The 230686-nt window shown below is 65.4% G+C and carries 186 protein-coding genes and 4 pseudogenes (1 of these 190 cut by a window edge); 105 read left to right on the top strand and 85 right to left on the bottom strand.

Translation table 11 applies throughout. The annotated features are described in order from the left end of the window. Positions 1–641: the 5' portion of an MFS transporter gene (locus AC0Z35_RS23100; RefSeq protein ID WP_319301728.1), read on the bottom strand. The gene continues 619 nt to the left of window position 1, outside the view; only the first 641 of its 1260 coding nucleotides appear in the window; the start codon lies at positions 639–641; the stop codon falls past the left edge of the window. A gap of 93 nt (positions 642–734) precedes the next feature. On the opposite strand from AC0Z35_RS23100, the gene AC0Z35_RS23095 reads away from it, so the two are divergent. Continuing rightward, positions 735–1688 (top strand): AraC family transcriptional regulator, encoded by a 954-nt coding sequence (locus AC0Z35_RS23095; RefSeq protein WP_485132920.1) that lies wholly within the window; start codon positions 735–737, stop codon positions 1686–1688. Here AC0Z35_RS23095 and AC0Z35_RS23090 read toward each other — a convergent pair. Next, complete coding sequence (locus tag AC0Z35_RS23090; RefSeq protein ID WP_485132921.1) at positions 1651–3075, bottom strand: FAD-dependent oxidoreductase; 1425 nt, start codon at positions 3073–3075, stop codon at positions 1651–1653. The genes AC0Z35_RS23095 and AC0Z35_RS23090 overlap by 38 nt on opposite strands. A 47-nt stretch (positions 3076–3122) precedes the next feature. On the opposite strand from AC0Z35_RS23090, the gene AC0Z35_RS23085 reads away from it, so the two are divergent. Continuing rightward, positions 3123–3605 carry a MarR family winged helix-turn-helix transcriptional regulator gene (locus AC0Z35_RS23085; protein WP_046806359.1) on the top strand — a complete coding sequence of 161 codons (483 nt, stop codon included), beginning with the start codon at positions 3123–3125 and terminating at the stop codon, positions 3603–3605. Between the two features lie 23 nt (positions 3606–3628). On the opposite strand, the gene AC0Z35_RS23080 is transcribed toward AC0Z35_RS23085, so the two are convergent. Together AC0Z35_RS23080 and AC0Z35_RS23075 are read right to left on the bottom strand one after the other, a co-directional pair. Then, on the bottom strand, positions 3629–4372 hold the full coding sequence (locus AC0Z35_RS23080; protein ID WP_485132922.1) for an SDR family NAD(P)-dependent oxidoreductase: 744 nt from the start codon (positions 4370–4372) through the stop codon (positions 3629–3631). Between the two features lie 135 nt (positions 4373–4507). Further along, the gene (locus tag AC0Z35_RS23075) at positions 4508–5422 is read right to left on the bottom strand and encodes a LysR substrate-binding domain-containing protein (RefSeq protein ID WP_314355794.1); all 915 of its coding nucleotides are present in this window, start codon (positions 5420–5422) and stop codon (positions 4508–4510) included. A gap of 192 nt (positions 5423–5614) precedes the next feature. On the opposite strand from AC0Z35_RS23075, the gene AC0Z35_RS23070 reads away from it, so the two are divergent. The 7 genes from AC0Z35_RS23070 to AC0Z35_RS23040 all read left to right on the top strand — a co-directional run bounded on the left by AC0Z35_RS23070 (position 5615) and on the right by AC0Z35_RS23040 (position 13864). Continuing rightward, on the top strand, positions 5615–6616 hold the full coding sequence (locus AC0Z35_RS23070) for a tripartite tricarboxylate transporter substrate binding protein (protein WP_485132923.1): 1002 nt from the start codon (positions 5615–5617) through the stop codon (positions 6614–6616). 66 nt (positions 6617–6682) lie between these two features. Beyond that, the gene (locus AC0Z35_RS23065) at positions 6683–8833 is read left to right on the top strand and encodes an acetate--CoA ligase family protein (protein WP_485132924.1); all 2151 of its coding nucleotides are present in this window, start codon (positions 6683–6685) and stop codon (positions 8831–8833) included. A gap of 13 nt (positions 8834–8846) precedes the next feature. Beyond that, the gene (locus AC0Z35_RS23060; protein ID WP_485132925.1) at positions 8847–9731 is read left to right on the top strand and encodes a MaoC/PaaZ C-terminal domain-containing protein; all 885 of its coding nucleotides are present in this window, start codon (positions 8847–8849) and stop codon (positions 9729–9731) included. Positions 9732–9785: 54 nt separating this feature from the next. Beyond that, positions 9786–10535 (top strand): 3-oxoacyl-ACP reductase FabG, encoded by a 750-nt coding sequence (gene fabG, locus AC0Z35_RS23055; RefSeq protein ID WP_046806356.1) that lies wholly within the window; start codon positions 9786–9788, stop codon positions 10533–10535. Then, on the top strand, positions 10528–11349 hold the full coding sequence (locus AC0Z35_RS23050) for an enoyl-CoA hydratase/isomerase family protein (RefSeq protein WP_240433882.1): 822 nt from the start codon (positions 10528–10530) through the stop codon (positions 11347–11349). The genes fabG and AC0Z35_RS23050 overlap by 8 nt, the downstream gene beginning before the upstream one ends. A gap of 87 nt (positions 11350–11436) precedes the next feature. Further along, positions 11437–12633, top strand: coding sequence for an acetyl-CoA C-acetyltransferase (locus tag AC0Z35_RS23045; RefSeq protein ID WP_319301709.1), 1197 nt, complete (start codon positions 11437–11439; stop codon positions 12631–12633). 4 nt (positions 12634–12637) lie between these two features. Beyond that, positions 12638–13864, top strand: a complete 1227-nt coding sequence (locus tag AC0Z35_RS23040) for a CoA transferase (protein ID WP_046806354.1) — start codon at positions 12638–12640, stop codon at positions 13862–13864. A 38-nt stretch (positions 13865–13902) separates the two neighbouring features. Here the strand turns inward: AC0Z35_RS23040 and AC0Z35_RS23035 are convergent. After that, positions 13903–14013: pseudogene (locus AC0Z35_RS23035) on the bottom strand (YkvA family protein); the annotation flags it as partial. Positions 14014–14164: 151 nt separating this feature from the next. Here AC0Z35_RS23035 and AC0Z35_RS23030 point away from each other — a divergent pair. Further along, the gene (locus tag AC0Z35_RS23030; RefSeq protein WP_485132926.1) at positions 14165–15742 is read left to right on the top strand and encodes an ATP-binding protein; all 1578 of its coding nucleotides are present in this window, start codon (positions 14165–14167) and stop codon (positions 15740–15742) included. Here AC0Z35_RS23030 and AC0Z35_RS23025 read toward each other — a convergent pair. Continuing rightward, entirely contained in the window at positions 15728–16951 is a 1224-nt protein-coding gene (locus AC0Z35_RS23025) for an MFS transporter (RefSeq protein ID WP_485132927.1), read from the bottom strand. The two genes, AC0Z35_RS23030 and AC0Z35_RS23025, sit on opposite strands and share 15 nt — an antisense overlap. A 149-nt stretch (positions 16952–17100) precedes the next feature. Between AC0Z35_RS23025 and AC0Z35_RS23020 the strand changes: the two genes are divergently transcribed. After that, a complete protein-coding gene (locus tag AC0Z35_RS23020; protein WP_485132928.1) occupies positions 17101–18081 on the top strand; it encodes a GlxA family transcriptional regulator in 981 nt (326 codons plus the stop codon). A gap of 134 nt (positions 18082–18215) precedes the next feature. Here the strand turns inward: AC0Z35_RS23020 and AC0Z35_RS23015 are convergent, their stop codons facing one another. Both AC0Z35_RS23015 and AC0Z35_RS23010 read right to left on the bottom strand, forming a co-directional pair. Continuing rightward, entirely contained in the window at positions 18216–19454 is a 1239-nt protein-coding gene (locus AC0Z35_RS23015; RefSeq protein ID WP_485132929.1) for a GGDEF domain-containing protein, read from the bottom strand. 243 nt (positions 19455–19697) lie between these two features. Next, positions 19698–21731 carry an alkyl/aryl-sulfatase gene (locus AC0Z35_RS23010; RefSeq protein ID WP_485132930.1) on the bottom strand — a complete coding sequence of 678 codons (2034 nt, stop codon included), beginning with the start codon at positions 21729–21731 and terminating at the stop codon, positions 19698–19700. 320 nt (positions 21732–22051) lie between these two features. Here AC0Z35_RS23010 and AC0Z35_RS23005 point away from each other — a divergent pair, with 320 nt between their 5' ends. The 7 genes from AC0Z35_RS23005 (at position 22052) to AC0Z35_RS22975 (ending at position 31677) form a co-directional block, all read left to right on the top strand. Then, positions 22052–23248, top strand: a complete 1197-nt coding sequence (locus AC0Z35_RS23005) for a hypothetical protein (RefSeq protein WP_485132931.1) — start codon at positions 22052–22054, stop codon at positions 23246–23248. A gap of 150 nt (positions 23249–23398) precedes the next feature. After that, a complete protein-coding gene (locus AC0Z35_RS23000; protein ID WP_319301695.1) occupies positions 23399–24547 on the top strand; it encodes a formylglycine-generating enzyme family protein in 1149 nt (382 codons plus the stop codon). 129 nt (positions 24548–24676) lie between these two features. Continuing rightward, on the top strand, positions 24677–25705 hold the full coding sequence (locus AC0Z35_RS22995) for an HAD family hydrolase (protein WP_104145253.1): 1029 nt from the start codon (positions 24677–24679) through the stop codon (positions 25703–25705). 271 nt (positions 25706–25976) lie between these two features. Beyond that, positions 25977–26747, top strand: coding sequence for a transporter (locus AC0Z35_RS22990; protein WP_255444612.1), 771 nt, complete (start codon positions 25977–25979; stop codon positions 26745–26747). A gap of 183 nt (positions 26748–26930) precedes the next feature. Continuing rightward, on the top strand, positions 26931–28289 hold the full coding sequence (locus AC0Z35_RS22985) for a DUF1254 domain-containing protein (protein ID WP_485132932.1): 1359 nt from the start codon (positions 26931–26933) through the stop codon (positions 28287–28289). A 280-nt stretch (positions 28290–28569) separates the two neighbouring features. Then, on the top strand, positions 28570–29805 hold the full coding sequence (locus AC0Z35_RS22980; protein WP_485132933.1) for a DUF1254 domain-containing protein: 1236 nt from the start codon (positions 28570–28572) through the stop codon (positions 29803–29805). A gap of 162 nt (positions 29806–29967) precedes the next feature. Further along, positions 29968–31677: a sensor domain-containing diguanylate cyclase gene (locus AC0Z35_RS22975; RefSeq protein WP_485132934.1), complete on the top strand. Its 1710-nt coding sequence runs from the start codon at positions 29968–29970 to the stop codon at positions 31675–31677. A 33-nt stretch (positions 31678–31710) separates the two neighbouring features. On the opposite strand, the gene AC0Z35_RS22970 is transcribed toward AC0Z35_RS22975, so the two are convergent. Further along, the gene (locus tag AC0Z35_RS22970) at positions 31711–32628 is read right to left on the bottom strand and encodes a LysR substrate-binding domain-containing protein (RefSeq protein ID WP_485132935.1); all 918 of its coding nucleotides are present in this window, start codon (positions 32626–32628) and stop codon (positions 31711–31713) included. Between the two features lie 174 nt (positions 32629–32802). Between AC0Z35_RS22970 and AC0Z35_RS22965 the strand changes: the two are divergent. Together AC0Z35_RS22965 and AC0Z35_RS22960 are read left to right on the top strand one after the other, a co-directional pair. Further along, a pseudogene (locus tag AC0Z35_RS22965) lies at positions 32803–33312 on the top strand (sugar ABC transporter); the annotation flags it as partial. Next, positions 33307–34158, top strand: coding sequence for an MBL fold metallo-hydrolase (locus tag AC0Z35_RS22960; RefSeq protein WP_485133028.1), 852 nt, complete (start codon positions 33307–33309; stop codon positions 34156–34158). The pseudogene AC0Z35_RS22965 and the gene AC0Z35_RS22960, both read left to right, overlap by 6 nt. Before the next feature lie 78 nt (positions 34159–34236). Here AC0Z35_RS22960 and AC0Z35_RS22955 read toward each other — a convergent pair whose 3' ends face one another. From AC0Z35_RS22955 to AC0Z35_RS22945, 3 genes are all read right to left on the bottom strand, one after another. Then, complete coding sequence (locus AC0Z35_RS22955; protein ID WP_104145248.1) at positions 34237–34539, bottom strand: hypothetical protein; 303 nt, start codon at positions 34537–34539, stop codon at positions 34237–34239. Positions 34540–34767: 228 nt separating this feature from the next. Next, positions 34768–35211, bottom strand: a complete 444-nt coding sequence (locus tag AC0Z35_RS22950; RefSeq protein WP_104145247.1) for a DUF695 domain-containing protein — start codon at positions 35209–35211, stop codon at positions 34768–34770. A gap of 87 nt (positions 35212–35298) precedes the next feature. Beyond that, the gene (locus AC0Z35_RS22945) at positions 35299–36210 is read right to left on the bottom strand and encodes a LysR family transcriptional regulator (protein WP_485132936.1); all 912 of its coding nucleotides are present in this window, start codon (positions 36208–36210) and stop codon (positions 35299–35301) included. 120 nt (positions 36211–36330) lie between these two features. On the opposite strand from AC0Z35_RS22945, the gene AC0Z35_RS22940 reads away from it, so the two are divergent. The 3 genes and pseudogenes from AC0Z35_RS22940 to AC0Z35_RS22930 form a co-directional block, all read left to right on the top strand. Then, a complete protein-coding gene (locus tag AC0Z35_RS22940) occupies positions 36331–37428 on the top strand; it encodes a mandelate racemase/muconate lactonizing enzyme family protein (RefSeq protein WP_485132937.1) in 1098 nt (365 codons plus the stop codon). A gap of 115 nt (positions 37429–37543) precedes the next feature. After that, entirely contained in the window at positions 37544–38536 is a 993-nt protein-coding gene (locus tag AC0Z35_RS22935; protein WP_485132938.1) for a Bug family tripartite tricarboxylate transporter substrate binding protein, read from the top strand. 36 nt (positions 38537–38572) lie between these two features. Continuing rightward, positions 38573–38699 (top strand): annotated as a pseudogene (locus AC0Z35_RS22930) (SDR family oxidoreductase); the annotation flags it as partial. Positions 38700–38857: 158 nt separating this feature from the next. Here AC0Z35_RS22930 and AC0Z35_RS22925 read toward each other — a convergent pair. After that, complete coding sequence (locus tag AC0Z35_RS22925; protein WP_104145243.1) at positions 38858–39250, bottom strand: VOC family protein; 393 nt, start codon at positions 39248–39250, stop codon at positions 38858–38860. 274 nt (positions 39251–39524) lie between these two features. On the opposite strand from AC0Z35_RS22925, the gene AC0Z35_RS22920 reads away from it, so the two are divergent. Continuing rightward, positions 39525–40259, top strand: coding sequence for an SDR family oxidoreductase (locus AC0Z35_RS22920; protein ID WP_485132939.1), 735 nt, complete (start codon positions 39525–39527; stop codon positions 40257–40259). Here AC0Z35_RS22920 and AC0Z35_RS22915 read toward each other — a convergent pair. From AC0Z35_RS22915 to AC0Z35_RS22900, 4 genes are all read right to left on the bottom strand, one after another. Beyond that, positions 40194–41147, bottom strand: coding sequence for a LysR family transcriptional regulator (locus AC0Z35_RS22915; RefSeq protein ID WP_485132940.1), 954 nt, complete (start codon positions 41145–41147; stop codon positions 40194–40196). The two genes, AC0Z35_RS22920 and AC0Z35_RS22915, sit on opposite strands and share 66 nt — an antisense overlap. A gap of 50 nt (positions 41148–41197) precedes the next feature. Beyond that, positions 41198–42901 (bottom strand): putative bifunctional diguanylate cyclase/phosphodiesterase, encoded by a 1704-nt coding sequence (locus AC0Z35_RS22910; protein WP_485132941.1) that lies wholly within the window; start codon positions 42899–42901, stop codon positions 41198–41200. Positions 42902–43062: 161 nt separating this feature from the next. After that, positions 43063–43848 carry an SDR family NAD(P)-dependent oxidoreductase gene (locus AC0Z35_RS22905; protein ID WP_189371625.1) on the bottom strand — a complete coding sequence of 262 codons (786 nt, stop codon included), beginning with the start codon at positions 43846–43848 and terminating at the stop codon, positions 43063–43065. Between the two features lie 9 nt (positions 43849–43857). Further along, positions 43858–44844 (bottom strand): Bug family tripartite tricarboxylate transporter substrate binding protein, encoded by a 987-nt coding sequence (locus tag AC0Z35_RS22900; protein WP_046806334.1) that lies wholly within the window; start codon positions 44842–44844, stop codon positions 43858–43860. Positions 44845–45110: 266 nt separating this feature from the next. Here AC0Z35_RS22900 and AC0Z35_RS22895 point away from each other — a divergent pair, with 266 nt between their 5' ends. Further along, positions 45111–46076, top strand: coding sequence for a Bug family tripartite tricarboxylate transporter substrate binding protein (locus AC0Z35_RS22895; RefSeq protein WP_485132942.1), 966 nt, complete (start codon positions 45111–45113; stop codon positions 46074–46076). Between the two features lie 259 nt (positions 46077–46335). Here the strand turns inward: AC0Z35_RS22895 and AC0Z35_RS22890 are convergent, their stop codons facing one another. Further along, positions 46336–47187, bottom strand: a complete 852-nt coding sequence (locus AC0Z35_RS22890) for a class I SAM-dependent methyltransferase (protein WP_104145238.1) — start codon at positions 47185–47187, stop codon at positions 46336–46338. A 119-nt stretch (positions 47188–47306) separates the two neighbouring features. Between AC0Z35_RS22890 and AC0Z35_RS22885 the strand changes: the two genes are divergently transcribed. Then, positions 47307–49367 (top strand): transcriptional regulator, encoded by a 2061-nt coding sequence (locus AC0Z35_RS22885; RefSeq protein WP_485132943.1) that lies wholly within the window; start codon positions 47307–47309, stop codon positions 49365–49367. 78 nt (positions 49368–49445) lie between these two features. Here the strand turns inward: AC0Z35_RS22885 and msrA are convergent, their stop codons facing one another. The 5 genes from msrA to AC0Z35_RS22860 form a co-directional block, all read right to left on the bottom strand. Beyond that, positions 49446–50153, bottom strand: a complete 708-nt coding sequence (gene msrA / locus AC0Z35_RS22880) for a peptide-methionine (S)-S-oxide reductase MsrA (protein ID WP_314355832.1) — start codon at positions 50151–50153, stop codon at positions 49446–49448. A gap of 42 nt (positions 50154–50195) precedes the next feature. Further along, positions 50196–50702, bottom strand: coding sequence for a peptide-methionine (R)-S-oxide reductase MsrB (gene msrB, locus AC0Z35_RS22875; protein WP_485132944.1), 507 nt, complete (start codon positions 50700–50702; stop codon positions 50196–50198). 76 nt (positions 50703–50778) lie between these two features. Then, complete coding sequence (locus tag AC0Z35_RS22870) at positions 50779–51135, bottom strand: pentapeptide MXKDX repeat protein (RefSeq protein ID WP_485132945.1); 357 nt, start codon at positions 51133–51135, stop codon at positions 50779–50781. A gap of 41 nt (positions 51136–51176) precedes the next feature. Further along, positions 51177–51968, bottom strand: coding sequence for a molybdopterin-binding protein (locus AC0Z35_RS22865; RefSeq protein ID WP_319301650.1), 792 nt, complete (start codon positions 51966–51968; stop codon positions 51177–51179). Between the two features lie 10 nt (positions 51969–51978). Then, a complete protein-coding gene (locus tag AC0Z35_RS22860) occupies positions 51979–52608 on the bottom strand; it encodes a cytochrome b/b6 domain-containing protein (RefSeq protein WP_485132946.1) in 630 nt (209 codons plus the stop codon). A gap of 147 nt (positions 52609–52755) precedes the next feature. Here AC0Z35_RS22860 and AC0Z35_RS22855 point away from each other — a divergent pair, with 147 nt between their 5' ends. Then, the gene (locus tag AC0Z35_RS22855) at positions 52756–53484 is read left to right on the top strand and encodes a response regulator transcription factor (RefSeq protein WP_046807345.1); all 729 of its coding nucleotides are present in this window, start codon (positions 52756–52758) and stop codon (positions 53482–53484) included. Beyond that, positions 53481–54953, top strand: coding sequence for a sensor histidine kinase (locus AC0Z35_RS22850; RefSeq protein ID WP_104145234.1), 1473 nt, complete (start codon positions 53481–53483; stop codon positions 54951–54953). The genes AC0Z35_RS22855 and AC0Z35_RS22850 overlap by 4 nt, the downstream gene beginning before the upstream one ends. Before the next feature lie 45 nt (positions 54954–54998). Here AC0Z35_RS22850 and AC0Z35_RS22845 read toward each other — a convergent pair whose 3' ends face one another. After that, on the bottom strand, positions 54999–56156 hold the full coding sequence (locus AC0Z35_RS22845) for an NAD(P)H-dependent flavin oxidoreductase (protein ID WP_219990289.1): 1158 nt from the start codon (positions 56154–56156) through the stop codon (positions 54999–55001). A 110-nt stretch (positions 56157–56266) separates the two neighbouring features. After that, a complete protein-coding gene (locus tag AC0Z35_RS22840; protein ID WP_485132947.1) occupies positions 56267–56995 on the bottom strand; it encodes an IclR family transcriptional regulator in 729 nt (242 codons plus the stop codon). Between the two features lie 252 nt (positions 56996–57247). Between AC0Z35_RS22840 and AC0Z35_RS22835 the strand changes: the two genes are divergently transcribed. The 5 genes from AC0Z35_RS22835 to AC0Z35_RS22815 are packed head-to-tail and all read left to right on the top strand — an operon-like array spanning position 57248 to position 62378. After that, on the top strand, positions 57248–58186 hold the full coding sequence (locus AC0Z35_RS22835; protein WP_485132948.1) for a hydroxymethylglutaryl-CoA lyase: 939 nt from the start codon (positions 57248–57250) through the stop codon (positions 58184–58186). Positions 58187–58228: 42 nt separating this feature from the next. Next, complete coding sequence (locus AC0Z35_RS22830; RefSeq protein WP_485132949.1) at positions 58229–59434, top strand: CaiB/BaiF CoA transferase family protein; 1206 nt, start codon at positions 58229–58231, stop codon at positions 59432–59434. After that, a complete protein-coding gene (locus AC0Z35_RS22825) occupies positions 59431–60417 on the top strand; it encodes a Bug family tripartite tricarboxylate transporter substrate binding protein (protein ID WP_485132950.1) in 987 nt (328 codons plus the stop codon). The genes AC0Z35_RS22830 and AC0Z35_RS22825 overlap by 4 nt, the downstream gene beginning before the upstream one ends. Positions 60418–60457: 40 nt before the next feature. Further along, a complete protein-coding gene (locus AC0Z35_RS22820) occupies positions 60458–61456 on the top strand; it encodes a Bug family tripartite tricarboxylate transporter substrate binding protein (protein WP_219990288.1) in 999 nt (332 codons plus the stop codon). Between the two features lie 22 nt (positions 61457–61478). Continuing rightward, positions 61479–62378: an SMP-30/gluconolactonase/LRE family protein gene (locus AC0Z35_RS22815; protein WP_485132951.1), complete on the top strand. Its 900-nt coding sequence runs from the start codon at positions 61479–61481 to the stop codon at positions 62376–62378. Between the two features lie 120 nt (positions 62379–62498). On the opposite strand, the gene AC0Z35_RS22810 is transcribed toward AC0Z35_RS22815, so the two are convergent. From AC0Z35_RS22810 to AC0Z35_RS22800, 3 genes are all read right to left on the bottom strand, one after another. Further along, positions 62499–63887, bottom strand: a complete 1389-nt coding sequence (locus AC0Z35_RS22810) for a tripartite tricarboxylate transporter permease (RefSeq protein ID WP_046807353.1) — start codon at positions 63885–63887, stop codon at positions 62499–62501. Next, positions 63884–64387, bottom strand: coding sequence for a hypothetical protein (locus AC0Z35_RS22805; protein WP_485132952.1), 504 nt, complete (start codon positions 64385–64387; stop codon positions 63884–63886). The genes AC0Z35_RS22810 and AC0Z35_RS22805 overlap by 4 nt, the downstream gene beginning before the upstream one ends. A gap of 129 nt (positions 64388–64516) precedes the next feature. Next, positions 64517–65803 (bottom strand): hydroxymethylglutaryl-CoA reductase, degradative, encoded by a 1287-nt coding sequence (locus AC0Z35_RS22800; protein WP_104145325.1) that lies wholly within the window; start codon positions 65801–65803, stop codon positions 64517–64519. A 147-nt stretch (positions 65804–65950) separates the two neighbouring features. Here AC0Z35_RS22800 and AC0Z35_RS22795 point away from each other — a divergent pair, with 147 nt between their 5' ends. Next, positions 65951–67354, top strand: a complete 1404-nt coding sequence (locus AC0Z35_RS22795) for an aminotransferase-like domain-containing protein (RefSeq protein ID WP_413815367.1) — start codon at positions 65951–65953, stop codon at positions 67352–67354. Between the two features lie 51 nt (positions 67355–67405). On the opposite strand, the gene AC0Z35_RS22790 is transcribed toward AC0Z35_RS22795, so the two are convergent. The 5 genes and pseudogenes from AC0Z35_RS22790 to AC0Z35_RS22770 form a co-directional block, all read right to left on the bottom strand. Then, positions 67406–68200: an anaerobic ribonucleoside-triphosphate reductase activating protein gene (locus tag AC0Z35_RS22790; protein ID WP_485132953.1), complete on the bottom strand. Its 795-nt coding sequence runs from the start codon at positions 68198–68200 to the stop codon at positions 67406–67408. Further along, positions 68166–68375 carry an anaerobic ribonucleoside-triphosphate reductase gene (gene nrdD / locus AC0Z35_RS22785; protein WP_104145227.1) on the bottom strand — a complete coding sequence of 70 codons (210 nt, stop codon included), beginning with the start codon at positions 68373–68375 and terminating at the stop codon, positions 68166–68168. The genes AC0Z35_RS22790 and nrdD overlap by 35 nt, the downstream gene beginning before the upstream one ends. A 124-nt stretch (positions 68376–68499) precedes the next feature. Next, positions 68500–70209, bottom strand: a pseudogene (locus AC0Z35_RS22780) (ribonucleoside triphosphate reductase); the annotation flags it as partial. 215 nt (positions 70210–70424) lie between these two features. Then, positions 70425–70775, bottom strand: a complete 351-nt coding sequence (locus AC0Z35_RS22775; RefSeq protein WP_046807357.1) for a DUF3325 domain-containing protein — start codon at positions 70773–70775, stop codon at positions 70425–70427. Beyond that, positions 70772–72382, bottom strand: a complete 1611-nt coding sequence (locus tag AC0Z35_RS22770; protein ID WP_485132954.1) for a PepSY-associated TM helix domain-containing protein — start codon at positions 72380–72382, stop codon at positions 70772–70774. Before AC0Z35_RS22770 ends, AC0Z35_RS22775 begins: the two co-directional genes overlap by 4 nt. Before the next feature lie 236 nt (positions 72383–72618). On the opposite strand from AC0Z35_RS22770, the gene AC0Z35_RS22765 reads away from it, so the two are divergent. Together AC0Z35_RS22765 and AC0Z35_RS22760 are read left to right on the top strand one after the other, a co-directional pair. Beyond that, positions 72619–73233, top strand: coding sequence for a hypothetical protein (locus AC0Z35_RS22765; protein ID WP_046807359.1), 615 nt, complete (start codon positions 72619–72621; stop codon positions 73231–73233). Positions 73234–73243: 10 nt separating this feature from the next. Next, positions 73244–75631, top strand: coding sequence for a catalase (locus AC0Z35_RS22760; RefSeq protein WP_319301632.1), 2388 nt, complete (start codon positions 73244–73246; stop codon positions 75629–75631). A 221-nt stretch (positions 75632–75852) separates the two neighbouring features. Here AC0Z35_RS22760 and AC0Z35_RS22755 read toward each other — a convergent pair whose 3' ends face one another. Together AC0Z35_RS22755 and AC0Z35_RS22750 are read right to left on the bottom strand one after the other, a co-directional pair. Then, positions 75853–76833 carry a Bug family tripartite tricarboxylate transporter substrate binding protein gene (locus AC0Z35_RS22755; RefSeq protein WP_485132955.1) on the bottom strand — a complete coding sequence of 327 codons (981 nt, stop codon included), beginning with the start codon at positions 76831–76833 and terminating at the stop codon, positions 75853–75855. A 29-nt stretch (positions 76834–76862) separates the two neighbouring features. After that, positions 76863–78245 (bottom strand): M20 family metallopeptidase, encoded by a 1383-nt coding sequence (locus tag AC0Z35_RS22750; protein WP_485132956.1) that lies wholly within the window; start codon positions 78243–78245, stop codon positions 76863–76865. 111 nt (positions 78246–78356) lie between these two features. Between AC0Z35_RS22750 and AC0Z35_RS22745 the strand changes: the two genes are divergently transcribed. The 3 genes from AC0Z35_RS22745 to AC0Z35_RS22735 all read left to right on the top strand — a co-directional run bounded on the left by AC0Z35_RS22745 (position 78357) and on the right by AC0Z35_RS22735 (position 81405). Then, positions 78357–79265: a LysR family transcriptional regulator gene (locus tag AC0Z35_RS22745; protein WP_485132957.1), complete on the top strand. Its 909-nt coding sequence runs from the start codon at positions 78357–78359 to the stop codon at positions 79263–79265. 139 nt (positions 79266–79404) lie between these two features. Continuing rightward, positions 79405–80505, top strand: coding sequence for a type IV toxin-antitoxin system AbiEi family antitoxin (locus AC0Z35_RS22740; RefSeq protein WP_485132958.1), 1101 nt, complete (start codon positions 79405–79407; stop codon positions 80503–80505). Further along, complete coding sequence (locus AC0Z35_RS22735; RefSeq protein ID WP_046807364.1) at positions 80506–81405, top strand: hypothetical protein; 900 nt, start codon at positions 80506–80508, stop codon at positions 81403–81405. Positions 81406–81435: 30 nt separating this feature from the next. On the opposite strand, the gene AC0Z35_RS22730 is transcribed toward AC0Z35_RS22735, so the two are convergent. Genes AC0Z35_RS22730 through AC0Z35_RS22720 form a run of 3 tightly spaced genes read right to left on the bottom strand, consistent with a single transcriptional unit; the run spans position 81436 to position 88746 of the window. Further along, positions 81436–84546 carry an efflux RND transporter permease subunit gene (locus tag AC0Z35_RS22730; protein WP_485132959.1) on the bottom strand — a complete coding sequence of 1037 codons (3111 nt, stop codon included), beginning with the start codon at positions 84544–84546 and terminating at the stop codon, positions 81436–81438. Further along, positions 84543–87614 carry a multidrug efflux RND transporter permease subunit gene (locus AC0Z35_RS22725; protein ID WP_485132960.1) on the bottom strand — a complete coding sequence of 1024 codons (3072 nt, stop codon included), beginning with the start codon at positions 87612–87614 and terminating at the stop codon, positions 84543–84545. Before AC0Z35_RS22725 ends, AC0Z35_RS22730 begins: the two co-directional genes overlap by 4 nt. 7 nt (positions 87615–87621) lie before the next feature. Continuing rightward, positions 87622–88746, bottom strand: a complete 1125-nt coding sequence (locus AC0Z35_RS22720) for an efflux RND transporter periplasmic adaptor subunit (RefSeq protein ID WP_485132961.1) — start codon at positions 88744–88746, stop codon at positions 87622–87624. 281 nt (positions 88747–89027) lie between these two features. Between AC0Z35_RS22720 and AC0Z35_RS22715 the strand changes: the two genes are divergently transcribed. Continuing rightward, a complete protein-coding gene (locus AC0Z35_RS22715; RefSeq protein ID WP_485132962.1) occupies positions 89028–89969 on the top strand; it encodes a molecular chaperone DnaJ in 942 nt (313 codons plus the stop codon). Positions 89970–90057: 88 nt separating this feature from the next. Here AC0Z35_RS22715 and AC0Z35_RS22710 read toward each other — a convergent pair whose 3' ends face one another. Next, positions 90058–91305, bottom strand: a complete 1248-nt coding sequence (locus AC0Z35_RS22710) for an NnrS family protein (RefSeq protein ID WP_485132963.1) — start codon at positions 91303–91305, stop codon at positions 90058–90060. Positions 91306–91568: 263 nt separating this feature from the next. Between AC0Z35_RS22710 and AC0Z35_RS22705 the strand changes: the two genes are divergently transcribed. From AC0Z35_RS22705 to AC0Z35_RS22610, 20 genes are all read left to right on the top strand, one after another. Beyond that, positions 91569–92819, top strand: a complete 1251-nt coding sequence (locus tag AC0Z35_RS22705; RefSeq protein ID WP_120155909.1) for an MFS transporter — start codon at positions 91569–91571, stop codon at positions 92817–92819. A gap of 8 nt (positions 92820–92827) precedes the next feature. Beyond that, the gene (locus tag AC0Z35_RS22700; protein WP_219990276.1) at positions 92828–94213 is read left to right on the top strand and encodes a NarK family nitrate/nitrite MFS transporter; all 1386 of its coding nucleotides are present in this window, start codon (positions 92828–92830) and stop codon (positions 94211–94213) included. A gap of 146 nt (positions 94214–94359) precedes the next feature. Then, positions 94360–98121 carry a nitrate reductase subunit alpha gene (locus AC0Z35_RS22695; RefSeq protein WP_485132964.1) on the top strand — a complete coding sequence of 1254 codons (3762 nt, stop codon included), beginning with the start codon at positions 94360–94362 and terminating at the stop codon, positions 98119–98121. Continuing rightward, the gene (narH, locus tag AC0Z35_RS22690) at positions 98118–99686 is read left to right on the top strand and encodes a nitrate reductase subunit beta (protein WP_485132965.1); all 1569 of its coding nucleotides are present in this window, start codon (positions 98118–98120) and stop codon (positions 99684–99686) included. Before AC0Z35_RS22695 ends, narH begins: the two co-directional genes overlap by 4 nt. Before the next feature lie 16 nt (positions 99687–99702). Continuing rightward, entirely contained in the window at positions 99703–100371 is a 669-nt protein-coding gene (narJ, locus tag AC0Z35_RS22685) for a nitrate reductase molybdenum cofactor assembly chaperone (RefSeq protein WP_314363955.1), read from the top strand. Beyond that, positions 100368–101051 (top strand): respiratory nitrate reductase subunit gamma, encoded by a 684-nt coding sequence (gene narI / locus AC0Z35_RS22680; protein WP_104145213.1) that lies wholly within the window; start codon positions 100368–100370, stop codon positions 101049–101051. The genes narJ and narI overlap by 4 nt, the downstream gene beginning before the upstream one ends. Before the next feature lie 24 nt (positions 101052–101075). Next, positions 101076–101888 carry a peptidylprolyl isomerase gene (locus AC0Z35_RS22675; protein ID WP_485132966.1) on the top strand — a complete coding sequence of 271 codons (813 nt, stop codon included), beginning with the start codon at positions 101076–101078 and terminating at the stop codon, positions 101886–101888. Continuing rightward, complete coding sequence (locus AC0Z35_RS22670) at positions 101888–102991, top strand: GTP 3',8-cyclase MoaA (protein WP_485133029.1); 1104 nt, start codon at positions 101888–101890, stop codon at positions 102989–102991. The genes AC0Z35_RS22675 and AC0Z35_RS22670 overlap by 1 nt, the downstream gene beginning before the upstream one ends. A gap of 16 nt (positions 102992–103007) precedes the next feature. Further along, positions 103008–103667, top strand: coding sequence for a carbonic anhydrase (locus AC0Z35_RS22665; RefSeq protein WP_046806711.1), 660 nt, complete (start codon positions 103008–103010; stop codon positions 103665–103667). Next, on the top strand, positions 103664–104161 hold the full coding sequence (mobB, locus tag AC0Z35_RS22660) for a molybdopterin-guanine dinucleotide biosynthesis protein B (RefSeq protein WP_485132967.1): 498 nt from the start codon (positions 103664–103666) through the stop codon (positions 104159–104161). The genes AC0Z35_RS22665 and mobB overlap by 4 nt, the downstream gene beginning before the upstream one ends. A gap of 148 nt (positions 104162–104309) precedes the next feature. Continuing rightward, positions 104310–106322, top strand: a complete 2013-nt coding sequence (locus AC0Z35_RS22655; protein ID WP_223264967.1) for a type IV pili methyl-accepting chemotaxis transducer N-terminal domain-containing protein — start codon at positions 104310–104312, stop codon at positions 106320–106322. Between the two features lie 12 nt (positions 106323–106334). Further along, positions 106335–107009: a response regulator gene (locus AC0Z35_RS22650; RefSeq protein WP_485132968.1), complete on the top strand. Its 675-nt coding sequence runs from the start codon at positions 106335–106337 to the stop codon at positions 107007–107009. Positions 107010–107512: 503 nt separating this feature from the next. After that, positions 107513–118447, top strand: coding sequence for an ESPR-type extended signal peptide-containing protein (locus AC0Z35_RS22645; protein WP_485132969.1), 10935 nt, complete (start codon positions 107513–107515; stop codon positions 118445–118447). A gap of 96 nt (positions 118448–118543) precedes the next feature. After that, on the top strand, positions 118544–119005 hold the full coding sequence (locus tag AC0Z35_RS22640) for a DUF4019 domain-containing protein (RefSeq protein ID WP_485132970.1): 462 nt from the start codon (positions 118544–118546) through the stop codon (positions 119003–119005). A 114-nt stretch (positions 119006–119119) separates the two neighbouring features. Continuing rightward, positions 119120–120136 carry a ubiquinone anaerobic biosynthesis protein UbiU gene (ubiU, locus tag AC0Z35_RS22635; protein WP_120155901.1) on the top strand — a complete coding sequence of 339 codons (1017 nt, stop codon included), beginning with the start codon at positions 119120–119122 and terminating at the stop codon, positions 120134–120136. Beyond that, the gene (locus tag AC0Z35_RS22630; protein WP_046806744.1) at positions 120133–121026 is read left to right on the top strand and encodes a U32 family peptidase; all 894 of its coding nucleotides are present in this window, start codon (positions 120133–120135) and stop codon (positions 121024–121026) included. The genes ubiU and AC0Z35_RS22630 overlap by 4 nt, the downstream gene beginning before the upstream one ends. Further along, a complete protein-coding gene (gene ubiT / locus AC0Z35_RS22625) occupies positions 121023–121442 on the top strand; it encodes a ubiquinone anaerobic biosynthesis accessory factor UbiT (RefSeq protein WP_485132971.1) in 420 nt (139 codons plus the stop codon). Before AC0Z35_RS22630 ends, ubiT begins: the two co-directional genes overlap by 4 nt. Before the next feature lie 154 nt (positions 121443–121596). Then, positions 121597–122946 (top strand): MFS transporter, encoded by a 1350-nt coding sequence (locus tag AC0Z35_RS22620; protein ID WP_046806718.1) that lies wholly within the window; start codon positions 121597–121599, stop codon positions 122944–122946. Beyond that, positions 122943–123962, top strand: coding sequence for a histone deacetylase family protein (locus AC0Z35_RS22615; RefSeq protein WP_104145799.1), 1020 nt, complete (start codon positions 122943–122945; stop codon positions 123960–123962). Before AC0Z35_RS22620 ends, AC0Z35_RS22615 begins: the two co-directional genes overlap by 4 nt. Positions 123963–124029: 67 nt before the next feature. Further along, positions 124030–125001: a LysR family transcriptional regulator gene (locus AC0Z35_RS22610; RefSeq protein ID WP_104145800.1), complete on the top strand. Its 972-nt coding sequence runs from the start codon at positions 124030–124032 to the stop codon at positions 124999–125001. A gap of 46 nt (positions 125002–125047) precedes the next feature. Here AC0Z35_RS22610 and AC0Z35_RS22605 read toward each other — a convergent pair whose 3' ends face one another. Then, positions 125048–127522 carry an ABC transporter permease subunit gene (locus tag AC0Z35_RS22605; protein WP_485132972.1) on the bottom strand — a complete coding sequence of 825 codons (2475 nt, stop codon included), beginning with the start codon at positions 127520–127522 and terminating at the stop codon, positions 125048–125050. A 63-nt stretch (positions 127523–127585) separates the two neighbouring features. Further along, positions 127586–128605 (bottom strand): amino acid ABC transporter substrate-binding protein, encoded by a 1020-nt coding sequence (locus AC0Z35_RS22600; protein WP_120155895.1) that lies wholly within the window; start codon positions 128603–128605, stop codon positions 127586–127588. Between the two features lie 169 nt (positions 128606–128774). Between AC0Z35_RS22600 and AC0Z35_RS22595 the strand changes: the two genes are divergently transcribed. Both AC0Z35_RS22595 and AC0Z35_RS22590 read left to right on the top strand, forming a co-directional pair. Then, positions 128775–129914 (top strand): aminotransferase class V-fold PLP-dependent enzyme, encoded by a 1140-nt coding sequence (locus AC0Z35_RS22595; protein WP_485132973.1) that lies wholly within the window; start codon positions 128775–128777, stop codon positions 129912–129914. 38 nt (positions 129915–129952) lie between these two features. Beyond that, entirely contained in the window at positions 129953–131248 is a 1296-nt protein-coding gene (locus tag AC0Z35_RS22590) for an O-acetylhomoserine aminocarboxypropyltransferase/cysteine synthase family protein (protein WP_046806723.1), read from the top strand. On the opposite strand, the gene AC0Z35_RS22585 is transcribed toward AC0Z35_RS22590, so the two are convergent. Beyond that, positions 131245–132195, bottom strand: a complete 951-nt coding sequence (locus AC0Z35_RS22585) for an AraC family transcriptional regulator (protein ID WP_485132974.1) — start codon at positions 132193–132195, stop codon at positions 131245–131247. The genes AC0Z35_RS22590 and AC0Z35_RS22585 overlap by 4 nt on opposite strands. Positions 132196–132432: 237 nt before the next feature. Here AC0Z35_RS22585 and AC0Z35_RS22580 point away from each other — a divergent pair, with 237 nt between their 5' ends. From AC0Z35_RS22580 to AC0Z35_RS22560, 5 genes are read left to right on the top strand one after another with little or no spacing between them, the layout of a single operon-like run. Next, complete coding sequence (locus AC0Z35_RS22580) at positions 132433–132987, top strand: carboxymuconolactone decarboxylase family protein (RefSeq protein ID WP_120157503.1); 555 nt, start codon at positions 132433–132435, stop codon at positions 132985–132987. Next, the gene (locus tag AC0Z35_RS22575) at positions 132987–134120 is read left to right on the top strand and encodes an acyl-CoA dehydrogenase family protein (protein ID WP_485133030.1); all 1134 of its coding nucleotides are present in this window, start codon (positions 132987–132989) and stop codon (positions 134118–134120) included. Before AC0Z35_RS22580 ends, AC0Z35_RS22575 begins: the two co-directional genes overlap by 1 nt. Next, on the top strand, positions 134117–134914 hold the full coding sequence (locus tag AC0Z35_RS22570; RefSeq protein ID WP_082134605.1) for an ABC transporter ATP-binding protein: 798 nt from the start codon (positions 134117–134119) through the stop codon (positions 134912–134914). The genes AC0Z35_RS22575 and AC0Z35_RS22570 overlap by 4 nt, the downstream gene beginning before the upstream one ends. 32 nt (positions 134915–134946) lie before the next feature. Further along, positions 134947–136137 (top strand): ABC transporter substrate-binding protein, encoded by a 1191-nt coding sequence (locus tag AC0Z35_RS22565; RefSeq protein WP_046806726.1) that lies wholly within the window; start codon positions 134947–134949, stop codon positions 136135–136137. Between the two features lie 41 nt (positions 136138–136178). Then, positions 136179–137105 (top strand): ABC transporter permease, encoded by a 927-nt coding sequence (locus tag AC0Z35_RS22560; RefSeq protein WP_319301596.1) that lies wholly within the window; start codon positions 136179–136181, stop codon positions 137103–137105. 196 nt (positions 137106–137301) lie between these two features. Here the strand turns inward: AC0Z35_RS22560 and AC0Z35_RS22555 are convergent, their stop codons facing one another. Continuing rightward, positions 137302–137871, bottom strand: coding sequence for a surface-adhesin E family protein (locus AC0Z35_RS22555; protein ID WP_046806728.1), 570 nt, complete (start codon positions 137869–137871; stop codon positions 137302–137304). Between the two features lie 144 nt (positions 137872–138015). Between AC0Z35_RS22555 and AC0Z35_RS22550 the strand changes: the two genes are divergently transcribed. Then, positions 138016–139335, top strand: coding sequence for a hypothetical protein (locus AC0Z35_RS22550; RefSeq protein ID WP_485132975.1), 1320 nt, complete (start codon positions 138016–138018; stop codon positions 139333–139335). 150 nt (positions 139336–139485) lie between these two features. On the opposite strand, the gene AC0Z35_RS22545 is transcribed toward AC0Z35_RS22550, so the two are convergent. Then, positions 139486–140175 carry a GntR family transcriptional regulator gene (locus AC0Z35_RS22545; protein ID WP_485132976.1) on the bottom strand — a complete coding sequence of 230 codons (690 nt, stop codon included), beginning with the start codon at positions 140173–140175 and terminating at the stop codon, positions 139486–139488. 119 nt (positions 140176–140294) lie between these two features. Between AC0Z35_RS22545 and araD the strand changes: the two genes are divergently transcribed. The 3 genes from araD (at position 140295) to AC0Z35_RS22530 (ending at position 143980) form a co-directional block, all read left to right on the top strand. After that, a complete protein-coding gene (araD, locus tag AC0Z35_RS22540; RefSeq protein ID WP_046806731.1) occupies positions 140295–142025 on the top strand; it encodes an L-arabinonate dehydratase in 1731 nt (576 codons plus the stop codon). 133 nt (positions 142026–142158) lie between these two features. Next, complete coding sequence (locus AC0Z35_RS22535) at positions 142159–142869, top strand: ribonuclease activity regulator RraA (RefSeq protein WP_104145808.1); 711 nt, start codon at positions 142159–142161, stop codon at positions 142867–142869. A gap of 121 nt (positions 142870–142990) precedes the next feature. Beyond that, positions 142991–143980, top strand: coding sequence for a Bug family tripartite tricarboxylate transporter substrate binding protein (locus tag AC0Z35_RS22530; protein ID WP_046806733.1), 990 nt, complete (start codon positions 142991–142993; stop codon positions 143978–143980). Between the two features lie 79 nt (positions 143981–144059). Here the strand turns inward: AC0Z35_RS22530 and AC0Z35_RS22525 are convergent, their stop codons facing one another. Continuing rightward, positions 144060–145046: a Bug family tripartite tricarboxylate transporter substrate binding protein gene (locus AC0Z35_RS22525; RefSeq protein ID WP_104145809.1), complete on the bottom strand. Its 987-nt coding sequence runs from the start codon at positions 145044–145046 to the stop codon at positions 144060–144062. Positions 145047–145249: 203 nt separating this feature from the next. Here AC0Z35_RS22525 and AC0Z35_RS22520 point away from each other — a divergent pair, with 203 nt between their 5' ends. After that, entirely contained in the window at positions 145250–146149 is a 900-nt protein-coding gene (locus tag AC0Z35_RS22520) for a LysR family transcriptional regulator (protein ID WP_219990261.1), read from the top strand. Between the two features lie 14 nt (positions 146150–146163). Here AC0Z35_RS22520 and AC0Z35_RS22515 read toward each other — a convergent pair whose 3' ends face one another. From AC0Z35_RS22515 to AC0Z35_RS22480, 8 genes are all read right to left on the bottom strand, one after another. Next, positions 146164–147087 carry a hypothetical protein gene (locus AC0Z35_RS22515; protein WP_162941330.1) on the bottom strand — a complete coding sequence of 308 codons (924 nt, stop codon included), beginning with the start codon at positions 147085–147087 and terminating at the stop codon, positions 146164–146166. Positions 147088–147125: 38 nt separating this feature from the next. Beyond that, the gene (locus tag AC0Z35_RS22510) at positions 147126–147917 is read right to left on the bottom strand and encodes a bestrophin-like domain (protein ID WP_485132977.1); all 792 of its coding nucleotides are present in this window, start codon (positions 147915–147917) and stop codon (positions 147126–147128) included. Further along, the gene (locus tag AC0Z35_RS22505) at positions 147914–149503 is read right to left on the bottom strand and encodes a sensor domain-containing diguanylate cyclase (protein ID WP_485133031.1); all 1590 of its coding nucleotides are present in this window, start codon (positions 149501–149503) and stop codon (positions 147914–147916) included. Before AC0Z35_RS22505 ends, AC0Z35_RS22510 begins: the two co-directional genes overlap by 4 nt. Before the next feature lie 147 nt (positions 149504–149650). Beyond that, complete coding sequence (locus tag AC0Z35_RS22500) at positions 149651–150145, bottom strand: hypothetical protein (protein ID WP_046806738.1); 495 nt, start codon at positions 150143–150145, stop codon at positions 149651–149653. 42 nt (positions 150146–150187) lie between these two features. Beyond that, on the bottom strand, positions 150188–151375 hold the full coding sequence (locus tag AC0Z35_RS22495; RefSeq protein ID WP_485132978.1) for a hypothetical protein: 1188 nt from the start codon (positions 151373–151375) through the stop codon (positions 150188–150190). 136 nt (positions 151376–151511) lie between these two features. Continuing rightward, positions 151512–152399, bottom strand: a complete 888-nt coding sequence (locus tag AC0Z35_RS22490) for a hypothetical protein (RefSeq protein ID WP_485132979.1) — start codon at positions 152397–152399, stop codon at positions 151512–151514. A 199-nt stretch (positions 152400–152598) separates the two neighbouring features. Then, positions 152599–153945 (bottom strand): MFS transporter, encoded by a 1347-nt coding sequence (locus tag AC0Z35_RS22485; protein WP_485132980.1) that lies wholly within the window; start codon positions 153943–153945, stop codon positions 152599–152601. A 113-nt stretch (positions 153946–154058) separates the two neighbouring features. Next, positions 154059–154949, bottom strand: a complete 891-nt coding sequence (locus tag AC0Z35_RS22480) for a LysR family transcriptional regulator (protein WP_485132981.1) — start codon at positions 154947–154949, stop codon at positions 154059–154061. A gap of 103 nt (positions 154950–155052) precedes the next feature. On the opposite strand from AC0Z35_RS22480, the gene AC0Z35_RS22475 reads away from it, so the two are divergent. Then, on the top strand, positions 155053–156384 hold the full coding sequence (locus tag AC0Z35_RS22475) for an arylsulfatase (RefSeq protein WP_485132982.1): 1332 nt from the start codon (positions 155053–155055) through the stop codon (positions 156382–156384). Between the two features lie 39 nt (positions 156385–156423). Beyond that, complete coding sequence (locus AC0Z35_RS22470) at positions 156424–157428, top strand: Bug family tripartite tricarboxylate transporter substrate binding protein (RefSeq protein ID WP_485132983.1); 1005 nt, start codon at positions 156424–156426, stop codon at positions 157426–157428. A 64-nt stretch (positions 157429–157492) separates the two neighbouring features. Here AC0Z35_RS22470 and AC0Z35_RS22465 read toward each other — a convergent pair whose 3' ends face one another. The 3 genes from AC0Z35_RS22465 to AC0Z35_RS22455 form a co-directional block, all read right to left on the bottom strand. Beyond that, positions 157493–160255, bottom strand: a complete 2763-nt coding sequence (locus tag AC0Z35_RS22465; protein WP_485132984.1) for a decarboxylase — start codon at positions 160253–160255, stop codon at positions 157493–157495. Between the two features lie 98 nt (positions 160256–160353). After that, complete coding sequence (gene aspT / locus AC0Z35_RS22460; RefSeq protein WP_046807913.1) at positions 160354–162042, bottom strand: aspartate-alanine antiporter; 1689 nt, start codon at positions 162040–162042, stop codon at positions 160354–160356. A gap of 235 nt (positions 162043–162277) precedes the next feature. Next, on the bottom strand, positions 162278–162847 hold the full coding sequence (locus tag AC0Z35_RS22455) for a hypothetical protein (protein WP_485133318.1): 570 nt from the start codon (positions 162845–162847) through the stop codon (positions 162278–162280). 330 nt (positions 162848–163177) lie between these two features. Here AC0Z35_RS22455 and AC0Z35_RS22450 point away from each other — a divergent pair, with 330 nt between their 5' ends. After that, positions 163178–164017: a DUF4189 domain-containing protein gene (locus AC0Z35_RS22450; protein ID WP_255444815.1), complete on the top strand. Its 840-nt coding sequence runs from the start codon at positions 163178–163180 to the stop codon at positions 164015–164017. Positions 164018–164039: 22 nt separating this feature from the next. Here AC0Z35_RS22450 and AC0Z35_RS22445 read toward each other — a convergent pair whose 3' ends face one another. The 3 genes from AC0Z35_RS22445 to AC0Z35_RS22435 all read right to left on the bottom strand — a co-directional run bounded on the left by AC0Z35_RS22445 (position 164040) and on the right by AC0Z35_RS22435 (position 167233). Further along, positions 164040–165041: a Bug family tripartite tricarboxylate transporter substrate binding protein gene (locus tag AC0Z35_RS22445; RefSeq protein ID WP_046807942.1), complete on the bottom strand. Its 1002-nt coding sequence runs from the start codon at positions 165039–165041 to the stop codon at positions 164040–164042. Positions 165042–165135: 94 nt separating this feature from the next. Next, complete coding sequence (locus AC0Z35_RS22440) at positions 165136–166191, bottom strand: hydroxyacid dehydrogenase (protein ID WP_485132985.1); 1056 nt, start codon at positions 166189–166191, stop codon at positions 165136–165138. A 142-nt stretch (positions 166192–166333) separates the two neighbouring features. Beyond that, a complete protein-coding gene (locus AC0Z35_RS22435; RefSeq protein WP_485132986.1) occupies positions 166334–167233 on the bottom strand; it encodes a LysR family transcriptional regulator in 900 nt (299 codons plus the stop codon). A 172-nt stretch (positions 167234–167405) separates the two neighbouring features. Here AC0Z35_RS22435 and AC0Z35_RS22430 point away from each other — a divergent pair, with 172 nt between their 5' ends. The 3 genes from AC0Z35_RS22430 (at position 167406) to AC0Z35_RS22420 (ending at position 170300) form a co-directional block, all read left to right on the top strand. Then, positions 167406–168605: an alpha-hydroxy acid oxidase gene (locus AC0Z35_RS22430; RefSeq protein ID WP_485132987.1), complete on the top strand. Its 1200-nt coding sequence runs from the start codon at positions 167406–167408 to the stop codon at positions 168603–168605. A 200-nt stretch (positions 168606–168805) separates the two neighbouring features. Then, positions 168806–169621, top strand: coding sequence for a hypothetical protein (locus tag AC0Z35_RS22425; RefSeq protein WP_485132988.1), 816 nt, complete (start codon positions 168806–168808; stop codon positions 169619–169621). Between the two features lies 1 nt (position 169622). Then, complete coding sequence (locus AC0Z35_RS22420) at positions 169623–170300, top strand: hypothetical protein (RefSeq protein ID WP_046807688.1); 678 nt, start codon at positions 169623–169625, stop codon at positions 170298–170300. 14 nt (positions 170301–170314) lie between these two features. On the opposite strand, the gene AC0Z35_RS22415 is transcribed toward AC0Z35_RS22420, so the two are convergent. Then, positions 170315–171241 carry a LysR family transcriptional regulator gene (locus tag AC0Z35_RS22415; protein ID WP_485132989.1) on the bottom strand — a complete coding sequence of 309 codons (927 nt, stop codon included), beginning with the start codon at positions 171239–171241 and terminating at the stop codon, positions 170315–170317. Between the two features lie 91 nt (positions 171242–171332). Here AC0Z35_RS22415 and pcp point away from each other — a divergent pair, with 91 nt between their 5' ends. From pcp to AC0Z35_RS22350, 13 genes are all read left to right on the top strand, one after another. Continuing rightward, on the top strand, positions 171333–171980 hold the full coding sequence (gene pcp / locus AC0Z35_RS22410; RefSeq protein WP_319301574.1) for a pyroglutamyl-peptidase I: 648 nt from the start codon (positions 171333–171335) through the stop codon (positions 171978–171980). 15 nt (positions 171981–171995) lie between these two features. Then, positions 171996–172898: an alpha/beta fold hydrolase gene (locus AC0Z35_RS22405; RefSeq protein WP_485132990.1), complete on the top strand. Its 903-nt coding sequence runs from the start codon at positions 171996–171998 to the stop codon at positions 172896–172898. Positions 172899–172986: 88 nt separating this feature from the next. Next, the gene (locus tag AC0Z35_RS22400) at positions 172987–173916 is read left to right on the top strand and encodes a TauD/TfdA dioxygenase family protein (RefSeq protein WP_485132991.1); all 930 of its coding nucleotides are present in this window, start codon (positions 172987–172989) and stop codon (positions 173914–173916) included. Then, positions 173913–174932 (top strand): tripartite tricarboxylate transporter substrate binding protein, encoded by a 1020-nt coding sequence (locus AC0Z35_RS22395; protein WP_104145828.1) that lies wholly within the window; start codon positions 173913–173915, stop codon positions 174930–174932. The genes AC0Z35_RS22400 and AC0Z35_RS22395 overlap by 4 nt, the downstream gene beginning before the upstream one ends. 220 nt (positions 174933–175152) lie before the next feature. Further along, complete coding sequence (locus tag AC0Z35_RS22390; RefSeq protein WP_485132992.1) at positions 175153–176016, top strand: transporter substrate-binding domain-containing protein; 864 nt, start codon at positions 175153–175155, stop codon at positions 176014–176016. A gap of 157 nt (positions 176017–176173) precedes the next feature. Next, on the top strand, positions 176174–177025 hold the full coding sequence (locus AC0Z35_RS22385; protein ID WP_120157499.1) for a transporter substrate-binding domain-containing protein: 852 nt from the start codon (positions 176174–176176) through the stop codon (positions 177023–177025). A gap of 73 nt (positions 177026–177098) precedes the next feature. Further along, positions 177099–178346 (top strand): aminotransferase class I/II-fold pyridoxal phosphate-dependent enzyme, encoded by a 1248-nt coding sequence (locus AC0Z35_RS22380; RefSeq protein ID WP_485132993.1) that lies wholly within the window; start codon positions 177099–177101, stop codon positions 178344–178346. Then, on the top strand, positions 178343–179080 hold the full coding sequence (locus AC0Z35_RS22375) for an amino acid ABC transporter permease (protein WP_485132994.1): 738 nt from the start codon (positions 178343–178345) through the stop codon (positions 179078–179080). The genes AC0Z35_RS22380 and AC0Z35_RS22375 overlap by 4 nt, the downstream gene beginning before the upstream one ends. Next, positions 179070–179948 (top strand): amino acid ABC transporter permease, encoded by an 879-nt coding sequence (locus AC0Z35_RS22370; RefSeq protein WP_485132995.1) that lies wholly within the window; start codon positions 179070–179072, stop codon positions 179946–179948. The genes AC0Z35_RS22375 and AC0Z35_RS22370 overlap by 11 nt, the downstream gene beginning before the upstream one ends. Beyond that, positions 179935–180765: an amino acid ABC transporter ATP-binding protein gene (locus AC0Z35_RS22365; RefSeq protein WP_219990243.1), complete on the top strand. Its 831-nt coding sequence runs from the start codon at positions 179935–179937 to the stop codon at positions 180763–180765. The genes AC0Z35_RS22370 and AC0Z35_RS22365 overlap by 14 nt, the downstream gene beginning before the upstream one ends. A gap of 65 nt (positions 180766–180830) precedes the next feature. Continuing rightward, complete coding sequence (metC, locus tag AC0Z35_RS22360) at positions 180831–182045, top strand: cystathionine beta-lyase (protein ID WP_485132996.1); 1215 nt, start codon at positions 180831–180833, stop codon at positions 182043–182045. A 165-nt stretch (positions 182046–182210) separates the two neighbouring features. After that, positions 182211–182561, top strand: coding sequence for a VOC family protein (locus tag AC0Z35_RS22355; RefSeq protein WP_046807698.1), 351 nt, complete (start codon positions 182211–182213; stop codon positions 182559–182561). A 9-nt stretch (positions 182562–182570) separates the two neighbouring features. Further along, positions 182571–183500 carry a CysB family HTH-type transcriptional regulator gene (locus tag AC0Z35_RS22350; protein WP_046807699.1) on the top strand — a complete coding sequence of 310 codons (930 nt, stop codon included), beginning with the start codon at positions 182571–182573 and terminating at the stop codon, positions 183498–183500. A gap of 77 nt (positions 183501–183577) precedes the next feature. Here AC0Z35_RS22350 and AC0Z35_RS22345 read toward each other — a convergent pair whose 3' ends face one another. The 8 genes from AC0Z35_RS22345 to AC0Z35_RS22310 form a co-directional block, all read right to left on the bottom strand. Further along, complete coding sequence (locus tag AC0Z35_RS22345) at positions 183578–185149, bottom strand: type VI immunity family protein (protein ID WP_485132997.1); 1572 nt, start codon at positions 185147–185149, stop codon at positions 183578–183580. Beyond that, the gene (locus tag AC0Z35_RS22340; protein WP_485132998.1) at positions 185146–185982 is read right to left on the bottom strand and encodes a VRR-NUC domain-containing protein; all 837 of its coding nucleotides are present in this window, start codon (positions 185980–185982) and stop codon (positions 185146–185148) included. The genes AC0Z35_RS22345 and AC0Z35_RS22340 overlap by 4 nt, the downstream gene beginning before the upstream one ends. A gap of 26 nt (positions 185983–186008) precedes the next feature. Then, positions 186009–187067 (bottom strand): type VI immunity family protein, encoded by a 1059-nt coding sequence (locus AC0Z35_RS22335; protein WP_485132999.1) that lies wholly within the window; start codon positions 187065–187067, stop codon positions 186009–186011. A 347-nt stretch (positions 187068–187414) separates the two neighbouring features. Then, positions 187415–188731: a type VI immunity family protein gene (locus AC0Z35_RS22330; RefSeq protein WP_485133000.1), complete on the bottom strand. Its 1317-nt coding sequence runs from the start codon at positions 188729–188731 to the stop codon at positions 187415–187417. Then, positions 188728–189567: a VRR-NUC domain-containing protein gene (locus AC0Z35_RS22325; RefSeq protein ID WP_485133001.1), complete on the bottom strand. Its 840-nt coding sequence runs from the start codon at positions 189565–189567 to the stop codon at positions 188728–188730. The genes AC0Z35_RS22330 and AC0Z35_RS22325 overlap by 4 nt, the downstream gene beginning before the upstream one ends. A 10-nt stretch (positions 189568–189577) precedes the next feature. Next, positions 189578–191149: a type VI immunity family protein gene (locus AC0Z35_RS22320; RefSeq protein ID WP_485133002.1), complete on the bottom strand. Its 1572-nt coding sequence runs from the start codon at positions 191147–191149 to the stop codon at positions 189578–189580. Continuing rightward, the gene (locus AC0Z35_RS22315) at positions 191146–191985 is read right to left on the bottom strand and encodes a VRR-NUC domain-containing protein (RefSeq protein WP_485133003.1); all 840 of its coding nucleotides are present in this window, start codon (positions 191983–191985) and stop codon (positions 191146–191148) included. Before AC0Z35_RS22315 ends, AC0Z35_RS22320 begins: the two co-directional genes overlap by 4 nt. Then, positions 191985–194678, bottom strand: a complete 2694-nt coding sequence (locus AC0Z35_RS22310) for a type VI secretion system Vgr family protein (RefSeq protein WP_485133004.1) — start codon at positions 194676–194678, stop codon at positions 191985–191987. The genes AC0Z35_RS22315 and AC0Z35_RS22310 overlap by 1 nt, the downstream gene beginning before the upstream one ends. Positions 194679–194900: 222 nt before the next feature. On the opposite strand from AC0Z35_RS22310, the gene AC0Z35_RS22305 reads away from it, so the two are divergent. Beyond that, positions 194901–197135, top strand: a complete 2235-nt coding sequence (locus AC0Z35_RS22305; protein ID WP_485133005.1) for a rhodanese-like domain-containing protein — start codon at positions 194901–194903, stop codon at positions 197133–197135. Between the two features lie 56 nt (positions 197136–197191). Here the strand turns inward: AC0Z35_RS22305 and AC0Z35_RS22300 are convergent, their stop codons facing one another. From AC0Z35_RS22300 to AC0Z35_RS22270, 7 genes are all read right to left on the bottom strand, one after another. After that, positions 197192–198340, bottom strand: coding sequence for a GGDEF domain-containing protein (locus AC0Z35_RS22300; protein WP_485133006.1), 1149 nt, complete (start codon positions 198338–198340; stop codon positions 197192–197194). A 77-nt stretch (positions 198341–198417) separates the two neighbouring features. Continuing rightward, a complete protein-coding gene (locus tag AC0Z35_RS22295) occupies positions 198418–199992 on the bottom strand; it encodes a 3-deoxy-D-arabino-heptulosonate 7-phosphate synthase (RefSeq protein ID WP_485133007.1) in 1575 nt (524 codons plus the stop codon). 144 nt (positions 199993–200136) lie between these two features. Then, positions 200137–200625, bottom strand: coding sequence for a GlcG/HbpS family heme-binding protein (locus tag AC0Z35_RS22290; protein WP_120157497.1), 489 nt, complete (start codon positions 200623–200625; stop codon positions 200137–200139). Positions 200626–200727: 102 nt separating this feature from the next. After that, complete coding sequence (locus AC0Z35_RS22285; RefSeq protein ID WP_485133008.1) at positions 200728–201390, bottom strand: response regulator transcription factor; 663 nt, start codon at positions 201388–201390, stop codon at positions 200728–200730. Next, the gene (locus AC0Z35_RS22280; protein ID WP_485133009.1) at positions 201387–202835 is read right to left on the bottom strand and encodes a sensor histidine kinase; all 1449 of its coding nucleotides are present in this window, start codon (positions 202833–202835) and stop codon (positions 201387–201389) included. The genes AC0Z35_RS22285 and AC0Z35_RS22280 overlap by 4 nt, the downstream gene beginning before the upstream one ends. Positions 202836–202967: 132 nt before the next feature. Then, the gene (locus AC0Z35_RS22275; protein WP_485133010.1) at positions 202968–204131 is read right to left on the bottom strand and encodes an HPP family protein; all 1164 of its coding nucleotides are present in this window, start codon (positions 204129–204131) and stop codon (positions 202968–202970) included. Between the two features lie 136 nt (positions 204132–204267). After that, positions 204268–204714 carry a MarR family winged helix-turn-helix transcriptional regulator gene (locus tag AC0Z35_RS22270; RefSeq protein WP_104145926.1) on the bottom strand — a complete coding sequence of 149 codons (447 nt, stop codon included), beginning with the start codon at positions 204712–204714 and terminating at the stop codon, positions 204268–204270. Between the two features lie 368 nt (positions 204715–205082). Between AC0Z35_RS22270 and AC0Z35_RS22265 the strand changes: the two genes are divergently transcribed. After that, on the top strand, positions 205083–206786 hold the full coding sequence (locus AC0Z35_RS22265) for a chloride channel protein (protein WP_485133032.1): 1704 nt from the start codon (positions 205083–205085) through the stop codon (positions 206784–206786). 151 nt (positions 206787–206937) lie between these two features. Here AC0Z35_RS22265 and AC0Z35_RS22260 read toward each other — a convergent pair whose 3' ends face one another. Further along, complete coding sequence (locus AC0Z35_RS22260) at positions 206938–207831, bottom strand: LysR family transcriptional regulator (RefSeq protein WP_046807310.1); 894 nt, start codon at positions 207829–207831, stop codon at positions 206938–206940. A 127-nt stretch (positions 207832–207958) separates the two neighbouring features. Between AC0Z35_RS22260 and argC the strand changes: the two genes are divergently transcribed. Beyond that, a complete protein-coding gene (argC, locus tag AC0Z35_RS22255) occupies positions 207959–208891 on the top strand; it encodes an N-acetyl-gamma-glutamyl-phosphate reductase (RefSeq protein ID WP_485133011.1) in 933 nt (310 codons plus the stop codon). Positions 208892–209044: 153 nt separating this feature from the next. Here the strand turns inward: argC and AC0Z35_RS22250 are convergent, their stop codons facing one another. Together AC0Z35_RS22250 and AC0Z35_RS22245 are read right to left on the bottom strand one after the other, a co-directional pair. Continuing rightward, a complete protein-coding gene (locus AC0Z35_RS22250; RefSeq protein WP_104145915.1) occupies positions 209045–209944 on the bottom strand; it encodes an MBL fold metallo-hydrolase in 900 nt (299 codons plus the stop codon). A gap of 102 nt (positions 209945–210046) precedes the next feature. After that, entirely contained in the window at positions 210047–210973 is a 927-nt protein-coding gene (locus AC0Z35_RS22245) for a LysR family transcriptional regulator (protein WP_223265061.1), read from the bottom strand. A gap of 164 nt (positions 210974–211137) precedes the next feature. Here AC0Z35_RS22245 and AC0Z35_RS22240 point away from each other — a divergent pair, with 164 nt between their 5' ends. From AC0Z35_RS22240 to AC0Z35_RS22225, 4 genes are read left to right on the top strand one after another with little or no spacing between them, the layout of a single operon-like run. Then, positions 211138–212820, top strand: coding sequence for an AMP-binding protein (locus tag AC0Z35_RS22240; protein ID WP_485133012.1), 1683 nt, complete (start codon positions 211138–211140; stop codon positions 212818–212820). 37 nt (positions 212821–212857) lie between these two features. Next, positions 212858–214171: an MFS transporter gene (locus tag AC0Z35_RS22235; protein ID WP_485133013.1), complete on the top strand. Its 1314-nt coding sequence runs from the start codon at positions 212858–212860 to the stop codon at positions 214169–214171. Continuing rightward, positions 214168–215322, top strand: coding sequence for a thiolase family protein (locus tag AC0Z35_RS22230; RefSeq protein ID WP_485133014.1), 1155 nt, complete (start codon positions 214168–214170; stop codon positions 215320–215322). The genes AC0Z35_RS22235 and AC0Z35_RS22230 overlap by 4 nt, the downstream gene beginning before the upstream one ends. Continuing rightward, on the top strand, positions 215319–215633 hold the full coding sequence (locus AC0Z35_RS22225) for a Zn-ribbon domain-containing OB-fold protein (RefSeq protein ID WP_120155797.1): 315 nt from the start codon (positions 215319–215321) through the stop codon (positions 215631–215633). The genes AC0Z35_RS22230 and AC0Z35_RS22225 overlap by 4 nt, the downstream gene beginning before the upstream one ends. A gap of 4 nt (positions 215634–215637) precedes the next feature. Here AC0Z35_RS22225 and AC0Z35_RS22220 read toward each other — a convergent pair whose 3' ends face one another. Together AC0Z35_RS22220 and AC0Z35_RS22215 are read right to left on the bottom strand one after the other, a co-directional pair. Further along, positions 215638–216492 (bottom strand): prolipoprotein diacylglyceryl transferase family protein, encoded by an 855-nt coding sequence (locus AC0Z35_RS22220; protein ID WP_485133015.1) that lies wholly within the window; start codon positions 216490–216492, stop codon positions 215638–215640. Further along, positions 216489–216878 carry a hypothetical protein gene (locus AC0Z35_RS22215; RefSeq protein ID WP_485133016.1) on the bottom strand — a complete coding sequence of 130 codons (390 nt, stop codon included), beginning with the start codon at positions 216876–216878 and terminating at the stop codon, positions 216489–216491. Before AC0Z35_RS22215 ends, AC0Z35_RS22220 begins: the two co-directional genes overlap by 4 nt. Before the next feature lie 293 nt (positions 216879–217171). Between AC0Z35_RS22215 and AC0Z35_RS22210 the strand changes: the two genes are divergently transcribed. From AC0Z35_RS22210 to AC0Z35_RS22185, 6 genes are all read left to right on the top strand, one after another. Continuing rightward, positions 217172–217966 carry an amino acid ABC transporter substrate-binding protein gene (locus AC0Z35_RS22210; RefSeq protein WP_046807300.1) on the top strand — a complete coding sequence of 265 codons (795 nt, stop codon included), beginning with the start codon at positions 217172–217174 and terminating at the stop codon, positions 217964–217966. 21 nt (positions 217967–217987) lie between these two features. Further along, a complete protein-coding gene (locus AC0Z35_RS22205) occupies positions 217988–218641 on the top strand; it encodes an amino acid ABC transporter permease (protein ID WP_006219374.1) in 654 nt (217 codons plus the stop codon). Positions 218642–218690: 49 nt separating this feature from the next. Next, positions 218691–219443 (top strand): amino acid ABC transporter ATP-binding protein, encoded by a 753-nt coding sequence (locus AC0Z35_RS22200; RefSeq protein WP_485133033.1) that lies wholly within the window; start codon positions 218691–218693, stop codon positions 219441–219443. Positions 219444–219490: 47 nt separating this feature from the next. Then, entirely contained in the window at positions 219491–220108 is a 618-nt protein-coding gene (locus AC0Z35_RS22195) for an ABC transporter ATP-binding protein (protein ID WP_240433872.1), read from the top strand. After that, positions 220099–220899: an ABC transporter permease gene (locus tag AC0Z35_RS22190; protein WP_120155791.1), complete on the top strand. Its 801-nt coding sequence runs from the start codon at positions 220099–220101 to the stop codon at positions 220897–220899. Before AC0Z35_RS22195 ends, AC0Z35_RS22190 begins: the two co-directional genes overlap by 10 nt. Before the next feature lie 234 nt (positions 220900–221133). Further along, positions 221134–222717: an ArnT family glycosyltransferase gene (locus AC0Z35_RS22185; RefSeq protein ID WP_485133017.1), complete on the top strand. Its 1584-nt coding sequence runs from the start codon at positions 221134–221136 to the stop codon at positions 222715–222717. 124 nt (positions 222718–222841) lie between these two features. On the opposite strand, the gene AC0Z35_RS22180 is transcribed toward AC0Z35_RS22185, so the two are convergent. Then, on the bottom strand, positions 222842–225070 hold the full coding sequence (locus tag AC0Z35_RS22180) for an NADP-dependent isocitrate dehydrogenase (protein WP_120155786.1): 2229 nt from the start codon (positions 225068–225070) through the stop codon (positions 222842–222844). Positions 225071–225676: 606 nt separating this feature from the next. Here AC0Z35_RS22180 and ilvA point away from each other — a divergent pair. Then, positions 225677–227242 (top strand): threonine ammonia-lyase, biosynthetic, encoded by a 1566-nt coding sequence (gene ilvA / locus AC0Z35_RS22175; RefSeq protein WP_082134651.1) that lies wholly within the window; start codon positions 225677–225679, stop codon positions 227240–227242. A gap of 85 nt (positions 227243–227327) precedes the next feature. Here the strand turns inward: ilvA and AC0Z35_RS22170 are convergent, their stop codons facing one another. The 4 genes from AC0Z35_RS22170 to AC0Z35_RS22155 all read right to left on the bottom strand — a co-directional run. Continuing rightward, the gene (locus AC0Z35_RS22170; RefSeq protein ID WP_485133317.1) at positions 227328–228332 is read right to left on the bottom strand and encodes a hypothetical protein; all 1005 of its coding nucleotides are present in this window, start codon (positions 228330–228332) and stop codon (positions 227328–227330) included. A 125-nt stretch (positions 228333–228457) separates the two neighbouring features. Continuing rightward, positions 228458–228715 (bottom strand): PAAR domain-containing protein, encoded by a 258-nt coding sequence (locus tag AC0Z35_RS22165; RefSeq protein ID WP_046807295.1) that lies wholly within the window; start codon positions 228713–228715, stop codon positions 228458–228460. Positions 228716–228749: 34 nt separating this feature from the next. Next, on the bottom strand, positions 228750–229859 hold the full coding sequence (locus AC0Z35_RS22160; protein WP_485133019.1) for a hypothetical protein: 1110 nt from the start codon (positions 229857–229859) through the stop codon (positions 228750–228752). After that, on the bottom strand, positions 229859–230686 hold an 828-nt coding region (locus AC0Z35_RS22155), incomplete at its 5' end, for a hypothetical protein (protein WP_485133020.1). The genes AC0Z35_RS22160 and AC0Z35_RS22155, both read right to left, overlap by 1 nt.

Genomic DNA, 230686 nt, shown 5'->3' with positions numbered 1-230686 from the left:
CGGAGGCGCGCGGGCCGGCGCGGCGCCATCTTCGGTAACGTGAACCATTGGAATGCCAGGGTCAATACACCCACCGCCGCAGCGGCGACAAAGGCGCTGCGCCATCCAAACTGGCCACCAAGATAGCTACCCAACGGCACGGCGACCACTGTGCCCACGGCAATGCCGCTGAAGATGATCGATAACGCGCGTGGCAGGAGCGCCGTCGGCACCAGTCGCATGGCGACAGCCGCCGCCATGCTCCAGAACCCGCCCAGGGCGATTCCAAGTAGAACGCGCATCAAAAGCAGCACCCACATCTGCGACGACGCCGCAACCAGCAGGTTGGACACAATCATTAAAGTGGAAAAGCCCAGCAGCACCGTACGGCGATCGAGGCTGCGGGTAAGACCGGGCACCAGCAAGCCTGCAAATAACGCCACCACCGCAGTCACCGTCACAGCCTGTCCCGCCATGGCCTCTGATACGTGCAGAGCTTCTGCCATGGGCGTCAGTAGGCTTGCCGGCAGATACTCCGCGGTCAACAGGCCGAATACACCCATCGCCAGCGAGAACACTGCGGTCCATGCCGCTGACACCGGCTCAATGTCCCCCGGGCTTGCTGAACCTTCGGGGTTTGAAACATCAACAACACTACGCATTGCACTCATCCTAAAAAATCAGTGAGTGCAGTCTAGGACGTGTGCTTGGGATGATCTATGATGCGGCGTACTAAGTTTTTGATAGAAAATCCGATGCTGGCCTCACAGAATTACGCGCTTCCTCCGCACTTGATTAGTGAGCTGCTTGCCGGAATGCGTCTGCGCGGGGTGCAGTACCGGCGGGTGCAGACCGGGCCTAGTTTTGGACTGAGCATTGACGCGAAGGCCGGCCACGGCTTCTTCTACTACTTGGCGGTGGGCTCCGCCGTGCTACGTACCGCTGAGGGCGGCGTGCACGAATTGAGTGCCGGCAATGCGGTGTTTCTGCCCCATGGGCAAGCTCATCAATGGCTTTCCGCCGACGACGCGGACTTGCAGGATATCGATACGCTTGAAGCCGCCTTGATCGGCAATTCCGTCACCGACGTGGATGCGTGTCCAAGCACCAGCAGCGTCCCCAGCGCAATTTTCTTTTACGGTTGCATGGAATTCGACCTTGGCGGCATGCGGGCTTTGGGGCAGCTGATGCCGGATGTCATGTGCGTGAACGCCGACAGCGACCGCTTTCCTGGCATGGTTCCGATTCTGTCCGCGATGAAAGGCGAGATCTGTTCCAGACGCGTGGGCTTCGCGGACATTCTGGCGCGACTGGCCGAAGTGGTCGCCGCGATGATTGTCCGGGGATGGATCGAGTGCGGTTGCGACAATGCCTCCGGCCTGGCCGCAGCGCTGCGGGATCCACGGCTTGCGCGCGCCATCCTCGCCTTGCACCGCCAACCCGCCCGAGATTGGAAACTGGCTGAGTTGGCGGGCGAGTGCAATATTTCTCGCTCTGTTTTTGCCGAGCGATTTCATGCAACGGTGGGAACGCCACCGCTGCGCTACGCCAACGAGTTGAAGATGCGTCTTGCCAGGCAATGGCTGACGCACGACAGGCTGCCGATCGACACGGTAGCCGAGCGCTTGGGCTATACGTCGCAAGCAGCATTCAGCCGTGCGTTCAAGCGTGTTACCGGTCTGCCCCCAGGCGCCACCCGTCGGGCCTGATCAGCGCGGCGGCCCCCTTGGCCAACCCGTAGAAGCTGGCGAACTGGTCCAGAGGGTCTTCGATCTCCAGGCCGGCGCCAATGCAGTGGATGTGCAAGCCTGCGCGCGGCGCAAAGGTTGATGCGCCGTTGACCAGCAAGGTCCAGTGCGTGCCGTTAAGCAGGTTGAACAACCGCGTTGGGCTGCCGCCCGCGCCGCGCACAACGGCATCGGGCGCGCGACTGCCCGGCTCAAGTCGGCTGTCAGCTTGCAATGGAAGCGATAGCGGCGACGTCGGGTACCCGATGTCCAGTTGCTGGACTTCCCGGGTCCGCCTGTTGTCCCCGGTCTTGAAACCCGCAAGCAGTCGGGTGGACAGGCCGAGCACGTCCGCGGCCACGGGCCGGCGTTCGGCTTCGTAGGTCTCCAGCAGCGCCTCGGGCGCGCCGGCGAGTACGGCGGCCAGTTTCCAGCCCAGGTTGTAGGCGTCTTGCACGCTGGTGTTCAAGCCTTGCCCGCCGGTGGGCGGATGGACATGCGCCGCATCGCCGACCAGGAACACGGGGCCATGCCGGTAATGATCGGCCAGCCTGGCATTCATGTTGTAGGTCGAAGACCAGGCAACGCAGTGGACCGTGATGTCCGTGCGCGCGGTGTGCAGGGCAACGCGTTTTGTCAGCGCGGCAGCGGACAGGTCGACGTCGCCCTCAAGAGGGACCGGCGCCTGGATCTGGAACAGGTCGGTGCCTGCAAGCGGGCAGATGGCCAGGGGACCCGCGCCATGACCGTTGAACTGGTGCCACCTATCGCGCGACAAGCCTTCCAGCACGACATCGGCCACGATGGCGCGCACCCCTAACGTCTTGCCCGGAAAGCCGATGCCCAGCGTGCGGCGCACCAGACTGCGCCCGCCGTCGGCGCCCACCAGATAGCGAGCGTGGACCCTCTGCTTCCCGTCCGGGGTGGCCAGCACGGCTTCAATCCCGTCGGCGTTGATCTCCATCCCGATCAGCTCGACACCAAACTCCGGCGCACGGCCCAGTTCCAACAGCCGCTCTCGCATGATCGCTTCGGTCTTGAACTGCGGAACCATCAACGGAAGCGGATAGGGCTCGGCGGGCGTAGGTTCGGCAACCGTCGTGACTTCCTGATCCTCATGACTGCCGTCGGCCGAGTATTGGCGAATCGTGGGGTAGATGCCACCGGCGGCCATGGCCCGGTCAAGGATCCCCAGGTCTTCAAATACTTCCTGGGTGCGCGGTTGAATCCCTTTGCCGCGCGAGCCCGCAAAGGGAGAAGGGAGCTTTTCGATCAGGGCAAAGCGCACGCCGCGCCGCGCCAGTTCTATTGCCAGGGTCAGGCCGGCAGCGCCGGCACCGCAGATCAGGACGTCAACGGGGTTACGCATGTCGCTCTCCAAGTATGTGTAATATGCACACATTAAAAGGGGAGTCTATGGTCACCAAAAAGAAAGTGCAAGATACACATATCTCCGCGCAGCTGAAGGACCTTCATCGGTCCTTGATCACGATCGTGAGCGTGATGAACCGCCCCAGGAACGACGAACGCCTGATCGCGGAAGCGGGCGTGCAGCTGGACCAGGCGCTGTTTCGCCTATTGGTGGTGATTGAACGGGTGGGGCCGATCGGCGTGGTCGATCTGGCGGACCGGCTTGGCAGGGACTACACCACCATTAGCCGCCAGGTCGCCAAGCTGGAACGCATGGGGATGGTGATGCGGCACGAGAATCCGGACGACCGCCGGATGCGCGAAACGGTAGTGTCATCCGAGGGCAAGGCCGTGACCGACAAGCTTGATCAGGCGCGCGAGCGCCTGGCAAAAGGCATCTTTCAGGACTGGGCCGCCGAAGACATCACGGACTTGGTACGTCTGATGCGCAAGTTCGCAGAGGCGCTGGAACGGGGTACAGAGGGTTGATCGTCAAGACGGCGTTGCCCGGATCACGTCAGATTCAACCCACCATCCGACAGCAGAATTTCCCCAGTCAGATAGTTCGACTCAACCAGCATCGACACCGCCTGCGCAATATCCTCCGGCTTCGCGGCGCGCCGCATCGGTGCGCGTTCGCGCCATAACTGCTGGGCTGCGGTCCAGTCGGCGGTCAAGGGCGTATCGACCAAGCCTGGCGCGACGGCGTTCACGCGTATATCCGGGGCGAGCGAGACCGCCAGCAAGCGCGTGACGTGGTTTAGCGCCGCTTTCGTTGCGGCGTAGGGAATCGACGCGCCTTTGGGACGAACGCCTGCATGCGAGCTGACGTTGACCACGCAGGCCGGTGTGCCGGTTGCGGCGGACGCGCGCAGCGCGGCCTCGGCCAGCGCGATGATACGGAACGGCGCGATGACATTGACCTCGTGCAACGCGTGCCAGATGTCGGGGGTGGCTGCTGCCATATCCGCATGCGGCACCACGCGGCTGATGCCCGCGTTGTTCACGACGACATCCAGGCGGCCCCAATGCGCCACGGCTTCGTGCACCAGGCGGACCCGGTCTGCGTCTTGGGCAAGGTCGGCTTGCACATAAGCCGCCAGACCCAGTTCGCGCGCCATGGAGATGCCCACGTCCACCGAGCTGCGCGAGTGCAGAACGACTGCGTAGCCGTCTTTGGACAGCCGGCGCGCAATGGCGGCGCCGATGCCTGACGTTGAGCCGGTGACAAGAGCAACACGCTGTGTTGGGGGCATAGAAAGGTCCCATGAAATGGAAGGCGGGAGTTTACCTGCCGTGGGCATGCCGCCGGCGCACCCGGTGGGGGCGGCGGGCCTTCCAACGCTGCGAAGCGCCGACCGCAACGGGATGGGTCGGGAAGGCATCGCCGCTTAGCGCTGCAAACTCGCTCCATGGTCCGCGATGCTTTGCTGAATGCTGGCGACAAACCTTGCGATGACGGGATTGGTGTCGCGCTCGCGATAAACCAGCGCGATGCCGATGTTGGACGATTCGGGCAAGTCGTTCAGGGGCCGGAATTCGACGTCGGCCGGCATGAACTCCGCGTTGATCGACGGGACCAGCGCGATGCCCAAGCCGCTGCGCACCAGTCCCACCACGGTTTGCACCTGGACGGCTTCCTGCGTCACTCGCGGCGACACGCCGGCTTCGCGCAGCAAATGCATAACGGCGGCGTTCAGGCCGCCTACGCGCGACGGCGTATAGCCGATGAAATCCTGATCGCGCAACTCTTGTAGCGACAGCGATTGCTTGCGCGCCAGCGGATGATCCGCGGGCATGGCCACGCAGAACACGTCGCGCGAAATGGGTTCGAAGACCATGTTGCTGGGATGCGTAGTCGGTTCGCGCACAAAGGCGACGTCCACGGTTTCCGCGTCGATCATCGACAGCAGGCCCAGGTTGGTCGATTCGCTGAGGTCCAGCTTGATGTGGGGAAAGCGCCGGCTGAAATGCTGGATCAGGCGCGGCAGCAGGCTGAAGGTCAGGGACCCGATAAAGCCGATGCGCAAGCCGCCGCTTTCACCGTTGGCCGCCTGGCGCGCAGCGGTGATGACATCGGCCGCGCTATCCAGGCATTTGGTCGCCGCCGCCAGCGCCGCATGCCCGGCCGGTGTCAGCTTGACGCCGCGCGACCCGCGCTCTAGCAGAGCCACGCCGATTTCGTCTTCCAGCTTGCGGATGGCGACCGACAGCGGCGGCTGCGCCATGAACAGGCGTTCAGCGGCGCGGCTGAAGCTTTGCGTCTGGGCAACCGCCACGAATTGTTTGAGTTGACGCAGTTCCATCGTGATTGACCTTGTGAGGCGGGGCAGGGCGGGCGCGGCGCGGACCAAGCCGCCGGCGAGGTATACACAGAATGAATAGAAGTGTACATGCAAAGTATTTGATCAAGTATGGGTGGCATCTCTAGGATGGGCACCTAAAACAGCACCTGCGCCGTCCATGACGGCGCGGTCATAACACCTGGAGACAACCCTATGAAACTCGCCCGCCGCGTGTCGGCCGCCATTGCATTAGGCTTTGCCGCGCTATCCGCCACCGCCTTGCCGCTTGCCCCCGCACATGCCGCCGCACAGGCCGCGGACTACCCCGACAAGCCCATCAAGATCATCGTTCCCTATCCGCCCGGCGGCACCAACGACATCGTCGTGCGCTTGGTCGGCAAGAAGCTGGGCGAACAACTGGGGCAGCCGATCATCGTCGAAAACAAGGCAGGCGCGTCGGGCAACATCGGCGCCGAAAGCGTGGCCAGGGCGCCGGCCGACGGCTACACGCTGCTGCTGGTTACGACCGGGCACGCCATTCATCCGTCGCTATACAAGAACCTGCGCTACGACATCACGAAAGACCTGATGGGCGTGAGCCGCTTGTCCAGCGGCCCCATGCTGGTGATGGTCAACCCCAAGCTGGGCATCAACAATATCCAGGACCTGATCGCCCGCGCGAAAACCGAGCCGGGCGCAATGTTCTTTTCCAGCGCGGGCAATGGTTCGTCCACCCACCTGACGACCGAACTACTGGCCAGCAAGGCCGGCATCAAGCTGACCCATGTGCCGTTCAACGGCAGCGCGCCAGCCATGTCGGACGTGATGGCCGGCAATACGCAAGTCGTACTGGACTTGATGTTCTCGGCATTGCCGCAGGTGCAGTCCGGCCGCCTGAAGGCCATTGCTATCACGGGAACGGCGCGGTCGCCCCTGTTGCCCGACGTGCCCACGGTGGCGGAATCCGGCGTGGCCGGTTTCGACGCGGAGGTCTGGAATGGCCTGATGGCGCCCGCAAAAACTCCGCAGCCCGTCGTCGACCGCTTGAACGCCGAGTTAAAGAAGGTGCTGGCCGACCCCGACATCAAGACCCGCCTGGACGCGCAGGGCTTCCCCGCCAGCTGGTCCACGCCGGCTGACTTCGACAAGCAGATCGCATCCGAGATCAAGCGCTGGGCGCCGGTTGTCCAAGCGTCGGGCGCCACCGTCCAGTAAGCCATGCCGGGCGGTCGCCATCATTGCGGCCGCCTGACCCGCCATTCAATCCGGAGTCGTTCCTTCATGTCTGACCGTCACGCCCTGGCGTCTTTGATCCATCCACGATCCATCGCCATCATTGGTGCTTCCGACGACGCGCTGCGTATCGGCGGCCGCCCCATTGCCTACATGCGCCAGCAGGGCTACCTGGGCCGGCTGATGCCCGTGAACCCCAAGCGTTCCACGATTCAAGGCATCCCCGCCTATGCCAGCGTGGCCGACCTGCCGGAAACGCCCGACCTGGCCATCGTGGCCGTGGCCGCCAAGCTGGCGCCCGATGTGGTCGAGGAACTGGGCAAGCGCGGCACGCGTGTCGCCATCGTGTTTTCGGCCGGTTTTGCCGAGGCCGACGCGCAGGGCGCGGCGCTGCAAGACCGCATGACCGCCGCCGCGCGCCGCTACGGGCTGCGCTTGCTCGGGCCCAACTCTTTGGGGGTGTTGAATCCTCGCATCGGGTTCTACGGCAGCTTTACGTCGGTGGTGGAAAGCGGTTTTCCCAAAGCAGGCCGCGTCGGAATCGCCAGCCAGTCCGGGGCCTATGGCAGCCACATCCTGGGCCTTGCGCGCGACTACGGCATCGGCGTGTCCGCCTGCGTCATGAGCGGCAATGAAAGCGACATCAGCCTGGGCGACATGGTGCAGGCATTTGTCGATGATCCCGACACCGACGTCATCGCCGTGTACTCCGAGGGCATCCGCGACGGGCAGCGCTTGCTGGCCGCATTGGAAGCCGCGCGGCTGGCCCGCAAGCCCGTGGTCATGATGAAGGTGGGCACCAGTGAAGTGGGCAGCGCGGCCGCCCAATCGCATACCGCGTCCATCGCCGGCAACGACGCCGTGACGGACGCCGTGTTGGCTGAACACGGCGTGGTGCGCGCCCGGTCCACCGAACACATGCTGGACGTGGCGCGGCTGGCTACGCGCCGCATTTACCCCGTGCACAATTCCCTCGGCGTCATCACGGTAAGTGGCGGGGCCGGCGTGATCGTGTCGGACGCGGCCGAGCTGTGTGGTTTGCCCATGCCCCAAATGCCTGCCGCCGCGCAACGGCATTTGAAGGAATTGATTCCGTTCTGCGCGCCGCGCAATCCTGTGGATTGCACGGCACAGTTCATGAATGACCTGTCCATTGCGGGCCGCTTCGCGGATGCCGTGGTCCAAGAGGGCGGCTATCAATCCATTCTTGGATTCTTTACCTATACCGTTGGGGCGGCATCGATTGCCGACGGCCTGCGCGCGCAGCTGAACGCAGTGCGTGAGCGGCATCCGGACCGCTTGTTCGTGCTGTGCATTCTGGCCTCGCGCGAACGGGTGCAACAGTACGAAGACGACGGGTTCTCGGTCTACGAAGACCCCGCCCGCGCCGTGGCCGCCATTGAAGCCATGGGACGATTCGGCGCCGCGTTTGCGCGGCCGGCTGGGCAGAAGACGCCATCCGCGCCCGTGTCGATCCCGCTGCCCGACGCCACGCCCAGCGAAGCCACGGCCAAGCAAATCCTGGCGCAGGCCGGCATCGCCGTGGCCGAAGAGCGCGTGTGCGCCGATGCCCGAGCGGCGGTCGCGGCGGCGGAACAAATCGGCTACCCCGTCGTCATGAAGATCCTGTCGCCAGACATTCTGCACAAGTCGGAAATCGGCGGCGTGCTGTTGGACGTTGCAAACGCGCAAGCGGTGCAAGCGGGCCATGCCCGGTTGCTGGAGCGTGCGGCAACGGCGGCACCCGATGCACGCATTGAAGGCGTGCTGGTCGCGCGCCAATTGTCGGGTGGCGTCGAGTGCATCCTGGGCACCCAGCGCGATCCGGTTTTTGGCCCGGTGGCCATGTTCGGACTGGGCGGCATCTTCGTCGAGATCATGAAGGACGTCGTCCTGCGTCGCTGCCCGTTCGACATCGACACCGCTGAACAGATGATCCTGTCCATCAAAGGGGCGCCGCTGCTGCAAGGCGCGCGCGGCAAGCCGCCTGCTGATGTGAAGGCACTGGCCATCATGCTGTCGCGCTTGTCGCACTTCGCACACGAGGCCGGGCCGCGCCTGCAATCGATAGACCTCAATCCGGTGATCGCCTTGCCTGCGGGGCAGGGGGCCTATGCCGTGGACGCGGTAATCGAACTGGCCGCCGACGGGGATGCGCGCGCGGATGTGGCCCGTGGCCCCGGCCCGGGCACGCTCTGATCAGGTGGCCATCATGCCGATCAATCCCGACCTTCTGTTGAACCGGCCGTTCGAACCGCGTTCGCATCGCTACCGTGAATGCGACACCGTGCTGTATGCGCTGGGTTGCGGCCTGGGCGCCGATCCGCTGGATGCCGGCCAGCTGCGCTATGTGTACGAACACGCGCCGGGCGGGCTGTGTGCCTTGCCGACGCTGGCGAACATCCTGGGCTACTTCGGATTCTGGGCAGACCAGCCCGACACCGGAATTACCTGGCGCAAGCTGGTGCACGCCGAACAGCACATCGAACTCCAACGCCCCTTGCGCGCCAGCGGCCACATCGTCGGCGAAAACCGCATCGTGGGCCTGCACGACAAGGGCGCCGAAAAAGGAGCGCTGATGCTGCAAGACCGGCGCATCGTCGACGCCGCCAGCGGCGAGCTGCTGGCCACGGTGACGCAGACCACGATGCTGCGCGGCGACGGCGGGTTCGGCGCCACGCAGGGGGCAACGCATGGCCGCGCACCGCTGCCCGCGCATGTATTGCCCGACCGGGCTGCGGATGCGGTTTGCGACCTGGCCACCCTGCCGCAGGCCGCGCTGCTGTATCGCCTGAACGGTGACGCCAACCCTTTGCACGCGGACCCGGCCACGGCACGCGCGGCGGGGTTTGAGCGGCCCATCCTGCATGGGCTGGCCACGATGGGCGTGGCCATGCACGCCGTGCTGCGCGCGCTGCTGGGCTATGACGCCGGTGCCGTGCGCGGCATGCGGGTGCGCTTTACCGCGCCGGTGTTGCCGGGCGACATCTTGCGCACCGAGATGTGGCGCGACGGTGGCGTCGTCTCGCTGCGCACTACCGCCATGGAACGCCGCGTCGTCGTGCTGGGTTCCGGCCGCATCGACTTGTCCGACTGAATCCGCGCGCACGCGACGCCGCGCGCGCCTTACCTTGCATAAAGAGAGACCGTTATGGATCTGCAGATCAACGACAAAGTGGCCATCGTCACGGGTTCCGCCCGGGGCCTGGGCGCGGCCACCGCCCGCAAGCTGGCCGCTGAAGGCGCGCGTGTGGTGATCACCGACGTCCTGGCCGAGCAGGCTGAAGCCACCGCCGCCGCGCTACGCGCCGACGGCTTGCAGGCGCATTGCATCGTGGCCGACATCACCAAGGCGGCTGACGTGCAACGCCTGGTCGACGAGACCATCGCCACCTTTGGCGGCGTCCACATCCTGGTGAACAACGCGGGCTTTCCGCGCGACAAATACCTGGTCAAGATGAGCGAGCAGGATTGGGACCTGGTCATGGAAGTCATGCTGAAAGGTGCCTTTTTGGCGTGCAAGACGGTCATGCCGCACTTTATTGACCAAGGCTGGGGCCGCATCGTCAATATCAGTTCGCGCGCGCATTTCGGTAACCCGACGCAGGCGAATTACTCGGCCGCCAAGGCAGGCCTGATCGGCATGGCCAAGGCGCTGGCCATCGAAGAAGGGCGCTATGGAATCACGGTGAACTGCGTGGCGCCGGGCTTCATGGAAACCGAGATGGTGCAGGCGCTGCCCACCTACGACACCATCAAGGAACGCGCGGTGCAGATGCAGCCGATCAAACGCGTGGGCAAGCCCGAGGACATTGCCAACGCCGTGGCATTCCTGGTGTCGGAGCCGGCCAGCTTCATCACGGGCGAGGTGCTGCACGTCACGGGTGGCCGCTATGGCTGATTACATGCCCATCCGCTGCGACATCCGCGACGACGGCGTCGCGGTGCTGACGCTGGACAACCCGCCGCTGAACGTGGTGTTCCGAGGCTTGACGGTGGCGCTGGGCCAGGCGCTGGACGCGTTGGCCGTGGAGCCCCGCGTGCGCGCCGTGGTGCTCACCGGCGCGGGCAGGGCGTTTTGCGCGGGATCGGACATCGCCGAATTCCAACCCCTGATGCAGCCCGGACGCATCGGCCCCGAAAAGCTGGAGCTTCAGCACCGGGTGTTCGCGCGGCTGGCTGACTTTCCCAAGCCCACGGTGGCCGCGGTGCATGGCGTGGCGTTCGGCGGCGGCCTGGAAATTGCCGTGTGCTGCGATTTCATCGTGGCGGACCCGGCGGCGCGTTTTGCGCTGCCTGAAATCAAGCTGGGCGTGTTTCCGGGCAGTGGTGGGCCGGTACGGGTCACACGCCGTATCGGTGTGACGCGCGCCAAGGAAATGATGCTGCTGGGCGAGCCCATTGATGCCGCGACGGCGCTGGCGTGGGGCCTGGTCAACCGGGTTTCGCAGGCGGGCCAGGCGCAGGCCCAGGCCCTGGCCTTGGCGGGCGCCTTGGGCGCACGGCCGCCGCTGGCAATGTCTTTGTGCAAGACCGCCATCGGCTACAGCTGGGACGACACGGAAGCCGGCGCGATTGCGCGCGCGCTGCCGTTATCCGAGCGCGCATTCACCTCGGCGGAAGCCCGCGAGGGTGTGCGCGCCTTTCTGGCCAAGGAAACGCCCCGGTTCCCGGACGCGCTGCATGATGCGCGGCAGGGACATGAACATGGCTGACGCCCACGCTTCGCCGGACTTGCGCGCGGCAATCGCACCGCGCAGACATTGCTTCGATCCGATTCGATCTCATCTCCAGGAGGCCGCATGAAACGCGCCGCTATCGTATCCCCCTTACGCACGCCCATCGGCGCATTCGGAGGCGCGTTGCGCCCCGTACCCGTGGAAGAGCTGGGCGCCACCGTTGCCCGCGCCATCATCGAACGCACCGGGCTGGACCCGGCCCGCATTGAAGATGTGGTGTTCGCGCATTCATACGCCAACGGCGAAGTGCCCTGCACGGGCCGCTGGGTCGCCTTGCAAGCGGGCTTTCCCGTCGAGGTTGCAGGCATGCAGCTGGACCGGCGTTGCGGCAGCGGCCTGCAAGCCATCGCCACCGCCGCGATGATGGTGCAAACCGGTGTGGCCGACGTGGTCATGGCCGGCGGCGTGGAAAGCATGAGCAACGTCGAGTACTACACCACCGATATGCGTTGGGGCAAGCGCGCGGGCACAGTGCGCTTTCACGATCGGCTGGAACGCGGCCGCGAACGCTCGCAGCCTGTGTCGCGCTTCGGCACGATCAGCGGCATGATAGAAACCGCCGAGAACCTGGCGCGCGACTACGCCATCACGCGCGAAGAGGCCGACGCCTTTGCGCTGCGCAGCCACCAGCGCGCCTTGGCCGCCTGGGAGTCCGGCAAATTCGAAAACGAAGTGGTGCCGGTGTGCGTGCCACAACGCAAGGGCGAGCCCATCGTGGTGTCGCGCGATGAGGGCATCCGCGGCGACTTGACGCTGGAACAGCTGGCACGCCTTAAGCCCATCATGAAAGACGGCATCGTGACGGCCGGCAACGCCTGCCAGCAGAACGACGCGGCGGCGGCCTGCCTGATCGTGGCCGAAGACAAGCTTGAAGCGCTGGGACTTGAACCCATCGGCTATTTGCACAGCTGGGCGGCGGCCGGTTGCGAGCCCTCGCACATGGGTATCGGGCCCGTGCCTGCCGTGCAGAAACTGTTTGCCCGCAACGGCCTGGGCTTTGACGACATGGCCCTGGTGGAACTGAACGAAGCCTTTGCCTGCCAGGCGCTGGCCTGCGCCAAGGGCTGGGGCTGGAATGACCCCGGCCGCTTCAATGTGAACGGCTCCGGCATTTCGCTGGGCCACCCCGTGGGCGCGACCGGCGTGCGCATCATGACGTCGTTGTTGCACGAACTGTCGCGCCGTGGCGAACGCTATGGGCTCGAAACCATGTGCATAGGCGGCGGCCAGGGCATGGCGGCCGTGTTCGAGAGGGCCTGACCCGATGACCTATTCCTTTCTTGGCGGGGTCCGCGTCATCGAAAGCTCGGCCTTCATCGCCGCGCCGCTGGCCGGCCTGACCCTGGCGCAATTCGGCGCCGACGTCATACGCGTGGACATGATCGGCGGCGGCATCGACTACGGCCGAATGCCGCGCATGCCGCAGGCCGACGGCAATGGCCGCAGCCTGTACTGGACCGCGCTGAACAAAGGCAAGCGATCCATCGCCATCAATCTGCGCAAGCCCGAAGGCCGTGAACTGATCCAGGCATTGGCCACCGCGCCCGGCCCGCAAGCCGGCGTATTGCTGACGAACGTGGCCGCGCCCTGGCTGGCTCATGACGTGCTTGCGGCCCGGCGCGCCGATCTAATCAGCTGCACCATCCAGGGCAATGCCGATGGCAGCACCGCCGTGGACTACACCGTCAATTGCGCCACCGGCTACCCTGCGGTCACGGGCGGCGGGTCCATCGACCGGCCGGTCAACCACGTGCTGCCCGCCTGGGACATTGCCTGCGCCTACCAGGCCGCATTCGCCATTACGGCTGCGCTGAACCGTCGCACGGCCACGGGCAGCGGCGCCGAGATCAAGCTGGCGCTGTCAGACGTCGCGTTCTCGATGTTGTCGCACCTGGGCGTGCTGGCCGAGGCAGAACTGCTGAAACAGGAACGCCCGTCCATCGGCAATCACCTGTACGGCGCCTTCGGACGTGATTTTTCGACGGCGGATGGCGTGCGCATCATGGTGGCCGCCATATCGGCCGGTCAGTGGAATGCGCTGGTTCAATGCTGCGATATCGCCGACGCGATCAGCGCAGCCGAAAGCCGCCTGGGTCTGGATTTTCGCGATGAGGCGCAGCGCTTCGAAGGCCGCGACGCAATCGCCGGCCTGGTAGAGCCTTGGTTTGCGGTACGCACCGCAGCGCAGGCCGAGGCCGCGTTGACACAGCACAAGGTGTGCTGGGGCCGCTACAGCACCGTGGGCGAGTTGCTGGAGCGCGACCCGCGCATCGGCGCGGCCAATCCCGTCTTTGAGCGCATGTCCACGGAGGGCATCGGAGAATACTGGAGCGCCGGCGCCGCCGCCCGCGTGGCAGGTCTTGACCGCACCCCGACCCCGCCCGCTCCGTGCCTGGGAGCGCATACCGATGTGGTGCTGCACGAACTGCTGGGCCTGGACAGTGGCGCCATCGGCCGCCTGCACGATGCGGGCATCGTCGCCACGGCGTAGCGCGATACGCGCGGCTCCGGCCGCGGGGAACCGCGCGCGTCGGCCGGCAAGAGCTTGATGCTCAAGCCAATGAGGGCGGGCGGTAATAAAAGACCATCGACAGACCCAGGCACGGGGCTGAAGTCGGGTATCAGGTCGACAGGGCTAAGTCATAAGGCGGCTTTGAATTGCTTTGAAATGGGCGTCGGGGTTGTCCCCGTTTTCGATCGGGCGGTCAGCGCGTACGATCACGAAACTACAGCGCCAAGACGGCAGCCCCGCGCGGGAATGCCGTCAAATTTACGACCATTTTGAATCAGCATGAAACAGTCACCCGCAGACTTTCCGGAACAAGACCGGTATCGGCTTCTGGTAGATGCCGTGATGGACTACGCGATATATCTCCTTGACGCAGAGGGGCGGGTCAGCAGTTGGAACCCTGGCGCCGAGCGATTCAAGGGATACAAAGAAGGCGAAATACTCGGTCAGCACTTCTCGGTGTTTTATACCGAGCAAGACCGCGCCGCGGGGGTGCCAGAACGTGCGTTGGAGACGGCCAGAAAGGAAGGGCGCTTCGAGGCGGAAGGCTGGCGGATGCGAAAAGACGGGACGCGCTTCTGGTGTAGCGTCGTCATCGATCCGGTCCATGATGACAAGGGGCGGCACGTGGGCTTCGCGAAGATTACGCGCGACGTGACCGAGCAGAAGAGGCACCGCGAAGAACTCCAGGCCGCGCGCGATGCCATGCATCACGCGCATCGCATGGAAGCAATTGGACGCCTGACCGGCGGCGTTGCCCATGACTTCAATAATTTTTTGACGGCGATACGGTTCTCGGCCGAATTCCTGAAAAGATCACGCGATATGCCGGCGTCTTTGATGCGTTATGTCGGCATCATTTCCGACACGACGGAGAAGGCGGCGCAACTTACGCGCCAGCTCTTGGCATATGGAAAAAAGCAGCCCCTTAAACCGCACGTGTTCGACGTGCGCGACAGCCTGTCGTCGCTTCGACAGCTGGTTGAAGCCTCGGTAGGGTCGTCCATCGCCTTGTCCTACGAGGTGGGCCCGGGGAACACGACCGTCTATGCAGACCCGGCACAGTTTGAATCGGCGCTGTTGAATCTGGTCATCAACGCGCGGGACGCGATGCCCGCGGGCGGTCGCCTGACCATTTCCGCGCGCCAGGCAGATCGTGCGCCGACGCCGGGCCGCGGTCCCAATGCGCACGCGCCGCAGGTTGCGGTGGCGGTCAAGGACACCGGCATCGGGATCGATGACGAGGTCGCCAAACATATATTCGAACCGTTTTTCTCGACCAAAGGCCAGCACGAAAATTCGGGTCTTGGCTTGAGCCAGGTGCAAGGGTTTGTCCAGCAGTCCGGCGGCGATGTCGACGTCCGCAGCCAGGTGGGTCAGGGGACCACGTTTACGCTCTATCTGCCCGCCTTCGAGGCAACGACAAAAACCCACGATGAGAGCGATCAGCAGTGTCGCGATCCCCAGGTTCGGAATCGCGTCTTGCTGGTCGAAGACAATCGCATGGTGGGCGATGTGGTGCACACGATGTTGAAGGACATGGGCCAGGACGCGACCTGGGTCCTTGATGCGGAAGCCGCGCTGTCGCACCTGACCGCGCAAAGCGGTTCCTGTGACATCGCGATTCTGGACGTGGTCCTTCCCGGCATGAACGGCGTTGAGCTGGGGCGCCGTATCCGGGCGCAATGGCCCGATATACGGATCGTGCTTGCCAGCGGATACAGCGAGGCCATCAGTGGGCAAGCAGTCGCCCCGTTTCCGGTCATGCAAAAGCCGTACTCAATGGAAATGCTGACACGCGTTCTGCATGGGAAAGACGTGGAAACTGTCGGGCGCGCGATCAGTTCACCCGCATCTTGAGGCTTGGGGCATCGCCTGCCCACGCGCCCACCACCACGTCATCACGCCCGCCGCCAGAACCACCGGCAGCATGGCCGCGTTAAGCGCTTCCCAGCCGAAGGCGTCCAGCGCCGGACCGGCCGCCAACGTCGCCAACGCGGTCGCGGCATAGCGCAGCATCTCGGCGGCCCCTTGCGCGCGGGCGCGTTCCGACGGGCGGTAGGATTGCGCCAGCAGCGTGGTGCCGCCGACGAACATGAAGTTCCATCCCACCCCCAGGCAGAACAGCGCTGCATAGAACGCGGGCAGCGCCGGAGACGTCATTGCGATCAAGGAACACGCGACGTTCAGCAGCATGCCCGCGCCCAGCACCCGGGGCAGGCCGAAGCGTTGGATCAGCGTGCCGGCAAAGAAGGCGGGCGCGTACATGCCGACCAGGTGCCATTGCATGATGTTGGCGCCGTCGCCGATGCTGTGGCTGCATGCCACGGCGGCCAGCGGTGCGGCGGTCATGATGAACATCATCGAAACGGACCCGACCACGTTGTTGGCCAGCGCGGCGACGAACACGGGCTGGCGCGCCACGTCGCGCAGCGGGCGTGCCGGCAGGCCGGCCTGCGTCTGGCCGGCAGCGGCGGGCGCTTCGGCGTCCCGATAGCCGCCCCACAGCAGCGCGGCGGACAGCAGCGCCAACAGGGTCACCATCAGGTAGGCGCCGGCGAAGGTGACCGGCGCGAACAGGTCGCGGCTCCAGGCGGCCAGTGCGGGGCCGGCAATGGCGGCGATGACGCCGCCGGCCATCACCACCGAGATTGCGCGGCTCTTGGCGGCCGGCTCAACCGCGTCCGCCGCCGCCAGGCGGTAGTACTGGGCAAACGCCTGGAACACGCCGACCAGCGCGGTACCGGCGCAAAAGACCCAGAAGTCGGCATGAAATACCGCCCACACCGATAGCGCGCCGCCCGCCGCACCGGCCAGGGCGCCCAATGCAAACCCGTTGCGCCGGCCGATGCGCTGCATCAGCAGTGATGCAAACCAGGTGACCAAGGCCCCGGCTACCGTGATCAGCGCAAAGGGCAGGGTCGACAACGCTTTGTTGGGAGCCAGCATGTGGCCGGTCAGCGCGGTCAGCGTCAAGTCAATGGAAATGGCCGCGACGAACAGGCCCTGGCACACGGCCAGAATGCGGGCGTTGCGACGACCAATCGTGAGCGAGGGGGATGGGGGCATGGTGGGAGCGACGGGATTGAAGGGCAATGATGAGGAGGCTGGGTGCCGAGCAAAGAACGGCGGATCGGACGGAGCGGTTGAGGTTTGACAGGCGTCACTTTATCGGCGCACACTTTGGCGCAAATGACATAATTCCCGCAAAAAACGCCATGCCTCACGACGTCGTCTTTCTGTTGGTGCCCGACTTTCAATTGCTGGATATGTCCGGCCCCGCCGCCGTGTTCCAGACTGCTGGCAAGCAGGCCGGGACCGCCGCGGGTCCCGCCTATGCAGTCCACGTCGTGTCCGAGCGCGGCGGACCCGTGCGCAGTTCTTGTGGCGTCCAAGTCATGACGCAATCGTGGCGCGACGCGCCTGCCGGCACGCTGCTGGTGCCGGGCGGTGAGGGCGCGCGCGCGGCGGCCGTGACCCCGGGTTTGCACAGGTATCTGCACGAACAGCGGCAGGCCGGCAGGCGCCTGGCCAGCGTCTGCACGGGGGCGTTTGTGCTGGCGGCCGCGGGCCTGCTCGACGGGCTGCGCGCCACCACCCACTGGCGCTACGCCGCCGCGCTGGCGCGTGACTATCCCGGCGTGCGTGTCGACGCCGACCGCATCTACGTGCGCGACGGCGACACCTGGACTTCGGCGGGCATTACTGCCGGCATAGACCTTGCATTGGCGATGGTCGAAGCTGATCTGGGTGCCGACGTGGCGGCCGCCACGGCTCGCGAGATGGTGGTCTATCACCGCCGTTCGGGCGGACAGTCGCAGTTCTCGGCGCTGCAGGACCTGGCGCCCGACAGCGAACGCATGCGCGCGGTGCTGGAGCACATCCGCAACAATCTGGGCGCGGCGCTAAGCGTGGAGCGTCTGGCCGAGGTGGCTTGCGTCAGCCCGCGCCAGTTCCTGCGCAGCTTTAAGGCAGAGACGGGCGAGACGCCCGCCAAGGCGGTCGAGCGCATCCGGGCCGAGGCGGCGCGCGCGCATCTTGAGGCGGGGGCCGACAGCATCGACAGCGTGGCGCGGCGGGCGGGTTTTACCGACACGGAACGCATGCGGCGCACGTTCCTGCGCGTCTACGGCCAACCGCCGCAGGCGCTTCGGCGCATGGCCAGGCAGGGCGTCGAAACGGCTAAAACGTCATTCTGAAACCCGCGGTCGCGGTGACGATGTAGCTGCCCCGCGACATTGCAATTCTTGTCGACCAAGATAACTTCTCCCCAAGGTGGATGGCAAAGACACACTGGCAATACGGCACGCGGGCCGTCTTTCTTAATAGGTGATTACCCACGGCGGGCGCTGCGAGACTCATGTTCACGCGCGGGACTTTGCCTGCGAACCCTGTTGCCGAACGGGGATCGGGCATATACGGTCGCGCCCGGTGCATCACTTGAAACCGTGCAGTTTCGTCCTCGTCGTTTGGCCGCGTAGAGCAAGTCGTCCGCGCGCTTCAACGCGCTGGAAAACGGTTCTTCCGCTTGCAACAGGGTCACTCCCATGCTGGCCGTAAAGCGCGAGTCAGGGGCGTGCGGCGCCCAACGCTGCGCGACGAAATCCGCGCGGATTCGCTCGGCGATTGCCGTCGCGCTTTCCAGATTTTCGGCCGGCAGCATCAACAGGAATTCTTCGCCTCCCAAGCGAGCCGCGCATGTGCGGGCGTTGTCCGCGCGGCGCAGCAGGGCGCCAAAGCGCGCCAGTACCATGTCGCCAAATGGATGGCCGAACACATCGTTGATGCGTTTGAAATTATCGATGTCGGCCATGATCAGCGCGGTCGGCGTTGCGCCGTCCGGGCAGCGGCGGCCGGAATCGGGGGCAAGAAAGCTGCCGAGTCCCTGTCGGTTCAGCAGCCCGGTCAACGCGTCGGTGTGTGCCTGGCGGCGATATTTGTCTATGGCGTCGCGACTGGTTGCGATAAACACCGCGAAGGTCAGGACGATGCTTCCAAGTAGCCCGGTGTATTGAATCAACGTCCCCCAGACGGACGTTCTCCATTCTCCCGCTGCCAGAAGCGGCGTTGTGGCGGCCAGGTACAAGATGCACTGTCCCGTTAACACCAGCGCGATAAACAGAAACGCTGCGACCAGGACCTTGTCCGACGTGCTTGCAACCTGCCGGGCAAAAGACAGCGCGGTCCGCCAGATCACAAGGGCGCAACAGGCCTGGACAAAAAACGTCTCCAGCTTCGCACTGGCAAACAACACCACCGACACCAGCACCATTGCCGTCGAAGCGGCCAGGACTGCAATGTCAAAGTAGCAAGGGGTTTGCGTGCGATGGCGGGCTTGCAGTGCGCGGCAAGCCAATATGACGCCTCCCAGAATGAAAGCGTCCTCGACGACTTGTTTATAAGGAGAAAGCGCATTGGCCTGCACGAGCATGACGGCGTAACCGGTACCCAGGCAGGCAAGCGCATAACCCCATCGCAGGGTGTTCAAGCCTACGAAGCGCGCGGCGCACAGTCCGATGGCGCACAACAGGATCGCCGCGGGCACGGACCATTCGAGCAGAGTTGCAGGCATAGAAAGATAAGACCGTGGAATAGGGGCGTGGGCAGGCGCCGGGCCGGTCCGGCTATCGCGTTCCGGTCTCTCGTACCGCGTACGTGTTTGAAAAGATTACAGTGTGTCGCATTGTGTCGCCAGCGTTCAACAGTCAAGCATTGTCAATGCGTGGCGGGGTGCGATGCGGGTGCGAAAGGGGCGACAAAAACAAAAGAGGCCGACGCATTCGCGTCGGCCTCTTTAGCGCGGTGGCGGCAGAACTTACGGTGTCACAATGTTGAACCAGAATTCGAAGTCGTCCAACGACCCGAAGACATCGTCCAGCTTCGTCTGATCGCCCGTGATCTTGACGTCACCCTTGGCAAGTGCGTCCTTCAGCGTGGTCTGCTTGAGCATGATGTCGTTCAGCGTGTTCCGGCTCAGCGACACGCTGGCGCTGGGTTCCTTGGCCAGTTTGCCTTCCGTGTGGTTGAGCACGCTGTTCACCATCTCAAGCGTGTACTGCTGCTTGGTGTCGGTGAAGTCCACGTTCAGCACGACATGTTTGCCGGCGGCCTTGTCACGGTTCAAGCGGACCGCGAAATAGTCGAACAGCATGTCCAGCGTCATGGCGCGCACGGTATCGGGGCTGGCGGTGTCAGGCACAGGCAGCTTCTTTACGCCTTCGCGCAACTCCTTGGCGCCGGTCAGATAGAAGTTGCGCCACGGGCCGCTTTCTGCCTGATATCCCATCTGTTCCAGGGCGTCGGCCTGCAGGTCGCGCGCCGCCTGGTTTTTCGGGTCGGCAAACACTGCGTAGTTCACCACCTCGGCCACCCAGCGGTAGTCGCCCTTGGCGTAATACTCGCGGGCCTTCTTCAGCAGCGCGTCCGTGCCGCCCATCATGTCGACATAGCGCTTTGCGCCTTCTTCGATGGGTAGGGTATGCAACGTGGCAGGGTTGCCGTTGAACCAGCCCAGGTACAGCACGTAGGTCGCGCGCACGTTGTGGTTCAACGAGCCGTAATAACCCCGGTTGGAGAACTTCTCGGCGATAGCCTTGGGCAGCTTGACCTGCTCGGCGATTTCTTCCTTGTTGTAGCCCATGTTGGCCAGCCGCAAGGTTTCATCGTTGATGTACCGGTACATGTCGCGCTGCGTGGCCAACTGTTCCTGCACGTCTTTCTTGCCCCACACCGGCCAGTGGTGCATGGCGTACATGACTTCGACGTCGTCCCCCCACATGGCCAAGGCTTCGTTCAGGTACTTGGACCACGCCAGCGGGTCACGAATCTTGGCGCCGCGCAGCGAATAGGTGTTGTGCAAAGTGTGGGTGGAATCCTCGGCCGTATTCAGCGCCTTTTTTTCCTTGATGTAATACAGCATTTCGGCGGGCGCCTCGCTGCCCGGGGCGTACAGAAACTGATACGTCAGGCCGTCGATGGTGCGCGTTTCGCCCGTTTTTTCGATGATGTCCGTGGGCGGAATCAAGGTCACCGTACCCGCCGACGTGGTGGTGCCCAGGCCCGCGCCCACTTGCCCCGTTGCGCTGGGCGGCAGCAGGTTGCCATACATATAGCTGGCGCGCCGGCTCATGGCGGTGCCGGCCATCACGTTCTCGGCCACGGCATGTTCCAGAAAGCCCAGCGGGGCATAGATCTTGACCTTGCCCGACTTCACGTCGGCTTCGTCCACAACGCCGCGCACGCCGCCATAGTGGTCGACGTGGCTGTGGGTGTAGATCACCGCGACCACGGGTTTTTTCGGGCGATGCTGGTAGTACAGGTCCAACGCCGCCTTGGCCGTCTCGGTGGAAATCAACGGGTCCATGATCGTCAGCCCGTCCTTGCCTTCCACGATCGTCATGTTGGACAGGTCCAGGTTGCGCACCTGGTAGATGCCGTCCGTCACCTGGAACAGGCCCGAAATATTCAGCAGCTGCGACTGCCTCCACAGGCTGGGGTTGACGGTATCGGGCGCGTCCGAGCCTTCCTTGATGAAGTTGTACTTGGTGGGGTCCCACACCACATTGCCCTGGGCACCTTTGATGATGGCCTCGGGCAGCGGGGCGATGAAGCCTTTGTGCGCCAATTCAAAAGACGTCTTGTCCGAAAATGGCAGCGCTTTCAGAAGCGCGGCATTGGCTTGTTTGGTTGCGTCTTCGGCTGGCTTTGGCGCCTGTTGCGTCCAGGCAGAGGTAGAGGTGGCAAGAAATAATGTCGCCAACGCGGCTGAAGCCAGGCGACTGCCCTTTATTTGCTTCTTGGGGGGGTAATGGATCAACGAGGGGGCATTCGCGGTGCTAGTGAGCTTCATGATGACGACTTCTCCATGCATTCAAATGGGCGAACCGGCGTACAACACGGGGTTCTGTCGGGCAGCAAAGTCACGCAACTTCGGAATTCAGCGGCCTAGCCTACACAAAAAAATCCCCAAAAAAAACAAAATTTTTATATGCGACGAGACGCGGGCGTGTGTATCCGCGCCTTGCAAAGCCGACGGCGCGCGTGCGATATTCGTGCGACGCCAGGGTCAGCATTTGGGCGATTCATTTTTCCTCGCAGGGCCGAACGTTGCGGTAATCAACGACGCGTTTTACGGGTCGACGCCGCAGTCAGTGTTTTACGGGAGTCGGAATGGATCGGCAGCAAATGGATCAGCGGGAGGCGGCCGGCGCGGTGGACCGGTTTTCGCTTGTACGTGACGACGTTTTCTATCGCCTTCAGCGCAGATTGGGTTTGATCCCCGCCAGCGGCGATGGCTTCATGCGGCGCGCCGTGGCCTATGCGCTGATCGCGTGGCTTCCGCTGGTGATCGCGGCGTGGCTTGCGGGCACCGCCATCGAGCCGCTGGGCAATAACGAGCCCTTGCTTGGCCACATCGGCATCCACGTGCGCTGCCTGGTCGCCATCCCTTTGCTGGTGCTGTCCGAAGGGATCGCCCAAAAACTTATTCCTGTGGGTTTGCGCGAATTCAAACAGTCCGGACTTGTGGATGGTGAACTGGCCGCTCGATTTGATCGCGTCCTTCTCAGCGTGCTGAATTTGCGCAACCGAATTTCGCCCTGGATCGTCATCGCGGTGTTTGTCGCAACCTGGGTGGCCGTGCTGTTTGTCGCGCCCAACGGCGACGAAATCCGCTGGGCGGACTCGGGCAGTCCAAGCCTGAATTTTGGCGTCTGGTGGCTGTTGCTGGTGACGCGGCCTATTTTCTCGATCTTGTTGCTTGCCTGGGTCTGGCGGCTGATGCTGCTGGGCTTGCTTCTGTACAGGATCGCGGCCCTGCCATTGAAATTGGTTCCCAGCCACCCCGATCGCTTGGGCGGCCTGGGGTTCCTGACTCGGCTACCGGTGGTCTATGGCCCCTTTCTGCTGTCCGTCTCAGCGGTCGTTGGGGGAGTCTGGGCGCACGAAGTCCTTTATCACGGCGTGACGGTTCCCTCGCTTTACGGCCAGATTGCAGCGTTGCTGGTGGTGCTGACCCTTATCGGCCTTGCGCCGCTGCTGGTGTTCACGCCCTTGTTGCTGCGCGTCAAAAGACAGGCGCTTCTGGACTACGGCGCGTTTGTGACCCAGCACGGGCGGGCGGTTCACGAAAAATGGATCGAGAAGAAAGACGTGCCCGACTATCCCATGCTGAATGCGCCTGAGCTTGGGCCGGTGGCTGACGTGCAGGCCATTTACCAGGCGGTTGCGGCAATGCGGGGGGCAATCGTTAATAAGTCCGTCTTGATAAAGATTCTGGCGCCCGCGGCATTGCCGATGTTGCTGCTGATCTCGATGCAATGGCCGCTGAAAAGCACACTGTCAAAACTGCTATTCACTCTGTTGTAGTCATTCTGGTTTATAGAGGGCAGCGCTCACTTTTTGTATCACTCGTCTGGTGTTTTCCCTTTGGTGAAATTCTCGACATCCGGCAAAAGATAATGGAATATTGAACAATTCCGCGCCAGTGTTTCGTATCCATAGCAGTACGGAGGACACGTGAAGCCGCAACTGAAAGTCGGATTGACGATAGCCGGCGTCCTCCTGGGCGCCAGTGCGCTGGGCGCCTATATCGCGGGCGTAGACTTCACACCGAAGCCGGCGGCCGTGGTTGCCACGCTGGGCGACGGCAAGCAGGGGCCGGCCGGCATGGCCTGGATTCCGCCTGCCCAATTTCTCATGGGCAACAACCACAAGCTGTCGCAACCGAACGAACTGCCCCCGCATAGCGTTCGGGTAAGCGGCTTCTGGATGGACACGCATGACGTCACCAATGCGGAATTTCGCCGATTCGTCCAGGCCACCGGCTACGTGACGACGGCCGAGCAAAAGCCCAAATGGGAAGACCTGAAAGTCCAGTTGCCCCCGGGCACGCCGCGTCCCGACGACAGCCAGCTTGTGGCGGGCGCCATGGTGTTTGTGGGAACCGAAGCCGAAGTGTCGTTGCGTGATTACAGCCGCTGGTGGCGCTTCGTGCCCGGCGCCAGCTGGCGCCAACCGCAAGGCCCGGGCAGCAACATCGACGGCAAGGACGACCACCCGGTGGTCCAGGTGTCGTACGAGGATGCGCTGGCGTATGCCAAGTGGGCCGGCAAGCGCCTGCCCACCGAGGCGGAATGGGAGTTTGCCGCGCGCGGTGGCCTGGAGCAGGCCACCTATGCCTGGGGCAATGAACTGAGCCCCAATGGCAAACCCATGGCCAACATCTGGGACACGCAGCAACCGCAGCCGTTTCCCGTCGTCAAGGATGAAAAGATTCAGGTCGGCACGACCCCCGTGGGCTCATTCCCTCCGAACGCATACGGGCTCTATGACATGGCGGGGAACGTCTGGCAGTGGACGGCCGACTGGTATCGCGCCGATGCGTTCCACATCCAGGCGCAATACCGGCAGCCGCCGCAAGATCCCGCCGGACCCGCCGACAGCTTCGACCCCGACGACGGCAATGTGCCGGCCTCCGCGCCCAAGCGCGTGACGCGCGGCGGCTCTTTTCTGTGCAGCGATACCTACTGCATCAGCTACCGCGCCAGCGCGCGCCGCGGCAACGACCCCATGAACGGGATGTCGCACCTGGGCTTTCGCACGGTGATGTCCGCCGATCAGTGGAAGCAGGCGCAACAGGAACCCGGACGCGTCGCCAGCCGTTGAACCTTTGCCGGGGCACTTCTGAAGGGCGCGGCCGGTTTTGGCCGAAGCCCTGGCATGGCGTGCCCGAAGCATTGAACCCGCCCAGGCAGGGCGAATAGCCACTGCGCAAGATGCGCGAGGACGCGAACGATGAGGCAATCAACTGAAAAACGGCGGGGCTGGGCGACATGGCTGGCGGTGGCGACCATCGCCCTGTTGACGGCATGTGCATCGCCTCAGAAAGCGTCGCCACCGCAAGCCGATCTGCCTTCATGGAACGACGGGGCGTCGCGCACCGCTATCGTCGACTTCGTGCAGGCCGTGACGCAACCGGGCAGCCCGGACTTTGTCGCGGCCGAGGAACGCATCGCGGTGTTCGACAACGATGGCACGCTGTGGTCCGAGCAGCCGCTGTATTTCGAGGTGCTGTTCGCGCTGGACCGCGTCAAGGAAATGGCGCCCGCGCACCCCGAGTGGGCGAAGCGCCAGCCGTTCAAGGCGGCGATTGACGGCGACAAAGCCGCCTTGGCCAAAGCGGGGCAGGCGGGGCTGTTGAAGATCGTGGGGGCGACGCACACCAGCATGTCGGTGGATGACTTCACGAAAAGCGTAACGCAGTGGACGGCAACGGCGCGGCATCCACGCTTTGACCAGCCCTATACCTCGATGACGTTCCTGCCGATGCGCGAACTGCTGGCATATCTGCGCGCAAACGGCTTCAAGACTTACATCGTGTCGGGCGGCGAAACCGAGTTCATGCGTCCTTGGGCGCAGGCCGCCTACGGCGTGCCGCCAGAGCAAGTCATCGGCAGCGGCTTTGCCACCACCTTCGAGATGCGCGGCGATAAGCCCGTGCTGTGGCGTCAAGGCAAGCTTGAGTTCAACGACGACGGCCCGGGCAAGCCGGTAGCCATCCAACGCTACATCGGCCGCCGCCCGCTACTGGCCTTCGGTAACTCCGATGGCGACCTGCAGATGTTGCAGTGGACCACCGCCGGCGCGGGCAAACGCTTTGCCGGCATCGTCCACCATACCGACGCGCAACGCGAATGGGCCTACGACAGGGACTCCAGCATCGGGCGCCTGGACCGCGCGCTGGACGAAGCCCAGCGCAGCGGATGGACGGTGGTTGACATGAAGACGGAGTGGAAGCGGATATACGAATTCGAAAAGCCTTGAGCCTGTGCGTGGCGTGTGCGGCTGCGAGGAATTTGCCGCCAGGACCTCCCCGATCCTGTCAGCCGAGCGACAACGCATCGGCCAAATTCCGTTTACGTCGCCGCCCGATCCCTTTAGAGTTGAAGACGCTTTGCACGAATTAATTCCATAGAACCTATGCCTGAATCGGGCCGGACCTCGGGGAGTTTTCATGTTTTGTTGGACAGTTATTCATGCCCGACGGCAGCGCGCGCACGTTTCGTTTAAGCGTCGGGCAATACTTGCGGCGGCGTTGACGTTGGGCACGGGCACGGGCACGGCACTTGCCGCTGATAGCCAGGAGCTTGCCAAGCAGCTTAGCAATCCCGTCGCCGCGTTGATCAGCGTTCCGTTCCAATACAACTACGATCGCGGCATGGGGCCTGGCGGTAACGGCCACCGCAATACCGTGAATATTCAGCCGGTGGTTCCGATCACGCTGAACGAAGATTGGAACCTGATTTCGCGAACGATTCTGCCGGTGGTTTGGCAGAGCGACGTGGCCGGCGATGGGTCCAGCCAGAGCGGCCTGGGCGATACCGTTCAGAGCTTCTTCCTGTCTCCCTCCAAGCCGACGGCCTCGGGCACCATCTGGGGGGTGGGACCCGCGTTATTGTTGCCCACGGCCACCGACAAACTACTGGGCAGCAAGAAATGGGGCGCCGGGCCAACCGGCGTGGTGTTGCAGCAGGACGGCCCGTGGACCTATGGCGGGCTGGGCAATCACATCTGGTCGTATGCGGGGCAGTCTTCCCGCCCCGGCGTGTCGTCCACGTTCCTACAGCCGTTCCTGGCATACACCACGCCGGACGCCATCACGTACGCGCTCAACACCGAGTCGACCTATGACTGGAAGAAGTCCGAATGGGCGGTGCCGATCAACCTCCAGGTATCCAAAGTGACCAAAGTGGGCGATCAGCCCATCAGCTTTCAGGTCGGTTTGCGTTATTGGGCAGAGTCCGCCGACAACGGGCCCAGAGGGTGGGGCGGACGCTTCACGGTCACGCTGCTTTTCCCCAAATAAATTCGACCGCGTGCTCGCGACCGGCGCGTTCGGACCGCGGGCCAGGACGCAACGCGGGGCTGCCCCACGGCTCTCGCGCTACCGATCGCCAATCCAGGCTTCCCAAGGAGAAACCGCATGAATGGAAGAATCGCAAACCTCCTATGCATCGCAGCCATAACAAGTTCCGCGGCACTGGCGCCGATGCTTTCCACGGCCGCCACGCGGGACTTTCCCGATGAACTGTTGACGACGGCGGGCACACCCGAAGTCATCGCGCGGGGTCAGGAAGCGGACGGCTATGCCTTGGCCGTGTCGGCGTATACCTGGGGCTACCCGCTGGTCCGCATGGAACGCGTCATGCGCGAGTACATCGACGTGCCCTCACCGAAGCCGCCCACCAGCTACCGCGCGCCGCTTAACAAGATGGGCTGGGCGACGATGTTGGCCAATCCCGACGCCAAGGATATGCCTACGGCCAACAACGACACTTACTACATGAGCACGGTTTTAAAGCTGACCGAGCCTTATGTGTTGACCGTGCCGGATACCCATGATCGCTACTACGTTGTTGACCTGTTCAGCACGTGGCAGGAACTGGAGCACTACGTGGGCCGCCGCGTGACCGGCACCAAAGCCGGCAAGTTCCTGATTGCTCCGCCGGGCTGGAAAGGCAAGGTCCCTGCGGGGATGAAGCGGCTTGATGTCAGCACCGACAAAGTCTGGCTATGGGGACGACTGCAAGTCAAACAGGGAGAAGACCCCGCGCCGGTGCTGGCTTTGCAGAAGCAGTTCTCGGTGAAACCCTTGAGCGGCAAGGCCAGCGATATCACGTCGTTGCCGCCGATGCCCGATATCGCCGACGATGAATTTGGTTTCTTCAAGCACCTTGCCTTTGCCCTGCAATCAACCAGCGTGAAGCCGGCAGACGAAGCGCTGTTCGCGCAATACGAGCGCATCGGTCTGACCAGGAAAGGGTTTGATCCCAGCAAGCTCAGCGACGCCACCCGCAAGGGGATGGCACGCGGGTTGAAGGATGGCCCAGCCGTTGCGGCGGCGTCCATGGTGGGCTCGTCCAGCGTGCGCAATGGGTGGAACTGGGTGACCGGCCTTGACAGTTTTGGCTACGACTATCCCTTGCGAGCGCTCGTCGGGGGCCCGTACCTGGGCGGCCAGGGCGAGCGCGAAGCCATGTACCCGCTTCGATACACCGACAGCGAGGGCAAGCCGCTAAGCGGCGCCAACCGCTATGTGGTCAAACTGGATTCGGCGCCGCCGGTAGACGCCTTCTGGTCGCTGACGATGTACAACGCCGACGACAAGATGCTGGTTCCCAACGAACTGAACCGCTACAAGGTCGGTTCCGACACGCAAGGGCTGAAAGTGGCGCCGGACGGTTCCATCACGATCCCGATCCAGGCTGACAAGCCCCAGGGCGACAACGCCGCCAACTGGCTGCCGGCGCCCAAAGGCGGCTTTTACGTCATTCTTCGCTTGTATCAGCCCAAACAGGAAGTGCTGGATAACAAGTGGCAGATGCCCCAGTTGAACAAGGTGCCGTAAGGGCATGCAACGGTGCCATCGGCCAAGGCGAACGCGGGCCGTGGAACTCTTGTGACGATGTCGGGCGTGGCGACTTTCGCGCGCCCGACGATCAACGGAAAACAATATGAAGAACTTCATTTTCCAAACGGCGTCCCGGGCGTTTGTCGCGGTGCTTTTTTCTGCCGGCGCTATCACGACGGCGTTCGCGCAGCAGCCCCCAACCACCGAGCAAACCGACGAGAACATTGCCTATGCAGCGGGCATGGAGGCCGTGTTCTACGGCTTTGCTCCGGTGATGATGCAGCTGGGCCTGAACAGCCAGACCGATGCCGACAAGCCTTATGACAATGGGCAGGCGCCCACCAATCAGATGGGGCATGCGCGGCGCCTTTACGGTCCCAACGATAAGTTTGTGGTGACGGCCAACAACGACACGCTTTATTCCTTTGCCGGCCTGGACCTGTCGAAAGAACCGGTGGTGTTGACGGTCCCGGATACCAACGGCCGTTACTACATCATGCAGCTGCTTGACGCCTATTCGCGGTCGATCGAAGACATCGGTATCGGCACGCTAGGCGCCAAGGGCGGCACGTTCGCCATCGTCGGCCCCGACTGGAAGGGAACCTTGCCGGCGGAGATGGTGCTGATCAAATCGCCCACCCCGCAGGTTTACGTCATCGGCAGAACCGGTGTCGACGGCGAGCAAGATCTGCCGGCCGCGCGAGCCCTGCAAGACCAATACCGGCTGACGCTGTTGAGCAATTATGAAAAACCGTTCAAAAAGCTTGAGCTGGGCCACAAAGCCGCCAGCGCCAAAATGGGGTTTCCTGAAGGCCTGAATTTCTTCGGTGTTCTTGACAGCGCGATCCGCCTGAACCCGTTGGCGGAAGATGCACCGATTACCGACCAATTCAAACGAATCGGCGTGGGCCTGGATAAGCCCTTTGACGCGGCGACATTGTCCGAGCCCACCAAGCGCGGGTTGAATCGGGCGCTACAGGATGGAATGGCCGCGGTGAAGCGCGTAGCCATGGATTCCGGATCACGCGTCAACGGTTGGAATATGGAGTTCAAAGGCGGCGAGTACGGGACCGATTACCTGCTTCGCTCGGCAATCGCTTATAAGCAACTTGGCTTGAATAAAGCGCTGCGGGCCCTGTATCCGAACCGGTATACGGACAGTGACGGCAAGCCGTTGAATGGGCAGTCGTCGTACACGATTCGATTTGACGGCGACGTGCCCGTCAAGGCCTTCTGGTCGTTGACGATGTATGACGCCAATGACCTTTTCATGGTCGAGAATCCCATCAAGCGCTACTCGATTGGCGACCGGACCAGCGGCCTTAAAACCGGCGCCGATGGAAGCCTGACGCTGTACATCCAGGCCAAGTCGCCCGGACCGGACAAGGAATCGAACTGGCTGCCCGCGCCCGACGGCGACTTTTTCTTGCAGATGCGTCTTTACGAGCCGGCCGAGCAAATCTTGAACGGTAGCTACAAACTTCCGCAGGTCATGCGGGTAGACCGGCCGTAACGGGGACGGGCGACGGGGCGGGCGAGCGACGGGCGAGGGGATGGGCGGAGAAAATGCGCCGGACGGGCCGCGCCAAAATGCAAATTTGGTGGAGATCGTGACAAAATGTCAGGCATGTGGAGCCGGGCGTACCGGTGTATTCCATCCTGACCAGGCCCTGAAATGCCAGTTATCGGCGATCCGTATGCAACCCGACCCCCTGGCGATGGCGCGAGCCGAACCCACTGCGAACCCGGCCGTTCGCTGGACCGGCTGGCGCGCCTGACCCGACGCTTGTTCAGGGTCGATATGGTCGTGCTGGCCTGTACTGACGCCAATGCCGATGCCAATGCCGATGCCGATGTCTCCAGGCAAGCGGTGGATGGCACGCCTCCCGCTGGTTCCCAGCCCTGGTCGGTCGAATGCCCGGTGCACGCCGCCGACGGGCGCCTGCTGGGCGTGTTGCGGCTGGTGCACGGACAGGCGCGTGACTTTACCGACGAAGACCGGCGGGCCTTGATGGACTTGGCCGGTCTGGCGGCCACGGCGATTGAACAGTGCGACGCGTTGTTTGGCCAGCGCGCCGACGAAGACACTTGGCGCGAAGAAGCCCGCAAGCTGTCGCTGGCCATCGCGGGCAGCGGCACGGGCGTCTGGGACCGCAACGTCGTCACGGGCGACATCACCTATTCGCCGGGTTGGAAGGCGTTGCTGGGCTATAGCGAATCGGAGCTTTCCACGCGCATCGAAGACGCCTACACCCGCCTGCATCCCGACGACCTGGACTACGTGCGCGCCGCCATGCAGGACCATTTCGACGGCAAGACCGACAGCTACGAAGTCGAGCACCGCATCCGCTGCAAGGATGGCAGCTACAAGTGGATCTGTAGCCGCGGCAAAGTCATCAGCCGCGACGAGACGGGCAGGGCGCTGCGCATGATGGGCACGACTACGGACATCAGCGCGGTGCGCGCCATGTCGGACCGGCTCAAGCGCACGGCGGACCTGGTCGTCAACCTTACCGATGCGGTGCCCGGCCTGGTTTTCCAGTGCCGTCCGGCGCCCGAGGGCGGCGCATGGTTTTCCTATGTCAGCGCGGGCATCTGGGACATGTTCGAGCTGACCGCCGATGACGTCCATGCCAGCTCCACCGCCATCGAACAGCGCATCCATCCCGATGACCTGGCCGCCTATCGCGCGTCGCTGCAGAACGCCGCCGCCGCGCTGACGCCGTGGCATCTGGAGTTTCGCGTTTGCCTGCCTCTGCAAGGCGAGCGGTGGCGGCAGGGCGACGCCAGCCCGCGCCCGGACGTCGACAACGGCGTGGTGTGGCACGGCTTTGTCACGGACATTACCGACCGCAAGCGCGCCGAACTCGAGCTGCGCGAACTTGCCGCCACGGACGCGCTGACAACCTTGCCCAACCGCCGCCATTTCATGTCGCGTATCGCCGCCGAACTGACGCGTATCAAAGGTCACGGCGGCCAAGGTTCGGCGGTCCTGATGTGCGACCTTGATCACTTCAAACACATCAACGACACCTGGGGTCACGCCATCGGCGATGGTGTGCTTCAGCATTTTGCGAATATGCTGCGCGGCCAGTTGCGCGAAACCGATCTGGTGGGGCGCATCGGCGGCGAGGAATTCGCCGTGGTGCTGCCCGATACCGACATCGACAGCGCACATCGTTTTGCGCAAGGCGTGCAACGCCAGATTGCCGACACGCCGTACTCGACAGGCGGACGCGATATACCGCTGACGGTCAGCATCGGCATATCCGCGCTGCATACGAAGGACGACGATGCCGAGCTGGCGCTCAGCCGCAGCGACCGCGCGCTGTATTACGCCAAGCAACGCGGGCGCAATCGAATTGAATCGGTGTTGTTCCGGTAGGACAAGGGACAGCAGCGGGATGACGCGCTGCCATTACGATGCCAGGCCCTGCGCTTGCTGAAGCAGCCATGTCGCGAATGCCTGGACCGGCCCTGCGCTTAATTCGATCGGCTCGGGCAGTACCAGGCAGAAGGTCTTGGCGACCGCTTTGCTCTTGGGCCAAGGCGCAACCAGTTGGCCTTGTTCCAGTTCTGCCTCGATGTATAGGCGCGGCACCAGCGCAACGCCCAGACCGGCGATGGCCGCGGCGATCAGCATGGCATGCAGGTCGTAGCGCGCGCCCACTGCGGAATTGGTCAGCTCGATGCCGGCCTCTTGGGCATATCGCTGCCAGGCGTCCGGATTTTGTCGCCGATGCAGGCGTGGCAGATCATTCAGTGGCAAGTGGGCGCCGGTGTTCATACTGGCGTCCATACCGGCATCCGCGAGCAGTGCCGGGCTGCACACGGGCACCAGCACTTCCTCAAGCAGGGGATGCAAATGCATACCGGCCCAGGCGGGATGCTCGAAATGGATGGCGGCGTCAAAACCGCTGCCGGCAAGAATAAAGGGTTCCAACCGTTCGGCAATATGCACGGTTATGTCGGGATGGCGGTTTTGGAAACGCTTTAGCCGAGGAATAAGCCAGCGCGTGGCGAATGTGGGGCTGGCGGCAATATCGATCGTCCCGCCCTGCACGGGCTGCCCCATCACATAAAGGCTGTCCCGTTCCAGCCGATCCAGCGTCTGGCGAACTTGCACGGCGTATCGCACGCCATTGGGCGCAAGCCGAACCCGGTTTCCCACGCGCTCAAACAGGGGGACGTTTAAAAACGCTTCCAGCCGGGCGATCTGCCGGCTGATTGCGCCTTCGGTCAGCGCTAATTCCTGGGCCGCCCGGGCAAAGCTGCCATGGCGGGCGGCTGCCTCGAAAGCGAGTAGCGCGGTGTTGCTTGGAATCTTGCGTCGCATGAATGTGTCTTGCTGGGGGCTGTTGTTCCAGGCGCTGCAATCAGCTTGATGAAAAGTCAATGAAGACTGACTTTATATCGCTATATGCGCGGTAAATGGCAGCTTAGCATTACGTCAACGCAATGAAACGGCCGGCTTGCCGCAGCGGCCCCGTCTGTCATGAAGGACATTCTGATGATCTATACCGTGGAGTGCAGCTTCGCCGATCCCCACAGCGAAGCCGAATGGAACCGCTTCTACAGCGTCGATAAATTGCCCGCGCTTATTTCGGTAGCCGGCTTTCACACGTCGCAGCGCTTCAAGGCAATAAGCCGGGGGTGCCCCGTCTATCTGGCCTTGCACACGATCGACGGGCTGGAGGTGCTGACGGGAGACGAGTATCGCCAGAAGGGCGGTGGCAATTTCGCGAGGTGGCAGCAGCACATCACCGATTGGCACCGCAATCTGTACGACGGTATCGGCATTGCACCGGCCGTCAATAAAGACGATCTGCTTGTGCTGTGTGCAACCGGCGCCGAGCCCTTGATACAAATGGGCCTGACCCCGTCGGCCATGCACGCAGTGGCGCTGGAGAAGTTTCCACAGCACCGCTGGATGGCCACGATGCCTGCGCGAAAGGCGCCGCCCGTCGAGTGCCTGGCTGAAGGGGTTTACCTGTACTCGCCGATCACAGAACAACTGACCGGTTCGCGGGCCGTTTGCCCCTTTCCAAGCCAGCAAGCCGGGGCGTACACGGTCACCGCAATCAGCGACGGCTACCTGAGCGCCAGCCTGAGCCTGCTGTCCAATATCGACGCCGACGAAGCCGACAAAATGCAGCACGATGCTGGCGCCACGGACCCTGCCGCCGTGCATATCAACTGCTATCTGGTACGCGGCGCCGGCCGCACCATTCTTATCGACGGCGGCGCGGGGGGCATTAAACAATGGGGCGGCCGGCTGCACGCCAATTTGCGGCTGGCGGGCGTTGAACCGGGGAGCGTCGACACCATTCTGCTTACCCACGCCCATCCCGATCATGTGGGCGGCTTGGTAGACGCCGAAGGGCAAATTGCATTTCCCAATGCGCAAGTGCTGCTCCATCAGCAAGAGCTTGCATTCTGGCAGGACGACGCAAATCTAAGTCGGGCCACCGAGCGCGCGCGCGGCAACTTTCTGATTGCACGTCAGGTGTTCGACGGCTATCGCGAGACGCTAACGACGTTCACGGACGGGCAGGTGCTGCCTGGTATTCAAGCGATGCCGTTGCCGGGACACACGGATGGGCATACCGGATATCTGTTTGAATCCTCGAACCAAAGCCTGCTGGTTTGGGGAGACATCGTCCATTTCCCTCATATCCAGATTGAACGGCCGGACGTGTCGATTGCGTTCGATCAGGATCCTACGCTGGCCGCCGCCACGCGCTCGCGGCTGCTGGACATGGTCAGCTCAGAAGAACTGTTGATCGCCGGGATGCACTTGGGGGAATTGGGCTTTGCGCGCATACGGCAAAGCCGCGGACGCTACGGCCTGGATTATGAAACCTGAAACCCGAAACCTGAAGCATGACGCGGACGACAAAGCGGTTGCTGTTGTCCATCCACGCCTTGCCTGTCAGCCATCGCCTTACAAGGTGGGCTGCGGAACGGGGGTGTCGTTCGGGACCGAGCCGGAAATCCGCGCCGGGCAGTCCGAAATCCCCCATTTGGTCACCATGCCGTTTTCAATCATGAATTTTTCCACGCATACGTGATAGGCGGACATGGGGCCCCAAATCTCTTCGTACGACACGATCTTTGCGCCGGTTTGAAGCGTGTAGCTCTTTTTGGGAGGACCCCACTTCGATATCAACGCTTCTTCCGTGCTGCCAACCCAGCTTGCATTGACGTCGTTGTAGGTCTTGGCGCGTTTGCCCGTCAGCATGCTCATTTGTGAAGTCGTACATCCGGCAAGCAGCGCGGGCAGAACAACAAGCAATGCAAGTTTTTTCATTTTGACCGTTACCCCACAGTTCGGTTATTGACGTTGATGGCTCTACAGCTTCGACGTGATAGTTCGACGTGATATTGAATTCGCGCGTCAATTTATCAGAAAGCTTGCCGCCTTGCCGTAAAACAGGCAAACGCAAGGGCATATGCTGCCCAGGCGGCCGGACGATCAGTGAATCTGATCCGAGCCTTGCGGCTGCAATTGCGACAGCCCCTTCCAATCAGGATCCTTGAACACGCGCAGATTGATGGGATAGGCCGGATGCCCGGCCAGGCATTCATTGAACGCCTGCATAAACGCGTCGACGTCATTCGTGTAGTAACGCCACTCTTTCGCGTGATTGCCGGTCAGGCATGCCACCGGCACACCGACGCTGGAATTCTCGAATCCGTTTTCGACGGCTTCTTCAAAATTGTTGGTGGACTTCTTGTCTTCGTCATTGGGCATGCCGGATTCAATGCCCGTATACGGCCAGGAGATAATGATCAGGTTGTCGTTGACTTGGCGATCAGGCGCCGGCGGCAGGCCCGTACGGAATCGCACGACGATTGACAAACCATTGATGCGGGATTCACCCACTGCCCACTGATCGCCTGGAAAAATGCTGCTCATTAAATGAATTCCTGTGCTGGGATCGAACTGATGTGTTCGACACTTCAAGCCCGGAAGTCTATCGCAAGCTGTTTATCGCGGCTGCCGTCACCAGGCGCCGCTACCCGCCAGACGGCTTTGGGCCTGCTGCGCCAAACCGTCTCGCAGCACCTGCGCCGGCCCGCTCATGTCGCGGTCGCGCGACCACACCACGGCAAGCACCGGATCTTCCAGTGACAGCAACCGGCGTGTGACCAGGCCCTGGCGTTCAGCGTAGTGCGCGCCCAGGCTTTCAACGATGGCTACGCCCAGGCCTTCTGCCGCCAAAGCGCAGGCGGCCGACGATTGCGCCACCTCGATAATCGGCCGATAGGGAAGTCCGCGCGACTCCAGCGCATGGCGCGTGGCGCGGCCGGCGGGCAGGGCGGGCGCCAGCACAATGGGGCCGGCGGCGGCCACGTCTTGCAGCGCCAACACGTGCTGGCGCGCCCAAGCATGATTCTTGGGCATGACCGCATGCAAGGCCAAGGGCGCCAGCCGCAGGCTGCTGACGCGGGCGATGTCCGACGGCGCGCCGATGATGATGCCCAGATCGATGCGGTGGTCCACGGCCATTTCGATGATCTCCAGGGCGGTGCCCGCGCGAACGGTCACCGCCACGGCGGGATGTGCGCGGCGCATGCCTGCCATGGCCGCAGGCAGCAGGCTGGACGCGGCAATGGCCACCGCGCCCACGTCCAGCCGCGCCAGCGCGCCTTGCCGGATGTCCACGGCCAAGCGGTCGACGGCCTCGATGCCGGCCAGGGCGTTGAGCACTTCGGGGATCAGTGCGCGCCCCTGGCTGGTGAGGTGCAGGCGGCGGTTCTCGCGGCTGAACAGTGCAAAGCCCAGCCGTGTTTCCATGTCGCGCAACAGCGCGCTGGCGGCGGGCTGGGTCATGTTGACCGACGCAGCTGCGGCGGTGACGGTGTCGTGCCGATACATGGCGCGCAGCAGCAGCAGTTCTCGTCGGTGGAACATATGAATTTCATATGGAAATAGTCAATTCATCTATTTGACCATATGAAGAAGCCGCCGCCAGAATAGCCGCATCGTCTCCCGCCGTGTACCCATTGCGGTTCATTCATCACTACGCCGACCATGCCCGCCAACACCATTGTCTCTGTCCACTGCATCCCGCTACGCCTGCCGTTTCATCACTGGAGCCCGTCGCCGTTGTTCGCCGGCCGTCCGCGCGACAAGCTGGACAGCGCGCTGGTGCGCGTGCAGACCGAGGACGGCACGGTGGCCTGGGGCGAATCGTATTGCGTGGAACCGCGCGCCTTGACGGCGATTTTCCAGACGCTGATCGCCCCGGTGGCCTGCGGGCGCGATGCGGATGACGACGCCTTGCTGCCCGGCATGCAACGCACGCTGCACAACCTGGGTCGGTCCGGCCCCGTGGTGCACGCGCTGGCCGGCCTGGACATTGCGCTGTGGGACCTGCGCGCCAAGCGCGCCGGCGTGCCGCTGTACCAATTACTGGGCGGCAAGCGCCGCGAACGGGTGCGCGTCTATGCGTCATTGCTTCAGTACTACGGCAATGCTGAACGGCTGGATGCCGTCACGACGCGCGCCTTGAACGAGGGCTATACCGAGATCAAGTTGCACGAGCGCACCGCCGATGCGCTGGCTGCCGTGCGCCGCAGCGCGGGGCCGGCCGTGCCGATCATGGTGGACACAAACTGCGCCTGGCTGCCGGACGAGGCCGAGTCCGCAATCGCCGCCATGCTGCCGCATGATCCGTTCTGGATCGAAGAGCCGCTTTGGCCGCCGGAAGATGACCGTGCGCTGGCTCGCTTGAAGCGCGCCTGCAATGTGCCGCTGGCCGTGGGCGAGAACGCCGCCAGCGCCATGGACCTGGAACGTGTCGTGGACAACGAAGCCGCGCAGTATTTGCAGCCCAGCGTCATCAAGCTGGGCCTGACCGCCGCGTGGCGCATCGCGCAGAAGTGCGCGCAAACAAGCGTCGTCTGCGCACCGCAGGTGGCGTTCTTTGGTCCGGGCTTTCTGGCCAGCCTGCACTTGATCGCCGCGCAGCAGACCGAGGTATCGCTGGAACGGCTGTACGTGGAACTTGCCCACGTGCCCTATGCGCACAGCGTGCCCATTGCCGATGGTTGGGTCCACGTGCCGGAAGCGCCGGGGCTGGGCGCGGACCCGGAAGCGGCGCTCGTTGAAGGACGATACAGCGCCTGACAGGACGTGCGCGATATGAAGCCCCTGACACGAAGCCCCTGATACGCATCCCCTGATACGACGATAAGGCGGGCCCAAAGAGGCCGCCTCGAACATATTCCTGGAGACAATCCCCATGCACCCCTCGCGCAGAGCGTTCCTGATCAACGGCCTGACCATGGCAACGGGCGCGGCCATCCTGCCGTGGACTTTTGCGGCGCGCGCCGCGCAGTATCCCGACAAGCCGGCCCGCCTGATCATCCCCTACCCACCGGGCGCCGCCACCGACACGCTGGGCCGCATGGCGGGGCAGGTATTCGCGGACGCACTGGGCCAACCCTTCGTCGTGGAAAACCGGGGCGGCGGCGGCACTACGATCGGCACGCGCGCGGTGGCGGTGTCCGCGCCGGACGGCTACACCATCGGCATGGTCGACTCCACGTTCACCATCAACCCCGGGCTACTGGGCGACCGCCAGCCCTACGACGCCGTCAAGGATTTTGCACCGGTCTCGCTGATGGCAACCGCGCCGTTCGTCATGGTGGTGCATCCGTCGGTCAAGGCAAGCGACGTCGCGTCCTTTGTCGCGCTGGCCAAGGCGCAGCCGGGCACGCTGTCGTTCGGGTCGGCGGGGGTGGGCAGCGGTCCGCATCTGGCAGGCGAGCAACTGCGCCAACAGGCCGGCGTGGACGTGTTGCACGTGCCGTACCGTGGCGGCGGCACCGTCATCACGGACCTGCTGGGCGGCCAGGTGCAGTTCGCCTTCGCCACCGTTCCCACGCTGCTGGAACACATCAAAGGCGGGCGCCTGAAAGCCTTGGCCGTCACCAGCCCGCAACGCGCCAGCCAGCTGCCCGACGTGCCCACGTTCACCGAGGCAGGCCTGCGGGGCGTGGACATTTCGCCACTGTTTGGCCTGGTGGCGCCGGCCGGCGTGCCGGAACCCATCATTCAGAAGCTGTCGGCAACGCTGGCTGAATCCGTGCGCAAAGGCGCACTGCGCGACAAACTGGCCGGGCTGGGCTTTCAGCCGGTGGGCAGCACGCCGGCCGAATTCGCGCAGCGAATCCGCGACGATGTGGCCAAGTGGACGGCGGTGATCCAGCGGGGCGGGATCAAGGCGGAGTAGGGGTCGCGGACAGGCATCGCGCTTGTTGACGGCGTGGCGGACTTTGCGTCCACCACCGAAGCGCAGTTCGACGCGCTTTTTGCGGTGCACGTCAAGGGCGTGTTCTTTCTTACCCAGGCCTTGCTGCCGCTGCTGGCGGACGGCGGGCGCATCGTTAACTTCCCCGCGCACGTTGGTCGCCGCATTGCGCATGACGACCGCCATGTTGTCGCCGCAGGATTTTTCTCCGCCGATGTCCAGTACCGGCATGGCCGGCTTGGTTTTCGACAACGCGACGTTGTCGGCGACGTCGTGCATGGCGATGGCATTGAACTGGCGGTCTCAGCCTTGCACAGGCGTACACAACTCGACCAGCGTGCCGTCGGGGCAGCGCAGGTACGACACCACCTGACCCCAAGGTTTGGCGGTCGGGGCGCTTAGCTCGGTTGCGCCCCGCGACAAGGCCCGGGCATGGGCGGCGGCCACGTCATCCGTCACAAACGCCACCTCCATGCCCAGCGGCTTGGCCGACGCCGACGCTTCGACGTGCCCGGTGGCGAAGTTCATTGCCCCCAATTCATGCGCCGCGAACGCCAGCGTGGTGGCACCCGTATCAAGCTCACCGTAGGTTTTTGACTCGTGCAGGAACCGCACCGGAAAACCGAACGCGCCTTCAAAGAACGACAGGGATGCCGCCACGTCAGGCACATAGATGATGGTGTATCCAAACTTCATGAGGTGTGTCCTTGAAAGCGCTGGCTTAGGTGGGGTCGAGCATACTGGAACAGAATAGACAGTGCTGCTTTAGACGGGTATTCGGCGGAAGACCGCACGTACTCGATGTCGAGTAATGACGACGCCGTCAACGCACTCGCAGACGGCATGGATTAAAGCGTGTGCCGCGTCCACATAGAACATCCGATACCCCCATCGGACATTCCTGCTGGCCCGCCGCGCGGCATGACGAGAACATCGTTCATTTCCAAACCTCCATTCAAAGGAAATGAGCATGACCAACTCTCTTGCAGGACAACGCATCGTGGTCGTCGGCGGCGGCTCGGGCATGGGCCTGGCGCTAAGCGCCCGGCTGCTGAGCATGCATTGCGACGTCGTGATCGTGGGCCGATCGCGCGACAAACTGGACGCCGCGGCCACGCAGCTGCAAGCGTTTGGCGAGCCGCGCGTGGGTCAGGCGGACGTGACCAGCGAAGCGCAGGTGCAGCGGCTTTTTGAAGACATCGGCCATGTGGACCACCTGGTCTGCACCGCCGCCGACATCCGGGGCGCCTACGAGCTGCTGCCCGACCTGGCCCTGGACGCGCTGGACCGGGCGATCCGCTCGAAAGTTGTCGCGCCCATCTTGCTGGCCAAGCACGGTGCCCCGCGGATGCCCGCCCACGGCTCCATCACCTTGACATCCGGCATTGCCGCCTATCGACCCCGGCCCAAGGGCGTGGCGGTGGCCGCGATCAATGCCGCGTTGGAAGGGGTGGTGCGCGCGATGGCGGTCGAGCTGGCGCCGTTGCGCATCAACGCGGTATCGCCGGGATGGGTGCGCACGCCGATTTGGAACGATGTGGCGGGCGCCGACAGTGAGGCGTTGTTGGCGTCGATGGCCGAGCGGCTGCCGGTGGGGCGGGTGGGCACCGGCGACGATATCGCCGATGCCATCCTCTTTCTACTTGGCAACGGCTACACGACCGGCACCGTGCTGCACGTCGATGGCGGGCATCGCCTGGTCTGAGCCCAGGGTCGCAAGCCGGATCACCTGAATGAACGCCGCAACCTGGCGCGTGGGTTCGCGATGCAGCGTAATAAGGCAGATGGGCAGGCCTACTCCCTGTGTGGCCAACGGCCGCCATACGGGCTTCGCCGCCGTGACGGCCGGGCCCATGGCCATCCTGGGAAGGATCGATATGCCCAGGCCGGCGGACACCATCTGCATTAAGGCCGGCACGCTGTCGGCCACGCCGCGCACGTGGGGCCGGACGGGGGCGTCCTGCAACAGGGCCTCAAGGTATTCCCGATACCGGCAGCCCTGCATCGTAACGATCAGCGGGTAGTCGGCAAGCGCGTGCGGGTGGATTTCGGTTGCGTGCGCCAACGGATGGCCGGGCGGCAGCACGACGCCCGGCCTGTCCCGGGCTATGGTCTGCACGCGGAGCCTGGCGTTGTCGGCCGGCCAGCCGTGCACCAGCCCCAGGTCGGCCGTTGCGTCCAGCACCGCCTGCGCGGTGTCCGAGGAATTTCTTTCCTGGACCGCAACCTGGGTGGCGGGATACAGCTCGGCAAGCGCCAGCAGTTGCGGAACCAGCACGCTGGTGCACAAGGTTTGCGGCGCGGCCACGCGGATAGTGCCCCCCGGATCATCGACGTTGTCGCGAACCTGCCGGAACGCTTCATCGGCCAACGCAAGCAGCTCGCGGGCGCGCGAGGCCAGCCTTTCCCCCGCCGCCGTCAGTTGCAAGCGGTTGTTCTGGCGAATGAACAGCGCATGACCCACGCTGTCTTCCAGCGCTCGCACCTGTTCCGTCACGCTGGGCTGCGACAGGTGCACGCGTTTGGCGGCTTGCGTGAAGTTCAACGTCTCTGCTGCGGCAATGAAAATCTTCAGCTGTCGTAGTTGGAACATGGGGTGGTCGCGGAGGGATAGGGGAAGGGGACGGCGGCGCGTCGGCGGCATTACGCGCGCCGCATGAATTCCAGGAAAGCCTCGGCGGTCAGCGGTCGGCTGATCAGATAGCCTTGAATGCAGTCACAGCCCGCGTCTTTCAGCGCATCGGCCTGGTGTTGGTGTTCCACGCCTTCGGCGATGGTCTTCATGCCCAGCGCGCGGGCAAGGCCGACAATGCTACGGATGACCGCCGACGCTTTCTCTGACGCCAGCAATTCCCGGACGAACGACCGGTCGATCTTGAGCGTGTCCACAGGCAGACGGACCAGGTAGCTAAGGCTGGAGTAACCGGCGCCAAAGTCATCCAGCGATGTGGATATGCCGGCGCCTTTCAACGCGGCCAGCACCGATGTTGCCATGTCGATATCGCCCAGCAAGCCGTCTTCCGTGATTTCGATATCCAGGAGGGTGGGGCAGACGCGGTGCCGCCGCGCGGCATCAAGAATGCGGTCTGCCAGCCCCGTGTCCAGCAGTTGCCGAGGCGACAGGTTCAGGCTGGTCCGGGGTACGGTGACGCCCAGCTGTTGCCATACGGCGATTTGGCGGCAGACGGCATCGAACAGCCAGTCGGCCAGATGGCCCTCGTAGGAAGAATCAAGCAGCAACGCCAGAAACGCGTCCGGCGTCAGCAAGCCGCGTTGGGGATGACGCCAACGAAGCAGCGCCTCGACGCCGGCCAGGGAACTGTCGGCCAAGGCAATCTGCGGCTGAAAATGCAGTTCAAACTGATTCGTCGAAAATGCGGCACCAAGCTCAGAGCGCAGTGCCAAGCGGTCGCGCATGCCCCGGTCCAGCGCCGCGTCATACACGCGGATATGAAGATCTCCCGAGGACTTTGCGGCGTACATGGCGGTATCGGCCTGACTTAGCAACGCCTCGGCGGATTCGGGTTTTTCTCCAAGCAGCGCGATACCAATGCTGGCAGAAAGCAATAGCGATCGGCCGCCTGTTTCAAATGGCGCCGCAAGCGTATCCAGCACGGCCCGCGCGCACGCTTGCGCGGCGCTTTCCGAGGTGTTGCGCAACACCAGAACAAACTCGTCACCGCCCACCCGCGCGGCAAAACACGTGGGTTCGACCAGGGTGTTCAGCCTGTTGGCAAACGCGCGCAGCAACGCATCGCCGACGGCATGGCCGAATGCGTCGTTGACGTCTTTCAGGTGGTCCAGATCGATAAACAGCACCGCTACACGGGCGCCCTTGCCGGCGCTACTCAAGCCCGCATCCGCGACCGCGCCCGCTAGCGTTTCCATGCACTTGCGGCGATTCGGCAAGCCGGTCAGATAGTCGTGGGTGGCTTCGAATTCCAGTTGTGCCGCGTGCTCGTGTTGGCCCGTGACGTCGCGAAACAGCACCGTGATGCCTTCATCGTGGCGAAACGATCGCGCTTCAAACCAGGTGCGCAGCGGGGCGTAATAAGCGGTGTGGCGACCGGGGACGCCCGTGGCCGCCGTCTGCTGGTAAATCCGGTAATAGCCCGAGCCCACCAGGTCCGGGTAACACTGCCAGATGTCGCGCCCAAGCAGGTTTTGCCGGTCCTGCTGCAAGTAGCGTTCGGCGGTGTCGTTCAGGTACGTAAACCGCCACGACTTGTCGATCGACATGAACCCGTCGCTTAGGCTGTCCAGCATTTCCGCCAGATGTTCCGGTGCAGGCTGACGCGAGTCGGCAGGGGGCGACTGGGTTGGGCGAGGGGCGGGGCGTCGTGCCATTGTTGGATCTTCGTTCGCGTCGGACCAAGAAAGGCATGACAGGTCCGCAAACCGTGGATCGCTGTATTTTAGCGGCCCTCGCCGCCACCGGAAATCAGGGGTGCGCAGGCATGCGCCGCGTGGAGCAAAGCGCCGCTGTCTACCCCCTTCAGCGTTCGGTTTCAGCTTGCATACAGATTCGTCAGCGATGCTTTCAGGAAGCCGCCATCCACCACGATGTCCTGCCCATTCACATAGTGCGACGCGTCGCTGGCCAGAAAGGCCACGGCGCCCGCGATGTCCGAGGGCAGGCCGATGCGTCGCGCCGGGATGTGGGCGACGCGTTTTTGCAGCACGGCGTCGTCGCGGTAATGGGGTTCCGACAGCGGCGTGCGGATCATCCCCGGGCTGATGGCGTTGGCGCGTATGCCCAGGGGGCCCCATTCCACCGCCATCTGGCGGGTCAGCGCCAGTAGGGCGGACTTGGTCGAACCGTAGGCGCCCACACGCGTGGGCGTGTGGGCAGAGATCGACGCCACATTGATGATGCTGCCCGCCTGTTGTTCGCGCATCAGCGGAAACAGCTTCTGAGCGCACAGCAACGCGCCGCGCAGATTGACGCGAAAGATGCGGTCCCATAAGTCGATCGGGAACGCCTCCAGGCCCACCGGCGCGGCGCTGATGGCCGCGTTGTTGACCAGTATGTCGCAGCGGCCGAAGCGCTGCGCCACTTGCGCGGCCATATCCGCCACCGCGTCCGGCTCTGCGATATCGCAGCACAGGTTCAGCGGGCTATCCGCCTGGACGCCGGCGTCGCCCGCGTTGACGTCCACCTGCACGACGGCCGCGCCCATCGATTGAAGTTGCCGGCAGATGGCCAGGCCGATGCCGCCGCTGGCGCCGGTGACCACGGCCACGCGGCCTTGCAAGGCGTTTACCGCAAAGGGCGTGTTCAAAGAGGTATCCATGCGCGCCGCCTACTTGTTCTTCAAGTCGGCCACTTGCGCCAGGCCTTGCCAGATGACCGCGTCGCGCTTGATCGATGCCGCGAATTCCTTGGCGGAGATATCCGCGGGGATGATCATGTTCTGGCCTTCGATTTTTTCGCGGACGTCGGGGGCGTGCTGCGCGCGATAGATCTCGGTGTTGAGCCGGTCGATGATCTGGGGCGGCGTGCCCGCTGGCGCAAAAACGCCATACCAGCCATCGGCTTCGAAGTTGTAGCCTTGTTCGGCCAGCGTCGGCACATCCATCGTGGCGGGCCAGCGCCGCGAACCCGTCTGGCCCAGCGCGACCAATTTGCCGCTACGCATGAATGGAATCGGCGAGGCGATGTCCATGAAGCCGACGCTGATGGTGTTGGCGATCAGGTCGGTGCTTTCCGTGACCAGCTGCTTGTACGGAATGTGCGGCATGTCCAGACCGTAGTGCGCCTTGATGCCTTCCATGGCCAGGTTGCCGGATGAGCCCGTTCCCCACGAACCGTACGCCAACTTGCCGGGGTTGGCCTTGGCATAGGCGACCATGTCCGCCAGGTTCTTGAACCCCATGCTGGGGTTGGCGACCAGCAGGATGCCCGCGGCGCCGACCTGCGCAATGGGCAGCAGGTCTTTGTCCGGGTCGTAAGGCAGCGAGGGCAGCACCACCGGGTTCAGCAAGATGGCGGACGAGGGCGCCAGCAGCAAGGTGTAGCCGTCGGGCGCCGCCTTGGCCACCGCGTCGCACGCAATCATGCCGTTGGCGCCGGGCTTGGATTCCACGACGATGGGCTGCCCAAGCGTCTTGGACAAGGGGGCGGCGATCAGGCGGGCAAAAATGTCGCCACCCGCGCCGGGTGAACCGGCGACGACCAGGCGAATGGGGCGGTCGGGCCAAGCGCTGGGGGCGGCCAGGGCGTTGACGCCCAGGCCCAACAGCACGCCGCCCAGCAGGATGGCCCGTCGGGCGGGAAGGGGGTGGGTCATGGCTTGTCTCCGGAATGTTTGAATTGATTTTTCAATTCACTTTTGAGTTATCTGGAGCTCTAAATTCTAGGTAGCTGAACCGGCTTGGCTATAGCTCGGGGCGCAGATCAGAACTGCATGAATCGAAGGAGTGATGGGCATGGCCGATCGCGGCGCGCGGTGCCGGCGTGCTGCATTTTTTGCAGATGACATCTTCAGATTTCGGCGGAATGGATCGCGCGGCGGCTCGATACACTTTCGCGGGGACAACTGAAAAAGAGCAAGCCATGCCTTTCACCATTCGCCGCCGTCTGCTGCTGACAGGCGCGGTGTTCAGCGCACTGTTTTCCTTTTCGGCCGCCGCGCAAACGGCGTATCCGGACAAGCCCGTGCGGCTTGTGGTCCCGTATCCGCCCGGGGCGGCTACCGACGCCATCTCGCGCGCGTTCGCCCAGCAACTCGGGGCAATCATGGGGCAGACTGTGGTGGTGGAAAACCGGCCGGGCGCCGGCTCGGCCATCGGCATCATGGCCGTCAAGAACCGGCCCGCCGACGGGTACACCTTGCTGGTGCATGCCGAAGGTTTCTACAGCGCGAAGCTGACGACGCCCGGCGCGGGATACGAATTTTCGGACTTCGACATCCTGGCCCCGCTGGCCCAAAGCAGCTACGCCTTCATCGTGCCGGCCGACCGCGGCTGGAACTCGCTTCAGGACCTGAAAGGCGTGAAGCGCGAAATGGATATCGGCATTGCGGACCTGGGCATCGGCACCTATTCCACCTTGGCGGCCAGGCTGGCAGCAAGCCTGGGCACGCAATACCGCGCGATTCCCTTCAAGGGCGGGGCCGAAGGGCTGACGGCCATCCTCGGCGGCCAGATCGACGGCTACTTCACCACGATCGGCACCACGCAAAGCGTCAAGGACAATCCGCACGTCAAGGTGCTGGCCTACACCGGGCGGCCGGGCAACGTAAGCCATCTGCCGGGCGTGAAGACGTTTGCCGAGCTTGGCGTGCCCGACATGGTGTTTCACAGCAGCTACAGCGTGGCGGTGCGCAGCGGTATTCCCGAACCCGTGCGTACGCAGCTTGCAAACTTCGTCAGGCAGGCCGCGACGTCAACGGCGATGGACAAGGCTCGGCAGGATCTGTATCTGGACGGCTACCGCGGCAGCCTGGACGACTACAAGCAAGAGCAGCTGCGCTTGTCGGCCGAGTTCGAGGCCAGCGCAAAGCAGCGCAAGCGCGAGTGATCGCAGCGGCACTCTGTGCCCGATAACAGCGGGCACATAGAACCAGCAGGCGCGCGGGCAGGCGTATGATTTCAGGCGAAGGACCAGCACCGGCCTGGCGGCGGGCCGCAAGCCCGCGCGCCAGCTTTGCATGCCACATGCTTCGCATCGCCCCGTCTGCCCGCCACGCGGATGGGAAGGAAGGCGTCGCGCCATGGACCATCTGCTTGCTGTCCGCCCGGGTAGCGCCTGCGCCACGGGGCTCCGGGCAGTGTCCCCGTCACTGACGGGTGATCACGATTTCCAGGTATTCACTGGGCACCACCACCCCGGCGTCGCCAGAGCGATTGAACCGGTCTATTTGCGCTATCAGGTCGCTTTCCAGGGCGGCTTGCGCGGCGGGCTCCAGTATGGAAAACGCCTTGAGGACCGGGCCGTAATAGCTTTTGAAGACTTGCAGCCAGTGCGCCGGCGAGCGATACCGGAAAACGAAGTGTCGCGGTTCCGCCTGGATCGCCTTGGCATGTGCGCCGAACATCTCGTCGATACGCGCGCGGGTGCCCCACAGCGCGGGCGATTTGACGCCGGCCGGCGGGGGGACGTGCTTGCCGATCGTCTTGAAAATCTGGCCCACGAAGCCCTCCGGCGTCCAGTTGGCCATGCCGATCTTGCCGCCTGCACGGCAGACTCGGACCAATTCGGCGGCGGCCTTGTCCTGGTCGGCCGTGAACATCACGCCGAAGGTGGACATGACGGCGTCGAAGCTGCCGGGCGCGAAGGGCAGGGCTTCGGCGTCGGCTTCCTGAAACTCGATCTTCAGCCGTTCGGCGGCGGCGCGTTCGCGGGCTCGGCTCAACAGCGCGGGCACATAGTCGGTGGCGACGACCTCGCACCAACGCCGCGCCGCTGCCAGCGACGCATTGCCGTTACCGGCCGCCACATCAAGCACTTTTTGCCCGGCGCGCACATCCATCGCCTCGCACAGTTGTTCGCCGACGATCTGAAGCGTGGTGCCGACCACGGCGTAGTCACCGCAAGACCAGGTGGCTTGCTGGCGGGTTTTTACGGCGGCCAGATCGGGCGGCGCGGCAGCCGGCGCAAGAGGAACGGCGGCAATATCGGTTGGGGACATAGCTGGACTCCATTGACACAAGGTGAAGGCGTGGGCGGATATCGCCGACGCGGTGCCGATGCGCGGGCGAAAGGCTATTCGGGTAGCGCGCGATCGGGTCTCAACCGTAGAGCGGGCGCGTGGAGGCCAACGTGGTAGCCGGCGTGGAATTCGCGTCGACCGGAGGGGAGGGTATTCCCCAGAGCGGCGCCATTCATATCCAGCTGCTGGGGCCGATGGCGATCCGCCGCGCGGGCGTGGCCCTGCCGCTGCCGCCATCGCGCAAGCTGCGCGCGCTGGTGGCATACCTGGCGCTGGCCACGCACCCGGTGTCTCGGGCATATCTGTGCGAACTGCTCTGGGACCTGCCGAACGATCCGCGCGGCGAGCTTCGTTGGTGCCTCAGCAAGGCGCGCCCGTTGCTGGACGACGCGGACCAACGCCGCGTGCAGGCCGCGCAAGACAGCGTGACGCTGGACCTGCACGACTGCCACGTGGATGGGGTCGACATTGAAGAGGCGATGCGGCAGGGTATCGGCAACGTGGGTGTGGAACCGTTGCGCGCGATGGCGGCGCTGTTCGTCGGAGAATTCCTGGAGGGGCTGCACATCCGGTCCTGCCCGATGTTCGATAGCTGGCTGGTGGCGCAGCGGCGGCGGTTCAGGGCATGCCAGGCCGCGGTGTTGGAACATTTGGCGGCGCTGCTGCCGGACGGCTCTGAAGAGCGCTACGACTGCCTGGACAAATGGTTGCGCCTGGCGCCGTTCGATCGCCACGCGCACATGCTGATGCTGCAATCGCTCAGTGCGCGAAAGCAGCTTCGCGAAGGCGAAGAACACGTGGCCGCCGCGATTCGCGCGTTTGAAGACGAAGGGCTGGACTGGCGACCGTTGCGCGATGCGTGGAGCCAATTGAGGCGGCAATTGGGGCGGGCGCCATCCGACCCGCCTGAACCGCTGGCGGGCTCGGGCAAGGCGGTGCTAGCCGTGCAGGCAGAAGGCAGCAAGGATCACACCGGTCGCGCCTCGATTGCCGTGATGCCGTTCGCGGACGCGTCAGCACCTGGCGGGGTGCGGGGCGGCCTTGGCGATGGCCTGGCTTACGACATCATCACGCGATTGGCAAAGCTGCGTAGCCTGTTCGTCATTGCGCAGGGCACCGTGTTTGCCCTGGATCAGCGCAGCGTGGGGCCTGAAGAGGCCGGGCGGACGCTGAATGTGGACTTCGTGGTCAGCGGCTTGCTGCGACGGCACGCCAAGCGGATCGTCGTTGACGTGGCGCTGGTCGAGGCGCGCACCGCGCGCATCGTGTGGGCGGAAACGTTCGATCACCCGATGGACGACGCCTTTGTGGCGCTGGACGACATCGGCAACCGGATCGTCGCCTCGGTCGACATCGAAATTGAATCCGCCGAGCGCGAGCGCGCTATCCTTACGCCGCCGAATTCGCTGGACGCCTGGTCGGCCCATCATCGCGGCCTGTGGCACATGTACCGGTTCAACCGGGCGGATAACGCGCGGGCAAGGCATTTCTTCGAGTTGGCGCTGCGGCTGGATCCCACGTATTCGCGGGCGTACGCCGGGCTGTCGTTCACGCATTGGCAGGACGCATTCCAACGTTGGGGCGAGCAAAATTCGTCGGTCGATCTCGCGTACAAAGCGGCCGGCCAGAGCCTGATCGCCGACGACCGGGACCCCGCTGCGCATTGGGCCATGGGTAGGGCGCTGTGGCTGCGCGGCAGCCAGGAGCCGTCATTGTCGGAATTGCAGCGCGCCGTGGACCTGAGCCCGAACTTTGCGTTGGGCCACTACACCTTGGGTTTTGTCCATTGCCAATCCGGCGACGCGCAGGCGGCGATTGGCTCTGCCGATCATTCGCGCCATCTGAGCCCCTTTGATCCCTTGATGTTCGGCATGCTGGCGGTTCGCGCGCTGGCTTTGGTGCGGTTGGGCCGGGTCGCCGAGGCCGCCGACTGGGCGGTCAAGGCGGCCATGCGTCCCAACGCTCACGTGCACATCCTGGCTATCGCCGCGCACTGCCTGGCACTGGCCGACAGGCAGGACGAGGCGCTGGCGTTTGTGGCGCTCATTCATCAGTCGAATCCCGCCTATGGCATCTCAAATTTCCTGGACGCGTTCCGCCTGACGCCCGACACGCAAGCCCTGTTCAAGAATGCCGCCAGGCGAATCGGCTTGGAGTGATGCACGCAGAATGCACGCGGGCCCGCGCGCCACCACCGACCCATGGCAGCGCGCCCGCGCTCAGATCTTCGGCCAGGCTTACTTGCCGTTCGCGCCCACCAGCACCGGCTTGTCGCGGTATTTTTCAGGGAACGTCTTCGCCAGATTTTCCACCTTGGGCACGTCGTTGATCACGATGTACATGCTGTTCGGGTTACGCACCAGGTAATCCTGGTGATAGCCCTCGGCCGGGTAGAACGCTTGCAACGGTTCCACGGTGGTGGCCAGCGGCTTGGAATACACGCCGGTCTTGTTCAGCTGCGCGATATAGGCTTCGGCCACCTTGCGCTGCCCGTCATTCGCCGGGAACACCGTGGAACGATATTGCGTGCCACGGTCGGGGCCCTGGCGGTTCAGTTGCGTGGGGTCGTGGGCGACGGAAAAGTAGATTTGCAGCAGTTGCCCGTAGCTGACCTGCTTGGGGTCATAGGTGATCTCGACGGCTTCGGCGTGGCCCGAGCGGCCGCCGCTGACGGTGTCGTAGTTGGCCGTGTCGGCCTTGCCGCCCGCGTAGCCCGAGACGGCGTTGCTGACGCCTTTGACATGCTGGAACACGGCCTGCACGCCCCAGAAGCAGCCGCCGGCGATGACGGCCTTTTCTTGCGCGGCGGCGGCCTGGGCGTCGTCGACAGACGGGGCGGGGATGATGAACGCGGTTTCAGCGGCGCGGGACGCACCCGCGCCCGCTGCCAGCAGGCCGCACGCGGCGGCAAGCGCGGCGCAGAATTTTTTGGCTTGGAAGTTCATGGTCAGAGGATTCCTGAAAGAAAGGGGTAGCGGCTTGGCGCCTCAGCCCTGTACGGCAAAGGTCATGGCGACCCCGTTCATGCAGTACCGCAGGCCGGTGGGGCGGGGGCCGTCATCAAAGACGTGGCCCAGGTGCCCGCCGCAGTTGGCGCAGTGCACGGCGGTGCGGACCATGCCGAAGCCGGTGTCGCGCGTTTCGCCCACGGCGTTGGGCAGTGGCTGCCAGAAGCTGGGCCAGCCGGTGCGGCTGTCGAATTTGGTGCTGGACGAGAACAGGTGCTGCTCGCAGCCGGCGCACGAAAACGTGCCGGTGCGGTGTTCGTCGTTCAACGGGCTGGTGTAGGGGCGTTCGGTGCCCTCGCGGCGCAACACCTGGTATTGCGCGGGCGTCAACCGGGCGCGCCATTGCTCGTCGGTCAACGCGTAGGGAAAGGAGGCAGCGGCGGTGGTGCCGGCCGAGGCGTTACGCGGGGTCAGCCAGGGGGCCAGACCCGCGGCAAGCGCGGCGGCGCCGCCCAGCGTCAGGAAGTGTCTGCGGTTCAAAGTCATGGCGTGGCTCCGTCAACAATGCGGCATGCCGGGCGCGGGCCGATCGGGCGGCCCGCGCGCGTGCGGCTTGCTGCGCTTACTTGCTCATTCCGTCCTTGGACATCGAATCCTTCTTCATGCCGTCGTGCGACATGCCATCTTTGGCCATGCCGTCTTTCGCCATCCCGCCCTTGGCCATGCCGTCCTTGGACATCCCGTCTTTCGCCATGCCGTCCTTGGCCATGCCGTCTTTCGCCATGCCATCCTTCGACATCCCGTCTTTGGCCATCCCGTCCTTGGCCATGCCATCCTTGGCCATGCCGTCCTTGGACATCGAGCTCTTGCTCATGCCGTCTTTGCTCATGCTGTCCTTGCCCATGGTGTCGGCGGCGTGCGCGGCGACGGCGCCAAATGCCAGGCACAGGGAGAAAGCGGCGGTGGTGATTTTCTTCATGATGCGTTCCTTTGATGGAGGGGGTAAGACAGGAATTTCACCTAGCTTCCGCCGAACCAGTTGTAGCCCTGGTCCTCCCAGTAACCGCCTGGGTAGGTGTTGGTGACGAAAATGGCCTGTATATGCTTGGGGTTCTTGTAGCCAAGCTTGGTAGGCATGCGCAGCTTCATGGGGAAGCCGTACTCGGGGGGCAACGTCTTGCCGTCATAGGTCAGCGCCAGGATGGTCTGCGGGTGCAGCGCCGTGGGCATGTCGATGCTGGTGTAGTAGTCGTCCGCGCATTTGAAGCCGACGTACTTGGCCGTCAGGTCCGCGCCGACACGTTTCAGAAAGGTTGAGAAGGGCACGCCGCCCCATTTGCCGATGGCGCTCCAGCCTTCCACGCAAATGTGGCGCGTTACCTGGTCCACCTGCGCCATGGCGCGCAGTTCTTCCAGGCGCCATTGGCGCTTGTCGGCCACCATGCCGGTCACTTCCAGGCGGTACGATTCTTCATCCACGTGGCGCACTTCGTCGATGCCGTAGTACGCGTTGAAGGGAAACGGCCGGGTAATCATGGATTCCGGATAGGTGGGTGCCAGCTTGTTCGGGTCGAACAGCCAGCCTTGCACGCGGTCGTTGAAGCGCGACACCGATGTCAGCGCCTTTTCCACGTTTTCGTCGTCCGACAGCGAACACCCGGACAGCATCGCCACGCCACCCAGCGTCAGGCTGTTGCGCAGGAAGGCGCGGCGCGACGGCTGCTCGACGCGCCGGGCAAGCAGGTTCCTGGCTTCTTTCAGAATGGCCGCGCCGTCCAGGCCCAGCAGCGACAAGCGTTTCTTTTGGCTCATGTCGGGCTCCTTATTTGCCGCGGATCATGGCGATCAGGCTACGGGGCACCAGCGCCACCATCACCAGATGCACCGCCACGAACGCCACCAGCAGGGCCATGGCGACAAAGTGGATGCGGCGCGCGAATTCATAGCCGCCCATCAAGTCGCGCAGCATGCTGAACTGCACGGACTTCCACAGCACCAGGCCGGACAAGACCAGCACGGCGATATCGACCAGGACGAACAGGTAGGCCAGCTTTTGCACCTGGTTGTAGTGGCGCAGGTCGCCGTGGGACAGCTTGCCGTGCAAGGCCGCGTTCAGGTCCGTGGCGACGCCGCGCGGGCTGACGGGGAAGAATTTGCGCCGCAACCGGCCGGTGGCCAGGTTCAGCGTCAGGTACAGCAGCCCGTTGAAAAACAGCAGCCACATGCCGGCAAAGTGCCATTGCAGCGCGCCGCCCAGCCAGCCGCCCAGGGTGATGTTGTTGGGAAAGGCAAAGTCAAAGAACGGGGCGGCGTTATAAATGCGCCATCCGCTCATGACCATCAACACCACCGCCAGGGCATTGAGCCAGTGCATGATGCGCAGCCAGCCGGGGTGGATGACGCCGGGAGGCCGGGCGGCGGGGGAAATGTGGGGGGCGGGGCTTGCCATCATGGCGGGTCTCCGGGGGCGGGGTGCTGTCGTTGGAGCCATTCTTGTCCCAGGCCGATATCGAAGTCCTCACGCAAACTTAAAAAAATTGTGATAACTGGCCGCCCGTGGATTGGCGACAATGGCGGTATTCCTACCCCCGAGCCGCCCATGGACACCCCCCGCCGCGTGTTGATTGTTGAAGACGACGCCCACATTGCCGAATTGCTGCGCCTGCACCTGCGCGACGAAGGCTACGAGGTGGAACACGCCGCCGACGGCAACGACGGCATGCGTCGCCTGGAAGAGGGCAACTGGGACGCGCTGGTGCTGGACCTGATGCTGCCCGGCATCGACGGTCTGGAAATCTGCAAGCGCGCGCGGGCCATGGCGCGCTACACCCCCATCATCATCACCAGCGCCCGGTCGTCCGAGGTGCATCGCATCCTGGGCCTGGAGCTGGGTGCCGACGACTATCTGGCCAAGCCGTTTTCAATGCTGGAACTGGTGGCGCGCGTGCGGGCCTTGCTGCGCCGAAGCAGCGCCATCGAACGCAATGCGCGCATCGACGCCGGCAGCCTGGCGGTGCACGGGGTGTCCATCGACCCGATTGCGCGCACGGTGGACGTGGACGACCGCCGGCTGGACCTGACGCCGCGCGAATTCGACCTGCTGCATTTCTTTGCGCGCCATCCCGACAAGGTGTTTTCCAGGATGGACCTGCTGAACCACGTGTGGGGCTATCAGCACGAAGGCTACGAACACACGGTCAACACGCATATCAACCGGCTGCGCACGAAAATCGAAGCCGACCCGTCCGACCCCCGCCGCATCCTGACGGTGTGGGGCCGGGGCTATAAATTCGCCGCCGAACCGGGCGCTGCCGGAGGCCCGACATGAAACGATTTACCTTGACCCAACGCCTGTCCGCCGTGTTCGCGATGCTGCTGCTGGCGTGCTGCGGCGCATCGGCGTGGTTGCAGATCGCCGCCAACTCCCGCTATGAACAAGAGGTGGTGCAGCGCCTGTCCAGCGGGCTGGCGCAACACATCGCGGGCACCACGGAATTGATGGATGCCAACGGCTGGAAGCCCGACGCCGTGCGTTCGCTGTTCGACATGCTGATGGCGGTGAACCCGGCCGTGGAGGTCTATCTGCTGTCCAACGACGGGCGCATCGTGGGCGATGCCGCGCCGGCCGGCCAGATCAAGCGCGCGCAGGTGGACCTGGCCCCGGTCAAGCATCTGCTGGCGGGCGGCATGCTGCCGATCGTGGGCGACGACCCGCGCAGCCAGGACGGCCAAAAGGTGTTCAGCGCTGCGCCGGTGCGCGTGGGCGGGCAGGAAAAAGGTTATGTCTACGTGGTGCTGCAAGGGCAGGCGCACGACGCGCTGGCGATGGCGGTGTCGCGTAGTTCCGTGTTGCGCACCACGTTGTGGTCGATTGCGCTGGTGGCCTTGTTGGGGCTGGTGGCGGGCTTGACGGCGTTTGCGCTGATCACCCGGCCACTGCGCGAGTTGACGCGAGCGGTACGCGCATTCGAGGGCGATGACGGCAAGGCGCTGGCCGCCCTGGGCCGCCCGGGCGATGACACCGACACCAGCCAGGACGAGATCTCGGTGTTGCGCCGCAGCTTCGTGCAGATGGGTCGACGCATTTCCGACCAATGGCGCGAACTGACGCGGCAGGACCAGCAGCGGCGCGATCTGGTGGCCAATATCTCGCATGACCTGCGCACGCCGCTGACGTCGTTGCATGGCTATCTGGAAACGCTGCGCCTGAAAGAAGACACCCTGAACCCCGGCGAGCGGCGCCGCTATCTGGACATCGCGCTGGGGCAAAGCCGCAAGGTGGGGCGTCTGGCGCAAGAGCTCTTCGAACTGGCGCGGCTGGAGTCCGGGCTGGTGCGGCTGGAGCCAGAAACGTTTTCCTTGCCGGAGCTGGTGCAGGACGTCATGCAAAAGTTCGAGCTTGCCGCCGAGGCCCGCCAGCAACAGCTAAGCACCGACATTCCGCAGGCACTGCCGCTGGTGCGGGCAGACCTGGGGCTGATCGAACGCGTGCTGACCAACCTGCTGGACAACGCCATCCGGCACAGCCCGCCGGGCAGTCGCATCGATTTGCAGCTGGGCGTGGCGCAGAACCGGGTGCAGGTGCAGGTCAGCGATACGGGCCAGGGCATACCGGAAGAACTGCGCACGGGCTTGTTTACGCGCGCCTCGGCGCTGAACCGTGGGCCGCGCGATGGCGGCGGCTTGGGGTTGGTAATCGTGCAGCGCATCCTGCAACTGCACCAAAGCGAGATCCGGCTGGTGGAACGCCCGGAGCCGGGCGCGGTGTTTCAGTTTGATCTGTCGGCGGCGCGATAGGGGCAGGCCCCGACGCCCCTAGACGCGCGCCATTCAATCAGCGGCCTACGCCGCTGCCGGCATCTGCCCGTGCAGCAGATAGTCCATCAGCTCGCGCACCGAACGCATCGCGCTGCCGAAGGGCAGCTTGGACGCACCCCTGAAGAACAACCCACGGCTGACTTCGCCGCGTAGCGCGGCGGCCAGCTTCAGGTCGATGCAGAATTGCCCAAAGCGTGACAGGCCATCGCGCAGGCCGCATTGCGTCAGGCAGTCCATGCGCTGGCTGCAACGGCGTGGATCGCAGCGCGTGCCGGCTTGCAGCGTTTTTTCTTGCCGCAGATAGCGTGTCAACCACGGCGTGGCCACGGCGCGCGCGGGCAGGCCGGCCACGCTGGTGAATTCGGCCAGCTGGGTGGGGTCGGCATCAATCAGTACGCGTTTGAAATTCTCGTGCGCATCGCCCTCGTGCGTGACGGCAAACGCGGTGCCTACCTGCACGCCGTCGGCCCCGTGCGCCAGCCAATGGCGCACCTGGTCGTGGCTGCCCACGCCACCGGCCACGATCAGCTTGGGCGCGTCTTTCCCCAGTTGCAGTTCGTCGAAAAGCGTGTGGCATTCGGCCAGCACGCGCTGGAAATCAAAGCGTTCGTCGTGGACATCGTCCAGCCGCGCCGCGCCCAGATGGCCGCCCGCGTAGCCGGGATGCTCGATCACCACGGCGTCGGCCATGCGGCCTTTCTTCATCCATTTTTTCAGCACGACGGCCACGCCACGTGACTCCGACAGAATCGGCACCAAGGCCACGTTTGGGAAGTCGGCCGTCATTTCCGGCAGGTCCATGGGCAAGCCCGCGCCCATCACGATGGCCTGCGCGCCGCTTTCGCAAGCCTGCCGCACTAGCGCCGGGTGGCCGCGCACGGCCTTCATGACGTTCACCGCCACCACGCCCCGGCCCTGGGCCGTGTCCAGCGCGGCGCGCACTTCCCGGTCCAGCGCCAGCAGGTTGACGCGGTCGATCAAGTCGCGGTCATTGCACTTGTCTGTCTGCTCAAGCAGATCGGGATGGTGGTGGCGCAAATCGATGCTGGCGATGGTGCCCACCGCATTCTGGGCGGCGACGGCTCCCGCCAGCCGATGCGCGGACACGCCGACGCCCATGCCGCCCTGCACGATGGGCAGCAGTTCGCGGCCGGCGAGTTTGAGTGATTTGAACCACGTCATGTGTAAAGCCTTTCCTCTGGTCAAGTGGACAGAGGCTAGAGCAAGGCATGACGGGTCGCCTTGCGCAGGATCAAGCGGCGGGCAATGCCGCGCGGCGGGCGCTTCGGCCTTCAGCCCACGCGGCCCGTCAGGCGGCGCGCGGCGTTCAGCACATGGCTAAGGTGATCGGGGTTGTAGCGGTGCGCCGGCGCGGTCAATGTGACGGCCGCTGCAATGCCGCCCGACAGCAGGAACACGGGCGCCGAGATGCCCGCCACTTCGTTCAGGCGGTCGCCCATTGCCGCGAAATAACCGTCCTTGCGGATGCGCGCGTACAGCGCCTGTTCGGGGCCTGGCGCGTTGCCCAGGATGTCGTCGAACGCCGTCAACACGCGCCCGCCGCTGCCCCGTTCCAGCGGCAGCAAATCGCCCGCGCGGATGTGGTCGCGCACCGGGTGAGGGGAGTCCACGCGATACAGGCACAGGCGCGCATCGCCTTGACGTACGTGATACGCCGCGCTTTCGCCGGTTGCCGCTACCAGGTCGCGCAACACCGGCACCACCACATGTTCAAGGGAAAACGACGCCGAATAGATCCCATGCAAACGCGCCACTTCGGGTCCCAGCGCATAGCGGCCATCGTCCAGGCGCTGTATCCATTGCGCGTGTTCCAGCGAGGCCAGCAGGCGCAACACCGTGCTTTTGTACAGGCGGGTGCGGTCGGCCAGCTCGCCCAAGGACAGCGTGCGATCGCTGGGCGTGAACACGGCCATCAGGCTCAGCGCGCGGTCTACCGCCGCCACGCCACCGGCAGCGGCGTCGGCATCGGCAACGGATTCGGTTGCGGCTTTACGCGGCATGGCGAACCTGCGAGGTGATGGCCGGGCTATGCGGCACGGCAGAGGGAAGGGCGATCGGCATATTCCATCCTTTAGAACGACAGGCGCCGCCATTGTAGGCACAGCGCGGTGCGGCAACGTGCCGCGTCCCCGGCCCGTCGTGATTTCTACCCGGCAACCCGCTTGACAGCGTTTTTCGCATCGTCTTTAATTCCACAGGAAAGAACGTCATTCTATAAGATAGAACATATAAAGCCACAAGGAGACATCGTCATGTCGGATTCCAGCCCCCACGACGGGCACGTGCTGATCAGCGAGGTAGGCCCGCGAGACGGCTTGCAGTCCGTGTCGACCACGATGGCGACCGAGGACAAATTCCGCTGGATCGACGCGCTGGTTGCCGCCGGCGTGCGTGAAATCGAAGTGGCTTCGTTCGTGCCCGCGCGCTTGCTGCCGCAAATGGCGGACGCCGCCGAAGTCGTGGCGTACGCCGCGCGTATCCCCGGTCTGACGGTGATGGCCCTGGTGCCTAACCTGCGCGGCGCCGAGGCCGCGTTGCGGGCCGGCGTGCACAAGCTGACCATGCCGGTATCGGCCAGCCGCGCGCATTCTCTGGCCAACGTGCGCAAGACCCCCGAAGAAATGGTCGAGCAAGTGCGCGCCATTGCCGCGCTGCGCGACGAACTTGCGCCCGCCGTCAAGCTTGAGGCCGGCATCTCCACCGCGTTCGGTTGCACCCTGCAAGGCCTGGTGCCGGAAGACGCGGTCATCCGCCTGGCCGCGATGTGCGTGGCGGCGGGCGCCGATGAATCGGGCTTGTCGGACACTGTCGGCCACGCCAACCCGGCGCAGGTGCGCCGCTTGTTCCGCCGCTTGCGCGCGGAACTTGGCGCCAAGGCCGGCGCCGCGCACCTGCACAACACGCGCGGCCTGGGCCTGGCCAATTGCCTGGCGGCGTGGGACGAAGGCGTGCGCACGTTCGACAGTTCGCTCGGTGGCTTGGGCGGCTGCCCCTACGCGCCCGGCGCGTCGGGCAATGTCGTCACGGAAGACCTCGTCTTCATGTTCGAGGCCATGGGCGTGCGCACCGGCATCGACCTGGAAAAAATCATCGCGGCGCGCCAGCCGCTGGCCGCCGGCCTGCCCGGCGAACCGCTCTACGGCATGACGCCCGACGCGGGCGTGCCCCTGGGCTTTGTTCAGGCTCGCTGAGGCCATCCGTTCATCCCTTTTCGCAATCAAGGTGCATCACCCATGACTAGCCGTGCAACGTCCCGCCTTCCGTACGAAGGCATCCGCGTCGTCGAATTCACCCACATGGTGATGGGGCCGACCTGCGGCATGCTGCTGGCGGACCTGGGCGCGGAAGTCATCAAGGTCGAACCGATAGGCGGCGACACTACGCGCCGCCTGCTGGGATCGGGCGCGGGCTTCTTTCCCATGTTCAACCGCAACAAGAAAAGCATCGCGCTGGATCTGAAACAGCCCGAAGGCGTAGAAGCCGCGTTACGCCTGATCGACACCGCCGACATCGTCAGCGAGAACTTCAAGGCGGGCGTGATGCAAAAGCTGGGCCTGGACTACGCCACGCTGAAAGCGCGCAACCCCCGGCTGATCTACGTCAGCCACAAGGGCTTTTTGCCGGGCCCTTACGACAACCGCACGGCGTTGGACGAAGTGGTGCAGATGATGGGCGGGCTGGCCTACATGACCGGCCGCGCCGGCGACCCGCTGCGCGCGGGTTCCAGCGTGAACGACATCATGGGCGGCATGTTCGGCGCAATGGGCGCCATGGCCGCGCTGGCCCAGCGCGAGCACACGGGCGTGGGCACCGAAGTGCAGGCCTCGCTGTTCGAGAACAACGTGTTCCTGGTCGGCCAGCACATGATGCAGTACGCCATGACGGGCCGCGCGCCCGCGCCGATGCCCACCCGCATTTCAGCGTGGGCGGTGTACGACGTGTTCACCGTCAAGGACGGCGAGCAGATTTTCCTGGCCGTGGTCAGCGACAAACAGTGGGACATTTTCTGCCGCGCCTTTGGCCTGGAGGAATGGTTGTCGGACCCGCGCCTGGTCAGCAATAACGACCGGGTACGCGCCCGCGAATGGCTCATGCCGCTGCTGCGTTCGCATCTGGCCGGCCATAGCGCGGCGGCGCTGGCCGCGCGCTTTGAAGCAGAAGGCTTGCCCTTTGCGCCCATTACGCGGCCCGAGCAACTGTTTGACGACCCGCACCTGAACGCCACCGGCGGGCTGGCGCCCATCACGCTGCCCGACGGGCGCGAGAGCTTCGTGCCGCTGGCCCCTTTGACGCTGGGCGGGCGGCAACCCCCCATCCGCTTGCAGCCGCCGGCTGTGGGCGAACACACCGACGCGCTGTTGCGGGCGGTGGGCTATCGCGACGACGAGATCGCGGCCTTGAAGGCAAGGCGCATAACAGAAGGAGACCAACCATCATGATCACGCTGACCCGACGCTCGTTTTTGGGCGCAACGCTTTGCGCGGCCGCGTTGCCGCTGCGGCTGCATGCCGCGTCCGCCTATCCCGACGGCCGGCCCATCCGGCTGATTGTTCCGTACACGCCGGGTGGCGGCACCGATTCCGTGGCGCGCGCCATCGCGGCCAAGATCACGGGGGCCGCCGGCTGGTCCGTGGTGGTGGAAAACCGGCCGGGCGCGGGCGGCAATATCGGCATGGACTACGTGGCCAAGACGCGCCCGGACGGCTTCATGCTGGGCCTGGGCCAAACCGCCAACCTGGCGATCAACCCGGCGCTGATGGCCAAGATGCCCTTCGATGCCGCCAAGGATTTCGCGGCGGTCGCCATGGTGGCGTCCTTGCCGGTGGTGCTGGTCGTGAAGGCCAACGCGCGCTGGAACACGCTGGCCGATCTGGTCAAGGAAGCGCGCGCGCAACCCGGCAACATCAAGCAGGCGCTGGCCGGTTCGGGCACCGTGGGCCACCTGGCGGGCGAGCTGTTGGCGTATCAGGCCAAATTCCAGGTGCTGAACGTGCCGTACCGAGGCGCGGCGCCGGCGCTGAACGACCTGCTGGGCGAGAACACCGACTACATGTTCGCCACGCCGCAAGCCGCGCAGGAAATGCTGAAAGGCAAGGTGCTGCGCCCCTTGGCGGTTACGTCGCGCGAACGCCTGTCCATCCTGCCCGACGTGCCGACCGTGGCGGAATCCGGCTTCGACGGTTTCGAGGCCGTGGACTGGAAGGCGCTGGTGGCCCCGGCCGGCACGTCGCCCGAGATCATTGCCCAGGTCAATGGCGTCGTGGAAAAGGTGCTGGCCGACCCTGCCACCATCGCCATGTTCACGGCGGAAGGCAGCAAGCCGATGGGCGGGTCACCCCAGTCCGCGCAGCAATACATTCTGGACGAACAACAGAAGTGGGCGCGCTTGATCCGCGAAGCCAACATCCAGACCGCGGCGTGATGCGGACGCGGGGCCACAGAAGCCAACAGGAGACAACATCATGACTACGCTTTTCACGCGCAGCGCCGCCGTGCGCCGCGCGCTGCTCGCCGTTGCGGCGGCGCTGGCCTGGGTGCCGGCCCACGCGGCCGACGACGCCGCCAACTGGCCCGACAAGCCCGTGCGCCTTGTCGTTCCTTATTCCCCGGGCGGCACGACGGACTACGCCGCGCGGCAGGTGGCGCAGAAGCTGTCCGAGGCCACCGGCAAGACCTTCATCGTGGACAACAAGACCGGGGCGTCGGGAACCATTGCTACGCAGGAAGTGGCGCGGTCCGCGCCCGACGGCAGCACGTTCCTGGTCACCGACACCACGTACACGATGCTGCCGCTGCTGTTTTCCAAGCTGCCTTGGGATTATCAGAACGACCTTGTCCACGTTAGTGAAATCATCGAAACGCCCTTGGTGCTGCTGGTTCCCGAGAAGTCCCCGTACAAAACGATGGACGCGTTGATCGCGCAGGCCCGCAAAGCGCCCGGCACGCTGAACTACGGGTCGGGCGGGCAGGCCAGCTCTACCCACCTGGCCGCCGAGATGTTCAAGAGCGAAGCGCAGGTGTCGCTGACCCACATTCCGTATCGCGGCGCGGGCGCGGCGTTGTCCGACCTGATGGCCGGGCAGATCGACCTGTTGATCACGGCCGCGCCCACGGCCATCCCGCCCGTGCAGGGCGGCCGGGTGCGCGCGTTGGCCGTTACGGGCGCCACGCGGCTGGCGGCGTTGCCGGACGTGCCGACCTTCGCGCAGGCGGGGCTGCCGTCGTATCAAGTGCTGAACTGGTTTGGCTTGGCCGCGCCTAAAGGCACGCCGCCGGCCATCGTCAACAAGATGAACCAGCTGGTGACTCAGGTGATGAGCGAGCCGGCCATGCAGGAAAACATGGCGCGGCAAGGCGCCCGGCATCGGTCCCTGCCCGTGGCGCAATTTGGCGCCTATGTGCAGGACCAGGTGCGCTTGTGGGCCGACGTGGGCAAACGCGTGGGCATCAAGCCCGAATAATGCGGACTAGGGGGAAGACAGCATGTGGAATCTGAACTTCGCGCCGCCGGTGGTGATCGAAGCGCGCGTTATCGCCGCCATGCCCGCCGCGTTACGGCTGCCTCGGCGCAGCGGGTGGGCCGACGCCAACAAGGCGGGGCATATTGTGGATTGCTTTCTTGAGGGGCCGGTGTTCGGCGCCGACGGCGCGTTGTACGTAACGGATATTCCACATGGCCGCATCCTGCGCGTGGATGGCGACAACGATTGGTGCGTGGTGGCCGAAACCGGCGGCTGGCCCAACGGCCTGGCGCGCCATCGCGACGGCAGCCTGTGGGTGGCCGATTACCGGCTTGGCATTTTGCGATGCGATCCGGCCACGGGTCAGGTCGACACCGTGCTGGGCGAGCGCAACAGCGAATCCTTCAAGGGCGTGAACGATCTGGTGTTTGACCGCGCCGGCCGGCTGTACTTTACCGACCAGGGGCAGACGGGGTTGCACGATCCGCATGGCCGCGTGTATCGCTATGATCCGGCCAGCGGTCGCCTGGACCTGCTGCTGGCCAATGCGCCGAGCCCGAACGGGATTGCGCTGGACGCGAATGAACAGGTGCTGTTCGTGGCCGTGACCCGTGCCAACCAGGTGTGGCGCGGCCCGTTGATGCGCGACGGCTCGTTATCGAAGATGGGGGCGTTTCGCACCTTCTTCGGCACCAGCGGGCCGGACGGGCTTGCCAGCACGCCGGCGGGTGGCTTGCTGGTGGCGCATGCCAGCCTGGGCGGCGTCTTCGTGCTGAACGCGGGGGGCGAAGTCACCCACTTCTTGAAAAGTCCGATTGCCGGCAGCACGGTGACCAATGTCGCAATACGCCCCGATGGCGGCGCCGTCGTCATGACGGAATCCGCGACCGGGGCGATTCTTGAAGCGCCGTTGCCGGCGTAAGGGTACGGGCCGCGACGCGAGACAGGCTGCGACGCGGGACGGACTGGGAAGCGATTTCGGGATTCGGGGGATCAGCCGCTTAGCCGATCCCCCGATCCCGCGATCCCCCGACCCCGCAGATCACGCCATCAACTTCACGATGGCCGGCACCGACAGCACCGCCGTGTAGTAACCCATGAACTGCACGCCGGTGTTGAAGCCGAACAGGCGCGACAGCAAGCCGCCGAACAGGCCCATCGTCAGGATCACCAGCAGGCCCAGGAACTGGCCTTCCCAGATGCTGATCACGATGATCAGGCCCACGAACGTGGCGATGATGGCTTCGTGGCTGACGCGGCGCGACACGAACAGCGCGGCGCGGCGCGCGAAGTTCATGGCAAACGGGTATGACACCACGGCCGCCAGCAGCACGGCCAGCATGCCGTAGCCCAGGAATTCCCAGTGATTCAGCAGGTTGTGCAGATTGTGCGTCTGGCCGGTGGCCGCGTCCACCGTGAAGCGGGGCGGGGCGTTGAACAGCGGCGCGGCCGGCCCAGCCGCCACGGGGCTGAGCGGCAGGCCGAAGGCGATCAGCGGAATCAGCGCTTCGGCGATGTAGGTGGCTTCGGTGACGCCATTGCGGGCTGACAGCACGGTGGTCAGCCGGTGGTACGCGTGCTTGATACGCGAGCCCACCAGCTCGCCCAGCACCACCGTCATGGCCACGGGGCTGAACACGAACGTGGCGCTGGAGATGGCGGCAGTGGCCAGCGTCCAGCGGGTCTGCGTGCGGTCCATGACCTTGAGCGGGTTGGGGAAATAGCCCGACCAGCCCTTGACGTCGGGCGCGAGCGAAAACGTGCGCACCTTCTCGCGCATCATCTTCGCGCGGCCCATCGGCGAAATCACGGTGAACAGGTCGGCAATCAGCGGGCCGATGGCGATGCCCAGGAAGTAGCTGATGCTGAGCTTGACGCCGTACTTTGCCGTCAGGCTTTGCAAGGCAATGATCACCACCACGAACGGCACCAGCAGCGCGACCGCCGCCCAGCGGCCTGCCGAGAAATACGCGATCAGCACGGCGGCGGCCAGGAAGATCCACGGCGCCGACTTGGTGATGGCCGCGCCAAACGGCGCCAGCAACACGGCGAACAACACGGCCAGCGGCACGGCCACAAAGGCGGCCACGATGGCGCCGGACACCATCTTGCGCAGCGCGATGTGCGGCACGCCCAGCTTGCGCAACATGTTCGCGTCTTGCAGCAAAGGTGTTGCCAGCGTGTCGCCGGGGATGCCCAGCAGCGCGGTGGGCACGGCATGCGTCATGTGCTTGGCCACGGCGCCGGCCAGAAAGAAGGTGAACACGCCGGCGGGCGGCACGCCCAGCAGCACCACCAGCAAGGTCAGCGGGGCAAGCGTGGTGGTTTCGTCGGTGCCGGACACCAGGCCGATGGCCGCGAACACCACTGCGCCCAAGAGGCCCATGGCGGCAGCCACCATGATTTGTTCAAGCAGGATCGGGTCGCTCATGCCAGCGCCTCCTTGGACGAGCCTTGCGGCGAGGCGGTGGGAGAAGCGGCGGTGGAGACCGTGGCGGGCGTGGTGGGCGGGGGCGGCGGTTCGGTGAACAGGTCGTACAGGCCCAGCTCTTTCAGTTCGCGCACGACGGGTTCGGGCAGGTCGGCCAGCGAGCCCAGGCCGCCCGGCTGGTCCGCCAGTTCGGCCAGCACTTCGGCGCGCCAGGCAGGGTCGTGCGTCGAGGTGTGTTCGATGACTTCACGCTTGGGCGGGAACAGGCGCGCGCAGATCACGCCCGCGATCACGCAGCCGGCCAGGCCGGCCAGCATGGCGTAGGCGTGCGCCAGTTCGGGCGACGCCACCATGCCGCGCAGCCAGCGGCTGGCGGCAAAAAATCCGGTCACGCTGATGGCGATGCCAATGCCGATGGCCCACGCCAATTGGCGCAGGTCGACGGTGTCGCTCCATACCTCTGCCAGGCGCCAGGATGGCGCGGGCGATTTTGGTTCCATGTCTCTCTCCGTTGGGGGGGCGGGCGGCGCGGTCGGGGCCGCGCACGCCTCTGTTCTTATGACTGTGTGCTGCTTATTGCTTATTGCTCATCGCTTATTGCTCAGGGCTTTGTGCTTCCTGCCTGCCGCTTACTGCTTGCGCAATTCCTCCAGCAGGGCCAGCGCGCGGTCGGTGCGCACGTCTTTCTCCGCCGCCATGCGCTTGGCCACGGTGTCGATCTCGGCGCCCACCGCGCCTGCCACCAGCGCGATGTTGCGCGCGTGCAGCGCCATGTGGCCGCGCTGAATGCCTTCGGTGGCCAAGGCCCGCAGCGCGCCCAGATTCTGCGCCAAGCCCACGGCCACCGCCACCTGGCCCAGCTCATCCGCCGAGCGCACGTCCATGATCTTCAACGCCAGGCGCGCCAGCGGATGCGTCTTGGTCGCGCCGCCCACCAGGCCCACGGGCATGGGCATTTCGATGGTGCCGACCAAGGCGCCGGACGTGTCTTTTTCCCATTGCGTCAACGACGTATAGCGGCCCGAACGCGCGGCGTAGGCATGCGCGCCGGCTTCCACCGCGCGCCAGTCGTTGCCGGTGGCGACGATGACCGGGTCGATGCCGTTCATGATTCCCTTGTTGTGCGTCGCGGCGCGGTACGGGTCCACGGCGGCGAACGTGTAGGCGTCCAGCACCCCTTCGATGATCTCGGCGCCGCTGCGTTCCTTGGTGTCCAGCACCTGGGGCGTCAGGCGCACGCGGGCGCGCGCCAGCCGCAGGTCGGCCAGGTTGGACAGGATGCGCAGTCGCACCGAACCGCCGGTGATTGCTTCCACCAGCGGGGCAACGGCTTCGGCCATGGTGTTGACGGTGTTGGCCCCCATGGCGTCGCGCACGTCCACGATCAGGTGCAGCACGATCATCGGGCCACGGGGTGTGTCGGCGAACACATGCACGTCTATGTCCTGGCAGCCGCCGCCCAGCTCGATCAGCACCTTGTCGCGGCTGTTGGCCAGCGTCAGGATGCGCTCGCGTTCGCGCAGCAGCGCCAGGCGCGCGCCGTGCGGGTCGGTCAGGCCCAGCACCTGGACCTGGGCGCGCATCAACGGGCGGGTGCTGGACGTTTCAAAGCCGCCGCACTCGCGCGCCAGCTTGGCCATGTACGACGCCGCGGCCACCACCGACGGCTCTTCAACCGCCATGGGCACCAGCACGTCGCGGCCGTTGACCTGGAAGTTGCCGGCCACACCCATCGGCAGTTCGAAGGTGCCGATGACGTTTTCGATCATGCCGTCGGCGCGGTCCAGCGCCAGCGCGCCTGGCCGGGCCAGCAGTTGCTGTTCTTCGGGCGTCAACGAAGCGGCTTTCGCAATGACGCCAAGGCGGTCGGCGGGGGTCAGTGCGCGGAAGTTGGGTAGGCGTGAATCGGCCACGATGGCAGGTCTCCGTATCGGTATTAGGTGGCCTGATTCTAGGTAAACTGTACCGCTATTGAGAGGTACAGTTTTGCCAAACAGTACCATCGCACTGCACCAATTTTGAGTAGCGCCCGGCGCAAGAATGCACCAATGGAAGACTCAGCCATGACTGGAAGACGGCCGCGCGCGGCCCCCATTGCCGAAAGTTTGGCCAAGCTGATAGGCCAGCAGATTGCCGATGGCGTGTACCGGCCTGGCGACAAGCTGCCGTCGCTGCGCGAGCTATCGCAGTTGCATCGCTACGCCAAGAACACGGTGGTGGTGGCGTTTGAAATGCTGGTGGCGCAGGGGCTGGTGGAACCGCGCCGGGGCTCCGGTTTTTTCGTGCTGGACGGCGGCTACACGCGCAAGGCGGCGGATGAAGAACCGGGCCAGTTGAGCCGTGCCATGGACATCGTCTGGCTGATGCGCGAACAGCTCAAGACGCAGCCCGATGCGGTGCAGGCGGGCGACGGCTTTCCGCCCGTGGAATGGCTGGCCGACATGCGCATGGACCGCTATCACCAGAAGGTGGTGCGCACGGGGCTGGGCGCCTTGTTCCGCTATGGCAGCCGTTTTGGCTATGCGCCCCTGCGCGAAAGCCTGGTGCGCAAGCTGGGCGACGTCGGGGTGAACGTGGCGCCGTCGCAGCTGGTGCTGACGCATGGCGCGAACGAGGCCATGGACCTGGTGATCCGCTACTTCGTGCCGCCGGGCGGTACGGTGCTGGTCGACAACCCGGGCTATTACCCCTTGTTCGGCAAGCTGAAGCTGGCGGGCGTGCGCATGTTGGGCGTGCCGCGCCTGGCGGACGGCCCCGATGTGGCCGCCCTGGAAGCCTTGTTGCAGCGCGAGAAGCCGCGCCTGTTTTTTACGCAGTCGCTGGCGCACAACCCGACCGGTTCCGATATTTCTTTGGCCAAGGCGTACAAGGTGCTGCAACTGGCCGAGCGCCACAACCTGATAATCGTCGAGAACGACGCGCTGGCGGACTTCAAGCCGACGTCGGCCGTGCGGCTGTCGGCGCTGGACCAGTTGGAACGCACGATCTACATCGGCAGCTTTTCAAAGTCGTTTTCCGCGGCGTTGCGGGTGGGCTTCATCGGCTGCAACGCGGCCTTGGCCAGCGACCTGGCCGACCTGAAGGCCTTGGTGCACGTCAGCAGTTCGGAATATTGCGAGCGCATGGTGGACGTGATGCTGCGCGACGGGCATTACGAACGCCATCTTGCGCGCTTGCGCCAGCGGCTGGAAGCGGCCACGGGCAACGCCTTGCAGGTGCTGGATTCGCTGGGCGCGCAGGTGTTCGCGCGGCCGTCGCGATCGATGTATTTGTGGGCGGCGTTTCCCGGCGTGGACGATACGCTGACGCTGGCCGCCGAGCTGATGCCCGAGAAGGTCATCATGGCGCCGGGCCGCGTGTTCAGCGTGGACCCGACGGCCGTGTCGCCCTGGTCGCGGTGCAATGTGGGCGCGATCGGATCACCGCGCTTTCACGCGACGTTGGAGGCGGCGTTGGCGCGGCGATGAGGTGGCGATGAGGTTGCGATGAGGTGGCGATGAGGTTGCGGCGAGGTGGCGTCAGCGATACGCAAAGTCCTCGAACAGCTGCCTCATGCGCGCCTGCGCCCGCGTCGTCAACGCCCGCGCCGGCGGCGTTCCCGGCGAACTGCGCGCGGCCTGCACGGCAAAGCGCCGCACGCCACGGCGGGCCAACGCATCGGCCAGCGCCAGCAGCCGCGTTTCGTCCAGCCAATCGGGATGCCAGGTGATGCGGCATTCAAAGCTTTTGCCGGCCGACAGCAACTGCGTCAGGCACGCCATCGCCGGGCGTTGCGAATCGCGCCGGCCGGTGATGTCGTCGTAGCCTTGCGCATCGGCCTTGATGTCCAGACCCACCCAATCCAGATGGCGCAACACGTCGGCCAGACGCAGTGGATATATCCCGGCCGTATGCAACCCAACGCGGTAACCCATGCGCCGCACATCGCGGATCAATGATGGCAGGCGCGGTTCCGATAGCGGTTCGCCACCCGAGAACACCACCGCATCCAACAGGCCCGCACGGCTCTCCAGGAACGACCGCGCATCGCGCCAGTCGTAGCGAGCGGTGCGGGTTTGCAGTTCGGTGTTGTGGCAGTAATGGCAGCGCCACGGGCAACCGGAAATGAACACCACCGCCGCCAGTTGCCCCGGCCAATCCACGCTGGAAAAAGGCACCAGGCCGCCGATGGCCGGCGCATGCCGGGGCAGGGCTTCGGCAACCGGTTGCGGCGGCGCGCAGTAGGCCGGCCTGACGGCCAGCCTGCGCGTGCCGGGCTGGGTGTGCTCCGCTGCGCCCTCAGGCGCGTTGCTCGACGAAGAAGCGGCGTTCATTGAATTCGCCTTGTTTGCCGGTGTTGAAGGAAGCAACGGGGCGGTGATACCCCATTACGCGGGTCCAGACTTCGCAGCGCACGCGCTGGCTGTCGTCCAGCGACAGGGCGGGGCGATCGTCGGCCTTGGCGGCGGTGACAACAGCGGCGCGGGCGGGCAGGGTCAAGGTTTGCATCGGGAAACTCCTTGCATCGGGGAAAGGTTGACAATCAAAGCTGGCGATCACGCATCACGCATCACGCATCACGCATCACGCATCACGCATCACACATCACACATCGCGCATCAGGCACCAAGCGTCAAGCCCCCGCGCAGCACGCGGCCTGTCTGGCCAGCAGTTCGGCGTCGCACTTGGGGCAAAACTCGTGGTGCCCGGCCAGATAACCGTGGTTGGGGCAGATCGAAAACGTGGGCGTGACGGTGATGTACGGCAGCCGGAAATTCGACAGCGCGCGGCGCACCAGCTGCTTGCATGCCTGCGCCGACGAGACGGCCTCGTTCATGTACAGATGCAGCACGGTGCCGCCGGTGTATTTGCCTTGCAGCGTTTCTTGCAATTGCAGCGCATGAAACGGGTCGTCGGTATGGCCCACGGGCAGCTGGCTGGAGTTGGTGTAGTACGGCTGCGCGTCGGTGCCTGCCTGCAAGATGCCGGCAAAGCGCTTGCGGTCTTCGCGCGCGAATCGGTAAGTGGTGCCTTCCGCGGGCGTGGCCTCCAGGTTGTACAGGTGCCCCGTCTGTTCCTGGAATTCGGTCATGCGGGCGCGCACGCGGTCCAGCAATCGCACGGCCAGCGCGTGGCCGGCCGGTGTGGTGACGTCGTCCGCGTCGTTCGTGAAGTTGCGGATCATCTCGTTGATGCCGTTCACGCCCAAGGTGCTGAAGTGGTTGCGCAGCGTGCCCAGGTAGCGGCGCGTATACGGATACAGGCCTTCGTCGATATAGCGTTGCACCACGGCGCGCTTGGTTTCCAGCACGTCGCGGCCCAGGTCCAGCAGGGTGTCCAGGCGCTGCATCAAGCGGGCTTCATCGCCCTGGCTGGTGTAGCCCAGCCGCGCGCAATTGACCGTCACCACGCCGACTGAACCGGTCTGCTCGGCGGACCCAAACAAGCCGTTGCCGCGCTTGAGTAATTCGCGCAGATCCAGTTGCAGGCGGCAGCACATAGACCGGACCATATGCGGTTCCAGGTCGGAGTTCAGGAAGTTCTGGAAGTAGGGCAGGCCGTAGCGCGCCGTCATCTCGAACAGGCGGTCGGTGTTGGGATGGTCCCAGTCGAAATCCGGGGTGATGTTGTAGGTGGGAATCGGGAAGGTGAACACGCGCCCCTTGGCGTCGCCGGCCATCATCACTTCGATGTAGGCGCGGTTGATCATGTCCATTTCGTGTTGCAGGTCGCCGTAGGAAAACGGCATTTCCTCGCCGCCCACATAGGGCACTTGCTGTTGCAGGTCGGCCGGGCAAGTCCAGTCGAAGGTCAAGTTGGTGAAGGGCGTTTGTGTGCCCCAGCGGCTGGGCACGTTCAGGTTGAAAATCAGTTCCTGCATGGCCTGCTTGACGTCGGCGTAGGTCATCGCGTCGCGGCGGATGAAGGGCGCCATGTAGGTGTCGAACGAACTGAACGCCTGCGCGCCCGCCCATTCGTTTTGCAGCGTGCCCAGAAAGTTGACGATCTGGCCGATGGCCGCCGACATATGCTTGGGCGGCGTGGATTCCACCTTGCCGGGTACGCCGTTGAAGCCTTCGGTCAGCAACTGGCGCAACGACCAGCCGGCGCAATAGCCGCTAAGCATGTCCAGGTCGTGGATGTGGATGTCGCCGTCGCGATGCGCCTGTCCGGCCTCGGGCGTGAAGACGTGCGACAGCCAGTAGTTGGCCGTGACCTTGCCGGCCACGTTCAAGATCAGGCCGCCCAGGCTGTATCCCTGATTGGCGTTGGCGTTGACGCGCCAGTCGCGCCGTTCCAGGTATTCCTCCATGGCGCTTTCCACGTCCACCAGCTTGGCGCGGTCGAAAGCCACGGGCGGAACGTCGCGGGGGAGAGGGGGCTGAAGAAGCATCGCTGACACCATATGTAGTAGGGTGTCAAAACTCTATCACCACATATGGTGGAGAAAGCGGTTTTTTGCGCTGCAAGGCGGCGCGATGTCAGGCGGGATTGATACGGGTCAAATGTCTAAGCGACAACGGACAAATCGCAATATCACCCGGCGGGCGCCTGGCCTTAGAAGCCGATGCCGATGCCCGCCAGGGAAATGGCCATCGCCAGCGCGGCGGTGCGGGCGGCGGGGCGGGGCGCCCAGGACAGCATGCCTACCCATAGCAACGCGCCGGCGGACAGCCAACCCAGCCACGCCACCACGCCGACCGTGTTGCCCCACAGACCCACGCAGGGCAGAAGCGCCAGCGCCAGCAACAGCGCGCCGGCGCCGCGCAGCACGCGGGTGTGGCCGGCCGAGGGGTCGCGTCCCCACACCTGGTCATAGTGGCGCGGCATGGCCAGGCTCAGGCACGCCATGCCGGAATAGGTCAACAGCAATGCCATCGCAATGCCAAATAGGTCGTTCGTGTTCATGCCGCGGCCTTGTGATTCGCGCGAGGGGTGCGCTGGGCAGGCGCGGAGTGCGGCTGCTTCCACAACCGGATCGCCGCCCACGCGGATAGTACGCCAATGGCGACGGCGGTCAGCTCGACGCCCGCGCTTTCCCAATCGCCACGGCCGATCTGCGCCACGGGGTGGTCGCCCAGCGTGGCAAGCGACACCATCGGCAGCAACAGGCACAAGGCGGACAGCAAGCCAAGCTGCGCGATCCACGCGGCGCGCGGGCGAGTCAGCCACGCGTGCGCCAACATCAACGCCCACAAGCCGAAAAAGCAGCGCAGTTCCCACAGCGCGCGGTTTTCCAGTGCAACGGGCAATAGCCGATTGGCCCAGAAGAAGCCGATGCACGCCACCGCAAGCCCGGCCAACGCGGCCACGTTCATGCCTTCAAACAACCGGTACATGCGCGCCGTGGCGGCGCCGAATTCATTGCCCGCCTTGGCGCGCCGTTTCACCATGAACAGCACGGCGCCCGTGCCCATCATTGCGGCACCGGCCAGCCCGCACACGAAGTACAGCCACTTCATGGCCCAGCCGCCGAACGGCGCCATGTGCAGGTCGTTCATCACCTGGCGCACCATGGCGGGCGCGCCGCCGTTGACGCCGCCCGCCGGGCGCATGCGCAGCACCTGCCCGGTCGCGCCCTGGAATTCAACCATGCCCGTGGTGGCGCTGATGTTGCGCTGCGCGTCGCCGGCTTCGTTCCAGCCGTACACGGCGATGCGCATCGAGGTGTCTTCAGGGTTCTGGATGACGACGGCGCGTGCGCTTTGGCCGATCATGGCCTCGACGCGCGCCACCATCGGTTCCAGCGGCGGCATGGACATGGCCTGACCCGTGCGCACCGGTTTTTCCTCGCCCTGCATTTCGGCCAGATACAGGCGCATGGCATCCATGCCGGCGCCGTAATGCGCGGCGACCGGCGCGGGCATCAGTTGCGCGCTGGATATCACGATGCCGGTGTAGGCAATCATGAATTGAAAGGGCAGCGTCAATACCGCCACCGCGTTGTGTGCGTCCAGCCACGAGCGCTGGCCCTTCTTGGCGCGGAAGGTGAAAAAGTCCTTGAAGATGCGCTTGTGCGTGACCACGCCCGACACCAGCGCCACCAGCATCGCCATCGTCGCAAAGGCCACCACCCACACGCCGAAGCGGCTTTCATGCAGCATGTAGTGGAAGTTCACGAAGTGCGTGCCGCCCAGCGTGGCGCGGCCTTCGTCGTCGTGGTGGTCGGCAAGCTCGGCGCCCGTCTCGGGGTCCAGCTCGGCCTCGGCGTACAGGCCGTTCTTGTCGAACCAGTAGACGGACAAGCTGTTGTCATGGCCCCGGTTAACGGGCCAGAACTCCCACATGCCCGCGCCCGCGTGATGCTTGGCCATGTAGTCCACCGCCAGATCCAGCCGGCGCGCGCGGTCCACCGGCGCGCTGGCTTGGGCCGCCGACGCGGCTTCGGCGGCGTGGTGCCCGGGCGTCATCCAGTGGGTGATGGGTTCGGCGAAAAGGGCTAGCGAACCGGTCAGGAACACCGTGTACAGCAGCCATGAAAACCATAGGCCGACCCAGGTGTGCAGCCAGGCCATTGACAGGCGAAAACCGGATTTCAGAGGGAGCCTCTTGTCGTTGATTGCCGCCGCGAGCCGGCCGGCAAGGATCTTGTATTGAGAATGGTTCCAATTCTAAGCGAATCGGGGACGCTGTTGTGGCGCGCTGTGGCGTCGGATGGGCACGGCGCTTGCTGAAGGCCCGTTTCATGCTGGCAGGTGCGCGCTCGCGGGCCGGGGCCGGCATGAATCCCCATGGACACAAGGAGCCCCTGATGAAACGCAAAGCGGCAAATGCCAAACAAATCAACGAATTGCTTTACCAGGCCCTGGAAACCGAGATCGGCGGCTTGACGGTGTATGAAACCGCCGTGTCCTGTGCCGTGAATGAAGACCTGAAGAAAGAGTGGAAGGAATACCTGGAAGAAACGCGGACGCACCAACGTGTGCTTTTGACCGTGTTTGAACAACTGGGACTTGACCCCGCGCAGCAGACGCCGGGCCGCGAGGTGGTGCGCCACCTGGGGGAATCGCTGGTCAAGGCCATGAAGATGGCCATCAACGCCGGTGACCCCGACGCCGCGCAGCTGGTGGCGACCGAATGCGTGGTGCTGGCCGAAACCAAGGACCATTCCAACTGGTCGCTGATCGGGCTGCTGGCCGACCAGCATTCCGGCAAGGAAGCCGCCATCTTGAAGCAGGCCTACGACGCGGTGGCGCTGGACGAAGAGCATCACCTGTATCACACGCAGGGCTGGTCGCGCGAACTGTGGGTGGAATCGTTGGGCCTGCCCGCCGTGCTGCCGCCGCCTGAAGAAGTCAAACAAGTGAAATCCGCCATTGGCGCCTCGCGCGCCGAGCAGGCTCGCGGCGAAATGCTCAAACACTAGGAGAGCCTTGATGGCAAGCAAGAAACCCGTAAGCAAGGGCGCGGCCGGCGCCGTCGACACCGCCTATATGAATACCGACAGCGGCCCGGCCGCCGGCCCCGCGGGCAAACCGGTGCACCCGGCGCTCAAGCGGGCCGCGGCCGTGGGCGCCACGGTTGCGTCCCTGCCGCACAACGCCAATAAGGCCGCCGAGTACGGCGAGGAAGGCGCGCGCTGCCCCTACACCGGCGCGCACACGACACCGCCGGACCCGTCCGTGGGCGCCAGTTCCCTGTCGGAATCGGAAGCCAACGCCAAGACGGGCGATGCCGCCGAGCCCGGCGTGAACGCGGTGGATGGCCGCTTGGGCCGCGTGCGCGCCGACGGCAGCGGCCAGGTGCTGACGACAAATCAGGGCGTGCCGATTGCCGACAACCAGCATTCGCTGAAGGCCGGCCTGCGCGGGCCCGCCTTGTTGAAAGACTTCATCCTGCGCGAAAAGATCACGCACTTCGACCACGAGCGCATCCCCGAACGCATCGTGCACGCGCGCGGTTCGGCGGCGCACGGTTACTTCGAATGCTATCGGCCGTTGACCGACTTGACCGCCGCGTCGCTGTTCGCCGAAAAGGGCAAGCGCACGCCGGTGTTCGTGCGCTTTTCCACGGTGGCCGGCGAACGCGGTTCCAAGGACACGGCGCGCGACGTGCGCGGCTTTGCCGTCAAGTTCTATACCGACGAAGGCAACTGGGACTTGGTGGGCAACAACATGCCGGTGTTCTTCATCCAGGACGCGATGAAGTTCCCGGATCTGGTGCACGCGGTCAAGCCCGAGCCGCATCACGGCATGCCGCAGGCCGCGTCGGCCCACGATACGTTCTGGGACTTTGTGTCGCTGATGCCGGAATCCACCCACATGCTGATGTGGCTGATGTCCGACCGCGCCATCCCGCGCAGCTACCGGATGATGCAGGGCTTTGGCGTGCACACGTTCCGCTTTGTGAACGCGCGTGGCGAATCGCGCCTGGTGAAATTTCACTGGACGCCGATCCTGGGTACGCATTCGCAGGTGTGGGACGAGGCGGTCAAAGTGTCCGGCGCCGACCCGGACTTTCACCGCCGCGACCTGTGGGAAGCCATCGACGCGGGCAAGGGCCCCGAGTGGGAACTGGGCGTGCAGATCTTCACGGAAGAAGAAGCCGACAGCTTCAGCTTCGATGTGTTGGACGCCACCAAGATCGTGCCGGAAGAATTGGTCCCTATCGTGCCGATCGGCCGCATGGTGCTGGACCGTAACCCGGACAACTTCTTTGCCGAGACCGAGCAGGTGGCGTTCTGCACGGCGCACGTGGTGCCGGGCGTGGACTTCACCAACGATCCGCTGCTGGCCGGCCGCATCCATTCCTACGTGGACACGCAGATCTCGCGGCTGGGCGGTCCGAACTTCCACGAAATCCCCATCAATGCGCCCGTGGCGCCGGTGCACAACAACCAGCGCGACGGCATGCACCGCCAGGCGATTCATCGTGGTCGCGTCGCGTACGAGCCGAACTCGCTGGCGGGCGGATGCCCGTTTCAGGCCGGCATGGAAGGCTATGTGCCGTTTCCCGAGCCCATCGCGGGCGACGAATTGCGCGGCCATCCCGAAAAGTTTGCCGAGCACTACAACCAGGCCACGCTGTTCTACAACAGCCAGACCGAATGGGAAAAGCGCCACATCGTGCACGCGTTCTCGTTTGAACTGAGCAAGGTGACGGTGCCCGCCATTCGCCAGCGCATGGTGGCCTCGTTGCGCAACGTGTCCGACGAATTGGCTCAGGGCGTGGCGGATCTGCTGGGCATGGTCTTGCCCGAACCGCTGCCCCGTGCCATTGCGCAGCCGCCCAAGCCGGAGATCGAGGTGTCGCCCGCGCTGTCGCTGACCGCCAGGCCGGGTGACGGCAATGTGGCCACGCGCAAGGTAGCGATTCTGGTGGCCGAGGGCGTGGATGAAGGCGCCGTGTCGGCCGTGGCCGACGCGTTGATCCAGGCCGGCGTCGTGGTGCGCTTGGTAGGCCAGCGCATCGGCCCCGTGCAGACCGAAGGCGGCGGCATGCTGGATGCCGACGCGTCGCTGGACAACCACCCGTCGACGCTGTTTGACGGCGCGGTGGTGCCCGGGGGCGACGCCGCCGTGGCGCGCTTGCAGACGGACGGCCGCGCGCTGGAATTCCTGCGCGACGCCTTCCGGCATGGCAAGACGTTGATGGGGCTGGGCCGGGGCGGGCAACTGATCGGCTCGGCGGGCATCGCGCCAGACGAAGCCGACGAAGGGTTGTTGATGGGCGGCGGCGCACCGGCCAAAAGCGCAACGGCGTTCATCAAGGCCCTGGCCAAGCATCGGCACCCCGAACGGGAAACGATGCCGCCGATGGTCTGACGCCGACGGTTTTGCAGGCCGCGTGTGCGGCCTGCACCGGCGCCTGGTGGTGCACGCTTCGCGGCGTGCATGACCAGGCGTTTTTTTTGCGGTCGTGGCTGATGGTGTCAGCCCGTGGCGGTGGCGTGGCGGTGCGGTGCGGCTCTGATGCTGCTGCCTAGCAGCCTAGCTGCCTAGCCGACTTGCGCATTGCCGCCTTGCGCCCGTGCCTGCCTTGCCGTCTATTCCAGCTTGATGTCGGCGCGCTTGGCCACGGCGCTGAACGTCTGCACTTCTTTTTGAATCCGGTCCTTGAACGCCTGGCCCGGCAAGAACACAGGTTCCAACGCCAGGTCCGACACCGCCTTTTTCACCTGCGGGTCTTGCATGATCTGCGCGACCGCGCGGTTCAACGTGTCGATCACCGGCGCGGGCGTATGGGCCGGCGCGGCCAGGGCGTACCAGCCCACGAACGACACCTGGGGAATCCCGGCTTCCTCGAAAGTCGGCACGTCCGGCATCTGCGGCACGCGGTGTTCGCCCGTGACGGCCAGTGCCCGCACCTTGCCCGCGCGCACTTGCGGCGCGGCGGATGAGACCGTGTCCACGCCCAGCGACACCTCGCCGCCGATCATCGCGGTGATCAGCTGCGCGCTGCCCTTGTACGGCACCGGCATCATCTTCGCGCCGGCGGCCTCGGCAAACATTTCGCCCGCCAGATGCGGCGCCGAGCCCGGCCCGAACGTGCCGTACATCAGCCCGCCCTTGCTGCTTTGCTGCTTGGCCAGCGCCGCCGCTTCCTGCACGGTGGTGGCCGCCAGGCCGTTCTGCGCCAGCAGCACCACGGGCGCCAGGGCGACGATGGCCACATGTTCGAAGCTGCGCACGGGGTCGTAGGGCAGAGACGGATTCAACGCGGGCAAGACGGTGTACGTGGTGCTGCCCGACAGCAGCAACGTGTAGCCATCGGGCTGGGCGCGCGCCACGACGTCCGCCCCGATCACCGTGGACGCGCCGGGGCGGTTCTCGACGATGACCGACTGGCCCAGGCGGCCCGACAGCTTGTTGGCCAGCAGCCGCGCCACGGTATCGGTCGCGCCGCCCGGCGTGAAGGGCACCACGATCTTGATCGGCTGCTCGGGGTAGGCGGCATGGGCGTCGCCCGCATAAGCGGCGACGGCAAGGTTGAACGCCATCACGGCGGCACAGAATCTAGCAGTCATGGCAACGCTCTCGGTAGTGAAACGGTCGGTCAGGCGGGAACGGCTTCGCCCAGGTCCCAGAACAGGCCGGCCATGATGGCCAGCCCTTCGCGCGCCACGCTGCCCAGCAGATGCTCATTGGGCGCATGCTGCGCGCAGGCGGGGTACGAATGCGGCACCCACAAGGTGGGCAGGCCCAGCAGGTCGGCAAAAATTTCGTTTGGCAGCGAGCCGCCCAGGTTCGGCAGCAGTGCGGGGCGCTTGCCGGTCGTGCGTTCCAGCGATGCCGCCGCCCAGCGCACCCAGGCGTTATCGGGCGACAAGCGCGTGGCGCCGCCTTGCATGCCGACGCGGACTTGCACGTCTTCAAAACCGCCTAGGCGCAGGTGCTCGCGCACATGCGTTTCCAGCGCGCGCCAATCGGTGCCCACCACGAAGCGCAACTGGCACCAGGCCACGGCCTCGGGCGGAATCGCGTTCACGGGTTTGGCCGGGTCGCCCGCGCCAAAGGTCAGCACGTCCAGGCTGTTCCAGCCGAATACTTTTTCAGGCGCCGTCAGCCCGGGCTCGCCCCACCATGCGTTGATGTCGGGGTCGTCCTCGCCGCCGCCTACCTCAAGATCCGCCAGCGCCTCGCGCACGGCGTCGGGGATGGCGGGGGGGCGCAGCGCCGGCACCGTTATGCGGCCACGCGCGTCCACCAGGGTGCCGATGGCGTGCATCAGCACGATGGCGGGGTTGGCCAGCAGGCCGCCCCAATTGCCTGAGTGGTAGCCACGTTCACGCGCACGCAGCTTCAATTCAAAATTGACCGCCCCGCGCGATCCCATGAACAGCGTGGGGCGCGCTGCATGCAGACGCGGGCCGTCGCTGGCGATGAACACGTCCGCCGCCAACGTGTCGCGCTGCGCGTCGCAGAACGCGGCCAGGCCAGGTGAACCGGCTTCTTCGCCGGTCTCGATCAGCCAGGTGGCGTTGAACCCCAACTTGCCGCCGCGCGCGGCAATCACCTGCCGCAGCGCTTCCAGGTTGATGCTGTGCTGGCCTTTGTTGTCGGCCGTGCCCCGGCCATACCAGCGGTCGCCGTCCACTTGCAGCTGCCAGGGGTCGCGGCCCGCTTCCCACTTGGCCGCATTGCCGCGCACCACGTCGCCATGGCCATACATCAGCACGGTGGGTAACCCGGGCGCTTCAATGCGCCGCGCCACCAGGATAGGCAGGTCCACGCCGTCGGGGTTGGGATGCACTTCACAGGTAAAGCCCATCCGGCTCAGGACCGGGATCAGGTCCTGGTTCAGATAGGCGTGCTGCATCGGCGCCTGCTCGGGCACTTCGCTTTCCGTGGCGTACGCGACGCGACGCGCCAGGGCGGCTTCAAGGGTGCCATTGTCAAAGGCTTCAACGGCTTGCAGGACGGCTTGTTCGCGGTTCACGGCGGCACTCGGGACCAGGGAGGCACAAAGTTATTACGCATCGCTACATGCCACAATCAGATAATTAGCATCTTTGCGTTGCCTTTTTGGCATGTGTCACACGGAGGCGGGATGATCTCGTTGGGACTGCGGTATTTTCTTGAGGTCGCGCGCAGCGGCTCGATCGCCGGCGCGGCGGCGTCGCAGCACGTGGCCGCCTCGGCGGTCAGCCGTCAGATTGCCAAGCTGGAAGACGCCTTGGGCGTTGCGCTTTTCGAGCGCCAGGCGCGAGGCATGGAACTGAGCGAGGCCGGCCGGCAACTGGCCGCGTACGCCAATGCGGCGGCGCTGGAAGCAGAACGCGTCACGTCCGAAATTCGCCAGCGCGGTCATGTGGGCGATGTCACGATCCGCCTGGCCTGCACCGAAGGCTTCGCCCATCACTTCCTGCCCATGTGCATGGCGCACTTCAAACGCGAGCGGCCCGAGGCGCGCTTTCATCTGTACGTGGAACGCCCCGAAGAAGTCAGCCGCCACATCCTTGAAGGCTTGGCCCAGATGGCGCTGCGCTACACCACGGCGCAAGACGACCGCCTGAAAACCGAGCTGCTGACCCGTGCACCCGTCTACGCCGTAATGTGCCGCCAGCACCCGCTGGCCGGCCGCCGCAGCATCGGCATGCGCGACCTGGTCCACTATCCGCTATCCCTGGGCGACCACGGCACCACCGTGCGCCAACTGTTCGACGCCGCCTGCGCCAACGCGGGCCTGCACATCGAACCCGCCTACGTCTCGAACCATTCCGCCGCCTTCCTGCCGATGCTGCCCGGCAGCCAGATCGTCGCCTTGTCCGGCTACCTGACGCTGATGGGCCAACTGGGCGAAGGCGGCCTGGTCGCCGTGCCATTCACCAACCCCGAAATGCGCCAACGCAGCATCCAGGTGCTGACCCTGCAAGGCAGAACGCTACCGCAACTAGCCCGCGAATTCCTGGCCTTCATGTCCGACCGCCTGACCGCCGCGCCCCGGTGGCCGGAGTAGTGGGCTGTTTGAATGGGAAAATATGTTTGCCCATTAGCTGCGCAGCTAAACAATGCAAATAAGCTAAAGTAAAGGCTTGGTCGGCGAATTGCCGACGCTGCCCGGCACGCATCGGTGCCCGCTTTCCACGAGTGTCGCGATGAAGACCAAAGATGGATTGGACGCGTTTGCCCAGGGTGATGGGGCGATGATCCACCTGGTGACCGCCTTGGCAGACGCCACCGGCTTCAAGGTCGTGGCGCCGGACCCAGGGGCTTCTACGGCCGGTCAGACCGGCGGCCTTGCTGTCGTGACATTGATGGCGGACCGGCGCGAGGTAGAGATCGTTGTCCGCAGATTGCGCCACGCGTATCCCAGAGATATACGGGAAGCCGTGTGGCAACTTGAATCCGTGCTGGCGGGGGGCGCTGCACCGCGCGCCCGGATTCCGATGGTCGTGGCCGACACGTTAAGCCCTGGGGCAAAAGCCATGCTGCGCGAGCGGGGCATCGGCTACTTCGAACCGGACGGATGCCTTTACTTCCGATGGCGTACGTGGCTTGTGAATATCGAACGCCCGAAACGCGTGCCGTCCCGGACGCGGGCGATGCCGCTGTTTACCGGATCGCGCGAGAACGTCGTACACGCGTTGCTCATGTCGCGGGGCAGGTGGATCACGGGCCAGGAATTGGCTTCGCTTGCCCAGACGTCTTCGTATACCTGTTCTGTGGTGTTGCAAGAGCTTGAGAAGCGCGAATGGTGCGAGGCCAGCGGCGCGGGCCGCACCTTGCGGCGGCGGCTGGTCGAGCCCGCTTTGCTGTTGGACGCCTGGGCAGAGCAGTGGGCGCTGCGCAAGCCGCCGAGCACGCACTGGTATGCCTTTTCCCAGCAGCCCAACGCGCTGATGGAGCAACTGGCACGCCGCCTTGCCCACGCAGGCCTGACCAGCCCGTGGGCCTTCAGCGGCGCAGCGGCGGCGAATCGCCATGCCCCCTTGCTTACGCACGTTGAGGCCGTCGACATCGTCATTGCACCCGGACAGTCGCACTCCATTGCCAACGCATTGGCACTTGAGCCCGCGGATCAAGGGTTTAACGTCACCCTTGTGGAAAGAGACGGCGCCAGCATGCTGTTTCGGGACACATTCATGCAGGATCAGTCCTACTTATCCAGCCTTTTCGTCCTTTACCTTGACCTTAAAAATGGGCGTGGTAGGAATAAGGAGTTAGCGCAGAAACTGCGTGAAAAACTGGAGTTGTAAATGGCGGATGAAGCCAAGCCGCGCGACGCCGCGGGCTATCGCTCGGACGTGACGATTGCGTGTGAGCGGACGTTGCTGACGCTTTACGGCGCATTCGGCAGTCTGAAGTCATCGTTGCGACTGGTCGGCGGACTGGTGCCGCGTTATCTGACCCCGGCTTCGCCTCCCGAAGTCCCGCAACATGCCGGCACGTCGGATGTTGATGTGGTGCTTAACTTGCAGATTATTGCGCAGGGCGAGGGTTATGCGTCGCTGTCCAAGCAATTGATTCATCGGGGCTTTGCACGGTATGTCGACTTCCGGGGCGTCGCCTCGTCGTGGCGATGGACCCGGGAGGTGGACGGCACGGGGCGCGTGGTGGTTGAATTTCTGCGCGACGCGGGGGCCGTACAGCCGGGTCGCGCCGTTAGCGTCGATGGCGAGCGCGTGTCGGCACTGACGGTCAAATACGCGGGCATCACGCATGACTGGTTTGAAGAGCAGGTGGTTAGCGGAATGCTGTTGGAGGATGGCGGAATGTCCTCCGAACGCGTCCGCTTTGCGGACGTGCCGGCCTTTGTCATCTTGAAGGCATTGGCGTTGGACGACCGGCATGAAAATAAAGACGCAGCGGACCTCGTCCACGTCTTGCGCTATGCAGGAACGGTCGAAGAGGTGGCGAGGCTGTTCATGAGCCGCATGACGTCGGGTCAGCATTCAGCCGCCATTGACGCGGGCCTGGACGCGCTGCGACGGCGGTTCTGTGACGATGAGCACGGCGCCGGATATTTGAAATTGGGGCCGATCGCATATGCGCGCTTTCACCATGCCGCGGATGATGACGCCTGCGTGCGGGCGCAACGTTATGCCGCGGGACTTGTGAACGCGCTTTTGGCCGCCATCGGGCAACCGATGCTGTAGAACCCGCTGCGGCCTCCCCGCGCGTTGCCGTCAGGTGGCGCGCTTTCGCCCCGCACCCCCCAGCTTCACCCGCAGCCGTTCCAATGCCAGATACACAATAGGCGTCGTATACAGCGTCAGGAACTGGCTGATCATCAAGCCGCCGACGATGGCGATGCCCAGGGGGCGGCGCAGTTCGGCGCCGTCGCCCATGCCCAGCACCAGGGGCAGGGCGCCCAGCAGGCCGGCCAGGTTGGTCATTACGATAGGGCGCAGGCGCAGCATGGCGGCGCGGTGGATGGCTGCGCGGGGAGTCAGGCCTTCGCGGCGTTCCAGGCTGAGGGCGAAGTCGATCATCAGGATGGCGTTCTTCATGACGATGCCGACCAGAAGGAACAGGCCCAGCAATGCGATCAGGGTGAATTCGATGTTGGCGATGCGCAGCGCCAGCAGCGCGCCCACGCCGGCGGACGGCAGGGTGGACAGGATGGTCAGCGGGTGCAGGGGGCTTTCGTACAGGATGCCCAGCACCAGGTAGATGGCGACCAGCACGGCCAGGATCAGCCAGGGCTGGTCTTGCAGGCTTTGCTGGAAGTTGCGCGCGTCGCCGCCCAGGCGCGTCTGGATGGTGGACGGCACCATCAGCTTGGCCATGGCGGCGTCGATGGCGGCCAGGCCTTGTTCCAGCGACACGCCGGGCGCCAGCGAAAAGCCGACGCCGACGGCCGCGAACAGGCCGTCGTGGTAGACGCGGTCGTTGACCAGCCCGTTCTCGTAGGTGGCGAAGGCGGTCAGGGGGACGCGCGTGCCGTCGGCCGCCACCACCTGCACTTGCTCCAGCACGTCGGGGTCTTCGGTGTAGCGCGGGTCCAGCTCCAGTACCACGCGGTATTGGTTCATGGCGTCGTACAGGGTGGCGACCTGGCGTTGGCTGAACGAATTGCTGAGCACACTGCTGATCGTGTCCATGTCCACGCCCAGCCGTTGCGCGGCCGCGCGGTCGATGTTGATGACGACCTGCTGCGTGGCGCCGTCGCCTTGGGCGTCCACGTCGCGCAGTTCGGGGATGTCTTGCATGGCTTTGGAGATCTTGCGGGCCCAGTCGCGCAGCGCGGGCACGTCGCTGGCCATGATGGCCAATTCGTGGTCGCCGGAATTGCCGAAGCCACCGGGCATGCGCAGGTCCTGGTCGACGTTCAGGAAGAACATGCCGCCGGGCACGGGCGGGGCGTGGGTGCGCAGCCAGTTGATGACTTCGGTAGAGGATTCGCCGCGTTCGGCGGCGGGCTTCAGGCGGATCAGGAATAGCGAATTGCTGATGCCCAGGCTGCCGCCGTTGTAGCCGATGACGTCCTGCACGGCCGGATGCTTGAGCACCAACTGGCGGTATTGGTCGATCTTGGGTTGCATGACCTGGAACGAAAACCCGTCGTCGCCGCGCACGAATCCCACCAGTTGGCCGGTGTCTTGCACGGGCAGAAAGCCCTTGGGCGCTTCGACGTACAGATACACGTTCAAGCCGACCACGGCGGCCAGCAGCAACAGGGTCAAGCGCGCATGCCCCAGCACGCGCGCAAGGGACCGGCCGTAGGCATCGTGCGCGCGGGCGAAGGCCGATTGCAGACGCGACGGGCGCGAAGGAAGCGATTGCGGCGATTGCGGCGATTGGGGCGATTGGGCCGAAGGTTGATCCGCGCGCAGCCAACGCGCGCACAAGGCCGGGATGATCGCCACGGAGACCACCAGCGAAATCACCGTGGCCGCCACCAGCGTGATCGAGAATTCCCGGAACAACCGTTCGACCAGCCCACCCATGAACAGGATCGACACGAACACCACGCTTAACGCCACCGTCATGGCAACCAGCGTGAAGCCCACTTCGCGTACGCCGCGCAATGCCGCCTTGCGGGGCGACAGGCCGCGTTCAAGGTGGCGCGAGATGTTTTCCAGCACGACGATGGCGTCATCCACCACCAGGCCGGCCGCGACGATCAGCGCCATCAACGACAGGTTGTTCAGCGAAAAGCCCCACGCGTGCATGACGGCGAACGTGGCGATCAGGCACACGGGTATCGCCACGCTGGGAATCGCCGCCGCGCGCGCGTTGCCCAGGAACAGCCACACCACCAGGATGACCAGCGCGGTCGCCAGGCCCAGGGTGATGTGGGCCTCGCGCAAGGTGGCGTTGATGCCGGGCGAGCGGTCCAGCGCCACCGTCAGGTCCACGTCGGCCGGCATCAGCGCGCGCAGGCCGGGCAGGGCGGCGTTGATGGCGTCGATGGTCTCGATGATGTTCGCGCCGGTCTGGCGGCTGATGGTCAGCACGACAGCCGGATTCGTGTTGTGGAAGCCGCTGCTGTAGCGGTTTTCGACGGAATCGCTGACGCGCGCCACCTGCGCCAGCCGGATCACCGCGCCGTCGTCGTGGCGCACGATCAGGCGGCCGTATTCATCCGCGCCGCGCGGCTGGTCCAGCGTGCCGACTTCCCAGCGCTGGCCGGCCGCGTCCAGCTGGCCCAGCGGCCGCAGGGGCGCGGCATTCGCGATGGCATTGCGCACGTCGTCCAGCGCCACGCCGTAATGGGCCAGCGCGTTGGGGTTGACCTGCACGCGCACGGCGGGCAGCGAACTGCCGCCCAGGGTGACTTCGCCCACGCCATTGATCTGCGACAGCTTTTGCGCCAGCACCGTCGATCCCAGGTCATACAGCTGGCCAGCCGGGCGCGTGGCGGAACTCAAGGCCAGCGCCATGATGGGCGCCTGCGACGGGTTGACCTTGCGGTAGCTGGGGCTTTGCGGCATGCCCGCGGGCAGTTCGCCGCGCGCGGCATTCAGCGCGGCCTGCACGTCGCGGGCCGCTTCGTTGATGTCGCGGTCCAGCTCGAATTGCAGCTGCACGCGCGTGGCGCCCTGGTTGCTGGACGAACTCATGGCGCTGACGCCCGCGATGCTGCCCAGCGCGCGCTCCAGCGGCGCGGCCACCGTGCTGGCCATGCTTTCCGGGCTGGCGCCGGGCAATTCGGCGCGCACCTCGATGGTGGGGAAGTCCACCTGGGGCAAGGGTGCAACGGGCAGCAGCCGCCACGCCACCGCGCCCAGCAGCGTCAACGCCAGCGCCAGGAACAGGCAGGCGACCGGGCGGTGCAGCAACGCGCGGATCATGCGTTGCGCCCGTCGGGCCTCACACCGACCGGGCGCCGCTGCCCCAGCCGGTGAAAGAACAGATAGACCGCCGGCGTGGTGAACAGCGTCAACACCTGGCTGACCAAGAGGCCACCCACCATGACCCAGCCCAGTGGCTGGCGCAGTTCGGCGCCCGAGCCGGTGGCCAGCATCAGCGGCAGCGCGCCGAACAGCGCGGCCAGCGTCGTCATCAAGATCGGCCGCAAGCGCAGCAGCGCGGCTTCGCGGATGGCATCCCGCGGCGCCAACCCGCGCGTGCGCTCGGCGTCCAGCGCAAAGTCCACCATCATGATGCCGTTCTTCTTGACCAGCCCGATCAGCAGGATGATGCCGATGACGGCAATCAGGTCCAGCGGCCGGCCGGTAATCAACAGCGCCAGCAACGCGCCCACGGTGGCCGACGGCAGGGTCGACAGGATGGTGACGGGGTGAATGGCGCTTTCATACAGCATGCCCAGCACCAGGTACATCGTGACCACCGCCGCCAGCATCAGCCACAGCGTATTGGACAAGGACGCCTGGAATGCCGAGGCCGCGCCTTGCAGCCGCAGGTCCACGCTGGGCGGCAGGGCGATGTCGGTCTTGGCCGATTCAATGGCGGCAATGGCGTCGCCCAACGACCCGCCCGGCGGCAGGTTGAACGACAGGTTCACCGCCGGAAATTGCGACAGATGGTTGATCGCCAGCGGCACCGCGCGTTCGCTGACCGTGGCCAGCGCCGACAGCGGAATCGCCTGCCCGTCCTCGGTTTGCAGGTGGATGCGTTCCAGCGCCTCGGGCCCCAGCGCCAGGCTGCGGTCCACTTCCAGCACCACGCGGTATTGGTTCGACTGCGTGAACAGCGTGGCCACCTGGCGCTGGCCAAACGCGTTGTACAGCGCCTGCACCACGTCGTCCATCGTGACGCCTAGGCGCGCGGCCGTATCGCGCGACACTTCCAGGTACGCCTGGCGGCCATTGCCTTGCAGGTCGGACGACACCTCGGCCAGCGCGGGCGACTGCGCCAGCCGCTGCGTCAGCGCCTGGCTCCATTGCGCCAGCAGCGCGCTATCGGGGGACGTCAGGCTGAATTGGTACTGGCCCCGGCTGACGCGGTCTTCGATATTCAATTCCTGCACCGGCTGCAAAAACAGCGAGATGCCGTGGACGTCGCGGGCGCGCGCGTCCAGGCGGGCCATGACATCGGCTAGCGGCGCGCTGCGTTCGGCCCAGGGCTTCAGGTTGATCAGCAGCCGCCCGGTGTTCAACGTCGCGTTCATGCTGTCGATGCCGATGAAGGACGACAGGCTTTGCACATCGGGATCCGCCAGCAGCGCCTGGGCCACGGCTTGCTGCCTGCGCGACATGGCGTCAAACGAGGTGCTTTGCGTGGACTGCGTCACGCCTTGCAGCACGCCGCCGTCCTGCACCGGGAAAAATCCTTTAGGTACTGCCAGGTACAGCAGGCCAGTCAAGACCACGGTGCCAAGCATCACCATCAACGTCAGGCGCTGGTGGCGCAGCGTAATGTCCAGCCAGCCCGCGTAGCGCGCCTGGATGCGGTCCAGCACGCCGGGGCGCGATTGCCCGTGCGCGGGCAGCAGGCGCGCGCACATCATGGGCGTTAGCGTCAGCGATACGCCCAGCGATATCAGGATGGCCACCGCCAAGGTGATGGCAAATTCACGGAACAGCCGGCCCACCACGTCTTCCATGAACAGCAGCGGGATCAGCACGGCAATCAACGACAGCGTCAGCGACACCAGCGTGAAGCCGATCTGCCCGGCGCCTTTCAGCGCGGCCGACATCGGGCTGTGCCCCTGTTCGCGATACCGCGCAATGTTCTCCAGCATGACGATGGCGTCATCCACCACGAAGCCCGCGCCGATAGTCAGCGCCATCAGCGTCAGGTTGTTGGTGGAAAAGCCCGCCAGGTGCATGAAGCCGAAAGTGCCGATCAGCGATAGCGGCACGGCCAGGCTGGGGATCAGCGTGGCGGGCAGGTTGGAGAGGAACAGGAACGTGACCAGCACCACCAGCCCCACGGCAAACACCAGTTCCCATTGCACGCCGCGCACCGACGCGCGGATGCTTTCGGTGCGGTCGGTCAGGATGCGCACGTGCGCGGCGGCGGGCAGGCTGGCCGTCAGTTGGGGCAGCAGCGCCTTGACCTGGTCGGCCACGGCGATGACGTTGGCGCCCGGCTGGCGTTGGATATTGACCAGCACGGCCGGCTGCTTGTCGACCCAGGCGGCCAGGTAGCGGTCTTCGGCGCCGTCTTCAATGGTGGCGACCTGGCCCAGCCGCACCGGCGCGCCGTTCTTCCAGGCCACGACCAGTTCGCGGTATTCGGCGGCGCTTTGCAGCTGGTCGTTCGCGTCCATGATGACGGAGCGCACCGGCCCGTCGAAGCTGCCCTTGGGTTGATTGGAATTTGCCTTGGCGATGGCTTCCTGCACGTCGGACAGTTGCAGCCCGCGCGCCGCCAGTGCCATCGGGTTGACCTGCACGCGCACGGCCGGGCGCTGGCCGCCGGCCAGGCTGACCATGCCCACGCCCGATAGCTGCGACAGCCGCTGCGTCATGCGCGTGTCGACCAGGTCATACACGGTGGGCAAGGGCAGGGAATCCGAGGTCACCGCCAGCGTCAGGATGGGCACGTCGGCGGGGTTGACCTTGCGGTAAACGGGTGGCGTGGGCAGGTCACCGGGCAGCAGCGAGCCGCTGGCGCTGATGGCCGCTTGCACCTCTTGTTCGGCCACGCCCAGCGACACGTCCAGCGAAAACTGCAACGTGATGACTGAAATGCCGCTGCCGCTGGTGGACGACATCTGCTTTAAGCCCGGTATCTGCCCAAAGCGGCGTTCCAGCGGCGCGGTCACGGCGCGCGCCGTCACGTTGGGGCTGGCGCCCGGGTACTGCGTGGTGACCTGGATGATGGGGTAATCCACCTGCGGCAACGCGGCCACGGGCAGCATGCGCCAGGCCAGGATGCCCGACAGCAGCAGGGCGATCATCAGGAAAGACGTCGCCACCGGACGCAGGATGAAGGGGCGTGACAGGCTCATGCGCGGTTCAAGTCAGGGGGTCTACGATCTGGACGTTGCGGCCGTCATGCAGGCGGTCCACGCCTTCGACCACCACGCGCTCGGCCGGCGCCAATCCGGCTTGCACGACGATATGGCCCGCGTTGGCGGGGCCCAGCTGCAACACGCGGCGCGTGGCGCGCGCATCGTCGCCGATCACAAAAACGAACGCGCCTTCGGACCCATACTGCACGGCGGCCGACGGAATGGTGACCACGTTGTCTTGCTGGACCAGGGCCAGCCGGATGTTCACGAATTGATTGGGAAACAGCGATTCGTCGGTGTTGTCGAATCGGGCGCGCAGCCGCACGGTGCCGCTGCCGGTCTGGACGCGGTTGTCCAAGGCTTCCAGCGTGCCTTCGGCCAGCAGGCGGCGGTCGTCGGCATCCCAGGCCTGTACGCGCAACACGTCCGTTCGCGCCTGCGCCTGGCGCAACAAGTCCAGCCGCGTTTCCGAAATGCTGAACAGCGCCGAAATGGGCGTGGTCTGCACCAGCGTGGTCAGCCCGTCGGCATCGTTGGCGCGCACATGGTTGCCGGCGTCCACGCGGCGCAGGCCGATGCGGCCATCGTGCGGGGCAGTGATGCGGGTCAGCCCCAGCAGTCGCTGTGCATCGGCGACCTGTGCGCGGTTCAGTTCGCGCTGCGCGGTGTAGGCGCGCACCTGCGCCTGGGCGGTGTCCAGCTGCTGCCCGGCCACGGATTCCTGGCGCGCCAATGTGCGGTAGCGCTGTAGATCGGCCTGGGCGTTGTCCAGCAGCGCCTGCGTGCGCGCCAATTCACCTTCGGCCGCCGCCAGCGCGGTTTGATAGGGACGCGGGTCGATCTCGGCCAAAAGCTGGCCGCGCGCCACGGCCTGGCCCTCGGTGTAATGCAGGCGCAACAATTCGCCTTCAACCTGGCTGCGCAGCACAACGTGGGTCAAGGGCGCGATGGTGCCCAGCGCATGCAGGTCGCGTTGCAGCGGCCCGACGCGGGCGGCCGCGACGCTGACGGCAACGGGTATCTGGTTGTATTCGGGTGGACGGGGGGCGGCGGGGCCGTTTTTCGCTTTCCACCACATGGCCAGCGCCGCGACCAAGGCAAGTACCAGCACGGCCACCGTGAGGATCACGCGGCGCCGTGATCGGGCGACGGGTGGAGGAGGGGCGAGGGCGGGGGCGCGGTGAGCGGCAGGGCCCGCGGCGGGGGGCAAAGACATCGGGACTGCCAAATAGATGTTGTGCTGACGTGGCGAAGACGTGGCGCAGGGGTTGCGGGCAGGGGGTGCCGGACAGCCGAGATTCTATATTAATAATAATGATTAGCGTTATTAACTGAAAAACCCAAGAGGGCTTTGCCCGAATCGTTTAGAGTGGCGGCTACTTTCATTACCCGGTTTGCAAGGAGCAGGTCATGGGCCAACATTCACTGGAAACCCCGCGTCAGTTATTCGAGCGGCTACAGGCACGCCTGGAAACGGAACGCGGCCGCCTGGATCAATGGCAGGCGGTCGAGGCCGAATACCAGCGCAAGTACACGGAAGGCCTGGCGCCGCTGGAAAAGAAGCTGCACGAACTGCGCATGAAGCTTGTGCTGTGCTTTGACCACGCGCACAAGAACATGGGGCTGTCCAAGGCCGAACGCGAATTCGTGTCTGAGCTGGTGACCGAGTTTTCGGCGGAATTGCTGCTGCTGGACGCCAAGGGCGAACTGCCGGCCGGTTGCGATGCCGACAAGCTCAAGACCCTTTACAAGAAGCACAGTGGCCTGGACTACGAGGAGGCCGCCGCTGACGAATCCGAAGACGCCAAGGCGGAACTGATCGAGGCGCTGGAGCTGGACCCCGACACCGATCTGTCGACCTTCACGCCGACGCAACTGCTGCGCATCATCCAGGACCAGTTCGAAGACGACGAAGCTGAAGACCTGCTGGCGCTGGCCCGCGCTGCGTTGCGCAACACCACGCCGAACGCGGTGGCGTGGCAGGCGATGCAGGACGAAGAAGCGGCGCGGCGCAAGCTGGGCACGCCGGATTTGACGCCGCTGGCGGACGTGCCCGACGACGGCCTGCCGCAAGCCAACGCCACCTTGCAGGCGCAGCTGGACGAAGTGCTGCATCAGGCCAGCTACGCCGAAGAAGGCTTCAAGCTGCGCTACGACCTGGACCCGTTCGCCTCGTTCGACCCCGAGACGGTGCTGGAAGAACTGGATGACGACATCGTCGACATCCAGGAGTACATCGGCGAACTGGAACACGAGGTGATGCAGTTCTCGGATCAGGCGTTGCTGAAGGCGTGGCTGAAGGCCATGCGCCGCGAAGTCGAGGCGATCGAGCGCCGGGAAGGGCGCGGCTAAACGAGCGCGGCTAAACGGGCCGGCTAAACGGGCCGGCTGAACCGGCCTGCTAAACAGGCCGGCGGGCAGGCGTGGCGCGCCGGCCCACTCAGACGCGCGGCCGGGCGACCGGCATCACGCGCATCATCGGCGCCGCCGGCTTGGCGGCGTCGGCGCGTGGGCGGATCATCAGCGGGAAAAAGCGCCACAGGTACAGAGCCATCGCCAGTACCCAGGCGCTGGTGGCGGCATGCAGCAGACCGGTGGCGGCCACGCTGGGCCACAGGGCTGCCAGCCGCAATAGCGCCGCCACGATTACCAGCACGAAACTGGCCACCATGCAGCGATCGGTTTGCAAGGGCCGCCCCAGGTGGCCTAGTGCCGTGCGGGTCACCATGCCCACGATCAGCACCGAAAAGCCCGCCACGCCGATCACGTGCGCGGGCCACGCCAGCCGGACGACCACGCCCGCCAATTGCGCCGCGCCCACCAGCAGCCCGGCGCCCAGGCCGACATAGCCGGCATACAAGATCCACAGCAGCGGCACGCGCCGCACGGCCCACGGCTTCCACGACACCCATTGCCATAGCGCGATCAAGCCCGTGGCCGTCAAGGCCGCCGCGGCCAGACGCGGCTGCCCGGCAAGCAAACCAGCGATGGCCGCCACGCCCGTGCCCAATTGCCAGTGACCGCTGCGGGTCTGGGCGGGTATGTCCAGGCCCGTCACGGCACGCTTGGCAAAGAACGGAATCACGCGACGCGCAATCAGCAGCGTCAGCACGGCCATGCAAAGCAGGCCGGCATTGAAGTAGCGCATCACCGCCAGATAGTCGCCTTGCGCGGCGGCCCATAAATACAGCGCGTTGGTGGCGGCCAAGCCCAGCATCAAGACCGGCACGCCCGCGTTGCGCTGGTTGCGCGTGACCCAGACGGCGCGGCCCAGGGCGGCGGCGCCCCACACGAAAAACCCCAGGTCCGCCACGACGGCGATCACGTACGCCGGCCTGCCCGGCGTCAGGTAGCCCACGCGCGCCACCACCCATAACAGGCACAAGAGCGCCAGCGCGTTGCCGCGCAAGGGGTTCTTGCCCGTCCAGTTGGCGCCGGCCGTCAGCAGAAAGCCCACGGCAATCGTGGCGACAAACCCCCACAGCATTTCGTGCGCATGCCAGAACACGCCGGCCATCAGCCCGGTGATGCGGCCCGGCGCATGCACCCACAACCACACCGATACCAACGCCCACAGGCAGCCGGCCAGATACAGCGGCCGGAACCCCATTTCGGTGAAGGCGCGCCATTGCGGGCGAGGGCGGTGTGGCGTCGCGGCGGGTTCATCGATGGTCAGCAACGGGGGCATGGCGGTCTGCGCTTTTTTTGAAGGTGTATTGGTGAAGGTGTATTCGCAATACATATTAAGCCTGAGCCTGCGCCGGGCATAGGCCAACGCTTGATCCAGCGCAAACGCGGGCGCGGAACCCGGGTGACTAGGCACATCGGCGTGGCCCGAATGGTCGGCCGGCGAATGGTCGCCGGCTCGGCGCGTGCCTAGGCTAGCGCCATGTCTTCGTGAGTAAAGCGAGAGTAACCATGACAGCAGCAACATCCCCGTCCGGCAGGCCGATGCGGGTCCTGATTTCAAGCACGTTCGCCTTCACCATCTGCTTTGCGGTATGGATGATCTTCGCGGTGCTAGGCATACCCATCAAGGCGCAACTGGGCTTGTCCGAAACGCAATTCGGCCTGTTGGCCGCCATGCCGGTATTGACCGGTTCGCTGGTGCGCGTGCCGCTGGGCATCTGGACCGACCGCTACGGCGGCCGGCCCGTGTTCTTCATTCTGATGCTGTTGGCGGTGGTGCCGATCTGGCTGCTGTCCTACGCCACCGAGTACTGGCAATTTCTGGTGCTGGCCTTGTTCGTGGGCCTGACGGGCGGCTCGTTCTCGGTCGGCACGCCGTATGTGGCGCGCTGGTTTCCGCGCAACAAGCAGGGCCTGGCCATGGGCGTGTTCGGCGCGGGCAACTCCGGGTCGGCCATCACCAAGTTCGTGGCGCCCGCGTTGATCGCGGCGGCCGGCGGCGCCTGGGTCATCGTGCCCCAGGTGTACGCGGTGGCGCTGCTGGTCACGGCGGTGCTGTTCTGGATGTTCTCGGCATCGGACCCGTCGCACCGGGTGACCCAGCGCGCCACGCTGTCGGCACAATTTGCCATGCTGCGCGACCCGCGCGTCTGGCGCTACTGCCAGTACTACTCGGTGGTGTTCGGCGGCTATGTGGCGTTGGCGCTGTGGATGACCAAGTACTACATCGGCGAATACGGTTTCGACATGAAGCTGGCCGCGCTGCTGGCCGCCTGCTTCTCGTTGCCCGGCGGCGTCTTGCGCGCCATGGGCGGCTGGATCTCGGACCGCTACGGCGCCTACAAGACCACGTGGTGGGTGATGTGGGTGTGCTGGGTGGCGTTCTTCCTGCTGAGCTACCCGCAAACCCAGTTCACCGTGATGACCACCGGCGGCCCCCGGCAGTTCGGCATTGCGTTGGGCCCGGTCACCTTCACTGTGCTGCTGTTCGTGGTCGGTATCGCCATGGCCATCGGCAAGGCGTCGGTCTTCAAGTTCATCTCGGACGAGTTCGGCGAAAACATCGGCGCGGTGTCCGGCATCGTCGGCCTGGCGGGCGGCATGGGCGGCTTCGTGTTGCCCATCCTGTTCGGCGTGCTGCTGGACCTGACCGGCGTACGGTCCAGCGCCTTCATGCTGCTGTACGGCACCGTCTGCGTGTCGCTGATCTTCATGCACTTCAGCTTCCGCCCTGAAAGCGCGGCGCTGGGGCGGGCGTCGCTTACGACCCCGCAACCCATTTCCTCCAAATAGAGGCTCCTATGTCCACACAAGTCCTGACGCGTTGGGAGCCGGAGAACCCCGGCTTCTGGAAGCAGACCGGCGCCCGCGTCGCCAACCGCAATCTTTGGATCTCGATTCCCGCGCTGATGCTGGCGTTCAGCATCTGGATGCTGTGGAGCGTGGTCGTCGTCAACCTGGACCGCGCCGGTTTCATGCTGTCCAAGAACCAGCTGTTCTGGCTGACGGCGCTGCCCGCGCTGTCAGGCGCCACCTTGCGCATCTTCTATTCGTTCCTGGTGCCCGTGTTCGGCGGGCGCAAGTGGACGGCGATCTCGACGGCGTCCTTGCTGGTGCCCGCGCTGGGCATGGGCTTTGCGCTGCGCGACCCCACCACGTCGTTCCCAACGCTGCTGATCCTGGCGCTGCTGTGCGGGCTGGGCGGCGGCAACTTCAGTTCCAGCATGGCCAACATCAGCTTCTTTTTCCCGAAGGAAAAGAAGGGCCTGGCGACGGGGCTTAACGCCGGCATCGGGAACCTGGGCGTGTCGCTGGCGCAGTTTGTCGTGCCCGTGGTGATTTCGGTGGGCGTCTTCGGCGTGGCCGGCGGCGCGCCGCAGGACATCACGGTCAATGGCGCGGCGCAGAACCTGTGGCTGCAAAACGCCGGTTTCATCTGGGTGGTACCGATCGCCATTGCGGCCATCGCGGCGTGGTTCGGCATGAACGACATCGCCGACGCGCGTGCGTCGTTCGCGGACCAGGCGGTGATCTTCAAGCGCAAGCACAACTGGTTGATGTGCTGGCTGTACGTGGGCACGTTCGGCTCCTTCATCGGGTTTTCGGCGGGCTTCGCCATGCTGACCAAGACGCTGTTCCCCGACGTCAACCCCATGGCGTACGCGTTCCTGGGGCCGCTGGTGGGCTCGTTGACGCGGCCCGTGGGCGGCTGGGTGTCGGACAAGCTGGGCGGCGCGCGCGTCACGCTGGTCACCTTCGCCGGAATGATTGCGGCGGTGCTGGGCGTGATGCTGTTCCTGCCCGGGGCCGGCCAGGGCGGCAACTTCAACGGTTTCCTCGCGATGTTCATTGTGCTGTTCGCGCTGACGGGCGTGGGCAACGGCTCGACGTTTCGGATGATTCCCGTGATCTTCCTGCGCGAACGCACCCAGGCGGCTGCGGGCAAAGGCTCCGACGCGCACAAGCGTGCGCTGGGCGAAGCGGCCAAGGAATCGGCGGCGGTGTTGGGCTTTTCCGGGGCCATCGGCGCCTACGGCGGCTTTTTCATCCCGCGCAGTTTCGGCACGTCGCTGGAAATGACGGGCAGCGTGCAGGCGGCTCTGTTTTGCTTCATCGGTTTTTACGCCACGTGCATGGTGATTACGTGGTGGTTCTATGCGCGCAGGAACGCGCCGGTGCCTTGCTGAACAAAGCGCGCGGCGGGTGACTAGTCACTTTGCCGCGCCCGGCCTGGCCCTCTGGCGAATGGTCGGGGGACGGACCCCGACCTACAGTGAAACCAGCGCAACGATTGCAGTACGCGCCGCCGACGCGGCGCTCTTGGAGAAACACAATGAGTCACTTCCTGGACCGGTTGAAGTTCATGTCCCGGGTCAAATCCACCTTTGCCGATGGTCACGGCGAAACGGTCAATGAAGACCGCAAGTGGGAAAACGCCTACCGCGCCCGTTGGCAGCACGACAAGGTGGTGCGGTCTACCCACGGCGTGAACTGCACGGGCTCGTGCTCGTGGAAGGTGTACGTCAAGAACGGACTGATCACCTGGGAAACGCAGCAGACCGACTACCCGCGCACGCGGCCCGACCTGCCCAACCACGAACCGCGCGGCTGTCCGCGTGGCGCCTCGTACAGCTGGTACGTGTATTCGGCACAGCGTGTGAAGTACCCGATGATCCGCGGCCGCCTGATGCAGATGTGGCGCGAAGCCCGCAAGACGATGGACCCCATTGCCGCCTGGGAATGGATCAGCCAGGACCCCGTGCGCGCCAAGCGCTACAAGTCAGTCCGCGGCCTGGGCGGCTTTGTTCGCGCCGATTGGGACACCGCCACCGAAATCATTGCCGCCGCCAATGCGCTGACCATCAAGAAATTCGGTCCCGACCGCGTGATCGGCTTTTCGCCGATTCCCGCCATGTCCATGGTCAGCTACGCCGCCGGCGCGCGTTACCTCAGCCTGCTGGGCGGCGCATGCCTGAGCTTCTACGACTGGTATTGCGACCTGCCGCCGGCCAGCCCGCAGATCTGGGGCGAGCAGACCGACGTGCCGGAATCGGCGGATTGGTACAACTCCACCTACCTGATGGTGTGGGGATCGAACGTGCCGCAGACCCGCACCCCCGATGCGCACTTCTACACCGAGGTCCGCTACAAGGGCACCAAGACGGTGGCCGTGTCCAGCGACTTCGGTGAAATGGTCAAGTTCGGTGACATCTGGCTGGCGCCCAAGCAAGGTACCGATGCCGCGCTGGCGATGGCGATGGGCCACGTCATCTTGAAAGAGTTCCACCTGTCGGCCAACCCGTCGCCGTACTTTCGCGACTACGTGCGCCGCTACACCGACATGCCCATGCTGGTGTTGCTCAAGCCGCGCGATGGCTTCTACGCACCCGACCACTTCCTGCGCGCCTCGCACCTTGACGGCGCGCTGGGCGAACAGAACAACCCCGACTGGAAGACGCTGGTGCTGGACGCGCACAGCGGCGCCCTGGTGGCGCCCAACGGCAGCATCGGCTTTCGGTGGGGCGAGGGCGCGGTCAACGATGGTGAAAAGGTTGGCCGCTGGAACCTGGAATCCCGCAATGGCGGCAATGGCCAGGCCATCGAGCCCACCCTGAGCCTGCTGGGCCAGGGCGCGGAAACGGTGGGCGTGGGCTTCCCGTACTTTGGCGGCGAGCACGACGACGTGCTGGTGCGCAACCTGCCGGCCCGCCGCATCCGCCTGGCCGATGGCACGGACGCGCTGGTCGCCACGGTGTACGACCTGCAAATGGCCAACTACGGCCTGGACCGTGGCCTGGGCGGCGCCAACGTCGCCACGTCCTACGACGATGACGTGGCCTACACGCCCGCCTGGCAGGAAAAGCATACCGGCGTGCCGCGCGCGCAGGTGATCCAGGTGGCGCGCGAATTCGCGCAGAACGCGCACGACACCGAAGGCAAGTCGATGGTGATCGTGGGCGCGGGCCTGAACCACTGGTACCACATGGACATGATCTACCGCGGCATCATCAACATGCTGATGATGTGCGGTTGCGTGGGCAAGAGCGGCGGCGGCTGGGCGCATTACGTGGGCCAGGAAAAGCTGCGCCCGCAGTTCGGCTGGGCCCCGCTGGCCTTTGCGTCGGATTGGGTGCGTCCGCCGCGCCAGATGAACGGCACGTCGTTCTTCTACGCCCACACCAGCCAGTGGCGCCATGAAAAGTTGAACGTGCAGGAAGTGCTTGGCCCCACCGCCGACCGCGCCAAGTACGGCGACCTGTCGATGATCGACCTGAACGCGCGCGCCGAACGCATGGGCTGGCTGCCGTCGGCCCCGCAACTGCGCACCAATCCGCTGGACCTGGTGGCCCAGGCCGACGCCGCCGGCAAGGACCCCATTGCGCACGCCGTGGCACAACTGAAGTCCGGCGCGCTGCGCATGTCTTGCGAAGACCCGGACGACCCGGCCAACTTTCCGCGCAACATGTTCGTGTGGCGCTCCAACATCCTGGGTTCCAGCGGCAAGGGCCACGAGTACTTCCTGAAGTACCTGCTGGGCACGCAAAACGCCGTGTTCGGCGACGAAGCCGCCGCCATCAAGCCCACCGAAGTGACTTATCAGGAAGACGCCGCCGAGGGCAAGCTGGACTTGCTGACGGTGCTGGACTTCCGCATGAGCACCACCTGCCTGTACGGCGACATCGTGCTGCCCACGGCCACCTGGTACGAAAAGGACGACTTGAACACGTCCGACATGCACCCCTTCATCCACCCCTTGAGCGAAGCCGTGCAGCCGCTGTGGGAAAGCAAGACCGACTGGGAAATCTACAAGCTGCTGGCCAGGAAGTTCAGCGAGATCGGCGGCCCCTACCTGGGCAAGCGCCGCGACCTGGTACTGACCCCGCTGATGCACGACACGCCGGGAGAACTGGGCCAGGCGTTCGAACCGCGCGACTGGAAGCTGGGCGAATGCGATCTGGTGCCGGGCAAGACCGCGCCGTCGATGACGGTGGTTGAGCGCGACTACAACGACATCTATCGCAAGTTCACGTCGGTGGGCCCCTTGCTGGACAAGCTGGGCAACGGCGGCAAGGGCATCAACTGGAACACCGAGCACGAAGTGCACGAGCTGGCCGGCATCAACGCCAGCGTGGGCGAGGCCGGCGTCAGCCAGGGCCGCCCGCGCCTGGACACCGCCATCGACGCGGCGGAAATGATCCTGACCTTTGCGCCCGAAACCAACGGCCATGTGTCGGTCAAGGCATGGGAAGCGCTGGGCAAGATCACCGGGCGCGACCACACCCACCTGGCCGTGGGCCGCGAGCACGACAAGATCCGTTTCCGGGATATCCAGGCGCAACCGCGCAAGATCATTTCGGCGCCGACGTGGTCGGGGCTGGAAAGCGAAGAGGTCAGCTACAACGCGGGCTACACCAACGTGCACGAACTGATCCCGTGGCGCACGTTGACCGGCCGCCAGCAGTTCTACCAGGACCACCGCTGGATGCTGGACTTTGGCGAGGGTTCGTGCGTGTACAAGCCCGCCATCGACACCAAGACGGTGGCGCCCATGCTGGGCAAGTATCCCAACGGCGAAAAGGAACTGGTGCTGAACTGGCTGACGCCGCACCAGAAATGGGGCATCCACAGCACCTATTCCGACAACCTGCGCATGTTGACCTTAAGCCGTGGCGGCCCCCACGTGTGGGTGTCGGAAACCGAGGCCAAACAGGCCGGCCTGGTGGACAACGACTGGGTTGAAGTCTTCAACGTGAACGGCACCTTGACCGCGCGCGTCGTGGTCAGCCAGCGCGTGCCGGTGGGCATGTGCCTGATGTACCACGCGCAGGAAAAGATCGTGAACGTGCCCGGCGCGGAAACCAGCGGCAAGCGCGGCGGCATCCATAACTCGGTTACGCGCACGGTGCTCAAGCCCACGCACATGATCGGCGGTTACGCGCAGCAGGCCTACGGCTTTAACTACTACGGCACCGTGGGCGCCAACCGCGACGAATTCGTGGTGCTGCGCAAGATGAAGAAGGTGGACTGGCTGGAAGGCCCGCTGGTCGAGGACCCGGCTGAACAAGCCACGCAACAAGAAGAGAAGCAATCATGAGGATACGCGCCCAAATCGGCATGGTGCTGAACCTGGACAAGTGCATCGGCTGCCACACGTGTTCGGTCACCTGCAAGAACGTCTGGACCAGCCGCGACGGCGTCGAATACGCCTGGTTCAACAACGTGGAAACCAAGCCCGGCATCGGCTACCCCAAGGAATGGGAAAACCAGGACAAGTGGAAGGGCGGCTGGAAGCGCACCGCCGCCGGCAAGCTGGAACCGCGCCAGGGCGGCAAGCTGCGCATCCTGGCCAACCTGTTCGCCAACCCGAACCTGCCGGCCATTGACGACTACTACGAACCCTTCACCTTCGATTACGAACACCTGCAGAACGCGCCGCTGTCGCAAACGCCGCCCACCGCGCGCCCCGTGTCGGTGCTGACCGGCAAGAAGATGGACAAGATCCATTGGGGCCCGAACTGGGAAGACGACCTGGGCGGTGAATTCAGCGCGCGCAGCCGAGACGCGTTGTTCGAAGGCGTGCAGAAAGAGATGTACTCGACGTTCGAGAACACGTTCATGATGTACCTGCCGCGCCTGTGCGAACACTGCCTGAACCCCGCCTGCGTAGCCAGCTGCCCGTCGGGCTCGATCTACAAGCGCGAAGACGACGGCATCGTGCTGGTGGATCAGGACAAATGCCGCGGCTGGCGCATGTGCATCTCGGGCTGCCCGTACAAGAAGATCTACTACAACTGGAGCAGCGGCAAGGCCGAGAAGTGCACGTTCTGCTATCCGCGCATTGAAGCCGGCCAGCCCACCGTGTGCTCGGAAACCTGCGTGGGCCGCATCCGTTACCTGGGCGTCATGCTGTATGACGCCGATCAGATCGATCGCGCGGCCGCCACCCCTAACGAACAGGACCTTTATGAATCGCAGCTGGACCTGTTCCTGGACCCGCATTCCCCGGCGGTGATCGCCGCCGCGCGCGAACAGGGCATACCCGAATCGTGGCTGGAAGCGGCCCGGCAGTCGCCCGTCTACAAGATGGCCGTGCAATGGCGCGTGGCGTTTCCGCTGCATCCGGAATACCGCACCTTGCCGATGGTCTGGTACATCCCGCCGCTGTCCCCCATCCAGACGGCGGCCGAAGCCGGCCAGATGCCGCAGCGCACCGTGGGCAAGAGCGCGATGATCCCGGACGTGTCCAGCCTGCGCATTCCCGTGCGCTACCTGGCCAACCTGCTCACGGCCGGCAAGGAAGCGCCTGTGTTACAGGCGCTGGAACGCATGCTGGCGATGCGCGCCTACAAGCGCTCGGAAACCGTGCACGGCGAACGCGACACGGCGCTGCTGGAACAGGTGGGGCTGTCCGAGGAAACGGTGCAGGACATGTACCAGATCATGGCGATTGCCAACTACGAAGACCGCTTCGTCGTACCCAGCAGCCACAAGGAAATCGTGGAAGACAGCTTCAACGAAAAAGGCAGCTGCGGCTTTACCTTCGGCAACGGCTGCTCGGGCGGCGTGTCCGAAGGCACTTTGTTCGGCCGCAAGCCGCACGGCAGCGAAATCTTCATCGAGATGCCCAAATCCCGCAAGAAGGCCGCCCAGGCGCGCTAGGACAGGAGAGAACACCATGACGCACTACCGCTTGCTTTCCGCCTTGCTCAGCTACCCCGAGCCCGATCTGCTGGACGCGCTGGGCGAGGTCGAGGCCGCGTTGGCCGACGACCCGGACGCCGAAGAAGCCTTGCAACCGCTGGTCGCCTATCTGGCAACCAATGACCTGATCACCGTGCAGGAAAACTACGTTGCCACCTTCGACCGCAACCGCTCGCATTCGCTGCACCTGTTCGAACACGTGCATGGCGAAAGCCGTGACCGGGGTCAGGCCATGGTCGACCTGCTGGATACGTACCGGCAGCACGGCTTTGAGCCGGTCGTGTCCGAGCTGCCCGACCACGTGCCGCTGTTCCTGGAATTTCTGGGCGTGATCGACCCGGCCGACGCGCAAGACCTGTTGGACGAGGCCATCCACGTGCTGGCCGCCATCGGTGCGCGACTGGCGCGCGGCGACAGCCCGTACGCGGGAATCTTCCAGGTGCTGCGCGCGGCGGCCCGGGTGGTGCCGCGCGAGCAGACCGACGCGCCCGTGCGCGACATGGACGAAGCCATGGAAACGTTCGGCGTCAGCGCGGACGGCGTGGAACCGCTGCTGCGGCCGTTCGCGGGCGATGCCGCGCAAGCCGTGCGCTTCTATCCCCGCGCCAACCCCCCCATTCGTGCTCAGGACGACGCATCATGAATTCCCTGAATCAATTCCTTTTCGGTATTTATCCCTACATTGCGCTAACCGTCTTCCTGCTGGGCAGCCTGGCCCGTTTCGAGCGCGAGCAATACACCTGGAAGACCGACAGCTCGCAGCTGCTGCATCGCGGCCAGCTTCGGCTGGGCAATATCCTTTTCCACGTCGGCATCCTGGGCTTGTTCTTCGGCCATCTGGCCGGCCTGCTGACGCCGGTGGTGGTGTGGGACACGCTGGGCGTAAGCCACACCCTCAAGCAGACGGTGGCCATGGTGGCGGGCGGCGTGATGGGCGGGCTGTGCCTGATCGGCCTGTTGATCCTGATCCATCGCCGCCTGACCGATCCCCGCATCGCGCGCACGACGCGCCCGGGCGACAAGCTGCTGCTGCTTTGGATACTGGTGACCTTGCTGCTGGGGCTGTCGACCATCGTGCTGTCCGCCGGCCACATGGACGGCGACATGATGGTGCGGCTGATGACGTGGGCGCAGCACATCGTGACGTTCCAGGGCGACGCCGCCAGCCATATCGCGGGTGTGCCGCTGCTGTTCAAGGCGCATCTATTCATGGGGCTGACGCTGTTCGTGATTTTTCCGTTCACCCGCTTGGTCCACGTCTGGAGCGGCTTTGCCTCGCTGGGCTATCTGGGCCGCGCCTGGCAATTGGTGCGCCCACGTTGAAACCGTTTGAACCAGGAGCCCAACATGCCTGTCATCGTCAACGGCGTCGAACTGAGCGACGCCGATCTGGAACGTGAACTGCCTTTGCACGCCGACGCCGGCAACCCGATGCGCCACGCCATCACGGCGCTGGTCTTGCGGCGGGTGTTGCTGGACGAGGCGCGACGCCTGGGCGTGGTCAGCGTCGGCAACCAGGACGCCGACAACAACGGCGCCAACGACAGCGCCATCGGTGACAACGAAGACGCCATCATCACCGCCTTGCTGGCCCGCCAGGCCGCCGCGCCGTTGGCGGACGACGCCGCCTGCCGGCGCTTCTATCATGCCCATCCGCAGCGCTTCATGGTGGGCGAGCTGGTCGAAGCCGACCACATCCTTTTCCAGGTGACGCCCGACGTCAACCTGGACATGCTGCGCGCCCATGCCAACGTGGTACTGCAAGATTTGCTGGCCGATCCGTCTAGCTTTGCCCAGGTGGCGCGCGAGCAGTCCAACTGCCCGTCGGCCGCCGTGGGCGGCAGCCTGGGCCAATTGGGCCGGGGCGATACCGTGCCCGAGTTTGAACGCGCGGTGTTCGCGCTGCCGTCCGGCGGGCTGTTGCCGCAGCTGCTGCAAACGCGGCACGGGCTGCACATAGTGCGGGTGACGCGCCGCATCGAAGGGCGCATGCTGCCCTACGAACACGTCGCGCAGCAGATCGCGGCGTCGCTGTCGGCCATGAGCCAGGACACCGCCTGGCGGCAATACACCAAGCTGCTGGTGGATCAGGCGGACGTGCAGGGCATAGACCTGCAAGGCAGCGAGGCGGATCGCGTGGTGGGCGGGAGGGCCGCGTGATGGGCGACCCTGCGGTAATGGACGACCCCGCCGCCGCCCGCGACTTTTGCACGCTGACTGACGGCTACGGCCGACGCATCGATTACCTGCGCGTGTCCGTCACGGATCGCTGCGACCTGCGTTGCAGCTACTGCCTGCCCAAGGATTTCAAGGGCTTTGAAACGCCCGCCAACTGGCTGACGCATGCCGAAATGGCGCGGGTGATCAGCCTGTTTGTGGCGCTGGGCGTAGGCAAGGTGCGGCTGACGGGCGGCGAGCCGCTGCTGCGTCGGGGCGTGGCGGATCTGGCCGGCGCGGTCGCCGCCATGCCCGGCGTGACCGACCTGTCGGTATCCACCAACGGCACGCAGCTGGCGCGCCATGCGCCGGCGCTGCGCGCGGCGGGCGTGACGCGGCTGAACGTCAGCCTGGATACGTTGGATGCAGACGCCTTCAACCAGATCACGGGGCGTGACTGCCTGGCGGACGTGCTGGCCGGCCTTGCCGCTGCGCGCGACGCAGGCTTTGCGCCCATCAAGCTCAATAGCGTCGTGCACGCGGCAACGCCGCCAGCGGACGTGCGGCGGTTGTTGGACTACGCCATCTCGCAGGGCTTCGTGCTACGCCTGATCGAACCCATGCCGATGGGCACGTGCGGGCAAGGCATGCGGCATACGGACTTGAATGCGCTGGGCGCCACGCTGGCCGCCGAGGCGGGGCTGGTGCCGGCGATGCCGGCAGCGGGCCGGCCGTTGGGGCAAGGCACAGGCACGCACGCGGGCTCGGGTTTCGGGTCGGGTTTCGGTTTGGGCTTCGGCGCCGGCTCCGGCCCCGCCCGGTACTGGACCGCCGGCCATGGCGCGCCGGTGCTGGGCGTCATCACCCCCATGTCGCGCCATTTCTGCGCGGCCTGCAACCGTGTCCGCCTGGGCGTGGACGGCACCTTGTACCTGTGCCTGGGCCAGGAAGACCAGGTGCCCCTGGGCCGCATGCTGCGCGCCGGGGCCACCGACGCCGAGCTGACGCGCGCCATCCTGGCCGGCATCGCCGCCAAACCAGAACGCCACGACTTCCTGGCCCAGCCGGAACGCATCGTGCGCTTCATGGCGCAGACGGGCGGCTGAAGGACGAGGAAACATCATGCGCGACATCGAACGATTCATCGACGGCTTCCAACGTTTTCAACAACAGTATTACGAGGAGGCACCCGCGCTGTACCGCCACCTGCGCGATGGCCAGCACCCCAGCACCTTGCTGATCGGATGCTGCGATTCCCGCGTGGACCCGGCCATGTTGCTGGGCTGCGACCCCGGCGACATCTTCGCCGTGCGCAACGTGGCCAACCTGGTGCCGCCGGCCAGCGCGGATCGTGGCCTGCAAGGCGTGCTGGCGGCGATTCAATTCGCGGTCGAGCAACTGCGGGTCAGCCGCATCATCGTGCTGGGCCATGCGCATTGCGGCGGCATCCGCGCGCTGATGGAACAGCGCACCCGCAGCGATGGCGAAACCGATTACCTGGAACGGTGGATGGACATCGCCGAACCGGCCCGCGACCGCGTGTTGCGCCAGATGCCGGCCGCGACCGACGCCGAACGGCGGCGCGCGTGCGAGCAGGCGTCCATCCTGATTTCGCTGCGCAACCTTGACGACCTGCCATTCGTGCGGCGCGCCGTGGCGGCGGGCAGCCTGACGCTGCACGGCTGGTATTTCGATCTGGTGGCCGGGGCATTGCTGGCATACTCGCCCCGGGCAGACGCATTTCTACCCATTGTCTGTCCCTTGTTTTCGGAGCATGCATGAGCCCAGTTTTCGGTATCGCCGGCCGGTCCGGCAGCGGCAAGACCACGCTTATCGAAGCGATGCTGCCGCTATTGGCGGCGCGCGGCCTGCGCGTGAACGTCATCAAGCACAGCCATCACGACTTTCAGATGGAACCGCCTGGCAAGGACAGCGCGCGCTTTCGGCTGGCGGGCGCGCAAGAGGTGATGGTGGCCTCGCCGTACCGCTACGCTATCGTGCATGAATTGCGCGACGCGCCCGAACCCACGCTGGACGAGCAATTGGCGCGGCTGTCGCCCGCCGACCTGGTGCTGGTCGAAGGTTTCAAACAGGCTGCGATTGCCCGCCTAGAAGTTTATCGACCCGCCCTGGGCAAGCCTGCGCTGCATGCGGAGGACGGCAGTTTCCTGGCCGTTGTGACTGACGCCGCGCTGGACACCGCCTTGCCGTGCCTGCCGCTGAACGACCCCGCGCGGGTCGTGCAATTCATCTGCGACCATTTGGGCCTGCCCTGAAGGCGAATACACTAGGCACCGCGCGGGACGCACGGCGGGCATTGCACGCATCGCAACGACCGCCAGCACTGCATCGCAAGTCCGGCATTGAAAGTCCCGCACCGCAAGTCCCGCACCGCACGTCCCGCATCGCCCTGATCCGATCACCATGACGACTTCTCCGTCCACCGCCGGTACCGCCACCCGCACCGACCGTGGCGCCACCGCCAGCGCTGCCTCCAGCGCCCGCACCGCTGCGCCGGATGTCGGCTCCGACGGCCTGCCGTCGCCCCGGCATCGGCTGTCCACGCGCATCGTCGCCAGCTCACTGGCCGCGTTGGTGGTGGTGCTGTCAATGATCAGCTGGACGCTGTGGCTGTCGTGGCAGCTGGAAGGCGCGGGCGCCGCCATCAACGACACCGGCAGCCTGCGCATGCGCGCCAACCGCGTCGCCGTCGAGCTGATGCGGCCGCAAGCAGGCCGCGAGGCGCGCAGCCAGGAACAGATGGCCGAAATGGACGAAACCATTTCCCGCTTGGCGCGCGGCAACCCGGCGCGCCCGCTTTTCATCCCCAATAACGAAGCGATCCGCACGCAATGGCATGACGTGGCCAATTACTGGCACGACGTGATGAAGCCCGCTGCCCAGCGCGCGCTGATGCAACCGGACGCGGCCGTGTACTTGCAGACGCTGCCCGAGTTCGTCACGCGCGCGGACACGCTGGTGCGCATGATCGAGCAAGACAACGCCGGCAAGACCACGGCGTTGCGGCTGTCGCAAGGCGTGCTGGCCGCCATCGCCTGCGCCGGCACGCTGGCGATGATCTATCTGCTGTACCTGTGGATCATCGCCCCGGTGCTGCGCCTGCGCGACGGCCTGCAACGCATGGCCGAGCGGGATTTCAGCACGCGGCTGCCCGTGGAAAGCGAAGACGAATTCGGCGTCCTGGCGCGCGGCTACAACCGCATGGCCGACCAGTTGCAAGACCTGTACACCGGCCTGGAAACGCGCGTCGAACAAAAGACCGCGCAGTTGGCCGCGCAAAACCGAGACATCGGCGCGCTGTACGACATGGCTGCCTTCCTGAATCAGCCCAACGACATCGAAGCCATGTGCGACGGCTTCCTGCGCCGCGTCATGTTGCAGTTCGACGCCGACGGCGGCAGCATCCGCGCGCTGGACCCCGACAACGAAAAGCTCAACCTGGTGGTGTCGGTGGGCCTGTCCGACGCGCTGGTGGAATCCGAACATTGCATGAAGGTGGACGACTGCTATTGCGGCGTGGCCACGCGCCAGGCGGGCGTCGTCGTCATCCAGGATTTCCGGCATTCACCGCCCGACATGGACTTGAACTGCGTGCGCGACGGCTTTGCCAGCGTGGCGGTGTTCCGCATCGTGACGCGAGACGAAGTGCTGGGTTCGTACTCGCTGCATTTCCGGCAACAGCGCCGGCTGGCGCCGTCCGACTCGCAGCTGCTTGAAACGCTGGGCCAGCATCTGGGTGTGGCGCTGGATAACCGCCGCCTTAGCGCGCAGGCCCGGCAACTGGCCGTGGTTCAGGAACGTGGGCTGGTCGCGCAAGGCTTGCACGACAGCCTGGCGCAAGGGCTGAATTTCCTGAACCTGCAATTGCAGATGCTGGACGCGGCCGTCAAGCGCGGCGACGAAGACGAGGTGGCTGAAATTCTGCCGCTGCTGCGCACCGGCGTTGACGAAAGCTATCAGGACGTGCGCGAACTGCTGAACAACTTCCGCACCAAATTGGGCCAGGGCGACTTGCAAGCCGCTATCGAAAGCACCGTGGAGCGTTTTCGGCGCCAGACGGCCATCGACATCACGCTGCGGTTTGATCGGGGCGAAGGCGCGCCGTTGCCGCCTGACCAGCAACTGCAAGTCCTGTTCATTCTGCAAGAAGCCCTGTCCAACGTGCGCAAGCATTCCGAGGCCAGCCGCGTAGACGTCACGGTGGGCAACGACCGCGACTTCAGCCTGCACATCGTCGATAACGGCCAGGGCTTTGACCCCGCCGATGTGGCGGCGCGCGGCGACGCGCACGTGGGCCTGCACATCATGCAAGAGCGCGCGGCCCGCATGCGCGCCCTGATAAAACTCGAATCGCAGCCCGGCGCCGGTACGCGCGTCATGCTGACTTTGCCTGGCAGCGAGCGCCAGGCCGCCTGACCTTTATTGACCATGCCCATCCGTATCCTGCTTGTCGATGACCACACCCTGTTCCGTTCCGGCGTGCGCCTGCTGCTGCAACGCCAGCCCGACTTTGAAGTGGTGGCCGAAGCGGGCGACGGCGTGGAGGGGATCAAGCGCGCCAAGGAATTGCAGCCCGATGTGATACTGCTGGACTTGAACCTGCCCGGCTTGTCCGGCCTTGAAACGCTGCAACTGCTGACGCAGGATCTGCCGTCTTGCGCGGTCATCATCCTGACCGTGTCGGAAGAAGCCGATGAACTGGGCCAGGCCTTGCGCGACGGGGCGCGCGGCTATCTGGTCAAGAACATCGACGCCGACGTGCTGACATCGGCCATCCGGCGCGCAGCCAGGGGCGAATCGGTGATAGCCAAGAGCATGACGGCCAAGCTGGTGGACCAATTCCGTGGCCAGGCCACGCAGGCGGCCCAGGCGGCGCAAGGCAAGGGCGCGGCCGAACGCCACCGCCTGACCGCCCGCGAGACGCAGATCGTGCAATGCCTGGCGCGCGGCGCCAGCAATAAAGTCATCGCGCGCGAACTGGACGTAAGCGAAAGCACGGTGAAGATCCATGTGCAGAACGTGCTGAAGAAATTGAACCTGACCAGCCGGGTGCAGGTGGCCGTCTATGCGGTGGAGCACGGCCTGTATTCCGAAGAAGAATGACGGGTGCGTCATTAAACAATGACGAGCATGAAATATTGAATCTAAGACCGAATTCAATATTAGTACGACGGGAATATCCGGATTTCCGTCAATTCATATAAATAAGATTTCAGGTGCCTGGCATACCGAATCCGTTTCGGTATCGCCGGATGCTGCGTCCTTTTTTTCATCTTTCCGCCATGCCCACCCCGTTGGCATTGTCAGGCGGCATAACCCTCTCCCGACGTTGTCTCCCTTGCCGCTCACCATTGAATTGGTGTGCGGCGAATCATTTGCGCGCGGCTATTTTTTCAACAATTCGTTTTTGCCATCTGATTATTCAGACGGAATTTATAAGAGGTTTCACGCGCTAGCGACAAAACACAAGTCGGATTAATTCCTTTCACTAGGATTCGTGACAGAAATGTCTGAATTTGCTGGGAAAAATCCTCTGATTCCTACTAGAAGAATCAGCGTCGCATTTACTGCTGGCGAATCGCGAAATTCGTCAATGGAGATTGGCCGTGAATAAAATCTATAGCCTCGTTTGGAACCGTGTGACAGGTGCGTGGGTCGTCGTGTCGGAATTGACGAAATCCCGTGGAAAGTCCAATCGAGGTGCGCGGCAAGCCGCGTTGCGCAGGGCAGGGGGCATCGCGGCGCCATTGATACTTGCGGCGGCAATGGGAGGGACGGTCTGGGCGGGTACCGCCATCCAAGGTTTGATCACCAACCCCATCACGACCGGGGGGCTTACGCCCGCCTCGGTCGACGCAAACTCTGTTGCCATCGGCGGCGGTTCCGGGGCAACCGCAACGAACGTCAGTATCGCCATTGGCGACGTGTCGATTGCCACGGGATCCAACTCCATTGCGATAGGGCGCCTTTCCTCGACAACCGGCAACAATGCGACGGGTGTGGGCTCGCAGTCCTCGGCCACTGGTATCGGCGCGACGGCATTCGGGTCCAGCGCGAACGCAGGCGCAAACAATACCGTGGCCGTGGGCGCAGGCTCTACCGCTTCCAATACGGGCGCGACGGCCTTGGGCCAAGGCTCGACGGCGTCGGGCAACAGTTCCTTGGCGGTGGGCACGGGATCGACAGCGCTTGGCGCGGGCTCCGTGTCCATGGGGCTGAATACAACGGCAAGTGGCAATAGCACCGTCGCCCTGGGCCAATTGGCCAGCACCGGCGCGGGCAATGCCGTGTCCATAGGCGTCTCGTCGACAGCGACTGCGACCGGCGCAGTGGCGTTGGGTGCGGGCGCCGCCTCCAGCGGCATCGGCTCGATTGCCACCGGCGTCAACGCGCAGGCGATGAATCAGAACTCATTGGCGATCGGGTCCAGCGCTGTTGCAGGTGCGACCGTTGGTGGCCCGATCAACGACACGGCAGTCGGCAACAACGCGCAAGCCAGCGGCGGCAGTTCCCTGGCCGCGGGCAATGGCGCGCGTGCCACCGCTGCGGGCGCGGTCGCGCTGGGAGGCAACGCCACGAACGGCGCTTCTTCAGCCGCCATCAACGGCATCGCTATCGGCGGGCAGTCTTCGGTGACCGCCGTGGCAACGTCGGGCATCGCGGTGGGCCGTGATGCACGCGCAATCGGCGCTTTCGGCATCGCCGTAGGCGATGGAGCCAGGTCCAACGCCACCGGCCAGAACGTGGCGATCGGTTCGGCGGGCACCGCGGCCAACGCCGCCACGGCGACGGGGGGCGCGGTGGCCATCGGACGTCAGCAAAGCGCGACGGGCGACGGCGCCGTGGCAATCGGAGATCCGAACACGGCCACCGGCACGGGCGCGGTGGCCGTCGGCGCTGAAAATAACGCGACCGCAATCGGCGCGCTGGCGATAGGCAACGCAAACTCGGCTATCACGCCGGGGGCTGTGGCACTGGGTTCGGGATCGCAGGCGCACGGCGGTAACGGCGCATTCGGCGCGGGCTTTTCGTCCAATGCCTCGGGGCGCGGCGCGGTGGCCATCGGCAACACCAACCCGGCAACGGGGCAAGGCGCGGTCGCCATCGGCGACTTGAATACGGCAACGGGGCTGGCATCCATCGCCATGGGCTCGGGTTCGCTGGCCACTTCGGCCAGCACCATTGCGCTGGGCTATCAGGCCGCCGCGACATCCGGCCAGGCCGTCGCGATCGGCTATCAAACCGTGACCGCGGGCACCAATAGCGTCACGGTCGGTTATCAAAGCAGTGCGGCCGGGTCGAACTCGGTGGCGTTGGGCGCCAATGCCTTCGCCACGGGCACCTCGTCGGTCGCGATCGGCCAGGGCGCCATCGCTCAAGGGCTGGAAGACACCTTCATCGGCGTAGGCGCGGGCACAGGCACCCTGGCTAGCCGTGGGCAGAACACCGCCATCGGCGCGTACGCGGGATCGCTGGCCACGGGCGAGGGCACCACCGCCATCGGGCAGGACGCGGGCCAGAGCGTGTCGGGCGACGACAACCTGGCAGCAGGCCGTGGCGCGGGCAGCAACGTCACGGTGGACCGCACGGTGGCGCTGGGATATCTCGCCAACACCAACATCGCAAACTCCGTGGCCCTGGGCAGCAATGCGTCGACGACAGCGGCGCTGTCCACCAGCACGGCCGGCGTGACGTCGTACGGCAGCAGCACGATCGGCGGCAACACCTACAGTTTTGGTGGCGGCCAGGGTACGCCCACCGGGGTCGTCAGCGTGGGCGATGCGGGTTCTGTACGCCGCATCCAGCGCGTGGCGACGGGCCTGCTCAGTTCGAACAGCACCGATGCGGTCAACGGCTCGCAGCTGTACGCCGTGGCGCAGCAGATCTCTGCCGGGGCGTCCACGCCCACCAACTATTTCAACGCGAACTCAACGGTTACAGGGGCGGGCAGCAATACCCGCGCCAACTCCGGGGCAACGGGAACCGACGCCGTGGCGATCGGCGCCAGCGCCGCCGCCACCGGGCTGAACGACATGGCGTTCGGCAAGACGGCCACGGCGGGGGCGGGCAACGCCATCGCCATGGGTGTCGGGGCGCAGGCGACCGGCATCGCATCCATAGCGCTGGGCGCGGGCGCGACATCGACCGTGCCGGGCGGCGTTGCACTGGGCACGAACGCGGTGGGCTCGACCAACATACAGACCAGCGGTGTGGTGTCGCCCAGCACGGCGGGTCCGATCGCGGGTATCGCCTTCGACAACACGTCGAATATGGGCGTGGGCGCCATTTCTGTCGGCACGGCCACCGGCAAGCGCCAGATCAAGAACCTGGCGGATGGCTCCGATCTGACGGACGCCGTCACCGTGCGGCAGATGACGGCGGTGACCAGCGCGGCCAACTCGGGCATGAACAACGTGGGCACCAGCGTTGCCACCAACCTGGGCGGCGGCGCGACCTACACGGCGGCTACCGGCACCATCGGCACGCCAACCTACAGCGTGCAAGGCACGTCCTACACCAACGTGGGCACCGCGATAGGCGGGCTCAACACGGCGGTGACGAACCTGGCGACGGGCAAGATCGGCCCCTTTGTATCCGACAGCAGCGTGACCACGGTGCAGGCGGTGTCCTCGGGCGCCGGCGCGGCCGCGGGCGGTTTCGGCGCGTCGGCTACCGGCGCGGCATCCACCGTGGTAGGCAACCAATCGAGCGATAACGCGGTTGCCAACTCCGCCGTCCTGGGCCAGGGGGCGTCGGTCACGGCAGGCTTGACGGGCAAGAACGTGGTGCTTGGTCAAGGTTCGACGGCGACGATCGGGTCGCAAGCCGGTTATTCCTCGTTCGGCCTGGCGGCGGCGCAGAGCTCCGCCGGTGAAGTGTCGGTCGGCACGGCCGGCAGCCGTCGCAAAATCACCAACGTGGCGGCCGGCAGCGCACTGACCGACGCCGTGAACGTGGGTCAGCTGAGCGGCGCGGCGTCCAACGTAGGCAGCAGCCTGGCCACCGGCCTGGGCGGTGGCGCTACCTACAACAGCACGGCGGGCACGGTCAGCGCGCCCAGCTACACGGTGCAGGGGACGGCATACACGAACGTGGGCGCGGCATTGACGGGGGCCAACACGGCCATTTCCAACCTGGTGTCGGGCGACACGGGACCGTTCGTCTCAGACAACAGCGCGACCACGACGCAAGCCGTGGCCTCTGCCGCGAACAGCAGCGCGGGCGGCTTTGGCTCGTCGGCGACCGGTGCGGCATCGACGGTGGTGGGCAATCTGGCCACCGATAACGCGGTGGCCAATTCCACCGTGATCGGGCAAGGCGCGTTGGTCGCCTCGGGCCTGTCGGGTTCCAACGTGGCGGTGGGCCAGGGGGCGTCGGCCACAGTGGGTTCGCAGACCGGCTATACCGCCTTTGGCTTGGCGGCGACGCAGACCTCGGGTGGTGAGATGTCGGTAGGCACAGGCGCCAGCCGTCGCAAAATCACCAACGTAGCGGCAGGCAGCGCGGCGACGGACGCGGTGAACGTCGGCCAGTTGACGGGCGCGGCATCCAACCTGGGCACCAGCCTGGCCACGAGCCTGGGCGGCGGGGCCGCCTACAGCAGCGCGGCCGGCACGGTCAGCGCGCCCGGCTACACGATTCAAGGCACGTCCTACGCCAACGTGGGCGCGGCGTTGACGGGTGCCAACACCGCCCTGACCAATCTGGCGACGGGTAAAACCGGTCCGTTCGTTTCGGACAACAGCGTGACCGCGACGCAGGCGGTGGCCTCGGCGGCGAACAGCAGCGCAGGGGGATTTGGGTCATCGGCCACGGGCGGAGCATCGACCGTGGTGGGCAATCAGGCCACCGACAACGCCGTGGCCAATTCCACGGTGATCGGGCAAGGCGCGCGCGTTACGGCCGGCTTGTCCGGCTCGAACGTGGCGCTGGGGCAGAACGCCAACGCCAGCACAGGGTCGCAAACCGGCTACACCGCGTTCGGCTTGTCGGCCACGCAGACGTCGGCCGGCGAAGTCTCGGTGGGCACGTCGGCCAACCGCCGCAAGATCAGCAACGTGGCGGCCGGCAGCGCGCTGAATGACGCCGTCAACGTGGCGCAGCTGAGCGGCGCCGCGTCCAACCTGGGCACGAGCCTGGCAACGGGCCTGGGCGGGGGGGCGACCTACAGCAGCGCGGCCGGCACGGTCAGTGCGCCCAGCTACACCGTGCAGGGCACGTCCTACGCCAATGTGGGCGCGGCGTTCGCGGGCACGGACGCGGCTATCAGCAGTTTGCTGACGGGCGATACGGGGCCGTTCGTGTCCGACAACAGCGTCACCACCACGCAGGCGGTGGCGTCGGGCGCGAACAGCAGCGCCGGCGGCTTCGGTGCATCGGCAACCGGCGCGGCGTCCACGGTGGTCGGCAACGAAGCCACCGACAATGCGGTCGCCGGCTCGACGGTACTGGGGCAGGGCGCGCACATCGCCACGGGCGTGTCGGGTTCGAACGTGGCGCTGGGGCAGGACTCCAGCGCGGCCACCGGTTCGCAGACCGGCTACACGGCGTTCGGCTTGTCCACCGCGCAAGATTCCGATGGCGAGGTGTCGGTGGGATCCAGCACCATCCAGCGCAAGGTCACCAACCTGGCGGCCGGCAAGGCGCCGACCGACGCCGTCAACGTGGCGCAACTGAGCGGCGCGGCGTCCAACCTGGGCGCCAGCGTGGCGACGGGCCTGGGCGGCGGGTCCGCCTATAACCCGGCCACCGGCCAGGTCGCGCCGCCCAGCTTCGGCATCCAGGGCGGCACCTACAACAACGTGGGCGACGCGCTGAGCCAGCTGGATTCCGCGGTAAGCGGCATCAGCAGCGGCAGCACCGGGCCATTCGTGTCGGACGACAGCGTGACGGCATTGCAACCGGTCGCCTCCGGTGCCGATGCAGTGGCGGGCGGCTTCGGCGCTTCGGCAACGGGCGCGGCGTCGACGGTCGTCGGTAACTCGGCGACGGATAACGCGGTGGCGGATTCCACTGTGCTCGGTCAAGGCGCGTCGGTTGCGGCGGGGCTGACGGGTTCTAACGTGGCGTTGGGTCAAGGCTCGACGGCCGCGGTTGGATCTGAAACCGGCTACACCGCCATCGGGCTGACGGCGGCACAAAGCTCCAGCGGTGAAGTGTCGCTGGGTTCGGCGGGTGCCGAACGCAAGATCACCAATGTTGCAGCGGGTAGCGCGGCAACCGATGCCGTGAACGTCGGTCAACTGACGGGGGTGTCGAACGCGGCGACGTCTGGTTTGAATACGCTGGGCACAAGCGTGGCATCCAACCTGGGCGGCGGATCGGCATTTGATCCGACGACCGGCACGGTTACCGCGCCCAGCTACGGTGTGCAAGGCAATTCGTACTCCAACCTGGGCGGCGCCATTGGCGGGCTGGACTCGGCAGTCACCGGTCTGGATTCGGCAGTCTCCGGCCTGGACTCGGCAGTGGCTGGCCTGGACTCTGCGGTTTCCGGTTTGGACTCAGCGGTCTCCGGCCTGGACTCCGCAGTTGCCGGCCTGAGCAGCGGCAACATCGGGCCCTTTGTGTCGGACAACAGCGTGACGACGACGCAAGCCGTCGCGTCGGGCGCCGATGCGTCGGCGGGTGGCTTCGGGGCTTCGGCCACCGGAGCGGCATCAACGGTCCTGGGCAATTCCGCGACGGATAACGCGGTGGCGGATTCGACTGTCCTGGGCCAAGGCGCGTCGATCACGGCGGGGCTGACGGGTTCTAACGTGGCGTTGGGTCAAGGCTCGATTGCGGCGATCGGTGCCGAAACCGGCTACACCGCGATTGGCTTGTCGGCACCCCAAAGCTCCAGCGGTGAAGTGTCGCTGGGCTCGACGGGCGCCGAACGCAAGATCACGAATCTTGCAGCGGGCAGCGCAGCCACCGATGCCGTCAACGTCGGGCAACTGACGGGTGTGTCGAACGCGGCAACATCGGGCCTGAATACGCTGGGCACGAGCGTGGCATCCAACCTGGGCGGCGGATCGGCGTTCGATCCGACGACCGGCTCGGTGACCGCGCCCAGCTACGGCGTCCAAGGCAATTCGTATTCCAACCTGGACGGCGCCATTGGCGGGCTGGACTCCGCAGTCACCGGTTTGGACTCGGCAGTGGCTGGCTTGGACTCTGCGGTTTCCGGCCTGGACTCCGCAGTTGCGGGCCTGAGCAGCGGCAACATCGGGCCTTTTGTGTCGGACAACAGCGTGACGACGACGCAAGCCGTCGCGTCGGGCGCCGATGCGTCGGCGGGTGGTTTCGGGGCTTCGGCAACGGGCGCCGCGTCGACGGTCCTGGGCAATTCCGCGACGGATAACGCGGTTGCGGATTCCACTGTCCTGGGCCAAGGCGCGTCGATCACGGCGGGGCTGACGGGTTCTAACGTGGCGTTGGGTCAAGGCTCAACGGCAACGATAGGTGCCGAAACCGGCTACACCGCAATCGGACTGACGGCACCCCAAAGCTCCAGCGGTGAAGTGTCCCTTGGCTCGGCAGGTGCCGAACGCAAGATCACCAACCTTGCTGCGGGCAGCGCAGCCACCGATGCGGTCAACGTCGGGCAACTGACGGGCGTGTCGAACGCGGCGACAGCGGGCTTGAACACGCTGGGCACTAGCGTGGCGTCCAACCTGGGCGGTGGATCGGCATTCGATCCGACGACCGGCACGGTTACCACTCCCAGCTACGGAGTGCAAGGCAATACGTACTCCAACCTGGGCGGCGCCATTGGCGGGCTGGACTCCGCAGTCACCGGTCTGGATTCGGCAGTCTCCGGCCTGGACTCGGCAGTGGCTGGCCTGGACTCTGCGGTTTCCGGCCTGGACTCCGCAGTTGCGGGCCTGAGCAGCGGCAACATCGGGCCTTTTGTGTCGGACAACAGCGTGACGACGACGCAAGCCGTCGCGTCGGGCGCCGATGCGTCGGCGGGTGGCTTCGGGGCTTCGGCAACGGGCGCCGCGTCGACGGTCTTGGGCAATTCCGCGACGGATAACGCGGTTGCGGATTCGACTGTCCTGGGTCAAGGCGCGTCGATCACGGCGGGGCTGACGGGTTCTAACGTGGCGCTGGGTCAAGGCTCAACGGCAACGATAGGTGCCGAAACCGGCTACACCGCGATTGGCTTGTCGGCACCCCAAAGCTCCAGCGGTGAAGTGTCCCTTGGCTCGGCGGGCGCCGAACGCAAGATCACCAATCTTGCAGCGGGCAGCGCAGCCACCGACGCCGTGAACGTCGGGCAACTGACGGGTGTGTCGAACGCGGCAACATCGGGCCTGAATACGCTGGGCACGAGCGTGGCATCCAACCTGGGCGGCGGATCGGCATTCGATCCGACGACCGGCACGGTCACCGCGCCGGCCTACAGCGTGCAAGGCAATACGTACTCCAATTTGGGCAGTGCCATCGGCGGTTTGGACTCCGCGGTCACCGGCCTGGACTCCGCCGTTTCCGGTCTGGACTCGGCAGTGGCTGGCCTGGACTCCACTGTCTCCGGCCTGGACTCCGCAGTTGCGGGCCTGAGCAGCGGCAACGTTGGCCCCTTTGTGTCGGACAACAGCGTGACGACGGCGCAAGCCGTGGCCTCCGGCGCTGATGCGTCGGCGGGTGGCTTCGGGGCTTCGGCAAGCGGCGCCGCGTCGACCGTCTTGGGTAACTCTGCGACGGATAATGCCGTGGCCGGTTCAACCGTCCTGGGTCAAGGCGCATCGATCACGGCGGGCCTGGCGGGCTCTAACGTGGCGCTGGGTCAAGGCTCGACGGCGACCATCGGATCTGAAGCAGGCTACACCGCGATAGGACTGACGGCCACGCAAAGCTCCAGCGGTGAAGTGTCCCTTGGCTCGGCAGGTGCCGAACGCAAGATCACCAACCTCGCAGCCGGCAGTGCGGCAACCGATGCGGTCAACGTCGGGCAACTGACGGGCGTGTCGAACGCGGCGACAGCGGGCTTGAACACGCTGGCCACCAGCGTGGCCACCGGCCTGGGCGGCGGATCGGCCTATGACCCCGTCACCGGTTCGATCAGTGCGCCCACCTATACCGTGCAGGGCAATACCTACACGACGTTGGGCAACGCAATCGGTGGGCTGGATGCCACCGTGTCGAACATCAGCAGCGGCAAGTCGGGGCCGTTTGTGGCGGACGCGTCGGTCACCACCGCGCAACCGTTGGCAGCAGGCGCCAACAGCGCGGCGGGCGGCTTTGGCGCGCTGGCCACGGGTGCGGCATCGGTCGTGCTGGGTAACCAGGCTACCGACAACGGCGTGGCCAGATCCACGGTGCTGGGCCAGGGGGCGACCATCAATGCCGGCTTGACTGGCGCCAACGTGGCCTTGGGCCAGGGGTCGGTGGTGTCGATGGGCGCGCAGAACGCGTATGTGGCCTTTGGCCTGGCGGGCACGATCAGCTCGGCGGGCGAAGTCTCGGTGGGCTCGCCGGGCAACCTGCGCAAGCTGACCAACGTGGCGCCGGGCAGCGACCTGACCGATGCCGTCAACGTACGCCAGCTGCAAACCGTAAATACGCGTCTGGCGCAGGTGAATACCGACGCCTTGATGTGGGACCCGTCGTCCAACGGGGGCGTGGGCGCCTACACGGCCGCGCACGGCAGCATCGGCGGACCCAGCATCATCACCAGCGTGGCGCCGGGCGTGCTCAGCGCAACCAGCTGGGATGCCGTGAACGGAGCGCAGCTGTTCGCCACCAACGAAGCAGTGTCGGAGTTGACCACCGCGGTGAACAGCTATACCAGCACCTTGGACCCGGCAGTCAATGGCCAGGGCGTTCGTTACGAGCGCACCAACGACACCGGGATGACTCCGAGCGACGCGTTTGCAAGGGGACAGGGCTCAACCGCCATCGGCTACAACGCCCAGGCGGACGGCGCGGGCAGCCTGGCCTTGGGCGCCAACACGCACGTCACTGTGGATGGCGGTATCGCCATCGGCGAAGGCTCCATCTCGGATCGGGCCGCCGTGACGCGCGCCGTGGCACCGGGGGCGTTCTCGGTGGGCGCGCCAGGCATGCTGCGCCAGGTCATCAACGTGGCCGATGGCACACAAGCGCAGGACGCCGTGACGGTGCGCCAACTGCAAGGAGCCATCGCGTCGGTCGCAGTGACGGGCACCCAGTACTTCCACGCCAACAGCACGTTGGTGGATTCGTTGTCGGTGGGCACGGACGCCATCGCCGTCGGACCCGAAGCGGTGGTCAACGGGGACTCGGGCATCGGCATTGGGCTGGCGGCGGAAGTGGACAGCACTGCCACCAACGGCATTGCCATCGGTTCCTCGGCGCGATCCGCGCTGGACTCGGCCGTGGCCTTGGGCTCGTCCGCCCTGGCCGGGGGCTCGCAGTCGTTGGCCTTGGGCGCCTCGGCGAGCGCCGCGGGTGATCGCAGCGTGGCGCTGGGCGGTTCCGCCAGCGCCGCCGGGGATAACACCGTGGCGCTGGGCACTGGCGCGCAGGCCTTGCAAGCGGGCGACGTGGCGCTGGGCGCCGATGCGGTGGCCGACATGGGCGCGGCGCCGGCCTACACCGGCAAGTACTCGGGCGTGTCCAACACCATCGCTGGCACGGTGTCCGTGGGCACGGCGGGCGCGGAACGCACCGTCAGCAACGTGGCCGACGCGCAAAACGCCACTGACGCCGTGAACCTGCGGCAGCTTGATGGCGCGGTGACGCAGGCCAACCTGTACACCGACCAGCAGATCGCCACCGTCAATAGCGGCTTGACGCAAGGCGGCAGCGGCATGTTCCAGGTGAACCAGGCCAGCGCCACACCGGCGCCCACGGCCACCGGCGCGGATGCCACCGCGGCCGGCGCGGGCGCCGTCGCCTCGGGTGACGGTAGCACCGCGTTGGGCAACGGCGCCGAAGCGCGCGGCGCCAACTCGGTGGCGCTGGGGGCGGGCAGTACCGACGGCGGACGTGCCAACGTCGTGTCCGTCGGGGCGGCCGGCAAGGAACGCCAGGTGACCAACGTGGCGGCCGGCACGGCGCAGACGGACGCGGTCAACGTGCAGCAGTTGGACGCGGCCAAGCAGGGCTCGGTGCAGTACGCCACCACGCCGGGCACGGGCGCGGTTGACTACTCGCGCGTCACGCTGGGCAACGGCGGGGCACCGGTCACGCTCAGCAACGTGGCCGATGGCGTCGACAACAACGACGCCGTCAACGTGCAGCAGTTGAACGCCGGGCTGGGCGGCGCGGTGCAGCAGTCCAACGCCTACACCGACGGCAAGTTCCAGAACCTGCGCAACGACGTCGATCGCTATCGCCGCGATGCGGCGGGCGGCACGGCCACGGCGTTGGCCGTGGCGGGTCTGGCGCAAGCCTACGCGCCGGGCCGGGGCATGTTCTCGATAGCGGGCAGCACGTACGACGGGCAGCAGGGCTTTGCGATGGGCTTGTCCACCGTGTCGGCCAGCGGCAATTGGGTCTACAAGCTGTCCGGTTCCACCAACACGCGCGGTACGTATGGCGCGGTGATCGGAGCGGGCTATCAGTGGTAAGGGAACGTCGGCTTGCCGGAACGATTTTTCGGCAAGCCGGTGGGCTTGTGCAGTGCTTGTGCCAATGCGGTGTTTATCTTTTCACAGTGAGGACTTATGCAAAAACAAACTCTGATTTCTCGCGCCTTGCGCGTCGGCCTCTTCAGCGGCGCCCTGTTGCTGGCGGCGCCGGCGCTGGCGGCCGATCCGTCGCTGGACAGCGCGGTGACGGCGGCCCAGCAATGGGCGTCGATGTCGGATAGCGGCGCCACGGACAAGATGTGGAGCGCCAGCAGCGACATCATGAAAAAGCGCGTGGACAAGCAGGGCTGGTCCGAATACCTGAGCCAGCTGCGCAATGAAGTCGGCCGCCACACGAAGCGCGAGTGGCTACAGGTGGTGCGCGTGTCCGACCCGGCCGACCTGCCGCAAGGGCAATACGTGAACGTGATTTTTTCCACCAAGTTCCTCAACATGCCCGCCACCGAAACCGTATCGATGGTGGCGGGCAAGAACCGCTGGATACCGATGGGCTACGTGGTGCGCAAGATTGCACCGGATGGGCAAGCGCCGATGTAAGCCGGCGGCGCGCGCGGGGCGGCGCCTCGGGGATGCGCCCCGGGGCCTGCCCAGCCGGGCCAAGTTTGATTTGCGACAAGGCCCGCGTGCGCGCCGGACTCTAGACTGCCGGGCATGGAAACCTCTTCCCATCCCCTGGAACTGGTGGCGCCGGCCGGTAGCCTTGCGGCGCTGACCGCCGCATTGGATGCCGGCGCCGATACCGTCTATCTCGGCCTGCGCAACGCCACCAACGCCCGCAACTTCGCCGGGCTGAATTTCTCTGAAAACGACATACGCCTCGGCGTCGAGCTTGCGCATCGGCGCGGACGCCAGGTGCTGTTCGCCATCAACACCTTTGTGCAGGCGGGCAGGGCGGCCGAGTGGCACGCGGCGGTGGATGCCGCGCACGCCTTGGGCGCGGACGCCGTCATCATGGCCGACCCAGGCCTGTTGGCCTATGCCAGTGATCGCTACCCCGACCTGCGCCTGCACCTGTCAGTGCAAGGGTCGGCCACGCACGCCGACGCCATCGAACTGATGAAGGAACAATTCGGCATCCGCCGCGTGGTGTTGCCGCGCGTGCTGACCTTGTCGGAGGTGGCGCGCATCTGCGCCAACGTCAGCGTCGAAGTCGAAGTGTTCGGCTTTGGCAGCCTGTGCGTGATGGCCGAGGGCCGCTGCCTGCTGTCGTCGTACGCCACTGGCGACTCCCCCAACAACAAGGGCGTGTGCTCGCCCGCCCACGCAGTGCGCTGGGTGGAAGCGAACGGCCGCATGGACGCACGCTTGTCGGGCATTTTGATCGACCGCTACGAACCCGGCGAACCGGCTGCGTACCCCACGCTGTGCAAGGGGCGGTTTCAAGTTGATGGCCGCGACGATCATGCGCTGGAAGAACCCACCAGCCTGAACGCCATCGGCCTGTTGCCGCGCCTGGCGCAGATGGGGGTGCGCGCCATCAAGATCGAGGGCCGCCAACGTAGCCCGGCCTATGTGGCGCAGGTGGTCGCCACACTGCGCGCCGCGCTGGACAGCGCGCAGGCCGACCCCGCGCGCTTTGCCCCGCTGGCCAAGTGGAACGCCTTGCTGGCGCGCCACGCGGAAGGATCCCAAGTCACACAAGGCGCATTTGAACGGCCATGGAAATGAACCCCAAGCAATATCAAATATCTGTCGGGCCGCTGCTGTACTACTGGACTCGGCGCGACACGCTGGACTTCTACGCCGCCTTGGCCGACGGCCCGGCTGACATTCTTTATGTGGGCGAAACCGTCTGTAGCCGCCGCCATGAATTGCGCGCCGACGACTGGCGCGACCTGGCGCACGACCTCCGCGCCGCAGGCAAGACGGTGGTGCTGTCGGGCCGCACCTTGATCGAGACGGGGGCGGAAGCCAGCGCCTTGAAGAAGCTGTGCGCGCAGGACGACTTCATGATCGAAGCGGGCGAGCTGGGCGCGGTGCGGCATCTGGCCGGGCGACCTTTTGTGGCGGGGCCGCACGTGAACGCGTATCACGGCGGCACGCTGCAATGGCTGGCGCAGCAGGGCGCCATGCGTTTTGTGGCGCCGCTGGAGATGGACGGCGAAACGTTGGCGCGGCTGCTGCAAGAGCGGCCCGTCGGGCTGGCCGCCGAAACGCTGGTGTGGGGTCGCATGGCGCTGGCGTTCTCGGCGCGCTGCTTTACCGCGCGGCATTTTCGCTTGAAGAAAGACGAGTGTGGCTTTCGCTGCATTGAGCATCCCGATGGCCTGGACATGCGCACGCGTGAATCGCGTGAATTTCTCAGCATCAACGGCATCCAGGTGCAGTCCGCCGCGTGCCTGGATCTGCTGGCGCAGGCCAGCGAGCTGGCGCGGATGGGCGTCGACGTCTTGCGCGTCAATCCGCAGTCGGCCGGCACGCACGAGGCCATTGCCGCGCTGGATGCCATACGCCATGGCCAACCCGCGGGCACGGTGCTGCCACCGGCCGGCATGGGGCGATGCAACGGCTATTACCACGGCCGCTCGGGCATCGAACTGCTGGAGGCCACGGCATGACGGCGCCCGCGCACATTCCGGCCTTTCTGGCGGCGTTGGGGCGCCGCGTGCCGGCGCCGCTGGCGTCGTTGCACATGGCGGCGGGGCTGGAACTGGCGCGTCGCGTCAAGTGGCTGGCGCCACCCGCCGAACTGGACGGCCGTACTTTTGCCATCACCATCGACGACCTGGGCGTGCGTGCCGGCTTCTCGGTGCAAGGCGGCGCATTCCGCCCGGCCTGGACCCGCGCGCCGGCCGACCTGGAGCTGGGCGCGGTTTTGGCGGACCTGATCGGCATGGCGCGCGGCGACACCGATGCCGATACCCTGTTCTTTCAACGGCGCCTGCGGATATCCGGGGATACCGAACTAGGGTTGATCGTGAAGAACTGGCTGGACGCCGCACCGCGCCCGGCCTGGGTGCGGGCAGCAATATAAGGTCTTGGGCGGGCCTGAAAACCCGCTAAAACTAGGGGTTTCCACTCATTAGGCAAAGTAATTCAGAGGATAAGAAATAAGAATTTTTCTTATGGCGGGGCCGGGGCTATAACGATTGCCTGATAGACCTCAACCTACGTAAGAGAGATAAGCCATGAGGGGAAATTCCGTGACGGGCCACCAACCGGTGCGCGCGTCGACCGCCGCTTTTGTCGGCACCATGATCGAGTGGTACGACTTCTACATCTACGCCACTGCTGCCGCGCTGGTGTTCGGCAAGTTGTTCTTTCCGTCCGCGTCGGGCTTTTACGGCACCTTGGCCGCGTTCGGCACTTTTGCCGTGGGCTTTTTCGCGCGGCCGCTGGGCGGCGCCATCTTCGGCCACATCGGCGACAAGATCGGCCGCAAGAAATCCCTGGTGATCACCTTGGTGATGATGGGCTCGGTCACGGTGCTGATCGGCCTGTTGCCCACACACGCGTCCATCGGCGTCTGGGCGCCCGTGCTGTTGATCCTGCTGCGCATCGTGCAGGGCATTGCCGTGGGCGGTGAATGGGGCGGCGCGGTGCTGATGGCGGGCGAACATTCGCCGGACAAAAGCAAGCGCACGTTCTTTGCATCGTTTGCGCAGCTGGGCAGCCCGGCCGGCCTGATCTTGTCGATGCTGATGTTCAAGCTGGTCACCGGGCTGGATGACGAGGCGTTTCTCAGCTGGGGCTGGCGCGTGCCGTTCCTGTTCTCGGCCGTGTTGCTGGTGGTGGGGTTCGTGATCCGCCTGAGCGTGAACGAATCGCCCGACTTCGTGGCCGAGCAGGCCGCACAAGCCACGCGCGCCAAGTCCGCCGCCCTGGCCGGCGCCAAGCCCGCGCAGGCGCCGCTGGCACAGGTGCTGCGCGGCGCACCGGGGCTGCTGGCGCTGGCCGTGGGCGCCAATGTGCTGGGCATTGCCGGCTTCTATTTCACGAACACGTTCATGATTGCCTACACCACGCAGTACGTGGGCCTGAACCGAGCGGTGATTCTGGACTGCCTGCTGGTGGTGTCGATCATGCAGTTCTTCATCACGCCGCTGTCGGCCTACATTGCCAGCCGCGTGGGCAACCTGCGCTTTCTGGGCGCCATGGCGTTTGCGTCGATCTTCACGCCCTACGCGATGTTCAACCTGGTCGACCAGGGCTCGCTTACCAGTATTACGCTGGGGGTCGGCGTGGCGGTACTCTTCATGGGCGCCTACTACGCCGTTATCGCCGGCTACGTCAGCGACAGCTTTCCCACCCGCATCCGCTACACCGGTATTTCGATGGCATATCAGTTGTCGGGCGCCATCTTCGGTGGCTTGACGCCGCTGCTGGGTACGGTGCTGGCCGAGAATTTCAAGGGCCAGTGGTGGCCGCTGGCGCTGTTGTTCTCGGCGATTTCGTTGCTTTCCCTGGTTTCCGTCCTGCTGCTGGGCACTGTCGGCCAGCGCACCCAGAATTTTCAACTCAAGGATCAGCAAGCATGAAGGCATTTTTTCACGACGACCAGAAGCTGCATCATCCCCAGACCTATTTTTCACGCGGCAAGATGCGCACGCCGCAAGAAGTGCCGGCCCGTCTGGACGGCCTGGTGCAGGCGGCGCAGAAGCTGGGCTTTGACGTGCAGGCGCCGGCCGATCATGGCGCGGGCGCGCTGGCGGCGGTGCATTCGCTGGACTACCTGCGTTTTCTGCAAGACGCGCATGCCGACTGGATGAAGCTGCCGGGCGACTGGGGCGGCGAAGTGGTCTCGAACGTGTTCGTGCGTGAACCCAACGCCTTGCGTGGCGTGCTGGCCAAGGCCGGGCGTTACCTGGCGGACGGCAGCTGCCCCGTGGGCCCGCACACCTGGCAGTCGGCCTATTGGGCGGCGCAGTGCGCGGTGGCCGGCGCCGAAGCCTTGCTGGCCGGCGACCCGCACGCCTACGCCATCTGCCGCCCGCCGGGCCACCATGCGCGGCGCGATGCGGCGGGTGGCTTTTGCTACCTGAACAACGCGGCCATCGCGGCGCAGCGGCTGACGTCGAAGTTTCCCCGCGTGGCCATCCTGGACACCGACATGCACCACGGGCAAGGCATCCAGGAAATCTTCTACGAACGCAACGACGTGTTGTACGTGTCGATTCACGGCGATCCTGAAAACTTCTACCCGGTGGTCGCGGGCTTTGAAGACGAGCGTGGCGCGGGCGCGGGCTACGGCTACAACATCAACCTGCCCATGCCGCACGGCTCCAGCGAAGCCGTGTTCTTTGACCGGCTGGCGCAGGCACGCCGCGCCATCGAGCTGTTCCAGCCGGACGCGCTGGTGCTGTCGCTGGGTTTCGACATTTTCGAGAAAGACCCGCAGGCCATGGTCAGCGTCACGGAAGACGGTTTCGAGCGCTTGGGCGGCGAGGTCGGCGCGCTGCGCCTGCCCACGCTGATCGTGCAGGAAGGCGGCTACTATATCGACGGATTGGAATCCAACGCGTCGCGCTTCTTCGCGGGGCTGACCGGCGTCTGAAACACGGGGCATCGGCGGGGCCGGCGTGGATTCCACCCGGCCTTTTTTTCGCCCTTGACCCCACGCCATGCCCCAGCCGCCCGTTCGCACTGTTCCGTCACAACCGCTTGCCCCCGAACGCATGGACTGGAACCTGCTGCGTACCTTCATGTTTGTCGTGCAAGAGCGCGGCGTGGGTCGCGCGGCGCAAGCGCTGCACCTGAGCCAGCCGGCCGTCAGCCAGGCGCTGAAGCGGCTTGAAGATGCAGTGGGTGGGCTGCTGCTGCACCGGCGCAACGGCGAATTCCGTCTGACCGGCCTGGGCGATGAAATCTACGCCATTGCCCGCGACATGTACGGCACGATGGCGCGCATTGAAAACGCCACCACCCAGGACCGCGCCGAAATTGCCGGTACGCTGCGGCTGCTGGTCATGAGCAAGGTGCAAAGCCCGGCCTACGACGATTTCCTGGCGCAGTTTCACCGGCGCTATCCCAAGATTGAATTCCACGTGGATGTGCTGCCCAGCGCCGCCATCCTGGACGCCCTGGCCAAGCGCGTGCCGGCCCTGGGCATCTGCCTGTGCCGCAAACCGGTTGACGCGCTGGAGCGGCGGCTGTTTCTGCGCCACCATTACGCGGTCGTCTGCGGCCGTCATCATCCGCTGTTCTCCAAGCCGCGCGTCAGCCTTGAAGACCTGATGGACCAGAACTTCGTGTGCTTCGCCAGCGACCAGATCGGCGATACGCTATCGCCCTTGACGATCTTTCGCGATCAGCAGGGGTTTACCGGTCGCATCGTGGGCACCTCGCCCAATATCGAAGAGATACGCCGCATGGTGGTGGCCGGCATCGGCCTGAGTTTCCTGCCGGAACATTTGATACGCCAGGATGTGATGAGCGGTGACCTGCGACGGCTGCCGCCCGCGGAGTCGGTGGCCGAGATCGATGTGTTCCTGACCTGGCACAAGCAACGCAAGCTGAGCACGGTGGAAGTCGCGTACCTGAGCGCCTTCGACCGTTTCCTGAACCGCATCCCGCTGGATTCGCGCGCGGGGTGATGGCGCCGGGCCGCGGCGCGCCTGCCAAGCGCGGCTACCGAAGGCGCTAACCCGCGCGCGTTTCCATGCGCCGGGCCACGCGTGACAGCGCCAGGCTGGCGCCGAAATACAGCAGCGCCACCGCCAGGTAGACCTCAACGTGATAGGGCCGCCAGTCGGTGCCCGCGACCACCGCCTTGGCCGCGCCCAATACGTCGAAGACGCCGATGATGCTGACCAGCGAGGTGTCTTTTACCGCGCCCACGAACACGCCCAAGGCGGCCGGCGCGGCGATGCGGCGGGCTTGTGGCCAGATCACCGTGGCATAGGCCGTGAACGGCCGCATGCCCAGCGCGCGCGCCGCCATCATCTGGCCGGGCGGAATCGCTTGCAGTGCGCCGCGCAGCACCTCGGCCAACAGACACGCCGTATGCAGGGTCAGCGCGGCCAACGCCATGCTGAACTTGGACACGTTGCCGCCTAACAGCATGGGCAACACGAACGAGGCGAACAATAGTTGGGTCACCAGCGGCACGCCGCGCACCGCTTCGATCAGGCCGGCTGCCGCCATCGACCCGACCCGGCTGCCGGACCGGCGCAGCAGCGCCAGCGCAAAGGCCAGCGGCACGGCGGCGGCCAGCGCGGCAATGGCCAGAATCAACGTGACCAGCAAGCCGCCCCAGCGTTGCGGCCCGATTGGCGCGCCGCCCCAGGGCCACCCGGACAAGGCGGAAACGGCGATGGCCAGCAGCGTCAGAAGTAATACAGGCAGCAGTGCCGGCTGGAACTTCGGTGGCAGCTTGGGTAGCAGCTTGGGCAGAAACTTCGGCAGCCACTTCGGCGGCAACTTCGGCAGCAACGCCGGCAGCGAACCTGGCGTCCGCCTCGGCTGCAACGCGGCGAGCGAGCCCAGCGGGTGCCCCGGCACCGACCCGGCCCGGCGCGGGCGCGCGGCCGGGCCGCCTGCGCCCAGCGTCAGCGCGATGCCTGCGACCAGTGCCGCGCAGGCGACCAGCGCGGCGCTCCGGTCGCCCGGAGCCATCGTGCCAAAGACCAGCAGCGGCAGGTTTTGGCCCACGGCCGCCCAGCATGCGCCGGCGGCGCGCGCGCAGGCTTCGGGCTCGCCATGCCATACCGCGCCCAGCACGGCCCAGTCCAGCAACGCCCACGCCGCCATCGCAAGCGCAAGTGTGATTGCCACCGTCATGGCAAGCCGGAATCCGGCGACCAATGCCGCCGTGTTTGCCGAGGCGTACGTCGCCCTTGTTGCCAAGGTCAATGGCGCGGTGATTGCCGATGCCAAGGCTTGCCGTGTTGCTGGCGCCGTCAGCCCGTTCAGCGCGACCTGGCCAAGCTTGCCGCGCCTGCGTCGGTGGCCGTCCGTGGCGTTCCAGCGGGGTCGGTCACCCAGGCGCGGCCCGTGCGTGTCGCCCGGACCATGCCGTGCGTGGCGCGCATTCCAGGCCGACAGGCCGCCGCCCACCAGCAGCGCCAGGCTCAGGTAAATGGCCAGCGCCAGCGCAATGCCTTCCAGCGCCAGCCCCGTCTGCGTGATGGCGGTGTTGATGACGGCCATCAGTTCCTGGTAGCCGATGGCAATGGCCAAGGTGCTGTTCTTGATCAGCGCCAGGCATTGGTTGGCGTAAGGCGGCAGCGCCACCCGCACGGCATAGGGCGCAATCACCCGCTGCATCACGGCGCGCGGCGTCAAGCCCATGGCCTGGCCGGCTTCCACCAGCCCCAGCGGCACCGCGCGCACGGCGGCGCGCACGATGTCGGCGATGTAGGCGGCGTGAAAGACCACCAGCCCGATCAGCAGCGCCACGAACTCGATGCTGGGTTGCCAGCCGCCATGCAGCCCCAAGCCACGCTTGACCGGCAAGTCAATCTGCACGGCGGGCAGCAACGCCCAAGCGAACAGGACGGCGGCGGCCAAGGCCGCATACACCGCGCGCGGGCAGGCGCGGCGTCGCGCCCAGGCGGCCAGCGCCAACGCGGCCATCACCACGGCGGCATACGGCAAGCAGCCATGCAAGGCGGGCAGGGCCAAGCCCCGATTGGACAGCAATACGGATGGCAACGGCGACCAGGCTTGCCGGGCATCCGGCAGCCGCAACAGCACCCCATACCAGACGAACAATTGCAGTAACACCGGCGTGTTGCGCAGCGGGGCGATGATGGCGGCTGCGGCGCGCGCCGCCAAGGCGTTTGCCGATAGCCGCATCAAGCCCAGCGCGATGCCCAGCAACGTCGCGAGCGCAATCGCCAGGACGGCCACTGTCAGCGTGTTGACCAGGCCCGCCGCGATCGACATCCAGTAAGGATCGTCAGGCGTGACGCTCAACAGGCTTTCCGAAATGCGAAAGCCCGACGGCTGAAGCAGGAAGCCGAATCCGCCTTGCACCCCGCGCGCGGCCTGTACGCCTTCGATGTGCGCCAGCAACACGGCGGCCATGCCGCCCAGCACCAGCGTCCATGCCAGCGTGGGCAGCCAGCGGCGCAGGAAGCCGGGCGGCGCAAAGGGAAGTGTGGTTGCAGTCATTGAAGTCTTGCCCATGCAAAAGGCGGGCCGGTGGCCCGCCCGCCGCGTTCAATCGTTAGCGCTTCACTGGAATGGCGGCGAATACAGCAGGCCGCCCTTGTTCCATTGTGCATTCAGGCCACGGTCCAGTTTCAGCGGGGTGTTGGCGCCCAGGTTGCGGTCCCACACTTCGCCGTAATTGCCCACGGCCTTGATGGCGTTCTTGGCCCAGCTTTCGTCCAGGCCGAAGCTTTTGCCGATGCCCGGGTCCACGCCCAGCAGGCGGCGTACCTGTGCGTCGGTGCTTTGCGATTGGGCGTCGGCATTGGCCGACGTCACCCCCAGCTCTTCGGCGGCCACCAGCGCGTTGACCGTCCACCGCACAATGGCGGCCCAGTTGGGATCGTCCTGCCGAACGAAGGGGCCAAGCGGCGACTTGTTGATGCGTTCGGGCAGGATGACGAAGTCGTCCGGCTTGGCGGCGCGCGCCGCGCGGCTGGCGGCCAGCGTGGACGCGTCCGACAGGTACACGTCGCAGCGGCCGGCGTAGAAGGCCTGTTCCAGTTCGACCAGGTTTTCAATCACCACGGGCCGATACGTCAGCTTGTTCTTCTTGAAGTAGTCGACCAGGTTCTGTTCATTGACGGTGCCCGGCTGCACGCAGACCTGCGCGCCTTCAAGCTCGGTGGCGCTTTTGACGCCCAGCTTGCGCGGCACCAGAAAACCCTGGCCGTCGTAGAACACGATGCCGGCCGACGCAATGCCCAGGCCCGCGTCACGGCTGGACGTGATGGTGGTGTTGCGGTTCAGTACGTCGATTTCGCCGGACTGTAGCGCGGGAAAGCGCTGCTGCGAACTCAAGGGCACGAAGCGGGTTTTGTTCGCGTCGCCAAGCACGGCGGCGGCCAGCGCGCGGCACAGGTCGGCGTCCAGGCCGGTCCAGCGGCCGTCCTTGTTCGCAATCGACAAGCCGGCCGACCCTTGGCTGACGCCGCAAACCAGTTCGCCGCGCTTCTTGATGGTATCGACGGTGCCTGCCTGCGCCACGCCCGCGGCCAGCGCCACCGCCACGCCCGCCGTCTTCCAGAATTGAATCAATCGCATGCCGTTCCCGTATCGTATGTATGCAAGAAAGGCATGAATTCTAGGGGCGCGCCCGCGATATCCGAGCGACTGTATCGTCATATCAATATAAGAACTAAGCCTTATCCAGATGTGCATCGGGTCCCTAGAATTCGGCCATACCAAGTTGCAATCCACAGGAAGGCCGCGCATGAGCTGGCAGGACGAATTCAGGCAGTTATTTCCCATCACGCGTGACAAGGCCTACGCCAACATCGCCTACACCAGCCCGCTGTCGCCCAAGGTGGCCGATGCGGTGGCACAGTTTTTTGAGGGCATCACCCATGCCCGCATTGACAAGCCGCAATGGCTGCGCGATGCCGATGCGTTGCGCGTGCGCCTGGCACGTCTGATCGGCGGCGACGCCCGGCGGCTGGCCTTCACCAAGAACACCACCGAAGGCTTGAACACCGTGGCGCAGGGCCTGCCCTGGCAACCCGGCGACAACCTGATCGTGGATGATCAGGAACATCCCACCAATGCCTTGCCGTGGTTGAACCTGCGCCGCCACGGCGTGCAGGTGCGCGTGGCGGCGGCGACGTCGCATCGCTATACGGTGGACGATTTATGGCAGCACGTGGATGCGCGCACCCGTCTGATCGCGGTGTCATGGGTGCAGTACGGCACCGGCCTGCGTACCGACATTGCCGAGCTGGGCCGCCGCTGCGCGCAGCACGGCATCTGGCTGGTGGTCGATGGCATCCAGGGGGCAGGGCTGCTGCGCGCGCGGGTAGACGAATGGCAGGTGGACGCCTTCGCCAGCGGCGCGCACAAGGGCATGCTGGGTCCGCTGGGCGTGGGCCTCTTGCATGTGTCGGAAAAATTGCTGGACGCGCTGGACCCGCTTTACGTGGGGCCATCGGGCGTCACCACCTTGGACAAGTCGGGCCTGCAATGGCAGGTGGGCGTGGCGGACGCGGGCGACGCGCGCCGTCTGGAAACCGGCAACCTCAACTACCCGGGCATCGCGGGTTGGGCGGGCGCGCTGGATCTGATCGAAGGCGCCGGCCCGGATCGCATCGAACCCTGGGTGCTGGAACTGTCGCACGCCTTGCACGACGGCTTGCGGGCGCAGGGGGTGGCCGTGGTATCGCCGTCCGACCCCGAATTGCGCAGCACCACAACAGCGTTGCGCGTGGCCGACCCGGCCGCCGCGCTGGCGCATTTGACGCGCGCCGGTGTGGTGGCCAGCGTGGTGGAGTATGGTTACGTGCGCTTGTCCGTCGGCGCCTATAACAATCACGCGGACATCGACCGTATCCTGAGCGCCACGCGCGCCCTGGCGGCCTGATCCGCCATATCGAATCAACGACATTCCTGGAGAGACACATGACTGAACCGAAGAAGCCCAACTGGCGCCTGGAAACCGTGGCCGTGCATGGCGGCTACCGCCCCGACCCGACCACGCGCGCCGTCGCCGTGCCCATCTATCAAACCGTTGCCTACGCGTTCGATGACACGCAGCATGGCGCCGACCTGTTCGACCTGAAGGTGCCGGGCAACATCTATACCCGCATCATGAACCCCACGACCGACGTGCTGGAGCAGCGCGTGGCGGCCCTGGAAGGCGGCATTGCCGCGCTGGCGCTGGCCTCGGGCCAGTCGGCCGTGACCTATGCCATCCTGACCATCGCGGAAGCGGGCGACAACATCATTTCGTCCAGCACGCTGTATGGCGGCACCTACAACCTGTTCGCGCACACGCTGCCGCAATACGGCATCACCACGCGCTTTGCCAACCCCAGCGACCTGGCCGCCTTCGAAGCGCAAATCGATGACCGCACCAAGGCCATCTTCGCGGAATCGGTCGGCAACCCGCTGGGCAACATCACCGATATCGCCGCGCTGGCCGACGTCGCGCACCGCCATGGCCTGCCGCTGATCGTGGACAACACCGTGCCGTCGCCATACCTGCTGCGCCCCATCGAGCACGGCGCCGACATCGTGGTGCAATCGCTGACCAAGTACCTGGGCGGCCACGGCACCAGCCTGGGCGGCGCCATCATTGATTCCGGCAAATTCCCGTGGGCCGAGCACAAGGCGCGCTTCAAGCGCCTGAACGAACCGGACGTGAGCTACCACGGCGTGGTCTACACCGAAGCATTCGGGCCGGCCGCCTACATCGGCCGCGCGCGCGTCGTGCCGCTGCGCAACACGGGCGCGGCGATCTCGCCGTTCAACTCGTTCCAGATTCTGCAAGGCATCGAAACGCTGGCGCTGCGCGTGGACCGTATCGTTGAAAACGCGGTCAAGGTGGCGAACTTCCTGCGTGAACATCCGAAGGTGGAATGGGTGAACTACGCGGGCCTGCCGGACCACCCCGACCACGCGCTGGCGCAGAAGTACCTGGGCGGCAAGGTGCCGGGCCTGTTCACCTTCGGCGTGAAGGGCGGCCGCGACGCGGGCGCGCGCTTCCAGGACGCGCTGCAACTGTTCACGCGCCTGGTCAACATCGGTGATTCCAAGTCGCTGGCGACCCACCCGGCATCCACCACGCACCGGCAGCTGAATCCCGAAGAGCTGCAAAAGGCAGGCGTGCGCGAAGAAACGGTGCGCTTGTCCATCGGCATCGAACACATCGACGACCTGATCGCCGATCTGGAACAAGCGTTGGCGCAGGTTTAAGCGCCGCCCGGCGGACGCTTGCGCAGGGCCGAGGGCGCGACGCCCTCGGTGCGCAGAAACACCCGGCTGAACGCCGCCTGCGATTGATAGCCCACGCGCTCGGCCGCATCCTGTATGCCCACGCCCTGGCTCAGATACCGGCGCGCCACGCGCATGCGCAGCAATTGCAGCAGCTGCGCGGGCGTGGTGCCGCTTTGCAGCGTGAAGCGTCGGTGGAACGTGGCCTTGGACATATGCAGGCGGTCGGCCATGTCCTGCATGCTCCAGGGCGCGGCGGGCTGCGCCAGGATGGCTTGCAGCAGGCTGGCCATGGCGGGGTCGCGCGCCAGCACGAACAGCCCGTAGGCCTGACGATCATGCACGGCCAGATGGCGCAGCATGAAGAAGATCAGCAGGTCGGTCAGCCGTTCCAGCACCACGGGCGAGCCGCCCGGCGTGGGCGCGGTATCGGCGGTTTCGGCCAGGATCAGGTCGAACACGCCGCGCGCCGTGCGAAAGCGCTCGTCCTGGGCGCGCAGCACCAGGTAGTCGGGCAGGGTGTCGGCCAACAGGTCGGCCAGCCCCGGCCGGAATTGGAAAAAGCCGCAGGCCAGGCCCGTGCCATCGGCCTGCCGCGGCAGCAGCGGCTCCATGGCGCGGCACAGCGCGGTGCCGGGCGCCGCGGCATCAAGCGGCGTCAGCGCATGCGGAATATCCCGCAGGAAAAATATGCCGTCGCCGGCGGCAAGCGTCAGCGTGTCGAGCTCGGCGCCCTGGCCGTCATGCAGTGCAACGCGGCATTGGCCGTGAAGAATCAGATGAAAGCTGGCGCGCGCGCGGCCGCTGGTGCTAGCGGACCAATTGCCGCAATACTGGCCCAGGTGATACAAGCTGGATTGCACTTCCAGGCTGGACAGAAGCAGCGCGTCGACGGCGGCTTGATCGGTAGGGGAGGCGTCGTTGGGCAAGGTCGGCAGGCGTGGCGGTGGCGAAGGTGGGGGCGGAGCTTGGGGGCGGTGCTGGTGACGGTAACTCGCAACTGATCTGGTCCAGTGACCGTCGCAGTTTCGGCTGGTTATAAGCGCATAGCTGAAAGTCGATAAGATCTAGCATCAAGTTGCGATCTTCGCGCATTGTCGCTTGTGGCCGGGCGCCCGCACAATATTGTTTTCAACCTTGTCTTGAACGACACCCAGGAGATCCATATGGCCCGTTTGCCCGTCCATACCGCGCAAAGCGCTCCCGAACCCACGCGCGCCGCGCTGGCCGCCGCGGAGCAGGGCGCGGGATACCTGTCCAATCTGCTGGGCGTGCTGGCCAATGCGCCGGTGGCGCTGGAAGCCTATCAAACCCTGTCGCAATTGAACGCGCGCGCCGGCCTTAGCTTGCAGGAACGCGAGGTGGTGCAACTGGTGGCGGGCACGCGTCACGGCTGCACGTTCTGCGTGGCAGGCCACACCGCCATCGCGCGCAACAAGGCGCGCTTGTCGCCCGAGGTTGTCGATGCGCTGCGTGCGCAAGGCGTGCTGCCAGACCAGCGCCTGCAAGCGCTGGCGGCGTTCACCGAAGCGGTGATCGACACCCGCGGGCGCGTCAGCGACGACGCACTGCAAGCGCTGCGCGATGCCGGCTATACGGACGGCAACGCGCTGGAAGTAATTGTGGGCGTGGGGCTGGCCACCATCTGCAACTTTGGCAATAACCTGGCGCAGACCCCGCTGAACGAGCAGCTGCGTGACTACGCCTGGAGCGGCGCGTGATGGCGGCGCAAGCCTTGAACCCCGACGCAGGCCTGCGCCTGCCTGACGATCTGGCAGCGTGGCTGGCCGACCATGCCGACGCGCTGGACGACGGCACCCAGGACGCCGCCACCGTGCTGCCCAGGCTGGCGCGGGCCGGCATCTTTCGTATCGGTGTGCCGCAAGCGCAGGGCGGGCTGGGCGGTACGGACATTGGTGACGCCATCGAAGCCGTGTCGCAAGTGGCCGAGTATTCGGTCGCCAGCGCCTTCGTGGCGTGGGGTCAGCGTGTCTTTATCGAATACCTGTTGCGCAGTCCGAACGCAGGCTTGGCGCAACGTTGGTTGCCCGCGCTGTTGTCGGGCGAACAAGCCGGCGCCACCGCGCTGTCGAACGCGATGAAGTTCTTGTCGGGCATCGAATCGCTGCAAATCAGCGCGCGCGAATCCGAGGGCGCCTGGGTGCTGGACGGCCGCATGCCGTGGGTGACGAATCTGCGGCCCCAGGGCTTTCTGGTGGCGGCCGCCGTCAGCGCACCCGACGGCACGCCGGCCGTGGTGGCGTTGCCGCACGATATCGCGGGGCTGGTGCGCAGCCCGGACCTTTCGCTGATGGCCTTGCAGTCCAGCAATACGGCGGCGTTGGAGGTGCAGGGCGTGCGCATCGATCCGGAGTGGCTGATCCACCCTGACGCGCGCCAATATCTGCCCGGCGCCCGGCCGGCTTTTGCGGGGCTGCAATGCGGCTTGTCTATCGGCCTGGCACGGCGCGCCTTGCAGGCGGCGGCGCAAAGCGGGCAGGGGCAGGCGTCGCGGGGCATCCTGGGCGAACCCCTGGCGGCGTTGCGCGCGCAGGTGCAAGCCCTAAGCGCAAGCCTGATCGATGGGGTGCGCAGCGGGCGTTTCGTAACCGAGCCCTGGGCGTTGTTCGAGATCCGCATCGCGCTGGCCGAGGCCGCGCAGCAGGCGGTGCAACTGGAACTGCAAGCCAGCGGCGGCGCAGCGTATCTGACCAGTGCCGGTGCGGGCTTTGCCCGGCGGTGGCGCGAGGCGGCTTTCCTGCCCATCGTCACGCCTAGCCTGGTGCAGTTGAAAACCGAATTGGCCAAGCGCCAGGCCAAGCTGGCGGCCGAAGCGGCCGGGATCGCGGTATGACGGCGGGCGCGCCGCCAGTGTTGCAGGCGCGCGGCCTGGCCCTGCGCTATCCCGCCGCACCGGCGCCGGTCTTTGAAGCGGTCGACCTGGACCTGGCGCGCGGCGAAGTGGTGGCGGTGCTGGGCGCCAGCGGCGCGGGCAAGTCCAGCCTGCTGCGCGTGCTGGCGGGCCTGCAAGGGGCCACTGCCGGATCGCTGCTGATGGAAGGCGCGCCGCTGACCGGCGTGCACCCGCGCGTGGCGGTGGCGTTTCAAGACCCCAGCCTGCTGCCGTGGCTGTCCCTGGAACGCAATGTGGCGTTCGGGCTGGACTTCAAGCATCAACCGGCGTTGACGGACGCGCAGCGCCGGGCGCGCGTGGACCAGGCCATTGACGAAGTCGGCCTGTCGCACGCGCGGCACCTGCGCCCCGCGCAGCTGTCCGGTGGCATGGCCCAGCGCACCGCCTTGGCGCGTTGCCTGGCGCGCCAGCCGTCGGTGTTGCTGCTTGATGAGCCGTTCGGCGCGCTTGACGAAGTCACGCGCGGCGACATGCAACTGCTGCTGCGCAAGGTGGTGGCAGATTTCCAGACCGCCGCCGTGCTGATCACCCACGATATCGACGAAGCCCTGGTGCTGGCTGACCGCATCGTGCTGCTGGGCGGCGCGCCCGGCCGCATCCTGGGCACCTGGCAAGTTGACCTGCCGCAGCCGCGCGCCGACCTGTTGCCTGAAATGGGCGCGCTGCGCCTTGAAATCCTGACCCGCTTGCGCAGTGCGCTGCGCGCGGGTCATGTTGCGTCTGTACCGGCCTGACCGGATTCCGATTCCCAAGCAAGGAGTATTTGATGTGCCTGGAACACATGTCGCGTCGCGACTGGTTGAAACTATCGGCCCTGCTGACGGCAGGTGGCGCAGCGTCCTTGCTGTCAGCGTTCAACGCCCGCGCGCAAACCGAGCCGGACGCGCCCGTGCGCATCGGCTATCTGCCCATTACCGACGCCGCGCCGCTACTGGTGGCGCATAACAATGGCCTGTTCGAGAAGGCCGGGGTCAAGGCAGAAAAGCCCACGCTGCTGCGCAGTTGGGCGCAGGTGATCGAAGCGTTTATTTCCGGGCAGGTCAACGTGGTGCATCTGCTGTCGCCCATGACCGTGTGGGCACGCTTTGGCAGCCAGGTGCCGGCCAAGGTGGTGGCATGGAACCACGTGGGCGGGTCCGGCCTGACCGTGGCGCCTGCTGTCAACAGCGTCAAGGAACTGGGCGGCAAGACGGTCGCCATTCCGTTCTGGTATTCCATCCACAACGTCATGCTGCAATACCTGCTGCGCGAAAACGGCTTGACGCCGGTAGCGCGCAAGGACGGTTCAGCGGGCGCCAATGAGGTCAACCTGGTCGTCATGGCGCCCGCCGACATGCCGCCCGCGCTGGCGCAGAACCGCATCGCCGGCTACATCGTGGCCGAGCCGTTCAATGCGCTGGCTGAAACGCTGGGCGTGGGCAAGGTGCTGCGTTTTACCGGCGACGTGTGGCGCAACCACGCGTGCTGCGTGGTGTTCATGCACGAGCGTGACCTGGAACAGCGGCCGGCGTGGTCGCAAAAGGTGGTGGACGCCATCGTGCAGGCGCAGCTGTGGATTCGGGACCATCGGGCCGAGACGGCGCAACTGCTGTCCAAGGAAGGCATCAACCGCTACACGCCGCACGCCTTGCCGGCGCTGACCAAGGTGCTGGCGCCGCCCGCGTCCGACCGAGAGCAGTACCTGGCCAGCGGTGCCATTCGCCATGCCGATTGGGATGAGCGCCGGATCGACTTCCAGCCGTATCCCTTTCCCAGCTACACCGAAGAGCTGGTGCGCCGCCTGCGCGACACGGTGATCGAGGCCGACCGGGGCTTTCTTGCCGACCTGGACCCAGCCCGCGCGGCGCGCGAGTTGGTGGACGACCGCTACGTCAAGCGCGCCATCGAATCCGTGGGCGGCCTGAGCCGCTTCGGCTTTCCCGACGCCTACAGCCGGACTGAAATGGTGCAGGCGTGACGGCACGGGAATCGCTTGCCGGCGGCGGGGCGGTAGACGGTATGGCACAAGCGGCACAAGCGGCACAAGCGGCACAAACCGTGCAAACCGAGCGCACCCAGCGCACCGGGCACACCGAGCGCACCGGGCAAACCGAGCACGCCGGGCAATCGCCACAATCGCCGTCCGTGGCATCCACGACGCCGGCCGGGCGGACGGTTCGCGCCGGGGCGGGATCCCTGGGCCTGGGCGCGCGATGCGCGCTGGGCCTGGGCGGCCTGGCTGCGCTGCTGGCGCTGTGGTGGCTGGGCACGGACGTGCTGTCGCCTGCCGGCGGCATGGCGCGGCGCTTTTCGCCGGGCGCCACATTCATCAGCCTGGCCGAATTGCTGACGGCGTCCGACCTGCCGATGCACATCCTGGTCAGCCTGCGGCGCATCGGCGTGGGCCTGGGGTTTGCGCTGGCCATCGGCGTGCCGCTGGGCCTGGCCATCGGCAGTTGGCGCCGCCTGGAAGCCACGGTGTCGCCCGCCATGCAGTTCCTGCGCATGATTTCGCCGCTGTCCTGGATGCCGATAGCCGTGATGGTGTTCGGCGTGGGCGACGATCCGGTCTATTTCCTGCTGACGTTCGCCGCCGTCTGGCCCATCGTGCTGAACACGGCGGCCGGCGTGCAGCAGCTGGACCCGCGCTGGTTACAGCTGGCGCAAAGTGTGGCGGCCACGCGTTGGGAGACCTTGCGCAGCGTGATCCTGCCCGGCGTGCTGGGCCACATCCTGACCGGCGTGCGCCTGGCCATCGGCATTTTGTGGATTGTGCTGGTGCCGTGCGAGATGCTGGGCGTGTCGGCGGGGATGGGGTATTTCATCCTGGACACGCGTGACCGGCTGGCCTATTCAGAACTGATGGCTATGGTGTTGATGATCGGCGTGCTGGGCTTTCTGCTGGACGCGGCGGCGCGCGGCTTGTATCGGTACTGGCGCGGATAGAGCGCAGGTAGGGCGCAGGCAGGGCGCAGGCAGGGCGCAGGTAGGGCGCAAGCAGGGCGTGGCCAGGGCGCGGACAGGGTGCGGACAGGGCGAGGACAGGGCGAGGACAGGGCGCGGACAGCGTGCGGACAGGGCGCGCATAGACAGAGCGCAGCAAGCGATGCCACTGCGCGGCGGGGTCGGCGCCCGCCGCCTGTCACTTGCGCGCGTTCTTGCCCGGCGCCGGGCAGACCACGCCGCGCAGCTTGCGTTGCACGGGGTCCCGCGCGACCGGCGCATTGTGGATGCCCGCCACGGGTATCGATTCCACCAGCGCGCCGGTGGCGTTGTTGCCGGCGTAGTGCTGGGTCTGCGTGACGGTGTAGGTGTTGGCGCTGCAATTCAAAATGATGGGCTGCGACACCGACGCGTAAGGCTGGCCGTTGGTCTCGGACACGCGCGGCTGCGCGTAAAACCAGGCCACGGTCACCGCCATCACCACCGGGCGGTCGGACATGGGGGCGATGGACGCGCTGTCATAGAACACACCGGGCATCGCTTGCGGGTCCAGCGGCGTCCAGACCGGGTCGCCGCCAAAGGTCATGCCGGATACGCCCAGGTCGCGCGGCACGATGTTGACGGCGCAGGCGTCGGCGGGAATCGGATCGCCTTCGCGTACGGTCACCGCCGCGCAAACATCCGGCGCGACGGCTTTTGCGGGCTGCCCCCAGGCGGCTGCCCCGAAAACGAGCAGGGCTAGGGTAAGCGGGGCGAGCCTTGCAATCATGTCCGGGTTCCGTGTGTGGCCGATGCGGCGTAAGAGTATGTCACGCCAGTATAGAGAACGTTGCGCAACGCGCTATAGTTTCGCCCATTCTCCAAACGCCACCGGCCAAATGGTTGGTCTTCATCCCCCGTATGTGTTGTCGCCATGAACTTTAGACTGCTTGCCAGCGGCGTCGCCATCGCCGTCGCGGCGGTCTTGGGCTATGGCATCTACCAGTTGGTGCCGATGGGCCAGCCGTTGACCCGCAGCGAAGTCATCGGCGAACTTAACGGCTTGCCGCTGGCCTCGTCCTCGCGCGTGTCGCTGCAACGGTTTGGTGAACGACAACTGTTGATCGGCCAGCGCCTGGTCGGCGCCAAGGACCTGGCCAACCTGGAACGCGCGCCGCTGCTGGACGCGCAACTGCCTGGCTACGACGCGCGCCAGCCCCCGCCCTGGCAACTGGCCGACACGCGCAACCTGATCTATGGCGGGCAGGGCACCGGCGTGTTCGAGCTGCTGGGGTCGGTGCGCGGGGATACCGGCGTCAGCGTGATCGGCGCGCCCGACGGCGGCACGCTGTATCTGGTGACCGCTGCGCCGGCGGCCGGGCAGGGCGAGTCGCCCTCCGGCTGGGACACCCTGCGGTCGGACGACCTGGGCAAGACCTGGACCTACGCGCCCGATGTCACGCTGGGCGGCTCGCGCCAGTACACCGTATTCCTGACCGGGCAGCGCGTCATCGCGCTGGAACGCCATGAGTCCGGGCAGCGCCTTTTGGTCAGCGAAGATGGCGCGCGCCACTGGGCGGCCACGCGGCTGGACGACCAGGTCTGGCCCGACGCCAGCGCGTTCGATCGCGCGTTCCGCGAAGCCGCCGAACGGCCCGGCAACCCGCGCGCCGACGACCAATTGGCCTACGACTGGTCGCTTTATCCGCTGGACGACACGCACGCCGTCGGCTGGAGCTGGCGCACGCGGGTCAGCCTGAATGCGTCCCACGGCAACGAAGTGCTGGAGACGCGGCGTTTCGAAGTGGAATTCCAGGACGGCGCACCGCCCGGCTTCCGCATCACGCAGGGCGTGCCGCCCGTGCCCGCGCCAGCGCCGGACGACCTGTACACGCGCGACCAGGCCGTGTTTCAGACCCAGGGCGACGCGATCTATGAACTGGACAAAGCCGATCGGTCATGGCGGCGGCGCGCGGTATCGCCCAGCGTGCAGGGCACGCCAAGCTGGATCGGCGACGCCTGGTTTGGCCCCAACGCGTGGGTCATCAAGACCTACGCCGACCATTTGTTGTCGTTCAACGAATACACCAAGACGTACTTCTATACGCGCGACCACGGCAAGACCTGGCGCCCGTTTCAAATGCCGCAGGATGTGGAAACCGGCCTGATCGGGCTGGACTTGTCCGGCGACGGCCTGTTGTCGCTGGCCGAGCGCGACGGCAAGACGGTCATCCGGCGGTATCCGCTGGACTAGGCGCAGGCCGGGCCGCGTTGGCGGGCCGGAAGGCTGACGGGCGGGCAGGCAGGAAGGCCGGCAGGAGGGCAGGCAGGCAGGAAGGAAGGCCGGCAGGCAGGAAGGCTGATGCGCGCTTGGCCGTCGCGCTATCCCCGCCGATCTATCCCGCTATTGCTCCAGCACATATTCCGGATACCGCTTGCAGATCTCGGCCACCTGGCTCAGCGTGCCCGACAGATGCTCGCGCAGCACGCGCTGCGCACCGACCGGGTCTTGCGCCACGATGGCGTCCAGCAGGCGTTGATGGTCGTCCATGATGCGTTCCGCCTTGCCGGCCTCGGGCAGATGCAGCCGGCGCAAGCGATCCAGGTGCCCGCTGTAGCGCTGCTCCAGTTCCCACAGGCTGTGCACGCCCGCCGCCGTGTGCATGTCGCGGTGAAACGCCTGATCGGCGTTGATGAAGTGCTGGTATTGCCCGCTGGCGTGGCTGGCGTGCTGCAAGTCGATGCTGGCTTGCAGGCGCTGGTGCAGGATGGGGTCGGGCCGTTGCGCCAGCATGTGCACGATTTCAAGCTCTAGCGATTGCCGCAGGAAATGCGCCTGGCGTGCCGCCGGGATGTCGATGCGGCTGACCACCGTGGTGTGCTGCGGATAAATCTCCACCAGCGCCTCTTCGGCCAGCCGCATCAGCGCGTCACGAATCGGCGTCTGGCTCAGGCCATACGTTTCGGCCAGCGTCACGCGGGACAGGGGCGCGCCGGGGGCGAGCTCCAGCGACACGATCTGTTCGCGTAGATGTTCGAAGACCTGGGGCGCCGCGTGGCGCGAACGGTCCAGTCTTAGCTTGGGGCTTTGCATCGCTGGCCTGGCGGGGTACGGGGTAAAGCCCGCAGTGTAGCGGGTTTCCACCTAGCTGACGCACTAATGTATTAGTGTTTAAATGGCTTCATCCCCACCACGCCTTTCTTTATTCCCCCATGAAACGTACCTACGAAAGTCTGCGCAGCGCCGCCTGGATGGCCAAGGATGACCTGCGTTCGTTCGGCCACCGTTCACGCATGATGCAGATGGGCTACGGCCCGGACGACTGGGTCGGCCGGCCCATCATCGCCATCATCAACACCTGGTCGGACCTGAACCCCTGTCACAGCCACTTCAAGCAGCGCGTCGAAGACGTGAAGCGCGGCGTGTTCCAGGCGGGCGGCTTTCCGGTGGAGCTGCCGGCGATCTCGGTGTCGGAATCGTTCGTCAAGCCCACCACCATGCTGTATCGCAACTTCCTGGCCATGGAAACCGAAGAGCTGCTGCGCAGCCACCCGGTCGATGGCGCGGTGCTGATGGGCGGGTGCGACAAGACCACCCCGGGCCTGTTGATGGGCGCCATCAGCGCCGGGCTGCCGTGTGTGTACGTGCCCGCCGGCCCCATGCTGCGCGGCAACTGGAAGGGCAAGATCCTGGGATCCGGCTCGGACGCCTGGAAGCTCTGGGACGAACGCCGCGCCGGCAAGATCACGCAAGAACAGTGGACCGAAGTGGAAGGCGGCATCGCGCGCAGCTACGGCACCTGCATGACGATGGGCACGGCCAGCACCATGACGGCCATTGCCGAAGCCATCGGCATGACGCTGCCGGGCGCCTCGTCGATTCCGGCGGCTGACGTCAACCACATGCGCATGTCCGCCGAATGCGGCCGCCGTGTGGTGGAAATGGTCTGGGACGATCTGACCCCGCAACGCATCCTGAACATGGCGTCGTTCAAGAACGCCATCAACGTGGCCATGGCCATGGGCTGCTCGACCAACGCCATCATCCACCTGGTGGCCATGTCGCGCCGCGCGGGCCACGCCGTCGGCCTGGAAGACTTTGATGCCGCCAGCCGCAAGGTGCCCGTCATTGCGAACATCCGGCCCAGCGGCGACACCTACCTGATGGAAGACTTCTATTACGCTGGCGGCCTGCCCGCGTTGATGACGCGCCTGGAAGGGCACCTGGACCTGTCGGCCATGACGGTGACGGGCAAGACGCTGGGCGAGAACATCGCGGGCGCCGAGGTCTATAACGATGACGTGATCCGCAAGCTGGACACCGCCATCTACGACGAAGGCGCGCTGGCGGTTTTGCGCGGCAACATTGCGCCGGACGGCTGCGTCATCAAGCCCAGCGCCTGCGCCCCGCAGTTCTTGCAGCACACCGGCCCCGCGCTGGTGTTCGACGACTACCCCAGCATGAAGGCGGCGGTCGATGACGAGAACCTGGACGTCACGCCCGAACACATCATGATCCTGCGCAATGCCGGCCCCCAAGGCGGCCCGGGCATGCCGGAATGGGGCATGCTGCCGATCCCGACCAAGCTGGTCAAGCAGGGCGTGCGCGACATGCTGCGCCTGTCTGATGCACGCATGAGCGGCACGAGCTACGGCGCCTGCATCCTGCACGCGGCGCCCGAATCCTACGTGGGCGGCCCGCTGGCCTTCGTCAAGACGGGCGACCTGATCACCGTCGACGTGCCGGCGCGCAGCATCCACCTGAACATCAGCGACGAAGAACTGGCCGCGCGCCGCGCCGCCTGGACGCCGCCGCCCAAGCGCTATGAGCGCGGCTACGGCTGGATGTATTCCAAGCACATCCTGCAAGCCAACGACGGCTGCGATTTTGACTTCCTGGAAACCGAATTCGGCGCACCGGTGCCGGAGCCCGAGATCTTCTAAGCGCAACGGCGGGCCACTGCCCGCCGCGCCGATCAGTTATCGCCTTTCATTTTTGCGAATTCATTCTTTGTGATTTCATTTTTGTGATTTCAATTTTGTTTTCCGCATTTTGCCCGGAGCCATCGTGTCCCAAATGAATCCCGAAACCCGTGCGCGCCTGTCCGGCATCAGCACGGCCACCCTGTGCACGGCGCTATTCAAGCGCGGCCTGCGCAACCAGTTCATCCAGGATGTGCGTCCGCTGAACGCCAACCTGCCCAACATGGTCGGCCCCGCGTTCACGCTGCGCTACATCCCGGCCCGCGAAGACCTGAACACCATCAAGGTGTTCGAAGACCGCTCGCATCCGCAGCGCGTGGCGGTTGAGACCTGCCCGGAAGGCGCGGTGCTGGTCATGGACAGCCGCAAGGACGCGCGCGCCGCGTCCGCCGGCTCCATCCTGGTGACGCGGCTGATGAAGCGTGGCGTGGCCGGCGTGGTGACCGACGGCGGCTTTCGGGATTCGCCGGAAATCGCCGAGCTGGGCTTTGCCGCGTATCACCAGCGCCCCTCGGCGCCTACCAACCTGACCTTGCACCAGGCGCTGGACATCAACGCGCCCATCGGTTGCGGCGACGTGGCTGTGTGGCCGGGCGACATCGTGGTGGGCGACCGCGAAGGCGTGGTGGTGATTCCCGCGCATCTGGCCGATGAAATCTCGGTCGAGGCCGTGGAAATGACCGCGTTCGAAGACTTCGTGACCAGCCAGGTGCAGCAGGGCGCGTCCATCCTGGGCCTGTACCCGCCCACCGACCCGGGCACCAAAGACAAATTCGCCGCCTGGCGCAAAGCGCAGGGGCGGTAAGCCAAAACAGCAGGCCAAACACCAGGCCAAACCCGCAAGCCAAGGCCACCGAGCCTTGCCGCCGGCCATGCGGCCGGCGACCCCATACCTATAAGCAATAAACCAAGGCAGGAGACAAACCATGAACATGCAACGACGCAGTGCGTTGGCCGCGCTGCTGGCCGGCGCCGTCCTGGGCACGCTGGCCACCGCGGCAAGCGCCGCCGACTGGCCCGCGCAAAAGCCGATTTCCTATGTGGTGCCCTTTACCGTTGGCGGGTCCACCGACGTGGTGGGCCGCGTGCTGGCCCAGAAACTGGGCGACCGCCTGCACCAGAACGTGATCGTTGAAAACAAGCCCGGTGCGGCCGGCGGCATCGGCGCCACTTACGTGGCCAAGGCGGCGCCCGACGGCTACACCTTGTTCGGTGGCACCATCAGCACGCACGCCATCAACGCCAGCCTGTACAAGAACCTGAAGTACGACCCGGTCAAGGATTTCGAACCCGTTTCGCTGATCGCGTACCTGCCCAACGTGTTGCTGGTGGATCCGAACCTGGGCGTGAACTCGGTGGCCGATCTGATCGCGCTGCTCAAGCGCGACCCCGCCAAGCGCACGTTTGCCTCGTCCGGCGCGGGCACGTCCACCCATCTGGCGGGCGAATTGTTTTCCAGCATGATCGGGGTGCCGCTCACGCACGTGCCGTACAAGGGCACGCCGCCCGCCATGGTCGATGTGTCCTCGGGCGCGGTCACCTTCATGTTTGACCAGATGACCGCCGCGCTGCCGCTCTTGCAAACGGGCAAGCTCAAGCTGCTGGCCGTGACCACCAAGGACCGCATTTCGCTCGCGCCCAACGTGCCCACGATGCAGGAAGCCGGCGTGCCGGGCTTTCAGATGGCGTCCTGGCAGGCGGTGTACGCGCCCAAGGGCACGCCCAAGCCGATCCTGGACAAGCTGGCCGCCGAAATCGCCATCATCCTGAAAGAGCCCGACGTGCAGGAAAAGCTGGGCAAGACCATGGGCATGGAACTGGTTGGCAGCACGCCCGACCAGTTGCGCGCCTTGATGGCCACCGAGATTCCGCGCTGGGCCGAAGTGGTGAAAAAATCCGGAGCGACGGTGGAATAAGCCGTATCAACGGATGGCAAAACGCCCACGGACGCGAAAGCGGCGTGGGCGTTTTTCTTGGGGCGGGACGCGGCCCCGGTCAGTTGATCTTGATATTGCGTTCCTTCACCAGCGTCTTCCACTGCGCCGTTTCCTTGGCCAGATGGTCGCGCAGCGCGTCCGGCGTGCTGCCGATCGATTCCGCGCCGATGGAATCCAGCGTCGCCTTGACCTTCGGTTCGGCCAGCGCGTTGCGCATGGCTTCGTTCAATTTCGCCACCACCTCAGGCTTGGTGCCGGCCGGCGCAAAGGCCGCAAACCACGGCATCAGTTCATAGCCCGCCACGCCGGCCTCCTGCATGGTGGGCACGTCGGGCAGGGCGGCCGAACGCTTGGCGGTGGTGACGCCCAGCGCGCGCAGCTTGCCCGTGGCGATGTGCGGCTTGGCCGACGTGATGCTGTCGAACATGTAGTCCACCTGGCCGCCCAGCAAGTCGGCAACGGCCGGGCCGCTGCCCTTGTACGGCACGTGCAGCATGTCGACCCCGGTCATCGACACGAACAGTTCGCCCGCCAGATGAATCGATGTGCCGACCCCCGCCGACGCGTAGGTGTAGTGGTTGGGCTGGGCGCGGGCTTTCGTGATGACGTCCTGCACGCTGGTCGCGCCCGTGCGCGCCGGGTTGGTCACCAATACGTTGGGCACGACCGCCAGCAACGAGATCGGCGCAAAGTCCTTGATGGGGTCGTAGTTCAAATCCGCGTACAGCGCGGGGTTGACCGCCATGCCGTTGGCCACGATCAGGATCGTGTAGCCGTCCGGCTTGGCGCGCGCGACGCTGGCCGCACCGATGTTGCCGCCCGCGCCCGCGCGGTTTTCCACGATGACCGAGGTATTGAGCTGCTTGCTCATCGATTCGCCCAACGTGCGCGCGATGCTGTCCATGGCGCCGCCGGGCGGGAACGGCACGACCCACTTGATGGGATGGTCGGGGTAGCTGTCGGCCAGCGCGGCCGACGCGCCGCTTATCAGCGACAGGGCCACGACGGCGCGGGCTAAGGGTTTGATCACATGGCGCAGGCGCATGGTTGTCTCCAAGGTGCTTGGTTTATTCAGGACGCGCTCTTGTCGGGCGGCGCGGCTTTGTCTTTGTGTGGGCGGCCCCACGCTAGCTGGATTCATACTTTTCCAGCCGAAGGGCCAGCAATCTTCGCAGTATGGCTTGTGCTTTTCCTTGGCGTCCAAGACTATATGGGTTTCCATTCATACCTTTCCAGTCTAGGTGACCCATGCAACTGAGGCACTTGCGTTACTTTCAGGCCGTGGCGGAAGAGGGCAGCTTCACCCGCGCCGCCGCGCGTTTGCATATCGCCCAGCCGCCGCTTAGCCGCCAGATCCGCCAGTTTGAAGACGAGCTGGGCGTGGTGCTGTTCGAACGCACCACGCGCGCACTGCGGCTGACCGAAGCCGGCCGCTTTCTGCTGGAACAGTCGCGGCTGTTGACCGCGCGCCTGGAAGAAGTGCTGGAAGGCACGCGCCGCCTGGGCCAGACCCAGCGCCGCTGGTTCGGCATCGGGTTTGTGCCGTCGACGCTGTATGGTTTTGTGCCGGAACTGATCCGCCAGCTGCGCAGCGCCGACCCGCAAGTGGAAGTGGGCCTGACCGAGATGACCAGCCTGCCGCAGATCGAAGCGTTGAAGGCCGGGCGCATCGACCTGGGCATCGGCCGCATTCTGCTGGATGACCCGGCCATCGAACGCCGGGTGCTGATGACCGAACCGCTGATGGCCGCCGTGCCCTTGCATCACCCCTTGGCGGGACTGGCCAGCGTGTCCGTTGACCGCCTGGCGCAAGAACCCTTCGTGCTGTATCCCGCGCGCCCACGCCCGAACTTCGCGGATCACGTGCTGGGGCTGTTTCGCGCGGGCGGGCATGCGCTGCAAGTCGTGCAGGAGGCCAACGAATTGCAGACGGCAATCGGCCTGGTGGCGGCGGGTCTGGGCGTGTCCGTGGTGCCGGCGTCCGTGCAGCGTTTGCAGCGGCAGGACGTGGTGCACGTGCGCATCGAGGGGGACGGCTTCGTGTCGCCGGTTATCGCCAGCTATCGCAAGGACGACGGGTCGGAATTCCTGGCGCATGCGCTTGGGCTTGCGCAGTCGCTGGCCGTGCATGGCGCGGCGGACGCCTGACCGCTTTGCGCGCGTCAGAAGCTGACCGCCAGCCCCACTGAAAACCCCGACACGTTGTTGCCGAACACATAGCGGCCCACCAGCCGCGTGCGGGTGATGATGACGTCATACGCGCTGGAATCAAGCTCCAGCCCGGCACCCACCGACGTCAGCCGGTCAAATCCCAACACGCCGCGCTGGTCGCCCAGGAATTCCGAATGCGTCAGCTCCAGCACATAGCGCAAGGGGCGTTGCAGCAGGGTGATGCCCGTGGGTGCCCGGTAGCGTGCCCACAGGTTGGCCGATTGCGCGATGGCGCTGCCCTGCACGGCCGCCGAACTGGAAAAGCTCTGCAGGCGGATGTCCGAATAGCGCAGCTCTACGTCCACCTCGTAGCCTGGCCGGTAATGCTCGTAGTCCAGCATCAAGGACCCGCCCAGGCCATAGGCATTGAGCGACCCGCGGTCCAGGAAGGTGACGTCCTTGCCCGTCTGGCGGCCCACGTACCAGCTTGCCGCGCGCAGGTCGCTGGTGACGTTGCCCAGCGCAACGTTGAAGATGGGTCGCAGCTTCAACTCGTCGGTCAGCTTGAAGTCCCAACCGATGCCGCCGGTGGCCGACAGGCTGTTCCATTTGGTCGGGATGTTGCGCGACTCGGTGCCCTGGGTGGCCACGAAGGTGGGGTCGTAGCGGCTGCCGGCCAGCACCCCTTCCAGGTAGATCGGCACCGACTTTGAAATGGTGTCGCCGCCGCCCAGCTGCGTCATGAAAAATTCGCTGGACCCCGACGTGGACCCGCCGCCGCCAATGGACAGCGAACTGGTCGTGATGTCGGGCACGATGGAATACGACATCAAGGCCAGCACGCCGTTGGCGCGCTTTTGCAGATCGTCCTGCGTCAGGCGCAGCGTTTGCGCGCCTGCACCCGCGCCCACGACGCAAGCCACCGCCGCGACCACGCACGCCGACGCACGCGCCGACAGGGCGGGGGCGCGTGTCACGGGCGCGCCCCGGATGGCTCGCCGCCCATGGCCTGGCGCTGCGCCATCAGCAGGACGTCGCTTTGGTCGATGCGTATTACGCCGATGCGCGGAAATTCAAAGTCGACAATGATGTACAGCGCCGCCGTCATGACCAGCGCATAGATGATCTGGTGTAGCAGGGTGTCGCGATGCGCGCTGGCCAGGTTCAGGCCGATCAGGCAGGCGCACACCAGCGCCAGGAATCCCACGAACACATACGTCATCGCGGGCGGGTGCACCTTCTGCGCGACGATTTGCGCCGAGGACACGTCGAACATGTCGTTGACGGCGCCGATGTAGGATGCCGCGAACGGCGGCACGGCGTTCCTGGCGGCCGCCATGGACGTCTTCCATATTTCGTTCTGCAAGGCCGACGCCTTGGCCGCGATGGCGTCACGATGATCCAGGTCGGCCACGTGCCGGTAGTAGTTGATGCGTTCGTCTACGTAGCGGCGAAACTGGTCGCGCAGCGGCGGCTGGTCGGGCGCGTTCAGCATATCGATGCGCAGCCAGGCGGTGCCGATGGCGTTGACCTCTTGCACGAGCAGGTTGCGGCGGTCGGCCATGCGCTGGGCCGCGCCCGAAAAGGTGAAGGCGATCAGCAAGCCCAGCAACGCGAAGACCGACGCTTCGATTGCCGCCGAACCGGCGCGGCTTTTCTCGTCCATGTCGTGCCGATGGCCCAGGTAGCGGCCGACGCGGATCGCGCCAAGCAGAAGAAAGAAGAATACGGCTGCGCACAATGCCAGGATCAATGAATAGCTCACGTTGCCACCTTGCCTTCGGGGTTGGTTGTATGGACGTGCCGGGTATTCCATCGGGTAACGCGGTTGCGTCCGTTTTGTTTGGACGCGTACAAAGCCTGATCGGCGCAGGTAACGGCGGCTTGGGGCGATGCCGCGTCTTGTGGCCACAAGGCCAGCCCCACGGACACCGTCACCTGGCCCACGCCGGGCGGCATGTCGGTGCGCGCGACCCCCGCGCGGATGCGCTCGGCCGCGGCCATGGCCACGGCTTCGGCGGCGTCCGGCACGATCACCACGAACTCCTCGCCGCCCACCCGAAACGGCCGGTCTTGCTGGCGTACGCTGGCGCTCAACGTGCGCGCCAGTGCAATCAGGACCTGATCGCCCGTGGGGTGGCCGTGGGTGTCGTTGATCTGCTTGAAATGGTCAACGTCCAGCGCAATGATCGCGAACGCGGTGCCGGCGCCCACCAGTTCATCCAGCCGCAAGCGCATGGCGCGTCGGTTCATCAGGCCGGTCATTGGGTCCGTCAGCGATTCTGTATTCAGCCTGCCGACTTCGTGCCGGTGCTGCGCCAGCCGGGCCGCCAGGGCGGTGCGCAAGGCATCGGCCTCGGCGTACCAGGCGCGGGGGCCGTTGGAGGTCAGCCCCGGGGCGTCGGCCGCGACGGGGGTGGCCAGCGCGCGCGTCAGGCGCGTCAGCGGGCGGGCGATGGCGTAGGCCAGGGCACTAACCGCAATCAAGGTCAGCAACACGGCGGGGATGGCCAGGCGCAGGGATTCGTACAGCAGCGCCTTCAACGGCGACAGCGCGTGGTCCAACGGCCGCTGCACGACCACCGCCCATTTACCCTTGCCCAACGGCGCGTAGCCGGTCAACAGGACATGGCCGTCGGCGTCTGTCACCTGAGCCGAGCCGGGGGCGGTCATGGTCGGCGTGCCGGCGGGGGTGTTGCCGGGCACGATGGCCAAGGGCGTGTTGGCGTCGCGGCTGTAAAGCGCTTGGCCGGCGCTGTTCACCAGGTATACCTGGGTGCCGTCGGCATAGGGATGCTGGCCGATCAGCTTGTCGATCTGGCTGCCGCGTTCCAGGATCACCACGGCCGCAAGCGCGCCGCCATCGGGAAGGGGATTCACCAGCGTCAGCGTCGCGTGTCGGCCGTCGGGGTGACCGTCTGGTTGACAGCACGGGCGGACCCATTCGCCGATGCGGGTTTCCGCAACGCGCAAATCGTTCAGGCTATTGACGGCGGCTAGCGTGCCAGGGCTGTTCGCGCCGCGCGCCGTGACCGTGCCCTGCGCGTCGGCCAGCAGCACGGCCGAAACGCCTTCGATCCTTGAGGCCAGGCGGGCAAGTTCGGTTTGCCGCTGCGCCCCGGACAGTTGGCCGGCCGTAAACGCGTCGGCGCCCACGTCCAGCTGACGGTGGACGGCGGCAAGATACAGGGTGATGACTTCGGAGAGTTTCTGGGCGTACGCCCGGTTCGATTCCAGCGCGTTGCGCACGGCTTGCGCCTTCTGGACCTGGTAACCGGCGACCAACGCGTTGGCAAAGCCCACCGCTACGCTGAGTACGGCCAGCGCAATCAGGACCGCCAGCAAGCTCACTTTCCTTTGTGTCGCCATGTCGTTGGACAGTCCTGGTCTGCGGCCGCAGGATTCGGATGCGTTGCCGTTCCGGTGAATGGCGGCGCGGGCGGAATGGTGAAATCCGCGAATGCAGAATAACGAAGTCTCTTTGGTTTTTCCAGACTTTCAGTTTGTGGCCGGTGCTTTTTTCGGGCGTACGCCAAGAAAAAGAAGGGAACCCGCAATGGCCGCGACCAGGCTGGGCAGGGCGCCAATCTGCAAGGAATCACTGATCGAACGCAGCCGGTCCACGCCGGTAAGCTGCAACATGAACACGAAGCCGTACAGCGCGCCGGCGCCGCATACGGCCGCGAACACCGGCCAGCTGGGCGCGGACCGCTTCAGCGCGCCCGCCGTCATGCCGCAACACAGGGCGGGCAGGCCGCCCAATAGATACGCCGCCCACACGCCTTCCAGGTTTTGCAGGCTGTCCGGAATTTTCACGACCAGCGGCACGACAGCCAGACCGATCAGGGGCCCGATGGCGGCATACAGCAGCCCACCGGTCACCACGCGCAATCCCAGCAGGCGATAGGGTTCGGCCGGGTGCCGGCGCGCGACCCGATAAATGAGGATGGCCGCTGTCATCACGGCGGGAAAACCGAGCAGGAATACATTCATCGCGCGATTGTTGCACGCGCCGTTTGCATCCGACCAGGGGCTTCAGGCGGCGATGGCCCAGGAGGTGTCGGGGCCGGGGCATTCCGGCAGCGCGATGTCGCTATGGCCCGGCCGCACCCACCGCACTCGCTCACGCGTTGCATCAATGCAGCCGCCTTCGGCGTACACCCCTTGCGGGTCGCGGATGCGCGCCATGCGCGACAACACGGCGGCGGTGGCGGCGGGGTCCGCCAGGGTCTGCCGGACCCGGGCCTGCACGATCGCTTCGTCCATGCGCGGGGTGCCGGCTTCATCCCTGAACAGGCCATGGCGCCAGTGAAAAATCTCCACGCACTTGGACGTCAGGGTGTAGGGGCGGCCGCGTTCCCAGAAATTGTTGAACAGCCCGTTGCCCAGATAAAACACCCAGGACCCTTCAAAGCCTTCCACGTCGGACGAGGCCGCGTCGGGGTTGCGGAACCACAGGCGGTCGCCGGGAACATAGAAGCGTTGCGGCAGCGGCGCGTCCATCGACCCGTACTCGTGCAGGAACGCCTCATGAAAGCGCCCCGACATGACGGCGCGCGTTTCCCATTGGCGCTGAAGCCGGCGGCCAAGTTCAGGGTTGGCGTGCTGAAGTTCCTGCGCAATGCCCAGCACCGTCACGTACTCGGTGGCGCGATAGCAGGAAAACGCGTACCGCTGGCCCGACGCGTCGGGCTGGGTGGCCTTTTGCAGGCCGTGGATCAAGGACCGCCCGGGCAGCACGGTAAAGCCGCGCGCTTCGTCGTAGGTCCAGTAATCGTCCGGGCGCTCGGCGTGTTCGGTGTCGAAGGCCAGCGCGGTCTTGCGCGCGGCCTGCACGATGTAGCGGCGGATGCGCACCGCCGACTGCAATTCGGCTACATCGGGAAAGGTGAACGCCACCGGGCTGGCCAGCATGGCCAGCAGGATTTCGCAGTCCAGGTCGCCGTCATGGGTCTCGGTGCGCAAGCCCAGTTGCCGCGCGAACTGCGTGGTGTCATGGTCCGGGGCGCAGGCCTGCGCAAAGGCGTGTTGCAACCAGGCATGGGCGCCGGGCGAAGCGCCCGTCAAACCCGAACAGTTCGCTGCCTGACGCAGGCCGGCCTGCGCCAGGAACTGCGTCAACTCGTGCAGCGCTATGCCTGCGTGGTGAAAATCCGGGGACTCAATGCGTATCCCGCCCCGATGCTGGGAAACCAAAGCCTGCTGCAACAACCGCATGAACATCCAACCCGAAAAGCGGAATAAATTCCATGCGGAAATTGTAGGCAGGCGGGCTTAATAGCACCTGTACGAAAGCTGTATTGCAGCTGTATTGCAGCGGTATTGCCGCTGTCTTGCCGCTGGGGGCAGCGGCATTGCCTTACTTCGCGACGTACGCCTTGCTGGCCGGGTCGAAGACATAGGCCGTGATGTCGGCCGCGCCCAGCTGACGCGTCTTGTTCGGCCCCGAAATCGTGGTGCCGCTGGGTTTGACGGTCACGGTGGGCATGTCCTGCTTGCCATCGTTGGAAAACACCAGCTCGCCCTCGCTGGACGTGCACGGCATGACGTCGCCGTCGGCGCAGGCCGCGCTGTTGTCCTCGCCGGTCAGCAGGCTGCCCACGTAGGTCCAGACGTGGCCGTCCACTTCTTCCTTGAGCCGCTCGGGGTTGAAGACCAGCAGCGCGTAGCCGGTGCTGGTGATGCCATTGTCGAAATTGGTGGTGGGCACGGCCAGCAGCAGCTTGCCGGCGGGCGTGCGAAATTCCAGCGGCTTGCGGCGCGTGTCCACGTCTTCGCCGCGTTCGTACGCGCCGAATTCGCCGATGGTGGGCTCCATGCCGCGAAACTTCCAGGGCCGTTCAGAAGCCGGGTCCGTCAGCACGAAGGTCGCTTCGGTCAGGTTGACCCGGGTGCCCGGGCCCACATCGTCTTCGCCAGGCTTGCCGTAGCGGTCCGCCGTGTCCCACGCAAAGCCGGTGTAGTAATGCGTACCCTCGGATTCGAAGGCGTGCCCGAACCAATACGTGGCGACACTGCCGTTGGCCACTTCGTAAGTCGTCTCGCCCTTGCCGTCTACGTCGTAGATGGCGTACAGCATGGACGGCACATCCGGCGGCGCTACGCGGGCAGCGGCGGCTTCGGATATCGGGGCGGGCGCGTCGTTCGCGGCCAAGACGGGCGACGCCGCCAAGGTCACGCTGGCGGCGGCAAGCAAGCTTGCCAGGATGCTGCGAACGGGCAGGTTGGCCTTCGAAGAGGGTGTCATAAAGGTCGCGCTTTCCTTTTGTTTTCTTGGAATGCAAAGGCGGGTAGGGCAGACGGCATGCCCACGCGGCAAGCCGGAAAACCACCATGCCCCACCGCGTGCGCTGGCGAGTATAAGGGCGCGTGTTTGCCCCTGGGCTTCACGATATTTCAGGTATTACGGCACCGTTACATTTGGGTAGTGGCAGGCTGCGCGACGGCTAATCCGCACCGGATCGGGCGACGTACGGGTCGGGGGTGGCGGACAGCACCGGTTCGGCGGCGTCGGTGCCTGGGACGACGTTGGTCAGGTCTTCGGTCATTTCGTGGTCCAGCGCGCCTTGCACCAGGTCTTCGGTGACGCGCATTTCCACGCCGGCCGGGGACATCTGCGCGGCGGCGGCGAAGGGGGCGACGGGGGCGGGGGCGGGGCGTTCGCCGCGTCGCCACACGAAGAAGGCCAGCAGGCCCAGGTTCAGGGCGGTAAAGCACCAGAACAGGCCGGCGGCGCCGAACTTGTCCATCACTTGTGAGATCGCAAGCGGGCTGAGGGCCGAGCCCAGCGAATTGATCAGCAGCAGGCCCTGGATCATGCGCACCAGCGCGTCGGCGGGCGCGCGGTCGGCGGCGTGGCTGACGGCTACCGGATAAATCGCGAACACGCCGCCGCCCAGCAAGAACAGCAGCACCATCAACAGCGGCGAGCCGGCGGGCAGCAGCAGGATCAGCAGGCTCAGGACGGTGCAGAACACCGCCAGGGCGATCAGCACCACCTGGCGGTCACGCAGGTCGGACCAACGGCCCACGGGATATTGCAGCACCATCGCGCCCAGGATTACCGCGCCCATCATCTTGCCCACATCGGCCACGTCCAGGCCGATGCGTTGCAGGTACAGGGGCAGCAGCGTGTATACGGCGGCAATCGCCACGCCGGAGCCGAAGCAACCCATCACGCCGGTGGGCGTCATGCGGATCAGATGCTGCGGCATCAGCGGTTCGACGCGTTCGACCAACGGCGAAATGCGCGGAATGATCACCATCGGCATGACGGACAAGGACGCCAGCAGGCCCGCGATCATGAAGGGCGCCATGTCGCCCAGCTGTGTGATGGCGCCCAGTTGCACCTGCCCCAGCATGCCGGAGCCATACAGCGCAATCATGTACAGCGCCAGCAGGCGGCCGCGCATCTTCGGGTCGCCGGCCAGCAGCAACCAGCTTTCCACCACCAAAAACACGCCCACGCAGGCCCAGCCGTTGATCAGGCGGAGCACAAACCAGGCGGTGGGGCCGTAGATCAGGCCCTGCAACAACACGGTGACGGCAATCAGCGACGCAAAGCTGCTGTAGGCGCGGATGTGGCCGATACGCACGATCAGGCGGTCGTTGAAGATCGCGCCCAAGGTCAGCCCGATAAAGTACGACGACGAGACCAGACCGATGACGGTGGCCGATTCACCGGCCGCGTCCAGGCGCAGGGAGGTCAGGGAGGAAATGAATGCGTTGCCGATACAGACAACGAACAGACCGAGTAGCGGCCCAAGGACTAGGGCCAACAACTGCCGAAACATGAAATTCTCGAGGCGGGGAGCTAAGCGATGCGGCCGGGGCGGCCGAAGGCGAGGAAGGAAGGGGCGGGGCGATTGTAGCGATATCGCCGTCCATCCGCTTGGCGGCCGCGACCTCAAGCCCCCGCCAGCACCGCCTGGCGAAATTCTTCCATCAACGGCGACCACGTCGTGCCGCGCCGGGAGATCAGGGCGATGCTGCGCCGTAGCGGTGGCCCCAGCGACACCGGCAACGCCACCACGTCGGCGCTTGCGGCCAGCGCGCTTTGCGGCAGCACGGCCAGCAGCTCGGCGTCGGCCAATATCTTCAGCGAGCCTTCGGAGAAATGTTCCACTTCCAACGCCGCTGCCGGCAATGCCAAGCCGGCTTCCGCGAAACGCGCGTCCAGCATCTGCCGCGCGACCGACGTCGGGCGCGGCAAGATCCAGCGTTGGCCCGCCAGGTCGCGCAGCGGGACGCGGGCCTTCGCGGCCAGGGGATGGCGCCTGCCTGCCGCCACGCACAGCGGATCTTCAACCATGATTTCGTGGTGCAGGGTAGGCGGGCCGTCGGCGTAGATCGGGGTCACGGCAAGGTCAAGCTTGCCGCTTTCCACTTGCGCGTTCAGATCGTCCGACAGGCCTTGCACCAGTTGTACGCGCAGCGCCGGCCGGCGCGGCAGTACGCGCTTGAGAACAGGCATGACCACGCTGTCCACCGTGGCGCCAGTGGCGCCGATGCGCAGCAAGCCGGCTTCGCCCACGCGCAGCTCCATGGCGTGGCGCACGGCGTCGCGGTACTCGGCCCACAGCCGCTTGGCGTGTTGCAAAAAAACCGTGCCTTCGGAGCTAAGCGCCAGGCCGCGGCCGTGCCGCTGCATCAGGGTCAGGCCGGTGTCGGCCTCTAGCCGCCGCAACGACTTGGACAGCGCCGGTTGGCTGACGCCGCACGCCGCCGCCGCGCGTTCCAGGTGGCCGTGCTCGACCGCAGCCAGGAAATACTCGATGTCGCGCAGGGATAGATTCATGAACGCCAGGAATTCGAGAACACACTTTTTGGAATATTACGCGCGGCGCCCGACCCTAGAATCCGGACATACCCCAGACCCGTACCCATAGAGAGCCGCGCGTATGCCGAACCGCCCCAACATCGTCTTAATCGTCGCCGACAACCTCGGCTGGGGCGAGCTGGGTTGCTACGGCGGCGGCGCATTGCGCGGCGCGCCCACGCCCCACATCGACCGCCTGGCCACCCAGGGGCTGCTGCTGCACAACTTCAACGTTGAAAGCGATTGCGTGCCGACGCGCTCGGCGTTGATGAGCGGGCGCCACCCGATCCGCACCGGCTGCCTGCAATCGGTGCCGCCCGGCCTGCCGCAAGGGCTGACCCGCGACGAAATCACGCTGGCGCAACAACTGTCCGGCCAAGGCTACGCCACCGCCCATTACGGCAAATGGCACTTGGGCGATATCCCGGGACGTTACCCGTCGGATCGCGGCTTTGACCATTGGTACGGCATTCCGCGCACCACCGACGAAAGCCAGTTCACGTCATCCATCGGCTTCGATCCCAGCGTGGCCGAGCTGCCCTACATCATGGAAGGCCGGGCCGGGCAGCCGTCCAGCAATGTGAAGCTGTATGACCTGGACAGCCGTCGTGGCATCGATGCGGACCTGGTGCAACACGCCCAGACCTTCATGCGCGACAACGCACACGCTGGCCGCCCCTTCTTCTTGTATCTGCCGCTGGTGCACCTGCACTTTCCCACGCTGCCGCACCCGGACTTCGCGGGGCGTACCGGCGCGGGCGACTTCGCCGATTCCATGGTGGAAATGGATCATCGCGTGGGCCAGGTCATGGACGAGGTCGACCAGCTTGGCCTGGCCGAGAACACCGTGTTTATTTTTTGCAGCGACAACGGCCCGGAATATCGTCGGCCCTATCGCGGCACGGCCGGCCCCTGGAGCGGCACCTATCACACCGCCATGGAAGGCAGCCTGCGCGTGCCGTTCATCATCCGCTGGCCGGGCAAGGTCAAGCCGGGGCAAGTGTCGAACGAGATCGTGCACGTGACGGACCTGTACACGACCTTGTCGCACATCGGCGGGGCCACCGTGCCGACCGACCGGCCCATCGACGGCATCGACCAGATCGACTTTTTCACCGGCGCGCGCCCGGACTCGGCGCGGCAAGGCTTTCTGTTCTACATCAAGAACGAATTGCGCGCGGTGAAATGGCGCGACTGGAAGCTGCACTTTTATTGGGAGCCCGAGGTCAACGAAGGCAAGGGCAAGCTGGAATCTCCGTATCTGTTCAACCTGAAACAAGACCCCAAGGAAGAAAGCGATATCTTGATTTTCAATACCTGGGTGCTGGGCCCGATGCTCAAGATGGTGCAAGCCTTCAACGCGTCTTGCGCGCAGCACCCCAACACCACCCCCGGTCGGCCTGACGGGGAATGAACGGCCCGCGATAGACGGCGCCAAGCACAAGGGGAAGTCATGAAATTCATCAGTCGTCGCGCCTTCACTCGTCGCGCCTACACTCGTCGCGCCATCGCGGGGGCGGGCCTGGCCTGCGCCGTGGCCTTGTCCGGGGCCGCTTCCGCTCAAGCCACGCTGCCCTGGCCGGGCAAACAGATCAACTGGATTGTGGGCTTCGTTCCCGGCGGCACCGCCGACGTGCTGACGCGGGTGGCCGCGCAAGACCTGGCGCAGCGTACGGGCCTTGCGGTCGTGGTCGAGAACAAACCCGGCGCGTCCGGCGCCATCGCGCTTCAGATGGTGGCCCGAAGCAAGCCCGGCGACGGCTATCTGATTACCGTGCCTGGCCCGCTGATCTATCCCACGCCGCAGCCGGCCATCGGCAAGGAACTGGCGCCCGTGATGTTGATGGCGCAGGGGCCGATGGTGGTCGTCGGGCCGGCGCAGCACGCCTTGCCCGGATTGGCCGACGTGCTGGCCGATGCGCGCCGGCATCCTGAAAACTGGAGCTACGGCAGTTCCGGCAACGGCACCTCGCAACATCTGGCGGGCGAATTGCTGAATCAAACCGCGGGCACGCACATCGTGCATGTGCCGTACAAGGGGGGCGGGCAGGCCGTGTCGGATGTGGCGGGCGGCCAGATTCCGCTGGCCATCCTGGGGTCGTCGCCGGTATTGCCGCAGATCAAGGCCGGCACGCTCAAGGCCTATGCCGTGACCACGCGCGCCCGGCTCGACGCCTTGCCCGACGTGCCCACCGTGGCGGAATCCGGCTTTGCGGGATACGAAGCCAGCCAGTGGTTTTCGGTGGCCGCGTCGCCCGGGATCGACAAGGCGGTGCTGGACCAGTTGAACGCCGCCTTGCAGCAAACCGTGCAGTCCGCGGCGTTCAAGAGCGCGGTCGAGAACGCGGGCATGATCGCGGCGGGCGGCTCGCGCGCGGACTTGCAGCAGTTCATTGCAACCGACAGCGCCAAGTGGCAGAAGCTGCTGGACAGCGGAGCCATCAAGCTGGCGAACTGAGGCCGTTCGCCAAGCCGCAAGCGGGCGCAAGGCAGCGCCCGGTTGCGACTGCCGCGGTCACGGCCTAACGCTGGCCCCCTCCCGTGCGCGGCTTGATGGCGGACAGGCGGATCAGTTTGATACCCCGCGCCGCGTGATAGCCGTGGATCTCCTTCACATCCAGCTTGCGCATGAATTCGATGGTGTCTGAATCGATGACCTGGCCGGGCACCATGATGGGAAACCCCGGCGGATACGGGATGACGAAGTTCGCGGATACCAGCTCCGGGCCATTGGCCAGCCGGTCGTCCAGGGTGGGGCTGGTCAAGGGCAGGTACTCGCATTCCGCTTCGTCGTACGCAGCAAAAAACGCGGTGCGCATGTCGCCTTCCGCCGTGCTGCTGGCGGGGTTATCGCGATAGCCATCGTGGAAGCGGCTGAAGTTGGGCAAGCTGGGAACATCATGCATCAGCGCTTTGACCCTGGCGTCGAACTCCGGCCTGCCCGCACCGTTGTCGGCGCTGAGGCGGGCGTCGACGGCCTCTGAAATTTCAAGCAGCACCTTGATCAGCGCGGCGACATCACTGCGGGTGTTGTTGATATTGCTTTGCAGCAGCACGCTGTTGCGCGACGTCTTGTTCAATTGGATGTTGTATTTGGACGCCAGCAGATTCTTGAACGCCGTGCCATCGAACCCCGCCGTGCCGCACACCAGCGTGAGCCGGGTCGGGTCCAGGCAGAACTCGTCATCCTTCAGCGCTTTCACGGCGGTCAGCCAGTTGGCCCCGGGTTGCAGGTAGTCGACAAAGCCGGATGCGCGGAATCCGTCCGGAATCATTTTGTCGGCGCCCAGCACGCTGAAGTATCGGGAAATCAGCGGGTGGCTCGCGACTTCGCGGCGGATGGCCAACGCGACTTCGATCGCGCGCATCACCAGTTCATAGCCTTCCAGCTCCATCTGGCGGCGGGCCACGTCCAGCGACGCAATGATCTGCGCATTCGGCGAGGTCGAGGCATGGATGAACACGGCTTCGTGAAACGCGGAAATGTGATGTTCGTAGTCTTCGTCGCGAACCGCCACGATGGACCCTTGCCGCAGGCTGGACATCGATTTGTGTACCGAATCCGTTTCGTACACGCGTATCCGCATGGTTTCGGGGTTAGGCACCAGCTCACGCTCCAGCAGGCGCGGGTCCTTCGGGTCCAGCTCGTCGCCCAGCTCTCGCACCTGCGCCTGCCAGGCGGCCGTGGCGGCCGGGTCGTCGCGCCATTGTTGCAAGGCGGCCGCCGCGCCCATGGCCGTGCGCGGGCGCAGAAAGGGCGACCACCGGGCAAAGCCGAACCAGGCTTCGTCCCACAAAAAGATCAGGTCCGGCTTGATGGCCAGGCATTCGGCCATGACCCGGCGCGTGTTGTAGATGTGCCCGTCGAACGTGCAATTGGTCAGCGTCACCATGGCGACTTTGTCCAGCCGCCCTTCGGCCTTCAGGTCCAGCAAGGCCTGTTTGATGGTGCGTAGCGGCACCGCCCCGTACATCGAATATTCCGTCATGGGAAAGGCTTCGACGTACAGCGGTTGCGCGCCGGACAGCACCATGCCGTAGTGGTGCGACTTGTGGCAGTTGCGGTCCACGATGACGATGTCGCCCGGCTTGGTCACCGCCTGATAAACCATCTTGTTGGAGGTCGACGTGCCGTTGGTCACGAAGTAGACGTGGTCGGCGCCCACGGCGCGCGCGAACTTCTCCTGCGCCACCTTGATGTTGCCCGTGGGCTCAAGCATGCTGTCCAATCCGCCGGTGGTCGCGGAGGTCTCGGCCAGGAACAGGTTCAGCCCGTAAAACTCGCCAAAGTCGCGGATCCAGTTGGATTTGATGATGGACTTGCCGCGCGCGATGGGCAGGGCGTGGAAGGTGCTGATGGGGCGGTTCGCATAGCGTTTCAGGTTGTCGAAATGCGGGGTGGCCTGGCGGTCTCGCACGCCTTCCAGAATGTTCAGGTGCACTTCCATGGGCTCTTCGGCCTCATAGAACACCCGGCGTATGCAGTCGGCGGCCGGGTCGCCGGCCAGTTGCTCGACCTTGCGATCCGTCAGCAGGTAGATATCCAGCTCGGGCCGGATGTTGGCGATGAAGCGGGCCAGCTTGACGCCCGCTTGCCGCGTGTCGTCCGGCTGCGTATCCAGATGCTGGTAGGCCGACAGAAAATCGCGCAGCAGCGGGGCCTCGTGGGTGGAGGCAAAAGGCACTCCCTCGTAGATCACCACGGCTTCGATCTTGCCGTTCATGATCGTGGCAAGCAGGGCGTCTTCCACGCTGCCGACTAAAACGGGCTCATAGATCAAACCATCGTCGGGTCGACGGAACTGACGGATCTCCTGGCAAATGGCTGCCGTGCGCGATGCCGACATCGGCGTGACGAACAGGGTTTCGAAATAGGGTTGACGCCCGCCGTTCTCGCCCAAGCCCGCGGGCAGGCGGTCGGGCGCGTCGTACGAGGCGTCCTCGGCCACGTTCCATTCGCCGGCGTCGTAGCGGTAGCTGCCCGACAGCATCGCATTGCTCATGCGCAGTATGAGGCGCGCCGCGCCCATGGCGTCGCCCTCGGCCAGGCGCTCGTCCAGCGCACGCAGCAGCTGCGCGCCGGGATAGGCAAAATAGGTTTCCATCGGGCGCAGCGCGGCCAGGGCCTCTTGCACGGCGGTGGCCGCGCTGCGCCCGTTGCCGCCACGCGCTTGCGCCGCCCAGGCCTGCGCCTTGGCGTTCATGTCGCGCCACCGATCCATGCGCGCGGCCGAATTCGAAAACAGATGGTCCAGATCGCTGCCGTTGGTTTGACGGTTCATCATGGTGTACCCCTGGCGTTGCAAGGCGCAAAGCGCCCCGCAAATACGGAGAAAACGAAAGAAGACGGAGATAGAGGCGGGCGTCTGGATGGGCGGCTTTCTCAGGAAAGCAGCATGATCACGATCATTCCCCAGATGGTCAGCAAGGTGTTGCCGACCGCGTAGGTGACCGTATAGCCCAGCCCCGGGACTTGGCTTTTTGCGGCTTCGCACACCATGCCGAGCGCGGCGGTGGTGGTACGCGCGCCGGCGCAGATGCCCAGGATCAGCGCCGGATGAAAGCGAAACACAAATTTGGCCAACAACATGCCGACGACCAGCGGCACGGCCGTGGCGAAAATGCCCCACAGGAACAGGCTGATGCCCAGTTTCTGCAGGCCCGCCACAAAACCCGGCCCGGCGGATATGCCGACCACGGCAATGAACACGTTCAGCCCCACCGAATTCATGAACCACAGCGTGGGCTCGGGGATGCGTCCAAAGGTGGGATGAATGGCGCGAAACCAGCCGAACACAATGCCCGCGATCAACGCCCCACCCGCCGTGGACAGCGTCAGCGGGATGCCGCCCACATTGATCACGATCGCGCCGATCAGCGCGCCAGCGGTAATGGCCAGCGATACGAACGCCACATCGGTCACTGTCGTGGGCCGATCCACATAGCCCAATTCCTTGGCGGTGATATTGATGTCTTGCGTGCGCCCGACCACGGTGATGACGTCGCCCCGGTAGAGCTGCGTTTTGGGCAACACGGGAATCTGCGTTTCGGTGGGGCCGCGCCGGATCTTTTTAAGAAACACGCCGCGCGCGCCCGGCCACCGGGCCAATTCCTCCAGCCGTTTGCCATCTACCTTTTTGTTCGAGACGTAAATATCCACGCCTTCGGTCTTGATGTTGAGCAGCTCGGGGTCTTCGACTTCGCGCCCGCTGGGGCCCAGCCGCAGAATCATCTGATCGCGCTTGCCGCCGATGACCACCACGTCGCCCGCCTGGATAAGCGTGGCCTGGTCCACTTCCATGATGTCGCCGTCACGCCGTATGCGCTCGATGAACGCGCGCACGCCTTCCCGGGTGCCGGCCTCAAGTTCGCCGACTGATTTGCCGATGAATGGGCTTTCGGGCGCCACGGAATAGGCCCGCATCTCGAATTCATGCCATTCGGTGGCGCCTTGCGCGGCCTCGCCCGCGCCCAGCATTTTTTCGTATTCCTTACAGGCCGCCACCAGATCGATGCCCAACAGCTTCGGGCCGATCTGCGCCAGGATGATGGCCGAGCCCACCGTGCCGAAAATGTAGGTCACCGCGTAGGCGATGGGCATGGCGTCCAGCAAGGCCTGGGTTTCTTCCGGCGACCGGCCCAGGCGGTTGATTGCGTCGGTGGCCAGCCCCATCGATGCCGAGATGGTTTGCGAGCCGGCCAGCAAGCCGGCCGCTGAGCCCAGGTCATACCCGGCAATGATCGCGGCGACGGCCGCGGCGCCTAGGGAAAGCAGCGCCATGACCACGGCAAAGATCGCCTGCGGCAGCCCGTCCTTGGCGATCCCCCGCACAAACTGCGGGCCAACCCCGTAGCCGACCGCGAACAGGAACATCAGGAAGAACACGGATTTGACGTTGGGCGAGATCTTCACACCCAGGATGCCGATGACGATGGCGACCAGCAAGGTCGCGGTCACTGCCCCAAGGCTGAATCCCTTGAAGCTCTTTCCCCCGATCCAATAACCGATTCCCAGTGCCAGGAATATAGCGATTTCCGGATAAGCCTTAAGCGTAGAAACGAACCAGTCCATGGTCTTCTCCTCGAAGGGGCCACTCGATGATCTTGCTTCGTACAAACGCGGGCATACTGGCCTGCTGCGCTGCAACGGACGCGGCGGCGGGCACATCGGGCCAATCTAATCGGGGGAAAAAACAGGCGCCATACTCAAATTTGGGTATGGCGCGGGCGGGGCAGCGGGGGGGCGTTGTTGCGGGGCGGTCGGCGCGGGCGGCCGGGCGGCGCGAGGCGCGTGCGACGCTTGTGGGTTACTTCACCACGTAGTTGTTGGCTTCGGCTTCACCCGACCATTTGCGCAACGCCGCGATGAATTCCGGGCACACGTTGCCGTCCACGCTGGTGCTGGTAATGATGCTGTTTTCCATGCGCATCAGCACAGTGCATTCATACACGCGGGTGCGGTTTTGATAGTGTCCCGTGCTGTTGGTTTGAAAAACAGGCGTGGCGGCGGAGGTGTTGGTGGCCGGGATCATCCCTACTACTTGCTGGCTGGTCCCCGTGGTGACCCGCTCCGTGTAGGGCGCGGCCTGGTAGTCGGACCATTCCAGTTCCATCGTGTTGCCTACAGCGCGCTTTTTAGACGGCTCGCCCAGGGCAGCGATGGCGTCATTGATGGACCGGCCCTCCATGTTCTTGGCCACGTTCACGCTGGGCGAGAACGACAGGCCCGACTTGAACACATTGCCCAGGGACGGCAAGCCCGAGCTACCGCCGTCAGGCATGGGCGCGCAGCCCGACAAGCCCAGGGCGGCGGCAATCAGGGTGGCCGGCAACAGCAGCGTTTTGCGGCGGGTCGAACAATGCAAGGGCGACGTCATGGTGGGCGGTCGGTGTTCCGTGGCAAAGGGTCCGGTCGGCCTGTGATGCCGGCGGGGAGTCGGGGGATAACGCAGTCTGATTGTTTCTCTTCGTGACAGGCGGCCGGTTGATGCGGGCAGGGCATCAAGCCGACGACGCCGTGCCAAGCATCGATACACGTAAGAAAAGTCCGACATTTTTACCGGAAAACGGGGCCAGCAATCTCATCACGGTATGTGAAATTTGTTACTCAATATGCCTGGAAGGCGGCAAATCAGGGGGACGGAGCCCGCGCGCTTCTTGCTAACATCGTCCCCGCTTCGCTTCCGCATTCCTCTCTTTCATTGACCATGACGATGATGCCTGCCCGCTTTCACCCCCTGATCCGCGCTGCATTCGCCGCTATCGCCTTGCTGGCCGGTTTGGCTGCAAGCCCCGCGTACGCCGACAAGCAGTTTGGCGGCGTCGCCACCGATGGCAATCACGACAAAACGTACTGGACCATGCCCGAGGCGTCGCAAAAAGACGCCGAGGCCTCGTCGCTGGCCGAGTGCCGGCGCCAGGGCGGCAAGGACTGCAAGAAGTTGAACTGGTTTTCGGACAGCTGCCTGGCCTATGCGCGCAACTCGCGCCAGGACCTGTTTCCGGGCAACAGCGTGTCGTCCGAACTGGCCGCCAAGAAAGCCATGCGCCGCTGCACGGCAGGCAGCCCCGACGGCAAGTGCCGCCTGGTGTCGCTGCCGTACTGCGTGGGCCCCGGCTACAGCGCCGCCGACCTGCAAGGCGCCAAGCGCGCCAAGCCCGCCGATGTGGAAGCGTTGTCGGCCAAGGTCAATGACCGCCAATACTGGGGCGCCGTGGCCGAAGGCGCCGACGGCGGCCTGGTCTATTCGGACGGCTACCCGAAAGAAGACGACGCGGTCTCGACGCTGCTCAAGTGGGAAGAATGCAAGGACTGCCGCAAGGTGCTGACCTATAAGGACACCTGCGTCGGCATGGCCTGGGTGAAGGGCAGCGAAGGGCGTGGCACGCGCTTCACGGCGCTGAACCCCGACCCCGTTGCCGCGCGCGAGCAAGCGCGCAAGGAGTGCTCGGCCAAGACCGGCGCACCGGCCTGCGTGGCAATGCTGCGCTGCTCGGGACGCGCCTACATCGACGGCTACCCGGGCGAAGACGTGAAGCCGAAGTAAGCAGGCGGGCCCGAGTCAGACATCACTTATCCAGCCACGGCGCTTCCTTCCACAGCTTCTGGAATTCCGCCTCGCCGTTCGTCAATTCGCCGGCATAGTCGGCGGGCGGCAGGTAGCGCAAGGGGGCGAACATTTCTTTCGCCTTGGCCTGGAACGCCGGATCATCGACCGTGCGCTTGACGGCGTCCGTCAGCTTCTCGCGCACCTCGGGCGGCAAGCCCTTCGGGGCCGCCAGGCCGCGCAGCGACGCCAGTTCAAAGTCATAGCCCTGTTCCTTGAAAGTCGGCACGTCGGGCAGCGCGGCGGATCGCGTCTTGCCCATCTGCCCCAGGAACCGCAGCGGCGTGCCGCCTTTCTGATACTGCAAGGCTTCGCCCACGTTGATGGCGCCGATCGTGATTTCGCCACTGGCCAACGCGCCACGCACTTCACCCGCGCCCTTGTACGGAATGTGGCTTAGCTTCGTGCCCGACGCTCGCTCAAAGCGCAGCATGGCCAGGTGGTCGTCGGACCCCGTGCCCGTCGTGCCCACGGTGACCTTGCCCGGGTTTTTCTTGGCGTAGGCCAACAGGTCCGCCAACGTTTTCAGCTCGTTATCGTTGCGCACGGTAAAGGCGCCCGGATCATCGATCAAATTGCCCAACAGGTCATAGCTTTGCCACGTGAAGCCGGACTTGCGTTCAATGGGGATGGTCAGCAGGTTCGGCGTGTTGATAAAGCCGATGGTGTAGCCGTCCGGTTGCGCGCGGGCCAGTTCGGTAAAGCCGATGGCGCCGCCCGCGCCGGGGCGGTTCAGCACCACGATGCGCGCATCGTTGCCCAGGTACTTTTGCAGGAACGGCGCCATCATGCGCGCCACCAGGTCGGTGCCGCCGCCGGGGCCGTACGACACGATCAGGTTGATGGGGTGTTCGGGGTAGCCGGCCGCTTGTGCGCCGGCCGAGTACAAGGTGGCGCCGGACAGCAGGGCGATGGACGCCGCCAGCGCGCGCAAGGTGCGGCGCTTGTTGTGGGGATATTGCATGGTGTCTCCTCTTGGGGTGGGTCGGCGGCTTGATGCCGCACTGTGTTTTTCAACGCCGCGCACGGTGTTGTTCATAGGCGCGCACGGCGGGGTGCTACGACTGCAAGGCGGCAATCCGCGCGGCCGCTACCGGCCACACCTCGGGGTTGACCAGTTGCGGCGGACGCTCGCCACGCAGCATGGTCGTCAATTGCTGCGCGGAAGATCGCGCCACATTGCGACGGGCCTCATGCGTGACGCCCGCGGTATGAAAGGTGGGAACCACGTTCGGCAGCGCCAGCAGCGGCGCATCGCGCGGGGGCGGCTCTTGCTGCCAGACGTCCAGGCCCGCGCCGCGCAGATGGCCGCCCCGCAGCGCGTCGTACAGCGCGGCCTCGTCGTGGATGCCGCCACGCGCGGTGGATACGAACACTGCCTCCGGCTTCATGGCGGCAAAGGCGCGCGCATCGATCATGCCGCGCGTCGACGCGTCCAGCGGACAGTGCAGCGACACGACGTCGGCCTGGGCCAGCAGGTCGGGCAAGGACACCGGTTCCGCGCCGCGTGCACGGATGGTGTCGGCGTCCAGCAGCGGGTCATGCGCAATGACGCGCATGCCGAATCCTTGCGCAATGCGTGCCACCCGCGAGCCGATCTGGCCGATACCCACCAGCCCGATCACCGTGCCGTGAATTTCGTGGCCCATCAGATCCTCGCGCGAGAATCCGGTGTCGTGGCGCAGGCGTTGGTGCGATTCGACCACGCGGCGCTGCACGGCCAGCAGCAGCGCATAGGTATGCTCGGCCACCGAAGCGGCGTTGCCGCCCGCCTGGTTCACCACGGCAATGCCCGCTGCCGTGCAGGCGGGCACGTCCACGGTGTCGTAGCCGGCGCCGCCGGACGACACGCAAACCAGATCAGGGCATTGCGCAATCAGCTCCGCGTTGACGAACCATTGGCGCGGCAGTTCGTCCTTGGCGGCCGACACATGGTAGGCGTGGGCCGTGCGCAGGCCCGCCAGCGTGCGGGCGTCATCGCCGTGCGCGGGCAGCACCGATAAGGCTATGCCGGGTTCGGCGCCGACGATCTCGTCGAAGATCGGGTTCAGCCACAGGTCAAGGCGACACAGGCGTTTGGGGAAGTCTTGCGAGGGGGTACCGATATGCGGCATTGCACCTGGTCTCCGGTGGGCGGTCATCGTTTGAGGCGACTCTACGCGTGCGGACAACGGAGATAAAGCGAATAATTTGCTGATTCGTGCGCGACTTTTTCGAAACAGTGGTGTCGCGGTGTGGCTGTGCCACAAGGCCGCGCTACAGCATCCCGGCGGGCGCGCCGAAGTCCAGCGCGTCCTGCGCCAGCGCACGCAGGTTGGCCAGCATGGGCCGTGTGTCGTCGCGCCGCCATTGGAAGGTGTAGGGCAGGGGGCGTAGAGGCGGCAGGCCGGGCAGCCCGTACAGGTCGCCGCGTTGGATCATGATGCGCGCCCATGCCGTGGGCAGAAAGCCCAGGCCCAGCCCCTGCCGCAGCATCCCCGCGATGGCGCCCCAGCTGTTGCAGCACTGGGTGCGGCCGGGCGAGATGCCTTGCTCGGTCAGCCAGTCGTCCAGCATGCGGATCACGCCGGAGCTTTGCGGCTGCGTAATCAGCGTCAGCCCGGGCAGGTCGGCCACGGTCAGCGCGGTGGGGTCCGGCACCGCGCGCGGGGCGGCCACCCACTCGAACGACGCGCTGCCGATCAGGTGCGAGGCAATCGCCGCGCGCGAAGACGGCCCCGCGATCACGGCGAAATCCAGGTCGCCTTCTTCCAGGCCGCGTTCAACCAGTTCACCCACGCCCACATAGGGCTCGACCAGCAGGTTGGGATGTGCGCGCTGGATGTCGTCGATCAAGCGGGGCATCCACGTCATCGACGTCAGCTCGCCCGCGCCAAAGCGGCAGCGGCCGGAATAGGTCAGGTTGTTGCTGGCCTGCTGCATGAACTGGTCGGCGTTGCGCAGCAGGTCCTTGGCATGGGGAACCAGCTGTTCGCCCAAGGCCGTCAAGGTGGCGCTGCGGGCGCTGCGGCTGAACAGATCGGCGCCGATGGACGCTTCCAGTTCACCGATGCGCTTGGACAAAGACGACACCGAGATATTGAGCCGGTTGGCGGCAATGGCAAAGTTCTTGCAGGTGGCGGCCCAGTAAAAGGCTTCGAGTTGCTTGAGGGTCATGGCGGGGCCGGGGCAGGATCAGGTTGGCTTAAGGGCGAAGAAAAGTGTAATAAGCAATATCGATAAAGTCACTTTATTCAAACAAGCGCTGCGCCTATAGTCGTGCGCCATCGCCCAAACCACCGCGCGACGGCCGTTCCCACCCGCGGCCCGCCGCCGCCAGGAGACCGCCATGCCCGACCCGTTGCGCCATCTGCTCTGCCTGCACGATTTCCAGGCAGCCGCAAAGAAGCGCCTGCCTGAACCGATCTACGCCTATGTGTCGGGCGCGGTGGAAGACGGGCAGTCCGAGCGCGGCAACCGGCAGGCCTTTGCGCACTACGGTTTCCGGCCCAAGGTGCTGGTGGACGTCTCGCAACGCTCCACACGCGCCACCGTGCTGGGCCGCGACTACGCCGCGCCCGTCGGTGTGGCGCCCATGGGCATCGCGGCCTTGTCCAGTTATCGCGGCGACATCGTGCTGGCGCGCGCCGCCGCTGCCGCCGACGTGCCCTGCATCATGAGCGGGTCGTCGCTGATCCGCTTGGAAGAAGTGATGCAGGCCGCGCCGGGCACCTGGTTCCAGGCATACCTGCCCGGCGATGACGCGCAGATCAGCGCCTTGATCGATCGCGTTGCCGCCGCCGGCGTCACCACGCTGGTGCTGACCGTGGACACCCCCGTTGCCGCCAATCGCGAGAACAACGTACGCGCCGGCTTCTCCACGCCGTTGCGGCCCAGCGTGGGGTTGGCGTGGCAGGGGCTGACGCATCCGCGCTGGCTGTTCGGCACGTTTCTTCGCACGTTGTGGCGTCATGGCATGCCGCATTTTGAAAACAACTACGCCACGCGCGGCGCGCCGATTCTGTCGGCCAACGTGCTGCGCGATTTTTCAGATCGAGGCCATCTGAACTGGCGCCACGTGGCGGCCATCCGCCGCCGTTGGAAAGGGCGGATGGTCATCAAGGGCATCTTGCATCCCGACGACGCGCGCACCGCGAAGGCGCATGGCATGGACGGCGTGATCGTGTCCAATCATGGCGGCCGTCAGCTGGATGGCAGCGTGTCGCCGCTGTTGGCGCTGCCCGCCGTGGTGGACGCCGCGGGCGGCATGGACGTGATGCTGGACAGCGGCGTGCGGCGCGGGTCCGACGTGCTCAAGGCCATCGCGCTGGGCGCGCGCTGCGTGTTCGTGGGGCGGCCGTTCAACTACGCGGCCACCGTGGCGGGGCAGCGGGGCGTGGCGCACGCCATCGATCTGATCGTGGAAGAAGTCAGGCGCAACATGGGCATGTTGGGCGTGGTGGCATTGCGCGACGTGGTGCGCGACACGCTCGTGCGCTTGCCGCCGGGGCAAGACGGCGCGGGCGGCGACGGCGGGCAGGGCGGGTAGGGCGGCCAGTGCGGGCAGGGTGGCCAGTGCGGCCAGTGCGGCCAGTGCGGCGACGGCGCCATGCGCACTTAGCCTAGAATGCCGGCACCCTGACTTTGCGCGGCTTCGTCCGCACTGCCGCTGTGTTCCGTTGTTCCTGCGTACTGGCGTGGCCTTGTTTGAAAATCTGGCGTCGCCGCGCGCTTGCCTGCTGTGTTGCGATGTCCGCCGTGATGGCCGCCATCGTGCCCGCCATCGTGCAAGCGCAACCGGCCTCCAACGCCGACCATCTGAAAGCCGTTGAGCCCATCGGCGGCGATTTCGCGCTGCAAGGCTATCCAAAATCCCACCTGCGAACGATCCTGTATCGCGGCAAGATCTACCGGCCCTTGAACGCCTATGAGTTCGTGCACGTCAAGCCGCTGGGGCCCACGCAGGGCGGCCAGCCCATGCTGCTGGCGGTGTCCAACGACTTCATGGGCGTGGGCACGATCTTGATCGCGGTGCAAAACGGCACGCCGCTGGCGCGCGTGCTCAGTCCCACGGTGGACCTGCGCGACCCGGACATGGGCCTGGCGCAGCCCGGCCGGCAAGACGTGCTGCTTTTCACGGCGGGCGCGCGTGCGCTGGTGACCTCGACCGGGCAGGTGCTGTGGTTTGAGCACAAGCGCCCGAAGGAGTACATCCATTCGATCCCGTTGTTGGTGTCGGTGTCGCCGGACAACAGGCAGGGCGCGTTGCTGTTGGATAACCAGATCCGGCTGGCGCGCTTTGACGACGGCCCCTATGCCAGCGTGCCGTTCACCAAGGACCGGCAGGCCAAAGCGTTCGCCGGTCTGTGGGAAGAGAGTTCGCAAGCGGCCAAAAAGGCCTTGGACGCCGGCCAGCGCATCGATCAACGGCGGCTATACAACAACCTGAAAGCGGCATGGATCAATCAACATTTTGCATGGCGCCAGGGCAAGGACGGCTGGCAGTTCACGGGGCTGGACCTGACGTCCGCGCCCCTGCCCGCACTGACCGCGCGGGAGCATTGACATGACGCACGTTGCAAAGCGATTGCTGCTGCAAGGCGTGGGCCTGCTTGCGGTATTGCTGTTGGCGGGATGCGCGGGCAGTGCCGCCCTCTACGAAGAGCACGTGCGCACCGAAGACGCCAACCCCAAGGATGTCGTCCTGACGCTGGACGTGACGTTCGCGCGCGCGCCCGATTTCGACCCGAAGCAAGACACCCGGGCAGGGCCGCCGCCGCACGTGGAATATTCCGGCGGCCCCAGCCTGGACGTGCCGTTCTATCAAAAGGGCATAGGCTTTGACCTGGGCGTGGTGGGCGACCCGCGCGCCTTGCTGGCCTTGCCGTATCCGTCGCCCGCCACGCGCACCACGTCGGCCAAATTGAAGATCTTTGGCGAACGGCGTAATGCCACGCTGTACCGCTTTGTCGTGCTGCCCCGCGCCGGCTGGAACAGCTACAACAGCTTCCAGGTGTCTTTCGCCATCAATGGCCGCCAAGAGGGCATGACGTTTGCCTACAGCGCCAAGGCGGTGTGCGACAGCACGTTCGACGTGACCACGCCCACCTATGGTTTCGGCATGTCGGTGTCGGCCAGATTGCCCGACGGCAAACCCGCTTGCTTGATGGCCTGCGACGCGCGGCCCGGCTACCCGGGCTATTGCGCGTTCGGCGCCGACGTGGAATCCATGTTGGTCCGTTGATGCGGGCCGGGCGGTCAGCCGCCCATGTCTTTCACCGCCCGTTCGATCAACCCTTGCAGCCAGGCCAGCGCCGCGTCCGTCGGCGCGCGCCGGCTGCTGATCATGTCGACGGCAAATGGGCCGGGGTCCACTTCCGGCGGCAAGGGCCGCAGGCTGAGGCTTTGCCCCGCCAGGCGCTGCGCCGCGCGGCGCGCCAATGTGGCGATCAAGTCCGTACCGGCCACGGCGTGGGGCAGGGCGACGATGTGTGCAAACGTGCACGCGACGCGGCGCTTGCGGCCCAGACGTGCCAGGCCGGCGTCCACCACGCCGCGCGCGGAACCATCGTTGCTGGGCACGAACAGCGCGTGTGGCAAGGCGACGTAGCGTTCCAGCGTCAGCTTGCGGCCACGCAGGCCGGGATGCTGTTTATCGGCAATGCAGATGAAGGTTTCTTCGTATAGCCGCGTGGCGCGCATGCGCTTGGGCGGGCTCAGGTGGCCGCCGATGGCGATGTCGACGGTGCCGTTATCCAGTTGTTCGTAAATGGCGGCGCGGTCCAGGCGGGCGACGCGCAAGTCCGCCGCGGGCGCTTCACGGCGCAGGCGCGCCACGATGTGCGGCACGAGCACCACGTCGGCATAGTCGCTGGCGGCCAGCGTAAAACGCCGCCCGTGCGCCGCACCCGGGTCAAACCCCACCCCTTGGGCCAGCGCGCGCCGGATCTGATCCAGCGCGCTGCTTACGGCGGGCATCAGCGCGATAGCGTGGTCCGTGGGCTGCATGCCGTCGGCGGTGCGCAGGAACAGTTCGTCGTTGAACAGGCGCCGCAACCGGCCCAGCGCGCTGCTTACCGAAGGCTGTGCGCGGTGAATGCGCTGCCCGGCCAACGTCACGTTGCGCGTTTCGTACAGGGCTTCAAAAGCCACCAACAGGTTCAAGTCCACGGCAGATAGATTCATGCGGTCAATAGTACGTATAGCGGATATCGATTTCAACAATTGGCGCTGTCGCTTCTACCATGGTCCGCATGGACACACAAAGGAAGCAGGCATGGCAACCGTATTGATTACCGGCATTGAACCGTTCGATGGCGAAACGCTTAACCCCTCGTGGGAGGCCGCGCGCCGCCTGGACGGGCAGGCCGTGGCGGGCGCGCACTTGGTTGCGCGCCAACTGCCCTGCGTCATCGGCAAGGTGGTGGATCGCTTGCGCCAGGCAATCGATGACGTGCAGCCGGACGTGGTGATCTGCCTGGGGCAGGCGGGCGGTCGCGTGGACGTGTCGGTCGAGCGCGTGGCGATCAACGTGATCGATGCGCGCATTCCCGATAACGAGGGCCGCCAGCCCGTCGACGAGCCCATCGTGGCGGGCGGCCCGGCGGCCTATTTTTCTACCTTGCCGATCAAGGCCATCGTCCGCGACCTGCGCGCGGCCGGCATTCCCGCTTCGGTGTCGTCCACGGCGGGCACCTACAACTGCAACACCATCTTCTACGGCCTGGCGCATCTGATCGCCACGCAGCGGCCCGCGTTGCGCGGTGGCTTCGTGCACGTGCCTTACCTGCCCGAGATGGCCACGCGCCATCCCGGCGCGCCCAGCCTGGCGCTGGACGTGCTGGTGCAAGGCGTCAAGATCATGGTGGCCACGACGCTGGCGGTGTCGCAAGACATCAAGCTGGGCGCGGGCGCGCTGCACTAACCGACGGACATCAACATGAACACAACATTGGCGAACGCCGACACCTTTGCGCTGGACGGCACGCCGTTCCAGCATCGCCGCGTGGTGGTGGACGGCTTGGGATATCACGTGGTGGAAGGGGGCACGGGGCCCGCGCTGATCTTGTTGGCGGGCTTTCCGCAAAGCTGGTACGCGTGGCGGCGCGTGATGCCGCTGCTGGCGCCGCACTTTCGCGTGTTCGCCGTAGACCTGCCTGGGCAGGGAGACTCCGACAAGCCGCTGGATGGCTACGATACGCGCACCGCCGGCGAACGCCTGCATGGCTTGTTCCACGCGATGGGCCTGACGCGCTATGCGCTGGCGGGGCACGATATCGGCGCGTGGATCGCGTACCCCTACGCCGCGCGCTATGCGCACGAGGTCGATCACGTGGTGCTGCTGGACGCGAACATTCCTGGCGTCACTCTGCCGCCCGCCATCGAGCTTGGCGCGGATAACTGGCGCAGCTGGCACTTCCTGTTCAACAGCGTTCCCGACTTGCCCGAAGCCTTGCTGGCCGGGCGCGAGCGCATCCTGATCGAATGGTTCTTCTCACGCAAGACGGCCAACAAGCCGGGCGTGTTCAGCCGTGCCGACATCGATGAATACGAACGCGTGTACCAGACCTTGGGCGGCCTGCGCGGCATGCTGGGCTACTACCGTGCTGAACCGGAAGACCGCGAGCAGAACCGCGCGCTGCGCGATACGCCGTTGACCGTGCCGGTGCTGGCGCTGGGCGGAGAACAGGGCAGCGCGCCCGGCCTGCACCAAGCGCTGCGGCCCCTGGCACGCGATCTTCAGGGCGGCGTGTTGGCCGATTGCGGCCACTATCTGCCCGAGGAACAACCGCGAGAATTGGCGCGGCGCATGTTGGCGTTCTTGACGGACAAGCGCGCCTAGCCGGGCTATTTTCACATTGCGTATCGGTATTTGTTGCGCGCCGGCGCCGCCCCTATCCTGAATTTTTGCAAACACACAGGGGCGGCAAATGAGCACACTGGAACACACGCGGCTGGACATCCGGCCGCTGTCGGTTTTTACGGGCGCCGAGATTCACGGCGTGGACCTGACGCAAGCGCTGACCGAAGACGAGGTCGAGCAGATCCGCGCGGCGCTGCTGCGCTGGAAGGTCGTTTTCTTTCGCGACCAACACATCGACCACGCCCAGCACCTGGCTTTTGCGCGGCGTTTTGGACGCCCGACGTCGGCGCATCCGTACGACGCGAATCCACCCGAAGGCTATCCCCAGATCCGCACGATTTCATCGCGGTCCACTACCGGGCGGCGCGGTGAACGCTGGCACACCGACGTAACGGGCGTGGTCAATCCGCCCGCCGCGTCCATCCTGCGCGCGGGCCGGCAAGTGCCTGCGTATGGCGGCGACACGATCTTCACCAATCTGGTGGCGGCTTACGAGCATTTATCGCCCGCGTTGCGCGCGCTGGCAGACGGGCTGTGGGCGCGCCACCAGTTTGGCGGCTACAACGGCGACTTCGACAACCAGACCGTCTATGCCCAACGGGTGCAGGCCAGCCCGCTGGTGTCCGAGCACCCGGTGGTGCGCGTGTTGCCCGAGACGGGCGAGCGCGCGCTGTTCGTGAACCCCGGCTTCACGCGGTGGATCAAGGACGTCAATGAAGAGGAAAGCCGCCATCTGCTGAACCTGTTCTTTGAAGAAATCACTCGGCCCGAATACACCGCGCGCTTCCGTTGGGAGCCCGGCAGCATTGCGTTCTGGGACAACCGTGCGACGGCCCACCAGGGGCCGGGTGACTTTGCTTATCTGGACACCGAACGCGTGCTGTACCGCATCACGCTGGAGGGCGACGTGCCCGTGGGGGTGGACGGCCGGCATTCAACGGCGGTGCTGGGCAAGCCGTTCAGCGCGTTCGGCGCGGACACGGGAGCCACGGCATGAGCAGCAAACGTAAATCCGCATGGCGCTTGGGGCTGGGTCTGGCGGCGGGCGTGGTGGTGGGCGCCGGCCTGTTGAGCAATTTTGCCGGGTCGGCGCCGGTGGCCTCGGAAGATGCCAACCGCTACCCGAACCGACCCGTCAAGATTGTGGTGCCGGTTGCGGCGGGCGGCAGCGCCGACAAGCTGGCGCGCACCCTGGCGCAAAAGCTGGGCGAGAAATGGCGCCAGAGCGTCGTCGTCGAAAACCAGCCGGGCGCCAGCAGCGCCATCGGCAACGCGGCCGTGGCGCATGCTCGCGGCGATGGCTACACGCTGCTATTGGCCGGCGACGCCTTGTCGCTCAATGCCTTGCAGGCCAGCGTGCCGTACGACCCGGTCAAGGACTTGCAGGGCGTGACCAAGGCCGTGGTGAACCCGCAGCTGCTGGTGGTTCGCCCCGGCCTGGGCGTGAAGACCTTTCAGGAGTTCGTGGCGCTGGTCAAGCAACGGCCCGGCGAGATTTCGCTGGCCTTGCCTGGCGGCACGGGCAGCTTGCAGCACCTGGCGGTGGAACTCTTGAACGAGCGCATGGGCGCGAAGACGAATCAAATCCCTTACCCAGGCGGCGGCCCGGCCACGCTGGACGTCTTGGGCGGGCACGTGGACGCGATGTTGATCACCTTGGCCGCCGCCACGGAAAACGTGCGCAGCGGCAAGCTGGTGGCGCTGGCCGTGACCACGCCGACGCGCTCTGGCGCGTTGCCCGACGTGCCCACCATGCAAGAGGCGGGGCTGCCCGACTACGCGGTGGAAAGCTGGCAGGGCTTGTCCGTGCCGGCATCCACGCCGCGCGCGGTGGTCGACCGGATCAACCGCGACGTCGTGGCGGTGCTGCGCGAGCCCGATACGGCGGCGTTGCTGGAAAACCTGGGCTTCACCATCGCCGCGACGGCGCCCGAAGCGGTGGACCAGACGGTGCGCGACGACATCGCCACTTACCGCCGCATCATCGCGTCGGCGGACGTGAAGCTGAAGTAGCGCACGGCCGCGCCGTCGCCCGGACGCCGTCGCACGGACGCCGTCGCACGGATGCCGCCGCACGGACGCCGTCGCACGGACGCCGTCGCACGGATGCCGCCGCACGGATGCCGTCCCCGCCCGGACCTTCCGCATATTGATATCTGAAAGTCTTCTTTGTCTTGCCGGCCTGGCGCCCGCAGCATGGACGCACGTTCACATCAACCGACAAGACAACAACATGACGATACGCAAAGCAGCCGCCCACCAGGCCGTCGGCATCGCCGGCGGCTACATCAGCCTCACCCTTGCCCTGGCGCTGGCGCTTGCCGCCGGTGCGGCCCACGCCGACGCCACGCTGGACAAGATCAAGCAGCGCGGCACGGTCACCATCGGCGTGCTGGCCAACGGCGGCGTGTTCGGCTCGCTGGACCCGGCCACGCAGCAGCTGGTGGGCTGGAACCCCGAGCTGGCGCGTGAGCTTGCCAAGGGCCTGGGCGTGAAAGCCGAACTGGTGCAGGTGCAAACCGCGACCCGCACGCAATTCCTGATTTCGGGCAAGGTGGATCTGCTGATCGCCTCGATGGAGCTGAACCCGGAACGCGCCGAGATCCTGGGCTATGCCCCTACGCCGTTCTTTCGCGTGGGCGGCGCGGCGGCCACGCTAAAGACCAGCGGCATCGCCAAATGGGAAGACCTGCGCGGCAAGCCGGTGTGCGTGTCGCAAGGCAGCAGCTTCGCCAAGCCCTTGTCGTCGGACTATGGCGCGGTGGTCAAGGGCTACAAGAGCTCTTCCGATTCGCTGCTGGCGCTGCGCGGCGGCCAGTGCGTGGCGGCCGTCCACGACTCCACCTTGATCCATCCGCTGCTGCGCAACAACCCGGAATGGGCCGACTACCACGCGCCCATCGCGACCGAAGTGCTGCCCGCCAATTCCGTGGTGTGGACGCGCAAGGGCGAAGCGGACACGATTGCCGCCGTCGACAAGGTGGTGCAGGACTGGCACCGCACGGGTTGGCTGATTGCCACCGAAAAGCGGCTTGGCATCGAGCCCGCCCAACCCTTGTTGCAGGAACTGCACGCCAAAGCCAAGCAGGGCGGCTGAGCGCGCCTGGATACTGATCGGACATACGAAGATGAAGCATCTGGGCAAGAACAACTCGGGCAAGAACAATTCGGACAGCGCGGGTTCGGCGAAGTATCCCCGTGTTCGCACCAAGGGTGATGCCGGCAAACGCCCCGCGCTGCCGTCACGCGCCGCCATGGCGGTCGCGCTGGTCGCGGGCTTGGCGACCTTGGGCACGGCCGGCATCGCGCACGCCGACGCCACGCTGGACAAGATCAAGCAGCGCGGCAAGCTTGTGGTGGGGGTGGACGGCGCCAGCCCGCCGTTCGGCCTGCTGGACCCGGCCACCGGCAAGGTCGGCGGCTTTCAGACGGACCTGGGCGCGGACATCGCCAAGCGCCTCGGCGTCACACTAGAGACGGTGCCGGTAACCGCGTCCACGCGCGTGCAGTTCCTGCAAGCCGGCAAGGTGGATCTGCTGATCGCCAACATCCAATGGACTCAGGAACGCAGCGAAATCCTGAGCTACGCGCCCACGCCCTACAACCTGGTGGGCGGGGCGGCCATGGTGTCCAAGAAAAGCGGCATCAAGCGCTGGGAAGACCTGAAGGGCAAGGTGGCGTGCGTGTCGCAAGGCAGCAACTTCGCCAAGCCCTTGCAGGACACCTATGGCGCGGTGGTGAAGGGCCTGCGCAATATTCCGGAATCGTTGCTGGCGTTAAAGGGCGGCAGCTGCGACGCGTCGGTGCACATCCAACCGGCGCTTTATGAAACGCTGCACGGACCCAGCGCAGGGCAATGGAACGACTTTGAACTGGCGACGCAGGACCAACTGATTCCATCGCCCACAGTGATCTGGACGCGCCGCAACGAGGCCGACACGCGCGCCTTGGTGGACGGCGTGATCCGCGACTGGTTGACCACGGGCCTGCTGGTGCAGGCGGCCGAACGCTATGGCGTACCGGCCGATTACCTGAAGCAGGCCACCGCCCGGGCGCATGCCGGCCAATTCGACAGCGCGCCGCCCGAAGCCAACGCCAAGCCGTGACGCTCTGCCAGGACGGTGAGCAGTGCCCCCAACGCTTGACGCCTTCGGATCCTCCGACTGCAAAGGAAGTGACATGACCACGAACCTGTTCCCTGACGCCTTGTCGCGCCGCGCCCGCGGCGCCCAGCTGTCTCCCATTGCCGCCGCCGGCGCCCGCGCGGCGCGGTTGGCGGCCGAGGGCCGTTCCATCATCGTGCTGACCTCGGGTGAACCCGATTTCGACACGCCCGACGCCATCAAGCAGGCGGCTCGCGTCGCGCTGGAACAGGGCCAGACCAAGTACACACCCACCGCGGGCACGGCGGCGTTGCGCCGCGCCGTGGCGCAAGGCTACCGCCAGCGAGACGACGTGGACGTGGACGCCTCCAACGTCATCGTTTCCAACGGCGGCAAGCAGGTGATCTACCTGGCGCTGAACGCCACGCTGGACGAGGGCGACGAGGTGATTGTGCCGGCCCCGTACTGGCCCACGTTCCCGGACGCGGTGCGCATCAACGGTGGCCAGCCGGTGGTGGTGCCCACGCGCGCCGAACAGGGTTTCAAGCTGACGCCGCAGAGCTTGCGGCAAGCGATTACGCCGCGCACCAAATGGCTGATCCTGAATTCTCCCGGCAACCCCTCGGGCGCGGTCTATACCGCTGACGAGCTGGCCGCGCTGGCCGCCGTGCTGCGCGACGCGCCGCATGTGCTGGTGCTGTGGGACGAGATGTACGAAGCGATCTGGTTCTTGCAGCCGCCCGTGTCCCTGCTGCGCGTGGCGCCCGATCTTGCCGGCCGCACCCTGGTGGTCAACGGCGTGTCCAAGGCGTATGCCATGACAGGCTGGCGCATTGGTTGGGGCACGGGGCCCACGCCGTTGATCCATGCACTGGAAGCCGTGCAGTCGCAGGTGTCGTCCGGCGCCAGCTCGTTGGGGCAGGCGGCGGCGCTGGCTGCGTTGCAAGGGGCGGCGGACGGCTTTGTGATAAACGCCAGGCACGCGTACGCCGCGCGTGCGCAGCGCGTGGTGGATGGCCTGGGTGCGGTGCCGGGCTTGCAGGTGCACGCGCCGCACGGCTCGTTCTTTGCATGGGTCGGCGTGGCGGGTCTGATTGGCGCGGTGCGGCCGGACGGGCGCCGCATCGAGCACGACGGTGACGTGGTCGACTGGCTGTTGGAGTCGGCGGGCGTGGCCGTCGTGCAGGGCAGCGCCTATGGCTTGTCGCCGTATTTGCGGCTGTCGTTCGCGGCGTCCGACGCCGATATCAACGCGGCCATCGAACGTATCGGCCAGGCCGTCGCGACGTTGGCGCCGCAGGCATCGCTGGAGGCCGCCGCATGATGGACCAGCTGTTGCAAGCGTGGGTTGATGTCTTCAAGCCGCTGGGCCTGAACTACAGCTTTGTGCAGGACCCGGGCGAGCTCTCGGCGTTCGGGCATGGCCTGTTGGTGACGCTGCAACTGTGCGCATGGACCATCCCCGTCAGCCTGTTGTTCGGCGTGCTGATCGCAGCGGGGCTGACCAGCGGCCGCCGATGGTTGGCGGCGCCCTTGCAGGCCTTCGTTGAACTCACGCGCAACACCCCCACGCTGGTGCAGTTGTATTGCGCGTTCCTGGTGTTGAACATGCTGATCACGCAGAAGCTGGGCGGCGGCAATCCCATCACGCCGTTCGCCTGGGTGGTGATCGTGGTGGCGCTGCACAAGGGCGTGTTCCATGCGGAAGCGCTGCGCGCCGGCATCCAGGCCGTGCCGTCGGTGACGATGGAGGCCGCGCGGTCGCTGGCGTTTACAAGGCGCCAGATCCTGACGCAGGTGCAACTGCCGCTGGCCGTGCGCTTTGCCTTGCCGGCGCTGGTCAACAACCTGGTGGACCTGGTGAAAATGACCGCCATCGCGTCGGCCATCGCGGTGGGTGACGTGACGTACGAATCGATCATGATCTGGTCGCATCGAGACAACGTGCTGGAACTGCTGCTGCTGATCCTGCTGTACTTCGGCTTGTTGACCTGGCTGGTCAGCGTGGCGGGCCGTCGTCTGGAAGACCGCCTGAGGATGCCCGGCTATGGCCAATGATCTTGCGTTCAAGGGCGCCGATGCCAAAGCGCCCGGCGTCGACGGGCAGCAACGCCGCCGTCGGGCCGCCACCGGGTTTCTGCCGGCGTTGTTGCCAGCATTGTTGCCCGCGTTGTTGCGCGACCCGTGGTTTTTGCTGTTGTTGGCCCTGGTCGCGCTGGGCTTGACCTGGGCCGTCACCGGCACCACGCCCGAAGCCGTGGCGGCGTTATGGCACTGGTCGCCCGCCTTGCTGCGTGGGCTGGCGATGAACATCCAGATCAGTCTGCTGGCGATGGCGCTGGGCACGCTGGTGGGGCTGGTGATCGGCGCGCTGTCGCTGTCGCCCTCATGGCTGTTGCGCAGGCTCACGCGCGCTTACGTTCTGCTGTTTCGTAACGCGCCGATTCTGGTGCTGGTGTATTTCACCACCTACGTGTTTCCGTTCGAACTGAACCTGGGCGGCTGGTATGTGCCGTTCCCCGATTGGATCAAGGTGGTGATCGGCCTGGGGCTGCCCGCCAGCGCCAATGTGGCCGAGATCTTCCGGGGCGCCATCCAGTCGATACCCAGCGCGCAGTGGGAAGCGGCGCAGTCGCTGGCGTTCAGGCGTACTCAGATTTTCCGCATGGTGGTATTGCCGCAGTGCGTGCGGCGCATGTTGCCGTCGTGGATGAATCTGATGGCCAGCATCACGATGAGCACGTCGCTGGCGTCCTTGGTAGGCGTGCACGACCTGGTGGATACCGCCACCGTCGCCAGCAACACCGTGGCGCGCAGCGACTTCACCATTCTTGTCTATTTCACGCTATTGGCGCTGTTTTTCGCCTATTGCTATCCCATCGCGCGTTGGACGCGGTACATGGAACGACGCCATGAACATCATTGAACTGAATCCGCTGGTCAGCCTGCGCGACGTGCACCTGGCGTTTGGCGATACCGAAGTGCTGCGCGGCATCGACCTTGAAGTCAAGCAAGGGCAGGCGGTGTCGATCATCGGCCCGTCTGGGTCGGGCAAGTCCACCATCCTGCGTTGCATCACCGGCCTGTTGCGTGCGCAACGCGGCGCGATCCAGGTGGGTGGCGTGCGCGTGGACGGGCTGAAAACAGAAGCCGACTTCATCGCCTTGAGAAAGCGCGTGGGCTTCGTGTTCCAGCAATACAACCTGTTCCCGCACCTTAGCGTGCTGGAAAACCTGGTGATCTCACCCGTGAAGGTGGCCGGGCTGCCGCGCGTGCAGGCCGAGGCCCGCGCGCGTGAACTGCTGGCCAAGGTGCGCATGGAACACAAGGAAGGCGCGTATCCCGGCGAACTCTCGGGCGGCCAGCAACAGCGGGTGGCCATCGCGCGCGCGCTGGCGCTGCAACCTGAGTTGATTTTGTTCGACGAGGTGACCTCGGCGCTGGACCCCGAAATGGTCGGCGAAGTGCTGACCGTGATCCGCGATCTGGTCCAGGACGGCATGACCTGCGTGCTGGTCACCCATGAAATGCGCTTTGCGCAAGAGGTGAGCGACACCGTGTACTTCACCGAAGCGGGCCGCATCGTGGAATCCGGCCCGCCGTCGCGCCTCTTCGGCGCGCCTGACAGCGACCGTACCCGCGCCTTCTTGCAGCGTTCGCTGGGCGCCTCGCCCGCCCGCCGGTCCACGTCGGATCCGATCGCGAACGCGCTGTCTTTCGACCCGCTGCGCCTGGCGGTGTAACCCACAAGGAATCTGATCATGACTTTCCCATCCGCCATGTTGGCAGGCCACCGAGAGGTGCGCGCATGAGCCTGGATCACGCCCACGTCCAAACCCGGCTGGTACACGCCGGCTCTCCCGCATTGACGCAGGGAGCGGGCCCGGTCAACGTGCCTGTCGTGCGCACCAGCACCGTGCGTTTTGCCGACACCGCCACGCAGGCCGCGCTTAACCAGCAACGCGCGGCGGGTGACCGCGTTGCCACCTACGGGCGCCACGGCCTGGACACGCACCAGGCGCTGGAAGAGGCGGTGGCCTTGCTGGAAGGCGGCTATCGAACGGTGCTGGCGCCGTCCGGCCTGGCCGCGATCACGTTGGTGCTGCTGGCGACGCTTGCGCCGGGCGATCACGCGCTGGTGGCCGATAGCGTGTATTCGCCAGTGCGCAAGGTCGACAAGTCCTTGCTTGCGCGCTATGGCATCGAAGTGGAATATTTTTCACCGGGGCAAGATGCGCTGGAACCGTTGATCCGGCCCAGCACGCGGCTGTTGTATCTGGAGTCGCCCAGCTCGCTGCTGTTCGAGGTGCTGGACCTGCCCGCGCTGGCCGCTACCGCGCGCCGTCATGGCCTGTGGGTGGCGGCCGACAACACCTGGAGCGGCGGCCTGTACTACCAGCCGTTGGCGCTGGGCGCGCACATCTCCATCCAGGCCGCCACCAAATACCTGGCCGGCCATTCGGATGTGATGATGGGCGTGGTCACCGTGGACAGCGCCGAACTGGCGCAACGGATTGGCGCGACTTACGACGCGCTGGGCCTGTCGGTGGGCGCGGACGACGCCTATCTGACGCTGCGTGGGCTGCGCACGCTGGACGTGCGCCTGGCGCGCCATCAAGTCAACGCGCTGGCCGTGGCGCAATACCTGGCCACGCACCCGGACGTGTCGCGCGTGTTTCATCCGGCCTTGCCCGAAGACCCTGGCCACGCGTTGTGGCGGCGAGACTTCAGCGGTGCAAGCGGCTTGGTGTCTTTTGCCTTCAATCACCCGGATCCGACGGCGGCATCGCGCTTCATCGACGCGTTGCAGTACTTTTCGATCGGCGCGTCCTGGGGCGGTTATGAAAGCCTGGCGCTGGAAGCCGCGCCGCAACGGCTGGCGGAACATAGCCTGTGGAAGCAGGTCCCCGGGCAGCAGTCCGTGGTGCGGCTGCACATCGGTCTGGAGAATCCGCAAGATTTGATCGGCGACCTGGAACGTGCGTTCAGCAGCACGCGGGAGGCGTTGCGACGCAGCGCCTGAGGCGGGCTGCAAACATCAGCGCAACGATAAAAAAACAGCTGCGCGTATTTGCTAATAAGCGGCGCGCTTTAAGGTTTCTGGCTATGTAGAAGCAATTACAACCTCTTTGTCCGGTTGTGCCTTCGGGTACTAAGATTTGCCCTGTTCCATGGCTGGCAGCAGGGCATGACTTCACTTCTTTCGATCGATTCGGTACAGCTTCCATTCCTGTCGCGCCGGCTTCACGCCGTGCGCGAGTTCTATCACCGCGTCATCGGCCTGGACGAGATGCCCGCGCGGGATGGCCAGCGCCTGCTTTTCTCTTTGGGCGACGCGACGCTGTCGCTTTCTCCGGTCCAGGAGCTGAGCAGCGGCGTCAAGCCCGACTACCTGGCGCTGAAGACGCGCGCCTACGACGAGATCCTGGCGCGTCTGCGTCAGGCCGGGCATTTTCCGGTCTGTTCCAAGCCCGACGCATCGCCGCGCGTGATGTACGTAAAAGACCCGTCCGGCAATCAACTGGCCTTCCTGGGCTGAGGGCGCGCGATGAACTTTCAGCAACTACGTTCCGTGCGCGAAGCCGTGCGCCAGGACTTCAACCTGACCGACGTCTCGGAAAGCCTGCATACCTCGCAACCCGGTGTCAGCCGGCAGATTCGCGAGCTTGAGGAAGAAGTGGGCGTCGACATTTTTGTGCGCTCGGGCAAGCGGCTGATCGGCCTGACGCCGCCCGGCGCGCTGATCTTGCCCTTGGTCGAACAAATCCTGCAATGCGCGGATAACATCCGGCATGCAGGCGCCGAATACGCCGATAGCCGGCAGGGCGTGCTGTCGATCGCGGCCACGCATTCGCAGGCGCGCTACGCCTTGCCGCCGGTCATCAAGGAATTTCGCCAGCGCTATCCGGATGTGGTGCTGCACCTGCATCAAGGCTCGCCCAAGCAGGTGTCCGAAATGCTGCTGGAAGGCGAGGCCGACATCGGCGTGGCAACCGAAGCCGTCGCCAACTATCCGGGGTTGGTCAACCTGCCGTGCTACCGCTGGAGCCACAGCATCATCGTGCCGCGCGGCCATCCGCTGGAAGGCCGGCACGACGGCATCAGCCTGTCGCAGTTGTCCCGCTATCCCATCATCACCTATGGCCAGGGCTACACCGGCCGCGCCCACATCGACGAAGCGTTCGCCCGGGCCGGCCTGACCCCGGACATCGTCATGACGGCCATGGACGCCGACGTGATCAAGACCTATGTAGAGCTGGAACTAGGCGTAGGCATCGTGGCCGCCGTGGCCTGGGACCCCGAACGCGACACGCGGCTATGCGCCATCGACGCCCGCCACCTGTTCGAGATCAACCTGACCCGCCTGGCCATCCGCCGCGGCGCCTGGCTGCGCGGCTACGCATTCCACTTCATCGAGATGTTCGTCCCAACCCTGACGCGGGAAGTGGTGGAACGGGAGCTGAAGGGAGAGGGCTGAGGGGCTGTGCGGCTGACGTTTCGGTGAAAAGCAGCTGAGCGTGCAGGGTCGATGCAGCCCATGCGGCGCGGGCGTTGTTAACGCAGGAACGATACCAGCACCCAGGTGACGTCCTGGCCGTTCAGTTGTGGCATGGGCGTCTGATAAGCGAACGTCCGGGGACCCGTGGGAAAGGCTTCGCAGGTCCATGTGCCCGGGTAGGGGCAAGGCTGGCCGGACCGTACGCGGGTTTTCGGGCTTGTGGCAGGGTCGCCCATCCAGTGCCAGGTGATGGATTGCCCTTGATACCTGGGCAGCGCGCCGTGCCTGCCAACGACGCACAGTATTTCGCCCTTGTCGTCGCCTTGCCATAGGCCGGCGCGAGGCGCTGACTCACCGCTTTCGGCGCGGCGTGCGGGCTCGGGGAGCGGGTCACTTTGATCTATGTCCCGCTGCCAGATCACGCGGCCGTGCGATGGACTTTGTGAGATCGACGGAGCCGCTTCCCCAGCCTTGAAATAGCGCCGCGAACCGGTTTTTGCAAGGGTGTACCACCAGCCGTCCGACGGGATGTCTTCGCCGACGAGGATGTGTGTGGGCGTGGGTTCGTTCGGCGCGGCCCCGGGCGTCCGGCCTCGAATTTCAGGCGTGGGCCAATCACTGTCGTCATCGAACCGGCCAAGCCAACGCTGCGTGTCGGAGCGATTGAAACGCTCATTCGGATCGCCATCCCATTCGCCCGAGCCCACCAGGTCCAGCAGGGGATGGCGGATACGGCGAAGCAAACGGTTGGCCAACACGGGAAGCTCGGGCACGCCGTTTTCGACGGGGTAGAGTTCCGGTTGCGGGCCAAGTTCGATCCACTGGCCGCAGTGCAACGAGTCGATGCGGATGCGGGGGTCGGCAAGGTGCGCGGCAACGTCGTCGCGCGATATCCCAAGCTTTTCGCGCCAGATGTCGGACAGGAAAAAGCCCCAGGTGGGGGGGCGGATGCCGGAGGGTAGTTCCGGTGTGAAAGTCATGCCGAACGTGTCGTCGGTGTCCAAACCATAGAAATGGGGCGTCAGCGCGCGATCCCACACGGCAACTTCGGACCGCATGCCGAACTCCAAGGGATTGGCTATCGCAAAGCCGCTGTAGACCTGAGCTGGCGACAGGAGCGTGATCGTTTGAATAACGAATTTTCGCCATGCGTCCTTATTGTCCAGCCACCACTGCCATCGAAAATACAATTGGATCGAAGAGTAGGCGCGGTCGCCGTCCCCCCAGTCTGACGTTCTCCATAGGTACGCAGCGTGGGTGGGCGAGCTCGCATGGTTCGCTTCGTCAGTGAAATTGACTGTAAACGCCTTGTCTACAGCGATCTTTCTCGCCCAATCGCGTAGGTCTCCAAGACGCGGCGACCCGTAACGATGGGGTCGAGACGTGCCTGGATGGGTTGCGACGGTATAGGGAAAGTCCAAGAGCCGTTCGAAAGCCTCGTGTATATCGATCATATCCGTTGCGGTCTTTGAGGCCACTGCGGGATCGTACGTAAAGTAAAAGGTAATAAACGGCGTGATCGAGAGCTCGAATTGGCCATTATCGATTGCAGTGTTAGGCCATTTCTTCAAGTCGGCAATCATGCCCGCGAGGTCGTCATGTTCGATCAATGGATGGGCGGTACTCACTTTCCTCTCCTGGCCGGCTGCTTGCGGCTGTCCCCATCGTTTGTTGCGGCGGGACGATATCCCGTGCAATCTTCAGGTACCCGAAGGAGCGCGACCTTGTGGGGTTTATCGCCCATTAAATGGACGTAGTTCTTCATCTGTTCCGGGTTAACCCAATCATTCGGAAACTTGATTTCCACAGCGGCAAACACGTTGCCGACGACAAACGGTTCCTGGCGGTATTCCACTATGACAAGGTCCGGTGCCACGCTTCCTTTAGGGCGAGGCCAAAAAGGGAAGAACTCGCTGATGCGTTTCGGTCGTGTCGACGGGTTGCCCAGCATGGCGGCGTGAGACTTCCTGTCATAGTTCGGCTCCGCCTTCAACGGGCTTTGCCATGCCAGCAAATCGTCCACGACTTCAAACACCAGCGACGCGGTCGTTTGCTTCAACGCCACATCAATCGTGGTTTCGATGATCTCTCCGGGAATTTTCTTGCGTATTCGTCGCGGCACGGTCAGCGGAGATTTCAGCGCCCACTGGCATACCGTGCTGATCACCGGCCGAAACGGAATTTTTCGCTCGATATATTGTCGGTACGTGACGTTCTCGCTGCGTCCGCGCGATACCGTGCTGTTGCCACCCGTGCGCACGAACGTCGAACTCTTGATGTCGATTTCATCCTTCATCCCCTGAATCACGTCTTTCAAGATCGATTGCACTTCCTTTTTCCGCTGACCGATCTGCGCCAGGGTCTCGGCGGCTTCAATAGCGGTTTGTGCGGTCTCGTAGGCGGCATAGGCGCGATAAGCGCGGTAGCCCCAGATGAGAGCGGCGGCGACAGGGGCGGCCATTGGGTTCTCCTGATGTGGGGACGCGGTCAATACCCAGGGGGTGTCCCGATGATTGAGTTGCGGGTTGGCCAATCGCTGCCGTCATCGAACCGGGCTAGCCAACGCCGGGTGTCGCGGCTATCGAAGTGCTTGCCGGGTTCTACGTCCCGAGGGCAGGAGCCGAGCAGATCCAGTTGCGGATGGCGGATCTTGCGCAGCAGGCGGTTGAGCACAGCGGGCAGCCTGGGCATGCCCTGTTGAACGGGATAGAGCTCCGGCCGCGGTCCCAGTTCGATCCATAGTCCGCAATCCAAGGGCTCGATACGGATAAGCGGGTCGGCAAGATGGGCCGCCACATCGTCGCGGGAGGTGCCGAGCTTGTCGCGCCAAATGTCAGACAGAAGGAAGCCCCAGGTGGGCGGGCGTATGCCGGACGGCAGTTCGGCTGCGCGCATCATGCCTGGCGGGTGGTCGATGTCCAGGCCGTAGAAATGCGGTGCAAGCGCCCGATTCAGGACGGCCGCTTGTGAACGCATGCCAGTTCCCAAAGGGTTCGCGACTGCAAAGCCGCTATAGACCTGCGCGGGCGCCAGATACGCAATGCTCTCCAGCACAAACTGCCGCCACTCGTGCTGGTGGTCCAGCCACCATTGCCAACAAAAGTAAAACTGTAGAGATGAGTAATACGGCGCTTTCCCCGCGATGGCAGGTTCGCGGCGCAAATATGCAGAATGCCCGGGTGAAATCTGGTGGTTGTCCTGGTCCGTGAAGTTCACCGTGAACACTTGGTCAACCGGGCAACTGCGTGCCCACTCGTGCAGTTCCTCCAAGCGAATCGAGCCATATCTAAGCAGCCGCTCGGAACGGGGATGGGTAGCTGTCGTGTAAGGGTGTCCTAGAAGTCGCGCGAACGCATCTTGTACGTCGAGCATATCCAAGGTGGTCCGCAAGCTCTGGTCGGGCAAGTAATGAAGGTAGAAGGTGAGAAAGAAGCGAGGCCAAAGGGGAAATGAACCGTTATCAATGGCGATACCAGGCCACGGCTTCAACGCATCAACCCTGCACGTCAGATCGTTATCGTTGAGCAAAGGAGGGCGTGTATTCATTTTTCGCTCCTGCGTGAATGTTGGGCCTGGGTGCTTGATGCGTGCGCCGGCCCGTGTCGATGACTACGCCGGGAGTCTGTCGGCGTGTTCGCTGTCAACATGGGAAGCAGTCGCCGATGGGTTTGCGGATGCGGCGGGATCTCGAAGCATCGCTCGATCGGCGGTTCCGTTGTGGTTCGGTTCCGACTTCAATGGGCTTTTCCACGACAACAAGTTATCGGTAGCGTCGATAGATGGGCGGTATAGGCGATGTAGGCGGAATATCCGGGATAGGCGGGATAGGCGGGATACAGCGGTAGCCCCAGACGAGGGCGGCTGCGGCGGCGAATGCGGCCATGGCTTGTCTCCTAGCGTAAGAAAGAAACCAGTGCCCAGGTCACGTCCTGCTGACCGCTTTCGGCCTGGCGCGCCGCTTCGGCTTCGGGTGGGCGTTGATCGATGTCGCGTTGCCAGATGACGCGGCCGCGCGATGGGCCTTGATGGATGGCGGGCGCCGGCTCGCCGGCCTTGAAGTACTGGCGCGAGCCTGTCTTTGCCAGCGTGTACCACCAGCCGTCCGACGGGATGTCTTCGCCGACGACGACATGGGTGGGGGTGGGTTCGGCAGGCGCCGGGCCCGGGGTGCGGCCTCGGATTTCAGGAGTTGGCCAATCACTGTCGTCGTCAAACCGGGCCAGCCAACGCTGCGTGTCGCGGCGATCGAAGCGCTCGTTGGGGTCGCCATCCCATTCGCCAGAGCCGACGAGGTCCAGCAAAGGATGGCGGATACGGCGAAGTAAACGGTTGGCCAACACGGGGAGCTCGGGCACACCGTCTTCGACGGGATAGAGCTCCGGTTGCGGACCGAGTTCTATCCATTGGCCGCAGCTGAGGGTGTCGATTCGGATGCGGGAATCGGAAAGCTGGGCAACAACATCGTCACGCGAGATGCCCAGCTTCTCGCGCCAAATGTCGGACAGAAAGAAGCCCCAGGTGGGCGGCCGTATGCCGGAGCCCAACTGCGCGGGGATATCCATGGCAAATGGATAATCGGTGTCCAATCCGAAAAAGTTAGGCGCCAGGGCCCGGTCCCACACCGCAACTTCGGAACGCATTCCAAATTCCAAAGGATTGGCCATAGCGAAGCCGCTATAGACCTGCGCCGGCATCAAGCGAGCGATGCTGTCGAGCACGAACTTGCGCCAGGCGTCCTTGTTGTCCAGCCACCAGCGCCACCGGAAGTAGAACTGAATCGACGAGTAATACTGCAACTGGTCACCAATGGTGGGTTCCCTCCACAGGTACGCCGAATGCGTGGGTGAGCTCTGGTGGTTCGCCTGGTCGGTAAAGTTCACTGTGAAGGCCTTATCCACCGGCGTCTTTCTGGCCCAGTCGCGCAGGTCGCCCAAACGAACCGAGCCGTACCGATGTGGTCTTTCCGAACTCGGGTGGGTGGCTATCGTGAAAGGCCGGCCGACCAGTCTTTCGAACGCTTCGTATACGTCCACCATGTCGAGCGTCGTGCGCAAATATTGTGCGGGGTCGTAATGGAAATAAAAGGTGAGAAACGGACTGATCGACAGCTCGAACGACCCATTGTCGATGCCGGTATTGGGCCACTGTTTCAGGTCTTCGATCATGCCCGCCAGATCTTCGTCGCTGATCAAAGGATGGGTGGTACTCATTTTCCGCTCCTCGGTGAATGTCCGTGCTTCCCGCGCGTGCTGCCCCGGTCTGGGCGATACCCGGTGCAGTCCTCTGGTACGCGAAGTAGCGCCACCTTGTGGGTATCGCCATCCATCAGCCTGACGTAGCTTTTCATCTGTGCGGGCTTGGCCCAATCGTTAGGAAACTTGATTTCAACTGCCGCGAACACGTTGTCCACGTCAAACGGTTGCTGGCGGTATTCCACGATGACCAGATCCGGCGCCAAGCTTCCTCTAGGGCGCGGCCAGAATGGGAAGTACTGGCTGATGCGCTTCGGACGTGTGGAAGGCTCTCCCAGCATCGCCTTGTAAGACGTGCCGTCGTAATTCGGCTCTGCCTTCAACGGGCTTTGCCACGCCAACAAATCATCAACCACCTCAAACACTAACGACGCGGTGGTTTGTTTCAGCGCGATATCTATCGTGGTTTCAATAGCATCGCCCGGTATCTTCTTCCGTATGCGTCGGGGCACCGTCAACGGGGACTTCAGCGCCCATTGGCATACCGTGCTGATCACTGGCCGAAAGGGGATCTTGCGTTCGATGTACTGCCGGTACGTCACGTTTTCGCTACGTCCGCGCGACATGGTGCTGTTGCCGCCGGTGCGCACAAACGTGGAGCTTTTGACGTCGATTTCTTCCTTCATGTTCTGGATCACGTCCTTAAGAATGGCTTGAACTTCCTTCTTGCGGTCACTGATCTGCGCCAAGGTTTCGGCGGCTTCGATAGCGGTTTGGGCCGTTTCGTGCGCGGCGTAGGCGCGATAGGCGCGGTAGCCCCAGACGAGGGCGGCTGCGGCGGCGGGGGCGGCCATGGCTTGTCTCCTAGCGTAAGAAAGAAATCAGTGCCCACGTCACGTCCTGCCCGTTCACTTGTGGCATGGGGGCTTGATAAGCGAACGTTTGCGGACCCGTTGGGTGTTCTTCGCAGGTCCACGTGCCGGGATAGGGGCATGGCTGCCCAGAGCGCACGCGGGCGGCGGCGCGTTGGGCGGTGTCGTGCATCCAGTGCCAGATAAGGGATCGGCCTTGATACGGGGGCAGCACCTCATGCTTGGCGACCACGCACAGGACTTCGCCTTTTTCGTCGCCACGCCATTGACCGCCCCGTGGGGCCAGCTGACCGGTTTCGGCCTGGCGTGCCGCTTCGGCTTCGGGTGGGCGTTGATCGATGTCGCGTTGCCAGATGACGCGGCCGCGCGATGGGCCTTGATGGATGGCGGGCGCCGGCTCGCCCGCCTTGAAGTACTGGCGCGAGCCTGTCTTTGCCAGCGTGTACCACCAGCCGTCCGACGGGATGTCCTCGCCGACGACGACGTGGGTGGGGGTGGGTTCGGCAGGTGCCGGGCCAGGGGTTCGGCCTCGGATCTCAGGGGTTGGCCAATCGCTGTCGTCATCGAGCCGGGCCAGCCAACGCTGCGTGTCGCGGCGATCGAAGCGCTCGTTGGGGTCGCCATCCCATTCGCCGGAGCCCACCAGGTCCAGCAAAGGATGGCGGATACGGCGAAGTAAACGGTTGGCCAACACGGGGAGCTCGGGCACACCGTCTTCGACGGGATAGAGTTCCGGTTGCGGGCCAAGTTCTATCCATTGGCCGCAGCTGAGGGTGTCGATTCGGATGCGGGAATCGGAAAGCTGGGCAACAACCTCGTCGCGCGAGATGTCCAGCTTCTCGCGCCAAATGTCGGACAGAAAGAAGCCCCAGGTGGGCGGCCGTATGCCGGCAGGCAGCTGTGGCATGAACGTCATGCCGAACGTGTCATCCGTGTCCAAGCCATAGAAATGCGGCGTCAGCGCCCGATCCCACACGGCTACCTCCGAGCGCATGCCAAACTCCAGCGGGTTCGCCATCGCAAAGCCGCTGTAGACCTGAGCCGGCTTTAACCGAGCGATGGCGTCAAGGACGAATTGCCGCCACGCCTCTTTGTTGGCCAACCACCAGCGCCATCGAAAATAGAGCTGAAGCGATGAATAGTTTTGGTCGCCACCGCCCCAGTCGGAAGCTCTCCATAGATATGCGCCATGGGTGGGCGAGCTTTTGTGTTCGGCTTCGTCCGTAAAGTTGACGGTGAAATTCTTGTCTACGGGAGTTTTCCGGGCCCAGTCTCGCAGTTCGCCCAGGCGCTGCGAGCCGTATCGATGGGGTCTTTCTGAACGCGGGTGTGTCGCGACCGTGTAAGGATGGCCTAACAGGCTTTCAAACGACTCGTGCACGTCGATCAGGTCCAGCGTTGTGCGCTGATATTGATCGCGGTCGTAGTTGAAATAGAAGGTGAGAAACGGGCTGACAGACAGTTCAAAAGACCCGTTGTGAATGGCAGTGTTCGGCCATTTTTTCAGGTCTTCGATCATGCCGGCCAGATCCTGATCGTCGATCAATGGGTGGGTAGTACTCATTTTCCGCTCCGGCTTGAATGGCCTGGTTTTGTGCCGGATGTGCGTGCCGAGCCGGAAGCTCCGGTGCAGTCTTCCGGTACTCGAAGCAGCACAACCTTTTGGACGTCACCGCCCATCAGGCTGACGTAGTCCTTCATTTGGTCGCGCTTTACCCAGTCCTTCGGAAACTTGATTTCCACCGCCGCGAACACGTTGCCCACGTCAAACGGCTGCTGCCTGTATTCAACGATTACAAGATCCGGGGCCAGGCTGCCCTTAGGGCGGGGCCAGAAGGGGAATACCTCGCTGATGCGCTTCGGACGTGTGGAAGGCTCTCCCAGCATCGCCTTGTAAGACGTGCCGTCGTAGACCGGCTCCGCCTTGAGCGGGCTTTCCCATTTCAACAAGTCATCAACCACTTCAAACACCAACGACGCGGTGGTTTGTTTCAGTGCGATATCTATCGTGGTGTCGATGAATTCGCCCCGAATCTTCTTGCGCAGACGCCGGGGCACCGTCAACGGTGACTTCAGCGCCCATTGGCATACCGTGCTGATCACCGGCCGAAAGGGGATCCTGCGTTCGATGTATTGCCGGTAGGTCACGTGTTCGCTGCGTCCGCGCGACACGGTGCTGTTGCCGCCGGTGCGCACAAACGTGGAGCTTTTGACGTCGATTTCTTCCTTCATGTTCTGAATCGTGTCTTTAAGGATGGCTTGGACTTCCTTCTTGCGTTCATTGATTTGCGCCAAGGTTTGGGCGGTTTCAATGGCGGTTTGGGCCGTTTCGTGCGCGGCGTAGGCGCGATAGGCGCGGTAGCCCCAGACGAGGGCGGCTGCGGCGGCGGGGGCGGCCATCAGAGGTCTCCTTCAACGTGGGAATCCAGAAAGGCTTCGTCCATCGGTCCGTGCTCGGCGTGATGCGGATTGATGTTGTCGACACGCTCGGCGAGCTGCCCAGGGTCGTCTGGGATCTTCTGGTCCTCGCGCATGATCGTCTTGTAGGTCTGCACGTCGCGGGCGCGCGGGGTGTCCAGGAAATCCGTCGCGCCGTCGTTGTCGGTGGTGCCTTCCAGGAGCAGCGTGGCGCCTGTCATGACGCGGTACCGATAACGTTCGAACAGGCGGTTGTCGGTCTTGTGCAGGCGGAACCGGCCGGCGTAGTCGCCGGCAGCGACGTCGGGAGATTTGAAGACGGGCAGGGCGGCGCCCGGGCCTGAGAAATTGTGCGAGGCGGCCTTCACCGTAAACGTGCCCGGCATGCCCAGTTCGATGTTGCCGTCGGCAATCTTGATCGTCGCCCCGCCGCACAACAGCGTGATGTGTTTGTCGGCGGCGACCAGCACGTGTTGTTGGCTGGACGTGATTTCCGCGCTTTGATCGGCCTGAATGCGAATGGCGTTGTGCTGCGCCTGTAGCAGCATTTCGCCTTGATGCGCGATCTGTCGTAGCGCACCGCTTTGCGAGAACAGGCCTACATCGCCGCCCGCGTTCAGCACGATCTTGTCGCCCGCGCTGACCTGCTGATGCTGCTGAGCGACGCTGTCCACATTGCCCCCGGCCGACATCACGATGCCGGCCGGCGTGGCGGCGGCGATGCCGGCTGGCGCGCTTAGCGCGATGGCGCCAGCGTCGCCTTGGCCGGTACCGTCCGACTGGTTATTGGCGCCGTGGCCCAGGTCGTGCACCGCATCCGACAGGGTTTGCTGCGGCTGGGCGTCGTGGGCGACGCCTTCATGCTTCTCGGCGTAATCCCCCAGGTTGCGGGCAAGTTCCAGCGCCGCTTGCAAAGCCGCGACGATATCGGATCTATCCAACTGCCCGCCTTTGGCGTGCAGTTGCGTCTCGGCCGTCAGCAACAACCCCTTCGCCGCCCGCAGCGCTCCATGTTCATCCGTGCGCAGTTCGAACCCTTCACCGCGAGCTTGCCCACCGCTTGGACGCGGATGCGTCAGATACCCCAGATGCAGCTGCGTGTCGCCGTGTTCGCTCATCAACGCCGCGCTGATCTGTGCGGACGTGTCATCCAGCCGCAATTCGTTCGCGCGATTGCCCCTGAATTCCTTGCTCTTGATGGTGTTCAGGACGTTGTGGCGCGGCAGTTCATAGGGCGGCAGATTGGTCGCTCGGAAAGTTCTGCCGATTATCAGCGGCTGGTCCGGGTCGCCGTTTGCGAATTGCACGATGACCTCTTGTCCGATGCGAGGTATCGCCATGTGGCCCCACTGCGCACCGGCCCAGTTCTGCGATACGCGAATCCAGCACGAGCTATGTTCGTTGTGCTCGCCTACGCGATCCCACGGGAATTGGACTTTGACGCGGCCCCACTCGTCGCAATAGATTTCTTCATTGGGCGGGCCGACCACCGTCGCCATCTGGTGGCCGTCGATGCGGGGTTTGGGTAGGGGCTCGGGCTTCCAATCGACCTTGTCGGGAACCAGTTCAGCGGTGTAGCGGTATTGTGTGCCGTGCTCCGGGCGATATTCCGAGCGGTGCATCAGGCCTTCGCCCAGTCCGCCTTGCTGACCGTATTCGGCTCCGAACCCGTCTTCTTCCTGGCTGGCAGGCTGCACGCCCCGATGTTGCATCCGCACCGGTCGCCAACCGTGGTTCCAATCTTCGCGAGGATGGCCGACAAGATCAAACGCCACGCCAGGAATCAAGCGCGCGTCATCCCCTTCGACCACCGCCACGCGCGCATCGCGGCGGCGGCCCAGTAAGCGTGTCTGGGTAAACGGCTGGCCTGCCTCGTCGCGTTTGTAGCGGCCGGGATAGTCGTAGCGTTCGTAGCGGGCTTCCTGATGAGAAACATCCGATGCAACCGGCGAATGTTCCTGGCTATAGCGCGGATGCGTGTAGGTGTAGTCGCGCTGCGTCTGCACGGCGGTGCGCACGCGCTCGGCATAAGAAAACCGATGCAACGCGGGTTCTGCCTGATCACCGCCCGGCATCGGGTTGTAAACCACCGGCCCGCCCGCGATCTCGCCGTGGATATAAATCCGGTCGCCATGAATCAAACGGTGCCCATGCTCCGAATGCGCATAGCGGTAGAAATAGCCTTCCTCGGCCGCCAGCCTGTCGATAAACGCCAAGTCCGTGTCGCCCGCCTGCACGCAATATTCGCGTGGCAGGTGTTCCTGCGTCGTCACCTGTTCGTAATCGGTAATCCCCTGCCGTTTGATGACGTCGGCCAGGATCTCGGGCGCGGACAGATGCTGGTAGATGCGCCAATCGGAACACAGCGCGGCGCGCGCCAATGACGGTTCCAGCACCAGCCGATACCGCGTGCGCCGAAAGCCCGTGTCGCCCTGGACAAATTCGGTGACGACGCCGTGCACGTGCCGCACAGCCACCGCCCCGCGCCATATCGTGAAGAGCGCAGGCTGATCCAGCAACGCGCCGAAATCCACCGCGGGATCAAAGCTGGACAACTCCACGCATAGCCGATAGGTCTCGGACAGCGCTTCGTCCAGCGTGAATTCAATGACGTCGAATGCCGCGCCACTGGCGGGCGTAAAACTAAAACGAAAATCGTTCGCGTGCGATGACACAGGCGCCTCCGGACGAGTCAGGTTGACTGATCATCTTGCGCAGGCCGCCACCCGGCCGTCTATAGAACTTCTCTGATATTTCGGGCCGGGCGATTCCAGATAGGGCGCGCCGGAACCCGTGCGACAACGGTTCGCATATCCATAGACGCATTTCTACGTTGTCGGCGGCGCACGGGGCACGTAGCCTCAGCCATTCCCTTATCCGACACCGCGGGTCACCTCATGAGCACCTCTTACCAAACGGCCAGCCAAACGGCCAGCCGAGCGGCCAGCCCGGCCACCGGCAAGCACACCGAGCGCGCGCAGGCCGTGCGCGAATTCATCGCCGACGTGCGCAAGCGCGTGCCCGACGCGGCACGCGCCTCGCCCCAGCAGCTGGCCGAGGCCGCCGCCTTGTTGCAGGCATTGGGCAGCCGACGCGACTTGTTTCCGGCAGAGGAATTTCCGCTGGTACCGGACCGTCCCGGTACGCTGTACCGCCTGGCGGAAGACGTGGACGGCGGCTATGCGCTCTACCTGTCGCTGGGCGAGGCCGGCAAGGCCCAGCCGCCGCACGACCACACCACCTGGGCCATCATTGCCGGCGTGCACGGCAACGAGCGCAACGAGGTCTATCGCCGCGCGCCCACGGCCGACCCCTTGCGTGACGCGCTGACCCATGTGCGCCGCGTGGACGTGGGGCCGGGCAGTTCCATCGTGCTGGGGCCGAACGATGTGCACACCATTGAACTGATCGGCGACGAGGCCGGCGCGCACCTGCATTTCTACGGGCTGGCGCTGGATCGGCTGCACGGTCGGGTGGTGTTTGAAAGCACGGCCGGCGGCACGTACCAGACGTTCTCGCCGCCGGCCGCCATCTACCACGCGCGCGTGTCGCCCGACGCCTTGCAAGAGGCGCTGCGCGGCGACGCCGAGATCGCCGTGCTGGATGTGCGCGAGGCGGGCCGCTATGCCCGTCGCCATTTGCTGTACGCCGTGCCCGCGCCGCTATGGCGGCTTGAAGTGTTGGCCGACCGGCTGGTGCCCCGGCGCGACACCCGCATCGTGCTGGTGGACGACGACGAATCGCAGGCCCACCTGGCCGCCGCCAAGCTGACGCGTTTGGGTTGGTCGGACGTGTCCGTGCTGGCCGGCGGCACGGATGGCTGGGCGCGTGCCGGGCTGGAGGTGTTTACCGGGACCAACGTGCCCAGCAAGGCGTTCGGCGAAGTCATCGAACATGAAAAGCAAACGCCCTGGATCGATGTGGACGAGCTGCACGAACGCATCTCGCGCGGTGACGATATCGTCGTGGTCGATAGCCGCACGCCCGAGGAATTCCATCACTTCACGCTGCCGTTCTCGCACAGCCTGCCGGGCGCTGAACTGGTCTATCGCATCCGCGAGCTGGCGCCGGACCCGAACACGTTCGTGGTCGTCAATTGCGCGGGACGCACGCGCAGTATCGTGGGCGCGCAGACGCTGATCGACGCGGGCATTCCGAACCGGGTGGCGTCATTGCGCAATGGCACGATGCAGTGGCTGCTGTCCGGCCGCGAGCTGGCCTATGGCCGCCACGCGGCCTTGCCCGAGCCCGGCGAAGCCGCGCGGGATGCGGCGCGGCAGCAGGCGCGCGATGTCGCGCAGCGCGCCGGCATCGGCTATGTGGATGCGGCGACCTTGCACGCCTTTGAGGCCGAGCAGGACACGCGCACGCTGTACAAGTTTGATGTGCGCACGCGCGAGGAATACGAAACGGGGCACCTGGAAGGCTGGCGCTGGGCGCCGGGCGGGCAACTGGTGCAGGCCACCGACGACTATCTGGCGACCCGCCGCGCGCGCGTGGTGTTGGCGGATTGGGATGGCGTGCGGGCGTTGACGACGGGCGCATGGTTGGCGCAACTGGGCGCGGTGGAAGTCTATCTGTATCAGCCGCCGGCCTGGGCCGCGCTGCAAAGCGGTCCCGAGCCGCGCCGTGTGTTGCGCCATCGGCCCGAGGCGGCCAGCGTGCGGCCACAGGCGCTGCGCGCGGCACTCGATGCGGATGAAGTGATTGTGTTTGACGTGGAATCGCGCGTGGCCTACGAGCGCGGCCATGTGCCGGGCGCGCGCTTTGCGGCGCCGGACAGATTGGCGCAGTTCCTGTCGCCCGACGATCATCGCACCGTGGTGTTGACGTCGTCCGACGGCGTGTTGGCCAGCGTGGTGGCCGCCGAATTGGCGTGGCGCGGCAAGCACGCGGTGCAGTATCTGCTGGGCGGAACCCGGGCCTGGAAGGCGCAGGGTCTGGCCTTGGACACCGGCGCGGCCGGTGTACTGACCGGCGATGACGACCAGAGCATCAGCCCCTATCTTTTTGAAGACCTGTCGGCGCGCGACGAAGGATTTCGGGAGTACCTGGATTGGGAACTGGGGCTGGTGGCGCAGCTGGAGCGCGACGGCAGCGAACACATCCGCTTGATTCCCGCTGCGCGATAAGGAGGGCGGGCAAGCGCGGCAGCGGTGCGCCCGCTGTCTTTACCGACGCGCAGGCGCTACGCCCGCTCCAGCCGGTTGCCGCCCATTGCCTTGGCACGGTACAGCGCGCGGTCGGCCGCCGCCAGGCTGTCGGCCAGCGGCGGCACGTCGCGTTCGTAACACGCCAGGCCGATGCTGACCGTGGCGCGGATTGCGCTGCGGTCGCCGGGTTCGGATGTGGATTCGGCGAAGCGCCGCGCGACCGTCTCACCCAGCGCTTGTGCGCGGCGCGCGTCGTCTCCCAGCAGCAAGGCGGCGAATTCCTCGCCACCGATGCGGGCCAGCAGTACGCCCGCTCCGGCCTCGCCCTGGGCGATATCGGCAAACGTCTTCAGCACCTGATCGCCGGCCTGATGGCCGTGGCGGTCGTTGATGGACTTGAAGTGGTCCAGGTCGAAGGCCAGCACCGCGGCCGGCTGCTGTGCGCCCTTGGTTCGCAGCAGCCGCGCGCCTTCCTCGAAGAACCAGCGGCGGTTGCCCAGGCGGGTCAGGTAGTCGGTCTGCGATTCGAGCAGCAGTTGGCCATGCGCTTCTTCGCGCACCAGCTTGAGCAACGCCATGGGCAGCAACACGGAATACAGCACGCCTTCGTACATCGTGATGCTGCTGGCCGCACTCTGCACGGACGCCCCGTGGCGGGCAACGAGCCAGGGCAGGATCAGCGCCCGAAAGGCGTAGAACAACGCATGGATGCCGGCGATGCCGACGACAAAGCGGCGCGGCGTCAGCGCCTTCATGGGCGTGCAGCGCCACATTTCCCAGGCGGTCAACGCGGACGCGATGGCGATGGGCGCCGCGCTGACGTAGGCCCAGACGAGGCCTTGCCAACGGATCCCGGCAATAGCCCAGATCAATGCCATGACGACCAGCAATGCCACCGACCCGCCGCGATAGCGCCGGCCGTTGAAGGCGGCCACGCCTTGCAGCACAAGCAGATAGCCGCCAAGGATGATCAGGTTGCTTAAGGCCGGGCCCAGCCAGGCGGGCAGATACCCGCGCAGCACCACCCCGGTACAGCCGACGGCGATGGTGGCAAAGCCCGTGGCCAGCAGCCGCAGTTGCTTGCCGCGCTTGGCGTTGGTCCGGTGTTCCCAATAGGTCATGCCGGCGCTGGCAAGCAGCGTTCCGATGACTAGGAAATAAAGGGTGTAGAGATCGACGTGCATCCCGGCGGGTATCAGCGTGGTGCCGACACGTGTTGCCGACTGCGGGATTTTACGGGGAAAAAAAGCAGCGCCGACGGTTACATCGCAGCCTGTTGCGCGGCCGCCAACAGGTCATCGGCATGCACCATCAGCTCGCGCACGAGGTACAGCTGCGGGTACTGATTCAACACGCCCGCCCACTGGGGCGATGTCAACAACGACTGCCAGACGGCTTGCAGCCCGCGTGTGTCGGCCGGCCGCCCTTGGGCAAGCTCGCTGGCGTAGGCCACGCTTGCGGGCGCGGATAGCAGTTGCATGCGGCAGGCGGCGTTAAGCAGGCGCGGCGCGGGGTCGGCCGGCGCGTCGCTGCAATACAGCACGGCGCCGGATAGGTCGGTGTCGCCGGTGGGCAAGGCGGCCAGGGACGCGCCGCGTATCGGCACGGGGCCCTGGTGGGTGTGAAACGGATACGTCATGCCCGGTTCGGCCTGTGCCAGGCGCGCAAGGCCGCGCAACAACCGGGCGAAGTCGGTGCTGGCGGCGTCCACGGAAGCCTTGGCTTCGACAAGCAGGCAGACGTCCCAGGCGGCGGGCGGGGCGGCGGGCGCGTTCGGCACGTTTGGCGCATCCACACGGCGCAGCAGCGCGGCGTCCCATTCGCTTTTGGCGCGGTCGGCATCGCCGGGCAATGCGGGCGGCACGCGCATTGACGTCACGACGCGGTAGGCGGGGTTGCCGTGCGGCGCCGCGTTGAGTCGGTCTGCCAGGGCTTGCAGCGCCTGTGAGGCGCGCGCTTCGACCGCCGCGCCGCGCTGCTGCGCGGCCACGCCTTGTGCCACGGCCCCGGGGCTGCCCGAGCGGGGGCCGTTGCGATTCCATAACGCCTGGTAGCGCCGTACCCAGGAATCCAGGGCCAGCTCGTCCAGGCGTTGCAAGCGTTCCAATGCGGCGCCGTCGCGCAAGCGGGACAGGCTGCGCGCCAGGGCGGGGTCGTTGGTGGGGTCGGTGGCGGGGTCGGTGGCTGGGTCGGAGGCTGGGGCGTTGGCCGAGGCGTTGTCAGGGGCGTTGGCCGAGGCGTTGTCAGGGTCGTTAGCTGCGGTGTTGTCAGGGGCATTGGCCGGGCCGTCGGCAAGGTCTTTGCCTGGGTCGCTAGCTGTGCCCCGCAGCGATTCCAGTTGCGCCACCGCAGCCGCCAGCGCGGGCCAGGACGCGGCCGAGGCAGCCGCCTGAAGCCGGGCCAACACTGTGCGCAGCGCGCCGGCGGGCATGCGTTCCAGCTTGGCGGGGTGGGCGATGGCATTGACGGCGGCGACTACGTCGCGTCGGTCGGCCTCGGCCCCGGCGGATAAGGAGGCGTATTCGCGAACCTGCGGCGCCTGGTGGCGCAGCACCATCGCCTGGATGGCAGGGTCGCCCTGGTCGGGGCGCATGGCTTCATGGATCAGTTGCGCCAGCGCGTCGATAAAGCACTGCTTGACCGAGGCCGGCGGGGGGGTGGCGCGGGCCAAGGCCTGGCGGGCCTGGTCAATGGCCACGGCCAGTCGCGTTGCGCAATGGCGCTGGGACGACGCGGTTGGGTCCGTGTCGCCGGCCAGGGTGGCCGGCACCCGATAACGTCGGGCGACGATGCGTAGCGTTTCGTCCAGCAAGGCGGGGCGCGGCGGCAAAGGCATGGGAGGCTAGGGCGATCGGGGCGTTTTTCTGATGGGGCGCCCGTAAGCCTAGCCTGTTGACGCCGCGCGCGCCAATCGCCACCCGGAAACCCGAAACCAGAACCCGAAAGGCGGGCGGATCCCCTTGACCGCGCCCGCCGTCGATCACTTGAACAGCGCGGCGTTCTCTTCCAGCACGGTGTCGGCGCATTGCGCATCCAGGTTGCCGCCGGGTGCGCCGGCCACGCCGATGGCGCCGATCACGTTGCTGCCTGCCTTGACCGGCACGCCGCCGCCCAGCAGCAGAAAGCCCGGGATGTCGGTCAGGTTGGCGGCGCCGGGGTTCTTTTGCGCGTTTTCCATCATCGTCAGCGTGGGCGTCTTGGCCGACACCGCCGTGAAGGCCTTGGCGCGGCTGGCCTCGATCGTGTGCGGGCCGGCGTTGTCGGCGCGGGCAAAGGCCTTGAGCAGCCCGGCGCGGTCCACAACCGAAGCGCTGACGTTATAGCCCTTGGCCTGGCAGGCGGCGACGGTGGCGGTGGCCAGCTTCTGCGCATCGGCCATCGACAGGTTGCTTTCCGTCAGTACGGCGGCGTGGGCGGCGCCGGCAAAGGCCAGGGTGGACAACAGGGTGGCTAGGGTGACACGGTTCATGGTCTGCATCCTTTGATTTCAGAGCGTTCGGTAGGAGCAGCCAGTGTGGCCAAATCCGGCGTTGCGCGGTATACGCCCGACTACGCGCGCGCCTCCGTAGGGTTACGGAGGCCCTGGCGCGCGCTCGTCGAGCAGGGTGGCGTATTGGCGGATCAGTTGCGCCAGCGAGTCGGCTTCCAGCTTGGCGAAGACGTTGGCGCGATACGTTTCGACGGTGCGCGGCGACAAGTCGAATTCCCGTGCGATTTCCTTGTTGCTCATGCCGCGCACGATGCGTTCCAGCACCTCGTGTTCGCGGCCGGACAGGCGCGCCAGCCGGTCGGCGGCGGCCTGCGTCACGGCCAGCCTTTCCCGGCTGGCCACATGCGTGCGCACGGCGGCCTGCACCGCGTCCAAAAAGACATCGTCGTCCACCGGCTTTTGCAGGAACTCCATGGCGCCGCCCTTGAAGGCGCGGCGGCACAGGTCCACATTCGCGTGGCCGGTCAACATGACGACGGGCAGGTCGGACTGGTCGGCCAGGCGGCTCAGCACGTCCAGGCCGCTGATGCCGGGCATGCGGATGTCCAGCACGACGCAACCGATCGCGCTGGCGGGCAGCGCCGACAAAAAGGCCTGCGGGTCGGCAAAGCCGCTGCTGGCCAGGCCCACGCTGCGCAGCAGCAGCGCCAGCGCGTCGCGCACGGCGTCGTCGTCGTCCACCAGGTAGACCCGGGGTGACAGTTCGGGCGTGCGGTTGGGGGCAGGGTCGGGTGCGGGGTTCATGCGGGGCTCTTGTTGCAAGGCAGGCTGACGGTGAAACACGCGCCCGAGGGTTTGAGGTTGTGCGCGGCCACGCTGCCGTCCATCGACCCGGCCAGCGTTTCGCACAAGGCCAGCCCCAGGCCCATGCCTTGTGCCCGCGTGGTGTAGAACGGAGTGAACAGCCGCGGCAGTGCGTCGGCGGCAATGCCGGGGCCGTTGTCGCTGATGCTGAACCGGTAGACGTCGCCCGAGGCGCGGCTGTCCAGCCGGCCTTCCAGCTGGATCACTCGGGGGCCGTCAGTGCCGGCCAGCGCGTCGGCGGCGTTTTGCACCAGATTGTGCAGAATCTGTTCCAGCGCTACGCGGTCGCCCAGTGGCCGCGCGGCGGGGCTGGCGTTGTGCCAGACAAGGCGAATGCCCTGCCGGGCGAGTTCGCTTTCCCGCAGAAAGCGCAGCGCGGCCACCAGCGCGTCGGGGTCCAGCGCTTCGCGCCGCGCGGGCGGGCGGGGTTGGACCAGCGCGCGCATGCGGCTGATGATGTCGGCCGCGCGCTTGGCCTGCTCGGCGCTGGCCAAGAGCGCGTGGCGCACGGCGGGGCGCTCGTCCTCGTCGTCCAGCAGGCGTTGGGCGGCGCGCGTCTGCGCCAGGATGGCGGTCAGGGGCTGGTTCAATTCATGCGCGATGCCGGCGGCCATTTCGCCCAGCGTGCCCAGGCGCGCCATCGCGGCCAGCCGCGCCTGTTCCTGCTGGCGGCGGGCCTCGGCGCGGGAACGCTGCCATGCGGCGGCGCCGGCCACCAGCAGCGCGCTGGCAAGCGCCCACGCGGTCCATGCCGTCCAGGGCCAATAAGACGGCGTCAGGGTGCGGCTGCTGCGCATCTGAAACGGTTGGCTGGCCGCGCCCAGCGGCTTTTGCAGCGTCATGGGCAAGCCGCGCGCGTCCTCGGGCTGCTTGTCCAGCAGCGCTAGCGGGCGCTGATCCACCAGCAGGCTCAGGTTGCTGAGGTTGGGCGGGAAGTCGGCGGGCGGCACCAGTTGGCGGGCATCGATCAACAGGCTCCAGCTGGACGGCGCGATCAGCCAGTAGCGGGCGGCGTCCAGCGGCAATGTCACCGGCCGGCCCAACTGCGTGGCGCGCGTCACGGCGGCGGACAGATCCGGCGGCGGCGGCAGGCTGCCGGCCCACGCGCCATCGGCCAGATAGCCCAAGCCCAGCAGCTGCGGCATGGCCGGGTGCAGGCTGGGGTAAAGACGTTCGGGGGTGGGCGGATGCGACAGGGCCGTCAGCGTGGCCAGCACGGCCTCGTGCTGCACGGTCTTCTGGCTCAGCATGCGCTGGGCGATGCTGGTGCTTTGAAAGAAGCGGTCGTGCTGGTCCAGGTATTCCTGGCGGGCGATCCAGGCGGCGCCCAGCAAGAACAAAACCAGCCAACAGAGGAGGGCGCGGGAGCGCGATAGGGGATTCACGCGTGAAATTATGCCTTGCGGCAAGCGCGCCCCGACATCCGTAGGGTTACGGAGGCGTGGGTTACGAAGGCAATGGCTTCGGGGGCGATGGCTTCGAAGGCGATGGTCAGGGAGGCGATGGTTACGCAGGCGTCAGGCCGCGCGCTGGGGGGCATGGTCGCCGGTATCGGCCTGCGAGCTGGCCGACACCGCCATTTGATACAGCGCCGCCACCAGGTCCGACTGCGTCACCAGCCCCTGCAAGGTGCGCGAAGCGTCCAGCACCGGCACGCAATGCACGCTGTCCGACATGGGGCGGGCCAGTTCGATCACGGGTAGGCCGGGCGTGGCGAAGGGCACTTCGCTGCGCATGCAATCGGCCACCAGCAGTTCTTGGGCAGGGGTGCCGTCCGGCATGGCGACCAGCGGGCGCGTCTTGCGCGCCAGCACGTCCGCCTGCGCGACCATGCCCGCGTAACGACCGGCTGCGTCCAGCACCGGCAAGGCTTGTAGCCGATGCTTGTCGAACAGGCGTACGGCGTGGTCCAGCGGGGCGTGTTCCTGCACGGTGACGACGTCGCGCGACATGATGTCCGCGCACGAAACGTCGCCAAAGCGGCGCACGCTGGCGCGCAGCTCGGCCGCCAGCACGATGTCTTCCAGGTCTTCCTTGCTGATGTCCAGCAGTTCGCCGCGCTGCGCCAGGGCTTCGTCCAGGTCGGCGCGGGAAAAGCCCAGGCGGGTGCTGGGCGCGGCATCGCGTGTGTGGTGGCTTTGCGCGGGGTCGGCGTGGCGGCGCGGGTAGTTGCGCTTGAAGGCGCCGTTGAACGCCACGGCAATACACAGCAGGATCAATGAATTCAAGCCCACGGGCCACAGGGCGAAGCCATAGCCCAGGGCAGCCACCGATGGCCCGCCCAGCACGGCCGTCAACGCCACCGCGCCGCTGGGCGGATGCAGGCAGCGCAGGCTGAACATGGCGCCGATGGACAAGGCCACCGCCACGGCGGCCGCCACGCCTGGCACGGGAATCATCTGCGCGCAAAACACGCCGATCAGTGCCGACACCAGGTTGCCCGCCATGATGGACCAAGGCTGCGCCAGCGGGCTGGCCGGCGCGGCAAACAGCAGCACGGCCGATGCGCCCATGGGGGCGATAAACCAGGGGCTGGCCGCGCCCAGCGCGTGTCGCCCCACCCATTCCGTGCAGAACAGCCCGACCAGCGCGCCCAGCACGCCAACCAGCTTTTCGCGCCCGTTGACGCCCACCGGCGCTGGCGCGAATGCGCCCAGCCAGCGCTTTAATGCCACACCCAAAACGATCTCCTCGCGTGCTTGAAATATGTCGCGGGACGACAATTTATCACGCGGCGCGGTGTGGGCCGGTTATGAACTTATGGGCAGGGGCAGGCGGCAGGGGCGGCACAGGAGGCGCGCTCGCCCCTGGCGCCCGTTAAGCCGTGTCGTCGCCGATGCGCGCCAGCAGGCGGCCCAGCAAGGGCCGCATGGCGCGCAGTTCTTCCAGGTGCGAGGCCGACAGGCTTTCCAGCAAGCGTTCGGCCTTGGGCGTCAGAATGACTTCTACGCGGCGCCCATCTTCGGGATCCGCCTCGCGGCTGACCAGGTCCAGACGCGCCAGACGGCCGACCAGCTCGGCCGCCGTATGCGGCCGGATCAACAGTCGGTCGGCAATTTCACCGACATACAGGCCGCGCCGGTCGGGCGCGTTTTTGCGCGTGCCCTTGATGGCCAGCAGGGTTTGATGCTGCTGCGGCGTCAGCGCCAATTCGGCGGCGGCGCCTTCGCTGAACGCGGCGAACGTGCGCAGCGCGTAGCGAAAGTCGGCCAACAGCTCGTAGTCGGCGGGGGACAGCGGAGTGGGGGACGGAGACGTTTTCACAAGCGCAATTCTAATATATGTCGTGATACGATATAAATAAGCGAAACCGAACCCGTTCTTGCACTCCCATGCCTTCATCGTCCACCCCTTCAGTGCCCGCAACATCGCGCGCGTCTGCCACCTTGCCGACGGCCGCGGCATCTACGGCTTTCCCGACGTCTCCATTGTCCCCGCCGTCCCAAACGTCCCCAACGTCGCCAACGTCCGAAACGTCGCCACCGTCCCCACCGTCCCAATCGTCCCCATCGTCCCCATCGTCCCCAACGTCCCCAACGTCCCAATCGGCCCCAACGTCTGGCCGCCCCGAACCCGGCGCATCCACCCGCGCCCACCGCCTGGGCGACTTCACCACCGACCGCCGCGTGGTGATGCTGATGGTGCTGGCCGTGCCGGTGGGCCTGGCCAGCGTGCTGGCCGCGTGGGCCTTGCTGCGGTTGATCGCCCTGTGCACCAACCTGGCCTACCACGGCCAGTTTTCCTTTGTCGACAAACCCATCACGACCGGTGCGCTGGGCTGGGCGTCCGTGGCCATTCCGGTCGTGGGCTGCCTGATCATCGGTTTGATGGCGCGGTACGGCTCCGAGAAGATTCGCGGCCACGGCATACCGGAAGCGATGGAAGCCATATTGATCGGCAAGAGCCGCATCCAGCCCAAAGTGGCGGTGCTCAAACCCGTGTCGTCCGCCGTGTCGATCGGCACCGGCGGGCCGTTCGGCGCGGAAGGGCCCATCATCATGACGGGCGGCGCCATCGGGTCGCTGTTGGCGCAAACCATCCACCTGGACGACGGCGAGCGCAAGACCTTGCTGGTGGCGGGCGCCGCCGCCGGCATGACGGCCATCTTCGCCACGCCGCTGGCCGCCATTCTGTTGGCGGTGGAATTGCTGCTGTTCGAATGGAAGCCGCGCAGCTTCCTGCCGGTGGCGGTCGCGGCCATGGTGGCCGCCGCCGCGCGCGCCTTCATGCTGGATGCCGGGCCGATCTTTGCCTATGCCGGGGCCTTGTCCTTTACGCCGGGCCACCTGCTGGCGTGCGCGGCGGTGGGCGTGCTGGCCGGCCTGGGGTCGGGCGTGCTGACGTCCTTGGTGTACGCAGCCGAGGACCTGTTCGAAAAACTCCCTTTGCATTGGATGTGGTGGCCCGCGTTCGGCGGGCTGGCCATCGGGATCGGCGGCTTGATCGACCCGGCGGCGCTGGGCGTGGGCTATGACAACATCCGCCACCTGCTGGCGGGCGACCTGGCGTTGCAAGCCGTGCTGGTATTGCTGGTGGTCAAGGTGGCGATCTGGTCCATCGCACTGGGCTCGGGCACCTCGGGCGGGGTGCTGGCGCCCTTGCTGATTTTTGGTGGGGCGCTGGGCGCGCTGGCCACGCCGTGGCTGCCGCAGGCCGATCCCGGCTTCTGGGCCCTGGTGGGCATGGCAGCCATGATGGGCGGCACCATGCGCGCGCCGCTGACCGCAACGCTGTTCGCCGTCGAACTCACCGGCAACCTGAGCGCGTTGTTGCCCGTGCTGGCGGCCTGCGTGTTCGCCTACGGCATGACGGTGCTGCTGTTGAAGCGGTCCATCCTGACCGAGAAAATCGCACGGCGCGGGCATCACGTCAGCCGTGAATACCATGTGGATCCCTTCGAACTGCTGCGCGCCGAAGCGGTGATGACGCATCCCGTTGAAACCTTCGCGGCAAGCATGACGGTGGCGCAGGCCATTGCCCATTTCACGACGCTGGGTCACGTGCATACCAGCTACCCGGTGGTGGACGACGATGGCGTGGTGGTGGGCACGGCGACTCGCGCGGATTCGCTGGCGTGGGCGTTGGATGAAGCCGAGGACACGCGCACCCTGGCCGATGCGCTGGTCGGGCGCGAGCCGGTGCTGGGGTATCCGGACGAACTGGCCAGCCGCATCGCCGACCGCATGGCGTTGTCCGGCGTGGGGCGAGTGCCAATTGTTGACCGCGCCAATCACCGCTTGCTGGGGCTGGTGGGCCGGCGCGACCTGTTCCGCGCGCGGGCTCAACGGCTGCGCGAAGAAACGCGGCGCACGGCGTATTTCCGCCGCGCTTGCTGACCGTTGCTGTGCTTTTGGACCGCCGCGCGCGTCCCGCTTTCGGACGCGTTTCCTGTTTTCAGACGCGCCTATCGCAGGCGGGCGCGCATCCCGCTTTCAGACGCCCCTTTCGCAGCTGCGCGCGCGTCCCGCTTTCAGACGCGCTACGTCGCTACGTGCCGCTTGCCGCCCGCAGTTGCCACAGCACGTCCAGCACATGCTGGGTTGACCGTTCCACTTTTTCGGCTCGATGCGCAATGCCCAGCGGCCGCCACAATGCCGGGCGCAGCGCGCGCATGATGATGCGCGCGTCCGCCTGTGGCGCGGTGGCTTCGTGCGGCAGCAGGGTCGCGCCGTAGCCCGCCGCCACCAGGCTCTTGATGGCATCGTTGTAGTTGAGCTGGATGCGCGCGCGCGGGTTCAGCCCGGCGGCGGCAAACCATTCACCCGTCTGGCGCGACAGCCGCGTGGTGGCGTCGTTCAGGATCAGCGGGCGGGTGGCCAGCCACGCGGGCGTGACGCGTGCCGGCGCGCTCCAGCCGGCCGGCAAAAACGCCATGACCGGATCACGCCGCCATGGCTTGATCACCAAGCCATCGATAGGCGGTTGCGGCAACGCCACCAGGCCCACGTCCAGGCTGCCATCGTTCAAGCGCTGCAAGGTTTCCTGCGACGTCAGCACCGCCACCTGCACGTCAATGCCGGGGTGATGCTTGCCCAGGGTTTCCAGCGCACGCGGCAGCAGATGCGCGATGGCGCCGGTGGATGCGCCCAGCCGTACGCGGCCGGACAAGCCCTGCACCTGGCGCTGCACGTCATCCAGCGCCTGATCGGCTTCAGCCAGCAAGCGGCGCGCGCGTTCCAGCAGCGTGTCGCCGATGGCGGTGGCGCGCACCTGGCCACGCTTGCGCGTCAGCAGCGGCGCGCCCACGCGGGCTTCCAGGTCGGCCACGTGCAGGCTGACGGTGGGCGGCGCCAGGTGCAAGGCCCGCGCCGCCTCGGCGAAGGAACCCAGGTCGGCAATGGCAACCAGGGTGCGCAAGCGGTCTAGGCTTATTTCACGCATGAGGTGATCTTCCGTCGTTCAGAAAAGATGAATTTGACGGTCATGATATTCGACTTTTCTTATGCATGGCGCGGGTCGATGATACGGCTTGCACCCAGCCCCCATTCCTTTTCCTGACGGAGCAGCCATGACCCAACCCCTAGTCTTTATCGACGGCGACCAAGGCACTACCGGCCTGCAAATCCATGAACGTTTGAATAGCCGCACCGACCTGCGCTTGCTGACCTTGCCGGCCGCCGAGCGCAAAGACGCCGCCCGCCGCGCCGAAGCCATCAACGCCAGCGATGTGGCCATCCTGTGCCTGCCCGACGAGCCGGCGCGCCAGGCGGCCGCATCCGTCGTGAACCCCGCCGTGCGCGTGATCGACGCCAGTTCGGCGCATCGCACGACGCCGGGTTGGGTCTATGGGTTTCCGGAAATGGCGGCGGGCCAGGCCGACGCCATCGCGCGGGCCAAGCGGGTCAGCAACCCGGGTTGCTATCCCACCGGCGCCATCGCCTTGCTGCGGCCCTTGATCCAGGCGGGGCTGGTGCCCGCCGACTATCCGGCGGTGGTGCATGCCGTGTCGGGCTATTCGGGCGGCGGGCGCGCCAGTGTGGACGCGTACGAAGGCGCCGATGCGGCGTCCCAGCCCGCATTCCAGCTGTACGGCCTGGGCCTGGCGCACAAGCACACGCCCGAAATCGAAGCGCATGCCGGGCTGACGCAGCGGCCCGTATTCGTGCCCGCTTATGGCGCGTTCCGCCAGGGCATTGTGCTGACGATTCCGCTGCAACTACGGTTGCTGCCGGCCAGCGTCACCATCGCGCAGCTGCATGACGCCCTGCAACAGCACTATGCGGGCACAACGCACGTGCAAGTGGTGGCGCCGCAAGACGCCGCCACCCATACGAATCTGGATCCGCAAGCGCTGAACGGCACCAACAACCTGCGGCTGGCCGTCTATGGCAGCGCGCAGCATGGACAGGTGTTGTTGACCGCCGTGTTTGACAACCTGGGCAAGGGCGCGTCCGGCGCGGCGGTGCAGAACCTGGACTTGATGCTGGCGGCGATGCGCTGAGGCCCGCTGGGCGGGATGGGGGCACGGGTTTCGCAGCCACTTTCAGTGACCGCGTAGCCTGGGCTTCGTCGCCAAGGCCACGCGGTTGGGGCAATGTTGCGGTGGCGACGCTTCTGTCGCGTCGTCAGTGCGGCGTGCTTGCCCCGCGCCTGCCTACCACTTCATTTCGCCCTTGGCGACCTTGGCGCTCAGTTCCAGCGACGCGGCGCCGCCCGCTTGCGGGTATTGCGCCTTCATCGCCGCGATCAGCGCCGCGCTGTCGGCGGCCTTGGCGGTTTGCGCGTCAAACGCGCGGATATAGCCCTGCGTGTAGCGCACCGATTCCAGCGTCAGCGGCGCGCCGGGAGCGTAGTGGCCGGGAATGACCGTGACCGGCTTGAGCGCTTCGATGTGTTGCAGCGTGGCCAGCCAGTCTTTATGCGACTGCGGCGTCTGCGTGTCCGCCATCCACACGTGCAGATTGCCGAACACCACAACGCCGCCCACCACTGCCTTTAGCGACGGAATCCACACATAGCTGCGGTCAGGCTGCGCGCCGTCCAGGCCGGTGATTTCAAGCTGATGACCTTCCAGCGTAAGCGAGTGGCCGGCCAGCACCTGCGGGATCACGGCCTTGGCCGGCGCATCCGCGCCCAGCTTGGGACCCCAGAACGCCAATTTGCCATCAACGGTTTCCTTGATGTGCCGCACGGTCGGCTCAGTAGCAACAACGCGCACGCCGGGGAAGGCTGCCAACACGGTGTCCAGGCCGAAGTAGAAGTCAGGATCGCCGTGGCTGATGTAGATGGTGGTCAGCGTCTTGCCGCTGTCACGCACCATCGCCACCACCTTTTCCGCCTGCGACTTGCCAAATTGCGCATCAATCAAAATGGCATCGCGCTTGCCGGCGACCAGGACGGAAGACACCGGAAAGATGGCGTCGTTGCCCGGGTTGAAATGGGTCAGCGTCAGGTCCGTGCCGGCGGCGCGGGCGGGGGCATTCAGCACGGGGGCGATCAACAGCGCCAGCGCGGCGGTCTGTAGCAGGCGGCGTGCGAAAGGGAAGAGGGTCATTGCGGCTCGCAGGGTGGGATCAGGGAAGCGGCCAGTCTAGTGGCGTGAATCCCGTCGATCTATCCCTGTCTTTGCCAGAGTCTGTTGCGCGCTTCGAGCAGATCAAGCGCGGTCCGCCAAGGCGGCGTCCGGCGCGGCGTCGGCCAGCGTGGCCTGGACCTGCCGCCGCAGCCACATCGTGCCTGGGTCGCTCTCGAAGCGCGCATGCCAGTGCACGGTGACCGACAAGGGCGGCAGCGCAATCGGCAGCGGCCGGATCTCAAACGCCTTGTCGCGATTGAACCAAAGCGCTGCGCGATGCGGCAGCGTCACGGTCAGATCGGTGCGCCGCACGATCTCGGCGGCGGCCGAGAAGTGCGGCAGCGTCAGGTACGGCTGGCGTTGCAAGCCCGCTTCGCCCAGCACATCGTCCAGCAGCCGGTGGGCACTGGCGCGCGAGGCCACCAGGATGTGATCCAGCCGCTTGAACTGCCCGCGCGTCAAGCCCGCCGACAGCACGGGATGGCCGCGCCGCCCCATGCAGGCATAGCGTTCACTGAACAGGTCGGCGTGGCACGTATGGCGCGCCAGCCCGGCCAGGTTGCCAATGGCCAAGTCCACCTGGCCGTCCTTCAAAGCCTGCGGCAGTTGCTCCAGCGGAACCTCAAGCACCTCGACCCGCAGGCGCGGCGCCAAGGCGTGCACGCGTTCCATCAACGGCGGCAAAAACACCATTTCACCGATGTCCGACATCGACAGCCGAAACCGTCGCGTACTGGTGGCCGGGGTGAACTGTTGGCGCAGGCTGACCGCCTCGGCAAAGCTGTTCATGCCGCGTTCGATGGGGTCGGCCAACGCAAACGCCACCGGCGTGGGCTGCATGCCGGTGGCGGTGCGCACGAAAAGCGGGTCGTCGAACTGTTCGCGCAAACGGGCCAGCGCGTAACTGACGGCCGGCTGAGTCAAGTTCAGCCGTTGCGCCGCGCGCGTCACGCTGCGCTCGTGCAGCACGGTCAGGAAAACCCGCATGAGATTCAAGTCGAAGTCCACGCATGCCCCTGATATCAGTCGGATTTATAAGATAAATAATACCCATAAATTTGACACATAAATAGTTGATTCCTAGACTAATTTCACGCTACACACCGGCCGCGACGTGCCTGCACGCTGATGCGACCGCAACGACACAAGAGTGCAACAGGGGAACCGTCGTCATGCATGCGTTGACATTACCGTCGCTGTTGGTGGAACAGGCGGCCCGCTTGGGAGACCGCCTGTGGGTGCAGGCGCCGGGCGGTGCGTTGCGATTTGGCGATGCGCCGGCGCATGCGGCAAGCTGGGCCGCGCGGCTGGCTGCCGCGGGCGTCAAGCGCGGCGATCGCGTGGGCCTCATGGCCGGCAACCGTCATGAGTTCCTGTCGATAGTGTTGGGTTGCGGCTGGCTGGGCGCGGTGGTGGTGCCCATCAACACCGCGTCGCGCGGCATGCAGTTGCAGCACATGTTGGGCAACAGCGGATGCGTGTTGTTGGTGGCGGACGCGGCGTCCTGTCCGTCCGTGGCGGCGTTGGCGACGCTGTCGCAAGCAGGGCAGCCGGCGCAACCAGTGCAACCCGTGCACGACGCGCAACCCGCGCAGCCCGCGCAACCCGCGCCTGCCGGTCGGCAACCCGCGCACGATGCGCCGTTGGCCCTGCGCGCGATCTGGTTGCTGGATCCCGCCGACCCCGATTGCCAATTGCCCGTACCCGCCAGCGCGCCGCCGCCGGCCCCGCACGCCGACACGCCGCCATTGCCTGCCGCCACGATCCAGCCGGGCGACATGCTGGCCATTCTATATACGTCGGGCACGTCTGGCCCGTCCAAGGGCGTGTGCTGTCCGCACGCGCAGTTTTATTGGTGGGGCAAGATCGCCGCGCGCAATCTGGAAATCTCGGATGCCGACGTGCTCTACACCAGCCTGCCGCTGTTTCACACCAACGCCCTGAACGCCTGCTTCCAGGCGTTGGTGACGGGCGCGTCCATCATCTGCGACGAACGGTTTTCGGCCAGCCGTTATTTCGACCGCCTGCAAGCCACGGGCGCCACCGTCACGTATCTGCTGGGCGCCATGGTGCCGATGTTGCTGGCGCAAGAATCCCGCCCGTCAGAACGCGGACACCGCACGCGCATTGCCTTGGCGCCCGGCGTACCCGAACGTTTTCATGCCGTGTTCGCCGAGCGCACCGGCATGGCGTTGCTGGAAGGCTATGGGTCCACGGAAACCAACTTTGCGTTGGGCGGCGTGCTGGCCGACCAGCGCGCGGGCACGATGGGCCGGGTGGCGCCGGAATTTGACGCCATCGTCGCCGACGAACATGACGCGCCCGTGCCGGATGGCGAACCGGGCGAACTGCTGCTGCGCGCGCGTCCGCCGTTTGCGATTGCCACCGGCTATTTCGGCATGCCCGACAAGACCGTCGAAGCCTGGCGCAACCTGTGGTTTCACACGGGCGACGGCGTCGTGCGCGATGCCGATGGCTATTTCCGCTTTCTAGACCGCATGAAAGACGCCATCCGCCGCCGGGGCGAGAACATTTCGTCGTACGAAGTGGAACAGGTGCTGCTGTCGCACCCCGCCGTCGCCACGGCGGCGGTGTACGCCGTGCGTTCCGAATTGGCCGAAGACGAAGTGATGGCCGCGCTGGTCTACAAGACCGGTCACGCGCCCACGCCCGAAGGCCTGCTTGATTTTTGCCAGCCCCGCATGCCGTATTTCGCCGTGCCGCGCTACTTGCGCGTGCTGGACGATCTGCCGCGCACCGAGAACGGCAAGGTCCGCAAGTTCCGTTTGCGGGAAGAAGGTATTACCGGCGACACCTGGGACAGGGATGCGGCCGGTTATCGCGTGGCGCGCTGACGCGCCATTCATCCATTCAAAAATCCAAGGGGCGGCAATGACGATGGCATACAAAGGGGCGGCGCTGTCCGCCGACGACGAAGCAAAGCGCAAGCGAACCCGGCGCGTCGTGGCGGCATCCGTCGCGGGCAACGCGATGGAGTGGTACGACTTTTTCATCTACGGCACGGCAGCCGCGCTGGTGTTCGGCGACCTGTTCTTCCCCAAGGGCACCGACCCCTTGCTGGGCACCATGGGCGCGTTCGCGGGCTTTGCCGTGGGATTTCTGGCGCGCCCGCTGGGCGGCGTAATCTTCGGCCACATCGGCGACCGCTACGGCCGCAAGCTGGCGTTGGAATGGACGCTGGGCCTGATGGGCGCGGCCACGTTCCTGATCGGGCTGTTGCCCACGTACGAGCAGATCGGCTTCTGGGCGCCGGTGGCGATGGTGGTGCTGCGCGTGTTGCAGGGCGCGGCGGCGGGCGGTGAGTGGGGCGGCGGCGTGCTGCTGATCAGCGAAGCCGTGGGCGGCAAGCGGCGCGGCTATTTTTCGTCGTTCAGTCAATTGGGCGTGGCGGGCGGCTTCGTGCTGTCGTCCGGCATTTTCATGCTGGCGCAGCAATTGCCCAAGGACATGTTCATGAGCTGGGGCTGGCGCCTGCCGTTCCTGCTTAGCGTGCTGATCTTTGGCGTAGGGCTGTACATCCGCAAGCACATTCCGGAAAGCGAGGAATTCGTGCAGGCCAAAAAAACGGCCAAGCGCGGCATGCCGGCCGTAGAGGTGTTTCGCCGCTATCCGCGGCAGGTGCTGACGGCGATGGGCTTGCGCGTGGCGGAAAACGGCGGCTCGTACATTTTCCTGGCCTTTGCCCTGGCCTATGGCAAGTTCCTGGGCATCTCGAATGATGTGATGCTGGGCGGCGTGCTGGTGTCCATGTTCATCGAACTGGCCACGCTGGTTTGGTTTGGCCATCTGTCCGACCGCATCGGGCGGCGCGCGGTGTATTTGATCGGGTCCGTCGGCCTGGTGCTGGTGGCGTTTCCTTTCTTCTGGATGGTGCAGACCAAAGAGCCGCTGTGGATTTTCCTGGCGTTCTTTTTGGGCAACACCGTGTGCCACGCCGCCATGATCGGCACGCAGCCCGCGTATTTTGCCGAGCTGTTCCCGGCCGAAGTGCGCTACACGGGCTTGGCGTTGGGGCATGAACTGGCGTCGGTGTTTGCCGGTGGCCTGTCGCCGTTGATTGCCATGGCGCTGCTGCGCAAATATGAATCGGCCACGCCCGTCGCGTGGTTTCTGGTGGGCATGGCGGCCATCACGGTGGTGACCTTGCTGCTGACCCGTAACCCGCCCAGGCAGGATACGGAATGAGCCCGGCCGGCACAGACGGGCCCGGCATCGTCGCGGTGGGCGAAACCCCCGCGCTGCGCCATCCCGACGCCGCGTGCACCACGGCGGGCTTGATGGCACAGGCGGTGGGGCAGGCGTTGCGCCACGCGGGCCTGTCGCCCGCCCAGGTGGATGGGCTGGGCGTGGCATCGTTCACGTTGCGGCCGGATCGCGCCATCGACCTGGCCTGGCAGCTGGGGCTGCGGCTTCACTGGTGCATGCAGGACGAACTGGGCGGCGCCAGCGCCATCAACCTGCTGCGGCAGGCGTGGCTGGCATTGCAAGCAGGGCAGGCGCGGACCATTGTGCTGGTGTCTGGTGACCATTTCACCGGCGCGGACTTCGCGCAGCTGGTGCGCGGATACAACCGCAGCGCGCAGGACTATCTCAGTCCGCTGGGTTGCCAGGGGCCCAATCCCTTGTTCGCAATGCTGACCCAGCGGCAGATGGCCCAAACGGGCCTGCGCCGCGAAGACTACGGCGCGCTGTGCGTCGCGCAGCGCGCCTGGGCCGCCGACAACCCCAACGCCGCTTATCGCGCGCCGTTGACGCTGGCGCAGTACCTGGACGCGCCGATGGTGGCGCCGCCGTTGGGCCGGCTGGATTGCGTGCCGGTTGTCAGCGGGGCCAGCGCTCTGGTCTTGCAGGCCCGGCCCACGGGTGTGCACCTGCGGCTGGTGTCCAGTGGCGCGCGCTATAACCACGACCAGCAGGAAGGCGACGGCCTGCAAACCGGCGTGGCCGAACTGGCCGACGGGCTGTGGCAAGAGGCAGGAATGGGTCCCGAAGACATGGATGTGGTCAGCGTGTACGACGACTATCCGGCGATGGCCGTGGCGCAGCTTTGCGACCTGGGCTATGCCGACGCAAACGACTTGCCCGGGTTCATCGCCCGCCGTATCGCCACGCGCCAATTGCCCGTGAACACGGCGGGCGGGCAGTTATCGGCCGGGCAGGCCGGGACGGCGGGCGGCATGCACGGCGTGGTCGAAGTGGCGCGGCAACTGTTGGGCCAGGCGGGTGCACGCCAATTGCCGGGTGCACGGCATGGCGTCGTCACCGGCTACGGCATGGTGCAACTGCGCTACGGCATGTGCGCCAACGCCGCCGTGTTAAGCCGGGAGGAATCATGAGCCTGCATGTGCACGAATGCCGCGCTTGCGGCCATCGCGTCTATCCCGCCCGCCTGTGGTGCCCGGCGTGCGGCCACGACGGCGCCCAGGCGGTGGCGGTAAATGAGGGCGAGGTGCTGGCCTGGACGACGCAACCCAGTGCCGAGGAGGGCGCGGACACCGCCGTCGCCATTATCGGGACGGCGCGTGCACTGCCCGACGGGCCGGTGTTGGTGCTGCGGCTGCAAGACAGCCCGACGCATATCGGCCAGCGCCTGCGACTGTTCGAGCGCACGGTAGCCGGACGCGCGCTGCCTTGGGGGGCGCTGTAGGCATTCAGTCGCCCGCGCCCGGCACATCGGCGGCGCGCGCGCTTGCTGCCCGCGTCGTCTCTACCCGCTGCGCCAGTGATGCGGCCGACAGCTCGCCCACGCGCACATCGATCACCCGCCCCTGGGCATCCAGGAACAGCGTGGCGGGCAGCTCGCGGTTGCTGAATTCGCGCGACGCTTCGGCGCCCGGGTCGATCAGCACGTTACGCAACGTCGGCGCATGGTCCTTCAAGAACCGCGTCACCTCGGGCTTGGCCTCGGCCTGGTTCAGAAAGACGAAGTTGACGTCCGGATTGGCGGCCTGCGCGGCGGCAAAGGCGGGCATCTCGCGACGGCAGGGCGGACACCAGCTGGCCCACAGGTTGATCACGGTAGGCTTGCCGCGAAAGTCGGACAGGTCGGCCATCGCGCCGTTCATGTTATGGACGAATATATCGGTCATCTCCGGATGCGCCTGCGGCGTGGGCGCCAGCCAGCGGCTGCCGCCGAGCCAGGTTGCGCTGGCCAGGGCCAACGCGCCCAGCAACGCCGCGCGCGGCGCGTGCCGGCGTAGCACCACGGCCAGCGCATAGACCCAGGCCGCCGCCAGCCCGGCCATGCCGTTCCAGCCGCCGTCGCGGATGTCCAGGATGTTGATGGGGTCGGGCAGGTAACTGTTTCGGTAGCGCCAGACGAAAGCCAGCCGGGCGACCAACAGCCCGATGATCAGCGCGCGCCACAAGACCGTGGACAGGCGCGCGGCCTCGTCTTGCCGGCGGTTGATCAAACGCGCCGCCACTATCGCGACAAGGCCGGCGGCGATCAACACCGCCAGTTCGGTGGGAAATACCAGGGGGCCGATACGGATGGCGGGGCTCATCCGTCGGCCTTGGCGGTCAGCGGGTGTTGCAAGGTAAAGCGGATTCGGTCGCCCGCGATGCGCAGCGCCTGGACGGCAGTGGTGCCGGGCAGCGGCATCGGGCCTTGCGCCACGAAGCCGTGGCCATCGATATCGCGCTGAAGGCGGTCGGCTGCGTCGTTCATGCCGGAGGATGGCGCCGAGTCAGCCGGGTCGGCCGCGTCAGCCCGGCCGGCCGCGTTGGCCCCGGGCGCGTTCTGCGCCTCTTCGCGGGCGGCGAACAATGCCGCGTAGGGCGCGAAGTCGGGCATGGGCGTGAAGCTGCCTTCCATCACGGCGCCCGTGCCCGTGCTCACCTTTGCCACGCCGATGAGGCGACCGCCGTTGTCCTTGATGTTCAGTTGCATGCCTGTCCTCCGTGTGTATACCGTGGGCGCCGGGTGTTCCGGGTGTTCCCCGCGTTCCCCGCGTTCCCCGCAGCCCAGCCGCTCCAAGCGGCCAAAGCCTAGCATGGCTTGCATTCCTTCCCGGCCCGCGCTGCCGCCTTGACATCTCGTTCCCACGTCTATCCTGGCCGCCCCGGGCGCTTTCCGGCACGGTCTTGCAGTAACGCTAAAATGGCGGCTCGCGGCTGACCGGCCAGCCATTCCGGCATTCTTATTCCGGCATTCTTATTCTTACGCTTCGCACACCTGAACCCATGAAAAAACTGACTGCTGTTTTCCTCGTGTCCGCAACCACGATGCTGACCGCCTGCGGCCCCAGCGATGACGCCAAGCCGACCGCGGGCGCCCAAACGCCGGCCGTCGCCAAGAAGGTCGTGGTGGGCCTGGATGACAACTTTCCGCCCATGGGCTTTCGCGACGCCAGCAACCAGATCGTCGGTTTTGACATCGACATGGCTAAGGAAGCCAGCAAGCGCCTGGGCATCGAAGTCGAATTCAAGCCCATCGACTGGAGCGCCAAGGAAGCCGAGCTGAACGGCAAGCGCGTCGACGTTCTCTGGAACGGCCTGACCATCACCGAAGAGCGCAAGAAGAACATCAGCTTCACCGCGCCGTACATGGCCAACCACCAAATCATCATCGTGGGCACCGCATCGCCCATCAAGGTCAAGAACGACCTGGCCGGCAAGACGGTCGGCGCGCAGGACGGCAGCAGCGCCACGGACGCCATCGCCAAGGATCCGGTTGCCGCGCAGATCAAGGACGTGAAGAAGTTCGGTGACAACGTCACCGCGCTGATGGACCTGGCCGCCGGCCGCCTGGACGCCATCGTGGTGGACGAAGTAGTGGGCCGCTACCTGATCAGCAAGCGCGCGGGCGAATACCGCGTGCTGGAAGAAAACTTCGGCACCGAAGACTACGGCGTCGGCGTGCGCAAGGACGACACCGAGCTGCTGGGCAAGCTGGACAAGACGCTGGATTCGATGAAGCAGGACGGCACCGCCGGCCGCATCGCCACCCAGTGGTTCGGCGCCAACATCATCAAGTAAGCGGCGCGCGACCTCTCTTAAATGGACTACGTTCTCTCTCTGTTGGGGCCGATGGCGGAAGGCGCGAAAGTGACCTTGACGCTGTTTTTCATCACCTTGGCCCTGGCAGTGCCGCTGGGGTTGGTGCTGGCCCTGGCGCGCATTTCGAAGTGGCCGCTGCTTAGCAACCTGGTCAACGGCTACATCTGGCTCATGCGCGGCACGCCGCTCATGCTGCAAATGCTGTTCATCTACTTCGCGCTGCCTTTCGTGCCGGTGGTGGGCGTGCGGCTGCCGGACTTTCCGGCGGCCGTGGTGGCGTTTGCGCTGAACTACGCCGCGTACTTTGCCGAGATCTTCCGCGCGGGCATCCAGTCGGTGGACCGGGGCCAGTACGAAGGCAGCAAGGTGCTGGGCATGACCTATCTGCAAACGCTGCGCCGCATCGTGCTGCCGCAGATGGTGCAGCGCGTGTTGCCCCCGATGAGCAACGAAACCATCACGCTGGTCAAGGACACGTCGTTGATCTACGTGCTGGCGTTGAACGATATCCTGCGCACCGCGCGCGGCATCGTGCAGCGCGATTTCACCACCACGCCGTTCCTGGTGGCCGCCGCCTTTTATCTGCTCATGACGCTTGTCCTGACGTGGTTCTTCCAGCACATGGAAAAGCGCTATGCCAAATATGACCAGTAATCCGCCGCTTGCCGCGGGCACCGCCGGCACCCCCGGCGCCCGCCCGGTCATGATCCAGGCCACCCACATCACCAAGTGCTTTGGCGCCAACCGCGTGCTGGACAAGGTTTCGCTGACGCTGGGCCAGGGCGAGGTGGTGGCGGTGATCGGTCCGTCCGGCTCCGGCAAAAGCACCTTTCTGCGGTGCCTGAACCACCTTGAAACCATCGACGAAGGCAGTATCGAAGTCGAAGGCGAAGTGATGGCGCGCGCCGTTGACGGCGGCCGCAGCCACTACGCCAGCGACGCCGAGGTGCGGCGCATCTGCCGCAAGATGGGCATGGTGTTCCAGTCGTTCAATCTGTTCCCGCACATGACGGTGCTGCAAAACATCATCGAAGCGCCGATCACCGTCAAGGGCATGAGCAAGGCGCAGATCATCCCCAAGGCGGAAGAGCTGCTGCGCAAAGTCGGCCTGCTGAACAAGCGCGACAACTATCCCACGCGCCTGTCGGGCGGCCAGAAGCAGCGCGTGGCGATTGCCCGCGCGCTGGCCATGGAGCCCGACATCATGCTGTTCGACGAACCCACCTCGGCGCTGGACCCGGAACTGACGGGCGAAGTGCTGCGCACCATGAAGCAGCTGGCCGACGAACGCATGACCATGCTGGTCGTCACGCACGAAATGGGCTTTGCGCGCGAAGTGGCGCATCGCGTCATCTTCATGGACGAAGGCCGCATCGTCGAAGAAGCGCCGTCGGCCGCGTTCTTCAGTGCGCCGCAACACGCTCGCAGCCGGGAATTCCTGGCCCACATGCTGTAAGCAACGCCGCTGCGGGCATCGCGCCGCGCACCGGTACCGGAGGGGGGATGCGCTCTGACATCATGCCGATGCTGCGATTGCGTGGCGTGTATAGCCAGCGCCTTGCCCCGGTCAGCCTGGATCTTGCCGGCGGCGAGTGCGGCGCCATTGTGGGCCCATCAGGTTCAGGCAAGTCGCTGCTGTTGCGCCAGGTCGCGGACCTGGACCCCGGCCATGGCGAGGTCGAACTGCTCGGCAGGCCGCGTTCGGCAATGCGCGGCCATGAATGGCGGCGTCAGGTCGTCTATTGCCAGGCCGAGGCGGGGTGGTGGGACGATCACGTCGCGCCGCATTTCACCGACCGCGCGCAGGCGCAACGCCTGATGCAGCCGCTGGGCCTGGCGCCCGAAAAGCTGGACGCCCTGGTCCACGAACTCTCCACTGGCGAAAGGCAGCGCCTGGCGCTGGTGCGCGCGTTGGCCCTACAGCCGCGCGTGCTGCTGCTGGATGAACCCACGGCGGCGCTGGACCAGGCCGCCACCGTCACCGTGGAAGCCGCGCTGCAACAGTTCCTGGACAGTGGCGGCGCCATGCTGATGGTGACGCACAATGCCGAGCAGGCCCGGCGGCTGGCGCGCCGGACGTGGCGCATGACCAACGGCCAGCTGGAGCCGCTATGGACGTGATCAAACTGCAAGCGCTGGACCTGGTCATTGCCTCGCTGCTGGTGCTGCTGTGCGCGGCAATTTCGTTCGCCCTGCGGCTGAACCTGCAACGTCAGGTCTTGTGGGCGGCGGTCCGTACCGTGGTGCAGCTGTTGCTGGTCGGCCATATCCTGCGCGTGGTGTTCGCGCATGCCACGCCGATGCTGACGGCGCTGGTGGTGGCGGTGATGATGGCGCTGGCCGCGCGCGAGGTGGCCGCCCGCCCCAAGGCGCGGCTGGCCGGGCATGGCAATGGTTGGGTCGGCACGCTGGCGGTGGCGGCCACCACCTTGATCACGGCCATGTTCATCCTGAGCACGGCGTTGCGGCCAGAACCCTGGTTCGACCCGCGCTACGCCATCGCGCTGGTGGGCATTGTGCTGGGCAGCGTGCTTAACGCCGCCAGCCTGGCGCTGGACGGCGTTCTTTCCGGCGTGCGCCGCGAAAAGCTCGCCATCGAGGCGCGGCTGGCTTTGGGCGCCACCCCGCATCAGGCGTTTTCGACGTTGCTGCGCGAATCGGTCCGGCGCGGCATTGTGCCCAGCGTCAATCAGATGTCGGCGGCCGGCATCATCACCTTGCCCGGCATCATGACCGGGCAGATCATCGCGGGCATGGACCCCATCGACGCCGCCAAATACCAGATCCTGCTGATGTTCCTGCTGTGCGGCGCCAGCGGCATGGCGGCCATGGGGGCAGCTTACGGCGCCATGCGCAGGCTGACGGACGAACGGGGACGCTTGCGGCTGGACCGCTTGTCGGCATCGAAATAGGGCAGCCAAGGCAGGCAGGGCGGCGTAATATTTCAGATCGGTTTAAGAAATTTCATGAGAACTCGACGCTACCCTTTTCATAATAGGTGCCATGTTGAGCCTTTCCGAACGTTTCTTACCCAGGACTTTCATGTCTTTTGAGTCTGGTTCGCCCCGCCTGGCGGGCGACTTTCCCAGCGCCTTTCCCCGCGCCTTTCCCCTTGCCGCGCACCCGTCGGCGCAGGATCACGCGGCATGAGCGCCGTGCTGACCCCCGCCGCCCGGTCTGTTCCGCGCGTGGCGACGCAAGCGTCCATTCCCGGCTGGCAAGTGCTGCTGGGCCTGGCCGTCTGGCTGGCCGCCTTGGCATGGGCGCGCTGGCTGACCTTGCCCGACGAAGGGCGCTACGCCGGCGTCGCCTGGGAGATGCTGCGCAGCCAGTCTCCCATGGTGCCGCTGCTGGACGGCATGCCATATTTTCACAAGCCGCCGTTGTATTACTGGCTGGCGCAAATCAGCTACGCCTTGTTCGGCGTGCATGAATTCAGCGCGCGCGTGCCGTCGTTGCTGGGCGCGTGGAGCGCGGGGGCGGGGCTGTATGCGTTCGTGTCGCGCTATCGCAATGTGGCGCAGGCGCGCTGGGCCGTCGTGATCCTGGGCTTGATGCCGCTGTTCTTTGGCGCGGCGCAGTTTGCCAACATGGACATGCTGGTTGCCAGCATGATCACGCTGTGCGTGCTGGCCGCCGCCGACACGGCCCTGCGGCGCGCAGACGGCCGGCCGTTTCGCGGCATGTCGATCGCAACCGGAGTGCTGGCCGCGCTGGCCGTGTTGGCCAAAGGGCTGATCGGGCTGGCGCTGCCCGGCGCAATCGTGCTGGCCTGGCTGCTGCTGCGGCGCGACTGGCGCGGCATGCGCGCCTTGCTGTGGGTGCCGGCCTTGCTGGCGTTCGCCGTGGTTGCCGTGCCGTGGTTCGCGCTGATGCAGATGAAGTTTCCCGGCTTCTATCATTACTTTTTCGTCTATCAGCACTTTGAACGCTTCGCGCAAAGCGGCTTCAACAACGCGCAGCCGATCTGGTTCTATGTGCCGATTGTGGTGGGGCTTGCCTTGCCGTGGTCGATCTGGGGCGCGGCGATTTTCACGCGCGCGTTCTGGCGTGACGCCGATCCGCATGGGCTGCGCCGGCTGATGGCGATCTGGATCGCGGTGGTGATGGTGTTCTTTTCCATCCCGCAATCCAAGCTGATCGGCTATGTGCTGCCGGTGTTTCCGCCGCTGGCATTCCTGATCAGTGAGCGCATCGCGCCGGCCTGGGCAGCCGGCAAGCGGCGGGGCGTGGGCATTGCCATCGTCGTGGCGGCCGTCATCTGCTTGGGCGCGATCATCGTGGCATCCAACAACCCGCGCGGTAGCGTCGGCCCCACCATGAAAGAACTGCGCGGCGACATGCGGCCGCAAGACATGCAAGTGGCGTTGCATGCGTTGCCGTTTGATCTGGGCTTCTACACGAAGGCGTCCGAACCTTCCTGGATTGTCGATAACTGGAACGACCCGGAGATTCCCACGCGCGACAACTGGCGCAAGGAACTGTACGACGCGGCGGTGTTCGACCCGGTGGTCGGCAAGCGGGTATTGATTCAGAACGAAGATTTGACCGCGCGGCTTTGCGCGTCGGCTGATGGCACGCGTTTCTGGATCTGGGGCCGCGACGACGACGCCGGACGCTATCCCGCACTGAGCGGCGTGGCGCCGCGCCTGCCCGGCGCTACGCGCGCGGTCTGGAGGCTGGATATCGACACCGCTTTCCGCCAACGGATGTGCGGCGGCGCGCGCTGATCCGATACGCCAGATACGCCCGCTACGCCCGATACCACGGCCTTGCACCCATAAAAAAGCCGGCAGCCTTACCAAGGCTGCCGGCTTTTTTGTGCCGGCGGCAAGCGCCGCCGGACAGTGACGCTTAGCCGATCGAGGCCAGCACCTGGTTCAGCGTGGCGCTGGGGCGCATGGCCTGGCTGGCCAGCGCTTCGTTGGGCTGGTAGTAGCCGCCGATATCCACCGGCTTGCCCTGCGCGGCCTTCAGTTCTTCAACGATCTTGCCTTCGTTTTCAGCAAAGGCGCCCGCCGCGCCGGCGAACTGCGCAGCCAGCGCGCGGTCGTCGGTTTGCGCGGCCACGGCCTGGGCCCAGTACATGGCCAGGTAGAAGTGGCTGCCACGGTTGTCCAGGCCACCGACCTTGCGGTCCGGCGACTTGTTCTCGTCCAGGAACTTGGCGGTTGCCTGATCCAGCGTCTTGGCCAGGATCTGGGCAGTCGGGTTCTTGTACGCGCGGCCCAGGTGGTCCAGGGATTCGGCCAGCGCCATGAATTCGCCCAGCGAATCCCAGCGCAGGAAGCCTTCTTCCAGGAACTGCTGCACGTGCTTGGGGGCCGAGCCGCCCGCGCCCGTTTCGAACAGGCCGCCACCGGCAACCAGCGGAACGATCGACAGCATCTTGGCGCTGGTGCCCAGCTCCATGATGGGGAACAGGTCGGTCAGGTAGTCGCGCAGCACGTTGCCGGTAACCGAGATGGTGTCCAGGCCTTCGCGGATGCGCTTGACCGAGAACTTGGTCGCTTCAACCGGGTTCAGGATGCGCAGGTCCAGGCCGCTGGTGTCGTGGTCGTTCAGGTACTGCTTGACCTTGGCGATGACCTGGGCGTCGTGGGCGCGCTTTTCGTCCAGCCAGAAAACGGCCGGCGTCTTGCTGGCGCGGGCACGGGTAACGGCCAGCTTGACCCAATCCTGGATGGCGGCGTCCTTGGTCTGGCACATGCGCCACAGGTCGCCCGCTTCCACGGCTTGTTCCAGCAACACCTTGCCCGAGGCGTCGGTGACGCGCACGGTGCCCGATGCCGGGACGACGAAGGTCTTGTTGTGCGAACCGTATTCTTCGGCGGCTTGCGCCATCAGGCCGACGTTGGGCACGCTGCCCATCGTGACCGGATTGAAGGCGCCGTTCTTCTTGCAGTCGTCGATGACGGCCTGGTAGACGCCCGCGTAGCTGCGGTCGGGAATGACGGCCTTGGTGTCTTGCAGCTGGCCCTCGGCGTTCCACATCTTGCCCGAGTCGCGGATCATGGCCGGCATGGACGCATCGACGATGACGTCGCTGGGTACGTGCAGGTTGGTGATGCCCTTGTCGGAATTGACCATCGCCAGTTGCGGCAGGGTCTTGTAGGCGGCATCGATGTCGGCGGTGATCGCGGCTTGCTGGTCAGCGGGCAGCGATTGGATCTTGGCGTACAGGTCGCCAATGCCGTTGTTGGGATCGAAACCGGCTTGCTTGAGCACGGCGGCGTGGCGGGCCAGCACATCCTTGTAGAACACGGATACCACGTGGCCGAAGATGACCGGGTCGGACACCTTCATCATCGTGGCCTTCAGGTGCACCGAGAACAGCACGCCGGTGGTCTTGGCGTCGTCGATCTGGGCTTGCAGGAAGGACTTGAGCTTGGCGGTCGACAGCACGGCGGCGTCGATGATCTCGCCCGCCTTGACCGGGGTCTTTTCCTTCAGGACCGTCTTGGTGCCGTCAGCGGCGGTCAGTTCGATCTTGACGTCGCCGGCCTCGGCGATCAGCGCCGACTTTTCGGTGCCGTAGAAGTCGCCGTCGGACATGTGAGCCACATGCGACTTCGAATCAGCCGACCAGGCGCCCATCTTGTGCGGGTGCTTGCGGGCGTAGTTCTTCACCGACAGCGGCGCGCGGCGGTCGGAGTTGCCTTCGCGCAGAACCGGGTTCACGGCGCTGCCCTTGACCTTGTCGTAGCGCGCTTTCACGTCGCGTTCGGTGTCGTTGGTGGGGGCGTCCGGGTAGTCGGGCAGCTTGTAGCCCTGGTCTTGCAGTTCCTTGATGGCCGCCTTCAGCTGGGGCATCGAGGCGCTGATGTTGGGCAGCTTGATGATGTTGGCTTCGGGCTTGACGGCCAGCGCGCCCAGTTCGGCCAGGGCGTCCGACAGCTTCTGGCTGTCTTCCAGGTAATCCGGGAACAGGGCGATGATGCGGCCGGCCAGGGAGATGTCGCGCGTTTCCACCGTGACGCCCGCGGGCTTGGCGAATGCCTGGACGATGGGCAGCAGCGAACGGGTTGCAAGCGCCGGCGCTTCATCGGTGAGGGTATAGATAATCTTCGGAGTAAGAGACATGATCCTTGAATCTGTTCGGCGCATAGCGCTTTCGGCGCAAACCCGAACATGCTAAGCGGCGTACGCCGGTAGATGTTGTCGAGAGTGGGTTCGTATGGGCAGATGCGAAGCAGGCTCCGGATCCGCGCAAATTGGCGGTTGCCCGTCCTTTATTAATGAGCCGGTTTGACCGGTCATTCTGGAAGGTGCGAACTGCCACGAAGCCAGTATTGTAATACCGCGACACGCTTGACGCGCAGGGAAATCACCGATAAAGCCTGCGTTATGGGCTCGATATCGCATCAATACGGCCAGGATATGGCGCAAGGGCGCCGGGCCGGCAAACCACCAGGGGGGCAATGACGCGAACGAGAGGGGCACGGTGGTCCGCGCCACAAACCCCATATCGCCGGCAGGCCGCCGCGCCCGATTTGACAAATTCGCGCGCCCGGCGCAAGCTTTGCGCCATGAATTTCCCCGCCGTCCGCATTGCGCTGATTATTACCATCATTCCGAAAATGGTGGGTTAGCGCGCGACCGCAACAGTCACAGCCACCCGCCCCACGAGGCGGGTTTTTTGTGGCCGCCTCTGCCGGGCAAGTCTTCCCCAAAGCAGAGAACCCCCCCATGCAAACCGCTACCCCCGACACCGCATTCCAGCACGGCAACGCCTCGCCCATGGAATACCTGCGCCAGATTCTGACGGCCCGGGTGTACGACATTGCCCGCGAGACCGAGCTGGACCTGGCGCGCGGCCTGTCGACGCGGCTGAACAATACGGTCTACCTGAAGCGCGAAGACAACCAGCCGGTTTTTTCCTTCAAGGTGCGCGGCGCCTACAACAAGATGCGCAACACGCCGCAGGCCGCGCTGGACCGGGGCGTGATCACCGCGTCCGCCGGCAACCATGCGCAGGGCGTGGCCATTTCGGCGGCGCGACTGGGCGTGCGCGCCATCATCGTGGTGCCGCAAACCGCGCCGCGGGTGAAGGTGGATGCGGTGCGCGCACACGGAGGCCCCACCGTCACGGTGGTGCAGGCGGGCGATTCCTATAGCGACGCCTACGCCCATGCCCAAACGCTGGCGCAGCAACACGACATGACTTTCGTGCCCGCGTTTGACGACCCGTATGTCATCGCCGGGCAGGGCACCGTCGGCATGGAAATCCTGCGCCAGCACGCCGGCCCGCTGCACGCGGTGTTCGTGCCCATCGGCGGCGGCAGCCTGGCGGCCGGCGTGTCCGCCTATGTGAAGGCAGTGGACCCCAGCGTCAAGGTGATCGGCGTGCAGACCGAGGATTCCTGCGCGATGGCGCAGTCCATCAAGGCCGGCGCACGCGTCAACCTGGCCGAAGTCGGCCTGTTTTCCGACGGCACGGCGGTCAAGCTGGTGGGCGAGGAAACCTTCCGGCTGTGCCGCGAATACCTGGACGAAATCATCCTGGTGAACACCGACGCGGTGTGCGCGGCAATCAAGGACGTGTTCCTGGATACGCGCAGCGTGCTGGAGCCTGCGGGGGCGCTGGCGTTGGCGGGGCTGAAGCAATACGTTGAACGCGAAAACGCGCAGGGGCTGTCGATGGTGGCCGTGACGTCAGGCGCCAACATGAACTTCGATCGCATGCGCTTTGTGGCAGACCGCGCCGAAGTCGGCGAGGCGCGCGAAGCGGTGTTCGCCGTGACCGTGCCCGAGGAGCGCGGCAGCTTCCGGCGGTTCTGCCGCGTGTTGGGGCAGCGCAGCGTCACGGAGTTCAACTACCGGATTGCCGACGCGCACACCGCGCACATCTTTGTCAGCATGCAGATCGCGCGGCGTGGCGATGCCGCCGACATCATGGCGGCGCTGCAAGAGCAGGGGTTTTCGGTCAGTGACCTGACGTACAACGAGGTGTCCAAGCAGCACATCCGCTACATGGTGGGCGGCCGTTCGCCGCTGGCGGGTGGAGAGCGGCTGTTCCGCTTCGAGTTCCCCGAGCGCCCCGGCGCGCTGATGAAGTTCCTGTCCGAGATGGCGCCCAACTGGAATATCAGCCTGTTCCACTACCGCAACCAGGGCGCGGATTTCAGCTCGGCGCTGGTCGGCATCCAGGCCCCGCTGGCCGACAGCGCGGCGCTGGACGCCTTTCTGCGGCAACTGGGCTACGCGCATTTCGAGGAAACGGATAACGAGGCGTATCGGCAGTTTTTGATCTGAGGCGGGTAGGGCACGCGGCAGGTGCGAAGCGCTGCCGGGCCGCCCTTCACGGCAACAGGGTCCGGGCCTTGGCCACGCGGCGGCGTCAGCCCCGTTTGCAGTTCGGCTTGATCGGCAAGGTGACGCCAGGTTTCAGTTGCAACGTGGCGCGGCCCGCCGTCTGCGTCAATTGCAACGTGGCCGCGCGCCAGGCGGGCACGTCGTCGAACAGCACGTCGCGCTGGGCCGAGGACGGATATGGCGGGTCCGGCTGGTTGAATTCGATGGCCGGCAGGGCGGCGCACGTGTCCTTCACATCCAGGCGCGCCAGCTCCTGGCCGGTGGACAAACGCACCGCGCGAAATGCCAACGGCGTGTCTACAAACTTGACGACCTCCGGCACGATCCGCATGTCGCCCTGTGCGTCCTTGATGCGCGTTGCCGGCTCCACCACCACCACATCGCGGCCGGGCGGAATGGCCAGATAGACCACGTCGCCATCCACATCCAGCAGCTTGCCCGCGCCCAGGTTGATGACCCCGGGGCGCGTGGCTCCTGCGCCCGTTGCACCGGGCGCGGACCCGCCAGGTTTGACCGAGAGTTGCGCAGGCGCGAGCGACGCGTGCCGGATCATCACCGTTTCGGCCCACGCGGTTTCCACGCGCGTCCAGCCCGGCAGGCGCGCTTCTTCAAAGCGCGTGCCACTGGGTTTGTCGCGATCAGGCTGGCGGGACAAGGCCAGCCGGTTCACCCGCAGCGCGCCGTTGACCACCTGCAAGTGCGCCAGCGCCGCATCGGCGCTGGAGCTGGTGAAGTAGGCCAGCACCGCGTCCGTTTCCAACGCCCGCGCGTTGGCCGCGCAGAAGAACGCGTTGACGGCCATGTTGCGGCCGTCTGGGTACAGCAGCTTGCCGACGTCTTTGCCGCACAGCTTGTTGCCCTGGAACGAAATGGTGGTGCTGCGCGTGTTCTGGCGCTGGCCGGTATTCCAGTCCCGCTGGCCGCCGGTGGCGATGTCGACGACAAGGCCATGGTTGTCGTAGATCACGCCGGCGCCGGCCGGCGCGGCAAGCAGGCTGAGAAAAAACGCCATGATGCGGCTTCTCGTCATTCGGCAGGTTCCCTGGATGGCGTGCATGGTGACGCGTACCGGGGTGACTATATACCGCCTTCGATCCGGCGCCCGCGCTCCGTGACCCGGGTTTGCCACCTTCAGCCCGGCATGGTCCCGGCCGCTTACGCCGATAGCCAGCTTCCGTCGCCTTCGATCAGCGTGCCGCCGTGGCTGGTGGTATCGCCTTGGCGAGCCACCGGCTGTCCTTCCACTTTGGCCACTGCCGAGCCGGTGACGATCACCGCCCCGCAACTGATGCGGTCGCCCACCCGCGCGATGGGCCGGCCATTGACAGCGGCGCTGGACGCCCCGCTGACGATGGTGCCGGGGCCATGGAGAGGGCAGGAATGCGCGTGTCCGACTAGGGCGATGGGAGTCATGAATATTCCAGGTGGAAATCGATAAAGGGCGCAGTCAAACGGGGTCGCGGGGACTAACCCGGGGCCGTTTGCGGCGGGTCAATGAAAACTTGGGCCGTGGCGGCGGCGAACCGGGCCGCACAACCCATCGATGCGTGTTTTCTAGCAACGCCGCACGAACGTCCGGCGGGTAGTCGTCGATGGTGGTCAACGGCGGGGTAGGCTTGCCGGGCAAGCCGGCTTCCCGAATGATCTTTGGCCAACGCGGACGCCAGCACAACATGAGCGACACCCAATGCCCCAGGCCGATAACCAGCAGGGCCGGAGATATCAATAGCATTCCAAGCCAGGTCAACGGGCCGCTGTTACGCAGGTACGGACCCAGCGCCTCGAACTGCGCCGCGAAGGCGGGCCAAGGCAAGGGCAGGTGCGAACTCAGGCGCGGCGGGGATACCGCATCCAGACCGCCTTCATCCATGTAGCGCCGGATGTACTCCCATTCGGCTTTCATATCGAATTCGCTGACGCTTTTCTTGCCGACGAAAACCATGTTGGGAAAAGGCAGCGGGGAATAGGGCGGATACCAACCGACCACGAGGTTCACGCCGGGGACTGCATCGTGATGAATGTCATCCCAAGGCAGCACGGCGATACCGCCGCAACTCGGTGGGCGGTGCAGGTAGACCTGGCGGGTGATGCGGTTGAATCGGATGAGCAGGTGGCGGGACGTAAGGGATTCCAGGCGGGTGAAGCGGAAGAGGTATTTGAAATAGACGTAGAGCAGACCGACTCCCTGCACGGCAACCAGCATCAAATGCAGCGTGCGCGCAATGCCCCAGGGATTTTTGCCAAAGTCGGACAAGAGTGTCGGAAGGTATACAAATGCCTCCACCGCACCCCCGAATATGAAGATAGATATCATCGTGATAAATCCGCGCTTTTCTTCCATGCCACCGCAGCGCATTTCGAGGATGGTGTTATTGCAGGCGTAGACCGGGCTTTGAATTTTTGAGTTGGTAAAACGCTGAGCATGGACTCGATTTTGCTCTGATCGCGCCGGCTCCTCATAGATTGGAGGCGCCTCGTAAGGCGTGTCGGTATGAGCATTAATCCAGGCGTCTGACTTAATGTTGCCCAGCCATGTAAGCCATTCGATCAAAAACACTACAGCACCTCTAGCAACGCGCCATACAGAGCGGACAACTCGTCAGCGGAGTCGCGGAAGGGCGTGTTCCCGGCATAATCTTCGCCACGATAAAGGCAACGTTGGCACCATTTTTCGAGCGAGTCGTCATCGAAAATGCAAATTGCCAGGGTGGCGACCAATCCGACCAACGAACTGCGCAGCAGAACGTTTCGCATGAATAGCAGTACCGCTCGCCTTCCGAGCACCCCAGAAAGTGCTGCGGCCAGCGAGAGCGCTCCTTGGACGCCCGTTCTTTCCGCCGACCGCTCCGCGAGAATCTTCAGCATCGGACCGGCGGCGGCGAAAGCAAGACTCGACTGGCTGCCGACCATTGCTAACACCGCCCCAGCGCGTACTCGGTATGCAAGAGCCAATTCCGTTTTTCCGTCGAGCATTGCGGCTTGATCGTCCTCCCAGTCATACCCCATCAACACCACCCCACCCACCGCCGCCAACGCGCCACCGACCAGCTTCAGCTGCCCCAGAAAGACCGTCGCTCCCGTTCCGGTGACGCTGGCGGCGCTGTAATGCTGCAATACCAACTCCGTCCCGGCCGCCAGTATTTCCGTCCCCGCAGCACCCGCAAGCAACCCATGGGCGATCAACTCCCCCGCGCCGCGTTCATCGTCCGGCATATCCCGCACCCGCATTGCAATCAACGCCGCTTCAAAGAACAGCAACCAGCTGCTGGCGCGCAGCTTGTAAAAGTCGCTGCGATGGGCGTCCACAAGTTCGGTGGCAAATGCGAATCTGGTGTTCCGGCCAATCTGTGCGCGCAATTGCTTGGGATCCGCGCTACGCCCTAG

This window comes from Achromobacter sp. 1L-A-4-B-C2 (genome assembly GCF_057291955.1).
The sequence above is the reverse complement of the archived record's forward strand: the minus strand, read 5'-3'. Positions and strand labels throughout refer to the sequence as shown.

Bases quoted from the DNA above. Each gene is read 5' to 3' on its own strand.
- argC (WP_485133011.1), top strand. From the start codon at position 207,959: ATGACCCAACCCCTAGTCTTTATCGACGGCGACCAAGGCACTACCGGC.
- AC0Z35_RS22445 (WP_046807942.1), bottom strand. From the start codon at position 165,041: ATGCAATATCCCCACAACAAGCGCCGCACCTTGCGCGCGCTGGCGGCG.
- AC0Z35_RS22920 (WP_485132939.1), top strand. From the start codon at position 39,525: ATGACCAACTCTCTTGCAGGACAACGCATCGTGGTCGTCGGCGGCGGC.
- AC0Z35_RS22795 (WP_413815367.1), top strand. From the start codon at position 65,951: ATGACTGGAAGACGGCCGCGCGCGGCCCCCATTGCCGAAAGTTTGGCC.
- aspT (WP_046807913.1), bottom strand. From the start codon at position 162,042: ATGGACTGGTTCGTTTCTACGCTTAAGGCTTATCCGGAAATCGCTATA.
- AC0Z35_RS22620 (WP_046806718.1), top strand. From the start codon at position 121,597: ATGAGGGGAAATTCCGTGACGGGCCACCAACCGGTGCGCGCGTCGACC.
- AC0Z35_RS22440 (WP_485132985.1), bottom strand. From the start codon at position 166,191: ATGCCGCATATCGGTACCCCCTCGCAAGACTTCCCCAAACGCCTGTGT.
- AC0Z35_RS22905 (WP_189371625.1), bottom strand. From the start codon at position 43,848: ATGGATACCTCTTTGAACACGCCCTTTGCGGTAAACGCCTTGCAAGGC.
- fabG (WP_046806356.1), top strand. From the start codon at position 9,786: ATGGATCTGCAGATCAACGACAAAGTGGCCATCGTCACGGGTTCCGCC.
- AC0Z35_RS23030 (WP_485132926.1), top strand. From the start codon at position 14,165: ATGAAACAGTCACCCGCAGACTTTCCGGAACAAGACCGGTATCGGCTT.
- AC0Z35_RS22200 (WP_485133033.1), top strand. From the start codon at position 218,691: ATGATCCAGGCCACCCACATCACCAAGTGCTTTGGCGCCAACCGCGTG.
- nrdD (WP_104145227.1), bottom strand. From the start codon at position 68,375: ATGCAAACCTTGACCCTGCCCGCCCGCGCCGCTGTTGTCACCGCCGCC.
- AC0Z35_RS22180 (WP_120155786.1), bottom strand. From the start codon at position 225,070: ATGTCTCTTACTCCGAAGATTATCTATACCCTCACCGATGAAGCGCCG.
- AC0Z35_RS22545 (WP_485132976.1), bottom strand. From the start codon at position 140,175: ATGCAAAGCCCCAAGCTAAGACTGGACCGTTCGCGCCACGCGGCGCCC.
- AC0Z35_RS22250 (WP_104145915.1), bottom strand. From the start codon at position 209,944: ATGACCCTCTTCCCTTTCGCACGCCGCCTGCTACAGACCGCCGCGCTG.
- AC0Z35_RS22980 (WP_485132933.1), top strand. From the start codon at position 28,570: ATGCAGCTGGGCCTGAACAGCCAGACCGATGCCGACAAGCCTTATGAC.
- AC0Z35_RS22870 (WP_485132945.1), bottom strand. From the start codon at position 51,135: ATGAAGAAAATCACCACCGCCGCTTTCTCCCTGTGCCTGGCATTTGGC.
- AC0Z35_RS23075 (WP_314355794.1), bottom strand. From the start codon at position 5,422: ATGGAACTGCGTCAACTCAAACAATTCGTGGCGGTTGCCCAGACGCAA.
- AC0Z35_RS22630 (WP_046806744.1), top strand. From the start codon at position 120,133: ATGAACCCCAAGCAATATCAAATATCTGTCGGGCCGCTGCTGTACTAC.
- AC0Z35_RS22535 (WP_104145808.1), top strand. From the start codon at position 142,159: ATGAATCCCGAAACCCGTGCGCGCCTGTCCGGCATCAGCACGGCCACC.
- AC0Z35_RS22385 (WP_120157499.1), top strand. From the start codon at position 176,174: ATGGCGGTCGCGCTGGTCGCGGGCTTGGCGACCTTGGGCACGGCCGGC.
- AC0Z35_RS22400 (WP_485132991.1), top strand. From the start codon at position 172,987: ATGAGCACACTGGAACACACGCGGCTGGACATCCGGCCGCTGTCGGTT.
- AC0Z35_RS22240 (WP_485133012.1), top strand. From the start codon at position 211,138: ATGCATGCGTTGACATTACCGTCGCTGTTGGTGGAACAGGCGGCCCGC.
- AC0Z35_RS22350 (WP_046807699.1), top strand. From the start codon at position 182,571: ATGAACTTTCAGCAACTACGTTCCGTGCGCGAAGCCGTGCGCCAGGAC.
- AC0Z35_RS22950 (WP_104145247.1), bottom strand. From the start codon at position 35,211: ATGAGCAGCATTTTTCCAGGCGATCAGTGGGCAGTGGGTGAATCCCGC.
- AC0Z35_RS22300 (WP_485133006.1), bottom strand. From the start codon at position 198,340: ATGCACGTCGATCTCTACACCCTTTATTTCCTAGTCATCGGAACGCTG.
- AC0Z35_RS22290 (WP_120157497.1), bottom strand. From the start codon at position 200,625: ATGAACCGTGTCACCCTAGCCACCCTGTTGTCCACCCTGGCCTTTGCC.
- AC0Z35_RS22530 (WP_046806733.1), top strand. From the start codon at position 142,991: ATGAACATGCAACGACGCAGTGCGTTGGCCGCGCTGCTGGCCGGCGCC.
- AC0Z35_RS22935 (WP_485132938.1), top strand. From the start codon at position 37,544: ATGCACCCCTCGCGCAGAGCGTTCCTGATCAACGGCCTGACCATGGCA.
- AC0Z35_RS22215 (WP_485133016.1), bottom strand. From the start codon at position 216,878: ATGCAACTGAACATCAAGGACAACGGCGGTCGCCTCATCGGCGTGGCA.
- AC0Z35_RS22420 (WP_046807688.1), top strand. From the start codon at position 169,623: ATGACGCACGTTGCAAAGCGATTGCTGCTGCAAGGCGTGGGCCTGCTT.
- AC0Z35_RS22595 (WP_485132973.1), top strand. From the start codon at position 128,775: ATGAGCTGGCAGGACGAATTCAGGCAGTTATTTCCCATCACGCGTGAC.
- AC0Z35_RS22675 (WP_485132966.1), top strand. From the start codon at position 101,076: ATGCCTGTCATCGTCAACGGCGTCGAACTGAGCGACGCCGATCTGGAA.
- AC0Z35_RS22925 (WP_104145243.1), bottom strand. From the start codon at position 39,250: ATGAAGTTTGGATACACCATCATCTATGTGCCTGACGTGGCGGCATCC.
- AC0Z35_RS22430 (WP_485132987.1), top strand. From the start codon at position 167,406: ATGCCCGACCCGTTGCGCCATCTGCTCTGCCTGCACGATTTCCAGGCA.
- AC0Z35_RS22525 (WP_104145809.1), bottom strand. From the start codon at position 145,046: ATGCGCCTGCGCCATGTGATCAAACCCTTAGCCCGCGCCGTCGTGGCC.
- AC0Z35_RS22605 (WP_485132972.1), bottom strand. From the start codon at position 127,522: ATGACTGCAACCACACTTCCCTTTGCGCCGCCCGGCTTCCTGCGCCGC.
- AC0Z35_RS22330 (WP_485133000.1), bottom strand. From the start codon at position 188,731: ATGAGTACCACCCATCCTTTGATCAGCGACGAAGATCTGGCGGGCATG.
- AC0Z35_RS22555 (WP_046806728.1), bottom strand. From the start codon at position 137,871: ATGATTGCAAGGCTCGCCCCGCTTACCCTAGCCCTGCTCGTTTTCGGG.
- AC0Z35_RS23095 (WP_485132920.1), top strand. From the start codon at position 735: ATGCTGGCCTCACAGAATTACGCGCTTCCTCCGCACTTGATTAGTGAG.
- AC0Z35_RS22570 (WP_082134605.1), top strand. From the start codon at position 134,117: ATGACGGCGGGCGCGCCGCCAGTGTTGCAGGCGCGCGGCCTGGCCCTG.
- AC0Z35_RS22650 (WP_485132968.1), top strand. From the start codon at position 106,335: ATGCCCATCCGTATCCTGCTTGTCGATGACCACACCCTGTTCCGTTCC.
- AC0Z35_RS22435 (WP_485132986.1), bottom strand. From the start codon at position 167,233: ATGACCCTCAAGCAACTCGAAGCCTTTTACTGGGCCGCCACCTGCAAG.
- AC0Z35_RS22580 (WP_120157503.1), top strand. From the start codon at position 132,433: ATGGCCCGTTTGCCCGTCCATACCGCGCAAAGCGCTCCCGAACCCACG.
- AC0Z35_RS22230 (WP_485133014.1), top strand. From the start codon at position 214,168: ATGAGCCCGGCCGGCACAGACGGGCCCGGCATCGTCGCGGTGGGCGAA.
- AC0Z35_RS22205 (WP_006219374.1), top strand. From the start codon at position 217,988: ATGGACTACGTTCTCTCTCTGTTGGGGCCGATGGCGGAAGGCGCGAAA.
- AC0Z35_RS22820 (WP_219990288.1), top strand. From the start codon at position 60,458: ATGACTACGCTTTTCACGCGCAGCGCCGCCGTGCGCCGCGCGCTGCTC.
- AC0Z35_RS22810 (WP_046807353.1), bottom strand. From the start codon at position 63,887: ATGAGCGACCCGATCCTGCTTGAACAAATCATGGTGGCTGCCGCCATG.
- AC0Z35_RS22340 (WP_485132998.1), bottom strand. From the start codon at position 185,982: ATGGCCGCCCCTGTCGCCGCCGCTCTCATCTGGGGCTACCGCGCTTAT.
- msrA (WP_314355832.1), bottom strand. From the start codon at position 50,153: ATGAACTTCCAAGCCAAAAAATTCTGCGCCGCGCTTGCCGCCGCGTGC.
- araD (WP_046806731.1), top strand. From the start codon at position 140,295: ATGAAACGTACCTACGAAAGTCTGCGCAGCGCCGCCTGGATGGCCAAG.
- narI (WP_104145213.1), top strand. From the start codon at position 100,368: ATGAATTCCCTGAATCAATTCCTTTTCGGTATTTATCCCTACATTGCG.
- AC0Z35_RS22195 (WP_240433872.1), top strand. From the start codon at position 219,491: ATGCGCTCTGACATCATGCCGATGCTGCGATTGCGTGGCGTGTATAGC.
- AC0Z35_RS22910 (WP_485132941.1), bottom strand. From the start codon at position 42,901: ATGGCACGACGCCCCGCCCCTCGCCCAACCCAGTCGCCCCCTGCCGAC.
- AC0Z35_RS22260 (WP_046807310.1), bottom strand. From the start codon at position 207,831: ATGCGTGAAATAAGCCTAGACCGCTTGCGCACCCTGGTTGCCATTGCC.
- AC0Z35_RS22955 (WP_104145248.1), bottom strand. From the start codon at position 34,539: ATGAGCATGCTGACGGGCAAACGCGCCAAGACCTACAACGACGTCAAT.
- AC0Z35_RS23010 (WP_485132930.1), bottom strand. From the start codon at position 21,731: ATGAAGCTCACTAGCACCGCGAATGCCCCCTCGTTGATCCATTACCCC.
- AC0Z35_RS22770 (WP_485132954.1), bottom strand. From the start codon at position 72,382: ATGGCCTGGCTGCACACCTGGGTCGGCCTATGGTTTTCATGGCTGCTG.
- AC0Z35_RS22670 (WP_485133029.1), top strand. From the start codon at position 101,888: ATGGGCGACCCTGCGGTAATGGACGACCCCGCCGCCGCCCGCGACTTT.
- AC0Z35_RS22265 (WP_485133032.1), top strand. From the start codon at position 205,083: ATGCTGATGGTGCTGGCCGTGCCGGTGGGCCTGGCCAGCGTGCTGGCC.
- AC0Z35_RS22455 (WP_485133318.1), bottom strand. From the start codon at position 162,847: ATGACGTCGCCCTTGCATTGTTCGACCCGCCGCAAAACGCTGCTGTTG.
- AC0Z35_RS22640 (WP_485132970.1), top strand. From the start codon at position 118,544: ATGCAAAAACAAACTCTGATTTCTCGCGCCTTGCGCGTCGGCCTCTTC.
- AC0Z35_RS22665 (WP_046806711.1), top strand. From the start codon at position 103,008: ATGCGCGACATCGAACGATTCATCGACGGCTTCCAACGTTTTCAACAA.
- AC0Z35_RS22895 (WP_485132942.1), top strand. From the start codon at position 45,111: ATGCCTTTCACCATTCGCCGCCGTCTGCTGCTGACAGGCGCGGTGTTC.
- AC0Z35_RS22815 (WP_485132951.1), top strand. From the start codon at position 61,479: ATGTGGAATCTGAACTTCGCGCCGCCGGTGGTGATCGAAGCGCGCGTT.
- AC0Z35_RS22295 (WP_485133007.1), bottom strand. From the start codon at position 199,992: ATGCCTTTGCCGCCGCGCCCCGCCTTGCTGGACGAAACGCTACGCATC.
- AC0Z35_RS23060 (WP_485132925.1), top strand. From the start codon at position 8,847: ATGCCGATCAATCCCGACCTTCTGTTGAACCGGCCGTTCGAACCGCGT.
- AC0Z35_RS22335 (WP_485132999.1), bottom strand. From the start codon at position 187,067: ATGAATACACGCCCTCCTTTGCTCAACGATAACGATCTGACGTGCAGG.
- metC (WP_485132996.1), top strand. From the start codon at position 180,831: ATGAGCCTGGATCACGCCCACGTCCAAACCCGGCTGGTACACGCCGGC.
- AC0Z35_RS22210 (WP_046807300.1), top strand. From the start codon at position 217,172: ATGAAAAAACTGACTGCTGTTTTCCTCGTGTCCGCAACCACGATGCTG.
- AC0Z35_RS22490 (WP_485132979.1), bottom strand. From the start codon at position 152,399: ATGACACCCTCTTCGAAGGCCAACCTGCCCGTTCGCAGCATCCTGGCA.
- AC0Z35_RS22315 (WP_485133003.1), bottom strand. From the start codon at position 191,985: ATGGCCGCCCCCGCCGCCGCAGCCGCCCTCGTCTGGGGCTACCGCGCC.
- AC0Z35_RS22845 (WP_219990289.1), bottom strand. From the start codon at position 56,156: ATGACGTGGTTCAAATCACTCAAACTCGCCGGCCGCGAACTGCTGCCC.
- AC0Z35_RS22760 (WP_319301632.1), top strand. From the start codon at position 73,244: ATGGCAAGCAAGAAACCCGTAAGCAAGGGCGCGGCCGGCGCCGTCGAC.
- AC0Z35_RS22790 (WP_485132953.1), bottom strand. From the start codon at position 68,200: ATGAACGCCGCTTCTTCGTCGAGCAACGCGCCTGAGGGCGCAGCGGAG.
- AC0Z35_RS22855 (WP_046807345.1), top strand. From the start codon at position 52,756: ATGGACACCCCCCGCCGCGTGTTGATTGTTGAAGACGACGCCCACATT.
- AC0Z35_RS22850 (WP_104145234.1), top strand. From the start codon at position 53,481: ATGAAACGATTTACCTTGACCCAACGCCTGTCCGCCGTGTTCGCGATG.
- AC0Z35_RS22495 (WP_485132978.1), bottom strand. From the start codon at position 151,375: ATGTTCATGCGGTTGTTGCAGCAGGCTTTGGTTTCCCAGCATCGGGGC.
- AC0Z35_RS22355 (WP_046807698.1), top strand. From the start codon at position 182,211: ATGACTTCACTTCTTTCGATCGATTCGGTACAGCTTCCATTCCTGTCG.
- AC0Z35_RS22500 (WP_046806738.1), bottom strand. From the start codon at position 150,145: ATGAATGTATTCCTGCTCGGTTTTCCCGCCGTGATGACAGCGGCCATC.
- AC0Z35_RS22390 (WP_485132992.1), top strand. From the start codon at position 175,153: ATGACGATACGCAAAGCAGCCGCCCACCAGGCCGTCGGCATCGCCGGC.
- AC0Z35_RS22415 (WP_485132989.1), bottom strand. From the start codon at position 171,241: ATGAATCTATCTGCCGTGGACTTGAACCTGTTGGTGGCTTTTGAAGCC.
- AC0Z35_RS22730 (WP_485132959.1), bottom strand. From the start codon at position 84,546: ATGATCCGCGCGTTGCTGCACCGCCCGGTCGCCTGCCTGTTCCTGGCG.
- AC0Z35_RS22970 (WP_485132935.1), bottom strand. From the start codon at position 32,628: ATGCGACGCAAGATTCCAAGCAACACCGCGCTACTCGCTTTCGAGGCA.
- AC0Z35_RS22945 (WP_485132936.1), bottom strand. From the start codon at position 36,210: ATGTTCCACCGACGAGAACTGCTGCTGCTGCGCGCCATGTATCGGCAC.
- AC0Z35_RS22220 (WP_485133015.1), bottom strand. From the start codon at position 216,492: ATGAGCCCCGCCATCCGTATCGGCCCCCTGGTATTTCCCACCGAACTG.
- AC0Z35_RS22940 (WP_485132937.1), top strand. From the start codon at position 36,331: ATGCCCGCCAACACCATTGTCTCTGTCCACTGCATCCCGCTACGCCTG.
- AC0Z35_RS22775 (WP_046807357.1), bottom strand. From the start codon at position 70,775: ATGAACACGAACGACCTATTTGGCATTGCGATGGCATTGCTGTTGACC.
- AC0Z35_RS22235 (WP_485133013.1), top strand. From the start codon at position 212,858: ATGACGATGGCATACAAAGGGGCGGCGCTGTCCGCCGACGACGAAGCA.
- AC0Z35_RS22865 (WP_319301650.1), bottom strand. From the start codon at position 51,968: ATGAGCCAAAAGAAACGCTTGTCGCTGCTGGGCCTGGACGGCGCGGCC.
- AC0Z35_RS22985 (WP_485132932.1), top strand. From the start codon at position 26,931: ATGCTTTCCACGGCCGCCACGCGGGACTTTCCCGATGAACTGTTGACG.
- AC0Z35_RS22600 (WP_120155895.1), bottom strand. From the start codon at position 128,605: ATGCGATTGATTCAATTCTGGAAGACGGCGGGCGTGGCGGTGGCGCTG.
- AC0Z35_RS22590 (WP_046806723.1), top strand. From the start codon at position 129,953: ATGACTGAACCGAAGAAGCCCAACTGGCGCCTGGAAACCGTGGCCGTG.
- AC0Z35_RS22575 (WP_485133030.1), top strand. From the start codon at position 132,987: ATGGCGGCGCAAGCCTTGAACCCCGACGCAGGCCTGCGCCTGCCTGAC.
- AC0Z35_RS22805 (WP_485132952.1), bottom strand. From the start codon at position 64,387: ATGGAACCAAAATCGCCCGCGCCATCCTGGCGCCTGGCAGAGGTATGG.
- AC0Z35_RS22700 (WP_219990276.1), top strand. From the start codon at position 92,828: ATGTCCACACAAGTCCTGACGCGTTGGGAGCCGGAGAACCCCGGCTTC.
- AC0Z35_RS22405 (WP_485132990.1), top strand. From the start codon at position 171,996: ATGAACACAACATTGGCGAACGCCGACACCTTTGCGCTGGACGGCACG.
- AC0Z35_RS22900 (WP_046806334.1), bottom strand. From the start codon at position 44,844: ATGACCCACCCCCTTCCCGCCCGACGGGCCATCCTGCTGGGCGGCGTG.
- AC0Z35_RS22170 (WP_485133317.1), bottom strand. From the start codon at position 228,332: ATGACGAGAAGCCGCATCATGGCGTTTTTTCTCAGCCTGCTTGCCGCG.
- ilvA (WP_082134651.1), top strand. From the start codon at position 225,677: ATGCAAACCGCTACCCCCGACACCGCATTCCAGCACGGCAACGCCTCG.
- AC0Z35_RS22890 (WP_104145238.1), bottom strand. From the start codon at position 47,187: ATGTCCCCAACCGATATTGCCGCCGTTCCTCTTGCGCCGGCTGCCGCG.
- AC0Z35_RS23090 (WP_485132921.1), bottom strand. From the start codon at position 3,075: ATGCGTAACCCCGTTGACGTCCTGATCTGCGGTGCCGGCGCTGCCGGC.
- AC0Z35_RS23025 (WP_485132927.1), bottom strand. From the start codon at position 16,951: ATGCCCCCATCCCCCTCGCTCACGATTGGTCGTCGCAACGCCCGCATT.
- AC0Z35_RS22225 (WP_120155797.1), top strand. From the start codon at position 215,319: ATGAGCCTGCATGTGCACGAATGCCGCGCTTGCGGCCATCGCGTCTAT.
- AC0Z35_RS22705 (WP_120155909.1), top strand. From the start codon at position 91,569: ATGCGGGTCCTGATTTCAAGCACGTTCGCCTTCACCATCTGCTTTGCG.
- mobB (WP_485132967.1), top strand. From the start codon at position 103,664: ATGAGCCCAGTTTTCGGTATCGCCGGCCGGTCCGGCAGCGGCAAGACC.
- AC0Z35_RS22395 (WP_104145828.1), top strand. From the start codon at position 173,913: ATGAGCAGCAAACGTAAATCCGCATGGCGCTTGGGGCTGGGTCTGGCG.
- AC0Z35_RS22765 (WP_046807359.1), top strand. From the start codon at position 72,619: ATGAAACGCAAAGCGGCAAATGCCAAACAAATCAACGAATTGCTTTAC.
- AC0Z35_RS22860 (WP_485132946.1), bottom strand. From the start codon at position 52,608: ATGATGGCAAGCCCCGCCCCCCACATTTCCCCCGCCGCCCGGCCTCCC.
- AC0Z35_RS22305 (WP_485133005.1), top strand. From the start codon at position 194,901: ATGAGCACCTCTTACCAAACGGCCAGCCAAACGGCCAGCCGAGCGGCC.
- AC0Z35_RS22565 (WP_046806726.1), top strand. From the start codon at position 134,947: ATGTGCCTGGAACACATGTCGCGTCGCGACTGGTTGAAACTATCGGCC.
- AC0Z35_RS23065 (WP_485132924.1), top strand. From the start codon at position 6,683: ATGTCTGACCGTCACGCCCTGGCGTCTTTGATCCATCCACGATCCATC.
- ubiT (WP_485132971.1), top strand. From the start codon at position 121,023: ATGACGGCGCCCGCGCACATTCCGGCCTTTCTGGCGGCGTTGGGGCGC.
- AC0Z35_RS22835 (WP_485132948.1), top strand. From the start codon at position 57,248: ATGTCGGATTCCAGCCCCCACGACGGGCACGTGCTGATCAGCGAGGTA.
- AC0Z35_RS22710 (WP_485132963.1), bottom strand. From the start codon at position 91,305: ATGCCCCCGTTGCTGACCATCGATGAACCCGCCGCGACGCCACACCGC.
- AC0Z35_RS23005 (WP_485132931.1), top strand. From the start codon at position 22,052: ATGGATCGGCAGCAAATGGATCAGCGGGAGGCGGCCGGCGCGGTGGAC.
- narH (WP_485132965.1), top strand. From the start codon at position 98,118: ATGAGGATACGCGCCCAAATCGGCATGGTGCTGAACCTGGACAAGTGC.
- AC0Z35_RS22425 (WP_485132988.1), top strand. From the start codon at position 168,806: ATGTCCGCCGTGATGGCCGCCATCGTGCCCGCCATCGTGCAAGCGCAA.
- AC0Z35_RS22480 (WP_485132981.1), bottom strand. From the start codon at position 154,949: ATGAATCTATCCCTGCGCGACATCGAGTATTTCCTGGCTGCGGTCGAG.
- narJ (WP_314363955.1), top strand. From the start codon at position 99,703: ATGACGCACTACCGCTTGCTTTCCGCCTTGCTCAGCTACCCCGAGCCC.
- AC0Z35_RS22165 (WP_046807295.1), bottom strand. From the start codon at position 228,715: ATGACTCCCATCGCCCTAGTCGGACACGCGCATTCCTGCCCTCTCCAT.
- AC0Z35_RS22840 (WP_485132947.1), bottom strand. From the start codon at position 56,995: ATGCCGCGTAAAGCCGCAACCGAATCCGTTGCCGATGCCGACGCCGCT.
- AC0Z35_RS22380 (WP_485132993.1), top strand. From the start codon at position 177,099: ATGACCACGAACCTGTTCCCTGACGCCTTGTCGCGCCGCGCCCGCGGC.
- AC0Z35_RS22695 (WP_485132964.1), top strand. From the start codon at position 94,360: ATGAGTCACTTCCTGGACCGGTTGAAGTTCATGTCCCGGGTCAAATCC.
- AC0Z35_RS23080 (WP_485132922.1), bottom strand. From the start codon at position 4,372: ATGCCCCCAACACAGCGTGTTGCTCTTGTCACCGGCTCAACGTCAGGC.
- pcp (WP_319301574.1), top strand. From the start codon at position 171,333: ATGGCAACCGTATTGATTACCGGCATTGAACCGTTCGATGGCGAAACG.
- AC0Z35_RS22520 (WP_219990261.1), top strand. From the start codon at position 145,250: ATGCAACTGAGGCACTTGCGTTACTTTCAGGCCGTGGCGGAAGAGGGC.
- AC0Z35_RS22190 (WP_120155791.1), top strand. From the start codon at position 220,099: ATGGACGTGATCAAACTGCAAGCGCTGGACCTGGTCATTGCCTCGCTG.
- AC0Z35_RS22550 (WP_485132975.1), top strand. From the start codon at position 138,016: ATGAACTTTAGACTGCTTGCCAGCGGCGTCGCCATCGCCGTCGCGGCG.
- AC0Z35_RS23050 (WP_240433882.1), top strand. From the start codon at position 10,528: ATGGCTGATTACATGCCCATCCGCTGCGACATCCGCGACGACGGCGTC.
- AC0Z35_RS22995 (WP_104145253.1), top strand. From the start codon at position 24,677: ATGAGGCAATCAACTGAAAAACGGCGGGGCTGGGCGACATGGCTGGCG.
- AC0Z35_RS22825 (WP_485132950.1), top strand. From the start codon at position 59,431: ATGATCACGCTGACCCGACGCTCGTTTTTGGGCGCAACGCTTTGCGCG.
- AC0Z35_RS22655 (WP_223264967.1), top strand. From the start codon at position 104,310: ATGACGACTTCTCCGTCCACCGCCGGTACCGCCACCCGCACCGACCGT.
- AC0Z35_RS22320 (WP_485133002.1), bottom strand. From the start codon at position 191,149: ATGAGTACTACCCACCCATTGATCGACGATCAGGATCTGGCCGGCATG.
- AC0Z35_RS22475 (WP_485132982.1), top strand. From the start codon at position 155,053: ATGCCGAACCGCCCCAACATCGTCTTAATCGTCGCCGACAACCTCGGC.
- AC0Z35_RS22375 (WP_485132994.1), top strand. From the start codon at position 178,343: ATGATGGACCAGCTGTTGCAAGCGTGGGTTGATGTCTTCAAGCCGCTG.
- AC0Z35_RS22285 (WP_485133008.1), bottom strand. From the start codon at position 201,390: ATGAACCCCGCACCCGACCCTGCCCCCAACCGCACGCCCGAACTGTCA.
- AC0Z35_RS23015 (WP_485132929.1), bottom strand. From the start codon at position 19,454: ATGCCTGCAACTCTGCTCGAATGGTCCGTGCCCGCGGCGATCCTGTTG.
- AC0Z35_RS22470 (WP_485132983.1), top strand. From the start codon at position 156,424: ATGAAATTCATCAGTCGTCGCGCCTTCACTCGTCGCGCCTACACTCGT.
- AC0Z35_RS23085 (WP_046806359.1), top strand. From the start codon at position 3,123: ATGGTCACCAAAAAGAAAGTGCAAGATACACATATCTCCGCGCAGCTG.
- AC0Z35_RS22830 (WP_485132949.1), top strand. From the start codon at position 58,229: ATGACTAGCCGTGCAACGTCCCGCCTTCCGTACGAAGGCATCCGCGTC.
- AC0Z35_RS22745 (WP_485132957.1), top strand. From the start codon at position 78,357: ATGATCTCGTTGGGACTGCGGTATTTTCTTGAGGTCGCGCGCAGCGGC.
- AC0Z35_RS22365 (WP_219990243.1), top strand. From the start codon at position 179,935: ATGAACATCATTGAACTGAATCCGCTGGTCAGCCTGCGCGACGTGCAC.
- AC0Z35_RS22735 (WP_046807364.1), top strand. From the start codon at position 80,506: ATGGCGGATGAAGCCAAGCCGCGCGACGCCGCGGGCTATCGCTCGGAC.
- AC0Z35_RS22485 (WP_485132980.1), bottom strand. From the start codon at position 153,945: ATGTTTCGGCAGTTGTTGGCCCTAGTCCTTGGGCCGCTACTCGGTCTG.
- AC0Z35_RS23045 (WP_319301709.1), top strand. From the start codon at position 11,437: ATGAAACGCGCCGCTATCGTATCCCCCTTACGCACGCCCATCGGCGCA.
- AC0Z35_RS22465 (WP_485132984.1), bottom strand. From the start codon at position 160,255: ATGATGAACCGTCAAACCAACGGCAGCGATCTGGACCATCTGTTTTCG.
- AC0Z35_RS22450 (WP_255444815.1), top strand. From the start codon at position 163,178: ATGACGATGATGCCTGCCCGCTTTCACCCCCTGATCCGCGCTGCATTC.
- AC0Z35_RS23020 (WP_485132928.1), top strand. From the start codon at position 17,101: ATGCCTCACGACGTCGTCTTTCTGTTGGTGCCCGACTTTCAATTGCTG.
- AC0Z35_RS22740 (WP_485132958.1), top strand. From the start codon at position 79,405: ATGAAGACCAAAGATGGATTGGACGCGTTTGCCCAGGGTGATGGGGCG.
- AC0Z35_RS23070 (WP_485132923.1), top strand. From the start codon at position 5,615: ATGAAACTCGCCCGCCGCGTGTCGGCCGCCATTGCATTAGGCTTTGCC.
- AC0Z35_RS22560 (WP_319301596.1), top strand. From the start codon at position 136,179: ATGGCACAAGCGGCACAAGCGGCACAAGCGGCACAAACCGTGCAAACC.
- AC0Z35_RS22915 (WP_485132940.1), bottom strand. From the start codon at position 41,147: ATGTTCCAACTACGACAGCTGAAGATTTTCATTGCCGCAGCAGAGACG.
- AC0Z35_RS22715 (WP_485132962.1), top strand. From the start codon at position 89,028: ATGGGCCAACATTCACTGGAAACCCCGCGTCAGTTATTCGAGCGGCTA.
- AC0Z35_RS22615 (WP_104145799.1), top strand. From the start codon at position 122,943: ATGAAGGCATTTTTTCACGACGACCAGAAGCTGCATCATCCCCAGACC.
- AC0Z35_RS22610 (WP_104145800.1), top strand. From the start codon at position 124,030: ATGCCCCAGCCGCCCGTTCGCACTGTTCCGTCACAACCGCTTGCCCCC.
- msrB (WP_485132944.1), bottom strand. From the start codon at position 50,702: ATGACTTTGAACCGCAGACACTTCCTGACGCTGGGCGGCGCCGCCGCG.
- AC0Z35_RS23040 (WP_046806354.1), top strand. From the start codon at position 12,638: ATGACCTATTCCTTTCTTGGCGGGGTCCGCGTCATCGAAAGCTCGGCC.
- ubiU (WP_120155901.1), top strand. From the start codon at position 119,120: ATGGAAACCTCTTCCCATCCCCTGGAACTGGTGGCGCCGGCCGGTAGC.
- AC0Z35_RS22975 (WP_485132934.1), top strand. From the start codon at position 29,968: ATGCCAGTTATCGGCGATCCGTATGCAACCCGACCCCCTGGCGATGGC.
- AC0Z35_RS22370 (WP_485132995.1), top strand. From the start codon at position 179,070: ATGGCCAATGATCTTGCGTTCAAGGGCGCCGATGCCAAAGCGCCCGGC.
- AC0Z35_RS22185 (WP_485133017.1), top strand. From the start codon at position 221,134: ATGAGCGCCGTGCTGACCCCCGCCGCCCGGTCTGTTCCGCGCGTGGCG.
- AC0Z35_RS22755 (WP_485132955.1), bottom strand. From the start codon at position 76,833: ATGACTGCTAGATTCTGTGCCGCCGTGATGGCGTTCAACCTTGCCGTC.
- AC0Z35_RS22325 (WP_485133001.1), bottom strand. From the start codon at position 189,567: ATGGCCGCCCCCGCCGCCGCAGCCGCCCTCGTCTGGGGCTACCGCGCC.
- AC0Z35_RS22725 (WP_485132960.1), bottom strand. From the start codon at position 87,614: ATGAGCCTGTCACGCCCCTTCATCCTGCGTCCGGTGGCGACGTCTTTC.